The 230,686-nt window shown below is 63.0% G+C and carries 198 protein-coding genes, 1 other RNA gene and 1 pseudogene (2 of these 200 cut by a window edge); 84 read left to right on the forward strand and 116 right to left on the reverse strand.

Translation table 11 applies throughout. The features are described 5' to 3' along the window. Positions 1-709: the 5' portion of an efflux transporter outer membrane subunit gene (locus tag IEC33019_RS15270; RefSeq protein WP_000078291.1), read on the reverse strand. It extends 695 nt beyond the left edge of the window; 709 of the gene's 1,404 nt are visible here — the first part of the coding sequence; its start codon is at positions 707-709; its stop codon lies beyond the left edge, outside the window. Between the two features lie 100 nt (positions 710-809). Here IEC33019_RS15270 and IEC33019_RS15275 point away from each other — a divergent pair, with 100 nt between their 5' ends. The 9 genes from IEC33019_RS15275 (at position 810) to IEC33019_RS15315 (ending at position 10,492) form a co-directional block, all read left to right on the forward strand. Further along, the gene (locus IEC33019_RS15275; RefSeq protein WP_024944154.1) at positions 810-1,451 is read left to right on the forward strand and encodes a TetR/AcrR family transcriptional regulator; all 642 of its coding nucleotides are present in this window, start codon (positions 810-812) and stop codon (positions 1,449-1,451) included. Positions 1,452-1,471: 20 nt separating this feature from the next. Beyond that, positions 1,472-2,614 (forward strand): efflux RND transporter periplasmic adaptor subunit, encoded by a 1,143-nt coding sequence (locus IEC33019_RS15280; RefSeq protein ID WP_223294861.1) that lies wholly within the window; start codon positions 1,472-1,474, stop codon positions 2,612-2,614. Between the two features lie 24 nt (positions 2,615-2,638). Then, positions 2,639-5,743 (forward strand): efflux RND transporter permease subunit, encoded by a 3,105-nt coding sequence (locus IEC33019_RS15285; RefSeq protein WP_003092293.1) that lies wholly within the window; start codon positions 2,639-2,641, stop codon positions 5,741-5,743. 80 nt (positions 5,744-5,823) lie between these two features. Further along, positions 5,824-6,171, forward strand: coding sequence for a DMT family transporter (locus IEC33019_RS15290; RefSeq protein ID WP_038421338.1), 348 nt, complete (start codon positions 5,824-5,826; stop codon positions 6,169-6,171). 15 nt (positions 6,172-6,186) lie between these two features. Next, the gene (locus IEC33019_RS15295; RefSeq protein WP_000837791.1) at positions 6,187-6,807 is read left to right on the forward strand and encodes a DUF3313 family protein; all 621 of its coding nucleotides are present in this window, start codon (positions 6,187-6,189) and stop codon (positions 6,805-6,807) included. Next, entirely contained in the window at positions 6,804-7,961 is a 1,158-nt protein-coding gene (locus IEC33019_RS15300; RefSeq protein ID WP_000063629.1) for an MlaE family ABC transporter permease, read from the forward strand. Before IEC33019_RS15295 ends, IEC33019_RS15300 begins: the two co-directional genes overlap by 4 nt. A gap of 5 nt (positions 7,962-7,966) precedes the next feature. After that, positions 7,967-8,779: an ABC transporter ATP-binding protein gene (locus IEC33019_RS15305; protein WP_024944155.1), complete on the forward strand. Its 813-nt coding sequence runs from the start codon at positions 7,967-7,969 to the stop codon at positions 8,777-8,779. A 91-nt stretch (positions 8,780-8,870) separates the two neighbouring features. Further along, positions 8,871-9,800, forward strand: coding sequence for an MlaD family protein (locus tag IEC33019_RS15310; protein ID WP_000433686.1), 930 nt, complete (start codon positions 8,871-8,873; stop codon positions 9,798-9,800). A gap of 92 nt (positions 9,801-9,892) precedes the next feature. Then, positions 9,893-10,492, forward strand: a complete 600-nt coding sequence (locus IEC33019_RS15315) for an ABC-type transport auxiliary lipoprotein family protein (protein WP_003124411.1) — start codon at positions 9,893-9,895, stop codon at positions 10,490-10,492. Positions 10,493-10,558: 66 nt separating this feature from the next. Here IEC33019_RS15315 and IEC33019_RS15320 read toward each other — a convergent pair whose 3' ends face one another. From IEC33019_RS15320 to IEC33019_RS15370, 9 genes are all read right to left on the reverse strand, one after another. Then, complete coding sequence (locus IEC33019_RS15320; protein WP_000132148.1) at positions 10,559-12,562, reverse strand: relaxase/mobilization nuclease domain-containing protein; 2,004 nt, start codon at positions 12,560-12,562, stop codon at positions 10,559-10,561. Positions 12,563-13,010: 448 nt separating this feature from the next. Beyond that, complete coding sequence (locus IEC33019_RS15330; protein WP_003092304.1) at positions 13,011-13,598, reverse strand: S26 family signal peptidase; 588 nt, start codon at positions 13,596-13,598, stop codon at positions 13,011-13,013. Continuing rightward, a complete protein-coding gene (locus IEC33019_RS15335) occupies positions 13,595-14,152 on the reverse strand; it encodes a DUF2840 domain-containing protein (RefSeq protein WP_023093372.1) in 558 nt (185 codons plus the stop codon). The genes IEC33019_RS15330 and IEC33019_RS15335 overlap by 4 nt, the downstream gene beginning before the upstream one ends. Then, entirely contained in the window at positions 14,149-14,412 is a 264-nt protein-coding gene (locus IEC33019_RS15340; RefSeq protein ID WP_000147048.1) for a hypothetical protein, read from the reverse strand. Before IEC33019_RS15340 ends, IEC33019_RS15335 begins: the two co-directional genes overlap by 4 nt. Beyond that, on the reverse strand, positions 14,409-15,047 hold the full coding sequence (gene parA / locus IEC33019_RS15345) for a ParA family partition ATPase (RefSeq protein WP_003092312.1): 639 nt from the start codon (positions 15,045-15,047) through the stop codon (positions 14,409-14,411). The genes IEC33019_RS15340 and parA overlap by 4 nt, the downstream gene beginning before the upstream one ends. Positions 15,048-15,288: 241 nt before the next feature. Continuing rightward, complete coding sequence (locus IEC33019_RS15355; protein ID WP_022652188.1) at positions 15,289-16,134, reverse strand: replication initiator protein A; 846 nt, start codon at positions 16,132-16,134, stop codon at positions 15,289-15,291. A 26-nt stretch (positions 16,135-16,160) separates the two neighbouring features. After that, the gene (locus tag IEC33019_RS15360) at positions 16,161-16,445 is read right to left on the reverse strand and encodes a helix-turn-helix transcriptional regulator (RefSeq protein ID WP_001247107.1); all 285 of its coding nucleotides are present in this window, start codon (positions 16,443-16,445) and stop codon (positions 16,161-16,163) included. 111 nt (positions 16,446-16,556) lie between these two features. Further along, positions 16,557-17,327, reverse strand: a complete 771-nt coding sequence (locus IEC33019_RS15365) for a DUF2285 domain-containing protein (RefSeq protein WP_003092318.1) — start codon at positions 17,325-17,327, stop codon at positions 16,557-16,559. 342 nt (positions 17,328-17,669) lie between these two features. Further along, entirely contained in the window at positions 17,670-18,017 is a 348-nt protein-coding gene (locus tag IEC33019_RS15370) for a DUF2958 domain-containing protein (protein ID WP_016487838.1), read from the reverse strand. Positions 18,018-18,304: 287 nt separating this feature from the next. Here IEC33019_RS15370 and IEC33019_RS15375 point away from each other — a divergent pair, with 287 nt between their 5' ends. Next, entirely contained in the window at positions 18,305-18,598 is a 294-nt protein-coding gene (locus IEC33019_RS15375; protein WP_006379425.1) for a helix-turn-helix domain-containing protein, read from the forward strand. Between the two features lie 312 nt (positions 18,599-18,910). Here IEC33019_RS15375 and IEC33019_RS15380 read toward each other — a convergent pair whose 3' ends face one another. The 4 genes from IEC33019_RS15380 to IEC33019_RS15405 form a co-directional block, all read right to left on the reverse strand. Continuing rightward, positions 18,911-19,225: a DUF736 domain-containing protein gene (locus IEC33019_RS15380; protein ID WP_001273857.1), complete on the reverse strand. Its 315-nt coding sequence runs from the start codon at positions 19,223-19,225 to the stop codon at positions 18,911-18,913. A gap of 775 nt (positions 19,226-20,000) precedes the next feature. Beyond that, positions 20,001-20,210 carry a hypothetical protein gene (locus tag IEC33019_RS15395; RefSeq protein WP_022580212.1) on the reverse strand — a complete coding sequence of 70 codons (210 nt, stop codon included), beginning with the start codon at positions 20,208-20,210 and terminating at the stop codon, positions 20,001-20,003. Between the two features lie 61 nt (positions 20,211-20,271). Further along, positions 20,272-22,341 carry a ParB/RepB/Spo0J family partition protein gene (locus IEC33019_RS15400; RefSeq protein WP_000994919.1) on the reverse strand — a complete coding sequence of 690 codons (2,070 nt, stop codon included), beginning with the start codon at positions 22,339-22,341 and terminating at the stop codon, positions 20,272-20,274. 80 nt (positions 22,342-22,421) lie between these two features. Continuing rightward, entirely contained in the window at positions 22,422-23,249 is an 828-nt protein-coding gene (locus IEC33019_RS15405) for a DUF932 domain-containing protein (protein WP_003092327.1), read from the reverse strand. 392 nt (positions 23,250-23,641) lie between these two features. On the opposite strand from IEC33019_RS15405, the gene IEC33019_RS15410 reads away from it, so the two are divergent. Further along, on the forward strand, positions 23,642-26,098 hold the full coding sequence (locus tag IEC33019_RS15410) for an ATP-binding protein (protein ID WP_001223964.1): 2,457 nt from the start codon (positions 23,642-23,644) through the stop codon (positions 26,096-26,098). A 66-nt stretch (positions 26,099-26,164) separates the two neighbouring features. Here IEC33019_RS15410 and radC read toward each other — a convergent pair whose 3' ends face one another. The 14 genes from radC to sdhC form a co-directional block, all read right to left on the reverse strand. Next, on the reverse strand, positions 26,165-26,674 hold the full coding sequence (radC, locus tag IEC33019_RS15415; protein ID WP_003092330.1) for a RadC family protein: 510 nt from the start codon (positions 26,672-26,674) through the stop codon (positions 26,165-26,167). Positions 26,675-27,025: 351 nt separating this feature from the next. After that, complete coding sequence (locus IEC33019_RS15420) at positions 27,026-28,090, reverse strand: PDDEXK nuclease domain-containing protein (RefSeq protein WP_003092331.1); 1,065 nt, start codon at positions 28,088-28,090, stop codon at positions 27,026-27,028. Further along, positions 28,087-29,286: a tyrosine-type recombinase/integrase gene (locus tag IEC33019_RS15425; RefSeq protein ID WP_001062689.1), complete on the reverse strand. Its 1,200-nt coding sequence runs from the start codon at positions 29,284-29,286 to the stop codon at positions 28,087-28,089. Before IEC33019_RS15425 ends, IEC33019_RS15420 begins: the two co-directional genes overlap by 4 nt. 217 nt (positions 29,287-29,503) lie before the next feature. Then, positions 29,504-30,265 (reverse strand): DUF599 domain-containing protein, encoded by a 762-nt coding sequence (locus IEC33019_RS15430; RefSeq protein ID WP_070092882.1) that lies wholly within the window; start codon positions 30,263-30,265, stop codon positions 29,504-29,506. Positions 30,266-30,460: 195 nt separating this feature from the next. Continuing rightward, positions 30,461-31,774: a branched-chain amino acid transport system II carrier protein gene (gene brnQ, locus IEC33019_RS15435; protein ID WP_070092883.1), complete on the reverse strand. Its 1,314-nt coding sequence runs from the start codon at positions 31,772-31,774 to the stop codon at positions 30,461-30,463. Between the two features lie 522 nt (positions 31,775-32,296). Further along, a complete protein-coding gene (gene sucD / locus IEC33019_RS15440; protein WP_043211414.1) occupies positions 32,297-33,181 on the reverse strand; it encodes a succinate--CoA ligase subunit alpha in 885 nt (294 codons plus the stop codon). Next, complete coding sequence (gene sucC / locus IEC33019_RS15445; RefSeq protein ID WP_011534748.1) at positions 33,181-34,347, reverse strand: ADP-forming succinate--CoA ligase subunit beta; 1,167 nt, start codon at positions 34,345-34,347, stop codon at positions 33,181-33,183. The genes sucD and sucC overlap by 1 nt, the downstream gene beginning before the upstream one ends. Before the next feature lie 172 nt (positions 34,348-34,519). After that, a complete protein-coding gene (lpdA, locus tag IEC33019_RS15450; RefSeq protein WP_043211417.1) occupies positions 34,520-35,956 on the reverse strand; it encodes a dihydrolipoyl dehydrogenase in 1,437 nt (478 codons plus the stop codon). A 92-nt stretch (positions 35,957-36,048) separates the two neighbouring features. Further along, on the reverse strand, positions 36,049-37,263 hold the full coding sequence (gene odhB / locus IEC33019_RS15455; protein ID WP_070092884.1) for a 2-oxoglutarate dehydrogenase complex dihydrolipoyllysine-residue succinyltransferase: 1,215 nt from the start codon (positions 37,261-37,263) through the stop codon (positions 36,049-36,051). Positions 37,264-37,305: 42 nt separating this feature from the next. Then, positions 37,306-40,137 carry a 2-oxoglutarate dehydrogenase E1 component gene (locus IEC33019_RS15460; RefSeq protein WP_070092885.1) on the reverse strand — a complete coding sequence of 944 codons (2,832 nt, stop codon included), beginning with the start codon at positions 40,135-40,137 and terminating at the stop codon, positions 37,306-37,308. A 246-nt stretch (positions 40,138-40,383) separates the two neighbouring features. Continuing rightward, positions 40,384-41,088, reverse strand: coding sequence for a succinate dehydrogenase iron-sulfur subunit (locus tag IEC33019_RS15465; RefSeq protein WP_043211423.1), 705 nt, complete (start codon positions 41,086-41,088; stop codon positions 40,384-40,386). An 11-nt stretch (positions 41,089-41,099) separates the two neighbouring features. After that, the gene (gene sdhA / locus IEC33019_RS15470) at positions 41,100-42,872 is read right to left on the reverse strand and encodes a succinate dehydrogenase flavoprotein subunit (protein WP_070092886.1); all 1,773 of its coding nucleotides are present in this window, start codon (positions 42,870-42,872) and stop codon (positions 41,100-41,102) included. Positions 42,873-42,875: 3 nt separating this feature from the next. Beyond that, positions 42,876-43,244 (reverse strand): succinate dehydrogenase, hydrophobic membrane anchor protein, encoded by a 369-nt coding sequence (sdhD, locus tag IEC33019_RS15475; protein WP_070092887.1) that lies wholly within the window; start codon positions 43,242-43,244, stop codon positions 42,876-42,878. Then, positions 43,238-43,624 carry a succinate dehydrogenase, cytochrome b556 subunit gene (gene sdhC / locus IEC33019_RS15480; protein ID WP_023628897.1) on the reverse strand — a complete coding sequence of 129 codons (387 nt, stop codon included), beginning with the start codon at positions 43,622-43,624 and terminating at the stop codon, positions 43,238-43,240. The genes sdhD and sdhC overlap by 7 nt, the downstream gene beginning before the upstream one ends. Before the next feature lie 351 nt (positions 43,625-43,975). Between sdhC and gltA the strand changes: the two genes are divergently transcribed. Both gltA and IEC33019_RS15490 read left to right on the forward strand, forming a co-directional pair. Then, the gene (gene gltA, locus IEC33019_RS15485; protein WP_043211428.1) at positions 43,976-45,265 is read left to right on the forward strand and encodes a citrate synthase; all 1,290 of its coding nucleotides are present in this window, start codon (positions 43,976-43,978) and stop codon (positions 45,263-45,265) included. 111 nt (positions 45,266-45,376) lie between these two features. After that, positions 45,377-46,596 (forward strand): IS3 family transposase gene (locus IEC33019_RS15490; protein WP_099593083.1). Its coding sequence is split into 2 segments (ribosomal slippage): positions 45,377-45,725 and positions 45,725-46,596, totalling 1,221 coding nucleotides; the frame shifts between segments, so codons are not numbered across the junction. Positions 46,597-46,651: 55 nt separating this feature from the next. Here the strand turns inward: IEC33019_RS15490 and IEC33019_RS15495 are convergent. The 9 genes from IEC33019_RS15495 to IEC33019_RS15535 form a co-directional block, all read right to left on the reverse strand. Further along, positions 46,652-47,257, reverse strand: a complete 606-nt coding sequence (locus IEC33019_RS15495; RefSeq protein ID WP_070092052.1) for an START domain-containing protein — start codon at positions 47,255-47,257, stop codon at positions 46,652-46,654. Between the two features lie 33 nt (positions 47,258-47,290). Next, a complete protein-coding gene (locus tag IEC33019_RS15500) occupies positions 47,291-47,545 on the reverse strand; it encodes a YkgJ family cysteine cluster protein (protein ID WP_070092053.1) in 255 nt (84 codons plus the stop codon). 119 nt (positions 47,546-47,664) lie between these two features. Beyond that, positions 47,665-48,165, reverse strand: a complete 501-nt coding sequence (locus IEC33019_RS15505; RefSeq protein ID WP_070092132.1) for a hypothetical protein — start codon at positions 48,163-48,165, stop codon at positions 47,665-47,667. Between the two features lie 62 nt (positions 48,166-48,227). Next, positions 48,228-49,670: a PLP-dependent aminotransferase family protein gene (locus IEC33019_RS15510; RefSeq protein WP_070092054.1), complete on the reverse strand. Its 1,443-nt coding sequence runs from the start codon at positions 49,668-49,670 to the stop codon at positions 48,228-48,230. Between the two features lie 209 nt (positions 49,671-49,879). Then, the gene (locus tag IEC33019_RS15515; RefSeq protein ID WP_070092055.1) at positions 49,880-50,689 is read right to left on the reverse strand and encodes an OmpA family protein; all 810 of its coding nucleotides are present in this window, start codon (positions 50,687-50,689) and stop codon (positions 49,880-49,882) included. Continuing rightward, on the reverse strand, positions 50,686-51,039 hold the full coding sequence (locus IEC33019_RS15520) for a DUF4398 domain-containing protein (RefSeq protein ID WP_070092056.1): 354 nt from the start codon (positions 51,037-51,039) through the stop codon (positions 50,686-50,688). The genes IEC33019_RS15515 and IEC33019_RS15520 overlap by 4 nt, the downstream gene beginning before the upstream one ends. A 7-nt stretch (positions 51,040-51,046) precedes the next feature. Further along, positions 51,047-51,868 (reverse strand): substrate-binding periplasmic protein, encoded by an 822-nt coding sequence (locus tag IEC33019_RS15525; RefSeq protein WP_070092057.1) that lies wholly within the window; start codon positions 51,866-51,868, stop codon positions 51,047-51,049. 78 nt (positions 51,869-51,946) lie between these two features. Next, positions 51,947-52,876 (reverse strand): electron transfer flavoprotein subunit alpha/FixB family protein, encoded by a 930-nt coding sequence (locus IEC33019_RS15530; RefSeq protein ID WP_070092058.1) that lies wholly within the window; start codon positions 52,874-52,876, stop codon positions 51,947-51,949. Further along, on the reverse strand, positions 52,877-53,626 hold the full coding sequence (locus tag IEC33019_RS15535; RefSeq protein WP_070092059.1) for an electron transfer flavoprotein subunit beta/FixA family protein: 750 nt from the start codon (positions 53,624-53,626) through the stop codon (positions 52,877-52,879). Between the two features lie 547 nt (positions 53,627-54,173). On the opposite strand from IEC33019_RS15535, the gene IEC33019_RS15540 reads away from it, so the two are divergent. After that, positions 54,174-55,838 carry an electron transfer flavoprotein-ubiquinone oxidoreductase gene (locus IEC33019_RS15540; RefSeq protein ID WP_070092060.1) on the forward strand — a complete coding sequence of 555 codons (1,665 nt, stop codon included), beginning with the start codon at positions 54,174-54,176 and terminating at the stop codon, positions 55,836-55,838. Between the two features lie 69 nt (positions 55,839-55,907). On the opposite strand, the gene IEC33019_RS15545 is transcribed toward IEC33019_RS15540, so the two are convergent. From IEC33019_RS15545 to IEC33019_RS15560, 4 genes are all read right to left on the reverse strand, one after another. Next, entirely contained in the window at positions 55,908-57,572 is a 1,665-nt protein-coding gene (locus IEC33019_RS15545) for a hypothetical protein (protein WP_070092061.1), read from the reverse strand. A 144-nt stretch (positions 57,573-57,716) separates the two neighbouring features. After that, the gene (locus tag IEC33019_RS15550) at positions 57,717-59,033 is read right to left on the reverse strand and encodes an MFS transporter (RefSeq protein ID WP_070092062.1); all 1,317 of its coding nucleotides are present in this window, start codon (positions 59,031-59,033) and stop codon (positions 57,717-57,719) included. A gap of 66 nt (positions 59,034-59,099) precedes the next feature. After that, positions 59,100-59,582: a response regulator gene (locus IEC33019_RS15555; protein WP_070092063.1), complete on the reverse strand. Its 483-nt coding sequence runs from the start codon at positions 59,580-59,582 to the stop codon at positions 59,100-59,102. A 209-nt stretch (positions 59,583-59,791) separates the two neighbouring features. After that, positions 59,792-60,268 (reverse strand): sigma-70 family RNA polymerase sigma factor, encoded by a 477-nt coding sequence (locus IEC33019_RS15560; protein ID WP_070092133.1) that lies wholly within the window; start codon positions 60,266-60,268, stop codon positions 59,792-59,794. Between the two features lie 215 nt (positions 60,269-60,483). Here IEC33019_RS15560 and IEC33019_RS15565 point away from each other — a divergent pair, with 215 nt between their 5' ends. Genes IEC33019_RS15565 through IEC33019_RS15575 form a run of 3 tightly spaced genes read left to right on the forward strand, consistent with a single transcriptional unit; the run spans position 60,484 to position 65,034 of the window. Continuing rightward, positions 60,484-61,662 (forward strand): efflux RND transporter periplasmic adaptor subunit, encoded by a 1,179-nt coding sequence (locus IEC33019_RS15565; RefSeq protein ID WP_070092064.1) that lies wholly within the window; start codon positions 60,484-60,486, stop codon positions 61,660-61,662. Continuing rightward, complete coding sequence (locus tag IEC33019_RS15570; RefSeq protein WP_070092065.1) at positions 61,663-63,627, forward strand: MacB family efflux pump subunit; 1,965 nt, start codon at positions 61,663-61,665, stop codon at positions 63,625-63,627. A gap of 3 nt (positions 63,628-63,630) precedes the next feature. After that, entirely contained in the window at positions 63,631-65,034 is a 1,404-nt protein-coding gene (locus tag IEC33019_RS15575; protein ID WP_070092066.1) for an efflux transporter outer membrane subunit, read from the forward strand. Between the two features lie 37 nt (positions 65,035-65,071). Here the strand turns inward: IEC33019_RS15575 and pvdP are convergent, their stop codons facing one another. The 4 genes from pvdP to IEC33019_RS15595 all read right to left on the reverse strand — a co-directional run bounded on the left by pvdP (position 65,072) and on the right by IEC33019_RS15595 (position 70,461). Then, complete coding sequence (gene pvdP / locus IEC33019_RS15580) at positions 65,072-66,694, reverse strand: pyoverdine maturation tyrosinase PvdP (protein WP_070092067.1); 1,623 nt, start codon at positions 66,692-66,694, stop codon at positions 65,072-65,074. 126 nt (positions 66,695-66,820) lie between these two features. Further along, entirely contained in the window at positions 66,821-68,221 is a 1,401-nt protein-coding gene (locus IEC33019_RS15585) for an aspartate aminotransferase family protein (protein WP_070092068.1), read from the reverse strand. 237 nt (positions 68,222-68,458) lie between these two features. Next, a complete protein-coding gene (locus IEC33019_RS15590; RefSeq protein WP_070092069.1) occupies positions 68,459-69,781 on the reverse strand; it encodes an ATP-binding protein in 1,323 nt (440 codons plus the stop codon). Then, positions 69,778-70,461, reverse strand: a complete 684-nt coding sequence (locus IEC33019_RS15595) for a response regulator (RefSeq protein ID WP_070092070.1) — start codon at positions 70,459-70,461, stop codon at positions 69,778-69,780. Before IEC33019_RS15595 ends, IEC33019_RS15590 begins: the two co-directional genes overlap by 4 nt. Before the next feature lie 207 nt (positions 70,462-70,668). Between IEC33019_RS15595 and dsbD the strand changes: the two genes are divergently transcribed. The 3 genes from dsbD to dsbG are packed head-to-tail and all read left to right on the forward strand — an operon-like array spanning position 70,669 to position 73,974. Then, a complete protein-coding gene (gene dsbD, locus IEC33019_RS15600) occupies positions 70,669-72,378 on the forward strand; it encodes a protein-disulfide reductase DsbD (RefSeq protein WP_070092071.1) in 1,710 nt (569 codons plus the stop codon). Continuing rightward, positions 72,378-73,214, forward strand: a complete 837-nt coding sequence (locus IEC33019_RS15605) for a TlpA disulfide reductase family protein (RefSeq protein WP_099593736.1) — start codon at positions 72,378-72,380, stop codon at positions 73,212-73,214. The genes dsbD and IEC33019_RS15605 overlap by 1 nt, the downstream gene beginning before the upstream one ends. A 1-nt stretch (position 73,215) precedes the next feature. After that, the gene (gene dsbG / locus IEC33019_RS15610) at positions 73,216-73,974 is read left to right on the forward strand and encodes a thiol:disulfide interchange protein DsbG (protein WP_070092073.1); all 759 of its coding nucleotides are present in this window, start codon (positions 73,216-73,218) and stop codon (positions 73,972-73,974) included. Between the two features lie 127 nt (positions 73,975-74,101). Here dsbG and IEC33019_RS15615 read toward each other — a convergent pair whose 3' ends face one another. Beyond that, positions 74,102-87,055 (reverse strand): non-ribosomal peptide synthetase, encoded by a 12,954-nt coding sequence (locus IEC33019_RS15615; RefSeq protein ID WP_099593738.1) that lies wholly within the window; start codon positions 87,053-87,055, stop codon positions 74,102-74,104. 329 nt (positions 87,056-87,384) lie between these two features. Here IEC33019_RS15615 and IEC33019_RS15620 point away from each other — a divergent pair, with 329 nt between their 5' ends. Beyond that, positions 87,385-87,912, forward strand: coding sequence for an RNA polymerase factor sigma-70 (locus IEC33019_RS15620; RefSeq protein ID WP_070092075.1), 528 nt, complete (start codon positions 87,385-87,387; stop codon positions 87,910-87,912). A gap of 106 nt (positions 87,913-88,018) precedes the next feature. Here IEC33019_RS15620 and IEC33019_RS15625 read toward each other — a convergent pair whose 3' ends face one another. After that, positions 88,019-89,032, reverse strand: coding sequence for a GNAT family N-acetyltransferase (locus IEC33019_RS15625; RefSeq protein WP_070092134.1), 1,014 nt, complete (start codon positions 89,030-89,032; stop codon positions 88,019-88,021). Between the two features lie 63 nt (positions 89,033-89,095). Next, complete coding sequence (locus IEC33019_RS15630) at positions 89,096-89,899, reverse strand: substrate-binding periplasmic protein (protein ID WP_070092076.1); 804 nt, start codon at positions 89,897-89,899, stop codon at positions 89,096-89,098. A 177-nt stretch (positions 89,900-90,076) separates the two neighbouring features. Here IEC33019_RS15630 and IEC33019_RS15635 point away from each other — a divergent pair, with 177 nt between their 5' ends. Next, the gene (locus tag IEC33019_RS15635) at positions 90,077-90,628 is read left to right on the forward strand and encodes an exonuclease domain-containing protein (protein WP_070092077.1); all 552 of its coding nucleotides are present in this window, start codon (positions 90,077-90,079) and stop codon (positions 90,626-90,628) included. Positions 90,629-90,702: 74 nt separating this feature from the next. Then, positions 90,703-90,987, forward strand: a complete 285-nt coding sequence (locus tag IEC33019_RS15640; protein WP_043212311.1) for a pyrimidine/purine nucleoside phosphorylase — start codon at positions 90,703-90,705, stop codon at positions 90,985-90,987. Between the two features lie 167 nt (positions 90,988-91,154). On the opposite strand, the gene IEC33019_RS15645 is transcribed toward IEC33019_RS15640, so the two are convergent. Continuing rightward, positions 91,155-91,847, reverse strand: coding sequence for an alpha/beta family hydrolase (locus IEC33019_RS15645; RefSeq protein WP_070092135.1), 693 nt, complete (start codon positions 91,845-91,847; stop codon positions 91,155-91,157). 49 nt (positions 91,848-91,896) lie between these two features. On the opposite strand from IEC33019_RS15645, the gene ccoN (IEC33019_RS15650) reads away from it, so the two are divergent. The 17 genes from ccoN (IEC33019_RS15650) (at position 91,897) to IEC33019_RS15735 (ending at position 108,579) form a co-directional block, all read left to right on the forward strand. After that, positions 91,897-93,321: a cytochrome-c oxidase, cbb3-type subunit I gene (gene ccoN, locus IEC33019_RS15650; RefSeq protein WP_070092078.1), complete on the forward strand. Its 1,425-nt coding sequence runs from the start codon at positions 91,897-91,899 to the stop codon at positions 93,319-93,321. Positions 93,322-93,334: 13 nt separating this feature from the next. Further along, a complete protein-coding gene (gene ccoO / locus IEC33019_RS15655) occupies positions 93,335-93,943 on the forward strand; it encodes a cytochrome-c oxidase, cbb3-type subunit II (RefSeq protein WP_070092079.1) in 609 nt (202 codons plus the stop codon). Positions 93,944-93,951: 8 nt separating this feature from the next. Beyond that, entirely contained in the window at positions 93,952-94,140 is a 189-nt protein-coding gene (locus tag IEC33019_RS15660) for a cbb3-type cytochrome oxidase subunit 3 (protein WP_043212339.1), read from the forward strand. After that, positions 94,140-95,081: a cytochrome-c oxidase, cbb3-type subunit III gene (ccoP, locus tag IEC33019_RS15665; RefSeq protein WP_070092080.1), complete on the forward strand. Its 942-nt coding sequence runs from the start codon at positions 94,140-94,142 to the stop codon at positions 95,079-95,081. Before IEC33019_RS15660 ends, ccoP (IEC33019_RS15665) begins: the two co-directional genes overlap by 1 nt. 513 nt (positions 95,082-95,594) lie before the next feature. Further along, positions 95,595-97,037 carry a cytochrome-c oxidase, cbb3-type subunit I gene (ccoN, locus tag IEC33019_RS15675; RefSeq protein ID WP_070092081.1) on the forward strand — a complete coding sequence of 481 codons (1,443 nt, stop codon included), beginning with the start codon at positions 95,595-95,597 and terminating at the stop codon, positions 97,035-97,037. After that, on the forward strand, positions 97,037-97,645 hold the full coding sequence (gene ccoO, locus IEC33019_RS15680) for a cytochrome-c oxidase, cbb3-type subunit II (protein WP_043212301.1): 609 nt from the start codon (positions 97,037-97,039) through the stop codon (positions 97,643-97,645). The genes ccoN (IEC33019_RS15675) and ccoO (IEC33019_RS15680) overlap by 1 nt, the downstream gene beginning before the upstream one ends. A gap of 5 nt (positions 97,646-97,650) precedes the next feature. After that, the gene (locus IEC33019_RS15685) at positions 97,651-97,848 is read left to right on the forward strand and encodes a CcoQ/FixQ family Cbb3-type cytochrome c oxidase assembly chaperone (RefSeq protein WP_070092136.1); all 198 of its coding nucleotides are present in this window, start codon (positions 97,651-97,653) and stop codon (positions 97,846-97,848) included. Then, entirely contained in the window at positions 97,845-98,825 is a 981-nt protein-coding gene (gene ccoP, locus IEC33019_RS15690; RefSeq protein ID WP_070092082.1) for a cytochrome-c oxidase, cbb3-type subunit III, read from the forward strand. The genes IEC33019_RS15685 and ccoP (IEC33019_RS15690) overlap by 4 nt, the downstream gene beginning before the upstream one ends. 237 nt (positions 98,826-99,062) lie before the next feature. Next, the gene (locus tag IEC33019_RS15695) at positions 99,063-99,992 is read left to right on the forward strand and encodes a metallophosphoesterase family protein (protein WP_157765894.1); all 930 of its coding nucleotides are present in this window, start codon (positions 99,063-99,065) and stop codon (positions 99,990-99,992) included. A 212-nt stretch (positions 99,993-100,204) separates the two neighbouring features. Continuing rightward, positions 100,205-101,620, forward strand: coding sequence for a cytochrome c oxidase accessory protein CcoG (gene ccoG, locus IEC33019_RS15700; protein WP_070092137.1), 1,416 nt, complete (start codon positions 100,205-100,207; stop codon positions 101,618-101,620). Between the two features lie 14 nt (positions 101,621-101,634). Further along, positions 101,635-102,165, forward strand: a complete 531-nt coding sequence (locus IEC33019_RS15705; RefSeq protein ID WP_070092084.1) for a FixH family protein — start codon at positions 101,635-101,637, stop codon at positions 102,163-102,165. Between the two features lie 65 nt (positions 102,166-102,230). Next, positions 102,231-104,702, forward strand: coding sequence for a heavy metal translocating P-type ATPase (locus tag IEC33019_RS15710; RefSeq protein ID WP_070092085.1), 2,472 nt, complete (start codon positions 102,231-102,233; stop codon positions 104,700-104,702). Then, positions 104,681-104,893, forward strand: a complete 213-nt coding sequence (gene ccoS, locus IEC33019_RS15715) for a cbb3-type cytochrome oxidase assembly protein CcoS (protein WP_070092086.1) — start codon at positions 104,681-104,683, stop codon at positions 104,891-104,893. Before IEC33019_RS15710 ends, ccoS begins: the two co-directional genes overlap by 22 nt. Further along, complete coding sequence (locus IEC33019_RS15720) at positions 104,886-105,569, forward strand: sulfite exporter TauE/SafE family protein (protein ID WP_070092087.1); 684 nt, start codon at positions 104,886-104,888, stop codon at positions 105,567-105,569. The genes ccoS and IEC33019_RS15720 overlap by 8 nt, the downstream gene beginning before the upstream one ends. A gap of 107 nt (positions 105,570-105,676) precedes the next feature. Beyond that, positions 105,677-107,059 carry an oxygen-independent coproporphyrinogen III oxidase gene (hemN, locus tag IEC33019_RS15725; protein WP_070092088.1) on the forward strand — a complete coding sequence of 461 codons (1,383 nt, stop codon included), beginning with the start codon at positions 105,677-105,679 and terminating at the stop codon, positions 107,057-107,059. Positions 107,060-107,246: 187 nt separating this feature from the next. Continuing rightward, on the forward strand, positions 107,247-107,981 hold the full coding sequence (fnrA, locus tag IEC33019_RS15730) for a Crp/Fnr family transcriptional regulator FnrA (RefSeq protein ID WP_070092089.1): 735 nt from the start codon (positions 107,247-107,249) through the stop codon (positions 107,979-107,981). A 49-nt stretch (positions 107,982-108,030) separates the two neighbouring features. Continuing rightward, complete coding sequence (locus tag IEC33019_RS15735; protein ID WP_070092090.1) at positions 108,031-108,579, forward strand: adenine phosphoribosyltransferase; 549 nt, start codon at positions 108,031-108,033, stop codon at positions 108,577-108,579. 42 nt (positions 108,580-108,621) lie between these two features. Here IEC33019_RS15735 and recR read toward each other — a convergent pair whose 3' ends face one another. From recR to dnaX, 3 genes are all read right to left on the reverse strand, one after another. Next, entirely contained in the window at positions 108,622-109,224 is a 603-nt protein-coding gene (recR, locus tag IEC33019_RS15740) for a recombination mediator RecR (protein ID WP_070092091.1), read from the reverse strand. A 352-nt stretch (positions 109,225-109,576) separates the two neighbouring features. After that, positions 109,577-109,903 carry a YbaB/EbfC family nucleoid-associated protein gene (locus IEC33019_RS15745; protein WP_043212277.1) on the reverse strand — a complete coding sequence of 109 codons (327 nt, stop codon included), beginning with the start codon at positions 109,901-109,903 and terminating at the stop codon, positions 109,577-109,579. A 64-nt stretch (positions 109,904-109,967) separates the two neighbouring features. Then, positions 109,968-112,043, reverse strand: a complete 2,076-nt coding sequence (gene dnaX / locus IEC33019_RS15750) for a DNA polymerase III subunit gamma/tau (RefSeq protein ID WP_070092092.1) — start codon at positions 112,041-112,043, stop codon at positions 109,968-109,970. Between the two features lie 131 nt (positions 112,044-112,174). Here dnaX and IEC33019_RS15755 point away from each other — a divergent pair, with 131 nt between their 5' ends. Then, on the forward strand, positions 112,175-112,963 hold the full coding sequence (locus tag IEC33019_RS15755; RefSeq protein WP_070092093.1) for a substrate-binding periplasmic protein: 789 nt from the start codon (positions 112,175-112,177) through the stop codon (positions 112,961-112,963). Between the two features lie 3 nt (positions 112,964-112,966). On the opposite strand, the pseudogene IEC33019_RS28215 reads toward IEC33019_RS15755, so the two are convergent. The 8 genes and pseudogenes from IEC33019_RS28215 to IEC33019_RS15790 all read right to left on the reverse strand — a co-directional run. Further along, positions 112,967-113,111, reverse strand: a pseudogene (locus IEC33019_RS28215) (DUF2938 family protein); the annotation flags it as partial. A gap of 11 nt (positions 113,112-113,122) precedes the next feature. Continuing rightward, positions 113,123-115,057: a hypothetical protein gene (locus IEC33019_RS15760; RefSeq protein WP_070092094.1), complete on the reverse strand. Its 1,935-nt coding sequence runs from the start codon at positions 115,055-115,057 to the stop codon at positions 113,123-113,125. Positions 115,058-115,074: 17 nt separating this feature from the next. After that, positions 115,075-115,485, reverse strand: a complete 411-nt coding sequence (locus IEC33019_RS15765) for a hypothetical protein (RefSeq protein ID WP_070092095.1) — start codon at positions 115,483-115,485, stop codon at positions 115,075-115,077. Positions 115,486-115,649: 164 nt separating this feature from the next. Then, positions 115,650-115,746: signal recognition particle sRNA small type (gene ffs, locus IEC33019_RS15770), an RNA gene on the reverse strand. Between the two features lie 119 nt (positions 115,747-115,865). After that, positions 115,866-118,220 carry an NAD-dependent DNA ligase LigA gene (gene ligA, locus IEC33019_RS15775; RefSeq protein ID WP_070092096.1) on the reverse strand — a complete coding sequence of 785 codons (2,355 nt, stop codon included), beginning with the start codon at positions 118,218-118,220 and terminating at the stop codon, positions 115,866-115,868. 99 nt (positions 118,221-118,319) lie between these two features. After that, positions 118,320-119,192, reverse strand: coding sequence for a cell division protein ZipA (zipA, locus tag IEC33019_RS15780; RefSeq protein WP_070092097.1), 873 nt, complete (start codon positions 119,190-119,192; stop codon positions 118,320-118,322). 202 nt (positions 119,193-119,394) lie between these two features. Beyond that, on the reverse strand, positions 119,395-122,883 hold the full coding sequence (gene smc, locus IEC33019_RS15785; RefSeq protein ID WP_099593743.1) for a chromosome segregation protein SMC: 3,489 nt from the start codon (positions 122,881-122,883) through the stop codon (positions 119,395-119,397). Between the two features lie 3 nt (positions 122,884-122,886). Beyond that, positions 122,887-123,546 carry a GntR family transcriptional regulator gene (locus tag IEC33019_RS15790; RefSeq protein ID WP_070092099.1) on the reverse strand — a complete coding sequence of 220 codons (660 nt, stop codon included), beginning with the start codon at positions 123,544-123,546 and terminating at the stop codon, positions 122,887-122,889. Positions 123,547-123,812: 266 nt separating this feature from the next. On the opposite strand from IEC33019_RS15790, the gene xdhA reads away from it, so the two are divergent. The 4 genes from xdhA (at position 123,813) to guaD (ending at position 129,936) form a co-directional block, all read left to right on the forward strand. Next, positions 123,813-125,267 (forward strand): xanthine dehydrogenase small subunit, encoded by a 1,455-nt coding sequence (xdhA, locus tag IEC33019_RS15795; RefSeq protein WP_070092100.1) that lies wholly within the window; start codon positions 123,813-123,815, stop codon positions 125,265-125,267. Further along, positions 125,260-127,659: a xanthine dehydrogenase molybdopterin binding subunit gene (xdhB, locus tag IEC33019_RS15800; protein WP_099593745.1), complete on the forward strand. Its 2,400-nt coding sequence runs from the start codon at positions 125,260-125,262 to the stop codon at positions 127,657-127,659. The genes xdhA and xdhB overlap by 8 nt, the downstream gene beginning before the upstream one ends. A 116-nt stretch (positions 127,660-127,775) precedes the next feature. Further along, entirely contained in the window at positions 127,776-128,621 is an 846-nt protein-coding gene (gene xdhC, locus IEC33019_RS15805) for a xanthine dehydrogenase accessory protein XdhC (RefSeq protein ID WP_070092102.1), read from the forward strand. Between the two features lie 10 nt (positions 128,622-128,631). Continuing rightward, entirely contained in the window at positions 128,632-129,936 is a 1,305-nt protein-coding gene (gene guaD, locus IEC33019_RS15810) for a guanine deaminase (protein ID WP_070092103.1), read from the forward strand. A gap of 86 nt (positions 129,937-130,022) precedes the next feature. Here guaD and aqpZ read toward each other — a convergent pair whose 3' ends face one another. Together aqpZ and IEC33019_RS15820 are read right to left on the reverse strand one after the other, a co-directional pair. Next, on the reverse strand, positions 130,023-130,721 hold the full coding sequence (aqpZ, locus tag IEC33019_RS15815; protein ID WP_070092104.1) for an aquaporin Z: 699 nt from the start codon (positions 130,719-130,721) through the stop codon (positions 130,023-130,025). Positions 130,722-130,960: 239 nt separating this feature from the next. Then, the gene (locus tag IEC33019_RS15820; RefSeq protein WP_070092105.1) at positions 130,961-131,716 is read right to left on the reverse strand and encodes a GntR family transcriptional regulator; all 756 of its coding nucleotides are present in this window, start codon (positions 131,714-131,716) and stop codon (positions 130,961-130,963) included. 358 nt (positions 131,717-132,074) lie between these two features. Here IEC33019_RS15820 and IEC33019_RS15825 point away from each other — a divergent pair, with 358 nt between their 5' ends. Beyond that, positions 132,075-133,424, forward strand: a complete 1,350-nt coding sequence (locus IEC33019_RS15825; RefSeq protein ID WP_070092106.1) for an NCS2 family permease — start codon at positions 132,075-132,077, stop codon at positions 133,422-133,424. Positions 133,425-133,502: 78 nt separating this feature from the next. Here the strand turns inward: IEC33019_RS15825 and IEC33019_RS15830 are convergent, their stop codons facing one another. The 6 genes from IEC33019_RS15830 to IEC33019_RS15855 form a co-directional block, all read right to left on the reverse strand. After that, entirely contained in the window at positions 133,503-134,921 is a 1,419-nt protein-coding gene (locus tag IEC33019_RS15830; protein ID WP_170831755.1) for an amino acid permease, read from the reverse strand. Positions 134,922-135,548: 627 nt separating this feature from the next. Then, positions 135,549-136,625: a 23S rRNA pseudouridine(2605) synthase RluB gene (gene rluB, locus IEC33019_RS15835; protein ID WP_070092109.1), complete on the reverse strand. Its 1,077-nt coding sequence runs from the start codon at positions 136,623-136,625 to the stop codon at positions 135,549-135,551. Positions 136,626-136,839: 214 nt separating this feature from the next. Beyond that, positions 136,840-137,601, reverse strand: coding sequence for an SMC-Scp complex subunit ScpB (gene scpB, locus IEC33019_RS15840; RefSeq protein ID WP_070092110.1), 762 nt, complete (start codon positions 137,599-137,601; stop codon positions 136,840-136,842). Between the two features lie 23 nt (positions 137,602-137,624). Then, complete coding sequence (locus tag IEC33019_RS15845) at positions 137,625-138,323, reverse strand: segregation and condensation protein A (RefSeq protein WP_170831758.1); 699 nt, start codon at positions 138,321-138,323, stop codon at positions 137,625-137,627. Positions 138,324-138,448: 125 nt separating this feature from the next. Then, the gene (locus IEC33019_RS15850; RefSeq protein WP_070092138.1) at positions 138,449-139,078 is read right to left on the reverse strand and encodes an L-threonylcarbamoyladenylate synthase; all 630 of its coding nucleotides are present in this window, start codon (positions 139,076-139,078) and stop codon (positions 138,449-138,451) included. Positions 139,079-139,091: 13 nt separating this feature from the next. Further along, complete coding sequence (locus tag IEC33019_RS15855) at positions 139,092-139,952, reverse strand: PHP domain-containing protein (protein WP_070092112.1); 861 nt, start codon at positions 139,950-139,952, stop codon at positions 139,092-139,094. Between the two features lie 67 nt (positions 139,953-140,019). Between IEC33019_RS15855 and IEC33019_RS15860 the strand changes: the two genes are divergently transcribed. The 6 genes from IEC33019_RS15860 to IEC33019_RS15885 all read left to right on the forward strand — a co-directional run bounded on the left by IEC33019_RS15860 (position 140,020) and on the right by IEC33019_RS15885 (position 144,074). Beyond that, positions 140,020-140,616 (forward strand): septation protein A, encoded by a 597-nt coding sequence (locus IEC33019_RS15860; RefSeq protein ID WP_070092113.1) that lies wholly within the window; start codon positions 140,020-140,022, stop codon positions 140,614-140,616. A 1-nt stretch (position 140,617) separates the two neighbouring features. Next, positions 140,618-140,917 (forward strand): YciI family protein, encoded by a 300-nt coding sequence (locus tag IEC33019_RS15865; protein ID WP_070092114.1) that lies wholly within the window; start codon positions 140,618-140,620, stop codon positions 140,915-140,917. A gap of 97 nt (positions 140,918-141,014) precedes the next feature. Next, entirely contained in the window at positions 141,015-141,401 is a 387-nt protein-coding gene (locus IEC33019_RS15870; protein ID WP_070092115.1) for a translation initiation factor 2, read from the forward strand. Positions 141,402-141,408: 7 nt separating this feature from the next. Continuing rightward, positions 141,409-142,086 (forward strand): response regulator transcription factor, encoded by a 678-nt coding sequence (locus IEC33019_RS15875; protein ID WP_070092116.1) that lies wholly within the window; start codon positions 141,409-141,411, stop codon positions 142,084-142,086. A gap of 173 nt (positions 142,087-142,259) precedes the next feature. Then, positions 142,260-142,676, forward strand: coding sequence for an LTXXQ domain protein (locus IEC33019_RS15880; RefSeq protein WP_070092117.1), 417 nt, complete (start codon positions 142,260-142,262; stop codon positions 142,674-142,676). Between the two features lie 60 nt (positions 142,677-142,736). Next, positions 142,737-144,074, forward strand: coding sequence for a sensor histidine kinase (locus tag IEC33019_RS15885; protein ID WP_070092118.1), 1,338 nt, complete (start codon positions 142,737-142,739; stop codon positions 144,072-144,074). A 93-nt stretch (positions 144,075-144,167) separates the two neighbouring features. On the opposite strand, the gene IEC33019_RS15890 is transcribed toward IEC33019_RS15885, so the two are convergent. Further along, complete coding sequence (locus tag IEC33019_RS15890; protein ID WP_070092119.1) at positions 144,168-144,725, reverse strand: nitroreductase family protein; 558 nt, start codon at positions 144,723-144,725, stop codon at positions 144,168-144,170. A gap of 158 nt (positions 144,726-144,883) precedes the next feature. Here IEC33019_RS15890 and IEC33019_RS15895 point away from each other — a divergent pair, with 158 nt between their 5' ends. Further along, positions 144,884-146,338 carry a TrkH family potassium uptake protein gene (locus IEC33019_RS15895; RefSeq protein WP_070092120.1) on the forward strand — a complete coding sequence of 485 codons (1,455 nt, stop codon included), beginning with the start codon at positions 144,884-144,886 and terminating at the stop codon, positions 146,336-146,338. Here the strand turns inward: IEC33019_RS15895 and IEC33019_RS15900 are convergent. Next, positions 146,295-147,350 carry an AraC family transcriptional regulator gene (locus tag IEC33019_RS15900; protein WP_070092121.1) on the reverse strand — a complete coding sequence of 352 codons (1,056 nt, stop codon included), beginning with the start codon at positions 147,348-147,350 and terminating at the stop codon, positions 146,295-146,297. The two genes, IEC33019_RS15895 and IEC33019_RS15900, sit on opposite strands and share 44 nt — an antisense overlap. Before the next feature lie 155 nt (positions 147,351-147,505). On the opposite strand from IEC33019_RS15900, the gene IEC33019_RS15905 reads away from it, so the two are divergent. Further along, entirely contained in the window at positions 147,506-147,817 is a 312-nt protein-coding gene (locus IEC33019_RS15905) for a DUF962 domain-containing protein (RefSeq protein ID WP_070092122.1), read from the forward strand. 15 nt (positions 147,818-147,832) lie between these two features. Here the strand turns inward: IEC33019_RS15905 and IEC33019_RS15910 are convergent, their stop codons facing one another. Then, entirely contained in the window at positions 147,833-148,645 is an 813-nt protein-coding gene (locus IEC33019_RS15910; RefSeq protein WP_070092123.1) for a UDP-2,3-diacylglucosamine diphosphatase, read from the reverse strand. Between the two features lie 221 nt (positions 148,646-148,866). On the opposite strand from IEC33019_RS15910, the gene IEC33019_RS15915 reads away from it, so the two are divergent. Both IEC33019_RS15915 and IEC33019_RS15920 read left to right on the forward strand, forming a co-directional pair. Continuing rightward, complete coding sequence (locus IEC33019_RS15915) at positions 148,867-149,631, forward strand: AraC family transcriptional regulator (protein WP_070092124.1); 765 nt, start codon at positions 148,867-148,869, stop codon at positions 149,629-149,631. A 158-nt stretch (positions 149,632-149,789) separates the two neighbouring features. Beyond that, positions 149,790-150,680, forward strand: coding sequence for a DMT family transporter (locus IEC33019_RS15920; protein WP_070092125.1), 891 nt, complete (start codon positions 149,790-149,792; stop codon positions 150,678-150,680). Here IEC33019_RS15920 and IEC33019_RS15925 read toward each other — a convergent pair whose 3' ends face one another. After that, positions 150,681-150,962, reverse strand: coding sequence for a SelT/SelW/SelH family protein (locus tag IEC33019_RS15925; protein ID WP_070092126.1), 282 nt, complete (start codon positions 150,960-150,962; stop codon positions 150,681-150,683). 69 nt (positions 150,963-151,031) lie between these two features. Between IEC33019_RS15925 and IEC33019_RS15930 the strand changes: the two genes are divergently transcribed. Further along, complete coding sequence (locus tag IEC33019_RS15930) at positions 151,032-153,218, forward strand: patatin-like phospholipase family protein (protein ID WP_070092127.1); 2,187 nt, start codon at positions 151,032-151,034, stop codon at positions 153,216-153,218. Between the two features lie 39 nt (positions 153,219-153,257). On the opposite strand, the gene IEC33019_RS15935 is transcribed toward IEC33019_RS15930, so the two are convergent. Further along, positions 153,258-153,695, reverse strand: coding sequence for a MarR family transcriptional regulator (locus IEC33019_RS15935; protein ID WP_070092128.1), 438 nt, complete (start codon positions 153,693-153,695; stop codon positions 153,258-153,260). A 116-nt stretch (positions 153,696-153,811) separates the two neighbouring features. Beyond that, the gene (gene recQ, locus IEC33019_RS15940) at positions 153,812-155,950 is read right to left on the reverse strand and encodes a DNA helicase RecQ (RefSeq protein ID WP_070092129.1); all 2,139 of its coding nucleotides are present in this window, start codon (positions 155,948-155,950) and stop codon (positions 153,812-153,814) included. A 257-nt stretch (positions 155,951-156,207) separates the two neighbouring features. Between recQ and IEC33019_RS15950 the strand changes: the two genes are divergently transcribed. Continuing rightward, a complete protein-coding gene (locus IEC33019_RS15950) occupies positions 156,208-156,795 on the forward strand; it encodes a YecA family protein (protein ID WP_070092130.1) in 588 nt (195 codons plus the stop codon). 7 nt (positions 156,796-156,802) lie between these two features. Further along, positions 156,803-157,168 carry a YbaN family protein gene (locus tag IEC33019_RS15955; RefSeq protein ID WP_070092131.1) on the forward strand — a complete coding sequence of 122 codons (366 nt, stop codon included), beginning with the start codon at positions 156,803-156,805 and terminating at the stop codon, positions 157,166-157,168. Positions 157,169-157,171: 3 nt separating this feature from the next. Here the strand turns inward: IEC33019_RS15955 and IEC33019_RS15960 are convergent, their stop codons facing one another. Continuing rightward, positions 157,172-157,513 (reverse strand): cupin domain-containing protein, encoded by a 342-nt coding sequence (locus IEC33019_RS15960; RefSeq protein ID WP_081337439.1) that lies wholly within the window; start codon positions 157,511-157,513, stop codon positions 157,172-157,174. Positions 157,514-157,689: 176 nt separating this feature from the next. Further along, positions 157,690-164,178, reverse strand: coding sequence for a retention module-containing protein (locus tag IEC33019_RS15965; RefSeq protein ID WP_099593747.1), 6,489 nt, complete (start codon positions 164,176-164,178; stop codon positions 157,690-157,692). 510 nt (positions 164,179-164,688) lie between these two features. On the opposite strand from IEC33019_RS15965, the gene IEC33019_RS15970 reads away from it, so the two are divergent. From IEC33019_RS15970 to IEC33019_RS15980, 3 genes are all read left to right on the forward strand, one after another. After that, positions 164,689-166,062 carry a TolC family outer membrane protein gene (locus tag IEC33019_RS15970; protein WP_070092140.1) on the forward strand — a complete coding sequence of 458 codons (1,374 nt, stop codon included), beginning with the start codon at positions 164,689-164,691 and terminating at the stop codon, positions 166,060-166,062. A 75-nt stretch (positions 166,063-166,137) separates the two neighbouring features. Continuing rightward, positions 166,138-168,273: a type I secretion system permease/ATPase gene (locus tag IEC33019_RS15975; protein WP_099593749.1), complete on the forward strand. Its 2,136-nt coding sequence runs from the start codon at positions 166,138-166,140 to the stop codon at positions 168,271-168,273. Between the two features lie 150 nt (positions 168,274-168,423). After that, positions 168,424-169,776: an HlyD family type I secretion periplasmic adaptor subunit gene (locus tag IEC33019_RS15980; RefSeq protein ID WP_070092142.1), complete on the forward strand. Its 1,353-nt coding sequence runs from the start codon at positions 168,424-168,426 to the stop codon at positions 169,774-169,776. 87 nt (positions 169,777-169,863) lie between these two features. Here the strand turns inward: IEC33019_RS15980 and uraH are convergent, their stop codons facing one another. Further along, positions 169,864-170,217, reverse strand: a complete 354-nt coding sequence (uraH, locus tag IEC33019_RS15985; protein WP_043214849.1) for a hydroxyisourate hydrolase — start codon at positions 170,215-170,217, stop codon at positions 169,864-169,866. A 389-nt stretch (positions 170,218-170,606) separates the two neighbouring features. Between uraH and puuE the strand changes: the two genes are divergently transcribed. The 7 genes from puuE to IEC33019_RS16020 all read left to right on the forward strand — a co-directional run bounded on the left by puuE (position 170,607) and on the right by IEC33019_RS16020 (position 177,604). Continuing rightward, the gene (puuE, locus tag IEC33019_RS15990; RefSeq protein ID WP_043214851.1) at positions 170,607-171,533 is read left to right on the forward strand and encodes an allantoinase PuuE; all 927 of its coding nucleotides are present in this window, start codon (positions 170,607-170,609) and stop codon (positions 171,531-171,533) included. Next, on the forward strand, positions 171,533-172,048 hold the full coding sequence (uraD, locus tag IEC33019_RS15995) for a 2-oxo-4-hydroxy-4-carboxy-5-ureidoimidazoline decarboxylase (protein WP_070092143.1): 516 nt from the start codon (positions 171,533-171,535) through the stop codon (positions 172,046-172,048). Before puuE ends, uraD begins: the two co-directional genes overlap by 1 nt. Positions 172,049-172,142: 94 nt before the next feature. Continuing rightward, entirely contained in the window at positions 172,143-172,646 is a 504-nt protein-coding gene (locus tag IEC33019_RS16000; RefSeq protein ID WP_043214855.1) for an ureidoglycolate lyase, read from the forward strand. A 71-nt stretch (positions 172,647-172,717) separates the two neighbouring features. Then, positions 172,718-174,046 (forward strand): urate hydroxylase PuuD, encoded by a 1,329-nt coding sequence (locus IEC33019_RS16005; RefSeq protein WP_070092144.1) that lies wholly within the window; start codon positions 172,718-172,720, stop codon positions 174,044-174,046. A 149-nt stretch (positions 174,047-174,195) separates the two neighbouring features. Beyond that, entirely contained in the window at positions 174,196-175,548 is a 1,353-nt protein-coding gene (locus IEC33019_RS16010; RefSeq protein WP_070092145.1) for a nucleobase:cation symporter-2 family protein, read from the forward strand. A gap of 135 nt (positions 175,549-175,683) precedes the next feature. Then, a complete protein-coding gene (locus IEC33019_RS16015; protein ID WP_070092146.1) occupies positions 175,684-176,469 on the forward strand; it encodes an outer membrane protein OmpK in 786 nt (261 codons plus the stop codon). Between the two features lie 352 nt (positions 176,470-176,821). Beyond that, on the forward strand, positions 176,822-177,604 hold the full coding sequence (locus tag IEC33019_RS16020) for an outer membrane protein OmpK (protein WP_043214863.1): 783 nt from the start codon (positions 176,822-176,824) through the stop codon (positions 177,602-177,604). A gap of 88 nt (positions 177,605-177,692) precedes the next feature. Here the strand turns inward: IEC33019_RS16020 and IEC33019_RS16025 are convergent, their stop codons facing one another. After that, positions 177,693-177,986, reverse strand: a complete 294-nt coding sequence (locus IEC33019_RS16025; protein ID WP_070092147.1) for a hypothetical protein — start codon at positions 177,984-177,986, stop codon at positions 177,693-177,695. A gap of 150 nt (positions 177,987-178,136) precedes the next feature. Here IEC33019_RS16025 and IEC33019_RS16030 point away from each other — a divergent pair, with 150 nt between their 5' ends. Then, positions 178,137-180,083, forward strand: a complete 1,947-nt coding sequence (locus tag IEC33019_RS16030) for an LTA synthase family protein (RefSeq protein ID WP_070092148.1) — start codon at positions 178,137-178,139, stop codon at positions 180,081-180,083. Here IEC33019_RS16030 and IEC33019_RS16035 read toward each other — a convergent pair. After that, complete coding sequence (locus tag IEC33019_RS16035) at positions 180,073-180,981, reverse strand: DUF808 domain-containing protein (protein WP_070092167.1); 909 nt, start codon at positions 180,979-180,981, stop codon at positions 180,073-180,075. The two genes, IEC33019_RS16030 and IEC33019_RS16035, sit on opposite strands and share 11 nt — an antisense overlap. 130 nt (positions 180,982-181,111) lie before the next feature. Between IEC33019_RS16035 and IEC33019_RS16040 the strand changes: the two genes are divergently transcribed. Then, positions 181,112-181,723 carry a TetR/AcrR family transcriptional regulator gene (locus IEC33019_RS16040; RefSeq protein ID WP_070092149.1) on the forward strand — a complete coding sequence of 204 codons (612 nt, stop codon included), beginning with the start codon at positions 181,112-181,114 and terminating at the stop codon, positions 181,721-181,723. A 77-nt stretch (positions 181,724-181,800) separates the two neighbouring features. On the opposite strand, the gene IEC33019_RS16045 is transcribed toward IEC33019_RS16040, so the two are convergent. Further along, positions 181,801-182,241: a GlcG/HbpS family heme-binding protein gene (locus tag IEC33019_RS16045; protein WP_070092150.1), complete on the reverse strand. Its 441-nt coding sequence runs from the start codon at positions 182,239-182,241 to the stop codon at positions 181,801-181,803. A 258-nt stretch (positions 182,242-182,499) separates the two neighbouring features. Here IEC33019_RS16045 and gcl point away from each other — a divergent pair, with 258 nt between their 5' ends. From gcl to IEC33019_RS16085, 8 genes are all read left to right on the forward strand, one after another. Next, the gene (gcl, locus tag IEC33019_RS16050; protein ID WP_070092151.1) at positions 182,500-184,275 is read left to right on the forward strand and encodes a glyoxylate carboligase; all 1,776 of its coding nucleotides are present in this window, start codon (positions 182,500-182,502) and stop codon (positions 184,273-184,275) included. Positions 184,276-184,332: 57 nt separating this feature from the next. After that, positions 184,333-185,115, forward strand: a complete 783-nt coding sequence (gene hyi, locus IEC33019_RS16055; protein ID WP_070092152.1) for a hydroxypyruvate isomerase — start codon at positions 184,333-184,335, stop codon at positions 185,113-185,115. 170 nt (positions 185,116-185,285) lie between these two features. After that, positions 185,286-186,179 carry a 2-hydroxy-3-oxopropionate reductase gene (locus IEC33019_RS16060; protein WP_070092153.1) on the forward strand — a complete coding sequence of 298 codons (894 nt, stop codon included), beginning with the start codon at positions 185,286-185,288 and terminating at the stop codon, positions 186,177-186,179. A 245-nt stretch (positions 186,180-186,424) separates the two neighbouring features. Next, positions 186,425-187,699, forward strand: a complete 1,275-nt coding sequence (locus tag IEC33019_RS16065; protein WP_070092154.1) for a glycerate kinase type-2 family protein — start codon at positions 186,425-186,427, stop codon at positions 187,697-187,699. Continuing rightward, a complete protein-coding gene (gene pyk, locus IEC33019_RS16070; RefSeq protein WP_070092155.1) occupies positions 187,696-189,111 on the forward strand; it encodes a pyruvate kinase in 1,416 nt (471 codons plus the stop codon). The genes IEC33019_RS16065 and pyk overlap by 4 nt, the downstream gene beginning before the upstream one ends. A 193-nt stretch (positions 189,112-189,304) precedes the next feature. Further along, on the forward strand, positions 189,305-190,180 hold the full coding sequence (locus tag IEC33019_RS16075) for an urea transporter (protein ID WP_070092156.1): 876 nt from the start codon (positions 189,305-189,307) through the stop codon (positions 190,178-190,180). Between the two features lie 44 nt (positions 190,181-190,224). Beyond that, positions 190,225-191,049 (forward strand): ion transporter, encoded by an 825-nt coding sequence (locus tag IEC33019_RS16080; RefSeq protein ID WP_070092157.1) that lies wholly within the window; start codon positions 190,225-190,227, stop codon positions 191,047-191,049. 93 nt (positions 191,050-191,142) lie between these two features. After that, entirely contained in the window at positions 191,143-192,141 is a 999-nt protein-coding gene (locus tag IEC33019_RS16085) for a sulfate ABC transporter substrate-binding protein (protein WP_070092158.1), read from the forward strand. A gap of 84 nt (positions 192,142-192,225) precedes the next feature. Here IEC33019_RS16085 and IEC33019_RS16090 read toward each other — a convergent pair whose 3' ends face one another. Both IEC33019_RS16090 and IEC33019_RS16095 read right to left on the reverse strand, forming a co-directional pair. Then, positions 192,226-193,155, reverse strand: coding sequence for a class I SAM-dependent methyltransferase (locus IEC33019_RS16090; RefSeq protein WP_070092159.1), 930 nt, complete (start codon positions 193,153-193,155; stop codon positions 192,226-192,228). Positions 193,156-193,223: 68 nt separating this feature from the next. After that, positions 193,224-194,123, reverse strand: coding sequence for a DMT family transporter (locus IEC33019_RS16095; protein ID WP_070092160.1), 900 nt, complete (start codon positions 194,121-194,123; stop codon positions 193,224-193,226). A gap of 482 nt (positions 194,124-194,605) precedes the next feature. Here IEC33019_RS16095 and IEC33019_RS16100 point away from each other — a divergent pair, with 482 nt between their 5' ends. Both IEC33019_RS16100 and IEC33019_RS16105 read left to right on the forward strand, forming a co-directional pair. Beyond that, positions 194,606-196,141: an NCS1 family nucleobase:cation symporter-1 gene (locus tag IEC33019_RS16100; protein WP_070092161.1), complete on the forward strand. Its 1,536-nt coding sequence runs from the start codon at positions 194,606-194,608 to the stop codon at positions 196,139-196,141. A 13-nt stretch (positions 196,142-196,154) separates the two neighbouring features. Beyond that, positions 196,155-196,883, forward strand: coding sequence for an aspartate/glutamate racemase family protein (locus IEC33019_RS16105; RefSeq protein ID WP_043215640.1), 729 nt, complete (start codon positions 196,155-196,157; stop codon positions 196,881-196,883). A gap of 64 nt (positions 196,884-196,947) precedes the next feature. On the opposite strand, the gene IEC33019_RS16110 is transcribed toward IEC33019_RS16105, so the two are convergent. The 16 genes from IEC33019_RS16110 to ccmA all read right to left on the reverse strand — a co-directional run bounded on the left by IEC33019_RS16110 (position 196,948) and on the right by ccmA (position 208,768). After that, a complete protein-coding gene (locus IEC33019_RS16110) occupies positions 196,948-197,193 on the reverse strand; it encodes a hypothetical protein (RefSeq protein ID WP_070092162.1) in 246 nt (81 codons plus the stop codon). Positions 197,194-197,198: 5 nt separating this feature from the next. Continuing rightward, positions 197,199-197,651, reverse strand: coding sequence for a hypothetical protein (locus IEC33019_RS16115; protein ID WP_070092163.1), 453 nt, complete (start codon positions 197,649-197,651; stop codon positions 197,199-197,201). Between the two features lie 142 nt (positions 197,652-197,793). Continuing rightward, positions 197,794-198,132: an FKBP-type peptidyl-prolyl cis-trans isomerase gene (locus IEC33019_RS16120; RefSeq protein ID WP_070092164.1), complete on the reverse strand. Its 339-nt coding sequence runs from the start codon at positions 198,130-198,132 to the stop codon at positions 197,794-197,796. Positions 198,133-198,171: 39 nt separating this feature from the next. Continuing rightward, entirely contained in the window at positions 198,172-199,113 is a 942-nt protein-coding gene (locus IEC33019_RS16125) for a DMT family transporter (RefSeq protein ID WP_070092165.1), read from the reverse strand. Between the two features lie 102 nt (positions 199,114-199,215). Beyond that, positions 199,216-199,623, reverse strand: coding sequence for a GFA family protein (locus IEC33019_RS16130; protein ID WP_070092166.1), 408 nt, complete (start codon positions 199,621-199,623; stop codon positions 199,216-199,218). 747 nt (positions 199,624-200,370) lie between these two features. Then, entirely contained in the window at positions 200,371-201,159 is a 789-nt protein-coding gene (locus tag IEC33019_RS16135; protein WP_070092401.1) for a PhzF family phenazine biosynthesis protein, read from the reverse strand. Positions 201,160-201,419: 260 nt separating this feature from the next. Then, on the reverse strand, positions 201,420-201,842 hold the full coding sequence (locus IEC33019_RS16140; protein WP_070092402.1) for a hypothetical protein: 423 nt from the start codon (positions 201,840-201,842) through the stop codon (positions 201,420-201,422). A 12-nt stretch (positions 201,843-201,854) separates the two neighbouring features. Beyond that, positions 201,855-203,048, reverse strand: a complete 1,194-nt coding sequence (ccmI, locus tag IEC33019_RS16145; protein ID WP_070092403.1) for a c-type cytochrome biogenesis protein CcmI — start codon at positions 203,046-203,048, stop codon at positions 201,855-201,857. Further along, positions 203,041-203,517 (reverse strand): cytochrome c-type biogenesis protein, encoded by a 477-nt coding sequence (locus IEC33019_RS16150; protein ID WP_070092404.1) that lies wholly within the window; start codon positions 203,515-203,517, stop codon positions 203,041-203,043. Before IEC33019_RS16150 ends, ccmI begins: the two co-directional genes overlap by 8 nt. Continuing rightward, positions 203,514-204,050, reverse strand: a complete 537-nt coding sequence (locus IEC33019_RS16155) for a DsbE family thiol:disulfide interchange protein (RefSeq protein WP_070092405.1) — start codon at positions 204,048-204,050, stop codon at positions 203,514-203,516. The genes IEC33019_RS16150 and IEC33019_RS16155 overlap by 4 nt, the downstream gene beginning before the upstream one ends. Further along, positions 204,047-206,020, reverse strand: a complete 1,974-nt coding sequence (locus IEC33019_RS16160; RefSeq protein WP_170831771.1) for a heme lyase CcmF/NrfE family subunit — start codon at positions 206,018-206,020, stop codon at positions 204,047-204,049. The genes IEC33019_RS16155 and IEC33019_RS16160 overlap by 4 nt, the downstream gene beginning before the upstream one ends. Before the next feature lie 11 nt (positions 206,021-206,031). Further along, the gene (gene ccmE / locus IEC33019_RS16165) at positions 206,032-206,487 is read right to left on the reverse strand and encodes a cytochrome c maturation protein CcmE (protein WP_070092407.1); all 456 of its coding nucleotides are present in this window, start codon (positions 206,485-206,487) and stop codon (positions 206,032-206,034) included. After that, positions 206,484-206,660 (reverse strand): heme exporter protein CcmD, encoded by a 177-nt coding sequence (gene ccmD / locus IEC33019_RS16170; protein ID WP_070092408.1) that lies wholly within the window; start codon positions 206,658-206,660, stop codon positions 206,484-206,486. The genes ccmE and ccmD overlap by 4 nt, the downstream gene beginning before the upstream one ends. Further along, complete coding sequence (locus IEC33019_RS16175; protein ID WP_070092409.1) at positions 206,657-207,424, reverse strand: heme ABC transporter permease; 768 nt, start codon at positions 207,422-207,424, stop codon at positions 206,657-206,659. The genes ccmD and IEC33019_RS16175 overlap by 4 nt, the downstream gene beginning before the upstream one ends. Positions 207,425-207,470: 46 nt before the next feature. After that, positions 207,471-208,139 carry a heme exporter protein CcmB gene (gene ccmB / locus IEC33019_RS16180; protein ID WP_070092410.1) on the reverse strand — a complete coding sequence of 223 codons (669 nt, stop codon included), beginning with the start codon at positions 208,137-208,139 and terminating at the stop codon, positions 207,471-207,473. After that, positions 208,136-208,768, reverse strand: a complete 633-nt coding sequence (gene ccmA, locus IEC33019_RS16185) for a cytochrome c biogenesis heme-transporting ATPase CcmA (RefSeq protein ID WP_070092411.1) — start codon at positions 208,766-208,768, stop codon at positions 208,136-208,138. Before ccmA ends, ccmB begins: the two co-directional genes overlap by 4 nt. 183 nt (positions 208,769-208,951) lie before the next feature. Here ccmA and IEC33019_RS16190 point away from each other — a divergent pair, with 183 nt between their 5' ends. The 3 genes from IEC33019_RS16190 (at position 208,952) to IEC33019_RS16200 (ending at position 213,659) form a co-directional block, all read left to right on the forward strand. Beyond that, on the forward strand, positions 208,952-210,517 hold the full coding sequence (locus IEC33019_RS16190; RefSeq protein ID WP_070092412.1) for a flagellar hook-length control protein FliK: 1,566 nt from the start codon (positions 208,952-208,954) through the stop codon (positions 210,515-210,517). After that, complete coding sequence (locus tag IEC33019_RS16195; protein WP_070092413.1) at positions 210,514-210,861, forward strand: EscU/YscU/HrcU family type III secretion system export apparatus switch protein; 348 nt, start codon at positions 210,514-210,516, stop codon at positions 210,859-210,861. The genes IEC33019_RS16190 and IEC33019_RS16195 overlap by 4 nt, the downstream gene beginning before the upstream one ends. Positions 210,862-210,923: 62 nt before the next feature. Then, positions 210,924-213,659 carry a dermonecrotic toxin domain-containing protein gene (locus tag IEC33019_RS16200; RefSeq protein WP_070092414.1) on the forward strand — a complete coding sequence of 912 codons (2,736 nt, stop codon included), beginning with the start codon at positions 210,924-210,926 and terminating at the stop codon, positions 213,657-213,659. Positions 213,660-213,720: 61 nt separating this feature from the next. On the opposite strand, the gene IEC33019_RS16205 is transcribed toward IEC33019_RS16200, so the two are convergent. The 18 genes from IEC33019_RS16205 to fliP all read right to left on the reverse strand — a co-directional run. Then, positions 213,721-214,116, reverse strand: coding sequence for a DUF2802 domain-containing protein (locus IEC33019_RS16205; protein WP_070092415.1), 396 nt, complete (start codon positions 214,114-214,116; stop codon positions 213,721-213,723). A gap of 1 nt (position 214,117) precedes the next feature. Further along, a complete protein-coding gene (locus tag IEC33019_RS16210; protein ID WP_003254393.1) occupies positions 214,118-214,597 on the reverse strand; it encodes a chemotaxis protein CheW in 480 nt (159 codons plus the stop codon). A gap of 67 nt (positions 214,598-214,664) precedes the next feature. Further along, positions 214,665-215,546 (reverse strand): CheW domain-containing protein, encoded by an 882-nt coding sequence (locus tag IEC33019_RS16215; protein WP_070092416.1) that lies wholly within the window; start codon positions 215,544-215,546, stop codon positions 214,665-214,667. Next, positions 215,546-216,334: a ParA family protein gene (locus IEC33019_RS16220; RefSeq protein ID WP_043212817.1), complete on the reverse strand. Its 789-nt coding sequence runs from the start codon at positions 216,332-216,334 to the stop codon at positions 215,546-215,548. Before IEC33019_RS16220 ends, IEC33019_RS16215 begins: the two co-directional genes overlap by 1 nt. Positions 216,335-216,411: 77 nt before the next feature. Continuing rightward, positions 216,412-217,269, reverse strand: a complete 858-nt coding sequence (gene motD, locus IEC33019_RS16225) for a flagellar motor protein MotD (RefSeq protein WP_070092417.1) — start codon at positions 217,267-217,269, stop codon at positions 216,412-216,414. Positions 217,270-217,272: 3 nt separating this feature from the next. After that, complete coding sequence (locus IEC33019_RS16230) at positions 217,273-218,013, reverse strand: flagellar motor protein (protein ID WP_043212813.1); 741 nt, start codon at positions 218,011-218,013, stop codon at positions 217,273-217,275. Beyond that, the gene (locus IEC33019_RS16235) at positions 218,013-219,119 is read right to left on the reverse strand and encodes a protein-glutamate methylesterase/protein-glutamine glutaminase (protein ID WP_070092418.1); all 1,107 of its coding nucleotides are present in this window, start codon (positions 219,117-219,119) and stop codon (positions 218,013-218,015) included. The genes IEC33019_RS16230 and IEC33019_RS16235 overlap by 1 nt, the downstream gene beginning before the upstream one ends. 45 nt (positions 219,120-219,164) lie before the next feature. Next, positions 219,165-221,393: a chemotaxis protein CheA gene (locus tag IEC33019_RS16240; protein ID WP_070092419.1), complete on the reverse strand. Its 2,229-nt coding sequence runs from the start codon at positions 221,391-221,393 to the stop codon at positions 219,165-219,167. Positions 221,394-221,405: 12 nt separating this feature from the next. Continuing rightward, entirely contained in the window at positions 221,406-222,194 is a 789-nt protein-coding gene (locus IEC33019_RS16245; RefSeq protein WP_070092420.1) for a protein phosphatase CheZ, read from the reverse strand. A gap of 18 nt (positions 222,195-222,212) precedes the next feature. Then, on the reverse strand, positions 222,213-222,587 hold the full coding sequence (locus IEC33019_RS16250) for a chemotaxis response regulator CheY (RefSeq protein ID WP_011534888.1): 375 nt from the start codon (positions 222,585-222,587) through the stop codon (positions 222,213-222,215). A 103-nt stretch (positions 222,588-222,690) separates the two neighbouring features. After that, the gene (gene fliA, locus IEC33019_RS16255; protein ID WP_043212803.1) at positions 222,691-223,431 is read right to left on the reverse strand and encodes an RNA polymerase sigma factor FliA; all 741 of its coding nucleotides are present in this window, start codon (positions 223,429-223,431) and stop codon (positions 222,691-222,693) included. Beyond that, positions 223,428-224,261: a flagellar synthesis regulator FleN gene (gene fleN / locus IEC33019_RS16260; protein WP_043212801.1), complete on the reverse strand. Its 834-nt coding sequence runs from the start codon at positions 224,259-224,261 to the stop codon at positions 223,428-223,430. Before fleN ends, fliA begins: the two co-directional genes overlap by 4 nt. Positions 224,262-224,349: 88 nt before the next feature. Beyond that, complete coding sequence (gene flhF / locus IEC33019_RS16265) at positions 224,350-225,663, reverse strand: flagellar biosynthesis protein FlhF (RefSeq protein WP_070092421.1); 1,314 nt, start codon at positions 225,661-225,663, stop codon at positions 224,350-224,352. A gap of 11 nt (positions 225,664-225,674) precedes the next feature. Next, positions 225,675-227,804: a flagellar biosynthesis protein FlhA gene (gene flhA, locus IEC33019_RS16270; RefSeq protein WP_070092422.1), complete on the reverse strand. Its 2,130-nt coding sequence runs from the start codon at positions 227,802-227,804 to the stop codon at positions 225,675-225,677. A gap of 230 nt (positions 227,805-228,034) precedes the next feature. Beyond that, positions 228,035-229,177 carry a flagellar biosynthesis protein FlhB gene (flhB, locus tag IEC33019_RS16275; protein WP_070092423.1) on the reverse strand — a complete coding sequence of 381 codons (1,143 nt, stop codon included), beginning with the start codon at positions 229,175-229,177 and terminating at the stop codon, positions 228,035-228,037. Between the two features lie 2 nt (positions 229,178-229,179). Next, positions 229,180-229,956: a flagellar biosynthetic protein FliR gene (gene fliR, locus IEC33019_RS16280; protein ID WP_070092424.1), complete on the reverse strand. Its 777-nt coding sequence runs from the start codon at positions 229,954-229,956 to the stop codon at positions 229,180-229,182. A 7-nt stretch (positions 229,957-229,963) separates the two neighbouring features. Next, complete coding sequence (fliQ, locus tag IEC33019_RS16285; RefSeq protein WP_070092425.1) at positions 229,964-230,233, reverse strand: flagellar biosynthesis protein FliQ; 270 nt, start codon at positions 230,231-230,233, stop codon at positions 229,964-229,966. 21 nt (positions 230,234-230,254) lie between these two features. After that, positions 230,255-230,686: the 3' portion of a flagellar type III secretion system pore protein FliP gene (fliP, locus tag IEC33019_RS16290; protein WP_070092426.1), read on the reverse strand. The gene runs 324 nt beyond the window's last position; the window shows 432 of its 756 coding nt (coding positions 325-756); its start codon lies beyond the right edge, outside the window; it ends in the stop codon at positions 230,255-230,257.

The following is a 230,686-nucleotide window of genomic DNA, read 5'->3' on the forward strand; positions in this document are numbered from 1 at the left end:
GCTCCACGCGCAGTGCGACGACGCCGGCGCGGGTACGCTCGATGTCGAAGCCGGTAGCTTGTCCGGCCTCGAACTTCCGTTGCATCAGCAAGACGAGTCGTTCTGCGGATGCCAGCCGCGCCGCGGCTAGCGCTTCGAGCTCACTGGCTTGGCGCTGCTGCACAGCCGCCGACACTGTTTCAAACGCGACCTGCCACCGCGTGGCAACCCACGCTTGTTCGGCTGCCACCGCATCCAGGCGCGCACCTTCTGCTGCCTGCGAAAGCCGTCCCGACAGGTCTGCCTCCCACGATGCGGACAACGTGGCGCGGCCATCATTGCCGATTGCAACGTTCTCTGAATAGTCGCGTCCTCGAGTTGCCTGCGTGCCCGCGGACAACGAGGGGAGCAGGGAGGCCCGTGCTCGCCGCGTGGCGGCCGATGCCTCGTCCACGCGCGCTCGCGCAATCGTCAGTTCGGTATTGCGCTCCAGCGCCGCCCGGACCAAGGCATTGAGGTGCGGATCGCCGTAGGCCGTCCACCAATCGACGGGAAGAGTACGGCGGGACGATTTGTCCAAGATGCCTTCACCTCCCTCTTCATTTGAGAAATGGGCCGGTACATCCAGGCGAGGTGGATCGGCAGAGTGCGGGGCATGGCTGCAGGCCGCAAGAAGCAGTAGCGGAGAAATCATGGCAATGAGGCGATAGCGTTCAAGAATTTGAGACATGGCAGCTCCTTGCGCTCCGAAAAAGTCTTGACGGACTGTTGTATGGCTTCTACTATACCGTCTGGACTGTATATGACTCAAGCTTTTTTGGAGCACGACCATGCCGCCCCGCGCGAAAACAAAGTTGCCCCCCCCGTCCACTGCCCATAGCAGCGCCGATGCGCAGCCCGGCCTCCAGCAAGGAGCCCAGCGAACTCGCGACCGCATCCTGCAGGCCGCCCGCGAACTGGTGCTGGAGGAAGGTGCCAGTCGCTTGACACTGGACGCCGTCGTTGTGCGGGCCGGGTTGAGCAAAGGGGCGTTTCTCTATCACTTCAAGACCAAACGCGATTTGTTCGTGACACTGATCGACGAGATGATCCGGGCGTTCGACGCGGTACAAGCCAATCACGAGCGCAGGTTTGCCGGAGATCCGGACCCCTGGCTGTCGAGCCAGGTGGAAGCGATGCCCGACGACGAGATGCAGAAGATGGGCGCAGCGCTGCTCGCGGCAGCTGCGGAAGATCCAACACTTCTCGACCCACTGCGCGAGTGTTACCGCGTGCAGTACGAACGCGTGCGTCGATCCCCGCGTGGCACCGAGACCGCGGCACTCATCATGCTGGCATTGGATGGCGCCCTGTTCGCCGATCTTCTGGGTTTGCCAATACTCGCACCCGCAGAGCGGCGGCATTTCTTTCGGGCGCTCCAGGATCTCGCCTCGGGCCATCTCGAACTTGTCCCGGCAAAAGGACGCACATGAGTCGCGTCCGTAGCGGTGTCATGACCGCGTGCGCACCGCGCTCCTTGGCGGTTGCTTGCACACTATCCATTTCGACTCTGCTCTCAGGGTGCGGAAACTCGCAATCCACCGTATCCGAGCCTCCGCGCGCAGTGAAGCTCGCCGCCGCGCAGTCGGATCTCCCGCATAGCTCTCGCATCGAATTGACTGGCTCGGCGCGAGCAACCGAGCGCAGCATCCTAGGATTTGAAACAGGAGGACGGATCGCCAAGTTGAACGTCGACGTGGGTGAACGGTTCTCCCGCGGCCAAGTCCTGGCAGAACTTGATGCGCAACCTGACCGGCTTCGCGTGACACAAGCGCAAGCATCCCTGGCGGCCGCCGAAGCCGGCCTGATGGATCGACGTGTACAGACAGATCAACAGCGCCGGTTGCTCGAAAGCGAAGTCATCTCCCCTGCTGCGTTCGAGAGCGCGAAGGCGCAGCTAGCGGTCGCAGAGGGTCAAGCGCGCACTGCCAAGGCGGCGCTTGGCCTGGCCGAACGAGCACAACGTGGCACGATGATCGTCGCTCCTTTCGATGGTGTCGTGGCGGAAAAGCTGGCTTTGGCGTTCACCGACATTGCTGCTGGTGCGCCGGTATTTCAGGTCGACGGCGTGCGCAGTGGCACTGAGATCATCGCGAACGCGTCTACTACACAGGCACCTCACATAGATGTCGGCCAACGCGCAGAACTGAGCTGGAGCGGAGCCGAACAACCAATCCGAGCGGTGGTACGTCGTGTCGGTCTGCGCGCCGAAAATGGCTCGCTCCTACCCGTGGTGCTAGTGCCTGAAGATAACGCGCAAGCGCGCGCACTTCGGCCAGGTATTCCCGTACAGGTCGTGCTCGACGCACCTGCGGCAACCTCCAAGACCTCTCGGCCCGAGACTGTATCCATACCTTATGCCTCGCTGGTGCTCGGCACGAAGCCGGGCGAGGCTTCCGTCTTCGTCTACACCCCTGAAGATAAGAAGGTGCACCGTCGCGCGGTGCGCTTCACGCCGGTACAGGAAGGAGACAGCGCGCGCGTCCTCGCTGGACTCAAGCCCGGCGAGACGGTGGTTGCCGCCGGAGGAGGATGGCTCACCGATGGACAGCCAGTGACACCACTGGAAGCCACCACTCAATTGACCAAGCGCTAACGCGATCCACCAGGTTACTTCATCATGAAGATCACCGAGATGGCGCTGCGCGCCAGTCGACTTACCTACTTTGTAGCGCTCATCATTTTCGTCGCCGGCATCGCGACCTTCCTGAATTTTCCTTCTCAGGAGGAGCCGACTGTCACGGTCCGCGATGCGATGGTCACGGCGTTGAACCCGGGGCTGCCCGCCGAACGCGTTGAGCAACTCATTGCCCGGCCGATCGAGGAGCGCTTGCGCGAACTGGCAGAGGTCAAGCGCGTGACGAGCACCGTGCGCGCAGGCAGCGCCATGATCCAGGTCACGATCTGGGACCGCTACACCGACTTGGCACCGATCTGGCAGCGCGTCCGGGCCAAGGTCGCCGATTCGAAGGATGCCTTACCACAGAGCACGATGGGGCCTTTCGTCGACGAAGACTTCGGCCGCGTCGCGGTTGCCTCGATTGCGGTCACTGCACCAGGTTACTCCATGAGCGAGATGCGCGTCGCGCTCAAGCAGATGCGCGACCGCCTGTACACCGTGCCTGGTATTGAGCGCATCACTTTCTACGGCCTGCAGGAAGAGCGCGTCTATCTCGAATTCGATCGGCCTAGGCTCGCGCGATTGGAGCTGACACCACAGGGGGTGATCGACCAACTCGTCAAACAGAACGTCGTCGCTTCGGGTGGACAAATTGTTGTCGGCGGCATCAATGCAACCTTGGCGGTCAGTGGCGAAGTGCGTGACGCTCCCTCCCTGCGAGCAATGCCGATCGCGCTGCCACGACCGCAAAGTAGTACGGCGCCCGTGCCGACGATCGCATTGGGTGAACTGGCGCAGGTGAGTGTGCGGCCAGCCGATCCGCCGGAATCTGCTGCCATCTACAAAGGCCAGCCCGCTGTCGTCATGGCGGTTTCGATGGCCTCCGGTCAGAACGTGGAGCAGTTCGGAAAAGCGCTCAAAGCACGGGTTGCAGACCAGGAGAAGCTGCTGCCGGCGGGTTTCGATCTGTCATACGTCACTTTCCAGGCCGATGTCGTCAAGCACGAGATGGGCAAAATGAACCACGTCATGATGGAGACGATCATCGTCGTCCTCGGTGTCGTCGTGCTATTTCTCGGTTGGCGCACCGGGATCATCGTGGGCATGATCGTGCCGTTGACGATCCTCAGTGCACTCATCGTCATGCGCGCGATGAACATCGAGCTTCAGAACGTCTCGATGGGCGCCATCATCATTGCGCTCGGCTTGTTGGTGGACAACGGCATTGTGATTGCCGAAGACATCGAACGCCGCCTGGCCGGTGGCGAAGATCGTAAGCATGCCTGCCTCGAGGCGGGCCGCACGCTCGCCATTCCGCTGCTCACGTCCTCGCTCGTGATCGTGATCGTGTTCTCGCCGTTCTTTTTTGGCCAGAACGCCACGAGCGAGTATCTGCACAATCTCGTGGTCGTGCTGGCACTGACGTTGTTCGCTTCGTGGCTGCTGTGCCTGACTGTCACGCCCCTATTGTGCTACCACTTCGCCAAACCCCATCACAAGCAGGAGCAGGGCGACGCCTATGACACCCGCTTCTACCGTGGCTACCGGCGCGTACTGGAGTGGGTGCTCCACCATAAGGCGGTCTATGTAGCGTCGATGATCGCGGCGCTTGCCATTGCGCTGTATGGCTTCACCACCCTGCCGTACGATTTCATGCCCAAGTCCGACCGGCTTCAGTTCCAGATTCCGGTGCAGCTCGCCCCCGGTACCGACTCGCGCGAAACGCTCGCCCGCGTGAAGCAGATCAGTGGTTGGCTGGGCGACACGAACATCAATCCAGAAGTCTCCGATCACATCGGCTACGTCGCCGATGGTGGCCCGCGCTTCATCCTTAGCCTGAATCCACCACTGCCGGCATCGAACATCGCGTACTTCGTTGTCACATTGAAGCCGAAGAGCGACATCGACGCCGTCCTCGCCCGCACCCGCAGCTACTTTGCGCAAGCACATGGCGACGTGCGCGCCGAGCCCAAGCGTTTCTCGCTCGGTGCGACCGAGTCAGGGACTGCCATTTATCGCGTCAGCGGTCCGGATGAGGAGGTATTGTTGGGGGCCGCGTCCAAAATCGAAGCAGCGCTGCGCAAGCTGCCCGGCACCATCAACGTCAAGAACGATTGGGATACGCGCGTTGGCCGCATCGACGTACGGGTCGACCAGGACCGCGCGCGTCGGGCGGGCGTGACGACTGAAGACATCGCTGGCGGGCTGGATGTCCGCTACAGCGGCAGATCGATCTCGGTTATTCGCGACGGTGACACCTCCGTCCCGATCGTCCTGCGCAGTATCGTAAGCGAGCGTCGCAGCACGGCAGACGTAGGCGCGACGCTCATCTATCCCACCAACGGCGGTCCAGCGGTGACGCTGGCTCAGGTCGCAGACGTATCGCTCGCGAGCGAGCCCTCGGTCATCCAACGGCGCAATCTCATCCGCACGATCACCGTGCAAGGACAGAACACCTCTTACACCGCCCAGGAGATCATCAACCGCCTGGCGCCTAGCGTCGCTGCCCTGGACCTGCCCGCGGGCTACTCGGTTGAACTTGGCGGCGAGATCGAGGAAGCCGCCGAATCGAACGCCGCGCTGTCGACCTACATGCCCCTCGCATTTCTGGCGATGCTGATGCTGTTCGTATGGCAGTTCAATTCTTTCCGCAAGCTCGGTGTGATCCTCGCGACGATCCCTTTCACGCTTATCGGCGTGGTATTGGCTCTGAAGCTGACCGGCACACCTTTCAGCTTCATGGCGACCTTCGGCGTACTGGCCCTGTTCGGGATCATTGTCAACAACGCCGTGCTCTTGCTGGAACGCATCGACCAGGGGCTAGCGGAAGGCCTGCCACGCCATGAAGCCTTGGTTGGGGCCGCGATACAACGGCTTCGTCCAATCGTGATGACCAAGGTCACCTGCATTTCGGGACTGGTGCCACTCATGCTCTTCTCCGGACCATTATGGAAAGGGATGGCGATCGCGATGATCGGTGGGCTGGCACTCGGAACGCTGGTGACGTTGGGCTTGATTCCGCTGCTTTACGAAGTCCTGTTTGGAATCAAGCGAATTGGGCCGTGGAACCTGAGTGTCGCCACCGCGCATGGAGATCGCTCATGAGTCTCTTGCGAGCCGCCGCGTGCTGCGCATTCTCAGAATTCGTATGCACCCACGCTTCATGCGTATGTCTCGCTAGGCTTATGCGATTCAGCACCCATCCGCTGATCTGGAAATCCTGGTCGATTGTCATTGCCGCAGGGGTTCTAGGAGCGGGCTATCCACTGGGCCTGCGGGCCATCACGGCGGGCGGTCCGATGCGCTGGGTCGGCCTCTGTGTGGCAGTGACGTGCATGGCGGCCAGCGGCGCACTTTTGTGGTTCGCGCTCAAGCGGATTCCGATCAGCGCGGCCTCTGCAGCCTGGGCAGGAATCGGGCTACTTGGAAACTTGGGCGTCGGCGCCCTCCTACTAGGCGATGTCGCATCGGTAACGCGCTGGTCTGGCACCGCCCTCATCGCAGCAGGCATTGCCTGTCTTAGTTTCGTTTGATCAAGGAGACCCATTATGAAGAGCAAAACTGCATTGATCCGCGGCGGCATCTTTTTTTGCGTAGCAGGCGCGCTCTCTGGATGCGCGACCAACAGCATGACGCGCTCCGGATTTCTCGGCGACTACGAGAAGTTATCGCCGACACGATACGAGAACGTACTGATGTACCGCGCAGCGGGATTCGAGCCCAAGCGTTATGCCGCTGTCGTGGTGGAAGAAGCGCAGATCAAGACCGCCTCGGGTCGCATCGATGGGCTCGATGACGCGCAGCAGCGCGAAGTGCTAGACCATGTGACGAGCGAACTGAAACGCCAGGAAGGCAAAAGTCCCGCCCCCCCAGGTGGCGCGGGACAGGTTCGGGTGCGTGTAGCGGTCACCGAACTGCAGACACCGAATCGGGCAGTCAATGCAATGACGACCCTGCTGGTTGGACCCGTGACGACGGGTGGTGCCAGCCTAGAGTTCGAAGCAGTCGATTTAAGGACGGGACGCCGGGTTGCTGCCGCCAGTTGCTTCGAGCGCGGCAACGTCATTAAAGAGTTCGCCGGTTCGTACACATTGCTGGGTCATGCCAAAGCGGCGATCACGAACTGCATCGAGCGCATCGACAGCGCTTGGCGGGACACGCAGCCATGAGCAACGCTTCACAGGCTTGGCTCCGGCAGGATGCCATGGTCGGCGGTGATCACAAATGGCTGGCGGGTGGCGACTGGACGATAGAGCACTACGCCAGTCTGGCAAAATCCGTGTCCGCCGCCCGCATCAGTCATGCCGAGGGGTACGCCACTCCCTTACTCGACTGGACGCAAGTCCAGAGACTGGACACCGCCGGCGCGGCTCTGCTGGTGGAAATTCTCGGGCCAGACTCGATACTCGACCGGCCGGAGGCAGCTCCAAATCTGTCCTCGGATCGCCTCGCCCTAATGAGAGCGCTGGCCGCCGCTGCTACCGATCAGCAGAAGACGGAGAAAGCAGCGGTGAGCGGGAATCCTCTGCTCCGCGGTCTGGGACGCATAGGCCTGACCTTGGAACAGGGCTGTCGTGCGTGTCTTGGTCTGGCCGGGTTCGTGGGCCAGATCATCGAAACATGGAGCCGTACCGTTCGTCACCCGCGTCGCTGGCGCGCGACCTCGGTGATCGCTCAAATCCAGCGATCAGCGGTGGACGCCATTCCCATCGTGGCGCTACTGAGCTTCATGGTAGGAATGGTGGTGGCGTTCCTGGGAGCAACGGTGCTGGCCAACTTCGGTGCGAGCATCTTCTCGGTGCATCTGGTCGCCTTCTCGTTCATGCGCGAGTTCGGAGTGCTGCTCCCGGCCATATTGATTGCAGGCCGTACCGCAAGCGCGTACACCGCCCAAATCGGTTCGATGAAGGCAAATGAAGAGATCGATGCGCTTCGCTCCAACGCGCTCGACCCCATCGAGTTACTGGTGCTGCCACGCGTGCTGGCGCTTCTTGTGTCCTTGCCACTGCTCACCTTAGTAGGCATCTTGGCTGGCATTGCGGGCGGCGCCACCGTATGCGCACTGAGCTTGGAAATTCCTCCCGCACAGTTCCTTGCCATCGTGCAGGAAAAAATCGAGGTGCGCCATTTTCTTGTCGGAATGAGCAAGTCCCCGCTCTTCGCGGTGATGATCGCCGCTATCGGCTGCCATGAAGGGTTCAAGGTCGCCGGTAGCGCTGAGTCGGTAGGCGACCACACGACGTCTAGTGTCGTGCAATCAATCTTCATGGTGATCCTGATAGACGCCATCGCTGCACTGTTCTTCATGGAGATGGGCTGGTGAGCGCGGTGAAGCAAGACACCGACAACGGTGTGCGACACGCTATTGAAGTGCGCGGCCTGGACAACAGGTTTGGAACCCAGCAGGTCCATCAGGACCTAGACCTGGACGTGCGGCGCGGGGAAATCCTTGGCGTGGTGGGAGGGTCAGGCACCGGGAAATCCGTGCTCTTGCGTAGCGTCGTCGGGCTGCAGAAGCCGCATTCGGGCGTGGTCCGTATCGGGGGGCGCGACCTACTGCGAGCCCAATGGCTTGCGCGCGCGCGTATGGAGCGAAGGTTCGGCATTCTGTTCCAGAAGGGCGCGTTGTATTCATCGCTGACCGTCTTGGAGAACGTCGCTCTTCCTTTGATCGAGCATGTCGGTCTGGCGCGGCCTCTTGCCGAGCGTTTGGCAAGAAGCAAGCTGGGCTTGGTGGGGTTGCCTGCCGGAGCGGGAGACAAGTATCCGGCCTCGTTGTCCGGAGGCATGGTGAAACGAGCAGCACTGGCGAGAGCCTTGGCGCTTGATGCGAACATCCTGTTTCTTGACGAACCCACCGCAGGACTGGATCCAATCGGGGCTGCATCTTTCGACCAATTGATTCTGACCCTGCGCAATGCACTGGGCCTCACGGTGTTTCTGGTAACCCACGACCTCGATACGCTGTACACCATATGCGACCGTGTCGCGGTCCTGGCGAACCAGAAGGTACTCATCAACGACGGCATCGAGGCAGTCGAGCGCTTCAAGCACCCGTGGATACAGGAATACTTTCACGGCCCCCGTGGCCGTGCGGCCGCACAGGCCACTGGTGCTTCCAGCCAAGAGACGCAGCCATGAAACCCCTCCGCATCTGCATCATTCTTCCGTCGCGCACGCATTGGGCTGGGCGCACGCAATATTTAAACTCTGAGAACGAGGTGGTCTGATCATGGAACCACGTGCCCATCATGTATTCATTGGTCTGTTCGTCGTGCTGCTCGGTGCGATTGGTATTGGCTTCGCGCTTTGGCTCAGCGACACACGTTCCGACCACGATTACCAGTATTACCGGATTATGTTCGATGAGCCAGTGACCGGGCTTACGCCCGGCAGCCAGGTTCAGTACAGCGGAATCACGATTGGCGAAGTCGTTGCACTTTCTCTTTCACCGCGAGACCCAAGGCGGGCGATAGCGCGCGTACGCATCAATGCCACCATCCCGGTCCGGCAGGATACCCGCGCTGAATTGGTCATCACGGGAATTACCGGCAACGCGGTGATCGAGTTGAGCGACGGTGGGCCAAACGTGCCATTGCTGGATCGGAGAGAGGACGAGGAACCGTTGATCCTCGCACCACGTTCGGCGATGGCATCCCTGGTCTCCGGTGAGGGGAACAGCATGACGACACTCAACGGCATCTTGCTGCGCACGCAGGAGTTACTGTCGAAGGAGAATTTGGCTCTTGTGCACCGCAGTCTGGTGAATCTTGAACAGACCACGGGCGCGGTCGCTGACCAGAGGGCCGAGATCGCGACGTTAATCAGCAATCTGACCGAAGCAAGCAGAGAATCGACAGCTGCCGTGCGCCAAGCAAATAGCACTCTTCGCGATGCCAACCTGCTACTAAATAACGATGGTAAGCAAATCATGGTGAACACGCGTGATGCAACGGCATCCCTCGAACGCGCCGCTTTCAGGGTTGAGACGCTACTGCAAAACAATCAGGAATCGCTGAACCAGGGCTTGGCCGCCACAGGTCCTGCCATGCACGAACTCCAGCAGGCGCTGGCCAATCTAAACACCGTGCTGCGCCGACTGGATCGCAATCCGGCGCAATACCTGCTCGGTGGAGAGAACATTGAGGAAACCAAGCCGTGAACACTTCCGCCAGGATGATTCCCGTCGCTGCCGTGACTATGACGCTAGTACTCGGCTTGTCCGCGTGCAGTGTGCTTCCCAAAGCAGCTCCAATGGTCACCTACAAATTGCCCGACTATCACATCGCCCAGGCGGAGAGTACGCCGCGCGCCGTTCCGGGACCCGGGGCGCTGCGCGTCTACGCCCCTGAGAGTAGTCGCGTCCTGGATTCGGAGCGGCTGTTCATTGCGCAGCCCGATGGTCGCTTGTCGGCTTGGCAAGGAGTGCGTTGGGCCGACCCCGCACCGGTGCTGCTGCGTGACCGAATCGTCGAAGCCTTCATGCGCGATGGGCGGTCGACTTCCGTGATTACCGATAGCACCCCAATGAGCGCCGATATGGAGTTGCGCAGTACGCTGCGGGCGTTCCAGCTCGAATACCGCGGCACTGAAGCGATCGCCGCGGTTCGGCTCGATGTGCAACTGGTCGATCCGGCCAAACGGACTGCTATTGCCAGTAGACGCTTCGAAGCAATCCAAGCCACAGGCAGCAAGCGAGAGGCCGATGTGGTGAGCGCGTTCGGTGTCGCCACGGATATATTGGCCGGGCAGATCGTTGAATGGGCAGTTCAGGTCGGGGCAGCGCGTTTGCGAGTTGCACCGGAATTGGCAAGCAACCATGCACCCACAGCGTCGTCGATAAGCACAGACTAGTCGTCTTAACGGAGCACAGAAGCTAGGGCCAAAACGCTGCTCGACACCTTAACTCGGTACGACAGCCTACGGCCCCGATCCAATCCCAGGACCTCTTTGCCGTCCAACCTCCCATGACACACCGCCGCCGCGTACAGTCGCGGCGATCTGCTGCCCCAGTCGTGGCTCGATTATCGGCCGCCAAGGCACCAGACTGAATCCCATGCCGTCATCGAGCAGCGCATAGCGACCGCTGGCGAGCATGACCGAGCGCCGGTAGATGCCGGCTACGCGCTGCCCGTCTGTGACGTGCCGATGCTCCAATCCGCTATCGGCGGCAATGTGCTGGGCGGCCTGCGCCAGCTCCCGATTGCGCAGCGTTTCCAGCAGATTCCGGGAGAGAATCAGCCGCTGCCCGCGCCGCTGGGCCAGCCCCTGTTCTTCGAGGAAGTCGGCGCGCTGCTGCAAGGCTTGCCTAGCATCGCCGCCAAAGCCCAGGTCGCCCAGTCCCTTGCCGCCGCCGATCAACTGCTGATCCAGCCAGGTCGCGCCGATGACGCGGGCCTGCCGTTCAATCGGCAGATGCGATTTCAGTTCGACCGCCACGCCGCCCAGCCGCTGCGCGTCGTACTGGCGGCCACGCTCGGCCAAGTCGTCCGGCACCTTCCATAACCCCTCGGCCACGCGCTCCACGATGCCGGCCCGCCGTAGGGCTTCCAGCCGGCGGATATGGGCCGCCACAGCCTCTTGCGGGTCGCGGCCGGGCTTGGCTCGGCCTTGCTCGATCGCCAGGTGGTGATCGGTGCGGTACAGGCCATTGCTCGCCAGCGTGGCGATGTTCTTGTCGGCCGCCCGCACCTCGGCGGAACCGCGTACCTCCACCACCGCGCCGATGGGATAGTTCGCCAGCTCGTCGCGGGCGTCCAACGCGACGTAGTGGGCTTTGCCGTCCAACCCGTCGATGACCAGATAGCCGCGGTCGTGCAGCTCGTCGGCCAGACCCTTAGCAGCCACGCGACCGACGATAGTGCGGCCGTCGTCGCCCGGCTCGAACACCGCCAGCTCGCGAGGCTTGCCGCTCATGGCCCGCTGCATCGTTCGGATGATGTCGCCACGCTCGCCCAGGGCACGCAAGGTCTTCTCCGCGTCCGCATGGACGGCCCAGGTGCCGGGCTGCACCTCGTCGGCCAGGCCCAGGCGCTGCAAGTGTTGCAGGCGGCCGATCAGCAGCAGGCGCTGGCGTTGCAGCCGGGGTTCGTTGAAGCGTTCGATCTGCACCCGGCCATCCTCGCCGGCCTCGCGCTGCAACGTGCGGTCGAGGCTCGTCCACCGCTCTTGCTCCACCTCGCGCTGCAAGGTCTGCTGGATCTCCAGTTCGGTGCGCGGCCCCAGCCATTCCGTCGCCAGCTCGGCGGCGCGATGGCGGAAGCCGTGGGCGATGTAGTCGCCCGCGATGATGAGGTCTTTGCCGGTATCGTCGCGTCCGCGCACGATCAGGTGCGTGTGCGGGTTGTCGGTGTTCCAGTGATCGACCGCCACCCAATCCAGCCGCGTCCCCAGGTCGGCCTCCATCCGGTTCATCAGGTGCCGGGTGTAGGTGCGCAGGTCGTCCAGCTCCGCACTGTCTTCAGGTGAGACGATGAAGCGGAAATGATGTCGGTCGTCCTGGCAGCGTTCCTTGAAGGCATCGAGGTCGGCTTCGTCGGTCTGCGGCCCGTAGGCACGGCCCGGCTCGCCGTTCCGGCCGGCACCGTCGCGCTCGATGTAGCGCAGGTGCTTGGCGAGCGACTGCGGACTGGCGTTGCGCTGGTTGACCAGCAGCGTCTTGATGGTCACGCGCCGTGACATAGGGGTCAGCTTTGCGCCTGCGAAGCGCGCCGCCGTATGGCCGCGTCCAAGCCGTGAGCCGGGCCGCTGGCCGGCGTGCTGGCCGCTCCCGCCAGCGGTAGGACGGCGCACCGCCGACTTGCCGCCGCTGGCCTTGCCAGCCTGCTTGAGCACCTTGGAAACGAAGCTCTGGCCCTGGCCTTTGCCTCGGTTCTTCGGCGCGCCAGGGCGCACCCAGAAATCATGGTCGCCGCGGTCGGTCATGGCTGTGCTCCCTGCAAGCTCCGGCGTGTCCGAGCGTGCGAAGCACGCGGACATGCCTGCATCGGCGCGTGCCTCGCGCCCCACGCGGCACGGCGGCGAAGCCGCGCCGTGCCGCGCCACCCCCACGTGCAGACTGGCTTTGCGGGCGGCAGAGTGCCGAACCCTTTTGTCTTGCCTTCCGCCTTTGCCCCTCGCTCCCGCTCCGGGCATCGGCGGCCCGGCGGCGCTGCTGCACGAGCAGCCAGCCCGCCGGCGAACACGCCAATGGCCGCAGGCCAGGCGCGTTCGAGGCAAGACGCCTGCACGTTGGGCGGCTGCGCCGAAGGCAGCGCGAAGTGCGGTGCGAATGCACCCGCACTGCACGCGCGACGACACGGCGACGAACAGTAGAACGACATGCCCGATGGCACGATGAGAGGCGCGGCAAAGTGCAGCGAATCGGCGGCCATCATGGACGTGTCTCCAGCCAGATCGGATGCGCAACGCCGATCACGGCGAACGCGCTGACCGGCCCGAAATAGCGGCTGTCGAACGACGCCGGGTTGGTCGCGCTCAACAGGAACAGTTCGCCCGGTTGGAGACGGCGGCAAAGCTGCAAGGATGGCAGCGGCCGGCCCAGCCGGTCGGCAGGCAGGGCGGCGGCCACCGGCACGCCGTCGATGCGAACCTGGCCGGCGACGATGCAAACGTGTTGTGGCGCGACTGCGCCCACACGTTTGAGCAGCGGAACGCGGGTCGGCAGGTAGCCGCGCTGCGCAGCCAGCATGGCGGCCCTGTCGGGCAGCGGCATCAGCACGATGCTGTCCACGGACAGCGGACGTGGCCGCGAGGCGGTGCGCGGGTCGAACGGTTCGATGCGATACCAACCGACCGCCACGCTGTCGGACGGGTTGTAGGCCATTCGCGGCAGGGGCTGCACGAACGCCGCCCAGGCCAGCGCAGCGAGGCCGACGGTGGCGAAGCCTGCCAGCACGAGGCGAGCGCGCAGGCGCGAGCGAGGATGCGGCACGGGGCCGGTCGTGGAAATCGTGGTCATGGCAATGCCCTCCCGGCCAGCCAGGCGGCGTGCCGTTCTGCGGTGTATGTGGGTAGCGCCGAGCGCGCTGCGAGCCGGTTCGCGAGCGTGCGCCAGTACGCGGGCGATGTGTCTGCGGCTGCGATGCCCAGCGCCTCGATGCCGTCGATGCGTTCCAGCACGGCGCGCACGTTGGCATCGCCTTCGGCGTGCAGCAGCAGACGCGCGCCCGGCTGCACGCCGGGGATGCGCTGCACGGCGTCCAGCGGCGTGGCGGTCTGCATCACCATGAGCTGCCAGCGGATCGTGCCGTAGTCGTTGGCCTGCCAACGGATGCGGCACAGAACCGCGTTCGGCAGGAACACGGCGCAGCGCCGCCAGCGGTCGAGCTGGAGCGTGCGCGCCGGTTCGCCGAAGCGCAGGTAGAGCTTGAAGCGCGGTTCGATGTAGGCCAGCGCCACGCGCGTCAGCGGCACGTTGCCGGCCTGGCCGGCGAGTGTCGAAGGCGCCGGCGGCGGCGCAGCCGTGGGCGCACTTGCTTTGGGGGTGTGGGCGGTCGAAGCGGATGCGTTCACGGCGTGCCCTCCGGGGGAAACTCCCGCTCCAGCAGGTCGCGCAGCAGTTCGGCTACGGTCACGCCTCGCGTGAAGGCCGACACCTTGATGCGCGCCCGCATGGCGGGCGTGATGTCGAGCGTCAGTCGAGCGGTGTAGAGGTCGCCTTTCTGCACGGCATCTGCGTCGCCCTGGCGAATCCACGCTTCGGCGTGCGGATTCGCTGGGGGACGCGCACCGATGCCGACGCGCTTGCTGCGTGGTGGTGGCTTCCCAGTCATGTCGGCCACCGCAGCAGTTCGTCGGTGAGCGCGGCGATCTCGCGGGCAGCGGCGCTGTCGGGCGCGGTTTCGCGGGCGAGCCGGCCAGCGGCTACGCTGTCGGCAAAGACGATGCGCTGGTGGATCTCCGAGCGCAGCGCGGGCAGCGGCTGTTCGGCCAGCGATTGCCGTGCCTCCCTGCCGATGATGGTGGTGCTGACGCGCCGGTTGATGACGAAGGCCGCGCGCAGCGCTGGCCGGAACACCTGTGCTTCGCGGATCAGTGCGACCATCTCGGCAGAAGCCCATACGTCGTAGGGGCTGGGCTGCACGGGGATCAGCACGCGCTCGGCCGCCAGCAGCGCGGAACGCGCGAGGGCGGCGATGCGCGGCGGGCCGTCGATGATGATGTGATCGGCCCGCCTGGCGAGTTCTGGCGCTTCCTGATGCAGCGTTTCGCGGGCAAGGCCCACGGCGCTGAACAGACGGGGCAGGCCCTGCTGGCTACGCCGCTGCGTCCAGTCGAGCGATGACCCCTGCGGGTCGGCATCCAGCAGGATGACATGCAGGCCGCGCATCGCCAGTTCGCCGGCGATGTGCGTGGCGAGCGTGGTCTTGCCGACGCCGCCTTTCTGGTTGAGAAACGCGAAGATCATGGCGCGGCCCTCCGAGCTGGAAAGCCGGCCTGGCCGTGCCGTTTCGTGGTTGTCCACCGAAACGGCGCGCTTCTACTAAAAGTTATGTATTTCTTGTTAGGTAAGTTAGAGGGAACGCAAACCCGCGCCGTTGTTGGCTTTCCGGCGTTTTCGTACTCCTGATAGCACGAGGGTCGTACTCCTGATAGCACGATACCCGGTACTCCTGATAGCACGAGGCCGTCCACAGGTTCTCCCGCAGTTATCCCCGTGCCGCGTGCGGCACGGGCCGGAAGGTCAGCAGCTCGGTGTTGTCGTCCGGCATCCGCTCGATGCCGAGGACGTAGCCGGGCAACGACTGCCGCGCCACCAGGGCGCGCACGTCGTAGGCGAAGTCCGAGAAGCGGGCCGCGCTGCCGGATTTGCGGTACAGGTGTCGGAAGTCGAATTGCCAGCCGTGCTCCTGCCGCCCGCCATGCTTGCGCACCAGGCGGTACAGCCAGCGTTCGATACCGCCCTTCAAGCGGAAATAGGCCGGGTCGATGGTCAGCACCAGGGCGGCGTCGAGCACGCCGGCATAGAACCAGTCCGGCAAGATCAGCTCGATGCCCAGCGGGGTGCCGCTGGCGTCGGCGAGTTCCTTCCACTCGTTGATCCACGAGAAGCGATGCAAGCGCCTTCCCGTGGTTTCGCGGATGGACGTGGCCACCGTGGTCGATTGCAGCCGGTCGAGGGCGGCCTTCAGGCGCTGGTAGTCGTTGAGGGACGTGCCGCGCCCGATGAAGCGCAAAATCTCGTAAGGCGTGGCGCGTATCCAGCGCGACGGGCGCAGGCCCGCGTCGCGCGCCTCCACGATCTGCGAGGCGGCCCATATCAGCACGTCGGCATCCCATATCGTTGCGATGCCGTGCTCCTGCGTGCCTTCCACGCGAATGGTGACGTTCCCGCTGCGGAAGTCGATCGGCGCCGTGCGCCGCGACTTGGCAAGCGAGAAGAACGGAAAGGCCATCAAGTCCTGGGAATCGCGTGGCGCCATGTCGCCCGGCAGCGCGCGGAACAGATCGAGCTGTTCGCGCTGCGGCAAGGCTTGCCCTGGCGGGCTGGACATGGCGAAGGCCACCCACGCGCCGACGATCAGCGGCCATCACGGTAGTCGCCCGCGTGGCGCTCGGCGTATTCGGGATCGGACGTGGCCTCGTAGCTGCGCTGGTCGGCCCAGGCATCGAGGTCGGACACCGCGTACATGACGCGGCGGCCGAACTTGCGGAACTTGGGGCCGCCGCCGATCACCCGCTGCTTCTCCAGCGTGCGCGGCGACAGCCGCAGGTAGTCGGCGGCTTCGTCGTTTGTCAGGTAGCGTTGAGGCTGCGAGGTCGCAGTGACGGCAGCGGCGGCAGGCCGCGAGGGAGCAGGTCGCATGGGATGTACCTCCATCAAGCCCGGCCACACCACGCGGCCGGATAGAGGCACTCTCAAGAAAGCAAGGCTTCTTGCTAAGGGACGATTCGCACGGGTCGAGAAACGTCCCCCCTAATGCGACGGGAACATTGGAAGCTGCGCTAGTCGGCGGTAGCCGCCGTGCATCAGCTCATCGCCGCGGCGTACCAGCCGCCGTACGCGGGCACGCAATGCACTGTCTTTGTGCCAGTCGGCCGCGACGGCATCCGCGCCGAACAGACCTTCGCCCACCTCGCGCAAGGAGGCTCCCGCGAGGGTCGCGTCGAGCGCTTGCAAGGTATGCAGTTCCAGCAGCGCGGCGGGCGTGGGGCGGGAGCGGGCTGTTGCCACAGGCGTGGCCACGGTTGCGGCAGATAGCGCATCCAGCTTCGCAGCGAGCGTGCGGTAGCGCGCACAGGGCGTGGCGCAGGCGCGTGTGGCGTAGAGATAGGCCGAACCATCTTCCAGGTCGGGTGCGAGTGCCAGCCGAACGCAGCAGCCTGGCCAATGCGATACGAGCACCAGGCGCTTGCCGTCGTGGGTCAGTTGCTTGCGCCCAGGAATGCGCCAGAACTCGAAGGTATGCGCATCGGGTGGTGGGTCGGCGTCGGGGTATAGCTGCACCACGGCATCGTGATCGGGGAACCAAGCAGGATGTGCGTCGCGCGCATCCAGGCCGGGATCTTCCAGCAGGCGCAGGCCCCAGGCCTGCGCCGCATCAGGCTTGCGACGCCGGCGTAGCCAGTCGCGCCGGTAGCTTGGATTCCTGCGCAAATACTCCCAAGCCAGCGCTGGGCCATCGAGGTGCAGCGTGTAGAGATACGCGGCCGTGGGATACCAGTGTTGGCTGCTGCGGTCAGTCATGGCGAAACCTCCCTGTTTCTGGGAACGTCGCCACAATTCCGCTGTGCGGGAGCTATCGAATCGCCATCAAGTGGTCATCAAACTCGGGTTACGCTTTAACTGCTGGTGTCAAGACAGATTCGCTCCAGTGCATTGCCGAAATCGTCTAAATGCGACGACTGCACCGCCCGGAAATGGGGTGCAGCATTGAACACCGTGCCGAATCTCGCGCCTGGCATCATGACTGTTTTGGTCAGGAGCGCACCACCCTGGTGCAAGCATGCGGATCAAGACTTGCCAGGTCTTGGCTAAGACCGAAATAGTCACAATGCGATACTTTTTGCCTGGTCGCGCTGGAATGCGTCAATCGGTGATCGAACCGTTTTCCTGAGCCAGTCGAACGTATTCCGACAGCGGCCGCGTCGGCTGGAAATACCGATCTCGTATCACGGGCTGCTTGAGCGGCCCGACGATGGACGCCAGATCGGACAGCTTCACCGTCGCCAGGGCAGGCATCCCGATCCCGAGGTCGATCAGGCCGTAGGCCGTATCGCCATCGGTCGGATCGAGCGCGGCCAATAGCCAGGTCGCATGTGCGTCCGGTGTGAACAGGCGCACCACGGGCAGCGGGTCACATTCCTGGCCTGCGGCGCGGGTGAGGCCGTGGGCCAGTAGGTGCACCCGGTCTTCCTCGGTGACAAGCGTGGTCAAGGCCGCGCCCCTTCCACGAACACACGCAATCGCCGAGGCGCATCTGTGCCTGCGGACGGATGCACGTATGCGCAAGCGCACGAAGCCGCAAAAGCGGAGAGGCACGAAGGCGTATTGGTGGAAGTCAGGAAAGACACGGATGCGGTTCCCTGGGTCTGAGGAAATCCGCAGATGCGGATCTCCGTAAAAGCACGGAAAAGGAAAACATCACCACCAAATGAACACTATAGATTGTAGTCCTATAGGGCGCAATGGGCTGTCATCTTGGTTTTTTGGGGAAACCATAGGTGGCAGCGAAGAACTCATTGGCAGCGGCGATTCGGACGGTAAGGAAGGCGCGTGGTTTGAGCCAGGAAGCGTTCTCCAACGTGTCCAGTCGCACCTACATGAGCACGCTGGAGCGCGACCTGAAAAGCCCAACCATCCAGAAGCTGGCCGATCTGTGCGAGGTCATGGAAGTGCATCCGCTCACGCTGCTCACATTGGCTTATGCCGGTGACAGCACCCGCGAAGCTGATGAATTGCTGGCACAGGTGCGCCAGGAACTCAGGGCGATATTGGAAGAGCCCGACACGCCTTAGCGCGTTGGCGTGTGGTACTGAATTGCAGCAAGCGGAGCGCGCAGCGCCGCAGGCGCGAAGGCGTGAGGGATTGAAGCCGGATGGCCGTGACGGCTTGCCGGCACGGGGCGAAGCCCGAAAGCCCGGCGGCGCTTACAGCGCCGACACGCCACACACCGCTCGTTGACACGGATTGCGAGCCACAAGGCACGCATGCAGGCCCGCCGTGACGGGCGTATCCAGCACGCGGCAGCAGCAGAAATCCTGCGCGTGCGGTGCTGCGATCAGCAGCATCGCGCCCCGCCGCAGTGGGCGGGACGCGGTAAGCGGCTGTCAGGCCGCCTTCGGCTTGTTGCGCGACCAGATCAGGTCGTGCGTGCCGTCCTCGTTCTCGATCAGGCGGGCATAGACCGTCGCCGGGAACGAAGGGTCGTCGATGGATACGGACAGGTATTCCCGCCCGGCCTCGCTGGTCTTCTTCCACGCTGCGCCGACTTCGTGGCCAGCCGCTTGCAGGTGGAAGTCGGGGGCGTTCTCGGTGTCGCCCTTGTCGTTGGGAACCAGCTTGACCTTGACGTTGAGCGTCAGGGTGCGAAGCGTGCCGGTGAAGCCGTCTTTCTCTGCGGTGAAGGTGCCGATGTTAGCCATGATGTTTCTCCTTTCGGGTTGAACAAGGTCGCGCCAGTGCGTCCTTGTTGTGATCCGGCCGGCGGGGGATGGGCTGGTCGCACCGCACAGCGGTCGCAACAACGTGGAGAACCTGGAAGCGAAAAGAATTTGTCCCGCGAGGAATGCGCGCAGCGCAGGGGAAATTGTTTTCGCTGCAAGGTTGCGGCCATCAAGCACAAGGCGCAGCCGCGCCACCGCCAGGATTCACAACAAGACAAGGACGCACAGGCCGCCCGCTCCCGAATGGAGACGTGGCCAACTCGGCATCCCCGCGTGACGGCTGCACCGGCTTGCGCCCTGACGCGGGCCAGGTCAATGCCCCGACGACAAGGCCAGAGCGCCCCTGCCGCAGCTCACGGCCACATACTGAGGCGTGGTGTGGAAGCTCCATAGAAGCGAGGCTGGGCGGCGTGTCGGTGAACCGTCTTTCGTGACGTACAGACAACGAACCGCCAGCGTCGGGGACGGCACGCTTTCGTGCAACCTGCCGCAGCAAGCCGGGGCGTAGCCACACCAGCCCCGCCCATTGCGGCGGGGCTCGGTCGAATCGTTGGCGGCGCGATGCGCCGCCACACTTGCTGGCTTCGTGGATTTCGCGCACGAGCGCCCTTGTGCGTGGCCCCATCGCCGCCTGTCCGAAGGCGGCGATGGGGCGTTTTGGCTTTGAGCAGTGAAACCGGGCGCGGCCACCGCCGCGCCCGGAGTTTTCGACCACCGGCCCCAAGGCGGCACGGCTTGGGGCCGGTGCGGCTCGTTATTCCTTGGTTTCGATGATCCACCACACGGCGCGCGGCAAGGCGCGGCCCGTGAGGGGATGCAGATCGGTCAGGTCGGCGCGGGCCGTCCAGCCACGCGGCGGACGGTAGCCGCGCACGTCGCCGTCGCCGTGCCAGCGGCGGGCGCGCACCGTGCCGGAGGCATAGGTCGCAGCTATGCGGGGGCGGTTTGCGGGTTGGTGGGTCATGGCAGGCATCCTCAACATGAAGCGCCCCGGCCGGAACCGGGGCGCTATCTACGGTGCGAAGTCACGCGGCCAAAGCCTCGGCCTGCGGCTGGTCATCCGCCACGGCGGCCACTTCTTCCTGTGCTTCGGCTTCGCCATCCGCCGGCGCGTCCTGCCCGGTCTGCTGCGGGCCTTCGGAGCGGAAGATGGCGGGCATCCAGCCGGTGCCAGCGGCCAGCCGTTCGGCTTCGCTGGCAATGTCGCCCTTCTTCAACTTCGCCAGTCGGGTGACGTGCGAGGGCGCGAACCCGCCAACGGCTTCCAGAATCGCGGCCTTCGGCACATGCCGGAAGTAACCCTCATTGGTGGGCTGCCACCACGCGGCCATATCCAGCCCCACGGCCTGCGCCAGTTCCGCGCCGGGCTGGTGCGGCGTGGCGCGAGGCGTCACCACGTCCACCGTGGAAGCTAAGCACACGGCCAACAGCCGCACCAGTTCATCCTGTGATTTCGCCAGCAGCGCGGCGAACAGTTCGGCGCTGTCCTCCGGCAAGGTTTCGCCTGCCACCTGTTGCAGTTCGCGCAGCGCCACGGCGGCGGGTGATTCCGGCCAGTCCGGGGCCATGCCTTCCAGCCGGTCTTGCACCGTGAGGCGCACACCCAGCGGCAGGTCGTGCCCGTAGTGCCTTTCCTGCAAGACGGTCTGCACCATGCCATGCACCACGGCGGCCAGCGCTGCTTGCGGATGCCGTGCAACTTCGATTTGCAGCGCAGCGGTACGGTGCGCGCTCAACCGCTGCGCCAGTCGGTCAGACATGGCGGCGGTCTTGGGCTGCTCGTCGTCCTCGCCTGCGTCCTCGTTCGCGGCTTCGCCTTCGCTGCCGAAACCCTGCCGCAGCCGCTCCAGCGTGCGCAGTGCCTTGGCCTCCGCTTCGCGCAGCAGCCCGCGATGAATCGCGGCCTGCCCGTCGCGGTCGATGGTGACAATGGCACCGGCTGCGGCCTTCACGTTGGCCGCATAGTCCAGCAAGCCATCTTCCAGCGCCTGCAACTGCTCGCCCAGGCGTTCGCCTTCTTCCTGCAAGGCATCGGCCTTTTCCTCGTCCTCGTCGTCCAGCGCGGCATCCACCGCCTCGGCCAGTTCGTGCAGCTTGGTTTGCAGCTTCTCGATGCGCTGCGCGTCGCGCTTGTTCGGACTGCGGCGTTCCCTTGGCGCACGCTGGAAGGCTTGCAGATCGGCATGGGTCATGCCCGGCGTGGCATCCACCCACGCCCAGCCCTCGGCCTGCACCTTGGCGGCGATACCTGCCAGCTTGTCCTGCGCCAGCCGTTCCAGCAGTGCGGCATCGGTCAGATACACGCCTTTGTCGCCCTCCGCGAACAGGTCGCGGCGGATGCCACCGCCTTCCTGCTCGTAGCCGTCCAGCCCGACAAAGCGCACCAGCGGATGCCGGTAGGCGTCGATTTCGCGTTCGGTCAGGCGGTCGCGCAGGTTGTGCGGGCCGCGCTGCCATGTGGGCGCATCGTAGAACGCGGCTTCCTGCGCAGCATGGTCGTCGGTGATGGCGAGGGCCATCAACTGGTCAAGGCTCACGGCCTCGGCCCGGTAGTCGGCCAGCAGGCGCGGCGACACGTTGGCGAGTTTCAGACGGCGCTGCACCACCAGCGGCGTGACGCTGAAATCCGCTGCAATGTCCTCGATGCTGCGGCCTTCGGCCACGAGCGCGGCGAACGCCTCGAACTGGTCGGCGGGGTGCATGGCTTCGCGCTGCACGTTCTCGGTGAGGCTGGCCGTGCGGGCGGTGCCATCGGCCACCAGCAGGCAAGGCACCTCCCATTCCTTGCTAATGCGGTGCTTTTTCGCCAGCAGCTTCAACGCTGCGAGGCGACGGTCACCGGCCACGACCTCGTAATGCTCGCCATCGGCGGCGGCAATCACGATGAGGTTTTGCAGCAGGCCGACACGCTGGATGCTGGCGGCGAGTTCGGGAATGGACATGCGCGGGGTCTTGCGCACGTTGCGGCCAGTGGGACGCGACACCAGCCGCGACAGCGGAACCAGAATCAGGTTCTTGGTCGGATCAGCGGCTTCCAGCGGGATAGCGGCGGCGGTGTTGATGGCGCGGGCTTCGGTTTGGGTAACGGCGTTCATGGTGATAACTCCTATCGGTTCAGGGATGCAGCAGCGAAGAAAGCGACAAGGGCTGCTGCCTGCCCCTGCCGCGTGGGGATTCAGGCTTTCAACTGGCGCATGCCATCGGCCAGCAGCCAGAGGGCGCGATTTAGTCGGATGTTTTGGTCGATGCCCTGCACCGGGCGGGTTTGCTGTCGGCGCCCGTTGGCGCTGCGGCCACGCAGCCCGCCTTGGGTCAGGTTTTCTTGGGTGCGGTTGAACACGCTCCACAGGTCGGGGCGGCGGTCGTCGAAGCGGCGCGGCATCAGGATTTGCGATTCCGTGATGGGCGCGGGCTTGTCGGGGTCGTCGTACTTGAGGGCGAGCGCGGCGCGGGCGAACACTTCGGATTCGCCATCGTCCAAGGTGATGCCGCGCATGGCATCGCGCGATTCCTTCACCCGATCGAAACCGCTCAAGACTTCGTAAGCCCCCTCAATGACCAGACCGGCCACGTCGCCTTTATGGGGCACTCGCACATCGGCCACGGTGTTGCCGCAGACAAGGCCATTGCTGCACACGAACCGGAACATTCCGGCCAGCATCTGATAGCTGCTGGTGCCGTCGTGCGAGTTCAGCAGCACGATTTCGTTGGCCTCCGCGCCGTTGATCTGGCTGGCATGGCGCAAGCGAATCATGTGTTTGGTGTGCTCGCGCTTGCCTTCGTCGCGCACGCGGGTTTGCGTCACCATGAAAGGCTGGAAGCCTTCTTTGCGAAGCTCGGTCAGCACGGCGGCGGTGGGGATATAGGCGTACCGCTGCGAACGGCTCTCGTGCGGGGCATCCGCGAAGATGGACGGGGCCACGCGGTGAATCTGGTCGTCGGACAGCGGGTAATCGCTGCGCAGCGAGGGGGAGCGGAAAGCGAAACGGGATGCGAGTTGCATGGTCTTTCTCCTGACAAAAGAGGTTTGCTGTTCACACCGCACACCGGATTTCTAGATTCGGAGCCCAGCCTTTCGGCTGTTTGGTGCGGTCGGCACGAGGAACCCGGTTGGCCCTGTTGCCACCGTCTTTCCTGAGTTCATCGCCCGCGCCCAAAGGAGCGCGCGGACGGGGGCCGTCAAGGAGCCAAGCGCAGGGTTGGTGCGGCCCGCAGGCGCAGCCGAGGACACGGCCCTGCGCGCCTTGACGGCACACGGTCGCGGGCTACGGTCGCGGGTAAGGTGATGAAGTCAGGGGAGACGGCTGGACAAGGCAACGGCCATCCCTTTGTGCTGACCGCACGCAAGCGAAGCGCGCAGGCCCGAAGCTGGAAGCCGGGCCGTAGGCGTCAGCGATGCGGAAGGCTGGCGAAGCCAGTCCCGCCAGGGATGAGCGACTAGCGAACCTGGAGCAGCGCGATCCGCGAAGCGGAGACGCAAGAGGACTCTTCGTTTACCATTTGTTTCGCAAGCAAATGATGGGAAAGCAAGAACACGGAGATATAGAGATGATTGTCTGCATCAACCGCCTCAAACAGTTCGGAATCTTCAGCGACTTCAATGGAACGAAGATCCAAAAGTTCGGCCGGTACAACCTGGTCTATGGTTGGAATGGAACAGGCAAGTCAACGTTATCGAATCTATTCTCTTGCTTTGAGCTTCGCTCGATGGTTCCCCGCTTCAGCACGGGCCAATTTTCAGTAGTTCTGGAGGATGGCTCAACGATCACGGAATCCACACTCCACTCATCCCAATTGAATATTCATGTTTTCAATCAACGCTTCGTGCATGAGAACATTGATTGGGACAAATCCGTAAAGAGCATCCTTCTTATTGCGAAAGAGAAGATTGATGACTTGCAGAAGCTGGAGAAGCTGAAGAGCGAGCTTCAGTCGAAAAAGAAGGCTCACGACGACAAGCAAAGCGATATCAAGAAGCAGCGTGAGGCATTAGAGAAGTTCCTGACCAATGCTGCCAAGAAAATGAAGCTTGGACTTCAGGCGATTGATACGAGCGACAGTTATTACTTGAATTACGACCGCCGCAAGCTCTTCAACTTCATACAGAATAACGGCGAGACAATTATCAAGGCGGAGTCGGTTCTTCCAGATGAGAGGGTTATCGACCTTACGAATGCCGCCAAGCCAGATCAGCTTCCAAGCATTGCTTTCGCCTCAACGGCCATTGAGCCGGACTACTTTAAGAAAGCGGCGGGCCGCATCAGAGATTTGATTGGGACTACGGCGGTCAATCAAGCAATCCAGCGGCTGACCGATAACCCGGAAATCCGCGAATGGGTTCAAGCAGGCTTGGAAATCCATAAAAACCACGACTCGCAATCCTGCGAGTTCTGCGGCTCTCCGTTCGCCCAGCTTCGTGCCGAGGCGCTTGCTGCCCACTTCAGCAAGGAGTTCACGGAGTTTCAGAGCCGACTTCAGAACGCGGCGACATGGATTGAATCTCAAGGCGCTCCAGCTAATCAGTTTCCCGCATCGACCGAGTTTTATAAAGAACTATCGGCCGAGGCAGAGAAGCTTCAAAAGGACTACGCAACTGCTGCTGAAAAGATCGACCAGCAAATCGACGCCTGGCGGGAAGCCCTGAAGGCCAAGATCACAGACCCTGGGAAGACAGACATTCAGATCTCGGATGTGGTTGAAGACGATGTCACCAATTTCAATGACATCCTGAAATCGATTGTTGCTCTCGTTGGAAAGCACAACAATAAGACTTCAAATTTCAAATCTGAGACCTCAAAAAGCAAGGTGGCACTGGAGCTTCACTTTGCTGCGGCTGAGGTGCAAGAGTTTGACTATGCTGGAAGTGAGAAGAAGTGCAATGACCTTGAGTCAGAAGCAAAGAACGACCATAAGGAAATTGAAAAAATTAGTCTAGAGGTCGGAGCCATAGAAGCGGCGCTCTCGAATGAAACGGTCGGGGCAAAGGAGTTCAATGACATCCTGCATCGCTTCATTGGCCGCTCTGAGCTTTGCCTGAACTTCAATCAGAAGAAGAAAGGCTATGAGATCATCAGAAACGGGGTTGGTGAGCACGATGGGAATTTGAGCGAAGGTGAGAAAACTGCGATTGCATTTGTCTATTTCATCACGAAGCTCAAAGAAAATGGAAATAACATCAAGGATACGATCGTCGTCGTTGACGATCCGGTCTCAAGCTTTGATTCTAATCACTTGTTTCACGCCTACTCGTTTTTGAGAACGCAATGCACTGAAGCCAAGCAACTTTTTGTGCTGACTCACAACTTCACTTACTTTAAGCTAGTGAGAGACTGGTTCACTGGCACCAATAGGAATCGAGTCAAAAAAGGCAACGCCGAGAATTGCTTCTTTTATCGCCTGGATGCGCCACCTGGCTCCCCTCGTCACTCCCTACTTGTGGATGCCGACGACTCACTCAAGAACTACGGTTCCGAGTACCACTATATCTTCAAGAAGCTCTACGAATATAGGGCGCACACAACACTCAATCGAGATGAGGCGTTCTTGACCGCCAACCTCGCCCGAAAGCTTGTTGAATCGTTTTTCACCTTCAAATATCCAAGGCGTCGAAGCGACATTAGTCAATTGATGGAGGCTGGCCTAAAAGATTGCACCATCACGACACCAGAGCTTAAAGAAAAAATCTACCGCTTTATCAATAAGTATTCACATAGCGACGTTATTGAGATAACAGAGGAATCCGCAGAAAACTTGGCAGGCGAAAGCCACAGCGTCATCGGGAACATCTTCCAGTGGCTGGAAGAGGTGGACAAGAAACATTACGACGAGATGATTCAGGTTGCGACGGCCTGAGCATCAGGCCGCGAGGGCCATAGCTATGCCACCAGGCGCAGCAAAAAGGGGCCGAAGCCCCTTGGGCTAGATCAGCCCATGCTCGGCGAACGATGCCGTTTCGTTGCCCGCAACGATGATGTGATCGAGCACGCGCACGTCCACCAGACCCAACGCTTCCTTGAGCCGCTGGGTCAGCGCCCGGTCAGCCGCGCTCGGCTCGGGGTTTCCGCTCGGATGGTTGTGCGAAACGACGACCGCCGCCGCATTGAGCCGCAGCGCCTCCTTGACCACTTCGCGCGGATACACCGACGCACCGTCAATAGTGCCGTGGAACATCTCCCTGTATTCGATCAGACGATGGCGCGTATCCATGAACAGCACTACGAACACCTCATGCTCGAAGCTGGCCAACTTTGTACGCAAGTATTCCTTGACCGCCGCCGGCGAAGTGAACTCTGCTCCGCGCCGCATTTTCCGGTCAATGACCTGGCGCGCAGCTTCCAGAATGTCGTCGGCCGATGCCGGTAGATAGCGCCCGTGCGCGTCGCGCACCAGCAGACAGGAATCGAACGAGGGAAAGGACAGTTGCGACATGATCGTGCTCCGGTTGCTCGGGCGGAATTGCCCGGAACCGGCGGCAGCACGGCGCAGCGCAAGCAGTCAGGGGTCGCAGACGGCCGCCAGGACGCAAGCGCGCATGGCGCGCGCCGCCCTTGACGGCGAGAACGCCGTGATACGGTGAAGGGAACAGCAAGACCGCCCACACCCGCCCACTGCACAGAGTCGATTTTTGGCAAGCGGAGCGCGCAGGCCCGGATCAACGAGCCGGGACGGAGGCGTCAGTGATGGAAGCCCGACAGGGGCGAGACTCGCGCAGCGAAGCTCGATGCGCAGCACGACAGCGCGACGGCGGCACGCCGGGACGCCCGACTGCTTGGGACAGGACTACTCGTTGTCCGTCTTGCGCTGCTCGATTTGCAACTGCGCCCGTTGCGTTGCCTGTTGCAGCCGCTCCACCAGCACGCCCCTCGGCGGCAAGGCGGTCAGATACTCGGCAACGTGGATGCCGGACTTGTCCAGCTCCAGCAATTCGATCTGCTCGCGCTTCTTGCCGGTGCAAAGGATGATCCCGAGCGGCGAGGCTTCCTCCGGCTCCCGTTCGTGCTTGTCTAGCCACCGAAGGTAAAGCTCCATCTGCCCTTTGTAGGCCGCCTTGAAGTCACCTACCTTCAACTCCACCGCAACCAGCCGCCGCAGCTTGCGGTTGTAGAACAGAAGGTCAAGGTGGAAATCCTCGTCGTCGATCGGAATGCGCTTCTGCCGGGCGACGAATGAGAAGCCCGCGCCCAGCTCCAGCAGGAAGGACTCCATTTCACGGATGATCGCCGCTTCCAAGTCGCCTTCCTGCCAAGTGTCCCGCAGGCCCAGGAAGTCGAGGATGTACGGGTCGCGCATGACCAGGGCCGGCGACATGCGCTGCGCATCGCGCAGGGTCGCCAACTCCTGCGCTATGGTTTCTTCCGGCTTTTGGGAAAGCGCCGTGCGCTCGTACAGCATCGAGTCGATACGCTCGCGCAGCGTCCGCACGCTCCAGCGTTGGGTGCTGGCCATCTGTGCGTAGTAGTCCCGCTGGAGCGGGTCTTTCAGCGGCATCAGGGCGATGAAGTGCGTCCAGCTCAATTCTCGTATCAGTGATACGAGAATTCGCTCGTCGGGGAAGGTGGCGGCGAACTGCACCATGCGGCGCAAGTTCTGCTCTGCAAAGCTGCTGCCGTACTCCTCCACCAACTGCGCAGCCAAGGTGGGCAGAACTTCCTTGCCGTAGGCGCCCCGGCGCCTGTCCAAGACCTGCGTGTGGATGCGTTGGCCGATGCGCCAGTAGAGCATCGTAAGCTCGCTATTCACCGTCGAGGCGGCGCGCAAGCGCGCCGCCTCGATCAGTGCCCGAATGTCGCCCAGCAGCGCCGCGGGCGCTGCGAGCGATGCTGCTGATGGCCGGCGCCCGTTCATGCCACCGCCTCCGCAAGCTGCCGCGCGCCCGTGATGGCTTGGCGGCGGCTGGCCACCAGCTCGGCCGCCTCGCGCACCGGCTTGTCCTCGGTGTGGACGTAGTGCATGAACATCGCCACGGTCTTGTGGCCCGTCAGCTTCATTCCCACTTTGGTCGGCACACCGGAATTGGCAATGTCGGTGGTCGAGCGATGACGGATGCCGTGCGTGCCTACGTGCGGCACGCTGGCGGCCTTGAGCGTCCGGCACCAGCCGCCATAGTGCTCGCCAAAGGTCAGGTGCTTGGCCGGGTCGTTCGGCGACGGCAGGACGTAAGGGCAGCCTTCCAGACGCGGCGCCGTCGAAAGCAGCCGATAGGCTTCCTCGCTCATGGGCTTGGAAATGCCGCCAACCTTGCTGTCGGGCCACACCACGCGCCGGTTCTCGAAGTCCAGCCAGCTCCATTCGAGCGGGCAGATTTCGGAGCGCCGCGCCGCAAACTCGAATTGCAGCCGGATCGCCAACGGGATGACGTAGTTCTCCAGCCCCTCCGCCTCCAGTTTCTCCAACTGGCGGAAGATCCGCACCATTTCCTCGTCCACGATGAGCCGGGTTTCCTTGCCCGGCGGGTACATCGGGACGTGGCGGCACGGATTCGTGCCGTCCGGGCGGAAGCCCCAGACTTCGGCCAAGTTGAACATCTTGCGCAGCACGCCGAAGGTCTTGTTGGCCTCGGTCGGCTTGTAGGCCAGCTTTTCCATGAGCCCCGCAATGTCGGGCCGCTTCACGTCATGCACCTTCTTGCGGCCCAGCAGCGGGATGATGTTGCGGTCGATGACGCCCTGGTAGCCGTCCTGCGTGCTGACCTTGTTGCGCTTCTTGGAGTAGTCCTCCATGAACTTTTTGCACAACTCGGCCATCGTGGGCGCCTTGCGCGCCTCGGCCTTGGCACCGCCGGGATCACCACCCCGGCGAACCTCGGCCAGCCAGTCCTGCGCTTTGACCCGCGCCTGTTCGACGGTTAGCTCCCCGTAGAGTCCCAGCGAGGGCTTGCGGGGCTGGCCAGAGTTCGTGCGGTACTGGAGCATGAACACCCGGCGTCCCGTCGAGGTAATCTTGCAAAGGAAGCCGGGCACGACGGTATCCCGTAGTTCGATGTCCTTCGCCTGGGGTTGCGCCGACTCTACGGCGGTCTTGGTGAGCTTGATCTTTGCCATGATGACTCCTTGGAACGACCCGGATTCCAGGAGCCAGATAGGAGCGGCGCGAGGGAGAACCGGGTCAAGTTTCAGAAAGCACCGGCATATGATGGAAGCGCGTAAGCTATTGATAAACCTGCTGTATCGGGCTACGTCGCAGTCCAGCGAACTACCGGGCTGGAGTCATCGTGAAACAAAAAAACCCGACACTGTCGGGTTTTTTTATGCCTGGCGTTCAGCGAGGCGGTTCAGGTGCAGGGCCGACGAGCTCCTTGAGCCCCTCCCCGGCCAACGACTCGGTGGGCGTGAATACCATCACCTCCAGCACATCGGAATGAAACTCCCGGCGATAAAGAATCAACACCACGCAGACACTGGTGACCATGAACAACCACGGGCTGATGAACCAAGTCAGCATGGCCATTCCGAAGTAATACGAACGCAGGCCGAAGTTGAACTGGTTGGCCGCCAGCGATAATACCCGTGCCGCTCTTGATGCAAATGCCTTACGCTCCAACTCACTGACTTGTCGCTCCCCGATCATGGGCGCGGAGCCCACCAGGACAGCTGCGAAGTTGTACTGGCGCATGCACCAACTGAAAGTGAAGAAGGCATAGACGAACACCATCGCCAGGCCCAACAGCTTGATTTCCGACATGCCCTGGGACGCCTGCTGCACCAACGGGAGGTCAGCCAGCAGCGACAACGCGCGGTCCGATGCCCCAAGGACGGTGAGGATACCCGCAAGAATGATCAGCGTACTGGAGGCGAAGAACGAGGCATTGCGTTCCAGATTACCGATCACGCTGGCATCGGCGATGCGGTTGTCGCGCAACAGCATGCGGCGCATCCAGTCTTCCCGGTACAAGTGCAGCACGCTGGCCAGGCAGGCGGTGTCGCGCCCTTTCCAGATCGCATAGCGGGTATAGCCACCCCAGCAGAGGGCGAACCAGCCGGCGGCCACCCAGTGGCTCAGATTACTTTGAATGAAGCTCATGCGGGCTCCTGATCGTCCACGTCCTGAAAATGTTGAAGACCGCTTTTCGACGCACGATGACGCGAAAAGACACGCCATGGAAACAAAACGAAGCAACAAAAAACCCCGCATCCGAGAGGACGCGGGGTTTGAGTTTCGACCATCGGCTGGCGCCCTTTGGCTTGTGGCCGCCGCCAGCACCCTGGTTTCAACGTATCAGGCCAGCGCCTCGCGAGGCTTGCCCAGCATGCGATCGCATACCACGGACAGACCCAGGGTGATGACCGAAGGCACCAACCAGGCCAGGCCCTGCTCGCTCAGCGGCAGATGGGCCATGGCGTCCGGCAGCATGTGCGCCAGGTTGCTGCCCTTGATGGCATCGACCATGCCGAACAGCAGCGACACCAGCATCACCGGTGCCAGGATGCGCACGGGCGAGTTCCACAGATCTTTGACGAAGCTCAGGCCCACGACCACGATGCAAGGCGGGTAGATGGCAGTCAGCACCGGGATCGAGAACAGGATCAGCTTGGTCAGGCCGAGGTTGGAGATCAGCAGCGAGAAGCCAGCCAGGATCACCACCAGTGCACGGTAGGACAGCGGCAGGATCTGGCTGAAGTACTCGGCACAGGCGCAGGTCAGACCCACGGCAGTAACCAGGCATGCCAGCGCAATCAGCACCGCAAGGAAACCGCTGCCCAGCGAGCCGAAGGTGTGCTGCACGTATGCATGCAGGACGGCTGCGCCGTTGGTCGCGCCCATGGCGATGTCATGGCTGCCAGCGCCCAGGCGGAACAGGCTGATGTACACCAGCGCCAGTCCGACGCCAGCGATCAGCCCGGCGATGATGGCGTAACGGGTGATCAGCTTCGGCGACTCCACACCGCGCGAGCGGATGGCGTTGACGATGACGATACCGAAGACCAGTGCACCCAGGGTGTCCATGGTCAGGTAGCCATTGATGAAGCCCTGAGAGAACGGCGCGGCCACATAGGCCGGCTGCGCTTCGCCGATGGTGCCGGCTGGCAGCGCAAAGGCAGCGATGCCCAGCACGGCCAGGGCGATGATCTTCAGCGGAGCCAGGAAGCGACCGACGGTATCGAGCAACTTGCCCGGATACATCGATACGGCCAGCACAACGATGAAGTAGACCAGGCTGTAGATGAACAGCGCCAGCGGGCTTTCACCCGTCAGCGGTGCCACACCGACCTCGAACGAGACCGTGGCCGTACGCGGGGTCGCGAACAACGGACCTACCGACAGATAGCACACGGCTGCCAGCAGGCCGCCGAAGAACTTGCCGATGGGACTGCTCAGCGCGTCCATGCCACCACCGACCTTGGCCAGGGCGACCACGGTGATGACCGGCAGGCCGACTGCGGTGACGAGGAAGCCAAGGGCTGCCATCCACACATGTGGGCCGGACTGCAAACCAACGATAGGCGGGAAGATGATGTTGCCCGCGCCGACGAAAAGCGCAAACGTCATAAAGCCAAGCGCCAGGATATCCTGGCCTTTCAACACTTTCATTTAGGGTAGTACCACACTGCTGAAATCGGGATTCGAGAAGGGATTTCCCCAGGGGTATGGGAAAATGCTGCCCGGCTTGATAGGCCAGACCCGTTTAGCGTGTCGTTCCCTTTTGGGGGACGGGCACAGAGTGAACGCGTAGGTTAACCGTTTTACCCGGTAAACGCACTGGCACAGGCCTGCTTGTCCGATGTGCGTATGTTCTTGTCGTCTGGATGACTCTGTGACGCTGCTCATGCTGGCAGATGGAATCGACCCCGTCCGCCCGAAAATCCCTATCAAACCAATCGATTTTTCCTACTAATTGCAAAACCTGCCGCTACGCCTCACCTGCTCCAGCAGAACGGCCGGTTCAGGCTTCCTAATCAACCATGCTTCCATGAAGTTTCCTTTCATCCGCTCTTCTGATGTCGGGCGGGATGATCTCTAACGCAGCTAACGCCGGATAAGAGGGAAACAATCTCCTGAAAACGACAAAGGCCACCCGAAGGTGGCCTTTGTGCGCGTGGGGGGTAAAGCGTATTACTTCTTCATTTCCCAACCGGTCAGCTCGGCCAGGGCCTTGCCGATGTCAGCCAGGGAACGCACGGTTTTGACACCAGCGTCCTGCAGGGCCGCGAACTTCTCGTCCGCAGTGCCCTTGCCACCGGAGATGATGGCGCCAGCGTGGCCCATGCGCTTGCCCGCAGGCGCGGTAACGCCAGCGATGTAGGAAACGACAGGCTTGGTCACGTTGGCCTTGATGTAGGCCGCGGCTTCTTCTTCAGCAGAACCACCGATCTCACCGATCATGACGATCGCTTCGGTCTGCGGGTCTTCCTGGAACAGCTTCAGGATGTCGATGAAGTTGGAGCCTGGGATCGGGTCACCGCCGATACCAACGCAGGTCGACTGGCCGAAGCCGGCGTCGGTGGTCTGCTTGACCGCTTCATAGGTCAGGGTGCCGGAGCGGGAAACGATACCGACCTTGCCTGGCAAGTGGATGTGACCTGGCATGATGCCGATCTTGCACTCGCCCGGGGTGATGACACCTGGGCAGTTAGGGCCGATCAGGCGTACGCCCAGCTCGTCGCATTTGACCTTGGCGTCCAGCATGTCGAGGGTAGGAATACCCTCGGTGATGCAGACGATCAGCTTGATGCCGCCGAAGGCAGCTTCCAGGATCGAGTCTTTGCAGAACGGAGCCGGAACGTAGATGACCGAAGCTTCGGCGCCGGTGGCTTCGACAGCTTCCTTGACAGTGTTGAACACCGGCAGGCCAAGGTGGGTGGTACCACCTTTGCCTGGGGTCACGCCGCCAACCATCTTGGTGCCGTAGGCGATGGCTTGTTCGGAGTGGAAAGTACCCTGCGAGCCGGTGAAGCCCTGGCAGATGACTTTGGTGTCTTTATTGATCAGGACGCTCATTACTTGCCCTCCGCAGCTTTGACAACTTGTTGAGCAGCGTCGGTCAGGCTGGTTGCCGCAATGATGTTCAAACCGCTTTCTGCCAGTACTTTAGCGCCCAGTTCGGCGTTGTTGCCTTCGAGGCGAACGACGACCGGAACCTTAACGCCGACTTCTTTCACCGCGCCGATGATGCCTTCGGCAATCATGTCGCAACGAACGATGCCGCCGAAGATGTTGACCAGAACGGCCGCGACATTGCTGTCGGACAGAATGATCTTGAACGCTTCGGTCACGCGCTCTTTGGTGGCACCGCCGCCAACGTCCAGGAAGTTGGCTGGTTTGCCGCCGTGCAGGTTGACGATGTCCATGGTACCCATGGCCAGGCCAGCACCGTTGACCATGCAGCCAATGTTGCCTTCCAGGGCAACGTAGTTCAGCTCGAACTTGGCAGCGTGGGCTTCACGGGCGTCGTCCTGGGACGGGTCGTGGAAGGTCTTCAGCTTAGGCTGACGGTACATGGCGTTGGCGTCGATGTTGATCTTGGCATCGAGGCAGTGCAGGTCGCCGTCGGCCTTGATGACCAGCGGGTTCACTTCCAGCAGAGCCAGGTCGTGATCCTTGAACAGCTTGGCCAGGCCAACGAAGATCTTGGCGAACTGTTGAACTTGCTTGCCTTCCAGACCCAGCTGGAATGCCAGCTCACGACCCTGGAACGGCTGAGCGCCGACCAGCGGATCGATGGTAGCCTTGAGGATCTTCTCGGGAGTTTCGTGAGCGACCTTTTCGATGTCCACGCCACCTTCGGTGGAGGCCATGAACACGATGCGGCGGCTCGAGCGATCGACTACAGCGCCCAGGTACAGCTCTTTGGCGATGTCAGTGCAGGATTCGACCAGGATCTTGGAAACTGGTTGACCGTTGGCATCGGTCTGGTAGGTGACCAGGTTCTTGCCCAGCCACTGTGCAGCGAACGCCTTGGCGTCTTCCTTGCTGCGAACCAGCTTGACGCCGCCCGCCTTACCGCGACCACCCGCGTGAACCTGGGCCTTAACGACCCACTCGGAACCGCCGATCTTGTCGCAGGCTTCTGCAGCTTGCTCAGGGGTATCGACTGCGAAACCCTTGGAAACTGGCAGGCCGTATTCAGCGAACAGCTGTTTACCCTGATACTCGTGAAGATTCATGCTTTTTACCGTCTTCGTTAGGTACTGCGCTTCGGCGCTGCGCCATCACTGGCGCCGCACCACCTGTGACCGTTGACCCCGGGTTTTCCCGTGTGATCCGGTCCGGCGGACGTTCCGCGGTGAGTCTTGCACGCAAGACCCACGACGGGCAGCCCGCCGTGGTTTCTTATAATTAACGCTTCTTACGGTTGGCGACGTGAATGGCACCGCCATTCACAGCCAGCGCTGCTTCGTGCAGCGCTTCGGACAGGGTCGGATGGCTGAAGACCATCATGCCCAGGTCCTCGGCACTGGTGCCGAATTCCATTGCGATTGCGCCTTGCTGAACCAGCTCGGCAGCCGATGGGCCGATCACGTGAACGCCCAGGACGCGGTCGGTCTTGGCATCGGCGATGACCTTGACGAAACCGCCAGTATCGTTGGCTGCCATCGCGCGGCCGCTGGCCGCGAACGGGAAGGTGCCCACGTTAACCTCAACGCCCTCGGCCTTCAAGGCCTGTTCGGTCTTGCCGACCCACGCGATTTCCGGGTGGGTGTAGATGACCGACGGGATCAGGTCGTAGTTCATCTGGGCTTTGTGGCCCTTGATGCGCTCGACGACCATGATGCCCTCTTCCGAGGCCTTGTGTGCCAGCATCAGACCACGGACCACGTCACCGATGGCGTAGACGCCCGGTACGCTGGTGGCGCAGTAGTCGTCGACGTAGATGTAGCCACGCTCGTCGATGGTCACGCCGCTGTCGGCAGCCAGCAGGTCGGTGGTCACTGGACGACGGCCTACAGCCACGATCAGCTTGTCGAAGACGATCTTCTGCTCGCCATTGGCGTCGGTGTAGGTGACTTCGACTTCTTCGCCATTGACCTTCGAGCCGGTCACGCGAGCGCCCAGCTTGATGTCCAGGCCCTGCTTGGTCAGGGTTTTCTGGGCTTCCTTGGAAACCGCGGTGTCAGCGGCCATCAGGAAGGTGTCCAGGGCTTCCAGGACGGTCACCTGGGCACCCAGGCGGGACCATACCGAACCCAGTTCCAGACCGATCACGCCAGCACCGATGACGCCCAGGCGCTTAGGTACCGATTGGAATTCCAGGGCGCCGGTGGAGTCGACGATGACTTTCTGGTCGACCGGAGCCGGTGGAATGTCGATCGGACGCGAGCCGGAAGCCAGGATCACGTTCTCGGCTTCGATGACTTCGGTGGTGCCGTCAGCCTTGGTGACTTCGACTTTCTTGCCAGCCAGCAGCTTGCCGTGACCTTGGATCGAGGTCACACCGTTGGCCTTGAACAGCGTGGCGACGCCACCGGTCAGGTTCTTGACGATGCCAGCCTTGCGGCCAACCATCGCGGCGACGTCCATCTTCACTTCGCCAGTGGAGATACCGTGGACGTTGAAGCTCTCTTTGGCTTCCTTGTACTTCCAGGAGCTGTCCAGCAGGGCCTTGGAAGGAATGCAACCCACGTTCAGGCAGGTACCGCCCAGGGCCAGCTTGCCCTCGGCGTCGGTGTATTTCTCGATGCAGGCGGTCTTGAGGCCGAGCTGAGCAGCCTTGATCGCGGCCACATAGCCGCCAGGACCTGCACCAATCACTACCACGTCGAATTTCTGGGTCATAAAAGATTCCTTTTAAGCTTCAAGCTGCAAGCCGCACGCTGCGAGACGGCGAGCTTCCACGAAGCGTGCCGTTTGCAGCGTGCGACAGTGCGTTAGATGTCCAGCAGCAGACGAGCCGGATCTTCCAGCAGGTTCTTGATGGTCACCAGGAAGGTTACCGCTTCCTTGCCGTCGATCAGGCGGTGATCGTAGGACAGCGCCAGGTACATCATCGGGCGAATGACCACTTGGCCGTTGATCGCCATCGGACGCTGGATGATGTTGTGCATGCCCAGGATGGCAGCCTGCGGCGGGTTGACGATCGGGGTCGACATCATCGAACCGAAGGTACCACCGTTGGTGATGGTGAAGGTACCGCCAGTCATCTCTTCGATGGCCAGCTTGCCTTCACGGGCCTTCTTGCCGAAGGTGGCGATGCCGTTCTCGATTTCGGCCAGCGACATCGATTCGGCATTGCGCAAGACCGGAACCACCAGGCCGCGATCGCTGGAGACGGCGACGCCGACGTCAGCATAACCGTGGTAGACGATGTCGTTGCCGTCGATCGAGGCGTTGACGGCCGGGAAGCGCTTCAGTGCTTCGGTGGCAGCCTTGACGAAGAACGACATGAAGCCCAGGCGTACGCCGTTGTGAGACTTCTCGAACAGGTCTTTGTACTTCGAACGCAGGGCCATGACTTCGGTCATGTCCACTTCGTTGAAGGTGGTCAGCATGGCCATGCTCGACTGGGCTTCGACCAGGCGCTCGGCGATCTTGGCGCGCAGACGGGTCATCGGCACGCGCTTCTCGGTGCGATCGCCTGCGGCGGTGACCACAGGTGCAGCGGCAGCAGGCTTGGCAGCTGGAGCGGCGGCAGGCGCGGCCTTCTTGTTGGCGATGGCAGCAACCACGTCTTCCTTGGTGACGCGACCACCTTTGCCCGTGCCGGCAACCGAGGCCAGGTCGATGCCGTTCTCTTCAGCCAGTTTGCGAGCGGCTGGAGCGGCGACGGGGTCTTCTTCGCCAGCATCGGCGGCAGCGGCAGCCGGAGCAGCAGCGGCCGGAGCGGCAGCAGGAGCAGCCGCCGCGGCGCCTTCAACGATCGAACCCAGGACTTCGTCGGACAGGACGGTGTCGCCCTCGCCTTTGACGATGTCGCCCAGTACGCCGTCGGCGGTGGCCAGGACTTCCAGGACGACCTTGTCGGTCTCGATGTCTACGATCAGCTCGTCACGCTTGACGGCATCGCCCGGCTTCTTGTGCCAGGTGGCAACGGTGCCGTCGGCGACCGATTCCGGGAAGGTTGGGGCTTTGATCTCGATAGCCATTGTCAGTGTTTCCTTAAATTCGGTTTCAGGTGCGCGAAGGCGTTAGACAGTGAAGGCATCCTGCAGCAGTTTTTCCTGCTGCTCGGCGTGCATCGAAGCGTAGCCACAGGCTGGCGCGGCGGAAGCGTCGCGGCCGGCGTATTCCAGGACCAGCGCCTTGTTGTGGCGGGTCAGGATACGGCGCATGTGGTGTTGGCTGCTGTACCAGGCGCCCTGGTTCATCGGCTCTTCCTGACACCAGACCGCGTGCTTGAGGTTGGTGTAAGGCGCCAGGATTTCCACCAGGTCGTCCTCAGGGAACGGATACAGCTGCTCGATACGCACGATGGCGATGTCTTCGCGGCCTTCGGCACGGCGTTTTTCCAGCAGATCGTAGTAGACCTTGCCGCTGCACAGCACGAGGCGCTCGACCTTGGCCGGGTCGAGGGTGTCGACTTCCGGGATCACGGTCTGGAACGAGCCTTCGGCCAGTTCTTCGAGGGTCGAGATGGCCAGCTTGTGGCGCAGCAGCGACTTCGGCGTCAGGACGATCAGCGGCTTACGCAGCGGACGGATGACCTGGCGACGCAGCAGGTGGTAGATCTGAGCCGGGGTGGTCGGTACGCAGACCTGGATGTTGTGCTCGGCGCACAGCTGCAGGTAACGCTCCAGACGCGCCGAGGAGTGCTCAGGGCCCTGACCTTCGTAGCCGTGCGGCAGCAGCATGGTCAGGCCACACAGACGACCCCACTTGTGCTCGCCACTGGTGATGAACTGGTCGATCACGACCTGGGCACCGTTGGCGAAGTCACCGAACTGGGCTTCCCAGATCACCAGCGCGTTCGGCGTGGTGGTGGAATAGCCATATTCGAAGGCCAGTACCGCTTCTTCCGACAGGAAGGAGTCGTACAGCTCGAACTTCGGCTGGCCCGGGAACAGGTTCTGCAGCGGCACGTAGGTGCTGGCGTCCTTCTGGTTGTGCAACACCGCGTGGCGGTGCGAGAAGGTGCCACGGCCGATGTCCTGACCGGTCATGCGGATCGGGTGACCTTCGAACTGCAGGGTGGCGTAGGCCATGGTCTCTGCATAACCCCAGTTGATCGGCAAACCACCGGCCTGCATCTTCTGGCGATCTTCGTAGATCTTCGCGACCTGACGCTGGACGACGAAGCCTTCCGGTAGTTCGAGCAGCTTGGCCGACAGGTCCTGCAGGGTCTTGAGGTCGAAGCGGGTGTCGTGACGCGCGGTCCAGGCATGGCCCAGGTACGGACGCCAGTCGACGAACAGCTCGCGGTTCGGCTCCTTGACCAGGCTCTTGACCACGTGCAGACCGTTGTCCAGGGCGTTGCGGTACTCGTCGATCTTGGCTTGAGCGCGCTCGGCATCGATACGACCGGCCTGGATCAGTGCGTCGGCGTACAGCTCACGGGTGGTGCGCTGCTTGCTGATCTGCTGGTACATCAGCGGCTGGGTGCCGTTCGGCTCGTCGGCCTCGTTGTGGCCGCGACGACGGTAGCAGACCAGGTCGATGACCACGTCACGCTTGAACTGCATGCGATAGTCGATGGCCAGCTGGGTGACGAACAGCACCGCTTCCGGGTCATCGCCGTTCACGTGCAGGATCGGCGCCTGGATCATCTTGGCGACGTCGGTGGCGTACTCGGTCGAACGCGAGTCCAACGGGTTGGAGATGGTGAAACCAACCTGGTTGTTGATCACGATGTGCACGGTACCGCCGGTCTTGAAACCGCGGGTCTGCGACATCTGGAAGGTTTCCATGACCACGCCCTGGCCGGCGAACGCAGCGTCACCGTGGATCGAGATCGGCAGAACCTTGTCACCCACGGTGTCGTTGCGACGGTCCTGACGGGCGCGCACCGAACCTTCCACCACCGGCGAGACGATTTCCAGGTGGGAAGGGTTGAACGCCATGGCCAGGTGAACTTCGCCACCGGGGGTCATCACGTTGGAGGAGAAGCCCTGGTGATACTTGACGTCACCGGAGCCCAACTCGTTCATCTTCTTGCCTTCGAACTCGTCGAACAGCTCGCGCGGGTTCTTGCCGAAGGTGTTGACCAGCACGTTCAGACGGCCGCGGTGGGCCATGCCGATCACGACCTCCTTGGTGCCATAGGAGCCGGAGCGCTGGATCATTTCGTCCAGCATCGGGATCAGGCTTTCGCCGCCCTCGAGGCCGAAGCGCTTGGTGCCTGGGTACTTGGTGCCCAGGTATTTTTCCAGGCCTTCGCCCGCAGTGACACGCTCGAGCAGGTGGGTCTGCACGTCGGCGGAGAATTCAGGACGGCCACGTACGCTTTCCAGACGCTGCTGGAACCAGCTGCGCTGCTCGGAATCGACGATGTGGGTGAACTCGGCGCCGATGGTGCGACAATATGTCTTCTGCAGCGCATCGAAAATTTCGCGTAGGCTCGCTTCCTCCTTGCCGATGAACAGGTCGCCGGCACGGAAGGTCGTATCAAGATCGGCATTGGTCAAGCCGTAGTGATTGATCGACAGGTCTACGGGCGCAGGACGCTGCCACAACCCCAACGGGTCGAGCTTGGCAGCCTGATGGCCGCGCATACGATAGGCCTGGATCAGTCGCAGAACTTCAACCTGCTTCTTCTCGTGTTCACTGCTCACGCTCCCGGCGGAAACCGGTTGGGCGCGGCGCTGGTTCTTTGCCAGCAGTACGAAATGGTCGCGGATTGTAGAGTGCGATACATCGGTAGCGGTGCTGCCGTCGGCGGGCAACTTCTGGAAGTAGGTGCGCCACTCTTCTGGCACAGCGTTAGGGTCGTGCAGGTAGAGCTCATAAAGCTCTTCCACATATGCAGCGTTACCACCTGAAAGGTGGGCGCTTTCCCACATGCGCTGCATCACGCTTTCTTGCATGCTTGGTCACCCTCGGTTAGGGGACTGATCGGCAAGAGCCACAGCAAACCTGGAAAAGTCCGAACACAGCGACTGAACCACGCCACCTGGATCCTGCTGATTTTCCGGGTACCAGCCCGGAAGCCCCTGCTGGTCTCATATCTTCATAGGTAATGAGCGCAGGCTTTGTGAGCCCTTGCTCGGGTTTTACCTTGGCGCGAGCTCAGCGCCCGCACCTCGGCTTACTGCTGGTGCAACATTTTTGAATCAGGTGCCGCTTTGCAGCAGCATGTTACGTACGTGACCGATTGCCTTGGTCGGGTTCAGACCTTTCGGGCAAACGTTTACGCAGTTCATGATCCCGCGGCAGCGGAATACGCTGAACGGGTCATCCAGGGACGCCAGGCGCTCCTGAGTCTTGGTATCGCGGCTGTCGGCCAGGAAGCGGTAGGCCTGCAGCAGCGCAGCGGGGCCCAGGAACTTGTCCGGGTTCCACCAGAACGATGGGCAGGAGGTCGAGCAGCAAGCGCACAGGATGCACTCGTACAGACCGTCCAGCTTGTCGCGGTCTTCCGGCGACTGCAGACGCTCGATGGCCGGGGCCGGGGTGTCGTTCTGCAGGAACGGCTTCACCTTCTCGTACTGCTTGTAGAAGATGCTCATGTCGACGACCAGGTCACGAATGACCGGCAGCCCCGGCAGCGGACGCAGAACCAGCTTGTTGCCCTTGACCACCGACGACAGCGGGGTGATGCAGGCCAGGCCGTTCTTGCCGTTGATGTTCATGCCATCGGAGCCGCAAACGCCTTCACGGCAGGAGCGACGGTACGAGAAGCCCTCGTCCTGCTCCTTGATCAGTGCCAGCACGTCCAGGACCATCAGATCCTTGCCACCGGTGTCGACCTGGAAGGTCTGCATCTTCGGCGCCGAATCGGTGTCCGGGTTGTAACGATAAACTTCGACTTGCAACATAGCGGCCACCCTTAGTAAGTCCGGACTTTTGGTTCGAAGGCAGGAACTGTCTTCGGCGCAAAGTTGACGCCACGCTTGGCGACGCGCTTCTCACCCGGGTAGTACAGGGTGTGGCACAGCCAGTTTTCGTCGTCACGGTCTTCATAGTCTTCACGGGCGTGAGCGCCGCGGGACTCTTTACGGGCTTCGGCCGCGATGGCGGTAGCTTCGGCGACTTCCAGCAGGTTCTGCAGCTCCAGCGCTTCGATACGCGCGGTGTTGAAGGCCTGGGACTTGTCGTTGATCTTGACGTTGGCGATACGCTCGCGCAGGCCAGCCAGCTGAGCGATACCCTTCTGCATGTATTCACCAGTACGGAATACACCGAAGTAGTTCTGCATGCAGCTCTGCAGCTCGCGCTTGAGGCTGGCAACGTCTTCGCCAGTGGTGCGCTCGTTGAGCTTGTTCAGTCGGTTCAGGGCAACGTCGACGTCGGTGTCGCTGGCGTCACGGTACTCGACACCTTCAGTCAGCGCCTTCTCCAGGTGCAGGCCGGCGGCGCGACCGAAGACCACCAGGTCCAGCAGCGAGTTGCCACCCAGGCGGTTGGCACCGTGAACCGATACGCACGCCACTTCACCCACGGCGAACAGACCCGGGATGATGTGATCCTTGCCTTCGGCGTCCATGGTGATGGCCTGGCCATGAATGTTGGTGGCGATACCACCCATCATGTAGTGGCAGGTCGGGATGACCGGAACCGGCGCGACCACTGGGTCGACGTGGGCGAAGGTCTTGGACAGTTCGCAGATACCCGGCAGGCGGCTGTGCAGCACTTCCTCGCCCAAGTGATCCAGCTTCAGCAGTACGTGGTCCTTGTTCGGGCCCACGCCGTTGCCGGCGATAATTTCCTTGACCATGGAGCGAGCGACAACGTCGCGACCGGCCAGGTCTTTCGCGTTCGGCGCGTAACGCTCCATGAAGCGCTCGCCGTGGGCGTTGATCAGGTAGCCACCCTCACCGCGGCAACCCTCGGTGACCAGCACACCGGCGCCGGCGATGCCGGTCGGGTGGAACTGCCACATTTCGATGTCCTGCACCGGCACGCCGGCACGCAGGGCCATGCCGACACCGTCACCGGTGTTGATCAGGGCGTTGGTGGTCGAGGCGTAGATACGGCCCGCACCGCCAGTGGCCAGAACGGTGGCCTTGGACTTGATGTACAGGGTTTCGCCGGTTTCGATGCAAATTGCGATCACACCGACGAAAGCGCCGTCCTGGTTCTTCACCAGGTCAACGGCGTAGTACTCGTTGAGGAAGGTGGTGCCTGCCTTCAGGTTGCCCTGGTACAGGGTGTGCAGCAGCGCGTGACCGGTACGGTCGGAAGCGGCGCAGGTACGGGCGGCCTGACCACCCTTACCGAAGTCCTTGGACTGGCCACCGAATGGACGCTGGTAAATACGGCCGGTTTCGGTACGCGAGAACGGCAGGCCCATGTGGTCCAGCTCGAAGACCGCAGCCGGGCCTTCCTGACACATGTATTCGATAGCGTCCTGGTCACCGATGTAGTCGGAGCCCTTGACGGTATCGTACATGTGCCAACGCCAGTCGTCGTTCGGGTCGGCCGAAGCGATGGCGCAGGTGATGCCGCCCTGGGCGGATACAGTGTGCGAACGGGTCGGGAAGACCTTGGTGACTACGGCAGTCTTGTGACCGCCCTGGGCCAGCTGCAGCGCAGCGCGCATGCCGGCACCGCCGCCACCGATGATGATGGCGTCGAAAGAAATGGTTGGAATGCTAGCCATGGATCAGATACCCCAGAGAATCTGCACACCCCAGACGAAGTACGCGAACATCGCAACGCCGCATACAGCCTGGAACAGGAAACGAATCGCAGTCGCCGACTTGCCGAAGGACATCGGCGTCAGGTAGTCGGTGGCAATGGTCCACATGCCGACCCAGGCGTGAGCGCCCAGGGCAACGAGTGCCAGCAGACTGAAGATACGCATCGCGTTGTTGGAGAACAGACCGTGCCACTGGGCATAGTCGAGACCCGGGTGAGCGGCGACGTAGCCGATCAGGAAGATGAAGTAAGCCGCGAGAACGACCGCAGATACGCGCTGCGCCATCCAATCATAGAGGCCCGAACGCGACAGGTTCGTGACATTAGTTACCATACCCAAACTCCCGCCAGAACGATCAGCACCACGGAGATGACGATCACGATTTTCGAGCCCAGCTTGCCGCCCTCGAGCGTCTCACCGACACCCATGTCCATGATCAGGTGACGTACACCTGCAACGAGGTGGTACAGCAGGCCGGACAGCAGGCCCCAAGTCACCAGCTTGGCCAGCGGACTGGTCAGACACGCCTTCACCTCGGCAAAGCCCTCCTCAGAACCCAGCGACTTGCCCAATGCGTAAAGCATGATGGCCAGGCCAAGGAACAGGATGACGCCGGAGATACGGTGAAGAATGGACGTGTACGCGGTGATCGGGAGTTTGATGGTCCTTAGGTCTAGGTTTACAGGTCGTTGGCTTTTCACGGCTTTTTTCACACTGAAGAGCCCCTAGCTAACAGGGCAAAGTTGTTGGTAAGTGTACTGGTCAGGTACCCACCACCCAGGGAGCGACGACCCCCAGCGGAACGGGCTTGCAAGCCCCTGGCGGTCGGTTGCGGAGTATAGACAGTTAGGCTGCTCATGACAACGTGAGGGGCTAGCCCAAATAGCGCATTGCCTTTAACGAACAAAAGGCGTAAACGGGCGAGAATTTCGTGAAAAATCAGGGCTCAGAGGGCGTTTCAACCAGCCTTTAGGCAAATTGACATTCGAATTTATCCCTCTATAGTGGTGCGGGCCCTGCGTGGGGGGTCTGTCTGATGATTTCAAGCATTAATAGGAGGCCACATGGCTGACAAAAAAGCGCAGTTGGTCATCGAGGGCGCAGCCCCCGTCGAGCTGCCCATTTTAACCGGCACCGTTGGTCCCGATGTTATCGACGTCCGCGGGTTGGGGGCTACTGGTCACTTCACCTTCGACCCTGGCTTCATGGCGACTGCGTCCTGCGAGTCGAAGATCACCTACATCGATGGTGACAAGGGTGTCCTGCTGCACCGCGGCTACCCGATCGAACAGCTCGCCGAGAAATCGGACTACCTGGAAACCTGCTACCTGCTGCTCAACGGCGAACTGCCGAACGCCGAGCAGAAGGCCCAGTTCGTCAGCACCGTGAAAAACCACACCATGGTTCACGAGCAGCTGAAATCCTTCTTCAACGGCTTCCGCCGCGACGCTCACCCGATGGCGGTGATGTGCGGTGTGGTCGGCGCCCTGTCGGCGTTCTATCACGACTCCCTGGACATCAACAACCCGCAGCATCGCGAGATCTCCGCGGTGCGCCTGGTCGCGAAAATGCCGACCCTGGCCGCGATGGTCTACAAGTACTCCATGGGCCAGCCGATGATGTATCCGCGCAACGACCTGTCGTACGCGGAAAACTTCCTGCACATGATGTTCAACACACCGTGCGAGATCAAACCGATCAGCCCGGTGCTCGCCAAGGCAATGGACCGGATCTTCATCCTCCACGCCGACCACGAGCAGAACGCCTCCACCTCCACCGTGCGCCTGGCAGGCTCCTCGGGCGCCAACCCGTTCGCCTGTATCGCCGCGGGCATCGCTGCCCTGTGGGGTCCGGCCCACGGCGGCGCCAACGAAGCGGTACTGACCATGCTCGATGAAATTGGCGATGTCTCCAACATCGACAAGTACATCGCTAAGGCCAAGGACAAGAACGATCCGTTCAAGCTCATGGGCTTCGGTCACCGCGTGTACAAGAACCGCGACCCGCGCGCTACCGTAATGAAGAAGACCTGCGACGAAGTTCTGAGCGAACTGGGCATCAAAAACGACCCGCAGCTCGAATTGGCCATGCGCCTGGAAGAGATCGCCCTGACCGATCCGTACTTCATCGAGCGCTCGCTGTACCCGAACGTCGACTTCTACTCCGGCATCATCCTGAAGGCGATCGGCATTCCAACCAGCATGTTCACCGTGATCTTCGCCCTGGCACGTACCGTCGGCTGGATCTCCCACTGGAAGGAAATGCTCTCCAGCCCGTACAAGATTGGCCGCCCGCGCCAGCTGTACACTGGCCACGAGCAGCGCGACATCGTCGACCTGAAAGACCGCAAGTAAGCTCATCGAGCCGAACGTAAAAAAGGCTGCCCTTGGGGCAGCCTTTTTTATGGCGCTTGTCCCGTCCTGAATAAGGTTTACACCTCCCATCCCGAATTTCCGGAGAGTCAGATGGAGCAAGGTGTAAAGCGCACACAGCGAGATTACTCACTGTCTTTTAAATTGGCGGTGGTTGATCAGATTGAAAAAGGCGAGATGACCTACGGCCAGGCCCAGGAACGGTATGGCATCCAGGGTCGATCGACGGTTCTGGTATGGTTGCGTAAGCACGGTCGGCAGGATTGGAGCCAAGGGGCATCGATCCGAGCCGAGAGGAGCTGCGCGATGTCTGACCCCAAACCGCTCACTCCAGAGCAGCGGATCAAAGAGCTTGAGCAGCAGCTTGAGCTGATGAGCCAGAAGGCCCAGTTCTTCGAGACGGTCGTCGATGTTCTGAAAAATGACTATGGTGTTTCGGTCGTAAAAAAGCGATCCGGCAAGTCCTCTCGCAAGGTCAAGTCGCAGGACTGAGCATTGCCAGGGCTTGTCAGTTTCTAGGCATCAGTCGACAGGCTTACTACAAACGCAACCGAGCCGCTGATGGCAAAGAGCGCCAGGCAGACCGGGTGGTTAAGTTTGTTCAGCAAGTCCGGATGCGCCAGCCTCGTCTGGGTACACGCAAGCTGCACTATCTGCTGCATTGCCAGCCTGACAGACGACTCCAGATCGGCCGAGATAGGCTGTTCCAAGTCTTGGGAGAGCGCCGTTTGCTCGTACTGCCTAAGCGGGCCTACCACAAGACAACACAAAGCTTTCATCGCTTCTACCGCCACCCCAACTTACTCAAGCCCGGGCCAAGCCAGATTGTTCCGACAAGGCCGGAACATGTCTGGGTGGCCGACATTACTTACCTGCCCGCACGTAACGGCCCGCTATACCTGAGCCTGATAACGGATGCGTACTCCAGGAAAATCGTTGGCCACCACGTCCATGAAAGCCTGCATGCCGAGTCAGTGGCGCAAGCTTTCAAGCAGGCACTACGAAAGCGACGTCGTCGCCAGCCATTAGTCCACCATTCGGATCGAGGCATCCAATATTGCTCGGCGCTATACCAGTCACTGCATCAACGGCACGGCGTTCAGTGCTCCATGACTGATGGGTATGACTGCTACCAGAACGCGCTGGCCGAGCGAATCAACGGAATCCTCAAGATGGAGCTGCTGTTGAGTAGCCCTGCAGATTTGGAGCAAGCGAGACAGATGGTTGACGAGGCAGTGCAGATCTACAACACAGAACGGCCTCATATGGCCCTGAAAAACAAAACGCCCGATGCTGTGCATCGGGCGTTTTGAGGCCTGTCGGCCTACCTGAACAGGTGTAAACCTATTTCAGGACTAGACAGCTATCTCAGGGCTTTTCAGCCTTTTCGCGCAACCCCTTGAGGGTATTGAACGGCGCATCCACCACGAACTTGTTGGCCAGCCAGGACGGCACACTGCCTCCAGGCTCGGTATGCACCTGGTAGGTCACCTCGGTGCTGTCACCCTTGGGCACCAGTTTCCAGAAGCCCTGAACCTGGGCTACACGCACATAACCCTTTTCCTCCGGCAGGTACTTCGAGTCCTCCTCAAGCTTGCGCACCAGGCTGCCATCGGCCTCCTCGGTGGTGGTCACGTGCAGGATCGAATCACGCGGCGTCACCGGCCAGGGCGTATTGAAGCGGGTATAGGTCCAGCTCTGCGCCCCCTCCTGCTTGAGCAGCTTTTGCGACTCGCACTCATGGATCCACTTGCAGGCGCCAACAGTGTCTTCCTGCAAAGCCTTGACCTTGGCCAGCGGCGCCTTGATCACGGTCACACCGCGATAGGCCTTGTACTTGGAACCCGGCACTTCGCTGAGGGAAACCTTGATCCCCTCCTCGTCCTTGGCCACCTGCCAGTTTTCGGCCCAGGCAACCGGCGACAGCAGAACACCGACGCCACACAGCAGTGCAATACGCTTGATCGATCTCATCGTTTTGTTCCTTGTTGTCGAAGACCCAACCTGTCACGCCGCCGTCATCTGCTCCAGCCAACCGAGAATCCTGATCGCTTCGTCGCGATCACTGCCGCACACCTGCGCGTCCGCCTTGAACCCACCACACACCGCCGGCCGTTCAGCCTTGCCGAACAGCTCGCAGAGATTGTCGATGGTCAGGTGCAGGCACCGCTCACCAGCAGGCTTGCCCTGGGGCATGCGCGGCATCGGCGAGCTGATGGATGGGGCGATGCAGCATGCGCCGCAGCCCTCTCGGCATTTCATGGAACAGGACCCCCAGGAGCAAAACGGGACGAACGTCCCTGGATAGTAACCGCTCAAACATACGTTTGAAATTGCGGAACGGATGAAATCTGCCGTGACCCAGCAGTCAGTTGGAACCGCTACTGACGAAACTCGAAATCGATGGCCGCACCTTCCACGTCATGCCGGCTGTCGTTGCGCAACTGCAACTGCATTTCGTTGTTGATCAGGCGCCCATTGAGCTGGAAGGGACTGTCGTCGCTCACTGGCTTTTGCGGAAACATCGACGGCAACAAAGGCTTGCGGCGCATCACCGGATCACCGACCTCAGGCTTGAGTTCCTCCACCATCGCGGCAGGCAAGCTCAGGTCCAGCTTTGGCTTGGGCAATGGCTTGGCGACCGACTTGGCCAAGGGCTTCTTGCGCACAACCTTGCTGGAAGGCGTGGCCTTCCCCCTGGCCGGCGCCTTGCTCGCAACTTTGCCAGTCTTGCCCGCCGCCTGCTTGCGCACCGGCTTGGCCTCCGCCTTGGTATGCGCTGCAGACGCCTTGGTCGCAGGCTGAGCGGCATGCGCCAGGGCACCGGAAAGGCACATCGGCGTAAGGCAAAGGAACAGGACAAACGAGCGAAGCGCTTTCATGGACATCAGGGGCGTGCTGGAAAAGTGCGTATGCTCTCTGTTCTGCCCGCCCCTGGCAAGATTTACAAGAGTGATCCTGTCGACGACTTGCACAATTGATGGGCCAGCAGACCGAGCGTGATCACGGCTCGCTCGGCCTCCTTGTTCCACGGAATGCCGCAATTGAGCCGAATGCAATGGTTGAACTGCTCGGTGTTGCTGAAGATAAGCCCTGGTGCAATGCTGATCCCCTGCTCTAGCGCACGCACATGCAGATCCTGGGTATTGACTCTCCCCGGCAGGCTCACCCAGAGAATGAACCCTCCCGTGGGACGGGTCATCTGTGTACCTTCAGGGAAATGCTGCTGCACGGCCAACTGATACGCGCTGAGGTTCTTGCGGTACTCCTGGCGGATATAACGCAGGTGGCGGTCATAGCCGCCGTTTTCCAGGTAAGCGGCCACCCCCATCTGAGTCACGCTGCAAGCCGAATGGGTGGTGAAGGTCTGCAGGCGCTGGATCTCGTCCTGGTAGCGACCCGCTATCATCCAGCCCACCCGCACCCCAGGTGACAAGGTCTTGGAGAAGCTCGAGCAGTAGATGACCCGATCCAGACGATCGAACGCCTTGAGCGCCTTGGTCCGCCCCTGCTCGAACATCAGCTCGCCATAGATGTCGTCCTCGACGATCTGGATATCGAAGTCCGAGGCCAGGCGCAGCAACTGTTTCTGCCTGTCTTCAGGAATCGTGCCTCCCAAGGGATTGCTCAGGCGCGGGGTCAGCACCAGGGCCTTGATCGACCACTGGTTGGCGGCCAGTTGCAGTGCTTCCAGGCTGATGCCGGTCGACGGATCGCTGGGAATCTCGATGACCTTGAGCCCCAACAGGTCGGCCAACTGCAGCAATCCATAATAAGTGGGCGATTCGGCTGCGATCAGGTCACCCGGCCGGGTCAGCACCCGCAACGACATCTGTAGGGCATCGACGCAACCGTGGGTGACCACCACTTCGCGGGGATCGACCAACACCCCGGCGTCACGCATACGAATGGCGATCTGCCGACGCAGCGGCTCGAAACCAGGGCTGAACATGTAGCTGAAGGCGCGCGGGCTATGAAAGCGCGTCACCTTGGCCAACTGCTGATGCAGCGCCCGCACTGGCAGATAGTCAACATGCGGGACCGCCGCACCGAAGGGGAAAACGCCATCTCGTCGCGCCTCGGTCAACACCTGCTGGATGATGCTGGCACGAGTGACCAGCCCGGGCCGCTCGACCCGGGCGATTTCCGGGGTCTGCGCGGTGAGCGCCGGCGTCTGGTGCACGTAGTAGCCCGATTGCGGCCGCGCGCGGATCAACCCCTGATCTTCCAGGTTGGCATAGGCCTGCAGCACCGTGGCATGACTGACGTTGAGCTGGGCGCTCATCTTACGCACGGAGGGCACACGCTCGCCGGGCTGGTAGACACCTCGGCGGATGTCATCGGCCAGTTGCTGGGCAATGCGCTGGTACAGCAGCAGGTTGGTCATGGCGGCTCTCGAAACGCGGACGGGTTCGTTGTTCTTGTGCGACTCAAAGCCGAGTCAGAATACCGTAACAGTTACGAAGTGTACTGGGACAGATTGCAGAATAGTCAACAATACAGTCACGTAACAATCACAGAATCAACGAACCTATCCCTTCACCGACGAACGAAGCCGCCAAAGGACGACAGGAAGGGGCGCATAGCGCCCCGAGGTCAACGCGCTGGCGCGAGCTTGCCCTTCTCATCGGAGAAGACGATTTCGACCCGACGGTTCTGCGCCCTGCCCCGCTCGGACGCATTGGCGTCGATCGGATACTGGTCACCGTACCCTTCGACCTGAATGCGCTTTTCATCCACACCGAGGTCGACGAGCATGTCCGCCACGGCCTGGGCACGGTCGCGCGACAGTGCTAGGTTGTCTTCGGGAAGGCCGGTACTGTCCGTGTAACCTTCGACCCGCACCACGCGACGCGGATTGAGCTGCAGGAACTGGACGAGCTTGAGCACCGTGCGACTGGCAGAGGTCTTGAGTTCGGCCCGGCCGGTGTCGAACAGCACATCGCCCAACGTCATCACCAAGCCGCGATCGCTTTGCTCGGAGGCCATGGCCGCGATCTGCGCCTCGACCCACTTGCCCTGCTGTTGCACGCTGGCCAACTTGGCCTCGCGCAGCCCCAGCTGCAAGCGTTGACGCTCCAGGTCGAGCTTGGCCAGACGCTCTTGATTGAGGGCCAAGTTGGCATGTTCGGTGGCGATCTCACTGTAGCGCTTGCTCAAATACGCGTAGTGACGCACGTCGGAGCCGGTTCCGATATAGCTCGAGAGACGCTCGGCACGGGCCAGGGATTCACCTGCGCGAATCACATCGCGCGGCGCGCTGCGCAGCACATCGGCATCATCCTTGACCTTCTGGAAGGCGGCCGTCGCCTCATCGAGCGCCGACTCGCTGCGCTGGCTCGCGCAACCCTGTAACCCGACCAGTGCCAGCAGTGCCAGCGCGGTCATCGATTGACGACGCATCATGGCTGCACCTCCAGCTGCTTGCGAAGGCGCTTGACCCGTGTTTGCAGGACCTGGAGTTGCTCTTCGCTCTTCTGGGTCAATACCCGGGCCTCGGCCAGGCGCGCATCCAGCTCGGCCTGCTCCGCGCGCATACGCGCGTCACGGTAATCCTCGGTGGCCATGTTGGTCTTGGCTCTCGCCAGCTTGTCTTCGGCCAGTTTCAATTCCGCCACCTTCTCGGTGGCACCGACGGCCTTGGCCTGTTCCAAGGCCTGCTCGGACAGACGCATCTGCTCATTGGGCGCAGGATCGTTGGCGCAGCCAGCCAGGCCGAGCATGGCCAAGGCAAGGATCAGTGATTGGGTTCTCATTGCATTCCTACTGTTTAGGGGCATCCAGAGGCGCCTGCATCTGCGCCTTCCAGCGCTCGACATTGCGCTGCAGCACGGCCTGGGACGCCCCGGAGATCGGCAATTCTGTCAGTTTTTTTGCCAGTTGTCCGCGCAGCCAAGTGTCATTGCAAGCCGAGTTATGCGACACGGCCAGGTACAGCCCAGGCCGGTCCACCGGCAGCCCGCGGGCGATCAGGTCGTTGCCCATACCGAGGCTCTGGACCATGCCCATGCCCGAGTAACGCCCGGCCAGCACATAGTCGACCTGTCCCAGCACCAGTTTCTGGAAGGCCTGGGTCAGATTCTGAGCAGGGGCAAGTTTGAGCTGGGCCTTGGCGAAAGCCTCGAAGGCCGGTGTCAATCGGGCCCGCTCCGAAATGCTGCCCTGGTACTGGGCAAGGTCCGCCGGCCCGTCGAACACCAATGTGGCGTCATGGCGGGTCCAGACGAGGTACTCGTTGAGCTGCAACGGAGGGTGGATGTAGTCAAGGGCGGTCAACTGCTCGACCTGCATGGGCGTATCGATCAACAGGTCCATGCGCCCGCTGCGCACTTCCTCCAACGCCTGGTCGCGCTTGCCGGCGTACAGCACTTCGACCGACACCCCCAGCTCGGCTGCGACTTGACGCAGCAAGTCGACATTGGCCCCGATCAGGTGCCGAGGATCTTTCGGATCCTGCCAGGAATACGGCGGAGCATCCGGGCTGCCGGTCGCCACCAGACGTTCGCACTTGCCTGCCGCCATTGCCAATGGCGCCGACAACGCCGCCATGCAGGCCAGTACCCTGCCTGCTTTGCGAAACCCCATGCGCTACTCCTTGCAGCCAGAAAAAAGCCCGGACCTCGTTTCGGAGGGCCGGGCTTCTTTATAAGTGAAGCCGCCGGATCAGACCAGCTTTTCCAACTCTGGAACCGCCTCGAACAAATCGGCGACCAGGCCGTAGTCGGCCACCTGGAAGATCGGTGCCTCTTCGTCCTTGTTGATCGCGACGATCACCTTGGAGTCCTTCATGCCCGCCAGGTGCTGGATTGCGCCGGAGATACCGACGGCGATGTACAGCTGCGGGGCGACGATCTTGCCAGTCTGACCGACCTGCATGTCGTTGGGCACGAAGCCTGCGTCGACTGCAGCGCGCGAAGCACCGACAGCGGCGCCGAGCTTGTCGGCCAGAGCGTACAGGTGTTTGAAGTTGTCACCATTGCCCATGCCGCGACCACCGGAGACGACGATCTTGGCAGCGGTCAGCTCAGGACGATCTGACTTGGCCAGCTCTTCGCCAACGAAAGCGGACTTGCCAGCATCGTGCACGGCACCGACAGCCTCGACGGCAGCCGAACCACCCTCGGCGGCCACGGCGTCGAAACCGGTGGTACGCACGGTGATGACCTTGACCGCAGCGCTGGATTGCACGGTGGCGATAGCGTTACCGGCATAGATCGGGCGCTTGAAGGTGTCGGCGGACTCGACCGAAATGATCTCGGAGATCTGATCGACGTCCAGCAGCGCGGCAACGCGCGGCAGGATGTTCTTGCCGTTGGTGGTAGCCGGAGCCAGCACATGGCTGTAGCCCTTGCCCAGCTCAGCGACCAGGGGCGCTACGTTTTCCGGCAGGGCGTGGGCGTAGGCAGCGTTGTCCGCAACCAGCACCTTGGCAACGCCAGCGATCTTGGCGGCGGCTTCAGCGACACCACCGACGTTCTGGCCTGCAACCAGCACGTGGATATCACCACCGATCTTGGCGGCAGCGGCAACAGTGTTCAGGGTAGCCGGGGCAACGGCACCGTTTTCGTGTTCAGCGACAACCAGGATAGTCATTTAGATTACCTTCGCCTCGTTCTTCAGTTTCTCGACCAGTTCGGCCACCGACTTGACCTTGATACCCGCGCTGCGAGCAGCCGGGGCTTCGACTTTCAGGGTCTTGGTGGTGGAAGCGGTGGAGACGCCCAGCGCGTCTGGAGTGACAGTCTCCAGCGGCTTCTTCTTGGCTTTCATGATGTTGGGCAGCGACGCGTAGCGCGGCTCGTTCAGACGCAGGTCGGTGGTGACGATCGCCGGCAAGTTCAGCGCGACAGTCTGCAGGCCGCCATCGATTTCACGGGTGACGTTGAGCTTGTCGCCAGCCACTTCGACCTTGGAGGCGAAGGTGCCCTGGGCGTAGCCAGTCAGCGCGGCCAGCATCTGGCCGGTCTGGTTGTTGTCACTGTCGATGGCTTGCTTGCCGAGGATCACCAGCTGCGGCTGCTCCTTGTCGACCACGGCCTTGAGGGCCTTGGCCACGGCCAGGGAGTTCAGCTCTTCAGTGGTCTCGACCAGGATGGCGCGGTCAGCACCCAGGGCCAGAGCGGTACGCAGCTGCTCCTGGGCAGCAGTCGGGCCGACGGCAACGGCGATGATCTCGGTAGCCACGCCCTTTTCCTTCAGGCGTACGGCTTCTTCCACGGCGATTTCGCAGAAGGGGTTCATGGACATCTTGACGTTTGCAAGGTCGACGCCGGAGTTGTCCGCCTTGACGCGAACCTTGACGTTGTAGTCGACCACTCGTTTGACAGCTACAAGAACCTTCATGGATTCCTCGTTACTCTCCGGTGAAAAGAATGTCGCCTGGGGCATGCCCGGCGATTGCGCGTGGGTACAAGGGCACCTCTAAAAACGTTCCTGGCTGCGGGAAATTTCCTGTGACCGAACAGTCCTGTTTTGACTTCGCCGGCAAAACCGACGGGTCATTTCCTGTCGTGGCGTGTAGACTCCACTACAAAGCCGGATTCGGCCCGAAAACCCTGCTCCACGCCTGGTCTTTAGGGGTACACCTGCGCCCGGCGGTCAGCCTACGGCGAGCGTAAAACCGCTCGTATCTTGACCGTAACACCTAATCCGGTCAATACGGCAAATCGGCCAGCCTCCAGCCGCGTTCCAGTGATTTTACTGGGCTCCGGCAAATTCAAACAAACGTTTGTATTGGACCCGCCAAGTGGTGTAGATATAATGCGCGGCCAAGACAAAGCGGTGTAGTCCGTCATCCACGAAGCTACAGCTTACACAGTCGTGCATGGCCCTCCATCACCCAAAAAGACAAGACAAGCAACAGCGATGAGCCTTGAGTAGGAGAGAACCAGTGGAACGCGAATACATGGAATTCGACGTGGTCATCGTCGGCGCAGGCCCGGCGGGCCTGTCCGCCGCCTGCCGCCTGAAGCAGAAGGCCGCCGAAGCCGGTAACGAGATCAGCGTCTGCGTGGTCGAGAAAGGCTCGGAAGTCGGTGCCCACATCCTCTCCGGCGCGGTGTTCGAACCTCGCGCCTTGAACGAATTGTTCCCCGACTGGAAAGAACTCGGCGCTCCGCTGAACACCGAGGTCAAGCGCGACGACATCTATGTACTCAAGGATGCCGGCAGCTCGACCAAGGTCCCTGACCTGTTCGTGCCCAAGACCATGCACAACCAGGGCAACTACATCATCTCCCTGGGCAACCTGTGCCGCTGGCTGGCCCAGCAGGCCGAGAACCTGGGCGTGGAAATCTACCCAGGCTTCGCCGCCCAGGAAGCGCTGTTCGACGAAAACGGCGTAGTGCGCGGTATCATCACCGGCGACCTGGGTGTCGACCGCGAAGGCAACCCCAAAGACGGCCTGTACACCCCAGGCATGGAACTGCGCGCCAAGTACACCTTGTTCGCCGAAGGTTGCCGCGGACACATCGGCAAGCAGTTGATCAAGCGCTACAACCTCGACAGCGATTCCGACGTCCAGCACTACGGCATCGGCCTCAAGGAAATCTGGGAAATCGACCCGGCCAAGCACGAGCAAGGCCTGGTGGTGCACACTGCCGGCTGGCCGCTGGACGTGATGAGCGCAGAGAACACCGGCGGCTCGTTCCTCTATCACCTGGAGAACAACCAGGTGGTGGTCGGCCTGATCGTCGACCTGTCCTACGCCAACCCGTACCTCTCTCCGTTCGACGAGTTCCAGCGCCTGAAGCATCACCCGGTGATGAGCCAGTACCTCGAAGGCGGCAAGCGCATCAGCTACGGCGCTCGCGCCATCTGCAAAGGCGGCCTGAACTCGCTGCCGAAGATGGTCTTCAACGGCGGCGCGCTGATCGGCTGCGACCTGGGCACCCTGAACTTCTCCAAGATCAAGGGCAGCCACACCGCCATGAAGTCCGGCATGCTCGCCGCCGACGCCGTGGCCGAAGCGCTGTTCGCCGGCCGCGAAGGTGGCGACACCCTCGACAACTACGTCAGCGCCTTCAAGGCCAGCTGGCTGTATGACGAGCTGTTCGCCAGTCGCAACTTCGGCCCTGCGCTGCACAAGTTCGGCCCGTTGCTCGGCGGTGCATTCAACTACATCGACCAGAACTGGTTCGGCGGCAAGCTGCCGTTCACCCTGCACGACACCAAGCCGGACTACGCCTGCCTGAAGCTTGCGGCCGATTCGCAGAAGATCGATTACCCCAAACCCGATGGCAAACTCAGCTTTGACAAGTTGAGCTCGGTATTCCTCTCCAGCACCAACCATGAAGAGGAACAACCCTGCCACCTGAAGCTGGCCGACGCCAGCGTGCCAATCGCCAGCAACCTGCCGCTGTACGACGAACCGGCCCAGCGCTACTGCCCGGCCGGCGTGTACGAAGTGGTCACCCAGGAAGATGGCAACAAGCGCTTCCAGATCAACGCGCAGAACTGCGTGCACTGCAAGACCTGCGACATCAAGGATCCGGCCCAGAACATCACCTGGGTCACGCCAGAGGGCGCGGGCGGACCGAACTACCCGAACATGTAAGACCGCCCTTGCACGAAAAAGCCCCCAAGGCCAGGCCCTGGGGGCTTTTTCGTATTGGATTGCAGACAATCATACGGCCGGGGCTATGGTCCTGTAACGGACCTGCGTGGCACTCGTATCCAGCCCAAGCTGAGCGAGCCGCTCACGCACATGCGCCAGACAGGCGCCACCATCGGGCAAATAATGCCCAGACGCGTCGTTGATCATCCCCAGCAGATCCTGCACGATCGTGTGGGACGCTACACGTGCGATGCTGAACTCTCCTGCACAGACGACCGGGTTGCCGGAGCCGAGTTGACTATGGCGGATATAGCTGCTGCGGGATGCGGTCTTGTCCCAACGCCTGACAATGATGCTTCCCTGTGGGGTGTAGACCCACGTGTAAGAGTCGATCTCGGTATTGGGCTCAAGATAGACCGGTTTCTTGTCTTTGAGATCGTAGGCCAGAAGCCTGCCCTGGTACTCGCCAATCAGCTGGCAGACTCCATTGATCGTTTCAGGCTCGTAGGAGCGCCAATTCAGCCAATCAGACAGCAGAGGTCGCCAGTTGACCGGATAGGTGTATCCGGCGAAGTCCAACGGTGTCTGCCCGCCCTCCTCGCGCCAGTCCAACCAATTGATCTTGCCCGTCCAGTTTGCGCCTGAGGCTGGCAACAGCCATGGACTGTCGGATCCCAGCACACGATTGCTCATGTGGGCATTGACGACCAGATCCAGCGAACTCATCCGCCATGCCGGACCATAGCCGTCGCCGCTCACCTGATACAACTCCACGCTGACAAGTTCGTCGGCAAAGATCGCGCGCCCCTGGAACATGCTGACCAGATCCACGTCGGCGACCAAGGCCGAGCCTCGTTCGAAATTCCTGGCCAGAAACTGCTGGTGACGACTGCCGTTGATCGAGAAATAGACGCTGTCCGCAGTTCCGGCGCTGTATTCGTCGCAAACCTGGACATGCAGGACGAGTGTCTCAAGCAACATGCCCGATGCCTTGTTGCGCGGTCGTTTCACCTGCCAGCGCACGGATGGCGAACGCGTGTCCTGGGGCCCCAGCCAGACCTCGCCGTGCACCGAATCGGCACACAGCGCCTGCGTTTGATCGCCAAACCCAAGCGCCCCCTCGGGCGAGAGATGCCATCTTTCGCTCCCCTGGGCGGCAGGCAGACAACGTATGCCCAGACCAAGCACCTGACCGGTAGCGACACTGGTCAGTTTCCCGTCCTTGAACATCCATTGCATGGCAAGCGTCTCCGGCCCCGAATCAATGCGCACGCCTTTTTCATCGGCCATCAGCAGCGCGTGCTCATGGCCCAGACAGAATGGGAGGCCCACCGGAAGCCCCTCGATTTCGGACTCGCGGCCTTCCTTGCCATCGAGCGAATCGAGCTGTAGGTGCGAGACTTCCGCATCACGGCCATTGGCATCGATCAGACGCAGTGCAACGCCACTGGCCGCTTCCTGGATGTCAGCGATATGCCGAAACCCTTGCAGAAGATGGGCGCCAGTGAGCCGCTGGCCGTCTCCATAGACCACCAGCCAGGCCTGCTCATGATGTACCCGGTCATCGAAGACGCAGGCTTTGCTGCTCCCCCAGTTGATAACGGGTGTTCTCATCACTGGGGCATGGCCGGAATCAGCCTCTGGCGCGTCGTGCGACACACCCGAAAACAGCATGTCCTGTGGGATTTCCGGCAGTTGCTCGCGCGTCTGCCATTTCACGTTGAAACCGTACATCGATTGTCTCCAAATCCGTTAGATGCGGGTACTTGAATCAAGGACCGAGCAATCTACGGATGTGGAACACCAGCGGCAGTCAGCGCTGTTCCCTCTTCCAGGTGTGAACCCCAGCACGCGTCCCGTAGGACCCAGGCTGCTTCGCTAGAGTGGCGAGGTGACCGAGCACTGCGCTGCACACACGGGCCTACGATGGCGGAAGTACACCGCCGTCATGAAGCCGACAAGCCCCATGACCAAGCAGAACCCTACGCATACCCAGGGGCTCCAAGGCATCAATGCGATCAACGCCAGCGGCGTGGTGCTGGCCCACAGGGCGTAGGCGATGTTGTAGGTAAAGGAAATACCCGAAACGCGGATCTGCGCCGGGAACAACCCGACCATCACCGACGGCACCACCCCCACCACGCCACAGGACAAGCCCGCCAGAGCATAGGCCAACCAGATCCAGCCCAACTGCCCCACCAGGCTTGCGTACAACGCTCCGATGCCCAAGGGCAGCAGCAGGCTGTAGATCATCAACGCACGCCACGCACCGATGCGGTCGACCAGCAGGCCAGCCAATACGCAACCGATGTTGAGAAAGACGATGCCCACGCTGCTCAGGGCGAAGGTGTGCCCTGCGGCTATGCCAAAGCGCTGCTGCATCACGGTCGGCGTGATCACGACCAACACCACCACCGCCGAGGTCAGCACACAGGTCAGCAGCGCCGCCGGAAACAGCGCATGGCGATGCTCACCCAGCACGCTGCGCAGTGGAAACGCCACCGGCTGCTCCTGGCGCTCGCGCAGGGCCAGGAATACCGGCGTTTCACTCAACCAACGGCGCAACCAGACGCCGATGACACCAAACACACCACCCAACAGGAAGGGATAACGCCAGGCGTAGTCGAGAATTTCTTGCGGACTATAGACCTGCGCCAGCAAGGTCGCGGTCAGGGCACCCAGCAGGTAGCCGAAGGTCAGCCCGGCCTGCAAAAAGCCTAGGGCATAACCGCGTCGGCCAACAGGGGCGTGTTCGGCAACGAAGGTCCAGGCGCTCGGCACCTCGCCGCCCACTGCAGCGCCTTGAAGGATGCGCAATGCCAGCAGGATCAGCGGCGCGGCATAGCCGATATCGGCATAGGTCGGCATCACGCCGATCAGCAAGCACGGCAAGGCCATCATCAGGATACTCAGGCTGAACACCCGCTTGCGCCCCAGATGGTCGGCGAAGTGCGCCATCAGGATGCCGCCCAGCGGCCTGGCCAGGTAGCCAGTGACGAAAATCCCGAAGCTTTGCAGCAGCCGCAACCACTCGGGCATCTCGGGCGGGAAGAACAGTTGGCTGAGGGTCAGGGCAAAGAACACGAAGATGATGAAATCGTAGATTTCCAACGCGCCGCCCAACGCCGCCAGGCCCAGGGTCCGGTGATCGCCACGGCTGAACCGGGGCGCACGGGCGGTATCGATGGCAGTCATGGCAAGGTTCCGCAGATCGGCAAAAGGCAAGAGGATAGCAAATGCCACCCCCTTGCCCCACCCGACTCAGCTCGAGCGGCTGAACACCGTGTGGCCGTAGTTCATGCGTCGGATCGGGCCGCCCTTGCCCACCAAGCTCGCCGGCAGAGGCAACTGCCCTATCACCAGCGGCAGGTCGATGATCGCCATGAACGATTCCAGCGCCTCGTCATCCGGTACGCGCGGCAGGCTGATGTTCACCGCCTGGCGCTGGGCCTGAGGCACCGCAGGCACCTTCAAGTGCTGGGAGTGGTAGAGCAAGGCATGCTGGATCTGGGTGCTGACCCGGCAGAAGCGCGCCAGGTCGACACCAGCGTGGCTGGCCAGCTCGATATTGCCGATCAACAGGTTGAACGGTTGCAGCGCACTCTGCACCAGGCGCTGCAGGTCTTCGAAGCTCTCCACCGGGGCGATGCGGTAATAGCCCAGGCCATTGAGCATTTTCTCCAGTTGCAAACGCTGGCACGGATGCTCGTCGGCAATGAGGATGCGCAGGGTCTTGTTTGCCATCGTCTGCACCTGGGCAACGAGGGTTGAGGAAATACGCCCTGCCCCTACTACGCCAGTACAGGCGACCGCCGCGACGGGGCCTGGCCGGGGACTTTCCTTGATAGTTGTCGGGAAACCAGGAGAAATCAAGTCGCCAGCATGGGAATTTTCATTTGCCATCAAGGGTGTAACGCAGCTGATACGGGTGTTTCAGCGCCGTGTCGAATACGTCAGGATTCCCACTCGCGCATGCGCACGCGGCAGTGTTTCATCGCATTGACAATGTGCTTTTCCACCAGGCTGCGGGAGATCCCCAAACGCTCGGCGATCTGCTGGTGGGACAGCCCTTCGAGCTTGCGCAGCAGGAAGCTTTCCCGGCAGGGCTTGTTCAGTTCATCCAGCGCGCGCTGCATCAGTTCCAGGCGCTGGTCCATCTGCATGCGCTGGGACAACCCAGGCCCATGCCAGCGCTCGTCCGTATCCAGCACCTCCAGCGGCTCGGCCTGGCGTACCTGATGACGCCGATGGCGATCGACTACCAGATTCAGTGCAGTACGGTACAAAAAGGCGCGCGGGTGTTCGATGCGCTGAGCATCGGTGCGCTCCAGCACCCTCAGGTAGGCATCATGGGCGACGTCCTCTGCCGCCTGGCGGTTGCCCAGGCGCGCGGAAAGGAAACTCACCAGCTCACGATAGTAATGTTCCACGACGGTACCTGGCATTTCCTTGCTCGACACTTGCAATCGGAACACGGGACGAAGTGATATCAATGCGACATACTACAAATTATAATTATTCTCAGCAACAGCCTACCTCTTTGCCTTCTGCGCTTAAATTCCGACATCCAGGCTTCGTCTAACTGGGACCGCCTTGCGCCCCACGATTGACCGCGCGTGGCCATCACTCCTGGCCGGAAGCCTGCATGAAACGCTTAACCAACACCCGCCGTCGTATCCTGTTCGGTGGCCTGGGCCTGCTCGGCCTGGGTGCCTCGCTGGCCTGGAAGACCCTGCCCTTCGGCGCGCTGCCGGTCAGCACCGTCGAGGTCGTGCGGGGCGATATCGAAAGCAGCGTCACCGCCCTGGGCACCTTGCAGCCCAGGCGTTATGTCGATGTGGGCGCCCAGGCCTCCGGGCAGATCCGCACCCTGCACGTTGAGGTGGGCGACCCAGTGCGCCAGGGCCAACTGCTGGTGGAGATCGACCCGTCCACCCAGCAAGCCAGGCTCGACGCCGGCCGCTACTCGATCGAAAACCTCAAGGCCCAGTTGGCCGAGCAACGCGCCCAGCACCGGCTGGCCACCCAGCAGCACGCACGCCAACGCGACCTGGCCGCCGCCGGCGCCACCCGAGAGGAAGACCTGCAAACGGCCCAGGCCCAACTCAAGGTGACCCAGGCCCGCATCGACATGTACCAGGCGCAGATCCGCCAGGCCCAGGCCAGCCTGCGCAGCGATGAGGCCGAACTGGGCTACACACGCATCTACGCGCCCATGAGCGGCACCGTGGTCGCGGTGGATGCTCGGGAGGGCCAGACCCTCAACGCCCAGCAACAGACGCCGTTGATCCTGCGTATCGCCAAGCTCTCGCCGATGACCGTCTGGGCCCAAGTGTCGGAAGCCGACATCGGCAAGGTCCAGCCCGGCATGAGCGCCTATTTCACCACCCTGGCCGGCGGCAAACGCCGCTGGAGCAGCCGCGTGCGCCAGATCCTGCCGATCCCGCCCAAGCCACTGGACCAGGCCAGCCAGGGTGGCGGCAGCCCGGCCAGCGCCAGCATCGGCACCACCGGCAACAAGGTGGTGCAGTACACCGTGCTGCTGGACGTCGATAACCCCGATGGCGCCCTGATGGCCGAAATGACCACCCAGGTGTTCTTCGTCGCCGGCCAGGCCAAGCAGGTGCTCACCGCGCCTCTGGCGGCGCTGGACGACACCGACGGCGACGGCCTGCGCCTGGCCCAGGTGCTCAATCGCGAAGGCAAGATCGAGCAGCGTCAGGTCCGCACCGGCCTGAGCGACCGCCTGCGCGTGCAGATCCTCGACGGTCTGAGCGAGGGCGAGCGCCTGGTCATCGGTGCCCCGTCCGCCAGCGGAGGTTGAATGTCTGCGCCCCTGATCGAACTCACCGACATCCGCAAGGCCTACGGCGGCATCGACACACCCAAAGTCGAGGTGCTGCGCGGCATCAGCCTGAGCATCCACCCCGGCGAGTTCGTCGCCATCGTCGGCGCCTCGGGGTCAGGCAAGTCGACGCTGATGAACATCCTCGGCTGCCTCGATCGCCCAAGCGCCGGCCATTATCGCTTTGCCGGCAAGGACGTCGCCGACCTGGACAGCGACGAACTGGCCTGGCTGCGCCGAGAGGCCTTTGGCTTCGTGTTCCAGGGCTATCACCTGATCCCCTCGGGCTCCGCCCAAGAGAACGTCGAGATGCCGGCCATCTACGCCGGCACCCCAGCCGTCGAACGCCACGCCAGGGCCCACGCCCTGCTCGAACGCCTGGGTCTGGCCAGCCGCACCGGCAACCGCCCACACCAGTTGTCCGGCGGCCAGCAGCAACGGGTATCGATCGCCCGGGCCTTGATGAACGGTGGCCACATCATCCTCGCCGACGAGCCCACGGGCGCACTGGACAGCCACAGCGGCGCCGAAGTCATGGCCTTGCTGGACGAGCTCGCCCACCAAGGCCATGTGATCATCCTGATCACCCATGACCGCGAAGTGGCGGCACGCGCACACCGAGTCATCGAGATCCGCGACGGCCTGATGATCAGCGACTCGGCCGACGAGGCCCCCGCAACCGAGAGCCATCAAGGCCTGCAAGCCGACGAGCTGCGCCAGCGCCTGGACCGCGGCGCCACCCTGCGCGGCGCCTGGAAAGGCGAGCTGTTCGAAGCCTTGCAGGCGGCCTGGCGGGTCATGTGGATCAACCGCTTTCGCACGGCCCTGACCTTGCTCGGCATCGTCATCGGCGTTGCCTCGGTGGTGGTGATGCTGGCAGTCGGTGAAGGCAGCAAACGTCAGGTCATGGCGCAGATGGCCGCGTTCGGCTCGAACATCCTCTACCTGTCCGGCAAGGCGGCGACCCTGCGCGAGCCGGCGGGCCTCATCACCTTGGACGATGTCGCCGCGATCGCCGAGCTGCCCCAGGTCAAACGCGTCATGCCGGTCATCGGCGAAGAGCTGATGGTGCGTTACGGCAACAACAGCCAGCAGTTCTATGTCGGCGGCAACAACACCTGGTTCCCTGAGATCTTCAACTGGCCGGTGGTCGAGGGCAGCTTATTCAGCGAAGCAGACGAAGCCAGTGGCGCCGCCGTGGCAGTGATCGGCCAGAAAGTGAAGGAGAAGATGCTCGACAACCAGCGCGACCCGCTGGGTCAGTACCTGTTGATTGGCAACGTGCCGTTCCAGGTCATCGGCATCCTGGCCGGCAAGGGTGCCAGCTCGGGCGACCAGGACAGCGACGAACGCATCGTGGTGCCCTACTCCGCCGCCGCCATCCGCCTGTTCGGCCGTTACGACCCCGAATACGTCACCATCGCCGCCCTCGATTCCTCACGTGTGCATGACACCGAAGCGGCCATCGACCACCTGCTGCGCCAGCGTCACCAAGGCAAGCACGACTTCGAACTGACCAACGACGCCGCCTTGATCCAGGCCGAGGCACGCACCCAGAACAGCCTGTCGCTGATGCTCGGTGCCATTGCCGCCATCTCCTTGCTGGTCGGCGGCATCGGCGTGATGAACATCATGCTCATGACCGTGCGCGAGCGCACTCGCGAGATTGGCATCCGCATGGCCACTGGGGCCCGTCAGCGCGACATCCTGCGTCAGTTCCTCAGCGAAGCGGTGATGCTGTCGATGGTCGGCGGGGTGACGGGCATCGTCCTTGCCCTGTGCATCGGCAGTGGCCTGATGCTCGCAGGCATTGCCGTGGCGTTCGCCTTGCCTGCCATTCTCGGCGCATTCGCCTGCGCCGTCGTCACCGGCGTGGTGTTCGGCTTCATGCCGGCCCGCAAGGCCGCTCGCCTCGATCCGGTCAAAGCCCTTACCAGCGTATAACTCATGACCCTGCCCAGCCGCATCAGCCTGTTGACCCTGAGCCTCGCCCTCGCCGCCTGCAGCACACCGCCCGCACCGGAGGCCGGTATCGCCGCCCCAGCGGCCTGGCTCACCCAGCCCGACGACGGTGCCCGGCCGCGGCCCGACGCTGTCTGGTGGAAGGCCTTCGCCAGCCCTGAGCTGGACCATTTGATCGAACGAGCCCTGGCCAACAGCCATGACCTCGGCGCCGCCACCGCACGGGTGCGCCAGGCCCAGGCCCGCGCAGTGATCGCGGGTGCGCCTTTGTTGCCCGAGGTGCAGTTCGGCCTGGATGGCAGCCGCCAGCGCCTGCTGCGCGGCGATGGCAATGACCAGCTCGATGCCAGCAGCAGCGAGCGCACCAGCACCTCGTTCGGCACCCGTCTGAGCGCCAGCTACGAGATCGATTTCTGGGGAGGCCTGCGCGCTGCCCGCGACAGCGCCTTGCATGGCCTGGACGCCAGCCGTTTCGACCGCCAGACGGTCGAGCTGACCTTGGCCAGCGCGGTGGCCGACAGTTACCTCCAAGGCCTGGCATTGGAGGAACAGCTGCGCATTGCCCGTCTGAACTTGAGCAACGCCCGTGATGTGCTGACGCTGGTGCAAGCGCGGGAGCGATCAGGCTCGGCCACGCGCCTGGAGCTGGCCCAGCAGCGCAGCCTGGTGGCTGCCCAGGAACGCCAGGTGCCGCTGCTTGCGCAGCAATGGCAGGATAGCCGCGTCACCTTGGCCACCCTGCTGGGCGAGCCGGTCCAGCGCCTGCCCGCCAGCCGCCACACCCTCGGCGCCCTGCAATGGCCACACATCGGCAGCGGCGTGCCCAGCGACCTGCTCGGCCGACGCCCCGACATCGCCGCTGCCGAGGCACGCCTGGCGGCAGCCAGCGCCAATGTACAAGTCGCCCGGGCCGCGCTGCTGCCCAAGCTGACCCTTGGCGCCGACCTGGGCAGTGGCGCACGCACCTTCGCCCAGATCCTGGACAGCCCCTATTACACCCTCACCAGCGGGCTGATCGCGCCGGTCTTCAACAACGGCCGCCTGCGCGCCGCCCGCGACCTGGCCACGGCCGAGCAGCAAGAACTGCTGGAGAACTACCGGGCGAGCATCCTGGCGGGCTTCGCCGACGTGGAAAAGGCGCTCAACGCCATTCGGGGCGTGGACAATCAGCGCCAGTGGCAAGATGAGGAAGTGCGCCAGGCGCGCATCGCGTTCGACCTGGCCCAACAGCGTTATGCCGCAGGGGCCGAGACGTTGCTCAGCGTGCTGGAAACCCAGCGCACTTTGTATGAAGCCCAGGACCAGCAGGCACAATTGCGCCTGGCCCGGCTACAGGGCAGCGTGGCGTTGTACAAGGCATTGGGGGGTGGCTGGCAGGTGCCGCGCTGAACGGCATCGGGGCCGCTATGCGGCCCCTGGGCATCGATCAGGACACAATGTTTTTCAGCGACAGATGCCGCGCATACCAGGGTCGACGCGGCACCCGCCGCACCAGATCGCCGATCGCATCATCCTCGCCAAAGGTGATGCGCAGCGCCAGCTTCATGGTCTCGACGTCCATCTCCACCGACTTGCCGGGACGCATGCCAGGAACCGTGCTGCAACCATGGGTGTCCGGCCCCAGCCAGGGATCATCGACCTCCACCCAGCGCCCTGGCGCGAACCAGTTCACGCCGTTGACCTGCACACGCCGCACCTGGCCTGGGTGGTAGCGCTCCTGGGCGCGGTACCAGTCCTCGATCCGGTCATCGATCCAGCCATGGAAGCCCCAGAACACTGGGTTCACATGGGAGGAAAACGGGTCGCCAAGAAAGTCGTTGTCCGGCCCGAACCAACGCGCGGCGAAGTCCGCCGGATCACGCGCGAAAGGCACCGGTGCGCCGTTAAGCGGATCACGCGGCACCGAAGCCCAGCACATGTGCAGCCAGTCGTGCAGGGTCATTTCCATCTCCGAACCCAGCGCGCCCAGGCTCAGTTTTGCAAGGTACCGAGGATCTTGATATTGCGACTCCCAGACCTGGAAGTTGCTGCAGAACGTCTCGCCGGCCTTGATCGCCGACACCCACTGGCCATAGGGCTCATCGTCCGGCGCCTGCCAACTGGGCGGCACACAGCAGCCATCGTGGTTCTCGTGGTAGCGGGCAAAGCCTGCCCGGTCGAGCTCGACGCTCGGCTGCGGCAATGGGAAGTGCGTCCAGGACGGCAAATCCTGCAGTCGACGCGCGGACTGCAGCATGTGCCGGTGCATGAACAGAAAATCGATCCCCGAGCCATTGCGATGCTTGCGCGGGCCACGGGCGTCGCGCTCACGCTCCCTTGGACCCGGCTGCCAGCCCAGACCGCGCAAGGCGCCGCGCTGCTGCTCGGACAGGTCATGCCATTTGTCCCGGGTGGCGTGCCAAAGCTGATGGAACAAACGGTGCTCGGCGCTGAGCACCCAGGCCTGCATCTGCGGCGTGTAGCCGATGCGCTCGCGGGCCTCTGGGAAGCGCCGCTTGACCGCGACAAAGCGGCTGTCGGCCAACGGCAGGTTCAGTGGTCGATCCAGCCGCTGCAGGCGCCCGCTCAGGGTGCCGGTACCGGCATTGGCGAAATCGCCCCAGACCTCGTCGAGACTGGCAGTGCATTCGTAGCTCGGCCCGCCCCGCTGGTTGAGCAACCGCCAGCGCACCTGCGCCGAAGAGGCCCCGACCAGGTCGCCCAACACCCGGTAATGGGCCACCCCGTCGCCACGCAGGCGCTCGCCGGTATCGACGAAGCCGCGCAAGCCACGGCCCTTGGTGGCGACATCGAGAAACAGCTCGACACCTTGCACCGGCAGCCCTTCAAGGCCCGATTCAGCGCCTTCGAAGCGCACGTCCCAGATCCCACGCAGGTGATCGGCCAGTACTTGCCCTGCATAGTCAGCCAATTCGACGCTGGCCTCCCCTGGGGTGACGATGTCGTCCTCAGGGTCGTGGGTCAGGGTCTTGTGCGCGTAATACGCCGCCGTACCGGTTGCCCCGGCCACGGCCAGGCCTGCGATGAATCCTCGTCGGGAAATGCCCATTGCGCTTCTATCCGTTCCAGCCACACTGTGGGCTCTGTCCAAGCTAGGACGTAGCCTGGGTCGGGAAATTTACTGCGGGGTAAGAGCCCCGAGGGTTGCTTCGCCGCTGCCCACCAAGACTTGCGATCAACCTGTGCAAACTGCCGCCTGCACGGCCTGGGCAAACCGATCAGCCACGTCGTCGATCTGCTCGGCAGTGATGATCAAAGGCGGCAGGAAGCGCACCACCGCGCCATGGCGCCCGCCGAGCTCCAGGATCAACCCGCGCCTGAGGCATTCGCGCTGGACGTTCGGCGCCAAGGCGCCGTTGGCGGGTGCATGGCCCAGGGCATCGACGGCGCCGTCCGGGTCCACCAGTTCGACCCCGAGCATCAAGCCGCGACCGCGGACATCCCCCAGGTGCGGATAGTCGCGCTGCAGACGCAACAAATGACCGCGCAAGCGCTGGCCCATGGCCTCGGCATGTTCGGCCAACCCCTGTTCGACCAGATACCCCATCACCGCGGAGCCTGCCGCCATGGCCATCTGGTTGCCGCGGAAGGTGCCGGCATGGGCACCGGGCTTCCAGGTGTCCAACCAGTCGCGATAGATCACCACCGCCAGGGGCAGGCTGCCGCCAATGGCCTTGGACAAGGTCACCACGTCCGGCACGATGCCGGCATGCTCGAAGGCGAACATACGCCCGGTGCGGGCGAAGCCACTTTGGATCTCGTCGACGATCAGCGCCACCCCTGCCTGTTCAGTGATGCGGCGCAGGCCGCGCAGCCACTGGATATCAGCCGGAATCACGCCGCCCTCGCCCTGGACCACTTCGACAATCACCGCCGCCGGCAACGCCACACCCGCTTCGGGGTCGCACAGCAGGTTCTCCAGGTAATGCAGGTTGGCCCGCACGCCCGCCTCGCCACCCAGGCCGAACGGGCACCGGTAGTCGTAGGGGTACGGCAGAAACTGCACGCCTTGGTCGAGCAGCGCTCCTAACGGCTTTTTCGGCCCCAGGCTGCCCATCAGGCTCAACGCGCCCAGGGACATGCCATGGTAGGCGCCCTGGAACGCCAGCACGGTGCTACGCCCCGTGGCGGTGCGAACCAGTTTCAGTGCCGCCTCCACCGCATCCGTACCGGTCGGCCCACAGAACTGGACCTTGGCCTCCCGGCGCAGGGCGTCGGGTAATACACCAAACAGGTCCTGGACGAAGCGGTCCTTGACCGGCGTGGTCAGGTCCAGGGTGTGCAGGGGCAGCTCGTCGGCCAGCACGCGCTGGATGGCCTCGATCACCACCGGGTGATTGTGGCCTAGGGCCAAAGTGCCGGCACCGGCCAGGCAGTCGATGAACTGACGCCCTTCGACGTCCTCGACATGGATGCCACGGGCGCGTTTGAGTGCCAGGGGAATGCGACGCGGATAGCTGCGCGCGTTGGATTCCTGTTGCCGTTGGCGCAACAGCAGGGGCGAATCCTCGAACGTGTACAACGCCTGTGGCGCGCGGCTCGACGGGACGTGGGCAAGGCTGGAGACGATCGACATCGGAAAATCCTCGCGAACAAGCGAATGAGCCCCGCCACGCCCCCGTAAGTGGAGAGAGGTGTCGGGTGGTATCGCTTGGGAAACGCTTCAGCGAGGCGAGGATTTAGCCGTCAGGCAGGTTTTTCAGCAGGTAACTCCTTCGCAGGCAAACCCCACAGGTCCAGCGGCGGCACTGAGAGCAGCGGAAAACCTGTGGGAGCGGGTTTATCCGCGAAGAGGTTTGCGCCGCCTCAATGATCAGGCCACCTGGCGCGCCGGCACCCGCAGCCACACCCGCAGCCCATCGCTGTGGCTTTCGAAGCGCAAGCTGCCGGCGCAGCGCTGGACGATGGCCTGGACGATCGCCAGCCCCAACCCGCAGCCACCGCTTTGGTCATGGCGCCAGAAGCGCTCGGTCAGGTGCTCGATGTCCTCTTCGGCGATTCCCGGCCCGTGGTCCCGGACCATGAACCCCACCTGCCCATCGGCCATCTGCACCTCCAGTTCCACCGCATTGTCGCCGCCATGGCGCAGGGCGTTGTCCAGCAAGTTGCGCAGCGCCGCCACTGCCAGGGGGGCGGGCATGCCCAGGTAGATCCGGCTGGCCTCCTCTGGCAGGCGCACGACGATACGGCGGTTGTCGCCGCCACCGGCGTCCTGCACCGCCTGGCGCGCCACCTGTTCGGCGCTGCACTGCACACCGTCGTCGAACGACAGGCTGCCCTCCACCCGGGCCAGCATCAGCAGTTGCTCAAGGGTCCGGTGCATGCGGTCGGTGCCTTGCTCGGCATGCTCCAGGGCTTGCTCGCGCACCGCGCCTTCGGTCATGCGCGCCACCTGCAGGTGGGTCTTGATCGCGGTCAAAGGGCTGCGCAGCTCATGGGCGGCATCGTCGGTCAGGCGCCGCTCGCGCTCGATGGTCTGGGCGATGCGCAGGAACAGCTGGTTCTGGGTTTCGAGCAACGGCTGCAGCTCACTGGGCATACCCGCCACCTGCAGCGGCTCGACGCTGTCGGCTCGGCGCCTGCGCAAGGCGTCGCGCATGCGGTTGAGCGGCTCCAGGCCTTTGCCGACGCCTATCCACAAAAGCCCGAGGCTGCCGAGCAGGGCCATCAGTACCGGTGCCGAGGCCGCCAGCAGGATCGAGCGATTGAGCGCCTCACGCTCTTGATGGCGGTCGGCGGTGGTGATGCGCACATCGCCATGGTTGTAGGTGAACGTGCGCCACAGCGCACCGTCGATGGTCTGGTCCCGGAAGCCACTGCGCTGATCGTCCATGGCGCCGTCGTGCTTGTGGTTGCTGGCCAGGATCTCACCGCGCAGGGAGCTGACCTGGCAAGCCATGCCATCCGGCACGCTGAGCTGGTCGGCGGAGAAATGCGCATCCTCGCCCTTGGCCGCCAGCGGCTGGGGCAGTTGCTCGATCAACCCGGCGACCATACGCGCCGACGCGACCAGGCGTTGGTCGAGGGAGAACATCATCTGCTGGCGCAGGTCGCGCAGCATCCAGGCGGCGGCCAGCGCCCAGATGATCACGAAGGCGATGCCCAGGATCAGCGTCAGGCGCGCGCGCAGGCTCATGGCGCAGGCTCCTGCGGGGCCTGGGCCGGACCAAGGCGATAACCCAGGCCGCGCACGGTCTCGACGATGCTGTTGCCGAGCTTGCGGCGCAGGTGATGGATATGCACGTTCAAGGCATTGCTTTCGACTTCGTCGCTGAACCCATAGACGCAATCCTTGAGCTGCTCGCTGGAGAGCACCCGCCCGGGGTTCTGCAGCAAGGCCTGGAGCAGCGCCTGCTCGCGACGGGAGAGGTCCACCGCCTGGCCGGCCAGGGTGGCCTCGCAACTGCTGGGGTCGTAGCGCAGCGGGCCATGTTCGATGACATTCACCGCACGCCCGGCCACGCGGCGCAACAGGGTATGCAGGCGGGCGGCCAGCTCGCGCAGGTCGAAGGGTTTGAGCAGGTAGTCGTCGGCCCCAGCCTGCAGGCCATCGACCCGGTCGGTGACCGCATCGCGGGCGGTGAGCACCAGCACCGGCAGGGTCACGCCTTGCTGGCGCAAACGGCGCAGCAGCTTGAGCCCGTCTTCGTCGGGCAGGCCCAGGTCGAGGATCATCACATCGAACTGCGCGGCCTGAAGCAGCGCCTGCGCGGCCGAAGCGGTGGCCACCCGGTCCACGGTCAGGCCTTGGGCGGCGAGGCCGGCGCAGATGCCGCTGGCGATCAGGTCGTCGTCCTCGCAAAGCAGTACGTGCATGAGGGGGTCTCCGGTGGGGAAGCTTGTATTGCACGCTTGGCGGATTAAGAACCGATTATGAATGATTCTTCGAACAGCGGTACTCGCCGTTGCGCAACCGAATGCCACGCCGCGCCTACACAATGGCAGCGAAACTGCGCCGGTTAACCTTGGGTTAATCAACCACGGCCAGCATGGCCAAATTCACAGTTCTGCCAAGGCGAAGACATGCGCGTTCTCCTGCTCTTCCTGACATTCCTGCTGGCCGGCCCGCTGCAGGCCAACCCGTTCGAGACCAAGCCGGACTTCCTGCCGGTCAACCAGGCCTTCGTCCTGACCCACGACCGCCAGCCCGACGGCCAGATGCGCTTGTACTTCCAGATCAAGGACGGCTACTACCTCTACCAGAAGCGCCTGAAGTTCGATGGCCTTGCGCCTGAACAACATCCACAGCTCCCGCCCGCCGAGAACCATCACGATGAGTTCTTCGGTGACAGCGCGGTCTACCGCAACCAACTCGAACTACTCATACCTGCCAACGCCCAAGGTCAACTGCGCCTGGGCTGGCAGGGCTGCGCCGATGCCGGCCTGTGCTATCCCCCTCAAACCACTGCCATCGACCTTGGCGGCCAGGCGACGCCGGCGTCGGCGCAAGCCACTGACCAGGCCCTGGCCAGCGACCTGCAACAGGCCAGCCTGGCCTGGAGCCTGTTGGCGTTCTTCGGCCTTGGCCTGCTGCTGGCCTTCACGCCTTGCTCGCTGCCTATGCTGCCGATCCTCGCCGGGCTGGTCCTGGGCAATGGCGCCAGCGCCCGCCGTGGCTGGCTGCTGGCGGGGGTCTACGTGCTGAGCATGGCGCTGGTCTATGCCGGCCTTGGCGTCGTCGCGGCCCTGCTGGGCGCCAGCCTGCAGGCCTGGCTGCAGCAACCCTGGTTGCTGGGCAGCCTGGCGGCGCTGTTCGTGATCCTCGCCCTGCCGATGTTCGGCGCCTTCGAATTGCAATTGCCTGTCGCCCTGCGCGATCGCCTGGACCGTGCAGGCCAAGGCACTCGCGGCGGCAATGTGTATGGCGCGGCCCTGCTGGGCGCACTCTCCGGCCTGCTCATGGGCCCGTGCATGACCGCTCCGCTGGCCGGCGCCTTGCTGTACATCGCCCAGAGCGGCGATGTGCTGCAAGGGGCGCTGGTGCTGTTCAGCCTAGGCCTGGGCATGGGTGTCCCTCTGCTGTTGCTGGTCACCCTCGGCAACCGCTACCTGCCCCGCCCCGGCGCCTGGATGAACCTGGTCAAGGGGCTGTTCGGCTTCGTGTTCCTGGCCATGGCCCTGTACACCGTCCGCAGCCTGCTGCCGGCCCCCTTGCTGTTGGCCTTGGGCGGCGCCTGGCTGATCGCCCTGGCCTGGGCCGCCTGGCCGGCCCTGCACCGCTTGCCGGCCCTGCGCGCGGCCCCCTTGCTCGGCGCATTCTGGGGTGGGCTGTTGCTGGTTGGCGCGGCCGCAGGCGGCGATGATCTATGGCAACCCTTGCAACCCTTTGCCGGCAGCGGCTCGCAAAGCGCGGCCAAGGCCGAGGATACCTTCGTCACCGTCAGCCAGCCCCAAGCGCTGCAACGCGAACTGGACGCCGCCAAGGCACGCGGTCAGTGGGTGATGCTGGACTACTATGCCGATTGGTGCGTGTCGTGCAAGGTGATGGAGAAACAGGTGTTCGCCCGGCCCGATGTACTCGCCAACCTGGCCGATGTGCACCTGGTGCGCCTGGATGTCACCGCTGACACCCCGGCCAGCCGCGAACTGCTGCAACGCTACCAGGTACCCGGCCCGCCCAGCCTGATCTGGATCGGCCCGGAAGGCGACGAGCGCCGTGCCCGACGCATCACCGGCGAGGTGGATGCCGCAGCCTTCCAACGACACTGGGCCCAGACCAGGAGCCAAGGCTGATGCTGACCGTTACCCTGGGGCCACTGACCATGGCCCTCAACCACCTGCTGCTGCTGGCGGCTCTGGTCGTGGCCAGTGTCGTGGGCTCGTGGGTGGCCCGGCGCGGCGGTGAAAGCCCCGAGTCGGCGTTGTTCAACCTGTTCCTGCTGGGGCTGCTGTGCGCGCGCGCAGGATTCGTCCTGGCGTACTGGCCGATGTTCCGCGACGATCCGCTGCAGGCCATCGACATTCGCGACGGCGGCTTTTTGCTTTGGGCCGGGCTGATCGGCATCGTCATCGGCGCCCTGTGGCAGGGCCGACGTCATCCGGGCCTGCGCCGGCCACTGGGCTGGGCGCTGCTGAGCGGTGCGGTGTTCTGGACACTGGCCAGCCTTGGCAGCCATCTCTACAGCAAAGGCACCGAGCTGCCTGCGCTGAGCCTGCGCAATGCCAGCGGGCAATCGGTGGCGCTGCACGATTACCGTGGCAAGCCGCTGGTGATCAACCTCTGGGCCACCTGGTGCCCGCCGTGCCGCCGGGAAATGCCGGTGCTGCAGCAAGCCCAGGACGAGTACCCGCACGTGACGTTCCTGTTCGTCAACCAGGGCGAGACACCCGAGAACGTCAGCACCTTCCTGGCCACCACCGGCCTGAGTCTTACCCACGTACTGTTCGACGGCAGCGGTCAACTGGCCCAGCAGGTCGGCTCCATGGCCCTGCCCACCACCTTGTTCTACACCGCCGAAGGGCGCTTGATCGGCAGCCACCTGGGCGAGTTGTCCCGGGCCAGCCTGCACCGCGCCCTGGAACCTTTCGAGCAGGCCAACCTGCCCGCCTCCGCCGCACAAGGAAATTGACATGCGATTGAATGCCCTCCTGCCCCTGGCCCTCACCATCCTCGCCGCCCCCACGCTGCAGGCCGAGGAACTGCCCAAGGCAATTCAGCAACTGCAAGCCAAGGGTGCCGAGATCAAGGGCAGCTTCGATGCGCCCAATGGCCTCAAAGGCTATGCCGCCGCCTACCAGAACAACGGCATCGCCTTGTACCTCACCCCTGACGGCAAGCATGTGCTGGTCGGCAGCCTGTTCGACGAACAGGGCAAGGACCTGAGCGCCGAGCCGCTGCAAAAGCTGGTGTATGCCCCGATGAGCAAGGCGATCTGGGCCAAGATGGAAAAGACCGCCTGGATCGCAGATGGCAAGGACGACGCCCCGCGCAAGGTATACCTGTTCAGCGACCCCAACTGCCCGTACTGCAACATGTTCTGGGAGCAGGCGCGGCCTTGGGTCGAGTCAGGCAAGGTGCAACTGCGCCACATCATGGTCGGCATCATCCGCGAGGACAGCCCTGGCAAGTCGGCGGCGCTGCTTGCCGCCAAGGACCCGGCCAAAGCCCTGCAACAGCATGAGAAGGCCGGCAAGGCCAGCACCCTCAAGCCGCTGGAGACCATCCCCGAGGCGGTGCGCCAAAAACTGGCGGCCAACATGGCCCTGATGGATGAGATGGGGTTGGCGGCGACCCCGGCGATCTTCTACCAGGATGACAAAGGCCAGTTGCAGAGCCAGCAAGGGGCGCCGCGACCAGAGATGCTCGGACAGATTCTGGGCAAACGCTGAACGCAGGCTGCCGCCTCCTCCATGCGTGGGTAACCCCTCTCCCACAGGCGCAGTGGCATTGCTAAGAACACCGCTGTGTCTGTGGGAGCGGGTTCACCCGCGAAGGGGCGCAAAGCGCCCCACTCCCTCAAAGCGCCTCCAGCTCCGCCATCAGGTCACTGAGCCGGTCAACCTTGTCCTCGTCCAGCGCACTGCCCTCCAACCCCCGCACATACTCGGCCAACGCCTCCACCGTGCTGCATTCGAACATCGCCCGCAGCGGCACGTTCAGTTGCAACTGCTGCTGCACCCGCGAGGCGATCTGGGTCGCCAACAACGAATGCCCGCCCAACTCGAAGAAGTTGTCGTGCACGCCCACTCGCTCGATCTTGAGCACCTCGGCCCAGATGCCAGCCAGCGTGTGCTCCAGCTCATCGCGTGGCGCCAGGTAGTCCTGGCTATGTTGCGCGCCGATGTCGATCGCGGGCAGGGCTTTGCGGTCGAGCTTGCCGTTGGCGTTGTGGGGCAGGCTCTGCAGCCAGGCCCAGTGCACAGGCACCATGTAGTCCGGCAACTCGGCGCGCAGGCGTAGCTTGATCTGCTCCAACAGCGCTGCATCGGCCGTCACGCCCTGATGCGCCACCAGGTAGCCGACCAGGTGCTTGCCGTTGACACCCTCCTGCACGCCCACCGCCGCGTCGCGAATCTCGGCCTGCTCGTACAGACGCGCTTCGATCTCACCCAGCTCGATGCGGTAGCCGCGGATCTTCACCTGGTGATCGATCCGGCCCACGTATTCAAGCACGCCATCGGCCCGGCGCCGTGCCAAGTCGCCCGTGCGGTACAGGCGCTCGCCAGGCGCCCCGTACGGATGCGGGATGAACGCCAGCGCTGTGCGCAGCGGGTCGCCCACATAGCCGCGCCCGACACCGGTCCCGGCCACGCACAATTCCCCCACCGCCCCCAGCGGCACCAGGGCCTGGGACTCGTCGAGCAGGTACAGGCGGTTGTTGTCGGTGGGCGTGCCGATCGGCAGATAGCTGCCACGGGTAGACGCCGCATCGACCCGGAAGAACGCCACGTCGTCCGAGCATTCCGCCGGGCCGTAGGCGTTGACCAGGCCGATGTGCGGATACCGCTGCAACCATTGGGCGGCCAGCTCCGGTGGCATGGCCTCGCCGGTTGGCAGCATCCAGCGCAGGCCCTCCAAGGCTTGCCGCTCGCTCGCGAACATGCCCTGGATCAGCGAGGGCACGCTCTCGAGCACGGTGATGCCAGTGGCCTCTACATGTGCCAACAGGCCTTGCGGATCATGGGCGATGGCGTTCGGCACGATCTCCACCCGGGCGCCGAACAAGGGCGCGGCGAGGAACTGCCACACCGAAATGTCGAAGCTCTGGGAAGCGGTCTGAGCGATCACGTCCTGCTCGTCCAGCTCAAGGTATGGCACCTTGCTCAACTGGTTGTTGAGCATGCCGCGCTGCTCGACCATCACTCCCTTGGGCAAGCCGGTGGAGCCAGAGGTGTAGATCACATAAGCCAGGTTGTCCGCTGCGCTGTGGATGCCTGGGTTGTGGCTGGCCACGGCGCTGGCCTGCACTTGTTCCCACACCAGCAATCTCGGCCGGGCAGCACCTGAAACTTCATCGAGCAACTGACGCGCCTGCTCGGCGCACGCCGCCGTGCACACCAGCACCGGGGTGCGGCTGAGCTCGACAATGCGGTGCAGACGCGCCGACGGCAGCCCAGGATCCAGCGGTAGATAGCCGGCGCCGGCCTTGAAGCAACCGACGATCATGCCCAGCAACGCCAGGCCACGTTCGGCCAGCAGCGCCACCGGCTGGTCGATGGCCACACCCGCCGCGACCAGCGCATGGCCCAGGCGATTGGCTGCAAGGTTCAGCCCGGCGTAGTCGTAGGAAGCCTCCAGGCAGCGCGCGACCATCCGCTCAGGGTGCGCGGCGACCCGCGCCTCGAACAGCTCGATGTAGCTCTGCTCCAGCGCATGGGCGTGCTCGGTGCAGTTGCAATCTTCCAACAGGAAGCGCTGCTCGGCTTCACCAAGCAACGGCAACTCGGCCACCTCGCCCTCGAAGCCTTCCACGAGCGCCAGCAACAGGCGCTTGAACTCAGCCAGCAAACGCTCGACGGTGGCGAAGTCGAAATAACGCTGATCGAACGACACATGCAGGCCCAGGTCGTCGCCGGGATAGCACACTGCCGTGAGCGGGAAGTTGGTATGGGTGCGGCCCGAGTCGGAGGTCGCGTTCAGGTGCTGGGCATGGTCCAGCACGGCGCTTTCCACCGGCGCGTTCTCGAACACGAAGAGGCTGTCGAACAGCGGCTGGCCCTTGGGCAGTTCGCTGCACGCCTGGATCGCCACCAGCGGCAGGTACTCATACTCACGCAACTCCATGTTGCGCTCGAGCAGGCCTTGCAGCCATTGGCGCACGCTCTGGCGCTGGCCCGGCCCGGGAAGCTGCACACGCAGGGCGATACTGTTGATGAACAGGCCGACCGTGCGCTGCATCTGCGGCAGGCTCACCGGGCGACCGGCCACGGTGACGCCGAAGACCACGTCGCGCTCGCCGCTGTAACGGGCCAGGACCAAGGCCCAGGCCGCCTGGGCGAAGGTGTTGATGGTCAACTGATGCGCCTGGGCCAGCTCACGTAGCCGCACGCCGTCGCGCACATCCAGGCGGGTGTAGCAGTCGCCGACGATCATGCCGTTGCCCGCATGATCGTGGCGCAGTGGCCGGTCGCTGGGGATGGCCGTGGCGCGCTCGAAGCCTGCCAGGTTGCGTTGCCACCACTGACGCGCCTCACCCAGGTCCTGGCGTTGCAGCCAGCCGATGTAGTCACGGTAGCGTGGCGGCACCGGCAACTGGGCCGCACGGCCCTCGCCCAGGGCCTGGTAGAGCGCGAAGAAATCGTTCATCAGCAACGAACGGCACCAGGCATCGATGAGGATGTGGTGGTTGCTCATCATGAACCAGTAGCGCGCGTCGGCAACCCGTACCAGCCGCAGGTGGAAAGGCGCCTCGCGCAGCAGGTCGAAGCCGGCTTCGCGTTCCTGCTTGTGCAGCGCTTGCAAGCGCGCCTCCTGGGCCGCGTCGTCGAGATCGCGCCAATCCTGGTAGTCCAGCGCCGTGTCGCCGGGTTTGTGGATGATCTGCAGCATCGCTTCGCCGGCGCTCCAGCTGAACGACGCCCGCAGGGCTTCGTGACGCGCCACCACGGCCTGCCAGGCCTGGGCGAAGCGCTCGGGGTCCAGGGCGCTGTCGATGCGGTAGCGGTCCTGCATGTAGTAGATGCCAGTGCCCGGCTCCAGCAGGGTATGCAGCAGCAGGCCCTCCTGCATGGGCGTGAGCGGGTAGACATCCTCGATCTGCGCAGCCGGTACCGGCAAGGCGTCGATCTGCGCCTGGGTCAGGTGCGCCAGGGGGAAGTCCGATGGCGTGAAACTGCCCGTGCCATCGGCCAGGCAATGCGCCACCAACGCCAGCAATTCCTGGCGATACGCCTCGGCCAATGCGGCGATGGTCGCCTCGTCATAACGCTCGACACTGAAGGTCCAGCGCAGTTGCAGGGCACCGCCATACACCTGACCGTCGACGCTGAGCCAGTTGGGCAACGGCGCGTCCAGGTCATGGGCCAGGCCTGTCGGCGCATCCAGTGCTTGGAACAGCGCGGCGCTGTCGAACTGTTGGTCGAACTGGCCCAGGTAATTGAAGGTGATGCGCGCCTGGGGCAAGGCGGCCATGGCTTCGCGCCCGGTGGTGTCGGCCAGGTAACGCAGCACGCCATAACCCAGCCCCTTGTGCGGCACCTGGCGCAGTTGCTCCTTGATGCCCTTGATAGCCGCGGCGCGGTCCTGTTCGGCGTCACCCAGGCGCGGGGTCAGGCACAGCGGATAGGCAGTGGTGAACCAACCGACACTGCGGGTCAGCTCCATGTCCTCGAACAAGCCATCACGACCATGGCCTTCCAGTTGCACCAGCACTTGGCTGTCGCCACTCCAGCGGCACAGGGTGCGCGCCAAGGCGGTCAGCAGCAGGTCGTTGACCTGGGTGCGGTAGGCCGCAGGCGCCTGTTGCAGCAACTGGCGGGTCTGCTCCTGGTCCAGGACGATGGCCAGGGTGCGGGCATGGCGGTGCAGATTGCCGCCCAGGGGATGGTCACAGGGCAATTCGTGACTGGCGGTGCCGAGCTGGTCTTGCCACCAGCCAAGCTCGTCGCGCAGGGAGTCACTGCCCGCGTAGCTGGCCAGGCGCGCAGCCCAATCCGCCATGGCGTGGGTCTTGGCCGACAAGGGCTGGCCACGGTAGAGCGCTTGCAGGTCCTCCAGCAGCACGCGCCAGGACACCCCGTCCACCACAAGGTGATGGATCGCCAGCAACAGGCGCTGCGCTCCCTGCCCATCGGTTACCAACAGCGCCCGCAGCAGCGGGCCTTCGGCCAGGTCCAGGCTGCGCTGCACGTCGGTGAACAGCGCCTGGCAGTCATCCAGGTCAGCCACGGTGGCGACCCAAAGCAACTGCTGGGTAAGCGATTGTGCGTACTCGGCCTGCCAATGCCCTTGGGTCTGGGTGAAACGCAGGCGCAGGCTGTCGTGATGCGCCACCAATGCCGCCAGGGCCCGCTCCAGCACCGGGGGCTGCAACGGCTCGCGCGCCGCCAACAGCACGGCCTGGTTCCAGTGCTGGGGTTGAGCGACTTCGCTGTCGAAGAACCACCGCTGGATCGGCGTCAAGGCACTGCTGCCGCGCCGCACGCCCTGCTCGATGCCGCTTGGCGCCTCGCTGCGGCTGACCACGGCGGCAAGCGCCTGGACAGTCTGGTGCTGGAACAGATCGCGCGGGGTGAACTGCAAGCCCAGCTGGCGGGCGCGACTAACCACCTGAATCGACAAAATCGAGTCGCCCCCCAGTTCGAAGAAGTTGTCCTGCACGCCGATGCGGGCGACGTTGAGCACCTCTTGCCAGACCTGCGCCAGTTGCTGCTCCAGTTCGTTGGCCGGCGCCTGGTAGTGCTGGCGCGCCTGCTCAAGATCCGGCGCCGGCAAGGCACGCCGGTCGAGCTTGCCGTTGCCCATCAGCGGCAGACGGCTCAGCAGCACCAGGTGCGCAGGCACCATGTAGTCCGGCAGGTGTTGCCGGGCATGGGCCTTGACCGCCTCGCGCAAGGCGGCCTGAGTGTCGGCATCGGCACTGGCCTGCGGGCAGGCCAGATAACCCACTAATTGCTTGCCCCCCGGCAGGTCCAAGGCGACGACCACGGCTTCGTCGACATCGGCATGGGCCTGCAACTGGCTTTCGATTTCCCCCAGCTCGATACGGAAACCCCGGATCTTCACCTGCTGGTCGGCACGCCCGACATACTCCACCAGATCATCGGCGCGCAGGCGCACCAGATCTCCCGTGCGGTACAAGCGACCGCCGTGCTGGCTGAACGGGTCGGCGACGAAGCGCTCGGCCGACAGCCCCGGGCGATCGTGATACCCCTGGGCAAGCCCCACACCACCGATATACAGCTCACCGATACCGCCTTGGGGTAGCAGCGCCAAATCATCATCGAGCACATACGCCGTGCGCGCTCCGATCACCCGGCCGATCGGCACACTACCCGCCTCCACCGACAATTGCTGCGGCGCAAGACACGCTAGCGGCATGACCACGGTTTCGGTCGGCCCGTAGGCATTGAAGAACTGCTGTGGCAGGAAGGCCTGGCGGATACGCTGCAGGTGCTCCCCGGTCAGCGCCTCGCCCCCGGTGATCACCAGGCGCACCGGCAAATGCTCGCCCAGCCCGACCAGATACTGGGCCAACTGGCTGCCATAGCTGGGAGTGAAGCCCAGGATGCTCACCTGCTGCTCGCGCACCAGTTGGCAAATATCCTCGGCGCCCCACTGGCCCTGACCACGCAGCACCACACGGGCGCCGCAGAGCAATGGCACCAACAGGCGCTCGGTGGCGGCGTCGAAGTTGATCGAATAGAAGTGCAGCTCGCAGTCGTCGCTACGCATGCCAAATGCTGCGATCACCGCCTGGCAATGCATGGCGATTTCACCATGGCTGACCACCACGCCCTTAGGCTGGCCGGTGGAACCGGAGGTGTAGATCAGGTACGCCTGGTGCTGAGGCAAGTTGAGGTTATCCAGCGGTGCATCGCTGTAACGGCAAAGCGACGCGGCATCATCCTCCAGGCACCAGTGCGCCACGCCTTCGGGCAGCTCGCCCAAGGACGCGAGCAGCGCGCGCTGGCCAAGCAGCAGGCCGAGACGGCTGTCCTCGATCATGTAGCGCAGGCGGTCCAGCGGGTACTCAGGGTCCAGCGGCACATAGGCACCGCCCGCCTTGAGGATGGCAAGCAGGCCCACGACCATCTCCAGCGAACGCTCCAGGGCAAGCCCCACCCGCACCTGCGGCCCGACACCGCGCTCGCGCAGCGCACGGGCCAGGCGGTTGGCCTGCTGGTCCAGCTCGGCGTAGGTCAGGTGTTGGCCAGCGAAGGTCAACGCCCGTGCCTGCGGACTGCGCGAAGCTTGCTGGGCAAACAGGCCGTGCAGCGTGTGGTCGGGCTCGAAGCTATGCTCCCCTTGCAGCTGGCCAATCAACACCTGCTGCTCGGCACTGCTGAGCATCGCCAGCTCGCACAGGCGCAGGTCAGGGGCGTCGATCAGGCCGATCAGCAGTTGCTGCCAGTGCTCGGCCATGCGGGCGATGCGCGGTTCATCGAACAGGTCGCGGCTGTAAGTCAGACAGCAGCCGAGGCGACCGTCCAGGTCAGTCACCTCCAGATAGAGGTCGAACTTGGTCGCGCTGGCGTCGTTGACCAGATAATCCACGGTCATGCCCGCCAGCTCACGGCTTTGCTGGAAAGCCCAGCGCTGGACGTTGCACATCACCTGGAACAGCGGGTTGTAGGCGCTGCTGCGCGGGGGTTGAAGGGCCTCCACCAACTGGTCGAACGGCAGGTCCTGGTGCGACTGGCCATCGATCACCGTGCGGCGTACCTGTTCGAGCAACGCGGCGCCCGTCATTTGCCCATCGAGCTCGCAACGCAGTACTTGGGTGTTGAGGAAGGCACCGATCAGGCCTTCGCTTTCCGGGCGGATGCGGTTGGCCATCGGCGCGCCAATACGCAGGTCGCGCTGGCCGCTGTGGCGGTGCAGCAAGACGGCCAGGGTGGCCGTCATGGTCATGAACAAAGTCAGGCCACGCTGGCTGTTGAAGGCATGCACGCGCTCGACCAGCGCGGGGTCGAGGTCGAAGCGGTACAGCGCGCCACGATGACTCTGCACCCCCGGGCGCGGACGATCCGAAGGCAGCGCCAGCACCGGATGCTCGTCACCCAGGCGGGCTTTCCAGTAGCCCAGTTGGCGGTCTCCCTCGCCGCTCTCAAGCCACTGGCGCTGCCAGACGCTGTAGTCCACGTACTGCACCGGCAACGGCGCCAGGGGCGACTCGCGATCATCGACAAAGGCTTCGTACAGCGCGCCCAGCTCGCGGGCGAAGATGTCCATGGCCCAGCCTTCGGTGACGATGTGGTGCAGGGTCAGGACGAAGTAATGTTCGCGCTCTGCGGTCTTGACCAAGCAGGCGCGCAGCAGCGGGCCGCGCGCCAGGTCGAACGGCAGGTGCGCCTGTTCATCGGCCAACTGCTGCAAACGCTGCTCGCGGGCATCGCCTTCGAGCGCGGAAAAGTCATGCCACTGCACGCGCAGCGGGCTGTCCTCGGCCACACACTGACAAGGCACACCGTCGATGTCCGGGAAGGTGGTGCGCAGGGTTTCATGGCGCACGATCAAGGCCTGCAGGGCCCGCTCGAACGCATCCACATGCAGCGCCCCGCGCAGGCGCGCCATGCCACCGACGTTGTACGCCGGGCTGTCCGGCGCCATCTGCCACAGCACCCACATGCGCCGCTGCGAATACGACAGCGGCACCGCCTGGCGACGGTCGACCCGTTCGATGGCGCCTTGCAGGTTGTGCCCACCAGTGGCCTGGATGCGCACGATCTCGGCGCAGAAGGCGCCCAGCTCGCTGGCCTCGAACAAGGCCTTGAGCGGCAGCTCGACATCCAGCGCCTGGCGGGTGCGCGAAACGATCTGGGTGGCGAGCAGCGAGTGGCCGCCAAGGGCGAAAAAGTCATCCTGCAGGCCAACCCGCGGCAGGTTCAGCACCTCACGCCAGATGGCCGCCACTTGTCGTTGTACGGCACTGTGCGGCTCGACGTGCGCACGTTGCCGCCAGACCGGCGCAGGCAGCGCCTTGCGATCGACCTTGCCGCTCGGGCCCAAGGGCATCTGGGCCACGTGAATCAGCTGCGCCGGCACCATGTAGGCCGGCAGGCGTTCGCCCAAGGCCACGAGCAGCGCCTCGGACTGTTCGACGCCACTGTAGTAGCCAACCAACTGCGCCCCGACGGCATCCTGATGGATCTGCACCAGGGCCTGCTCGACACCCGGCTCGGCCAGCAGACAGGCCTGGACCTCCTGCGGCTCGACCCGAAAACCCCGCACCTTCACTTGCTGGTCAAGGCGGCCGAGGTATTCCAGAGCCTGTAGCGGCATCAGCCAGCGGGCACGGTCGCCGCTGCGGTACAGACGTTCGCCCTTGCCGTCAGGCTGGGGCACGAAGCGTTCGGCGGTCAGCCCCGGGCGGCCCAGGTAGCCACGGGCCAGGCCCGCGCCGCCCAGGCACAGCTCGCCCGGCACACCGGGAGCGGTCAATTCCAGCCCGTCATCGAGCACGCGGCACAGCACGTTGCCCAGCGGCCGGCCGATGGGCGAGCGCACACCATCCTCGGCTCGGCAATGCCAGTGGGTGACGTTGATGGCGGTCTCCGTCGGGCCATAGCGGTTGTGCAGTTGCACCTGCGGCAATACCTGCAGCACGCGGTCACGTAGCTGCGCAGACAGCGCCTCGCCACCGGAGAACACCCGACGCAGGCTGGTGCAGCCCGCGGCCAGCGGCTCCTGGACGAACACCTGCAACAACGGCGGAACGAAATGCAGTGTGGTCACGCCATGGGCCTGCACCAGCTCGGCGATACGCTGCGGGTCCCGGTGCTCGCCAGGGCCAGCCAGCACCAACGTGCAGCCCTGGACCAATGGCCAGAAGCACTCCCACACCGACACATCGAAACTGATCGGCGCTTTTTGCATCAGCACATCGCTTTCATCCAGCGCATAGGTGCCCTGCATCCATAGCAGGCGCTCGGCCAGTGCGACATGGGTGTTGCCCACGCCCTTGGGCTGGCCGGTGGAGCCGGAGGTGTAGATCACGTAGGCCAGGTTGTCGCCGTCCAGGTGCAGGCCTGGCGCATGGCTTGGCCAGCTGTCCAGGTGCAGCTGGTCCAGGGCAATGGCACTGACGCCCTCGACCTGCGGCAGGCGCTCGAGTGTGTCGCTATGACTGAGCAGCAGGCCAGCACCGCAATCGGTGAGCATGTAGGCCAGGCGCTCGGCGGGGTAGTCGACATCCAGCGGCACATAGGCACCACCGGCCTTGAGAATGGCCAGCAAGCCGATCATCAACTGCGGCGAGCGCTCCAGGGCGATGGCCACGCAGGTGTCCGGCCCCACACCCTTGTCACGCAGGTAATGGGCCAGGCGATTGGCCCGCTGGTGCAGGGTGGCGTAGTCGAGCTGGCCGCCTTCCCACACCAGCGCCGTACGCTCGGGGGTGCGTTGCGCCTGAGCGCCCAGCTGTTCAACCACCAGGCGCTGGGCGGTCGGCGCTGGCGCCTGCCCCCAGGCCAGCAACTGTGCACGGTCTGTGTCATCGAGCAATTGCACCTCACCCAGCGGCAACTGCGGGCAGGTACAGACCTGTTCGAGCAGGGCCAGCAGGTGCCCGGCCAGACGCTCGATAGTGTCGGCCTCGAACAGTTCGGCGGCGTAGTCGAATGCCAGGCTCAAGCGGCCCTGGTGATCCTGCTCGCTGTGCAGTTGCAGGTCGAATTTGGCCTCGCGGCTGTGCCATGGCAGTTCTTCGGCGAGCAGGCCAGGCAAGCGGCGCAGTGCCGACAGGTCGCGCTGCTGATGGTTGAACATCACCTGGAACAGGCCCTGTTCGCGGGCACCCGGCAGCGCCTCGAGCAGTTGCTCGAACGGCAGGTCCTGATTGGCCTGGGCCAGCAACGTGGCCTGGCGCACCTGGGCCAGCAACTGGTCGAACGGCAGGCGGCCATGAAGCTCGGCGCGCAGCACCTGGGTGTTGATGAAAAAACCCACCATACCCTGGGTTTCCAGGCGCGGGCGGTTGGCATTGGGCACACCGACGCGGATATCGCCCTGGCCGGTGTAACGGTGCAACAGGCCCTGCCAGCCGGCCAGCAGGACCATGAACAGGCTGGCCTGTTGCTCGCGGGCCAGGGTGTCCAGGGCGGTGGCCAGCCTGGCGGGTACGTTCACGCTCAGGCGCGCCGCACGATGGGTGCGTTGCGCGGCGCGCGGGTGGTCGGTGCACAAATCGAGCACCGGCAGTTCATCACCCAGTTGCGCCTTCCAGTGTTCCAACTGCCGCGCACCTTCGCCGTCGGCCAACCATTGGCGCTGCCAATAGCCATAGTCGGCGTACCCCAGCGGCAATGGCGCCAGATTGTCCTGAAGACCCTGGCAGTGGGCGGTATACAGCTTGGCGAATTCGTCGAGCAGCACGTTCAGCGACCAGCCATCGGCGACGATGTGGTGCAGGGTCACCCAGAGTTGGTGGTCCTCGTCGTCCAGGCACGCCAGGGTGACGCGCAGCAGCGGCCCCTGGCCGAGGTCGAACGGCTGCCGCGCCTCGGCTTCACGACAGGCCTGGACCTGCTCTGCGTCCAACCCTTGCAGATCGATGCGGTGCAGCTCGAACGCCACCTCGGGCAACACCTGCTGCAAGGCCTGGCCATCGACCTCGCTGAACTGCGTGCGCAGTGACTCGTGACGTGTCACTAGCGCCTGGAAACTCGCCTGCAGCGCCGCCTCGTCCAACTCGCCCCGCAGGTGCAAGCCGGCAGGGATGTTGTAAGCCGCCGATTGGGGCTCCAGTTGCCACAGCAGCCACAGCCGGTTCTGGGCCAGCGACTGCGGCAACGCCTTGCCCCGCACCAGGGCCTCGATAGGCCCCGGTATCGCGCCACCTTCGGTCAGGATCGCTGCCACCGCGTCGCTGTAGTCGGCCAGGGTCGGCGCTTCGAACAGGGTGCTCAGACCAAGGCCCACGCCCAGTTCGTCCGCGAGACGAGCAGTCACCTGGGTGGCGGCGATGGAGTTGCCGCCCAGCAGCAGGAAATGATCGTCCGGCGCCACCGCTTCGACCTTCAGCACCTCGCGCCAGATCGCCGCGATGCGTCCTTGCAGATCATCGTCGATTGCCTGCACAACAACTGGCGCTTCAATTGCCGGGAAGCGCGCATAGCAGTCCAGGCTGCCGTCGGCCATGCGCAGGCGGCAGGCCGAGCGCTGCAGCTTGCCACTGGAGGTCTTGGGCAATGCGCCCGGGTTGAGCAGCAGCACGGCCGCCGGCGCCTGGCGGCAGGCATCGGCGATGACCTGACGCAAGGTGCGGATCAAATCCTGAGGCTTGACGGCCTTCTGCACGTTGCGGCTGATCTCCACCGCCACGCCGATACCCTCTTCACCTTGATCATCCACGGCGAATACCGCCACACGGCCTTTGCGCAGGCCTTGGACCTCTCGCTCAAGGGTCTTTTCCAGATCCTGCGGGTAGAGGTTCTGACCGCGAACGATGAGCATGTCCTTCAGACGCCCGGTGACGAACAGCTCGCCATCGCGCATGAAGCCCAAGTCCCCGGTGCGCAGCCAGGTCTGACCATCTTGTTCGACGAAGGTACGCGCGCTGGCCTCTGGGTTGCGCCAGTAGCCCTGGGCGATGCTCGGCCCGGCAGCCCACACCTCACCGACGCGGTTGTCGCCCAGCACCTGCAGGCGCTGCGGGTCGACGATGCGCACCGCATGGCCGGGCTGTGGGTAGCCACAGCTCATCAGGACACTGCCTTGCCCATGTTCGGCGCGGTTGGCGGCCAATGCCTCAGCGCCCAATGTCACGGCCGCGATGCCCTGGCCACGGCGGCTGCCGCTGACGAACAGCGTCGCCTCGGCCAGGCCGTAGCTGGCAAAGAAACTGCTCGCCTGGAAACCACATGCGCCGAACGTGTCCGCAAAGTGCTGCAGGCTGTCCTGGCGGATCGGCTCGGACCCTGAGTACGCCACGCGCCAACGGCTCAGGTCCAGGCCGGCCAGGGCCGCCTCGCTGACCCGTTCGCTGCACAGGCGGTAGGCGAAGTCCGGGCCGCCGCTGATGGTGCCGCCGTACTGGCTGATCGCCTGCAACCAGCGCAATGGCCGGGCGAGGAAGTAGCCCGGCGACATCAGCACGCAGGGCACGCCGCTGAAGATCGGTTGCAGCAGCCCGCCGATCAGGCCCATGTCGTGGTACAGCGGCAACCAGCTGACGATCACATCGTCCGGGTTCACGTCGATACCAAAGCCCTGGCGGATCAACTGCTCGTTGGCCACCAGGTTGCCGTGGCTGACCTGCACGCCCTTGGGCAAGGCGGTGGAACCGGAGGTGTACTGCAGGAAAGCGATGTGCTCGCCGCTCAGGGCCGGCTCGCGCCAGTCTGCGGCCAACGCCAGATCCAGTCGATCCACCGCCAGCAAGCCAGGGGCGTCCTGCCCTGCCAGGGCGTCGAGACCCAGCAGGCTATCGCGCAGGCCCTCGACGGTCAGCAGCAGGCGCGGCTGGGCATCGTCGATGATCGACAGCAGTCGCTCCTGGTGATGACGCCGCGAGGATTCCGGCGGATACGCCGGCACGGCAATGACCCCGGCGTACAGGCACCCGAAGAACGCCGCGACATAGTCCGGGCCACTGGGAAACAGCAAGACAGCCCGGTCGCCGAAATCGGTACGCGCCTGCAAGGCCGCAGCGATGGCGCGCGCTCGCAGATCCAGATCCTGGTAGCTGAGCACGGCCTGCTCGCTGGGATCATCGGCCAGAAAGCGCAAGGCGATCCGGTCGGGGGTCCGCGAGGCGCGCTGCGCCAGGGCGTGGACCAACGAGAGCGGGAGTTCGAAGGCGTCCATCATGGGGAGTTCCTGCCAGTGTCTGGGTAAGTCGCGCCGGGGCTGCACCGCGCAAGGCGGGCGGGCAGCGTTCGGCAGCCGGATGTACACAGGGGAACGGATGGGCGAGGCAAATAATTAAACGCCTTGGCGCCAGCGGCGCACGACGCGCAACGCCAGCAAGATGCCATCGCGTGACCGAATTCACGCGCTGACGCTTAGAACGGAAACCCGCAGATACTAATTACTTTTCGCATTTGACAATCATTATCATTGTGAATAATTTGTCGCTCGTCGTAGGAAACGTCCCACGCAGACGTAATCCTCTCTCCCTCCAAGACCAGGTGATTTCCATGGCGGAACAACTATCCACAAGAAAGTGCGATTCACCACTGCTCCAGGCCTTCGTCGACAACCGCAGCATCCTGGTCAAGATCGCTGCCCGCATCACTGGCTGCCGTTCGCGCGCCGAGGATGTGGTCCAGGATGCCTTCTTCCGACTCAGCGCCGCGCCGCAGATCACCTCATCGTTCAAGGCCCAGCTCAGCTACCTGTTTCAGATCGTGCGCAACCTGGCCATCGATCATTACCGCAAGCAGGCCATGGAGCTGAAGTACTCCGGCAGCGAAGAAGAAGGCCTCAACGTCGTCCTGCAGAACGCCTCGCCCGAGGCCACCCACATCAATCTCGCCACCCTCGAACATATCGCCGATGCCCTGGGCGAGCTGCCCCAGCGCACCCGCTATGCCTTCGAGATGTATCGCCTGCATGGCGTGCCGCAGAAAGACATCGCCAAGGAACTGGGCGTCTCGCCGACGCTGGTCAACTTCATGATCCGCGATGCCCTGATCCACTGCCGCAAGCACGGGCGCCAGGCTTGAAACCCATGCGTTATTTTCGCGGGTGACCCCGCTCCCACGGGGTCTGCGGTGCTCTCAATAACACCGCTGCACCCGCGAAGATAGCGCCGCGATGCGGCAGGTCACCTCAAGCCAACGGACAACGATCGAAGAACCGCTCCCGCCCCAGGATCATCAATGCCGCCCGCTTGTGCGGAAAATCGAACTCTTTCTCACAATGGAAGCACTGGTCGTGCAAGTAGCCGATCATCTTGCCGTTGTCGGCGCGCGGTTCGGCAACCACCCGCTGGGTCCGCGGGTCGTCCAGGAACAGATAGTGCACCAGTGCCGATAGCCAGCTGGCCACCTTGTGCGGGCCGCGATGGGCCTGCTCGCCCACCAGCATATGGACCCCTCGGTCGTAGTCGTCCACCGGGTAGAACGGCGCGATGCGGTCTTCCTTGGCCCAATAGGCCTCGAAGTACGCAAAAGGCTGGTCATCGAAGCAGCCGATCAAGGTCAGGGTATGCGGGTCGGCCTCAAGCTTGGCCAGGTATTGGCGATGCTGTTCGAGCGTGCCGTCCTCCTGCCAGAACTGCATCACCCGCGGATCGTTCTGCCAACGATTGAAACGCTCCAGATCCTGCTCGATCTCAAGCGTGCGCAGCGATACCCAAGCGCCTAATCGCGCATCGAACCGCCGGTACACTTCACCTCGAGGCTTGGGCGCACGACGCGGATGGCGCTTGCCGTCGCTGATCAACATCTGCTGCGGGTAAACGCCGGCCTGCGCCTCGCCCAGCCAGGGCTGCGGCAGTTGCCAGAACATCCCCCGCTCGCACAGGTACTGGCCAGGCTGTTCGCCGGGTACCAACAGGCCGCTGGCCAACGCCATGTTCATGGGTTGTCGGCAATGCCAGACCAGGCGCTGACGCGCCGGATCACGGCAAAGCAGCCAGTAGCAGGCGGCCCACAGTGCTTGTGCGGGACGCTCCGGGCAAAGCTGCTCAAGGTGGATGTGCAACGGCTCGCCAGGGGTCAGGCGAACCTGAATCAGCGCGCGCCCCTCCAGGGTCAGGCTCAACCGGCAATCGCCCTCGTCGGCGCTGAGGCTGCGCCAACGCGGCAGGGAAAGAAGCTGCGAATCGGCATCGAACGGCATGGTCATGGCTCACGGCATTGAAAGGGAGGCTCAATCCGGTAGACGTGACGCGCATTCGGGAATTTAGTTGCCAGTCGGCGTCACGACATTGATCCGATAAGGCTGGAAGATGCGCAGCAATTCGCCGCTCTGGCGCAGCCGATCGAGCAAGGCGGCGAATGCCCGGGCATTGATCGGCGCGCCTGGGCGCACCAGCGCATAGTGGTGATAGACCTGATCGATCCGCTCGGAGGCCATCAGTTGCCCCCGGCTGTCCGGGTTTCGCGCCATGAAGTCGATCAGAAACGATCGCGTCGCCAGGGCGATGTCGACGCGTCCGCGCTGCACCATCAACAGGTTGCTGTCGTGGGAATAGGTCAACGTGGCACTGAAGGCTTGACTCAAGTAGTGAGGGTCGGCGTTGAAGTCGGCGAAGGCGTAGTGATAGCCGTGGAACAACGCCAAGCGCTTGTCTTGCAGACTGCTGAAATACTGCTGGTCTCGCCCGGGCTGTTGGCGTGCGACGAACACTTCGGCATCTTCCAGGCCCATGTCCACGCTTTCGTGGCGAATCTGTTCCCAGCCCCATTTGGGGTTCTCGAACACTGCGATGTCCGTGCGCCCTTGCTGGAAGTCGCCAAAACGCCGAGGTATAGACGTCGGCACCAGGACAAAATGGTAGCTGTGCTGTTGCTGGTTGAGGGCCTTGAGCAATTGCGGCAACAGGCCGCTTTCAGCGCCCTGCTCTGGACGCACGGTATAAGGCGGGAAATGCGCCGCCCCGACCCTGACCTCGACGACCGCCTGCGCCGACGCAGGCACCGCCATCCACACTGCGGCGAGCATCAACAAGGAAGACAAAGCCTTCGAGCCGGGCATAGGAGTCAAAAGCAGACACTCATCACGGTTTGCGAATGTATCCAGCAAAGCTAGGCGTTTTCCCGCCAAGGCACAACCTCCGCCGATGTCAAAACAGCAGCATTGTGCCAGGGGATGCCCTTGGGCCCGAGATTGGCTACGCTCTAGCGACCACGCAGGGTACTGCGTCTTGCACGGGAGCCCGGTATGGGGCATTGGCTGGTGATTGACCTGGAAGCGACTACCGATGACGGTGGTTGGCCCGTCACGGAGATGGAAATCATTGAAATCGGGGCGAGCCTGGTGACCCGCGAAGGCCGCGAAATCGATCATTTCCAGCGCTTCGTACGGCCTCGGCGGCGGCCGCAACTGACCCCCTTCTGCCGTGAGCTGACCCACATCACCCAGGCCAGCGTCGATGGCGCTGCGACTTTCACCGAGGTCTGGGCCCAGTTCGAGCGCTGGCTCGGCCATCACCAGGGGCAGTTGCAGGCCTGGGTCAGTTGGGGCGACTACGACCGTCAGCAATTGCAGCAGGAATGGAAACAACACCAGCTCACCAGCCTGTTGCAGGCCCTGCCCCATATCAACCTCAAGCAACGCTTCGCCAAGGCCCGTCACTTACAGCGCCCGATGGGGCTCAACAGCGCCCTGCAACTGGCGGGCCTGCAGTTCACCGGCCAGCAGCACCGCGCCCTGGAAGATGCCCGCAACACCGCGCGGTTGCTTCCCTTGAGCCTGCCGGCCAGCGGCACTTGAATTCAGATGACGAGGTGTTGGGGCTTGGGCATACTGGCCAGCCTTCTTTCCTCCCTCATTTCAGGAGTCGCTCCATGTTCAAGGTCAATGAGTACTTCGATGGCACCGTCAAGTCGATCGCCTTCACTGGCGAAGAAGGTCCGGCTACCGTGGGTGTCATGGCACCGGGCGAATATGAGTTTGGCACGGCCAAGCGAGAGATCATGCATGTGGTGTCCGGCGCACTGACCGTGAAGCTCCCGGGGAGCGATAACTGGGAGGTTTTCAAAGCGGGAAGCCAGTTCAATGTGCCAGCGGACAGCAAGTTCCAGTTGAAGGTGGCAGTGGATACGGCTTACCTGTGTGAGTATCGCGACTAAGGTGTTTTTGGGTCGTGTGATTATCCGTTTCTGGTGGTGACGCCACTGGCGCTTTTCGCCTTTACGGCGACCTACTTTTGCTCTTGGGCAAAAGTAGGCATGGGCGCAAAGGTGACTAAGCGTCACCCCAAAAACAGATCAGCCCACAAATCTCACAACCAACACCACTACCTCATCAGAAACGCAGCAACCCGCTCAGCCGCCATCTGCAGATGCCCCTCATGCGTCAAGCCCGACGCCTTCAGCGGCTTCAAGTCATGATCCGCAGCCGCCAACCAACACACCTCGATCGCTGGCGACAACACATATCCCGCCACCGCCTCCCGATTCCCCAGGGCATCCCGCTCCCCTTGGACAATGAGCGTACGAGTGCGCAATCCCGCCAGATGCTCGACCCGGGGCTTCTCCGGCTTGCCCACCGCATAGAACGGATACCCCAGGCACACCAAGGCATCAGCCTCCAACTCGTCAGCCAGCAGGCTTGCCATACGCCCGCCCATGGACTTGCCACCGACGGCCAACGGCCCCGCGACTAATGGTCGCACCTGACGGTACACCTCGCGCCAGCAGTCAAGCAGCACCTTCTGTGGGTTGGGCGGCCGCTTGCCGCCGCCCTCGCGACGCTGGGCCATGTAGGGAAACTCGAAGCGGATCACCCCCACCCCTTGCCCCGCCAGCCTTTGCGCCATGCCTTCCATGAAATCGCTGTCCATCGGCGCGCCCGCGCCGTGGGCCAGGATCAGGCAGCCCTTGTAGTCCTGATCCCTCCGAATTCTCGGAGGATCGCAGCGCAAGCCTGGGACATTTCCCACCTGCGCCCATTGATCCCCGTCAATACCGGCAATGTGCCCATTACTCATGCTTGCCTCGCTATCTAGCCTGCCTATAACCGTGGATGGGAACCCATACATGAACACAACCAGCAGTACCGCCTATAACTACAAGGTGGTCCGCCAATTCGCCATCATGACGGTGGTGTGGGGAATCGTCGGGATGGGGCTCGGCGTTTTCATTGCCGCGCAACTCGTCTGGCCTTCCCTCAACTTCGACCTTCCCTGGACCAGCTTCGGCCGCCTGCGACCGCTGCATACCAATGCGGTGATCTTCGCCTTCGGCGGCTGTGCCTTGTTCGCCACTTCCTATTATTCGGTGCAACGCACCTGCCAGACCACCCTGTTCGCACCTGCCTTGGCCGCGTTCACCTTCTGGGGCTGGCAACTGGTGATCCTGCTGGCAGCCATCAGCCTGCCGCTGGGCTTCACCAGCTCCAAGGAATACGCCGAACTGGAATGGCCGATCGACATCCTGATCACCATCGTCTGGGTCGCCTATGCCGTGGTGTTCTTCGGTACGCTGATCAAGCGCAACACCAAGCACATCTACGTCGGTAACTGGTTCTACGGCGGCTTCATCCTGACCGTGGCGATGCTGCACATCGTCAACAACCTGGAACTGCCCGTCAGCCTGACCAAGTCCTACTCGATCTATGCAGGCGCGACCGATGCGATGGTCCAGTGGTGGTATGGCCACAATGCCGTGGGCTTCTTCCTGACCGCAGGCTTCCTGGGGATGATGTACTACTACGTGCCCAAGCAGGCCGAGCGCCCGGTGTATTCCTATCGCCTGTCGATCGTCCACTTCTGGGCGCTGATCACCCTGTATATCTGGGCCGGCCCTCACCACCTGCACTACACCGCCCTGCCTGACTGGGCGCAGTCGCTGGGCATGATCATGTCGCTGATCCTGCTGGCGCCGAGCTGGGGCGGGATGATCAACGGCATGATGACCCTCTCCGGAGCCTGGCACAAACTGCGCAGCGACCCGATCCTGCGCTTCCTGGTGGTCTCGCTGGCCTTCTACGGCATGTCCACCTTCGAAGGCCCGATGATGGCCATCAAGACCGTCAACGCCCTCTCCCACTACACCGACTGGACCATCGGCCACGTACACGCTGGCGCCCTCGGCTGGGTCGCGATGATCTCCATCGGCGCGCTGTATCACACCATTCCGAAGGTGTTCGGTAAGGAGCGCATGTACAGCATCGGCCTGATCAATGCGCACTTCTGGCTGGCAACCATCGGCACCGTGCTGTACATCGCCTCGATGTGGGTCAACGGCATCGCCCAGGGCCTGATGTGGCGCGCGGTCAACGCCGACGGCACGCTCACCTACTCCTTCGTCGAAACCCTGGTGGCCAGCCACCCTGGCTTCATCGTCCGCTTCGTCGGCGGCGCGATCTTCCTCAGCGGCATGCTGCTGATGGCCTGGAACACCTGGCGCACCGTGCGCGTACCGTCCACCGACGCCGCCCCTGCGAACGCCCAGTTGGCCTGAGGAGATACGCCTGATGAAACATGAAGTCATCGAGAAAAACGTAGGCCTGCTGGCATTGCTGATGGTGTTCGCCGTCAGCATCGGTGGCCTGACCCAGATCGTCCCGCTGTTCTTCCAGGACGTCACCAACAAGCCGGTCGAAGGCATGAAGCCCTACACCGCCCTGCAGCTCGAAGGCCGCGACATCTACATCCGCGAAGGCTGCGTTGGCTGCCACTCGCAGATGATCCGTCCGTTCCGTGCCGAGACCGAGCGCTACGGTCACTACTCGGTGGCCGGCGAGAGCGTGTGGGACCACCCGTTCCTGTGGGGCTCCAAGCGTACCGGTCCAGACCTGGCACGTGTGGGCGGGCGCTACTCCGACGACTGGCACCGCGCGCACCTGTACAACCCGCGCAACGTCGTGCCCGAGTCGAAGATGCCGTCCTACCCGTGGCTGGTCGCGCAAAAGGTCGACAGCAGCCACACCGACACCAAGATGCGCACCCTGCGCACTCTGGGCGTGCCCTACACCGACGAAGACATCGCTGGCGCCCGCGACGCGGTCAAGGGCAAGACCGAGATGGACGCCCTGGTGGCCTACCTGCAGGTGCTGGGCACCGCGATCAAGAACAAGAGGTAACGATGGAACTGTCACTGGATATCGGCATGATCCGCGGCCTGGGCACCTTGGTGGTGATGATCGCCTTCATCGGCCTGAGCCTGTGGGTCTTCAACCGCCGCCGCGACCGTGATTTCGCCGAAGCGCGCTTGCTGCCCTTCGTCGATGACCGCCTGCCCCCTGCCGGGCAGGAACCTGCCATGAGGAATAATCGGTAATGACCACCTTCTGGAGTACCTACATCAGTGTACTGACCATCGGCAGCCTCATTGGCCTGACCTGGCTGCTGCTCGGCACCCGCAAGGGCCAGAGCAACAACACCACCGACCAGACCATGGGCCACAGCTTCGATGGCATCGAGGAGTACGACAACCCGCTGCCCAAGTGGTGGTTCTGGCTGTTCGTCGGCACCCTGGTGTTCGCGGTGGGCTACCTCATCCTCTACCCGGGCCTGGGCAATTGGAAAGGCATCCTGCCCGGCTACGAGAATGGCTGGACCCAGGTCAACGAATGGCAAAAGGAAATGGACAAGGCTGATGCCAAGTTCGGGCCGATCTTCGCCAAGTTTGCCGCCATGCCGGTGGAAGAAGTGGCCAAGGACCCACAGGCACTGAAAATGGGTGGCCGCCTGTTCGCCTCCAACTGCTCGGTGTGCCACGGCTCCGACGCCAAGGGTGCCTACGGCTTCCCCAACCTGACCGACAAGGACTGGCGCTGGGGCGGGGAGCCGGAGACCATCAAGGCTTCGATCATGGAAGGTCGCCATGGCGTGATGCCGGGTTGGGCCGAGGTGATCGGTGAACAGGGCGTGGCCGATGTCGCCGCCTTCGTGCTGACCAACCTCGATGGCCGTACCCTGCCCGAAGGCGCCAAGGCCGATCCGGCCAAGGGCCAGGAAATCTTCGCCGCCAATTGCGTGGCCTGCCACGGCCCAGAAGGCAAAGGCACCCCAGCGATGGGCGCGCCCAACCTGACCCACCCGCAGGCGTTCATCTACGGCTCGAGCTTCGCCCAGCTGCAGCAGACCATTCGCTACGGCCGCCAGGGCCAGATGCCTGCTCAGCGTGAAATCCAGGGCAACGACAAGGTCCATCTGCTGGCCGCCTATGTGTATAGCCTGTCGCAGGATGCTGCCTCCGAGAGCGTGACTGCCAAGTAACACCTTCGCGGGTAAGCCCGCTTCCACAAGGACAGCGACGATCCTTGTGGGAGGCTTACCCGCGAAAATCCCGCCGAAGCACCAGGACGAGCGACGTCCGTCAAGGGCTCCACCATCGCCCTCCCAGCCTCATCCCTCCTTGCACCCCCTCTGAACAGAACTAAGCTTGTTGCCACAGTGGCCTCGCTTATAGCGAACCCACCTGGCGCGGCGCATGGCCTGACTCCGCGCAACGGCTTTTACGGTCGATCGCACAGGTTTCGGTGAACGTCCCTTCCCGCCGGAGCCCCGCAGAAAAAGCTTGACCGATCGATCAGAAAAAGGCGAAAAACAGTACACATTACAAACATTTATTTGTGTACAATCATCCAGCCCCTAAACCGCGGGACGGTGGTGGAAAGGGCCTGGACACGGGTCGGCGTCATGATCCTTGCGTTGCCATAACCCTGGTGGTTATCGATACTGGCGCCGATTTTCGACCAACAAGAACACCCAAAACCGTGGAACCTTAGAATGAGCACTGCAATCAGTCCGACTGCTTATAACTATAAGGTCGTCCGCCAGTTCGCCATCATGACGGTGGTCTGGGGGATCCTTGGCATGGGGCTCGGCGTCTTCATCGCCTCGCAATTGGTATGGCCCCAGCTGAACCTGGACCTGCCATGGACGAGCTTCGGCCGCCTTCGCCCGCTGCACACCAACCTGGTGATCTTCGCCTTCGGAGGTTGCGCGCTGTTCGCCACTTCCTACTACGTCGTGCAGCGCACCTGCCAGACTCGGCTGATCTCCGACAGCATGGCCGCCTTCACCTTCTGGGGTTGGCAGGCGGTGATCGTCGGCGCGCTGATCACCCTGCCGATGGGCTACACCACCACCAAGGAATACGCCGAGCTCGAGTGGCCGCTGGCGATTCTCCTGGCCATCGTCTGGGTCACCTACGGCCTGGTGTTCTTCGGCACCATCGTCAAGCGCAAGACCAAGCACATCTATGTCGGCAACTGGTTCTACGGTGGCTTCATCGTGGTCACGGCGATGCTGCACATCGTCAACCACATGTCTCTACCCGTCAGCCTGTTCAAGTCGTACTCGGCCTACTCCGGCGCCACCGACGCGATGATCCAATGGTGGTACGGCCACAACGCCGTGGGCTTCTTCCTGACCACCGGTTTCCTGGGGATGATGTACTACTTCGTACCCAAGCAGGCCGAGCGTCCGATCTACTCCTATCGCCTGTCGATCGTCCACTTCTGGGCACTGATCACCCTGTACATCTGGGCCGGCCCTCACCACCTGCACTACACCGCGCTGCCTGACTGGGCGCAGTCGCTGGGCATGGTGATGTCGATCATCCTGCTGGCACCGAGCTGGGGCGGCATGATCAACGGCATGATGACCCTCTCCGGAGCCTGGCACAAACTGCGCACCGACCCGATCCTGCGCTTCCTGGTCGTCTCGCTGGCCTTCTATGGCATGTCCACCTTCGAAGGCCCGATGATGGCCATCAAGACCGTCAACTCGCTGTCGCACTATACCGACTGGACCATCGGCCACGTCCATGCCGGTGCCCTCGGCTGGGTCGCAATGATCTCCATCGGTTCGCTGTACCACATGATTCCGAAGGTCTATGGCCGCCAGCAGATGCACAGCGTCGGCCTGATCAACGCGCACTTCTGGCTGGCAACCATCGGTACCGTGCTGTACATCGCCTCGATGTGGGTCAACGGCATCACCCAGGGCCTGATGTGGCGCGCCATCAACGACGACGGCACCCTCACCTACTCCTTCGTCGAAGCCCTCCAGGCCAGCCACCCGGGCTACATCGTCCGCGCCTTGGGCGGTGCGTTCTTCGCCTCCGGCATGCTGCTGATGGCCTACAACGTCTACCGCACCGTCCGCGCCTCGAAGCCGGCCGAAGCTGAGGAAGCCGCCAAGATCGTCGTCGTGGGAGCTCACTGATGAAGCACGAAGCAGTCGAGAAGAATATTGGCCTGCTGGCCTTCTTCATGGTCATCGCCGTCAGCATCGGCGGCCTGACCCAGATCGTCCCGCTGTTCTTCCAGGACGTCACCAACAAGCCGGTCGAAGGCATGAAGCCCCGCACCGCGCTGGAGCTCGAGGGCCGCGACATCTACATCCGCGAAGGCTGCGTTGGCTGCCACTCGCAGATGATCCGTCCGTTCCGTGCCGAGACCGAGCGCTACGGTCACTACTCGGTGGCCGGCGAGAGCGTGTGGGACCACCCGTTCCTGTGGGGCTCCAAGCGTACCGGTCCAGACCTGGCACGTGTGGGCGGGCGCTACTCCGATGACTGGCACCGCGCGCACCTGTACAACCCGCGCAACGTCGTGCCCGAGTCTAAGATGCCCTCCTACCCTTGGCTGGTGGAGAACAAGCTCGATGGCAAGGACACGCCGAAGAAAATGGAAGTCCTGCGCACCCTGGGCGTGCCCTACACCGACGAGGACATTGCCGGCGCCCGCGACGCGGTCAAGGGCAAGACCGAGATGGACGCCCTCGTGGCGTACCTGCAAGGCCTCGGCACCATCATCAAGAGCAAGCGGTGACACTGATGGATATCGGGATGATTCGCGGCCTGGGCACCGTCGTGGTGATGGTCGCCTTCGTAGGCCTGGCGCTGTGGGTGTTCAACCCACGGCGCAAGAAGGAGTTCGACGAGGCAACCCAGTTGCCGTTCGCCGATGATCCCGAAGCCAGCCGGCACGTCGAGCAAGCGCAAGCGAAAGCTTCTAGGAGCAAAGAACAATGACAACCTTCTGGAGTCTGTACGTCACCGTCCTGACCCTGGGCACCATCTTTTCCCTGACCTGGCTGTTGCTCTCCACCCGCAAGGGCCAGCGCGAGGAAATCACCGACGAGACCGTCGGCCATGCCTTCGACGGTATCGAGGAATACGACAACCCGCTGCCCAAGTGGTGGTTCTGGTTGTTCGTCGGCACCATCGTGTTCGCCCTGGGCTACCTGGTGCTGTATCCGGGCCTGGGTAACTGGAAAGGCATCCTGCCTGGCTACCAGTACCTGGATACCGAAAAACAGACCGAGTTCTCCAACGGCCAGGCCGGCTGGACCGGCGTGCACGAGTGGGAAAAGGAAATGGCCAAGGCCGACGCCCGCTTCGGGCCGATCTTCGCCAAGTTCGCCGCCATGCCGGTCGAAGAAGTCGCCAAGGATCCGCAGGCACTGAAGATGGGGGGCCGCCTGTTCGCCTCCAACTGCTCGGTGTGCCATGGCTCCGATGCCAAGGGCGCCTACGGCTTCCCCAACCTGACCGACAACGACTGGCGCTGGGGCGGGGAGCCGGAGACCATCAAGACCACCATCATGAATGGTCGCCACGGCGTCATGCCGGCTTGGGCTGAGGTGTTGGGCGAGCAAGGCGTGGCCGATGTCGCCGCCTTCGTCCTGACCAACCTCGATGGCCGCACGCTGCCCGAAGGCGCCAAGGCCGACCCGGCCAATGGCCAGAAGCTCTTCGCCGCCAACTGCGTGGCCTGCCACGGTCCCGAAGGCAAAGGCACCCCAGCGATGGGCGCGCCTAACCTGACGCATCCGCAGGCGTTCATCTACGGTTCGAGCTTCGCCCAGCTGCAGCAGACCATCCGCTATGGCCGCCAAGGCCAGATGCCGGCCCAGGCGCAGATGCAGGGCAACGACAAGGTCCACCTGCTGGCGGCCTATGTCTACAGCCTTTCGCACCAGGACGCCGAGCAGCAGAAAGCAGAGTGACCAAAACGAGCGGCCCCGGCGATCAACACCGGGGTCGCTTTTTTCTGGGCTGGCAGGATTGATAGGAGGAAGCGCTACCGGATTCCGAAGGGCAAGGCACTGGGAAATTCTCTGGTGAACAGGCACCAAGCCTGACTTACCCAGAGGATTTACGAAATGACCTACCCCACCTATCCCGTAGCCCTACCCCCAAAACAGCCTGGCCGCTATGGCAACCGCCCAACACCCAGAGCGTTCGTGTTCGCATCCGATCCACAGTACCCATGGACGCCCGCTTCCGACTACGGCGATTATGAAAGCAACGCCGAACGCAACGAAACGTCACAAGCCTTGATCCACGAGCAGTACGCCAGCATTGCGAGCTACCGCAACAGCTTTGGCGGTACAGGCGTCCCAGTGATGATCAATGGCGACATGACTGCCTACGGGCACGGCTGGCAACGCAAAGTCCTCTACCCGATCATCGAGCGCCACCTGCAAGAGAACTACTACTTCGGCCTGGGTAACCATGACTACAGGAACAATGTCACCGATGAGTCCGGGGGCTCATTCAACAACGGCGGGCCCAGGGACAGTGTGATAGATCTGATCGACCATCACCGAGGGCTCGTGGACACGATGGATGTCGCGACCTCCGGCAGCTACAAGCAGACCAGCTATAGCGGCAGCCTGGGGTATAGCATCAGTTTCGGTCGGGTTCGCCTGATCCAGCTGAACAATGAGCCAACCTATCGCGTGGACTTCGACAGTGGATGGGCATGGCCCTTCGAGCACCGCCATAAGTTCAGCGTCACCGACGCGCTGGGCTGGCTGGAGGGGCAATTGAAGGAAGCCTATGAGAACGGCCAGATCATCCTGCTCAACCTGCATCAACCAGACGATTGGGATGGCACCGAGGAGGACCTGATGCACTTCAGGGACATGATCAACCACTGCCAGGTCAACGCCGTATTCGGTGGCCACTATCACACAGAAGCCGGAGGCTGGTATCGCTCCAACAGGCAATATGGCGTGGTGCCGGTGTTCCTGAGTGGCTCGGCCTCCCAGCGAACCTATCTGCTGGCCGAGCTGGACAACGACGCTCAAGGGTTGACCATCAAATGTGTAAGGAACAACGACTGGCCCCAAGCCGAAACCCTGAGGCACCTGAGGCTGTATCGGGCATAGACACTTGCCTGCGGCGGGCACGCCTTGTCAATTGACCTGCGTCAAGGCGAGCCCCAATACACGATAATCGAATACAACCCAATGCGACTTAACGCCGCAGCCACACCCCAGGTGCCATGACGGGCGTATCATGCTCCCAGACACCTGACTGGTAACAAACGCGGCCGGCATGCACTGGCCGCAGCGTTTTTCCACTGCCGTGGGACATGATGATGAGCAAGCAAATTCCGGTACATGACGTCACCCCGCCCGCCAAGAAAGGCAAGGAATCCGTCGACCTCTACGCCTCCCGGGAAAAAATCTACACCCGTGCCTTCACCGGCCTGTTCCGCAGGCTGCGCATGGTCGGCGGGGCGATCCTGTTCCTGCTCTACTTCGGCACCGTGTGGCTGAACTGGGGCGACCACCAGGCCGTATGGTGGAACCTGCCCGAGCGCAAGTTCTACATCTTCGGCGCCACCATCTGGCCGCAGGACTTCATCCTGCTCTCGGGCCTGCTGATCGTGTCGGCCTTCGGCCTGTTCTTCATCACCGTCTTCGCAGGCCGCGTATGGTGCGGCTACACCTGTCCGCAGAGTGTCTGGACGTGGATCTTCATGTGGTGCGAGAAGGTCACCGAGGGTGACCGCAACCAGCGCATGAAGCTCGACAAGGCGCCAATGAGCACCAACAAGTTCCTGCGCAAGGCTGCCAAACACAGCCTGTGGCTGCTGATCGGTTTCGTCACCGGCATGACCTTCGTCGGCTACTTCTCGCCCATTCGTGAACTGGTCAGCGAATTCTTCACTGGCCAAGCCGATGGCTGGGCCTATTTCTGGGTCGCGTTCTTCACCTTGGCCACCTACGGCAATGCCGGCTGGCTGCGTGAGCAGGTGTGCGTGTACATGTGTCCCTATGCCCGCTTCCAGAGCGTGATGTTCGACAAGGACACCCTGATCGTCTCCTACGACCCACGCCGCGGTGAGACCCGTGGCCCACGCAAGAAGGACATCGACTACAAGGCCAAGGGCCTGGGCGACTGCATCGACTGCACCATGTGCGTGCAGGTCTGCCCCACTGGCATCGACATCCGCGATGGTCTGCAGATCGAATGCATCGGCTGCGCGGCCTGCATCGACGCCTGCGACAACATCATGGAAAAGATGGACTATCCAAAAGGGCTGATCAGCTACACCACCGAACACAACCTGTCCGGGCAGAAGACCCACATGCTGCGCCCGCGCCTGATCGGTTATGCCGTGGTGCTGCTGGTGATGATCGGCCTGCTCGCCACCGCCTTCGCCACCCGTTCGCTGGTGGGCTTCGATGTCAGCAAGGACCGGGTGCTGTACCGCGAAAACGCCCAAGGGCGGATCGAGAACGTGTACAGCCTCAAGGTCATGAACAAGGATCAGCGTGATCATGTCTATGTGCTCGACGCTACCGGCCTGCCTGGCCTGCAGCTCGAAGGCCATCGCGAGATCCGCGTTGCTGCCGGCGATATCGTCAGCCTGCCGGTGCAGTTGTCGGTCGCGCCCGAGCAACTACCCTCGACCACCAACGAAATCACCTTCATCCTCAAGGACGCCGATCAAAGCGCCACCCAGGTTGAAGCCAAGAGCCGTTTCATCGGCCCGCAAATCCGCTGAGAGAGAACTCGACAATGCCTGCCGCAACCGCCGACAGCCCTTGGTACAAGCACCTTTGGCCCTGGATCATCATCGGCATCCTGACCACCTCGGTGTGCCTGAGCCTGACCATGGTCAGCATCGCCGTGCGCAACCCCGACAACCTGGTGAACGACAACTACTACGAGGCCGGCAAGGGGATCAACCGCTCCCTGGATCGTGAGCTGCTGGCCCAGACCCTCAACCTCAAGGCCAGCGTCCATCTGGACGAGCTGACCGGCGAAGTCGACGTACGTCTGATCGGCAACAGCGCCCCGCAGACGCTGGAGTTGAACCTGATCTCGCCCACCCAACCCGACAAGGACCGCAAGGTCCAGCTGGCCCGCAGCGAACCCGGCCGCTATCTCGGCCAGCTCGATGACCGGGTCGAAGGCCGGCGTTTCGTCGAGTTGCTGGGCAGCGAGGATGGCCACGTCTGGCGCCTGTTCGAGGAGGAGAAGGTCGCCCATGGTGTAACCCTGGAACTGGGTGACGAAGCCCTGCAGGGTGCCGAGCACCAAGAATGAACCGTCGCATGATTGGGGGCGCTTTGCGCCCCTTTCGCGGCACAAGACATTAAGACCGCGCCAACATGACCCAACCCACCCCCTGCTACCACTGCGCTCTCCCCGTCCCCGCCGGCAGCCGCTTCACCGCGGTGGTCCTGGGCGAGTCGCGTCAGTTCTGCTGCCCCGGCTGCCAGGCGGTGGCCGAGTCGATCGTCGCGGGCGGCCTGGAGCACTACTACCAGCACCGCAGTGACACCAGCGCCAACCCCGAAGCCCTGCCGCGCCAATTGCAGGATGAGTTGGCGCTGTACGATCGCACCGATGTGCAACAGACCTTCGTGCGCCACCAGGGCGAGTTGTCCGAAGCCACGCTGATGATCGAAGGCATCAGTTGCGCCGCCTGCGGCTGGCTGATCGAAAAGCACCTGCGCAACCTGGCCGGCGTCACCGAAGCACGCCTGAACCTGTCCAATCATCGCCTGCTGGTGACCTGGGACGACCGTCAACTGGCCCTTTCTCATCTGCTGTCCGAACTGCGCCAGATCGGCTACGCCGCCCATCCCTACCAGCCGGACCAGGCCGCCGAACGCCTCGCCCAGGAAAACCGCAGTGCCCTGCGCCGCCTCGGCGTGGCGGGCCTGCTGTGGTTCCAGGCGATGATGGCAACCATGGCCACCTGGCCGGAATTCAACATCGACCTGAGCCCCGAGCTGCACACCATCCTGCGCTGGGTCGCGCTGTTCCTGACCACTCCGATCGTGTTCTACAGCTGCGCGCCGTTCTTCAAAGGGGCTGCCCGCGACCTGCGCACACGCCATCTCACCATGGACGTCTCGGTGTCGCTGGCCATCGCCCTGGCCTATGGCGCCGGCATCTGGACTGCGATCACCGGCAGCGGCGAGCTGTATTTCGACACCGTGGGCATGTTCGCGCTGTTCCTGCTCACCGGCCGCTATCTGGAACGCCGCGCCCGAGAGCGCACGGCAGCGGCCACCGCTCAACTCGTCAACCTCCTGCCCGCCTCCTGCTTGCGTCTGGATGGCGCCGGAAACGCCGAGCGCATCCTGTTGGGCGAGCTCAATCAGGGTGACCGGGTCCAGGTATTGCCTGGCGCGGTGATCCCCGCAGACGGTCGCATCGTCGATGGCTGCTCCAGCGTCGACGAATCCCTGCTCACCGGAGAATACCTGCCGCTCGCGCGCCAGGTCGGCGACCGGGTCACCGGCGGTACGCTGAACGTTGAAAGCCCTCTGACCGTGGAAGTCGAAGCGCTGGGGCAGGCCTCCCGCCTCTCGGCCATCGTCCGCCTGCTGGAGCGGGCCCAGTCGGAAAAACCGCGCCTGGCCGAAATCGCCGACCGCGCCTCGCAGTGGTTCTTGCTGTTCACGTTGGTAGCCAGCGCGGCCATCGGCCTGCTGTGGTGGCAACTCGACGCCGCGCGGGCCTTTTGGATCGTCCTGGCCATGCTGGTAGCAACCTGCCCTTGCGCGCTCTCGCTGGCCACGCCGACGGCCCTGACCGCCGCCACTGGCACCCTGCACAAACTGGGCCTGCTGGTGACGCGTGGCCATGTGCTGGAAGGGCTGAACCAGGTCGACACGGTGATCTTCGACAAGACTGGCACTCTCACCGAGGGCCGCCTGGCGCTACGCAGCATCCACCCGCTGGGCGCGCTTTCTGCCGATCGCTGCCTGGCGCTGGCCGCCGCGCTGGAGAACCGCTCCGAGCATCCCATCGCCCGCGCCTTCGGTCGCACCGCGCAACCAGCCGAGGATGTGCAGACCGTGCCTGGGCTCGGCCTGGAAGGGCGCTTCGACGGGCAGCAGTTGCGTATCGGCCAGGCCACGTTCGTCTGCGCGTTGAGCGGCGCAGAGATACCGCCGGTGCCAGAGGCCCGTGGCCAGTGGCTCCTGCTGGGCGATCACCAAGGCCCGCTGGCCTGGTTCGGCCTGGATGATCGGTTGCGCGATGACGCACCCGCCCTGCTCACCGCCTGCAAAGCCCGCGGCTGGCAGACCCTGCTGCTGTCGGGCGACAGCTCGCCGATGGTCACCGAAGTGGCCGCGCAACTGGGCATCGACCAGGCCATTGGCGGCCTGCGCCCGGACGACAAGCTGGAGCGACTCAAGGCGCTGCAGGCACAGGGCCACAAGGTGCTGATGCTGGGCGACGGGGTCAACGACGTGCCGGTGCTGGCCGCCGCCGACATCAGCATCGCCATGGGCTCGGCCACTGACCTGGCCAAGACCTGCGCCGACGCGGTGCTGCTGTCCAACCGCCTGAATGCGTTGGTGCAAGCCTTCGACCTGGCCCGGCGCACGCGCCGCAATATCATCGAGAATCTGCTCTGGGCGACCCTGTATAATGGCCTCATGCTGCCGTTCGCCGCCCTCGGCTGGATCACGCCCGTCTGGGCGGCCATCGGCATGTCGGTCAGTTCGCTGATCGTGGTGCTCAATGCCCTGCGCCTGACCCGGCCCAGAGCCGCGAGCCTGCCTGCGGGCGAGACGCCCGCGACCGAAAGGAAACCGCTATGCCCGCCCTCTACGTCATGATCCCCGCGGCCCTGCTGATCGTCGGCGTGGCCGTGTACATCTTCTTCTGGGCAGTGGACAGCGGCCAATACGACGACCTCGACAGCCCCGCCCATAGCATCCTGTTCGACGACCAGGACCCCCGCCACCAGGCCGCGGTCAAACCCGACGACAGCCAGCCCGACGACAAGGATCCGCCCGCCCGTGCCTGACCTGCTTCCATTGCTCGGCTCGGCACTGGTCCTCGGCCTGCTCGGCGGCGGGCACTGTTTGGGCATGTGCGGCGGCCTGATGGGCGCCCTCACGCTGGCCATCCCCCCGGAGCAACGCAATCGTCGCCTGCGCCTTCTGCTGGCCTACAACCTGGGACGTGTGCTGAGCTACGCCACCGCCGGCCTGTTGCTTGGCCTGGCCGGCGTGGCGCTGGCCAGCAGCCCTCTGGCCCAAGGCCTGCGAGTGGTCGCCGCACTGTTGCTGATCGCCATGGGGCTATACCTGGCTGGCTGGTGGAGCGGCCTGACTCGTATCGAAGCAGTGGGCCGCGGCTTGTGGCGCCACATCCAGCCCTTGGCCACCCGCCTGCTGCCGGTCTCCAGCCTGCCCCGAGCCCTGCTGCTCGGTGCCCTCTGGGGCTGGCTGCCATGCGGCCTGGTCTACAGTACCTTGTTGTGGGCTGCCAGCCAGGGCAATGCCACTCATAGCGCAGCACTGATGCTGGCGTTCGGCATCGGCACCTGGCCGGTCCTGGTGGCCACGGGGCTGGCCGCCGAACGCATCGGCGCCCTGCTGCGTCGGCGCGGTGTGCGCATGGCCGGGGGGGTGCTGGTGATCCTGTTCGGCCTGTGGACCCTGCCAGGGCCGCATCAGCATTGGTTGATGGGGCACTGACGCGGCACCGCCCCGCCAGCGCATTCAGACCCCGTTGATGCAAATCAAGACGGGTTCCAACAGGCCGCCCTAGACTCCGGACACTGCCGCTCTCTCCGGGGACCACCATGCTCGACGACCTACGCTGGGACTGCGACCTGATCCGCCGCTACGATCTGGCCGGCCCACGCTACACCTCCTATCCGACCGCCATGCAACTGCACGGCGAAGTGGGCTCGTTCGACCTGCTCCACGCCCTGCGCGAGAGCCGTCGCGCGGTCCGCCCACTGTCGCTGTACGTCCACGTGCCGTTCTGCGCCAACATCTGCTACTACTGCGCCTGCAACAAGGTCATCACCAAGGACCGCGCCAGGGCCCAGCCTTATCTGCAACGTCTGGAGCAGGAGATCCAGCTGATCGCCTGCCACCTGGATACCAAGCAGCAGGTCGAGCAATTGCACTTCGGCGGTGGCACGCCCACCTTCCTCAGTCATGTCGAACTGCGCCAGCTCATGGCCACCCTGCGCCAGCACTTCCACCTGCTCGACGATGATTCCGGCGACTACGGTATCGAGATCGACCCGCGCGAAGCGGACTGGTCGACCATGGGTCTGCTGCGCGAGCTGGGCTTCAACCGTGTGAGCCTGGGCGTACAGGACTTGGACCCAGCCGTCCAGCGTGCGGTCAATCGCCTGCAAAGCCTGGAGCAGACCCGCACCTTGATCGAGGCCGCACGCACCCTGCAGTTCCGCTCGGTCAACCTCGATCTGATTTACGGCCTGCCCAAGCAGACCCCTGAAGGCTTCGCCCGTACCGTCGAGGAAGTGATCCGTCTGCAGCCGGACCGCCTCTCGGTATTCAACTACGCCCACCTGCCCGAGCGCTTCATGCCCCAGCGACGCATCGACAGCACCGAGCTGCCGACGCCTTCGGCCAAGCTGGAAATGCTCCAGGCCACCATCGAGCAACTGACCGGCGCGGGTTACCGCTACATCGGCATGGACCACTTCGCCCTGCCCGACGACGAACTGGCCATCGCCCAGGAAGAAGGCACGCTGCAGCGCAACTTCCAGGGCTACACCACCCACGGCCACTGCGACCTGATCGGCCTGGGCGTATCGGCCATCAGCCAGATCGGCGACCTGTACTGCCAGAACAGCAGCGACCTGGCCACCTACCAGGACACACTCTCCACCGCCCAACTGGCGACCCAACGCGGACTGCTGTGCAACCCGGATGACCGCCTGCGCCGGGCAGTCATCCAGCAATTGATCTGCCATTTCGAGTTGGACTTCGACACCGTCGAGCAAGCCTTCACCATCGACTTTCGTGGCTACTTCAAGGATCAATGGCCACAGTTGCAGGCCATGCAGCGCGATGGCCTGATCAGCCTGGATGCCAAGGGCATACAGGTACTCCCGGCCGGGCGACTGCTGGTGCGCTCGGTATGCATGGTGTTCGACGCCTACCTGGCCATGCACAACCAGCAGCGCTTCTCTCGGGTGATATGAACTGACCGAGTCGATCAACCGCATGGACAGAACGCCTTGTCAGGCACACTATGGGCAATTGACAGGCCTCGGCACACTCCCGCCGAGGCCCGGCCAGGTCGCACCACACTAGCGCGCACTGGCCTACAACCTATGCTGTGAGTTACCCTTACAGCTTATGTGTGCTTTCCCACAAGGATCGATAGAAATGTCCGAGCCAGTCAAACTGCGCCCACACAACCAGGCCCATTGCAAGGATTGCAGCCTGGCCCCCCTGTGCCTGCCGCTGTCACTCAATCTGGAGGACATGGACGCACTGGATGAAATCGTCAAGCGCGGCCGCCCCCTGAAGAAGGGCGAGTTCCTGTTCCGCCAGGGCGACAATTTTGGCTCGGTCTACGCGGTACGTTCCGGCGCGCTGAAAACCTTCAGCCTCAGTGACAGCGGTGAAGAACAGATTACCGGCTTCCACCTGCCCAGCGAGCTGGTCGGGCTGTCGGGGATGGACACCGAGACCTACCCGGTATCGGCCCAGGCCCAGGAAACCACCTCGGTCTGCGAGATCCCCTTCGAGCGCCTGGATGAACTGTCGGTCCAGTTGCCGCAGTTGCGTCGCCAATTGATGCGGGTGATGAGCCGGGAGATTCGGGACGACCAGCAAATGATGCTGCTGCTGTCGAAAAAGACCGCGGACGAACGTATCGCCACGTTCCTGGTCAACCTTTCCGCCCGCTTCCGCGCCCGTGGTTATTCTGCCAACCAGTTCCGCCTGAGCATGTCGCGCAACGAAATCGGCAATTATCTGGGCCTGGCGGTGGAAACCGTGTCGCGGGTGTTCACGCGCTTCCAGCAAAACGGCCTGATCAAGGCCGAGGGCAAGGAAGTGCACATCCTCGACCCGATCCAGCTGTGCGCGCTGGCGGGCGGCGCGATAGAAGCCTGAAGCCGCACCGGCAAGGTATACTGGCGCATCCGTTTTCCAGGACAGCCACATGCACAGCGATACCTTCGACCTCAAAGCCCTGATCCGCCCGGTCCCGGACTTTCCCAAGCCGGGCGTGATCTTCCGTGACATCACCCCTTTGTTCCAGTCGCCGCGCGGGTTGCGCTATGTGGCCGATCAGTTCATCGAGCGTTATGTCGAGGCCGAGTTCAGCCACATCGGCGCCATGGATGCCCGGGGCTTCCTGATCGGTTCGATCATTGCCCACCAGTTGAACAAGCCCCTGATCCTGTTCCGCAAGCAGGGCAAACTGCCGGCTGACGTGCTGTCGGAGGCTTATCAGACCGAGTACGGCGAAGCGTTCCTTGAAGTGCACGCCGACAGCCTGTGCGAAGGCGATTCGGTGTTGATCTTCGATGACCTGATCGCCACCGGCGGCACTCTACTGGCGGCTGCCAACCTGATCCGCCGCACCGGTGCCGAAGTGTTCGAAGCTGCGGCGATCATCGACCTGCCTGAGCTGGACGGCTCCCGTCGCCTGCAGGCTGCAGGTGTGCCGACCTTCTGCCTGACCGAGTTTTCGCTGAGCGAATACTGAGTCGTGATGCGCCAGGGCCGCGAGGCGGCCCTGCTCTTTGATTCAGAGTGAAATCGGCTTACGCCCGGCGAATGCATGAGCCAAGGTTCCACCATCCACCAGCTCAAGCTCCCCACCCAGCGGCACGCCATGGGCGATGCGCGAGGCGATCAGGCCTTTCTCGGTCAGCAGTTGAGCGATGTAATGAGCAGTCGCCTCCCCCTCCACCGTAGGGTTGGTCGCCAGGATCACCTCGGTGAAACTCCCCTGCTCTTCGATCCGCGCCATCAATTGTGGAATCCCGATTGCGTCCGGCCCGAGCCCGTCCAACGGCGACAGGTGCCCCTTGAGGACAAAGTAGCGGCCTCGATAGCCCGTCTGCTCCACCGCATACACATCCATCGGCCCCTCCACCACACAGAGCTGGGTGTCGTCTCGGCGCGTATCGGCGCATTGCGGGCACAGTTCCTGCTCGGTCAGCGTCCGGCATTGACGGCAGTGGCCAACGCCTTCCATGGCCTGGCTCAGGGCCTGGGCCAGGCGCAAGCCACCGCTGCGGTCGCGCTCGAGCAACTGCAGGGCCATACGCTGGGCGGTTTTCTGACCGACACCGGGCAGTATGCGCAGGGCGTCGATCAGTTGGCGGATCAGGGGGCTGAAGCTCATGGGAAAGGCCTGACAGATCAATAGGAGGCGGTTTATACCGGCCGGGGTCATATACGTCAAATACACCCCCCTTCAAGCGGCCACAAGCAACGACTTCACCTCCCGACGCGTTGTGCTTGCGCTTGCTCCTTATGCGCGATTGCCCAGGCACCTTCACTCGGCCTCCTGAAGTCACGATTCGCGGTGTCTGGACTATCGCGTATGAAGAGCAAAAGCTACGGGCATGAGCAACGAACCCGTTGTAGCTGATGTGTTGGGTCAGCATGGTTTTTCACAAGCCAAACAAAAAAGCCGCCCCGATCATCGGTAGCGGCTTTTCAATGTGCAGCCAGTCTTGCTGGCCAAGCAACCGTTAGAACGGCATCTTGAAGCCCGGCGGCAACTGCATGCCTGCAGTCATGCTGCCCATTTTCTCCTGGCTGTTCTGCTCGACCTTGCGCACGGCGTCGTTGACCGCAGCAGCGATCAGGTCTTCCAGTACTTCCTTGTCCTCTTGCATCAGGCTGTCGTCGATGCTGATGCGCTTGACGTCATGGCGACCGGTCATCACCACGCTGACCAGGCCGGCACCGGATTGGCCAGTCACTTCAGCATTGGCCAGCTCTTCCTGCATCTTGGCCATTTTTTCCTGCATCTGCTGGGCCTGCTTCATCAGGCCGGCCATGCCACCTTTCATCATGGGGTACACCTCGATTGGGTCATGTGATGCGCCCTGGCTCGCCACCGGGCGCATGGTTATCCGTTTATTCGCCCTGGCTGACCAAGGCTTGCACAGGCTCAATAGTATCCTGTCGTACCGTCGCACCGAACTGCCGGATCATCTGCTGGATGAGTGGGTCCTGCTCGATCGACACCTCAGCCTCGCGCTGGCGCTCCGCGCGCTTGCGGGCAGCGGCCTGGGCCGGGGTTTCCTGCTCGGGGCGGATCAGTTCGATCTTCAGTCGCAGGGTACGCCCCAAGTGCTGGTTGAGCGCTTCGTTCAGACGACGCTGCTGGGTGGTGTTGAACAGCGCACCCTGCCCCGGGTCCAAATGCAGCAGCCAATCGTCGCCATCAGCGGCAATCAGCGTACAGTTTGCGGCGATGTTGCCTGTCATACCGGAGACAGGCAACTGTGGGAATAATTCCAGCCATTGCAGGGCTAGACCTGTAGCCGGCTTGGCCGCCGGCAGAGGCTCCGGCGCCTTGGCCGGCTCGGCTTCGTGTACATGTTCGGCCAACTCGTCCAGATAGCTGAAACCGGTTGGGTCGCTGTCCGGCGTGTAGTAATCCTCATCCAGCGGCGGTTCGTCGTCACGGTCCATACCTGCCGAGCCGTAGGCAGACGGATCGAAGGGTGGATCGTCATCGCTGTACTGGCTTTGGCTGGGCACTGGAACAGGCTGAGCCTGCGGCGCGGGCGAGGCGTCGGGCGCTGGGGGCGCGGCCGGCTCTTCCCACGGCAGGTCGATGACTTCCTCCACCACCACGTCCGGCTCCGGCGCAGAAACCTCGATCTGCGGCTCGGGCTCGGGCTCAGGTACCGGTTCTACAACCTCTGCAGGTGGCTCGATCGCCGGCACAACGGCCGGCTCGACAGCAGCAGGTGCTTGGGCCGCAGCAACGGATTGCTCGGGAACACTGGCAACAGGCGGCTCGACGACAGGAGCCGCGGCTGCCACCGGTTTCGCCGGATCAGCTGTGGCCTGGCTGATCCCCACCGGCTTTAGTGCCGGCTTCGGTGCATCTTCGGCATCCGCCGGGCGGAAGGCCAGCATCCGCAGCAGGACCATCTCGAATCCACCCCGCGGATCCGGCGCCAACGGCAGGTCCCGACGACCGATCAGGCCCATCTGGTAATAAAACTGCACGTCCTCAGCCGGCAATGCCGAAGCCAGGGCCAGCACGCGGTCACGATCGCCCTGGCCATTGTCCACGGCCTCGGGCAGCGCCTGGGCAATGGCGACTCGGTGTAGCACATTGAGCATCTCGGCCAGCACGCCATTCCAGTCCGGGCCCTGTTCGGCGAGGTTGCGCACGGCCTCCAGAAGCGCCCGGGCATCGCCCTCCAACAGCGCCTGGAGCACGCCATACACCTGACCATGGTCGAGAGTACCGAGCATCGCCCGGACATCGGCGGCCAGCACCTTGCCCTCGCCGAAGGCAATGGCCTGATCGGTCAGGCTCATGGCGTCGCGCATGGAGCCGTCGGCCGCACGGCCGAGCAGCCACAGGGCATCTTCCTCGAATGGCACATTCTCGGCGCCCAGCACATGGCTCAGGTGCTCGACCACCCGCTCCGGGCTCATGTTCTTCAACGAGAACTGCAGGCAACGCGACAGAATGGTCGCAGGAAGCTTCTGTGGATCGGTGGTGGCGAGGATGAACTTGACGTACGGCGGCGGCTCTTCCAGCGTCTTCAACAGGGCGTTGAAGGAGTGGGTAGAGAGCATGTGCACTTCGTCGATCAGGTAGACCTTGAAACGCCCACGGCTCGGCGCGTACTGCACGTTGTCGAGCAGTTCACGGGTGTCTTCGACCTTGGTCCGGCTCGCGGCGTCGATCTCGATCAGGTCGACGAAGCGCCCTTCGTCGATCTCCCGGCAGACCGAACAGGTACCGCATGGCGTGGAGGTGATACCGGTTTCGCAGTTCAGGCACTTGGCAATGATGCGCGCGATCGTGGTCTTGCCCACGCCGCGAGTGCCGGTGAACAGATAGGCATGGTGCAGGCGCTGGTTGTCCAGGGCGTTGATCAAAGCCTTGAGCACATGGGCCTGGCCGACCATTTCGCGGAACGAGCGCGGGCGCCATTTACGTGCAAGAACCTGATAACTCATCAAAAAACCATCGCAGCCTGAACAAGCGGAAGATCGCTAATGCTAGCGGAGCGGGGGCAAAATTGCACCCTGCCGAAGTCGTCTAAGCTATGGACAAGCGCACGCATTGGCAGCGATCAAGGAGGATTGACGTGCAGCGAGCCCTGCTCATCCTCATGCTCTGGGCCGGCAATGCCCTGGCCGAGCAACCCGTGCTGCGATTTTCCGTGGCCGAAAGCTGGAGCATGCCCCTGATTCGCATTGAACAGGACCAACCCGTCGAAGGCATCCTGTTTGACCTGATGCAGACACTGGCCCAAGAAACGGGCATACGAGCGGAGTATCACGTGATGGCGCGTCTGCGCGTGCAACAGGCCATGGACGCGGGCGAAGTCGATGTGCGCTGCCATGTGACCCCCACGTGGCTCGACGACCGCTTCGACAAGTTCCTGTGGAGCGTACCCCTCCTGCATCAGCGCGACCTGCTGGTCGGCAGCCCCGGCCAGTACCCCCCTGCCCGCCTTGAACAATTGCCCGCACAAGCCGTGGGCACGGTGCTGGGCTACCACTACCCCGCCTTGGACACACTATTTGCCGACGGTCGGCTGCGACGCGAGGACAGCCGCAACCAGGTACTCGCCTTGCAAAAACTCCAGGCCGGCCGCTACCGCCACGCCGTGAGCAACGAATTCTCACTGCTATGGTTCAACCGCACACTCCCCCCTGAGCAACGATTAAAGGCCCTCGCCGTGCTGGAAGAGCAGGACCTGAGCTGTATCGTGCGCAACGACCCGGCAGTTCCCACCCAGGCAGTACTCAGTGCACTGGCGCATATGAAGCAATCGGGTCAGATCGAGCGCATCCTGCAGCGCTACAACACTCCATCAACACAACCGGTCAGTTCGCAGACAGTCACGTCGTCCCAGATTTCCGATCGCTGACCCTCACCACGAGCCCGCCTGCATTACCACAGCGCTCAAGAACAAACCCACCCCAAAACACCCCATGCGTCGCCACGCTGCGCAGGCAACGGGCCAACGGCCTAGGCGTACGCGAGGCAAAGAAGCCGCCAGTACGCGGGCGAAAGAGCAGGCCAAACCTCAATAACCATGTGATTCCCGGAAGGGCTGGCTCTTATGATAAGCCACCCATTCCTCCACCTCGTAGGGCAGGTAAAGCTGACGCCGCGCCCGTGAAAGCGCGATGTACACCGCGCAGACCCGGGCATCGAATGCATAGGCGTCCCTGAAGGGGTCCGTACTCATCAGTTCCGGCGTCAACAGCACGCGCTCGAACTCCAGCCCTCCCGCGTCCTGGGCCAGCATTAACGAGATACTGCCGGGCTGGCCCGATATCCGGGCCTTGACCTTGTTCAGCTCAGCGATCCGGAAGCCTTCCTGCAGCCTGGCCTCGACCCACAAGAATGCACCATCGTGCTGATGGATATCGCGAACCTGCTGCCAGTCCGTGGTATGAGCGAAGTACGGATGCGATTCGTCGCTATCCTGCTCGCCCCTGAACAACCTGATCGCGTTTTCCATGAAACCCTGCAGGTTCATCTGCTCGGCAAGGGCGATTGCGTAATGCTTACCGGCCAGCTCCATGGCCCACTTCATCGCGTCCCAATGGGATGCGGCCAACACCACGCAGTCCTCCGGCGGCACAAAGCCTTCGGGGTAGAACTCCACACCGACCTCGGCGCTACCCGCGCCCTCGAACGCCAGCTTGGACTTTTGCGAATGCACACTGATCAGTGGATTGATCAAGCGTTCCACCTGAGGCCCGCTGCGCACGGAGAAGGCGATATCGCGCTGGCGCACCTCTCGCTGCCTGCGCAACCCTGGCCCCCAGGCGCGCTGGTACTCATCGCCAAGCGTAATCAGGACCTGACGGCCGCGCTCGATGATCTGCAGCAAGGACGCCGGCACGTCCTGGCTCTCGTCGATGATCACATGGCTATAGCGCGTTGGCACGCTGCAGCCGGCAAGGCTTGCACGCTTGATCAGCAACAGTGCCAGGAACCCCGTATGGCTGCCCCATGCCGGATTGGCCTGCAGGTAGGTCCACAATCGGCTTGAGTACTCCAGCAGTACCCGGCTATCGACATTGGACAAGGGCTGCTCGAAGAACGGCAGATGCCGGGCGGTGATGCTGTAATCCCAGGACTCACAATAGTTCTTCAACAGTTCGAGGCAGATCTCCAGCGCTTTCTCTGGCCCGTACTGGCGAAAACCGAGAATACCCAACTCCTCGGCCAAGGCACGTTTGCGCGGCACTCTCACGGCCTTGGCAGGCGCACGCCGCGAGCCCTGCAACAACTCCTGGGCGAATTCGCCAAAGGTCTTGCCTCGTTTGCTGTCGGCAGCGACACCCAAACGGCGGCGCAGGGTGTGCAATTTGCCCGGGGTACGCGCCAGCGGCAGCACCCTCCCCGCTGGCAGGCAGTCCATCAATGCCCCGAGCAAGTAGCTCTTGCCAATCCCCGCATAACCTTGGACATGCAGGTCCTCGTCCGGATTGGCCCGCACGATCCTGACCAACTTATCCTGCTCGGCGGTGAGCCAGCGCTCCTTGTCGAAACCTGTTATCGCCTGCTGACGAAACGGGTTGTTGCGCAGGTAACGGCGAATCTTGAACTCGAAATCCCATTTGCCATCAGGCAACAGGTACTCGCCGGCCGCCACTTCGTCAGCCATCAGCAGATGCAGCTTCGAGCCTTTGATGGCTTCCAAACCGAAATAGAGCTTCCGCGCATCGAACAACCGCCGCGCTTCCGACAACAATCCCACCCCTGGGGAATGACGAACATCGACCGACCAGGCGAGAAGCTTGGCCAGCACCTTCTCCGCCGCCGCCGGATCGAGCATCTGCCCCTTGGTTTCGGCAAGATTCTGGACGACCAGTACCGCAGCCAGCTGCGCATCGCCAAGCGCATCGAGCGCACCGTGATCCTGGGCATCGAGCAACCCCTGGCAAGTCTCCAGGGTAACCGGTAGAAACACGGGGTTGGTGAAATCGTAGTGTTCAGGTTGCATACGCGCTCACGGGAAAATCAATCAACATGGCGAGGCCCGCTGGCCTTTGCCACTGTCAGGGTGTACTCGTACACCCCAAGGCTGCCCGACATGCCGCCCGGATAGCTTCGTGCCTCTGGATGATCGGCTTCCAGCATGCCGTCGAGTTCATAGAGTGCCATTTCCAGCAGCTTGCGCAGGTCCCGGGCGCTGTCCGCCGAAACGTTGAGCTCGACGCTCAAAGCCCCCTGAGCGACAACGCCCTGTTCACTGCCCGCAATCACTTCTGCTTCGCCGAGGATGCGCTCGTGCTCCTCTTCCATCTGGTCCAGCACCTTCGAAAGCTCCAGGACCCGCTCGGGATGGGCGGCCATCAGGTCCTTGATTTCCAGGCGACGGATTTGCCAATCACGGATCTTGTGGCGGGTCTGGTCGTCTACGTGATCCATGATCGATACCTCACGGGGCGAAACAGCTGATGGAATGCCTTGCATGATAAGGCGCTCGCAGGGGCGGGAGAAAGGCGCGCGGTATTACCAGACGTTGATGCTGGTGCAGGCGGAGACGGGAGAGGACAGATGAATAGCTTGGCGGACGCCAGAAATGGAGGCGGCCCCACCAGCCACACCCCGGCACACGATGTTCCCGCTATGGCTGCTCCCTTCCGGGCCTGACCAGGTTAACGGGTAATCGTTGCGGGGGGACCGATGGGGCCACCACGACGGCTCGCCATGTGACGAGCCGCGCCATTGTACCGGTCTGGGGCGAAGTTACAACCTCTGCATCAAGAAAAAACCATCATTTCTCAATGACTTGTCCCCGCTGCCGGTCAGACGGCAATGCCATGGCCCTCGAGGAAGCTGACGAATGCATCCTCATCCAGCACCTTGACGCCCAGCTCGCTGGCCTTGGCGAGCTTGGAGCCCGCACCGGGCCCGGCGACTACGCAGTGGGTCTTGCCAGAGACCGAGCCGGCCACCTTGGCGCCCAGGCTTTCCAGTTTGTCCTTGGCGATGTCGCGGCTCATGCGCTCCAGGGTGCCGGTCAACACCCAGGTCTGCCCCACCAGCGGCAGGCCTTGCGCGATCTTCTTCTCGCTGGCCCAGTGCATGCCAAAGTCCTGTAGCTGCGCTTCGATGGCGCGAGCCAGTCGCTGGTTGGCCTCGACCTTGAAGAACTCCCGCACCGCTTCAGCCTGCTTGGTGTTCAGGGCCTGGCGCAGGTCGATGCCATCGGCTTCGATGATCTTGTCCAGGGAGCCCAGCTTGGCCACCAGCTTTTCCGCACCTGTCGGGCCGACCGAGGGGATATCGAGCTTGGCGATCATGCCGGCCAAGGTGGTGCTGGCGGCGAACTCGGCCGCCAGGTCGCCCTCGTCCTGCAATTGCATACCGCTGTCGAGCAATTGCTTGATGACGTCGCGGTTGTGCTCGTCCTCGAAGAAGTTATGGATCTCGTAGGCGACTTCCAGGCCGATGTCCGGCAGGTAGGTCAGCACCTGCGGCAGGGCTTGCTGCACCCGCGCCAGGCTGCCCAGGGAGCGGGCCAGAACCTTGGCAGTCTCCTCGCCGACGTCCGGGATCCCCAGGGCGAAGATAAAGCGGGCAAGGCTCGGCTGCTTGCTGGCCTGGATCGCGTCCAGCAGCTTGTTGCTGGACACTTCGGCGAAGCCTTCCAGCTCGACGATCTGTTCGAACTTGAGGTCATAGAGGTCGGCCGGCGAGCGGATCAGGTTCTCGTCCACCAGTTGCTCGACGCTCTTCTCGCCCAGGCCGTCGATGTCCATCGCTCGGCGCGAAACATAGTGGATGATCGCCTGCTTGAGCTGGGCAGCGCAGGCCAGACGCCCCACACAGCGGTACACCGCGCCCTCGCTGGTGGTCTCCTTGCCTTTGCTGCGCTTGACCAGTTGGGTGCGCTCGACTTGCGAGCCACAGACCGGACACTGGGTGGGCACCGCCACCGGCCGGGCGTTGTCGGGACGGCGTTCGGTCACCACCTGCATGACCTGCGGAATGACGTCACCGGCCCGGCGGATGATCACGGTATCGCCGATCATCAGGCCCAGGCGGGCAATCTCATCCATGTTGTGCAGCGTGGCATTGGAGACCGTGACACCGGCCACCTTGACCGGCTTGAGCCGCGCCACGGGGGTGACGGCGCCAGTGCGGCCGACCTGGAACTCCACGTCGAGCACTTCGGTGAGTTCTTCCATGGCCGGGAACTTGTGGGCGATGGCCCAACGCGGCTCCCGGGCACGGAAGCCCAGCTCGCGCTGGGCGGCCAGACTGTTGACCTTGAACACCACACCGTCGATCTCGTAGGGCAGATCGTTGCGCCGGGCACCGATGTCGCGGTAGTACGCAAGGCACTGCTCCACGCCTGCGGCATGGCGCAGTTCGCGACTGATGGGCAACCCCCAGGTCTTGAGCTTCTCCAGGATGCCGATATGGCTGTCGGCGATGGCCTCGGAGACCTGGCCCACGCCGTAGCAGCAGAACTCCAGAGGGCGGCTGGCGGTGATCTTGGAGTCCAGCTGGCGCAGACTGCCGGCTGCGGCGTTGCGCGGGTTGGCAAAGGTCTTGCCGCCACTCTCCGCCTGAGCGGCGTTCAGACGCTCGAAACCGGCCTTGCTCATGTACACCTCACCACGTACTTCGAGCACCGCCGGCCAGCCCTTGCCCTGCAGCTTGAGCGGGATGTTTCGTACAGTGCGCACATTGGCGCTGATGTCCTCACCGGTGGTGCCATCACCCCGGGTGGCGCCCTGCACCAGCAGGCCGTCACGATACAACAGGCTGACTGCAAGGCCATCGAGCTTGGGCTCGCAGCTGTAGTCGACTGCGGCCTGCTCGGCGAACAGGTCGCCGACCGGTAGATCCAGCCCTTCCACCACGCGACGGTCGAAGTCGCGCAGGTCGTCTTCCTCGAAGGCATTGCCCAGGCTGAGCATGGGAATTTCATGACGCACCTGGCTGAACGCCGCCAGCGCCGCGCCGCCGACACGCTGGGTTGGCGAATCAGGGGTCACAAGGTGGGGATACTCGGCCTCCAACGCCTTGAGCTCGTTGAACAGACGATCGTATTCGGCGTCAGGCACACTCGGTTCGTCCAGCACGTAATAACGGTAGTTGTGCTGGTCGAGTTCGGCACGCAGTTCATGGATACGGTTTTCGGCGTTCATCGTTCATCTTCTCTTGCAACGCAAAAGAGCAGCCCAGGGCTGCTCTTTTGCTGAAATCGCGCGGGCAGGATCGAGGCAGGATCCGCCCGCTTGGGGCCATTAACGCTTCTGGGTCAGCGCGCGGCGCTCGAATTCGACGATGCGCTGGCGGTAATGCTCGATAGTCTGAGCGGTCAGTACGCTGCGCTGGTCGTCCTTGAGCTCACCGTTGAGTTCATGGGCCAGCTTGCGGGCGGCGGCGACCATCACGTCGAAGGCCTGCTTGGGGTGACGCGGACCAGGCAGGCCCAGGAAGAAGCTCACCGCACGCGTGCTGAAATGGTCGATGTCGTCCAGATCGAAGACGCCTGGCTTGACGGCGTTGGCCATGGAGAACAGCACTTCGCCGTGACCGGCCATGCTTTCGTGGCGATGGAAGATGTCCATCTCGCCGAAACGCAGGCCACTTTCAAGGATGTTCTGTAGCAGGGCCGGCCCCTTGAAACCACCCTCATCACGGGAGATCACGCTGATCACCAGCACTTCCTCGGCCGGCGGCAACTCCTTGACCGTGTTGTTCGCCGCCGCGCCGTTGTGGCGGCTGTGCTCGGCAGGAAGCTCATCGTCGGAGTCGGCGAACAGGTCCGGCTCACGCGGTTCGGCGGCCAGGTTCAGGTCACCCTGCTGTGGCTCGCTGGCACGCTTGCCGCGTTTGCTGGCTTTGGCCGGCTTGGGTTCACGTTCGCGCGCCGGCGCGCTGACCGAAGGCAGATCGCTTTCGTCCAGCTCGGGCTCTTTCTGGGTTTCCAGTACGCGTGCAGGGCCCAACACCTCGGCGTTGCCTTCTTCGTCCGGCAGATTGGAGTAGCTGCGATCCAGACGGAATTTCAACTTGCCCTTGCCGCCGCGCATGCGGCGCCAGCCGTCGAAAAGAATACCGGCGATGACAATGACGCCGATGACGATCAGCCATTCGCGCAGACCGATTTCCATGTAATCCCGTGCCTCTAAAAAATATGCTTGAAAACAAAGGCTTCAAAGCCCTTTAACACGTGGCGCCAACTCTATGTTCTGACAGGCGTTTTACCCACGCAAAAAACAAGTGACATAAAGCTAGCACGACCAAAGGCAACTTTACACCGTCTGTCGCACATGTCGGGGGATTTCCCCACGTATCCTGCCTTATCTTCGCTCATCAGGCATCGACCATGGCCAGTGCCTCCTCCACATCAACTGCAACAAGGCGTGAGCAGCCTGGCTCGTGCATGGTCACCCCCATCAATTGATCAGCCATTTCCATGGCAATCTTGTTATGGGTGATGTAGATGAATTGCACGCTTTCGCTCATTTCCTTCACCAACCTGGCGTAACGTCCGACGTTGGCATCGTCCAGCGGCGCATCGACCTCGTCGAGCATGCAGAACGGTGCCGGGTTCAGCTTGAAGATGGCGAACACCAGTGCGAGGGCGGTCAACGCCTTCTCGCCACCGGACAACAGATGGATGGTGCTGTTCTTCTTGCCCGGCGGGCGCGCCATGATCGTCACCCCAGTATCGAGTAGATCTTCGCCCGTCAGTTCCAGGTAAGCACTGCCGCCACCGAAAACTTTTGGAAAAAGTGCCTGCAAACCGGCATTTATCTGATCAAAGGTATCTTTGAAGCGGTTGCGGGTTTCCTTGTCGATCTTGCGAATGACGCTTTCCAGCGTCTCCAGTGCTTCCACCAGGTCGGCGTCCTGCGCATCAAGGTAACGCTTACGCTCGGATTGCTGCTGGTACTCCTCGATGGCTGCCAGGTTGATCGCACCCAGGCGCTGGATCCGCCCGTCCAGTTGCTCGAGCTCCTGTTCGGTGCCCTGTTCGCTGACCTCGGGCTCGAGGGTGGCGAGCACGCCCTGCAGGTCATAGCCGTCGGCCAGCAACTGTTCCTGCAGCGTCTTGCGACGCACATCCAGCCCCTGGGATTCCAGGCGGGACTGTTCGAGCTGTCCGCGCAACAACTGAGCCTGTTGCTCGGCTTGGGTTCGACGACGCTCGGCATCGCGCAGCTCACGATCGGCTTCGTCCATGTGCAGACGAGCCTGGCGCATTTCCTCGTCCACGCTCATACGCCGCTCCAACAGCTCTTCGAGCTTCAGGCGAAGTTCTTCCAGCGGCGCCTCACCCTCCTCCAGATTCAGGCTCAGTTGCTCCTGACGCTCGCTCAAGCGCGCCGCCTGTAGCTCCAGGCGCTCCAGGGCCTGACGAGTGGAGTCGTGCTGAGCCCGCAGGGAGCCCAGGCGCACCGCCAACTGATGGGCATGATCCTTGTGCTGACGGGCCTCCTGGCGGATACGATCGAGCCCCTCGCGCAGGGTGTCGCGACGCGCCATCAGTTGCTCGCGCTGCTCGGTGTCCTGGGCCATCCGCTCCAGGGCTTCCTGCAACAGCAGGCGGGCCTCGCCCAGTTGCTCGTGCTCGATGGCCCGCTGCTCTTGGAGCTCGGCCAATTCTTCCTGCAAGCGTCGGCAGCGCAGCTGGACTTGCTCGGCGCGGGCTCGACCGGCCGAAAGGCGCGCCTTGAGCTCGCCCAACTGGCGGTTTTCATCCTGGCTGCACCGACGCAGCTGTTCGCGCTGCGCCTCCAGGTCACGCTGTTGTCCGCGCAGGCCCTGAAGGTGTTGATCCAGTTGTTCTAAACGCGCTTGAAGTTCGAGCTGCTCTTGGCCCAGGCGTTCGATCTCCTGGCCACGGGCCAGTACACCGCCCTGGGACTCCCCTCCACGACTGATTCGCAAAAAGTGCCGCCCGACCCAATACCCGTCTCGACTGACCAGGCTCTGGCCGTCCATCAGACCTGCGCGCAAAGCCAGGGCCTGCTCCAGGCTCTCCACCGGTCGTACTTGGCCTAGCCAGGGCGCCAGGTCCGTGCGCCCCTCGACTTTATCCAGCAGGCTGCCCGGCATTCGGGCCTGCTCCGGGCTCGCCAGCAGCAGACGCAGCTCGCCCTGCTCCAGAGCGGCGAAGTCCAGTGCTGCGAAGTCTTCGACCAGCACCGCCTGCAGATCGGCGCCCAGCACGGTCTCGACCGCCAGCTCCCAGCCTGGCTCGACGCGCAGCCCTTCGGCCAGTCGTGGCGTGTGCTCCAGCCCCTGGCCACGCAGCCAGTCGCCAGCACCTGCGCCCGGCTCCAAGGCCGCCTGCTGCAATGCCTCCAGTGATGCCAGGCGCCCACCCAAACGTTGCAGTTCGCCTTGGGACTGCTGATGGGTTTCGGTGGCCTGTTGCAACAACTCGCGCACCGCTTCGAGCTGTTCGACCACCTGCTGCTCGCTCAACTGAAGCGTTTCGAGCGCCAGCTCACTCCCGGCCACTTGCTCGGTCAGCTCGAACAGCGCAGCGTCTTCGGGCTCGGCCGCGAGCTGCTCGCGCTCCTCCTCCAGCTTGCGCTGACGCTCGGCCAAGCGCTCCAGGCCGATCTCCAACTGCTGCAAACGGGCCTGCTGCACCTCGGCCTGGCGTCGCGGCTCGGCCGATTGGGTATTGAAACTGTCCCATTGCTCCTGCCAGGCGTGCATGCCCAGCTCAGCTTCCTCGAGGGTGGCCGTCGCTTCTTCGGCACGCGCCAGGGTCAGTTCCTGCTCGGGCTCAAGCATCGCCAGCTCTTCGCCCAGGGTTGCCAGCAACGTGCGGTCATGCCCCAGGTGCGACTCGGTTTCCAGGCGGGTGCGCTCGGCCTCTTTAAGATCGTCCTGCAATTGCCGCAAGCGTTGCTGGCCATGCTGGATGCTCTGTTCCACCCGAGCGATGTCACCAGCGACGGAATAAAAGCGCCCCTGGACCTGATTGAAGCGCTCGGACAGCTCATGATGGCCGTCACGCAGGCGCTCGATACTGGCATCGGCATTGCGCTGCTCGGCCACCAGGGCCTCGAAAGCCACCTCCTGATCGCCGATGACCACTTCGCGCTGGCGCACGCGCTCGTCCAGCTCGCGCCAGCGCAGGGCCGACAGGCGCGCCTTGAGCTGACGCTCCTGGGCTTTGTATTCCCGGTATTTCTCGGCGGCCTGGGCCTGGCGGTGCAGACGTTCAAGCTGGCGTTCGAGCTCCTCGCGAAGGTCGGTCAGGCGCGCCAGGTTCTCCTGGGTACGGCGAATGCGGTTCTCGGTTTCGCGACGGCGCTCCTTGTACTTGGAGATGCCCGCGGCTTCCTCGATGAAATTACGCAGTTCCTCGGGCTTGGCCTCGATGAGCTTGGAGATCATTCCTTGCTCGATGATCGAGTAGCTGCGTGGCCCAAGGCCCGTGCCGAGGAAGATATCGGTGATGTCACGTCGCCGGCATTTGGCGCCGTTCAGGTAATAGGTGTTCTGCCCGTCGCGGGTGACCTTGCGGCGGATGGAGATCTCGGCGTAGGCGGCGTACTCGCCGAGCAACGTGGTCTCGCTGTTGTCGAACACCAGCTCGATGCTGGCCTGACTCACCGGCTTGCGGCCGGACGAGCCATTGAAGATCACGTCGGTCATCGACTCGCCGCGCAGGTTCTTGGCCGAGCTTTCGCCCATCACCCAGCGCACCGCATCGATGATGTTGGACTTCCCACAACCGTTCGGGCCGACCACGGCGGCCATGTTGCTGGGGAAATTGACGGTGGTCGGGTCGACGAACGACTTGAATCCGGCCAGTCGAATGCACTTCAGGCGCATCGATCAGACCTGCGCCAGGGCCGCCAGCACCAGCTCGCAACTGCGCTGGCTGTAGGCGACCAGAACCTCGCGGATGCGTGCCTGGTCGCGGGCGACCACGGCTTCGAGCAGGCGTGCGAACAATTCAAGGTAGTCGACCATGTTGGCCTGACGCTGATCCAGAGCCAGGTAGTAGGCACGACTCATGGCCGGCTGCAGGTTCTCGACGGTTTCCTGCAGATAGGGATTGTCGGCAAACGGATAGGCGGCGCGCATCACCGCGAAACTTTCGGCGACGAACGTCTCGATGTCCTGGTTGGCATGGGCCTGCTGCAGGCGCTGCTGGATCCCAAGGAACGGCTCCAGGTCGCGCTCGTTGCGCCAACGGCTGGCCACCGCGTTGCCCAGCAGGATGTAGAACTCGCCCATGAGTGTGCACAGGCTGCGCACGCCACGTTCGTCAAGCTCGGTGACGTGGGCGCCGCGGCGCGCCAGGATCGCCACCAGATGCCGGCGCTCGAGGATCAACAGCGCCTCGCGCACTGAGCCGCGACTGACGTTGAGTGCCTGGGTGACCTTCAATTCCTGGATCCGTTCGCCCGGCTTGAGTTCGCCGCGAATGATCCGTTCGGCCAGGTAGTGGGCGATCTGCTCAGAGAGGCTGTCCGGCGCCTTGAACGTCATGGTTTTCCTTCAGAATCTTGAACGGGGCACAAGGGGGCGATTGTAGCCTACTTGCCTGACTGCCGCGCAGGGGATCGTTGCGCTTTATTCGACCTGCGGACGTGCTGCAGCACCGGTGCGTTCTATGCTTTGACTATGACGATTTGTCCCGTCGGGGCGTGGTGCACGTAAATTCTTGACCTTTGAGTCAGAAATTTATTGACCAAATGGTCAAGCGTGCTTAGAGTCCGACCGAACAACAATAAAACCATTGCGAGGCCTTCCCCGTGATCCAGTTTCTCGTCAACCAGGAGCTGCGTAGTGAGCACGCCCTGGACCCGAACATGACGGTGCTGCAATACCTGCGTGAGCACCTGGGCAAACCCGGCACCAAGGAAGGCTGCGCCAGTGGCGACTGCGGCGCCTGCACCGTGGTGGTCGGCGAGCTGGCCCAGGACGACCAGGGCCGTGATACCGTGCGCTACCGCAGCCTCAACTCCTGCCTGACGTTCGTCTCGTCGCTGCACGGCAAACAGTTGATCAGTGTCGAAGGCCTCAAGCACCAAGGCGAACTGCACAGCGTGCAGCAAGCCATGGCTGATTGCCATGGTTCTCAGTGCGGTTTCTGCACCCCAGGCTTCGTCATGTCCCTGTTCGCCCTGCAAAAGAACAGCGACGGCCACGATCTGCACCAAGCCCAGGAGGCCCTGGCAGGCAACCTGTGCCGCTGCACCGGCTACCGTCCGATCCTCGCCGCCGCCGAGCAGAGCTGCGCCCGCCCTTGTCGCGACCAGTTCGACGAGCAGCAAGCCCAGACCATCGCCCGCCTCAAGGCGATCGCGCCAACCGAAACCGGTGAACTCAACAGCGGCGACAAGCGTTGTCTGGTGCCGCTGACCGTGGCCGACCTTGCCGACCTGTACAGCTCGCACCCCGAGGCCCGCCTGCTGGCTGGCGGTACCGATCTGGCCTTGGAAGTCACCCAGTTCCACAAGGCCCTGCCGGTGATGATCTACGTCGGTCACGTGGCCGAACTCAAGTGCATCGAAAAAACCGCGACCCATCTGCAAATCGGCGCAGCCACCCCGCTGACCGACTGCTACGGCGCCCTGAACGAGGAGTACCCGGACTTCGGCGCCCTGCTGCACCGCTTCGCCTCACTGCAGATCCGCAACCAGGGCACCCTGGGTGGCAACATCGGCAACGCTTCGCCGATCGGCGACTCGCCACCCCTGCTGATCGCCCTCGACGCCCAGGTGGTCCTGCGCCAGGGCCAAACCCAGCGCACCCTGGCGCTGGAAGACTACTTCATCGATTACCGCATCACCGCACGCCAGGACAGCGAGTTCATCGAGAAGATCATCGTCCCGCGTGCCAGCGCCGACTGGACGTTCCGCGCCTACAAGGTTTCCAAGCGCCTGGACGACGACATCTCGGCAGTGTGCGCTGCGTTCAACCTGCGTATCGAGGACGGGGTGGTTCGCGAGGCCCGCATCGCCTTCGGCGGCATGGCAGCCATCCCCAAACGTGCCCGCGCCTGCGAAGCCGCCCTGGTGGGCAAGACCTGGACCCAGGCCAGCATCGAGCAGGCCTGCCAAGCCTTGGACGAAGATTTCACCCCACTCTCGGACTTCCGCGCCAGCAAGGAATACCGCCTGCTGACTGCGCAGAACCTGCTGCGCAAGTACTTCATCGAACTGCAATCGCCGTACATCGAAACCCGGGTGACCGCTTATGTCTAACCATCACGTAGCCAAGAGCCAGGCCGAGATGGCCGAACTGTTCAGCCAGGACCTGACCACCGGGGTCGGCCGCAGCATCAAGCACGACAGCGCCGACAAGCACGTCAGCGGCGAGGCGGTGTACATCGATGACCGCCTGGAATTCCCCAACCAGTTGCACGTCTTCGCGCGCACCGCCGACCGCGCCCATGCGCGCATCCTGCGCATCGACACCACGCCATGCTACGCCTTCGAGGGCGTACGCATCGCCATCACCCATGAAGACATCCCGGGCCTGAAGGACATCGGCCCGGTGGTCGCCGGTGACCCGCTGCTGGCCATCGACAAAGTGGAGTTCTTCGGTCAGCCGGTGCTGGCCGTCGCAGCCCGCGACCTGGACACCGCACGCCGCGCCGCGATGGCGGCGATCGTCGAGTACGAAGATCTCGAACCGGTACTGGACGTGGTCGAGGCCCTGCGCAAGAAGCATTTCGTGCTGGACAGCCACACCCACCAGCGCGGCGACTCGGACAGCGCCCTGGCCACTGCCCCCCACCGCCTGCAAGGCACTTTGCACATCGGTGGCCAAGAGCACTTCTACCTGGAAACCCAGATCTCTTCGGTGATGCCCACCGAGGACGGCGGCATGATCGTCTTCTGCTCCACCCAGAACCCCACCGAGGTGCAGAAGCTGGTAGCTGAAGTGCTGGACGTGCCGATGAACAAGATCGTCGTGGACATGCGCCGCATGGGCGGCGGCTTCGGCGGCAAGGAGACCCAGGCGGCCAGCCCGGCCTGCCTGTGCGCCGTCATCGCGCGCCTGACCGGTCAACCGACCAAGATGCGCCTGCCGCGCGTCGAAGACATGATGATGACCGGCAAACGTCACCCGTTCTACGTGGAGTACGACGTAGGCTTCGACGACAGCGGCCGCCTGCACGGCATCAACCTGGACCTGGCCGGCAACTGCGGTTACTCGCCTGATCTGTCCGGCTCGATCGTCGACCGCGCCATGTTCCACTCCGACAACGCCTACTACCTGGGCGACGCCACGGTGCATGGCCACCGCTGCAAGACCAACACCGCGTCCAACACGGCCTACCGTGGTTTCGGCGGCCCGCAGGGCATGGTCGCCATCGAGCAGGTGATGGACCATATCGCCCGCCATCTGGCGCTCGACCCCCTGGCCGTGCGCAAAGCCAACTACTACGGCAAGACCGAGCGCAACGTCACTCATTACTACCAGACCGTCGAGCACAACATGCTCGAGGAGATGACCGCCGAGCTCGAGGCCAGTGCCGACTACGCCGAGCGCCGCGAGTCGATCCGCCGCTTCAATGAACACAGCCCGGTGCTCAAGAAAGGCCTGGCGCTGACCCCGGTGAAGTTCGGTATCTCGTTCACCGCGACCTTCCTCAACCAAGCTGGCGCGCTGATCCACATCTACACCGACGGCAGCATCCATCTGAACCATGGCGGCACCGAGATGGGCCAGGGCCTGAACACCAAGGTCGCCCAGGTTGTGGCCCAGGTGTTCCAAGTCGATTTCGAGCGCATCCAGATCACCGCCACCAACACCGACAAGGTGCCTAACACCTCGCCGACCGCCGCCTCCAGTGGCGCCGACCTCAACGGCAAGGCCGCGCAGAACGCCGCTGAGATCCTCAAGAAGCGCCTGACCGAGTTCGCCGCTCGGCACTACAAGGTCACCGAGGAAGATGTGGAGTTCCGCAACGGCCATGTGCGGGTGCGCGACCAGATCGTGAGCTTCGAGCAATTGGTGCAGCAGGCCTACTTTGCCCAGGTGTCGCTGTCGAGTACCGGTTTCTATCGCACGCCGAAGATCTACTACGACCGCGACCAGGCCCGCGGCCGGCCGTTCTACTACTTCGCCTTCGGCGCGGCCTGCGTCGAGGTGGTGGTCGATACCCTGACCGGCGAATACAAGATGCTGCGGGCCGATATCCTGCACGACGTCGGCGCCTCGCTGAACCCGGCCATCGACATCGGCCAGGTAGAAGGCGGCTTCATCCAGGGCATGGGCTGGCTGACCACCGAGGAACTGGTGTGGAACGCCAAGGGCAAGCTGATGACCAACGGCCCGGCGAGCTACAAGATCCCGGCGGTGGCGGACATGCCACTGGACCTGCGCGTGAAGCTGGTGGAAAACCGCAAGAACCCGGAAGACACCGTGTTCCACTCCAAAGCCGTGGGCGAGCCGCCGTTCATGCTCGGCATCGCTGCCTGGTGCGCCATCAAGGATGCCGTGGCGAGCATCGCCGACTACCGCGTGCAGCCGCAGGTCGATGCCCCGGCGACGCCTGAGCGAGTGCTGTGGGGCTGCGAGCAGATGCGCAAGGCGGTAGCCGCCGAGCAGCCTGCCGAGCAGGAACTGGAAACCGTCACCCACTGACAACGCGAAACCCTGTGGGAGCGGGTTCACCCGCGAATACGGCGACGAACCGCCATCGTCTTCGCGGACAAACCCGCCCCCACAGGGTCCGTGGCGCAACTTAGAGAGGTTGCATCATGCACCAATGGATCAACGCCCTCGCCGACCACCAGGCCCGCGGTGAAGCTTGCGTTCTGGTGACCATCATCGAAGAGCGCGGTTCGACGCCCCGCAACGCCGGCTCGAAGATGGTGGTCAGCGCCACCGACCTGTTCGACACCATCGGCGGCGGCCATCTGGAGTACAAGGCGCTGCACATTGCCCGGCAAATGCTCGAGGAACAACGCACCACCCCGCATCTCGAGCGCTTCAGCCTGGGGGCGAGCCTTGGCCAATGCTGTGGCGGCGTCACGGTGCTGCTGTTCGAGCCAATGGCTGCGGTGCAGGCGCAGATCGCGGTGTTCGGCGCGGGCCACGTCGGCCGCGCTCTGGTACCCTTGCTCGCCGCGCTACCCTGCCGGGTGCGCTGGATCGATTCGCGCGAGCAGGAGTTCCCTGAGGTCATCCCCAATGGTGTGACCAAGGTCGTCAGCGAGGAGCCGGTCGAGGAAGTCGCCGAGCTGCCAGCGGGCAGCTATTGCATCGTCATGACCCACAACCACCAGCTCGACCTTGAACTGACTGCCGCCATTCTCAAGCGCAATGATTTCACCTGGTTCGGCCTGATCGGCTCGAAGACCAAACGGGTCAAGTTCGAGCACCGCCTGCGCGAACGCGGCTACGACGACGCCGTCGTGGCGCGGATGCGTTGTCCGATGGGCCTGGCCGAGGTCAAGGGCAAGCTGCCGATCGAGATCGCCGTGTCCATCGCCGCGGAAATCATTGCCACCTACAACGCCTGCTTCGGCCAGCACGACGCTGCCGCCAACTCAGGCCCAATCGCCCAATTGCTGCCGCCCTCCCGGCGCAGCCAAGCCAATTGACGAGAACGTTATGAGCGCAACCCGCAAAGCCTACCGAGCCGCCATCCTTCACAGCATCGCCGACCCGGCCGAGGTGGGCCTTGACGCTTCCCACGAATATTACGAAGACGGCCTGCTGGTGGTCGAAGAGGGCCGCATCAGTGCACTGGGGCACGCCAGCGACCTGCTGCCGAGCCTAGGCGCCGACGTCGAAGTGATTCACCACCAGGACGCCCTGATCACTCCGGGCTTCATCGATACGCACATCCATTTCCCCCAGACCGGAATGATCGGCTCATACGGCGAGCAACTGCTTGACTGGCTGAACACTTACACCTTCCCCTGCGAAAAGCAGTTCGCCGACAAGGCCCATGCCGACCAGGTGGCCAAGATCTTCCTCAAGGAACTGCTGCGCAACGGCACCACCAGCGCGCTGGTGTTCGGCAGCGTCCATCCCGAGTCGGTCGATGCCCTGTTCGAAGAAGCCCAGCGTCTGGACCTGCGCCTGATCGCCGGCAAGGTGATGATGGATCGCAACGCTCCTGACTACCTGACCGACACCGCCGAGTCCGGCTACGCCGAAAGCAAGGCGCTGATTGAACGCTGGCATGGCAAGGGCCGCCTGCACTATGCGGTGACCCCACGCTTCGCACCCACCAGCACCCCGGAACAACTGACCCTGGCCGGCCAGTTGCTCAAGGAATACCCAGGGCTGTACATGCACACCCACCTGTCGGAGAACGTCAAGGAAATCGACTGGGTCAAGGCGCTGTTCCCTGAGCGCAAGGGCTACCTGGACGTTTATGACCACTATGAACTGCTGGGCGAGCGCTCAGTATTCGCCCACGGCGTGCACCTGTGCGATGAAGAATGCCAGCGCCTGGCCGAAACCGGCTCGGCTGTAGCCTTCTGCCCCACTTCCAACCTGTTCCTGGGCAGCGGGCTGTTCAACCTCCCTCAGGCCGAGCGCTTCAAGGTCAACGTGGGCCTGGGCACCGACGTGGGTGCCGGCACCAGCTTCTCGCTGCTCAACACCCTGAACGAGGCCTACAAGGTCATGCAACTGCAGGGCGCGCGCCTGCATCCCTACAAGTCGCTGTACCTGGCGACCCTCGGCGGGGCCCGCGCCCTGCGCCTGGACGATCGCATCGGCAGCCTGCGTCCGGGCAACGATGCCGACTTCGTGGTACTCGATTACAAGGCCACCCCGCTGCTGGACTACCGCATCCAGCAGTCCAACAGCATCGAAGAGACCCTGTTCGTCCTCACCACCCTGGGCGACGACCGCACCGTGCGTGAAACCTACGCCGCCGGTCGCTGCGTGCACCAGCGCTAAAGCCTTCACGCGAAGGTCACACAAGCCGAAACGGGGCGAGCCAGCGCCCCGTTTCAATGCACAGGCAGATACCGTTCGTACCCAGCCTAGGGCTCGCGCGCCAGCCCTCGGTACAACGCGCCGCCGATCGCCGCGCCGATCAACGGCGCCACCCAGAACAACCACAACTGCTGCAATGCCCAGCCCCCGACGAACAGGGCTGGGCCGGTGCTGCGCGCAGGATTGACGGAGGTGTTTGTCACCGGAATGGAGATCAGGTGAATGAGCGTCAGCGCCAGGCCGATGGCGATGGGTGCCAGGCCTGCTGGCGCGCGCGTGTCGGTGGCGCCCATGATGATCACCAGGAACATCGCGGTCATCACCACCTCGCTGGCAAAGCCTGCCGCCAGCGAGTACCCGCCCGGCGAATGATCGGCGTACCCGTTGGAAGCCAGCCCCGATGACAGCTCGAACCCCGCCTTGCCGCTGGCGATGAAGTAGATCACCGCTGCCGCCAGGATCGCCCCGATCACCTGGGCAATCACGTAGGGCACGAATTCTTTGGCTGGAAACCGCCCACCCACCACAAGCCCGAACGATACCGCAGGGTTGAGGTGGCAGCCGGAAATGTGGCCGATGGCAAACGCCATGGTCAGCACCGTCAGGCCAAATGCGAAGGCGACACCCAGGATACCGATGCCAGTTGGAAAGCTCGCGGCCAACACCGCGCTGCCGCAACCACCAAGGACCAACCAGAAGGTGCCGACCAGCTCGGCACCCATGCGCTTGCCCAGGGACATACTCATGGACCTCTCCTCAAGTAGTGGAACGCATTGGATGCGCAAGCCCAACTGCTTGATGAAGGTTTGCAAAAAACAATCTAGCAGAGCCTTGGCCAATGGCCAGTAACCCTCGTACACCGCGTCAGCGCTAATCTTCCGCCTTGCTCGCAGTCAGCGCGGGACTGAAATGAAAAACGCCACCGCTTCCGGCAGGGAAACGGTGGCGTTGAAAGATAGGGCCTGCCCGGGGAACGGGCGAAGGATCAACCTTTGACAGGCACCTTAGGCTTTTTCAGCAGGTGCGAGAACACGGCGTGCAGGTCATCGGAGGCGCCCTCCTCGTCCAGGTTCAGCTTGGTGTCGATGTGATCCATGTGGTGCATCATCAGATTCACCGCCAGCTCCGCGTCACGGGCCTCGATGGCGTCGATCAACTGCATGTGCTCGTCGTAGGAGCAGTGCGAACGGTTGCCGCTTTCGTATTGCGCGATGATCAGCGAGGTCTGCGAAACCAGACTGCGCTGGAAGCTGATCAGGGGGGCATTGCCGGCCGCTTCGGCCAACTTGAGGTGGAACTCGCCGGAAAGGCGGATACCCGCACCCCGGTCACCACGGGAGAAGCTGTCGCGCTCCTCGCGGACCATCTGGCGCAGTTCGTTCAGTTGCTCGATCGTGGCGTGCTGCACGGCAAGCTCGGTGATGGCGCGCTCGACCATGCGACGCGAGAAGAACACCTGGCGCGCCTCTTCCACCGTGGGGCTCGCCACCACCGCACCACGATTAGGTCGCAGTAGCACGACGCTTTCGTGGGCAAGGCGCGACAAGGCACGACGGATGATGGTGCGGCTGACGCCGAAGATCTCGCCCAGCGCTTCCTCGCTCAACTTGGTGCCCGGTGCCAGGCGCTGCTCGAGGATGGCCTCGAAAATATGCGCATAGACGATGTCGTCCTGGGTACCGCTGCGGCCGGCCTTGCCGTTTCGCGCAGGTTTCTTCAGAGGTTGCAGCTGTTCGTTCATGGGTTCTCGAGCACGAGGGCCTGCCAGTCGATGCCTTGACTGTATTGCCTGTCAGAAGGTGGCTGGCAAGTCCTGGATAGAAAATAAAGGGACCAAGGTATCGGCCTATTGTACACAGGCCATTCGATTTCTGCAGGTGGCCTTTCCCATATAGCCACTACGCGACAGATCGCGCACACAAAAAATAAAACATTATTTGCATTATTTGTACACAACAGCATAATCCAGCGAGCAACTTTCTGACTCGAAAGTCAATAAATCGGTCAGACGTCTGCCAATCCCCTCGCGGAGCCGCCCAAGTGCATTGGCGCAGGACCAAGGCTCCGAAACAACAAGAAAGACTTGAGGAGTACTCGCTGTGGAAAGCCGCAAATCCGAAGCCCCTACGCTGGATCTCGCTCCACCGCTCGAAACGAGTTGGCTGGAACGGATTTTCAAACTCAAGCGACACGGCAGCACCGTCAGGACCGAGCTGATCGCCGGGGTGACCACCTTCATCACCATGGCCTACATCATCTTCGTCAACCCCAACATCATGGCCGATGCCGGTATCGACCATGGTGCGGCGTTCGTTGCCACCTGTATCGCCGCGGCCCTGGGCTGCCTGTTGATGGGCCTCTACGCCAACTGGCCAGTGGGCCTGGCCCCCGGGATGGGGCTCAACGCTTTCTTCACCTACACCGTGGTCGGCACCATGGGCTACACCTGGGAGGCGGCGCTGGGTGCAGTGTTCGTGTCCGGCGTGCTGTTCATGGCCCTGACCCTCTCACGCGTGCGCGAATGGCTGCTTAACAGCATTCCGGTCAGCCTGCGCCACGCCATGGGCGCGGGGGTCGGCCTGTTCCTCGGACTGATCGGCCTGAAGACCGCCGGTATCGTCGTCGACAGCCCTGCCACGCTGATCAAGCTGGGTTCTCTGCATGAGCCTGGTCCACTGCTGGCGGCGGTGTGCTTCCTGATGATCGCGGTGCTCAGCTATCACCGCGTGTTCGGCGCGATCCTCATCAGCATCATCAGTGTCACCCTGGCTGGCTGGGGCCTGGGCCTGGTCCAATATGGCGGAGTGTTCTCGCTGCCGCCGAGCCTGGCTCCGACCTGGATGGCCATGGATGTGGCGGGCGTGTTCAACGTCAGCATGATCAGCGTGGTATTGGCGTTCCTGTTCGTGCACATGTTCGACACCGCCGGCACCCTGATGGGCGTAGCCCAGCGGGCCAACCTGGTCGGTGAAGACGGCCGCATCGAGAACCTGTCTCGGGCACTGAAGGCCGATAGCGCCTCCAGCGTGTTCGGCGCCGCAGTCGGCGTGCCGCCTGTGACCAGCTACGTGGAAAGTGCCGCAGGCGTTGCCGCCGGTGGCCGCACTGGCCTGACTGCCGTGGTCGTCGGTTTGCTGTTCGTCGCCGCGATGTTCTTCGCACCGTTGGCCGGGATGATCCCCGCCTACGCTACCGCTGGCGCCCTGATCTATGTGGCCATGTTGATGATGGGCAGCATGGCGCACATCCACTGGGACGAGGCGACCGACAGCATTCCTGCGATCGTTACCGTGATCATGATGCCACTGACCTTCTCGGTCGCCGACGGCATCGCCCTGGGCTTCATCAGCTATGTGGCGCTCAAGGCCGGGACTGGCAAGTTCAAGGAAATCTCCGCCAGCCTCTGGGTCCTTTGCGTGATCTTCATCGCCAAATTCGTGTTCCTCTGAGCCTGGCGCCCTTCGTTGCACAAACAAAAAAAACCGATGGCAGTCTCCTGCCATCGGGTTTTTTTGTAGGTATTCGCCTTACTTGGCTACGGAGCCGGCGGTACCGGATGCCTGCCCACTACGTTTGCTCTTGAGTACATAAAAGGCATACATCACCACAAGCCAGACCGGAATCGCGTACACCGAGACCTGAATGCCCGGGATCTGCAGCATGATCCCCAGGATCAGCACCACGAAGGCCAGGCACACATAGTTGCCGTACGGGTACCACAGGGCTTTGAACAGCGCCTTCTGGCCAGTACGGTCCAGGTGCTGACGGAACTTCAGGTGCGAGTAGCTGATCATCGCCCAGTTGATCACCAGGGCAGCCACCACCAGCGACATCAGCAGCTCCAGCGCATGCTGCGGCATGAAGTAGTTCAGCAGCACCGCGACCAGGGTCACGGCAGCCGAGGCCAGGATCGAACGGACTGGCACGCCGCGCTTGTCGATCTTGGCCAGGCCAGCCGGAGCGTCGCCTTGCTCGGCCATGCCGTAGAGCATGCGGGCGTTGCAGTAGGTGCCGCTGTTGTACACCGACAACGCCGCGGTCAGGACCACGAAGTTCAGCAGGTGGGCAGCAACATCACTGCCGAGCAGCGAGAAGACCTGAACGAACGGGCTGCTGCCATAGCTGCCGCCGGAAGCATCGATGCTGGCGACCAGGCTGTCCCACGGGGTCAAAGACAGCAGGATCACCAACGCGCCGATATAGAAGATCAGGATGCGGTAGATGACCTGGTTGATCGCCTTCGGGATCACGGTCTTTGGCTTGTCGGCCTCGGCCGCGGTGAAGCCCAGCATTTCCAGGCCACCGAAGGAGAACATGATGATCGCAAGCGCCATTACCAGGCCACTCACGCCATTGGGGAAGAAGCCACCATGGGCCCACAGGTTGGTCACCGAAGCTTCAGGACCACCGCTGCCGCTGGTGAGCAGATAGGCACCCAGGCCGATCATGCCGACGATGGCGAGCACCTTGATGATCGCGAACCAGAACTCGGCCTCTCCGAACACCTTCACGTTCATCAGGTTGATCGCGTTGATCAGGATGAAGAAGCCCGCCGCAGTGACCCAGGTCGGGATCTCCGGCCACCAGTAGTGGATGTACTTGCCGACGGCGGACAACTCCGACATGCCGACCAGGATGTACAGCACCCAGCAGTTCCAGCCGGACAAGAAGCCCGCGAAACCGCCCCAGTACTTGTGGGCGAAGTGGCTGAAGGAACCGGCAACCGGCTCTTCGACGATCATTTCGCCCAGTTGGCGCATGATCATGAAGGCGATGAAGCCGCAGATGGCGTAGCCGAGAATCATCGACGGACCAGCCGACTTCATCACGCCGGCCGAGCCCAGGAACAATCCGGTACCAATTGCGCCACCCAGGGCAATCAGCTGGATATGGCGGTTCTTCAGGCCACGCTTGAGCTCGCCTGAAGGCATGTTTTGTCCACTCATGAACGAAGTCACCTGCTTGTTTTTATCTGTGACGGAATCGGACCCACCGCGCTCGTGGCGCAGCGGAATGGGCAAGGTGGTTACCTTGGGTTTCTTGGACGGGGGTGATGACACCGAGGGGCAGGCCCCGGGTGACTCAACCAGGCGTCAGCAAGAGTGCGCGGTACGCATTGGGGTCACAGGTAAAACGCGGCGCATTGTATACCCCTGCGTACGCGCAGGCGTCAACGCGTTGCGTCATTTCCTGATGAAAAAACGCAGCGATCCTGGGGGGATGGCCTGAAAAGGCAGAGTGATCGGCGTACATGGCGCCTCCATTTGTTGTTTTCGATGCCCAGCTCTGCGGCCAGGCCCTGCACACGGCATGGGCGCTATATCAGCGTGCGGCGAGAGGTTGGACAAGGGGGCAAATGGCGGGGTAGTCGCTCTGGAATGGGGTGTTTGGCAAAATCTGTTTACACCCGTAGGTAGGCCTGCGAAAAAGGCCGCATTTCGTAAAGAAATTGTTACAAGGCGGTCGGCAGAGTTTCCAGATCGCAGGAAAAATCGCGCCGGATCAACACGTTAGATTTCTGAAGACACAAAAAAGGGGCCGCGATGCGGCCCCTTCTAGATGACGCTGAGCAATCAGCCACGCGGCTTGCCGCGGCCACGGCCTGCCGGCTTGTCCGCCTCTGGCTTGGCTGGGCGCTTACGCATCTCGCTCGGACGCTCGGCAACCGTGCTGCTGCGTCCGCCCTTACGTGTCGCAGCGTCTTCACGCACCGGACGCTCACGTGCCGGACGTTCGGCCTGCCCCTCTTGGGCCTGCGCGGGACGCAGGGTCCGCACGCGCTCGCCACGACCCAGCGGGCGGGTGGACTTGCGCTGCATACGCTCGAGCTTGTCCTTGGCCTTGAGGTTCAACGCTGGCAATGCCACCGGCTGCAGGCCGACTTCGGCTGCCAGGATGTCGATCTCGCCCTGGGTCATTTCACGCCAGCGCCCCATCGGCAGGTCGGAATTGAGGAACACCGGACCGAAGCGCACGCGCTTCAGGCGGCTGACCACCACCCCCTGGGATTCCCACAGGCGACGCACCTCACGGTTACGACCTTCCATCACCACGCAGTGGTACCAGTGGTTGAAGCCTTCACCACCCGGGGCCTTCTGGATGTCGGTGAACTTCGCCGGGCCATCCTCGAGCATCACACCCGCCTTGAGACGATCGACCATGTCGTCGTCGACCTCACCGCGCACACGCACCGCGTATTCACGGTCCATCTCGTAGGAGGGGTGCATCAGGCGGTTGGCCAGTTCACCGTCGGTCGTGAACAGCAGCAGGCCGGTGGTGTTGATGTCCAGACGACCGATATTGATCCAACGCCCTTCTTTCGGACGCGGCAAGCGGTCGAACACGGTCGGACGGCCTTCCGGGTCGTCGCGGGTGCAAATCTCGCCGTCAGGCTTGTTGTACATGATCACCCGGCGGGTGGCCTCGGCGGCCTCCACGCGCTTGATCAGCTTGCCGTCGACGGCAATGGCATCGTGCAGGTCGACGCGCTGGCCAAGGGTGGCCTCGACGCCGTTGACCTTGATACGACCCTGGCTGATCCAGGCCTCGACGTCACGACGCGAGCCGACGCCGATACGCGCCAGCACCTTCTGCAGCTTTTCGCCGGACGGCGGGGTGGGTTGGGTTTCTTGCAGGTCTTGGTCACTCATCTGGGCACCTCCCGGTGTAAGTAGTGAAAATCGTTTTTTTGGCGACGGATGCGCCAAAGGGGCGCGCATCATACGCGGTTCGGTGGACGAACGCACTGGAGACTAGCGGGTTTTCTCGACGGGGCTGTGAGTTTCCGCCCGAAGGTGCTGCATCCCCTTCACGAGCAGCCTCGCTGTATCTGTACAGGGTTACCCGCGAACGAGCCAGAACGGTCTACGGCTCAGGCTCATCCTCGACATTGGCAGCCTCATCTCGCACATCATCGAAATCGGTCTTGAGCCCCTCCTCCATCGCATCGAGTTCCACCAGCAGCGTACGGAAGCTGGTCTCCTCTCGCGGCGGCGCCTCGCCCTCCTCGTCCGCGCCCAGGCTCGCATCGGCCAGCGCCTGCAAGTGCGCAGGCACCGGCGCGTCATCCGGATCCAGCAACGGCTCGGTGTCCATCTCGCGCAGTTCGGCCAGGGCCGGTAACTCATCCAGACTCTTGAGGTTGAAATGATCGAGCAATGCCTTGGTGGTAGCGAACATCGCCGGCCGACCGGGCACCTCGCGATAACCGACGATACGGATCCACTCACGCTCCATCAGGGTCTTGATGATGTTGCTGTTCACGGCCACACCACGCACATCCTCGATCTCACCGCGGGTGATCGGCTGGCGATAGGCGATCAGCGCCAGGGTCTCCAGCAGCGCGCGGGAATAGCGCTGCGGACGCTCTTCCCACAGGCGGCCGACCCAGGGCGCAAAGTCCTCGCGGATCTGCAGACGGTAGCCGGTCGCCACCTCCTTGAGCTCGAAGGCGCGGCCATTGCAGGACTTGGCCAGGATCTCCAACGCTTTCTTGAAGACCGCAGGCGCGGGACGCTCGGCCTCTTCGAGCAACTCGTAGAGGCGCTCGAGCGACTGCGGCTTGCCAGAGGCCAGGAGGAAGGCTTCGATCAGCGAGGCCAGATCACGGGGTTCGTTCAGGTTCATCGGTAGGAAAGGCTTGCTCGTGGTCACTCGGCCCGGGCGCGGACATGGATCGGGGCAAAAGGCTCATTCTGCACCAGTTCGATGAGCGATTCCTTCACCAGTTCGAGAATCGCCATGAAGGTGACCACCACCCCCAACTTGCCTTCCTCGACGGCAAAGAGCTCGATGAACGGCACGAAGCCGCCACCCTTGAGGCGTTCGAGCACTTCGCTCATGCGCTCGCGGGTCGACAAGGTCTCGCGGGTGATCTGATGGCTTTCGAACAGGTCATTGCGCCGCATCACCTGGGCCATGGACAGCAGGATTTCCTCCAGGGAAACATCGGGCAACAGCTTGCGGACCTTGGCCTGCGGCGCCTCCAGGCGCGGTACGACGATCTCCCGACCTACCCGCGGCAGCTCGTCGAGACCTTCGGCGGCGGCCTTGAAGCGCTCGTATTCCTGCAGTCTGCGGATCAGCTCGGCACGCGGGTCGCCTTCTTCCTCCTCGACTTCACTGGAGCGCGGCAGCAACATGCGCGACTTGATCTCGGCAAGCATGGCGGCCATCACCAGGTACTCGGCGGCCAGCTCCAGGCGTACGCTCTTCATCAGCTCGACGTAGGACATGTACTGGCGAGTGATCTCTGCCACGGGGATGTCGAGGATGTCGATGTTCTGTTTGCGGATCAGGTACAGCAGCAGGTCCAGCGGGCCTTCGAAGGCTTCGAGGAACACTTCCAGGGCATCGGGAGGGATGTACAGATCCAGCGGCAGTTCGGTCAGGGCCTCGCCATAGACCAGCGCCAATTGCAGCTGTTGCGGCGCCTCGCTGTCGGCGGCCAGGGCCTCGGCGTCCTGCACCTGGCTCACGCGGGTGCCAGGAAGGGCGCGGGATCGCCACAGCCAACGCGGATGACTTCCGGCTCATCGCCTTCCAGGCTGATCACCGTGGAGGCCTTGAGGTCACCGAAGCCGCCATCGATGATCAGGTCCACATGATGCTCCAGACGCGCACGGATCTCGTAGGGGTCGGTCATCGGCTCTTCGTCACCGGGCAGGATGAGGCTCACGCTCATCAAGGGCTCGCCCAGCTCTTCGAGCAGTGCCCGGGCAATGGGGTTGGACGGGACCCGCAGGCCGATGGTGCGACGTTTTTCATGCATCAATAGCCTGGGCACTTCCCGCGTGGCGTTGAGAATGAAGGTATAGGGCCCGGGAATGTGCGCCTTGAGCAGACGGAAGGTGGCTGTGTCGATCTTGGCGAACAACCCCATCTGCGACAGGTCGCAGCACAGCAGCGTGAAATTGTGGTTCTTGTCCAGCTGGCGCAGCCGTCGGACCCTCTCCACGGCGGTCTTGTCACCGATCTGACAGCCCATCGCATAGGCCGAGTCGGTCGGATAGACCACGACACCGCCTTTGCGGATGATCTCGACGGCCTGTTTGATCAGGCGCGCCTGCGGGTTTTCCGCATGAATCTGGAAAAATTGGCTCACGTAGTCGTCCTGTTCATACCGCCATAGGCTGTTCATGGCTGAATCGGCGCCACAAAGGTGGCAGATCCTCGGGCAATGGCCGATAGGCACCGATCTCGCCCCAGGTGCCGGGGCCGTGGAAGTCACTGCCGGCACTTGCCAGCAGGCCGAACTCACGGGCGAGGATGGACATCGTGCCCACCTGTTCGGCCGGCATCATCCCGTTGACCACCTCCAACGCCTGCCCGCCTGCCTGAATATAGTCTGCAATCAGCCGTCTGCGCTTACTGCGGGTCAATTCGTAATGCATGGGATGGGCCAGGCTCACCCAAGCGTTGGACCGACGCAGCGTGGCGACGGTTTCCTCCAGGGTCGGCCAGTGCAGCTTGACGTCGCCCAGCTTGCCGGCGCCCAGCCACTTGCGAAACGCCTCGCCGCGGTCCTTGACGTGGCCAGCACGCACCAGGAACTCGGCAAAGTGCGGACGCGCCGGGGCGTTGCCGCTGTCACCCAGCTCCTGCTGCACCGCCCTGGCGCCTTCGAGCGTGCCGGGCATGCCCTTGGCCGCGAGCCGTCGGTCGATTTCCTCGGAGCGCAACCAGCGGCCACGGTGCAAGGCCTCGATAGCCTCGAGCAGCGGCGGTGCGTCGAGCGGGAAGTCATAGCCCAGCACATGGATCGTGGCGCCACCCCAGGTGCAGGATAGCTCCACCCCACTGACCCAGCGCATGCCGTTGGCGTGGCAGGCCTGACGCGCCTCGGCCAGGCCTTCGATGGTGTCGTGGTCGGTCAGTGCCAACGTCTGCACCCCATGCTCGTGGGCCCGGGCGACCAGGGCCGAAGGCGACAAGGCGCCGTCGGAGGCCGTGCTGTGACAGTGCAGATCAACATTCATGGAGGAGCGCTTTCGCTGGAATCGATGTTTGTTATTATGCCGTCACATCCCGCTTCTGGCTGCCACTGTGAAACAATTCATCGATTTCATCCCGCTGTTGCTGTTCTTCATCGTCTACAAACTCGACCCGCGCGCGGTCGAAATCGCTGGCCACAGCGTCGAGTTCGGCGGCATCTACAGCGCCACGGCAGTGCTGATCCTCGGTTCCCTGGTGGTCTATGGCGCGCTGTTCCTGCGCCACGGCAAGCTCGAGAAGGGCCAGTTGCTGACCCTGGTCGCCTGCCTGGTATTCGGTGGCCTTACCCTGGCCTTCCATAGCGAAACCTTCCTCAAGTGGAAAGCGCCGGTGGTGAACTGGCTGTTCGCCCTGGCCTTCGCCGGCAGTCACTTTGTCGGCGACCGAGTCCTGATCAAACGCATCATGGGCCACGCCCTGAGCCTGCCGGATGCTATCTGGACGCGCCTGAACCTGGCATGGATCGGGTTCTTCCTGGTGTGCGGCGCCGCCAACCTGTTCGTCGCGTTCACGTTCCAGGACTTCTGGGTCGACTTCAAGGTGTTCGGCAGCCTGGGCATGACCGTGATCTTCCTGGTGGCCCAGGGCGTGTATCTGTCGCGCCACCTGCATGACAGCGACCCCTCCACTTCCAAACCTAAGGATTGACATGCTCTACGCCATCATCGCAAGCGACGTCGAAGGTTCCCTGGAAAAACGCCTGGCGGCCCGTCCGGCGCACATCGAGCGCCTGCAGCAGCTCAAGGCCGAAGGCCGTGTGGTCCTGGCCGGCCCGCACCCGGCGATCGACAGCAACGACCCAGGCGCCGCAGGCTTCACCGGCAGCCTGATCGTCGCCGAATTCGACTCCCTGGCCGCCGCCCAGGCTTGGGCCGATGCCGACCCGTACATCGCTGCCGGCGTGTACGACAAGGTCGTGGTCAAGCCTTTCAAGCAAGTCCTGCCTTGATTGGGGGCGGGCCTCATGGCGTGATCATGAGGCCCGCACTCATCTATTACGACCTGCGGCCGACAACCTTCTGAACCGATAGGAATCAGGAGTTCCAATGCGCCGAGGTCCGATGTCCCTGCTGCTTTGCCTGCTGTCGCTGTCCCCTTTTGCCATTGCCGAAGAACCACTGTCGTTGACCGCTGCCGCGCAGATCACCGAACTGCAGCAACGCCTGCAGGACAGTGAGCAGCAACGTGCCGCGCTCAACCAACAACTGCAAGACACCCAGAGTGAGCAGGACAATGCCCAGCTCGCACGGCTGCGCCAGGAAAACCAGCGCCTGAAGCTTTCGCTCAAGGAGTTGCAGGCCAGCGCCCCGGTCCCGCTGCTCAGCGACCAGCAGCTGTGGTTCGTGATCGGTTCGGCCGTTGCACTGTTTTCGGCTGTCTGCGGTATCTTAGCCAGTGGCGGACACAGAAGACGCCGTCAATGGTTGAATTGAGTGAGTCATGAGCGAGCTGTTACTGATTGATGATGACCAGGAACTCTGCGAGCTGCTCGGCAGCTGGCTGAGCCAGGAAGGGTTCACCGTACGTGCCTGCCATGACGGCCAGAGCGCGCGCCAGGCGCTGGCCGCCCACGCGCCGGCGGCCGTGGTGCTGGATGTAATGCTGCCTGACGGCAGTGGCTTGGAGCTGCTCAAGCAACTGCGAACCGAGCATGCGGAACTGCCGGTGCTGATGCTTTCGGCCCGCGGCGAGCCTCTGGACCGCATTCTGGGCCTGGAGCTGGGCGCCGATGACTACCTGGCCAAGCCCTGCGATCCACGCGAGCTTACCGCCCGTCTGCGCGCGGTGTTGCGCCGCAGCCACCCGGCTACCGGCAGCACCCAGCTCGAAGTCGGCGACCTGACCTTCAGTCCTGTGCGGGGCGTGGTCAGTGTCGATGCTCGCGAAATGACCCTCACGCTTTCCGAAAGTCGCATTCTCGAGGCACTGCTGCGCCAGCCTGGCGATCCACTGGACAAACAGGAACTGGCGCAGATCGCCCTGGGCCGCAAGCTGACCCTCTATGACCGCAGCCTGGACATGCATGTGAGTAACCTGCGCAAGAAGGTCGGCCCGCACCCTGATGGCCGCCCTCGTATCGTTGCCCTGCGCAGCCGCGGTTACTACTACAGCCTCTGAGCGGCGAGCTGCAAGAAGGCCCTCTTCCACCACGGTTCGGTCTTGTAGCTCGCAGCTCATAGCTTGTAGCTCGAACCTTTACCAAGTCTTTACGCTCACCTGACCGCCCTTGACCTTGCTTTCCCTAGACTGGGCTCATCCGGTAACCACCGGCCCATGAAAGGAGAAACACCATGCGCAAGACCCTTATCGCCCTGATGTTCGCCGCCGCCCTGCCAACCGTGGCCATGGCCATGCCCGAAGGCGGTCCGCACCACGGTGGCTGGCATCATCGCGGTGACGCGCCTTTCGCCCAACTGGACCTGAGCCGCGAGCAACGCCAGCAAATCGGCAAGCTGATGGGCGATCAAATGAAGCACCGCCGCGACATCACCGAACGCTACATCGCCAAGCTGCCGGCTGCCGACCAGAAAGCCATGAAAGACGAGATCAAAGCCAGCCACGACAAGACCCAGGCCGATATCCGCGCCCTGCTCAAGCCTGACCAGCAGAAGAAGTTCGACGAACTGCAAAAGGAACGCGCCACCCGTAAAGCCGAGTGGCAGGAGTTCCAGGCCTGGAAAGCTGAAAAAGGCACCAAGGCCCAGTAAGCTGACAGCCCCGCGCCCGACCCGCCTCCCAGCGGGCCGGGCTTTTCTTGTTTTCAGGAGGTGCTCTTGCGGTCATTGTTCTGGCGCATCCTGGCCAGCTTCTGGCTGGCCATCGCCTTGGTCGCAGGTTTATCGATCCTGCTTGGCCACATGCTCAACCAGGATGCCTGGATCCTCAGTCGCCATCCGGGCCTCAATACCCTGGCCAGCCGCTGGACCCAGCACTATGAGCAAGAGGGTCTGGAGTCCGCACAGCGTTTTCTGGAGCGGCGCAAGCACCGCTTTGGCATCGATGTACAGGTGCTCAACGACAGTGGCGAGGCCGTGGTGCCGGGCACTTTCCCGCGTCGCGCCGCCGCCTTCGAGGCGCATCAGCACAACGACCAGCGCCGCCTGCCTTGGCGTCGTCTGACCCAGGAGTACACCAGCCCTGACAGTGGCGAGACCTACCTGCTGATCTACCGCATTCCGCACCCAGCGCTCAATGCCTGGCACCGCGAAAGCCTGCTGTGGCCGCTGAGCGCCTTGGGGATCGCCCTAGTTGTGCTGACGCTGTTCAGCCTGTTCGTCACGCTGTCCATCACGCGCCCGCTGAGCCGGCTGCGCGGTGCGGTGCACGACTTGGGGCAGACCAGTTATCAGCAGAACAGCCTGGCGCGACTGGCGTCCCGGCGTGACGAGTTCGGCGTACTGGCCAATGACTTCAACAAGATGGGTGCGCGCCTGCAAAGCCTGATCGGCAGCCAACGCCAGCTGCTGCGCGACGTTTCCCATGAACTGCGCTCACCGTTGGCGCGACTGCGCATCGCCCTGGCCTTGGCCGAGCGCGCTGAGCCTGAGCAGCGCCAGGCCCTGTGGCCGCGCCTGACCCGCGAGTGCGATCGCCTGGAAGACCTGATCAGCGAGATCCTGGCCCTGGCCCGGGTCGACGCCGAGCAAGCCCATGCCGAGCCGGTGGACCTCAACGCGTTGCTCGGCAGCGTGCGCAAGGACGCCCAGCTCAGTGCCCCGGAGCAGGAGATACGCCTGCAGGCGGCACCCGGCCTGACCTTGCAAGGCTGGCCCACACTGATCGAGCGCGCGGTGGACAACCTGGTGCGCAATGCCTTGCGCTTCAACCCGGCAGGTCAATCGATCGAGATTCATGCCGAACGTGAGCAAGGGCGCATCGTCGTGAGTGTGCGAGACCATGGTCCTGGCGTGGCCGAGGAGCACCTGGCGCAACTGGGCGAGCCGTTTTTCCGCGCGCCTGGGCAGGAAGCGCCCGGGCATGGATTGGGCCTGGCCATCGCCCGGCGAGCGGCGGAGCGACATGGCGGAAGTCTGGTGCTGGGCAATCACCCGCAGGGCGGGTTCGTTGCGACGCTGGAGCTGCCCTGCGACCTCGTCGTGGGCTGACAGGCCTTTCTCCTCGCGGCACAAGGCCGCTCCTACACAGGCCTGTAGAAACGGCCTTGTGCCGCGAAAGGGCCGCGCAGCGGCCCCAATGAATCACTCGCCCCAGGTGCTGACGAAATCGGCAGTCACCAGAACAGGCGCGGTACGTGGCTCGGCCATGGGGGTACCGACATACAGGTAGCCAATCAGCTCTTCGTTCGCGGCAAGCCCCAGCCCCTGATGCACATGAGCATCAAATGCCATGTCGCCAGTGCGCCAGACCGCGCCGATCCCCTGGGCGTGGGCGGCGATGAGGATGCCATGGGCCGCGCAACCGGCTGCCAGGCGCTGCTCGGACTTGGGCACCTTGAAATGGTCCTGCAGGCGCGCCACGACCACGATCAGCAAGGGCGCCCGCAGCGGCATGGCCCGCGCCTTGTCCAGCGCCGCCTGGCTGGCATCACCCTTTCTCTGGACCGCTTCGGCGAACAGCTCTCCGAGCTTTTCGCGGGCCGCGCCCTCGATGGTCAGGAAGCGCCATGGGCGCAGCTGGCCGTGGTCCGGGGCGCGCAAGGCCGCTTGGAACAGCGCTTCGCGCTGGGCGGCATTGGGCGCCGGGTCGGTCAGGCGTGGCACGGAAACACGGTTGAGCAATGCGTCGAGAGCCTCCATGGGCTACCCTCCTGGCAGATTGAAAAAGTGCGGCCATTCTCAAGCTGCACGCCACAGGCTGCAAGCCGCAAGAAAACATCCTCTCACGCTTACCGCTTGCAGCTTGGCGCCTGCGGCTTAAAATGGCGCCCTTTACGTTTCGAGTCAGAGCAGATCACATGGCGTTGCCGACCTTAAGGATCATTGGTTTCATCATCGGCATCTTCCTGATCACCCTGGCAGTCAGCATGGTCGTGCCCATGGCGACCCTGGTGGTCTTCGAACGCACCGGCGACATGCCTTCGTTCCTCTGGTCGAGCCTGATCACCTTCATCGCCGGCCTGGCGCTGGTCGTCCAGGGACGGCCCGAGCATGTCCACCTGCGTCCTCGCGACATGTACCTGCTGACGGTCAGCAGTTGGCTGGTGGTGTGCGTGTTCGCCGCCCTGCCGTTCCTGCTGACCCAGCACATCAGCTACACCGACGCCTTCTTCGAAAGCATGTCCGGCATCACCGCCACCGGCGCCACGGTGCTCAGCGGGCTGGACACCATGTCACCCGGCATCCTGATGTGGCGCTCGATGCTGCACTGGCTCGGTGGTATCGGCTTCATCGGCATGGCGGTGGCGATCCTGCCGCTGCTGCGCATCGGTGGCATGCGCCTGTTCCAGACCGAATCCTCGGACCGCTCCGAAAAGGTCATGCCGCGATCGCACATGGTCGCCAAGTCGATCGTGGCGGTGTATGTCGGCATCACCGTATTCGGCAGCCTGGCGTTCTGGTGGGCAGGCATGCGGCCGTTCGACGCCATCAACCACGCCATGTCGGCGATCTCCACCGGCGGGTTCTCCACCTCCGATCAATCCCTGGCCAAGTGGGACATCCCGGCCGTGCACTGGGTGGCGGTGGTTGTGATGATCCTGGGCAGCGTGCCGTTCACCCTGTACGTGGCCACCCTGCGCGGCAACCGCAAGGCGTTGATCCGCGACCAGCAGGTCCAGGGCCTGCTCGGCTTGCTCGTGACCACCTGGCTGGTGCTAGGCACCTGGTACTGGGCCACCACCAATCTGCATTGGCTCGACGCTCTGCGCCACGTGGCACTGAACGTCACGTCGGTGGTCACCACCACCGGCTTCGCCTTGGGTGACTACAGCTTGTGGGGCAACTTCTCGTTGATGCTGTTTTTCTATCTGGGCTTCATCGGTGGATGCTCCGGCTCCACCGCCGGCGGCATCAAGATTTTCCGTTTCCAGGTCGCCTACATCCTGCTCAAGGCGAGCCTCAACCAATTGATTCACCCTCGCGCGGTGATCAAGCAAAAGTACAACGGCCACCGTCTCGACGAAGAGATCGTGCGCTCGATTCTGACTTTCTCGTTCTTCTTCGCCGTCACCATCTGTGTCATCGCCCTGCTGCTGTCCTTGCTGGGCGTGGACTGGATGACCGCCCTGACCGGCGCGGCGGGCACCGTCTCCGGCGTCGGCCCGGGCCTGGGCGAGGTGATTGGCCCTGCCGGCAACTATGCGACCTTGCCGGATGCGGCCAAGTGGATCCTCTCAGGCGGCATGCTGCTCGGCCGGCTGGAGATCATCACGGTGCTGGTGTTGTGCATGCCGGCGTTCTGGCGTCACTGACCGGCTCTGCCTCCCGGCGGGCACGGTACTCGCTGGGTGTGACATCGAACCAGCGGCGGAACGCCCTGTAGAAGTTGCTCGGGTCGGCAAATCCCAGCAGATAGGCAGTTTCCAGCAAGGTCATGCCGGGCTGGGCCAGGTACTGCTCGGCCAGTTCCCGGCGGGTGTCGTCGAGCAAGGTCTGAAAGCTGGTGCCCTCCTCCTGCAAGCGACGCTGCAAGGTGCGCTGGGACAGGTGCAACGCCTGCGCGAGGGTTTCGCGCTTGGGCTCGCCCTGGGGCAGAACGCGGCAAAGCACCTGGCGGACCCTATGGGTCACCCGGCTTTCCGAGAAGCGTGCCAGATACTCCCCGGCAAAGCGGTCGTGCAGCACGGCCATGGCCTCGTTGGCCGTCGGCAGGGGAGCCTCCATGTCAGCCCGCTCGAACACCAGCGCGTCATGGGGCGCACCGAACACCAAGGGCGCGTGGAACGCCGCCTTGTACGGCTCGATGTTCTTCGGCTGAGGCCCTTGGATCAACACCCGGCGCGGCTGGATAGAGCGGCCGCTGAGCCAGGTACACAAGGACAACGCACAGGCCAGCGACGCCTCGGCGCTATGGCGGGTGGGTGGCAGGTGGTCGCCATGCACGGTCAGCACCAGCGAGTAACCTTCCGGCCCCAGGCAAAAGCTGAGGTCGGCGCTCTCGGCAATGATTCGCTGATAACGCACCAGGCGTTCGAAACCCTCGGCCAGGGTACGGCTGGACATCAGCGCATACCCCACCACATGGAACGACGCTGGGCGCACCACCCGGGCCATGTTCAGCCCGATCGCCTCGTTGCCTGAAAGCTCCACCGCCAATTGCCACAGACGAGTCATGGCGTCCTGGGGAAAGCGCGCGTCAGGATCGTCGAGGGCGGCGAAATCCAGCCCGAGCTGTTTGAACATGGCTTGGCAGTCGAGCCCTTCCAGCTCGAGCGCTTTGACAATCCCTGATGCCCAGCTGGCTGACGTGGTTCTCTCGCTCATGGCAGGCTTCTTGTGCTGACCGCTTCATGCGGCGAATCGAAAAGATACTCAATTGGCGCCTTTGGTCACTGGCCGGCCCCGACAATGACTCTAGACTCGATTCAGGCTCCGCGCCGTGTATCTGTTCACAACGCGAACCTAACGGGAGTACCGCCATGATCCCTGCCACGCAGTTTCGAAGTTTTGCCGAGTTCTACCCTTATTACCTGGGTGAACACAGCAACCCCACGTGCCGCCGCCTGCACTTCGTCGGCACCAGCCTGGTCATCGCCCTGCTCGCCTACACCTTCGCCAGCGGGCGCTGGCAATTGCTGCTGGCCGTGCCGTTCGCCGGTTATGGCTTCGCCTGGGTCGGTCATTTCTTTTTCGAGAAAAACCGCCCAGCCACCTTCACTTATCCGCTGTACAGCCTGCTGGGCGACTTCGCCATGTTCCGCGACATCCTGCGCGGCAAGATCAGCCTCTAGAAAGCACCGGGGCGACTAGGCCGGTTCGCGCAGCGCAGCCAAGCGGTCAGCCTCGCGGGCCTGGGCCTCGGCCAGGCGATAAAGCTCGATCTGCCCATCCCAGTGCTCGATCAGCGCCGTGCATGACTCCACCCAGTCGCCGCAATTGAGGTATTGCACCTCCCCCACCTGACGGATCTCGGCGTGATGGATATGCCCGCAGACCACCCCCTGGAAGCCCCGCCGGGTGCATTCATGGGCAATGGCGTCCTCGAAGTCGCTGATGAAGTTCACCGCGCCCTTGACCTTGTGCTTGAGGTACGCCGACAACGACCAATAGCCGTAGCCATAGCGAGCTCGCCAGTGGTTGAGCCAGCGGTTGAGCACCAGGGTGAACTCGTAAGCCCGGTCTCCCAGGAATGCCAGCCAGCGGTGGTAGCGGGTGATCACATCGAACTGGTCACCGTGGATTACCAGCAGGCGCCGGCCATCGGCGGTCAGGTGCTCGGCCTCGTCCACCAGATGGATGTTGCCCAGCATCAGTTTGGAGTAACGGCGCAGGAACTCGTCATGGTTGCCGGTGACGTAGATCACCTCGGTGCCGCGCTTGCTCAGGGTGAGCAGCCGACGGATGACATTGGTATGGGCCTGGGGCCAATAGATGCCACCGCGCAGCTTCCAGCCATCGATGATGTCACCGACCAAGTAGATGCGGTCGGCCTGATACCCCTTGAGAAACTGCGACAGGTGTTCTGCCTGGCAATCGCGGGTGCCCAGATGCACATCGGAAATCCACAAGGTGCGCACACGTTGCTTGCGTGACGGGCGGGCGAGTTCGGCATGGGTCATGGGCAGGCTCCTGCGCTGTTTGCTGGAGACTGGCAGTTGTGGATGACAGGTTGGTGGCAGCGGCGTGACGGCTGATCGCCTGCCAACCCTTGGCGATCATGGGGCCGATCGCAGGCGCCCACAAAATGGCGCGACCCTGCGGCAGCGGGCGTGTACCGCGATCGGGCTGCAAAGCCGCCCCAGGTGTGTACACTGGCGCCCTGCCCCGCGAGGAAATACCCATGACCGCCGGCCCCATCCTCTCCCTGCGCCACTACCGCCATGACCTGATCGCCCACAGTCACGACCATTCACAACTGGTGTTTGGCCTGGGGGGACACCTGGATTTCGAGGTTCAGGGCCATGGCGCGCAGGTCCAGCGCCAGGGCCTGATGGTGGTGCCGGCCGGCGCTCATCACACCTGCGGCAGCCCAGCCGGTAGCGATTGCCTGGTGCTGGATGTTCCCGACGCACACTGGTTGCACGAGCAATTGGGCCGCCATGCCGATGCCAGCCGCCGCCTGCTCGATCGACCTGGCCCCCTGAGCCTGGACAACCGCCAGCAGCAATTGGTCGACTGGCTCGCCAGCAGCCCGGTGGATGATCCATTGATCGCCCAGCAAGGGGCGGTCCTGCTGCTGGCCAGCCTCAATGCGCAAACCGTGCCGGCACCCGTCCAGCGGCACCTGCCCTACGCGGCATTCGACGCACATATCGAGCAGCACGCCGCTCACCCGCTGCAGGTAGCGGACCTGGCGCGCCTGGCAGGCTTGTCCAGCGCCCGCCTGCATGCGCGCTTCGCCAGCGAATGTGCCATGACGCCGATGGACTACATTCGCCAACGGCGCTTGCTCAAGGCGCGACATTTGCTGCAACAGACCGGCCTGCCGATCGGCGAAATCGCCGCGCAGGTTGGCTACAGTTCCCAGAGTGCGTTTTCGGCCGCCATGCGCCGTGACTTTGGCCGCTCACCCATGGCCTTGCGCCGCGAGCCTGACGACAACTGACGCGAGGATCGCGACAGACAGCACGCGACAGCCCTCGTAGACTGGCCCTTGAATATCGAGCCCGCGAGAGAGTCGCTGGCCTTGCGGCCCATCGCGCGGCAAGCCCGCGCCCACCGGTACGCCAACACGCGTGGGCCATTGTCATCACAAGGACTACCATGAACCACCGCACTGCCCTTGGCGCCCTGCACATCGGCGCCCTTTTCTTCGGCCTCACCGGCGTTTTCGGCAAGCTGGCGGCCAGTGCAAGCCCCACCATCATCGTCTTCGGGCGCGCCGCCTTCGCCGTGCTCGCCCTGGCGCTGTTCGCCACCCTCGCCGGCCCCGGCTGGCAACGCCTCGGCGCTCAGGATGTGCGCCGGCTGCTGCTTGGCGGCGTGCTCCTGGCCGGGCACTGGGTCAGTTTCTTCATCGCGGTCAAAGTCGGCGGCGTGGCCATCGCCACCCTCGGCTTCGCCAGCTTCCCCGCTTTCACAGTGATCCTCGAAGGCGTGTTGTTCCGCGAGCGCATCCGCCGCAACGAGGCTGTGCTGGTGATCCTGGTGAGCATCGGTCTAGTCCTGGTCACCCCTGCGTTCGACCTGCAAAGCGAAGCGACAGGTGGCCTGCTGTGGGCATTGCTTTCAGGGTTGCTGTTCTCGTTGCTGTCGCTGACCAATCGCGCCGGCTCTGGGCGCCTGCCGGCGGTACAGGCGGCGCTGTGGCAGAACCTGGTGGTCGGCCTGTGCCTACTGCCCTTCGCCGGCCCAGGATTGAACCAGGTAGCGACGATGGACTGGCTGTGGATCGGCCTGCTCGGCATCTTCTGTACCGGCGTGGCCCACAGCCTGTTCGTCGCCAGCCTGAGCGTGATCAAGGCGCGCACTGCCGCCGTGGTGTTCGGCATGGAGCCGGTCTATGGCATCGCCGTCGCCTGGGTGGTGTTCGCCGAAACGCCGACCCTGCGCATGCTGGCGGGCGGTGTCTTGATCATTTTCGCGATCGTGCTATCCAGCCGCATGGCCGCCGAGCAACCGCCCAAGCAGCGTCCATTGGTCGAAGGCGCCTGATCAGCGATCGTTATGGCCCAGGTCGCGCTGCGGGTCGATCTGATCGCGCAGCCGCTGCTTGAGCACCTTGGCCTCGGGGAAGCCACCATCGGCCTTGCGCTCCCAAAGCTGCACCCCATCGCAGGTGATGCGGAACACGCCACCAGTACCCGGTTCCAGGGCCACGCGGCCCAGGTCGTCGGCAAAGGTGCTGAGCAGTTCCTGGGCCAGCCAGGCGGCGCGCAGCAGCCACTGGCATTGCGTGCAATACGTGATGACGATTTCGGGCTTGGCCTGGGGCATGGCAACGCGTCTCCTTCGGGGATGAGCCGCTTATACTAGCGGTCTTTGACCACGGTTTTGAGACTCACGATGCGCCGCCTGCTGTTCTGCCTTTTGCTGACACTCACCAGCTTCACCGTCCTGGCCACTGAAGCCGCCCGGCCCAAGGTAGGCCTGGTGTTGTCCGGAGGCGCTGCCCGGGGCCTTGCCCATATCGGCGTGCTCAAGGCCCTGGAGGAGCAAGGCGTACGCATCGACGCTATCGCCGGCACCAGCATGGGCGCGGTGATCGGTGGGCTGTATGCCTCCGGCTACAGCGTCGAGGAACTCGAGAAGCTCGCCACCACGCTCGACTGGCAGCAGGCGCTGTCCGATGCCCCGCCACGCAAGGACGTGCCGTTCCGCCGCAAGCAAGACGACCGCGATTTCCTGGTCAAGCAAAAGCTCAGCTTTCGCGACGACGGCAGCCTCGGCCTGCCGCTGGGCGTGATCCAGGGCCAGAACCTCTCCCTGCTGCTGGAAAGCAAGCTGGCCCACACTGCCGACACCCGCGATTTCGACAAACTGCCGATCCCCTTCCGCGCCGTAGCCACCGACATCGCCAGCGGCGAGAAGGTGGTGTTCAGCCGCGGGCACCTGCCACAGGTGATCCGCGCCAGCATGTCGATCCCGGCCGTGTTCGCCCCGGTCGAACTCGACGGCCGTCTCTTGGTGGATGGCGGCATGGTCGACAACATTCCCGTCGATGTCGCGCGGGACATGGGGGTGGACCTGGCCATCGTGGTCGACATCGGCACCCCCTTGCGTGATCGCAAACAGCTGGCCACGGTGGTCGACGTGCTCAACCAGTCGATCACCTTGATGACCCGGCGCAACTCCGAGGAGCAACTGGCCAGCCTGCATCAGGACGACGTCCTGATCCAGCCTTCGCTCGCCGCCTTCGGCGTGACCGATTTCGGCCGTGCCCAGGACATGATCGATGCCGGCTATCGCGCCGCCCGGGCCATGGACAACCGCCTGGCCAGCCTGCGCCGTGACGAGGGCGACACAGGCCTTGCGGTGGCCCGTTCGCCACGCCAGCGCCGGCCGATCATCACCGCGATCAAGGTAGAGAACGATTCGAAGGTCAGCGACGACGTGATCCGCTACTACATCCGCCAACCCCTGGGCGCCCCTCTGGAGTTGGACCGCCTGCAGACCGACATGGGCACCCTGTACGGCCTGGACTACTTCGACCGGGTGCAGTACCGCGTGGTCCACAAGGGCGACGATAACACCCTGGTGATCAACGCCCGCGGCAAGCGTGGCGGCACCGACTACCTGCGTCTGGGCCTGAACCTGTCGGACGACATGCGTGGTGACAGCGCCTTCAACCTCGGCGCCAGCTATCGAGTCAATGGCATCAACCGGTTGGGCGCCGAGTGGCTGACCCGCGCCCAGATCGGCGACCAGCAGGAGCTCTACAGCGAGTTCTACCAGCCGCTGGATGTGGGCTCACGCTACTTCGTCGCACCCTATCTGGACTTCGGCTCACAGAACATCGAGGCGACCCTGGACAACGACCCGATCGCAGAATACCGCCTGGAGCGCTACGGTTTCGGCCTCAACCTCGGCCGACAGATCGGCACCTACGGCGAAGTGCGGGTGGGGGTGGGCAAAGCCTGGGGCGAGGCCGAGGTGCGCATCGGCGACCAGGACCTGCCCAGCGTCAGCTTCAACGAAGGCTTCTACGAACTGAAGTACTCCTTCGATACCTTCGACAATGTGTACTTCCCTCACAGCGGTGAAGACATCGGGCTGGCCTTGCGCAAGTATGACAGGTCCCTGGACTCGGACGACGACTACCGTCAATGGGAGCTCAAGCTGGACAAAGCCTTCAGCAGCGGGCCGCACAGCCTGGTGCTGGGCGGGCGCTACGGGCGCACCTTGGATGAGGCCCAGGTGGTGACCTCAAGCTTCGTGTTCGGCGGGGCCAGGCAGTTGTCGGGCTTTCGCCAGGACTCGGTGTCCGGGCAAAACATCAGCCTGATGCGTATGGTCTATTACCGCCGCCTCACGCCCCGCGCCTACCTGCCGCTGGACTTCCCGCTGTACCTGGGCGGCTCGCTCGAACGTGGCCGGGCCTGGAACAACGACAACGAATTCGACAGCGGGTACATCAATGCAGCGAGCATCTTCCTGGGCCTGGAAACACCGTTGGGGCCGTTGAACATCAGCTATGGAGCCAACGATGAGCATCAGAAGGCGGTGTACCTGAATCTGGGGCATACCTTCTAAAGCCAGTGGGGCCGCCTCGCGGCCCCACAGGGCATGAAGTCAGGATTTTTCGAGGTTGGCGAGAATCTTCGCATGCACTCGCATGCAGACTTCCAAGTCGGCCTCGTCGACCCCTGTGAACAACTCCAGGCGCAGGGCGTTGGCGATGGTCTCGATCTGCTCGATCAGCGGCTTGGCCGGCGGGCACAGCAAAATTTTCTTCGCTCGCCGGTCCTCCATCACCGCCTGACGCCGCACCAACCCCTGACTCTCCAGACTGTCGAGCAACCGCGCGAGCGTCGGTCCCTCGACCCCTACGCTCTGGGCCAGCTCACGCTGGGTCGGGGCCTCTTCGAAGCGGGCCAGGTGCAGCAGCACCAACCAGCGTGCCTGGGACAGGTTGAGGCCGGCAAGGCGGCGGTCCAGCTCGGCGCGCCAGCCACGGGACATCTGGGCCAGCTGCATGCCGAAGCGGTGTTGGTTATCGGTCAGGGGCATAAGCGACTCTATGAACAGAACTAATTATTAGCCAGCTAATCATGCCCGACGCCAACAGGCAAGGCTGCGGCGCGGGGGAATCTCCGATATTCGTCAAAAAGCGTGACGAGGGTCAGTCACAGCTCGAACTCCGCGGCCAGGGCCGCACGCACACAATGCAACACGCCTTCCGGTACACGCTGGCCGAACAACGGCGACACCACCGATACCGGCGGCAGTTCGCCCTCGCCGTCAAGGAAGGCATCCTGCACTTCCATCAGCAGGTCTTCAGGCAGGTCCAAGGCTTGCTCCAGGCTCAACTCCTGACGGCCAAGGGCCTCGGCCAGCAGGCTGTAGACGTTCTTTTCACTGCAATTGAGCTGGCCGGCGATCTGCGCCGGGGTCATGCCGGCACGGGCCAGACTGACCAGCTCGTGACGCAGGTCGAGCACCACCTTCGGCGCTTCATCCCCCGAGCCGCCATTGAGCACCCCAAGGAAGGCCTCGCCATAACGCTCCAGCTTGCGTGCACCGACGCCGCTGACCTGGGCCATGTCGCTGAGGCTGGTGGGTTGGCTGCGCAGCATTTCCAACAGGGTCGAATCGGGGAAGATGACATAGGGCGGCACGCTGTGCTCCTCGGCCAGCTTGCGCCGCAGGGCTCGCAGCGCCTCCCAGAGCTCGCGCTCCTCGGCACGTACCAGTTGGCTGGCAGGACTGCCGCCGCCAGGGGATTTGGCCACGGTCTGTGGTTTGAGGTCACGGCGCAATTGCAGGGTGACTTCACCTCGCAGCAACGGGCGGCAACTGTCGGACAACCGCAGCCCGCCATAACCCTCCAGGTCGATGTCGACCAGTGCGCGTGCCACCAGTTGGCGGAACAACGACCGCCACTCGTGCTCGCTCAGGGACTTGCCGACACCGAACACCGAAAGCTTTTCGTGGCCGAAATTGCGCACCTTCTCCGTGTCCTTGCCCACCAGCACATCGATCAGGTGGCCCACGCCATAGCGCTGACCGGTGCGGTACACCGCCGACAGCGCCTGGCGGGCGGGCTCGGTGGCATCCCAGGTCTGTACCTGGTCGACGCAATTGTCGCAATGGCCGCAGGGCTGTTCGAGCACTTCGTCGAAGTAGGCCAGCAGCGACTGACGGCGGCAGCGGGTTTCTTCGCACAGGGCCAGCATGGCGTCGAGCTTGTGCTGCTCGACACGCTTGTGACGCTCGTCGCCTTCGGAGTTCTGCAGCATCTGCTTGAGCATCACCATGTCTTGCAGGCCGTAGGCCATCCAGGCGTCCGACGGCAGGCCGTCACGGCCAGCACGGCCGGTTTCCTGGTAGTAGGCTTCCATCGACTTGGGCAGGTCAAGGTGGGCGACGAAGCGGACGTTGGGCTTGTCGATGCCCATGCCGAAGGCAATGGTGGCGACCATGATCAAGCCCTCCTCGTTGAGGAAGCGGTGCTGGTTGGCCGCACGGGTCTCGGCGGCGAGGCCGGCGTGATAAGGCAGGGCCGGGAAGCCCTGCTCACAGAGGAACGCAGCGGTCTCGTCGACTTTCTTGCGCGACAGGCAATAGACGATACCGGCGTTGCCCCGGCGCTCGCCGAGAAACGCCATCAACTGCTTGCGCGGTGCCTCCTTGGGCACGATGCGATAGAAGATGTTGGGCCGGTCGAAACTCGACAGGAATCGCTCGGCGCCCTGCAGGTGCAGGCGCTGGACGATCTCTTCGCGAGTACGCATGTCGGCCGTTGCGGTGAGGGCGATGCGTGGCACCTGGGGGAACAGCTCGGCCAGCTGGCCCAGTTGCAGATACTCGGGACGGAAGTCGTGGCCCCACTGCGAGACGCAGTGGGCCTCGTCGATGGCGAACAGGGCGATGTCCAGGGTACGCAGGAATTCCAGCATGCGTGGCTGCACCAGACGCTCGGGCGCCAGGTAGAGCATCTTCACCTCGCCACGACGCAGGCGACCGGCCAGCTCACGCTGTTGCTCGGCACTCAGGGTCGAATTCAGCGCAGCGGCTGCCACACCTAGCTCATCGAGGGTGGCAACCTGATCGTCCATCAGCGCGATCAGCGGTGACACCACGACGGCAAGGCCCGGGCGCAGCAAGGCCGGCACCTGGAAGCACAGGGACTTGCCACCGCCGGTGGGCATCAGCACCAGGGCATCGCCACCACTGGCCACGCATTCGATGATCGCTGCCTGGCGCCCCCGGAAACTGTCGTAGCCGAAGATGTCCTTGAGGACGCGCTGAGCCTGTTCGAGCATTGGAAACTCCAAAATCGCCGTACCATCCTGGACACAGGCTGGACGAAAAATCCGCTGGACACACTTGCCAATCCGTAAGCGGCTTTTGCCGGAATGCCGGGAAACGACACCCCTGGATGAAAAATCGCGCATTATACCCCACTGCCCGTTCATGCAGGATGCCTTGGCAGCTTCCCCGCGACAGACGTTCCCTTTGCCCCCCAGCCGCCGCAAGGTGCTAGAATTCGTTATCGTTTATTCCCCAAGGTAGCCCTGTAATGTCCTTCGCCGAGCAACTGACCCGCCTGCAAGCCTTCCTCGACGCCGACGAGCTGCACGAAGAAGCGCTGGACTACGTCGCCGCCCATGGCTACCTGACCGCGCTGTCGATCTGCTCCGAGGACGTTCCCGAGCGCGAATGGATCGACGCCTTGTTCGCTGAAGAGCCCCACTACACCAGCGACGCCCAGCGCACCGAGATCGAGGCGACCCTGGTGGCGCTCAAGGCGCATATCGGCCGTCAGTTGGCCAGCGACGACGAGTTCGAGCTGCCTTGCGACCTGGACCTGACCGACGAGCCGGACGACTCCGACCTGCGCGGCTGGTGCATCGGCTTCATGGAAGGGGTATTCCTGCGCGAGGAAGCCTGGTTCGAGAACGCCGAGGAAGAAGTCAGCGAAATGCTGCTGCCGATCATGGTCGGCTCGGGCCTGTTCGACGAGCAGCCGGAGTTCGAGGACATCGCCCGCAACGCCAGCCTGCAGGACGACATGATCGTGCAGATCCCCGAGGCGCTGACCGCGCTGTTCCTGCTGCTGCACGCCCCAGACGAGAAGCCTGCCCTGCTCAAGCCGCGCCACCACTAAGGTGGCCATGCGCTACCTGTTGCTGGCCATCGGCTGGCTCAGCGTTGCGCTGGGGGTGGTGGGGATTTTCCTGCCGGTACTGCCCACCACCCCTTTCCTGCTCCTGGCCGCAGCCTGCTTCGCGCGCAGCTCGCCGCGCTTTCACGATTGGTTGATCAACCACCCCAAGTTAGGCCCGTGGATCCGCGATTACCTCAGCGGCGAAGGCATCCCGCTCAAGGGCAAGGTCTATGCCATCGGCCTGATGTGGGCGAGTATCGGCCTGTCCTGCTACCTGGTGCCTCTGTTCTGGGCACGGGCCTTCATGCTCACCAGCGCCGTGCTGGTGAGCCTGTACATTCTCAAGCAAAAGACCCTGCGCCGGCCTGGTTGACGCTCAATCGCTGAGCAACGACGGCTCGGACTCCACCACCAGCAACAGGCAACCCCCAGGCGAACGCAGCCAGTGCTCGGAGCCTGCGGCATACACCAGACTGTCACCCGCGCGAAACACCTGACCGTCGACATCCATGACTTCACCTTCCAGCACCTGCAGCAATTCGGTGGCGGCATGTCGATGCGGCACCGAGCGGCTGCCGGGCGCCATTTTCATCCAGTAAGCCTGCCAGGAGCCGGTGTCGGCCAAGGTTTTCCAGCTGACGCCTTCCAGACGCTGACCGCCCAGGAGCATGGGCTGCCATAGGGCCTGGCTGGGGGAATGGGTTTCGCGTTGGGGCATGTGGGCTGACTCCGAGGTGGGCTCGAAGCACAGTCTATGAGGCTGAAGCAGGCCCGGCGCTGCAGGTGCGACCAGGGCATATGCCCAGGCGTCGCACGTGCCTTGATAGTCGAGCCCGCTCCTGGAGGAGCGGGCTCGCACGGTGATTGGGCCGCCTCTCACACCACCTGGATCACTCAGACAGTGTCCACCTTCAACGAATGATCATTGAGCATCCCGTTGATGATGGTCGCCGTGTCCTGCCCCGAGGCGATCACCCCACCCGCGCCGGCCGTGACGCCATAGTGCTGCGCCAGATCGACCCCGGCCAGCTCGATGGTCTGGGTGGGCGCGGCGCCCGCCACACTGCTGACTTCGATGGTCGAGACCACATTGGTGCCGGTACCGGTGACTTTGAAATGCAGGTAGTCATCCAGCGAGGCGGAGGTAGCCTGTTCGCCCTGAAGCAATTGCGACAGGTCAAGGCGGTCGCTGCCGGGGGTGAAGTCGCTCACGGTGTCGTGCCCCACATCCCCCTTTTGCCAGACAAAGGTGTCGTTACCGCCACCGCCGGTGAGCCGGTCATTGCCCAAGCCGCCAATGAGCACGTTGTTGCCGCCATCGCCAATCAGGATGTCGTTGTAGTCAGAACCGATGAGGTTCTCGATGCCATTGAGGGTATCGATACCGGCTCCCCCGGTATCCTGCGCACCGGTGAGGTTCAGGTTGACGGTCACTGCACCAGTGGCCGAGGCGTAGCTGGCCGTATCAATGCCCGCCCCCCCGTCGAGCAGATCATTGCCCGGGCCACCGATCAGCAGGTCATTGCCCTCCCCGCCATAGAGTTTGTCATCGCCACTGCCACCGACCAGCACATCGTTGCCAGCGGCACCGTGCAAGGTATCGTTGCCCGCGCCGGCCACCAGGGTGTCATTGTCGGCGGTGCCCGTGAGCACGCTGCCCCCCTGATAGGTGATGTCGACATTGCCTGTCGCGCTGGCGCCGTGGCCATCACTCACCGTGTAGGTGCCGTTGTACACATCCTGCGCGGCATCGCTGTAGTCGATCGACATCGTCAGCAGGTAGTTCGCCGTGCCGTGGCTACCATTGCCGCTGGAGACATTGATCATGTGGATGGAGTACGTGCCGTCGTGGCTGGCGGTAAAACCCTTGTCGTTGTCGATAGCCTGGTAGCTGCCACCTTCGTCCTTCCACTCCATGGCGACCTGACTTGCCGACAAGTCATGGTGCAGGTTCAGGGTCTCGCCTTTCTTGAGGGTGACCGTCAATACATCCTGCGCGTTGGCGAAGTTGCCGTTGGGCGAGGCCAGGAAGCCGCTCACGATCAGCGCGGCCGCCATGCTGTCGGAGGTCCCGCGGAACTCGCTTCGCGCAAGGTCCCGAACCCGGTTGGGCAGGTTGCTGCCGATGCCATTGAACTCGATCACAGGGGTGTCGCTGCCCACCCCAAAGCCTGCGCCGTTGGCAGAGAACTGGGTGTCGAAATAGGTCGATGACACCGAGAGTTTGTCGTGGTCAGGGTCGCTGTCGTTGGCTAGCAAGGCTTCGGCAGGCACGGTAATCCCCGCGCCGGCGATATTGGTGATGATGTGGTCGGCACCGGCCACGGGAGGTGCATTCGTCGCTTGGGGCTCGCATATCCAGGGTTGGCTGTCCTGCACCTTGATGCTGACGGTGGTGGTGCTTTCATCACCGTCGGCGTCACGGATGGTGTAGACGAAGATGTCGGTCGCACCCTCGCTGCCCACGCTATTGGGGTTGGCATGGTAGCTGGCGCTGCCGTCTGCATTGAGGATCAGGTAGCCATAGTTGCCCATGACCTGGGTGCCGACATCACCATGCGCGGCGGTGGAGGTGTCACTACCCACGCGCACGCCAACCACGGCGTTGCCGTTGGCGGCCTTGTCCGCGCCCAGGTCGTCGTTGTACAGCACGTTGCCGGTGACCACGCCGCCCTCGTGCACGATCGATTTCGAATCGGCAATGGCCTTGGGCACGTCATCGACAATGTTGATGACGATCTGACTGGTGATGGTGTTGCCCTGTTGATCCTTCGCCTGGTAAGTGAAAGTCTCGGTCGTAATGTTCGGGCCGTCGTTGCCACCGCCCGGGGTTTTAGGAGCCGAGGTCAGGGTGTAGGTATAAGTGCCGTCGCCGTTCAGATGAAGCTGTCCGTATTGTCCTGCAGCGTTGCCTAGCAGACTGTAAGTCAATGCACCGACCCCGCCTTGTACCGCACCTGCCAGGGTGCCGGAGGCCGTTTCGCCGGTGGAGGTTGGATCGCTGCCGGTGACGTTGCCCGGGGCGAGGTCCTTGCCATCCTGGTTGAGGTCCAAGGCTTTTTCATACACCGTGACATCGCAGTCTGGGCCGCTCACCGACAGTGGATTGCCCTGCACATTGAGGGTGACGGTGGTGGTGCTTTCGTCGCCATCAGCATCGCGGATGGTATAGACGAAGGTGTCGGTCGCACCGTTGCTGACCACGCTGCTGGGGTTGGCATGGTAGGTCGCAAAGCCATCGGCGTTGATCACCAGGTAGCCGTAGTTGCCCATGACCTGGGTGCCGACGTCACCATGGGCCGAGGTCGAGGTATCGTTGCCTGCACGCACGCCGACCACGACATTACCGTTAGTGACCTTGTCCGCGCCCAGGACATCGTTGTACAGCACATCGCCACTTGCCATGCCGCCCACCTGTACGGTGGCTGAGTCGGCATTGGCCTTGGGCACGTCGTCGACGATGTTGATGACGATCTGGCTGGTGATTGTGTTGCCCAGCTGATCCTTCGCCTGATAGGTGAAGGTCTCGGTCAGGGTGTTCGGGCCATCGTTGGCGCCACCGGGAGTCTTCGGCGCCGAGGTCAGGGTGTAGGTGTAAGTGCCGTCGCCGTTCAGGTGAATCTGGCCGTATTGCCCGACGGCATTGCCCACCAAGGTGTAGGTCAATGCACCGACCCCGCCTTGCACCGCGCCGACCAGGGAGCCCGTTCCGGTCTCGCCCGTGGACGTGGGATCGCTGCCGGTGACGTTCCCGGCCGCCAGGTCCTTGCCGTCCTGGTTCAGGTCCAGGGCTTTTTCGTAGACCGTCACATCACGGTCCGCCCCGCTGACCGAGAGGCCGCTGTCCAGCACATTGATGGTGACGGTGGTGGTGCTCTCGTCGCCGTCGGCATCGCGAATGGTGTAGACGAAGGTGTCGGTCGCACCGGCCCCGGCCACGCTGTTGGGGTTGGCGTGGTAGGTCGCGCTGCCGTCGGCATTGAGGACCAAGTAGCCATAGGTGCCCATGATCTGGTTGCCGACATCACCATGGACGGGGTTCGAGGTATCGCTGCCAGCCTTTACGCCGACGACAGCCTTGCCATCGGGTGCGCCATCGGCCCCGATCACATCGTTGTACAGCACGTTGCCGGTGACCACCCCGCCTTCGTGCACGACCGATTTTGAATCGGGATTGGCCTGGGGCAGGTCGTCGACGATGTTCACATCGATACTGCCACTGGCACTGCTGCCATCGCTGTCGGTCGCTACGACCGTAAAGCTTTCGCTCACACTGTTGGCGCCATCAGCATTGGGATGCGCCTCGTTGTCGGTCAGGGTGTAGCTGTAGTTGACGACGCCGGTGGCCGGGTTGTAGCCGGTCACGGTCAGGGTATTGCCTAGCGGTGTGGTAATGGATTGCGGAAAACCTGCCACCACCCCGCCGTTGACCAGGGTGATACCACCCACGACCAGCGTTTGCAGGCCATCTGCTGCCGTGACGGTAAAAGTCCCGCTTTGCGTCAATGCCGAGGCATCCGGGGCACTGCCATCGCCCAGGTGCTTCTCGTGGACGGTGAGTTCACCCCCTTTTACATCCAGACCATCGAGGGTCACCGGATCGTTGAGGTTGGTGACATTGAGTACCAACGTCGCCGTGCTGCTGTCGCCGTCCGCATCGGTCAGCGTGTAGGTGAAGTGCTCAACGCCCGAGCCACCACCGTGCAGGTTGATGAAATCAGGGTCGTTGGTGTTCAACGTGTAGGTGTAGGACCCGTCAGCCGCCAGCACCAACGTACCGTAGGTGCCGACGAACGTACCGGCGGTGATCGGGCCGGAAGGCACTCGGTCGGCGCCCTGCACATCGTTGGTCAGCACGTTGCCGGTCAGTGTGGTTTGCTGCTCGGTCGCGACCGTCGGGTTGCTGTCGTCCAGGGCTTTGGGCGCGTCGTCGACAATGTTCACGTCGATGCTGCCAATGGCACTGCTGCCATCGCTGTCGGTCGCTACGACCGTAAAGCTTTCGCTCACACTGTTGGCGCCATCAGCATTGGGATGCGCCTCGTTGTCGGTCAGGGTGTAGCTGTAGCTGACGACGCCAGTGGCCGGGTTGTAGCCGGTCACGGTCAGGGTATTGCCTAGCGGTGTGGTAATGGATTGCGGAAAACCTGCCACCACCCCGCCGTTGACCAGGGTGATACCACCCACGACCAGCGTTTGCAGGCCATCTGCTGCCGTGACGGTAAAAGTCCCGCTTTGCGTCAATGCCGAGGCATCCGGGGCACTGCCATCGCCCAGGTGCTTCTCGTGGACGGTGAGTTCACCCCCTTTTACATCCAGACCATCGAGGGTCACCGGATCGTTGAGGTTGGTGACATTGAGTACCAACGTCGCCGTGCTGCTGTCGCCGTCCGCATCGGTCAGCGTGTAGGTGAAGTGCTCAACGCCCGAGCCACCACCGTGCAGGTTGATGAAATCAGGGTCGTTGGTGTTCAACGTGTAGGTGTAGGACCCGTCAGCCGCCAGCACCAACGTACCGTAGGTGCCGACGAACGTACCGGCGGTGATCGGGCCGGAAGGCACTCGGTCGGCGCCCTGCACATCGTTGGTCAGCACGTTGCCGGTCAGTGTGGTTTGCTGCTCGGTCGCGACCGTCGGGTTGCTGTCGTCCAGGGCTTTGGGCGCGTCGTCGACAATGTTCACGTCGATGCTGCCAATGGCACTGCTGCCATCGCTGTCGGTCGCTACGACCGTAAAGCTTTCGCTCACACTGTTGGCGCCATCAGCATTGGGATGCGCCTCGTTGTCGGTCAGGGTGTAGCTGTAGCTGACGACGCCAGTGGCCGGGTTGTAGCCGGTCACGGTCAGGGTATTGCCTAGCGGTGTGGTAATGGATTGCGGAAAACCTGCCACCACCCCGCCGTTGACCAGGGTGATACCACCCACGACCAGCGTTTGCAGGCCATCTGCTGCCGTGACGGTAAAAGTCCCGCTTTGCGTCAATGCCGAGGCATCCGGGGCACTGCCATCGCCCAGGTGCTTCTCGTGGACGGTGAGTTCACCCCCTTTTACATCCAGACCATCGAGGGTCACCGGATCGTTGAGGTTGGTGACATTGAGTACCAACGTCGCCGTGCTGCTGTCGCCGTCCGCATCGGTCAGCGTGTAGGTGAAGTGCTCAACGCCCGAGCCACCACCGTGCAGGTTGATGAAATCAGGGTCGTTGGTGTTCAACGTGTAGGTGTAGGACCCGTCAGCCGCCAGCACCAACGTACCGTAGGTGCCGACGAACGTACCGGCGGTGATCGGGCCGGAAGGCACTCGGTCGGCGCCCTGCACATCGTTGGTCAGCACGTTGCCGGTCAGTGTGGTCTGCTGCTCGGTCGCGACCGTCGGGTTGCTGTCGTCCAGGGCCTGTGGCGCGTCATCGACGATGTGAGCATCGAGCATGCCACTGGCCACGCTCCCATTCGAATCGCTGACGTGCACTGCCAACTGCTCACCCAGCGCGTGGGTGCCCCCGGCGGTCACGAGGGTGTAGCTATAGCTGACCGTACCTGTGAGGGGGTCATAACCGGTGATGGTCAGGACGTTGCCCAACGCCGTGGTCACGGACTGGCCAATCCCCGTTACCGCACCTCCCGTAACGACATTGATACCGCCGACATTGAGGTTGAATACCCCATCGGGCGCCGACACGGTAAAAGTGCCCCCCTGGGTCAACGCCCCTGGGTTGCTGGCCGAACCCTGAGGCAGGTTGGCCTCGTGCAAGGTCAGTTCGCCACCTGCGACGTCCAACCCCTGCAGGGTCACCGGATGATCGGGATCGTCAGGGCCATCGGGTCCGTCAGGGCCATCCGGACCATCGATCACAGGCCGACGATCGTCATCGAAGCGAATATCACCGGCATCGGGAATCGTGAATTCAGGGATGCCATTGAACCCTGCGGTAGGGAAACCGATCACCGGGTCGACGCGCCCGGCCACCTCGGTCAGCAACACGAAGCTATGACCACCGCCCACCGCCCCGGGCGCGCCAGTGCTGCTGGGGCCGGCCGCCGTGGCCTCGGCCTCCTGGCTCGGGTCGGCGCCTGCGGCAATCGCTTTTTGCAAGCGTTCGACATCACTCAGATCAGCTTCGCTGGGCGCTACCGACTCCGGGCCTTGCACATGCCCCGCCTGGTTGGCCAACAGCTCCGGCCGCAGTTCCAGGCTGCTGTCGCGCCCAAGGGTCAGCTCGGCACCATTATTCAAGTGCACGGCCACAGCCCCTGCGGCGCCGGTCTCGAGCTGTTCTCCGGCAAACAGCCGGTCCCCTTCGACCAGCACCCGACGGGTGCCGTCCTGACCGACCGCGAAGACTTGACCGACAACCTTGCTGACCACACCGAGTGATTTAGCCATGAACCAACGCCTCCATTGCCGAGTGATTCCTGCAACGCAAGGCGCTTGGAGGAAGGTGGAGATCGCCGCGTTGACCCCAGCGATGCGTCGAAAACCGTGTCAGGCCCCGGTTTCTCGGGAGATCAAGGCCTTTGGATGACAGTCGACGATGAATCCTGCAAAACGCGATGGCAAAATGACAGATGTCAATAAAATGTCGCCAAATAACGTCCTGCCTCCCTCCCCTCGTTACATCCCTGCCCTCTGCTGCAAGAAAAACGGGAACTTTTATCAGAGGCCCGAAAAACAAAGCGCGAGTGCTTAGTTAACGGACGACCTGAGTAGAACAATGTCCGGTATTTCTTAGAGCGCATAAGTTTTTTTTCGCATAAGTCTTATGAGGAAATCTTCTTAGATCGCCTGATAAATGTTCTTAGCTCTGTTGTTACAAACCTGAAACGGTTTGACTCTTATATTTCGTCATTTTTTTGGCGATTGCAGGACTTTTTCGAGACCAGGGAGATGTACCCCATGCGCGTTCTAACCCCCATCACCAGTGCAATTCTGTTGGCCATGGCGTGCGCCAACTCTCAGGCGATGTCGATCACCGAGGCGGTCCAGAACGCGGTGGACCAACATCCCGAAATCAGCGCCAGCCGAAACAGCCGTTTGTCGGCTGACGAGGATGTGAAGTTCGCGCGCGGAGGCTACTACCCCAGTGTCGACCTCATCGCAGGCTATGGCCGCCAACGCTCCGACAATACCAACACCCGTGGTTTCAACCCCGATGGTTCGCGCAACCACAACAAGGAAACCCTCAGCTATACCCAGTCGGAACTGCGTCTGCGGCAGATGCTCTTCGACGGCTTCAATACCGCCAACGAGGTAGGCCGTACCGAGGCAGTGGCCAATTCCCGTGCCTACTTCACCCAGGCCACGGCCGAAACCGTGGCCTTGCGCGCGATCGAGGTGTACCTGGAGGTGCTCAAGCGTCGCGAACTGGTGACCCTGGCCAAGAACAACCTGCAAGCCCACCTGCGGGTCAATGACCAGATCGGGCTGCGCAGCGAACGCGGCGTAGGCAGCAATGCCGACCTGGACCAGTCTCACGCCCGTCGGGCCCTGGCCGAGAACAACCTGGATACCGCCGAGGTCGACCTGGCCGACGCCGAGGCCAACTTCTACAGCGTGGTCGGGCGAATGCCCGATGAGCTGGAAACACCGGTGACCATCAAGGGCGAGGTGCCCACCTCCCTGGAACTGGCCCGCCAGGGCATGCTGGAGAACAACCCCTACCTCAAGTCGGCCCAAGCCGACGTGAATGCCGCCGAGCAACAGTACGAAGTGGCCAAGTCGCCCTTCTACCCACGCCTCGATGCCGTGCTGGCCACCGGTGCCAACAACAACATCGCCGGCCAGCGCGGCCATGACAACAACGACTGGCAGGCCGGCGTCGAGCTCAACTACAACCTGTTCCGCGGCGGCAGTGACAAGGCGCGTCTACAGTCGGATGCGCACAAGATCAACCAGGCCATGGACATCCGCAACAATGCCCTGCGCGAACTCAACGAAAACCTGAGCCTGGCCTGGAACGCCATGAACAACGCACGCAAGCAAACCCCGACCGCCCGCGAATACGCCGAGACCACCCAACGGGTACGCGCCGCCTACCAAGACCAGTTTGGCCTCGGCCAGCGCACCCTGCTCGACCTGCTCGACAGCGAAAACGAGCTGTACAACGCCAACCGCCGCTACACCGAAGTGCGCTACACCGAGGAGTTCTCCATGTATCGCGTGCTGGCGAACATGGGCGAGCTGCTGAGCAAGCAACGCATTTCGCTGCCGCCGGAGGCCATTGCCAAGACTGAAGTACGCAACGAGGCCCGGTTGCCTGACATGCGGTAGTTTCGACGCACTGCTGGCTGTTGTTCCGGAGAGGATTGGCTTCCACCGCGGCAGGAGTAGACCCTCGTGACCAGTATGCAAAGCGCGCAACCGCGCCTGGATGTTGATGATCCTTTGCTCGATGGCCTGCTGATCCTGTGCAAGCTGCACGGCTGCCCTGCCAGCCGCGCAGGCCTGTGCAGTGGCCTGCCCCTAGCGGAGCAGCGCCTCCCCCTCGAGCTGTTGCCCCGTGCCGCTGCACGTGCCGGCCTGCAGGCACGGGTACTGCAACGGGACCTGGGCGCCATTTCGCCGCTCAATCTGCCAGTGCTGCTGCTGCTCAACGATGGCCGCAGTGCCGTGCTGCAACGCTGGGGCGACGATGGTCGGGCGCTGATCCTGCCGTGCGAAGCCGAAGGTGGCGAGCAATGGATCGAACGCGAATCACTGGAGCAGGCCTACGCCGGCCAGGCACTGTTCGCCCGCCCCCGCCACACCCTGGAGAACCTGCGCACCCCCCTCATCCCACGGGTCGACGCCTGGTTTCGCGACACCCTCAAGCATTCGCGCTGGCTGTATGGCGATGCCCTCCTGGCCAGCCTGCTGATCAACCTGTTGGGGCTGATGGTGCCCCTGTTCGTCATGCAGACCTACGACCGGGTGGTGCCCAACCAGGCGCTTTCGACCCTCTGGGTGCTGGTCGTCGGCCTGTTCATCGGCACGGCCTTCGAGCTGGTGCTGCGCATGGTTCGCGCCCATCTGCTGGACCAGGCCGGCAAGAAGACCGACCTGATCCTCTCTGCCACCCTCTTCGAACGCATCACCGGCATGGCCATGAAAGCCCGGCCCGCCACCATTGGCGGTTTCGCCCAGAGCATCCATGACTTCCAGGGCCTGCGCGAATTCCTCACCGCTGTCACGCTCACCAGTATCATCGACCTGCCATTCGTGGTGCTGATGCTGCTGGTGATCGGCTTGCTCGGCGGCTGGTTGGTGCTGATCCCGCTGATCGCCTTCCCGGTGGCCGTGGCGTTTGCCCTGTTCATCCAGGTGCGCCTGCGTGACACGGTGCAGAAGAGCCTGAGCCTGGGTTCGGTGCGCCAGGCCCTGCTGATCGAGACCCTCGGCGGGCTGGAGACGCTCAAGGCCTGCGGCGCCGAGAGCGAGCGCCAGTACCAATGGGAGCACACCAACGGCGCCATCGCCCGCCTCGATGCCCATGCCCGCAACCTCTCGTCCCTGGCCAGCAACGGCACGCTGTTCATCCAGCAGTTCTGCGGCATGGCCACCATCGTTGCCGGCGTCTACAGCATCATCGCCGGCAACCTCAGTGTCGGCGCCCTGGTGGCCAGCTACATGCTCGGCAGCCGGGTGTTGGCGCCACTCGGGCAGATTGCCGGCCTGATCACCCGCTACCAGCAGGCCCAGCTGACCATGCGCAGCACCGACGCCCTGATGGCCCTGCCCCAGGAGCGCCAACCCGAGCACCAAGCCCTGGAACACACCACACTGCAAGGTGGGCTTGCCCTCAATCATGTGAGCTTCCGCTACCCCGGCCAGACCGCCCTTGCCCTGCAGGATGTTCAGCTGAGCATCAAGCCCGGCGAGCGCATCGGCATCATCGGGCGCAGTGGCTCGGGCAAGAGCACCCTCGCCCGACTGCTGATGGGCTTTCATCATCCGGACGAAGGCCAGGTGCTGCTGGACAACCTCGACCTGCGCCAGCTGGACATCGCTGACCTGCGCGGCCAGATGGGCTATGTCGCCCATGACCTGCCGTTATTGGCCGGCAGCCTGCGCGACAACCTCACCCTGGGGGCTCGCCATGTCAGCGACGCGCGCATGCTTGAGGTGGCCGAGCTCACCGGCGTCAGCGAACTGGCCCGCCTACACCCGCAAGGCTTCGACCGCCCGGTGGGTGAGCGCGGCCAGTTGCTGTCCGGTGGCCAACGCCAGTGCGTGTTGCTGGCACGGGCACTGTTGCTGGAGCCGCCGATCCTGATCCTCGACGAACCCACCAGCCACATGGACAACAGCAGCGAGGAACAGCTGCGCCAGCGCCTGCTGGCCTGGGTCCCCGGCAAGACCGTGCTGTTGGTTACCCACCGCACCTCCCTGCTGAGCCTGGTGGACCGGTTGATGGTGCTGGACAACGGCAAGATCGTCGCCGACGGGCCGAAGGACGCGGTCATCGATGCCCTGCGTAAAGGCCGCATCGGCGCGGCCTTGTAGCAAGCGCACAAAACCTGAGGGAGCGACTGTTTCGCGCTGTGGTGCCTTCTTCGCGGGTAAACCCGCTGCAAGCACCGCGAAACAGATGAGAGCGGCCCACAGGGTACGGCCAAATCCGTGAGTATCGTGTGGGTCAAAGAGAGGTAGGTCATGTCCCTGAGCCAGAGCATCCGCAGCCCCCACGGCAACGAAAAGCGCGCCGAACGCGACTACATGCCGGAGCTGGCCGGCGCCACCTTGCAGGACTCGCCCCGCCTGTCGCGCCTGACCGTGTGGCTGACGGCCGGCCTGCTGCTCACGGCATTGGCCTGGGCCCACTTCGCGGTGGTCGATGAGGTCACCGTAGGCGAAGGCAAGGCCATCCCGTCGAGCAAGGTGCAGGTCGTGCAGAACCTCGAAGGCGGCATCGTCACCGAGATCTTCGTGCGTGAGGGCCAGATGGTCGACAAAGGCGCCACCTTGCTGCGCCTGGACGACACGCGGTTTTTGTCCAACAAGGGTGAGAGCGAGGCCGACCGCTATGCCCTGACGGCCCAGGTCGAGCGCTTGTCAGCCGAATCCGAAGGCCGCCCCTTAAGCCTTTCGGACGAAGTGCGCGCCAAGGCGCCCCAGGTGGCCGAGGACGAAACGGCCCTGTATGAGTCGCGCCAGCGCCGCCTGGCAAGCGAAAAGCAGACCCTCAACGAACAACTGCGACAGAAAACCCAGGAGCTGGCCGAGTTTCGCTCCAAGGTCGACCAGTACCGCTCGGCCCTGGGCCTGCTGCAACAGGAGCTGAACATGTCCACTCCGCTGGTGGGCACCGGGGCGATTTCACCCGTGGAGATCCTGCGCCTGAAGCAGCGCGCCGTTGAAGCACGCGGCCAGCTCAATGCAACCAGCCTGGCGATCCCACGAGCCGAGGCTGCCGTGGCGGAGATCAAGAGCAAGATCCAGGAGTCCGACGCCACCTTCCGTTCGGAGGCGGCCAAGGAGCTCAATGACAAACGCACGGAGCTGTCGAAGATCACCGCCACCAGCATCGCCATCGACGACAGGGTCAACCGCACCACCGTGGTGTCGCCGGTGCGCGGGATCATCAAGCTGCTCAAGGTCAATACCATTGGCGGCGTGGTGCAGCCTGGCAGCGACCTGGTCGAGATCGTGCCGATCGAGGACAACTTACTGATCGAGGCCAAGGTCCGACCGCAGGACGTCGCCTTCCTGCACCCGGGGCAGACGGCGATGGTCAAGTTCAGTGCCTATGACTACACCATCTATGGTGGGCTCAAGGCCAAGCTTGAGCTGATCGGTGCCGACACCGTGACCGACGACAAGGGCAACGCCTTCTACCTGATCCAGGTACGCACCGAGAAGAACCACCTGGGCGGGGACAACAAACCCTTGCTGATCATTCCGGGAATGGTGGCCACGGTCGACATCATCACCGGGCGCAAGAGTGTGCTCGACTACCTGTTGAAACCGGTGCTCAAGGCCCGGACAGAGGCGCTGCGCGAGCGCTGAGCAGGCCATTGCCAAATGGCGGGCAAAAAAAAGCCCGCCAGTGTGAGAGCGGGCATAAGGACCTACGAAGATTCTTCTAGCGACCAACTAGCTTCCACGATAGGTCGAGTAACTGTAAGGCGAGATCAGCAGCGGCACGTGGTAGTGCTCTTGCTTCTCATCGATGCCAAAGCGCAGGACGACCACATCCAGGAAGGCGGTCTCCGGCAGTTTCACACCACGGGCGCGGTAGTAGTCGCCCGCGCTGAATTGCAGCTGGTAGACGCCAGTGCGGTAGTCTTCACCCTGCAGCAGCGGCGCGTCGACGCGGCCATCGCTGTTGGTCAGGGCAGTGTTCACCAGCTCCAGTTGCTGGCCTTCGACACGGTACAGCTCAACCTTGATCGAGCTGCCCGGGCAGCCGTGAGCGGCATCCAGTACGTGTGTGGTCAAACGTCCCATTTGCTTGTCGCCTCTTGTCGTATGCGTGGGCAAAAAATATACGGCAATCACCGCGCCAACGGCCTGCGGTGTGCGGGAATGGCGCCATTAAGACACTTTCTCGATAAATTGTACACAATTTTTTGAACCCCTCTTGCACAACCCCCTCACCCTCTCGATAAATGCAGCATTCGCCGCAAAGACAGGCCCCATGCCGACCTTGATGTCGTTATCTGACCGATCAGGCAGGTTTATTGCAATCGATTCCCAGCCGACAAAAGGGAAGAAATGCGGAAAAACAGGCTTACAAATGATTCAAGAAGTTGTATACAATCACCCTCATCCGGTGGTGCGACATCCCGACGCGGTCCGCCCACCACCCGCACTAACGTACAAGAAGGAAGACTGCAGTGAGCGCTGACTACCCTCGCGACCTGATCGGTTACGGCAACAACCCACCTCACCCGCACTGGCCGGGGAATGCACGCATCGCTCTGTCCTTCGTGCTCAACTATGAAGAAGGCGGCGAACGCAACGTCCTGCACGGTGACAAGGAGTCCGAAGCCTTCCTGTCCGAAATGGTTGCCGCTCAGCCTCTGCAAGGCGTGCGCAACATGAGCATGGAGTCGCTCTACGAATACGGCAGCCGCGCCGGCGTCTGGCGCCTGCTCAAGCTGTTCAAGGAAACCGGCGTTCCCCTGACCATCTTCGCCGTCGCCATGGCCGCCCAGCGCCATCCTGACGTGATCCGCGCCATGGTCGAAGCCGGCCACGAGATCTGCAGCCACGGCTACCGCTGGATCGACTACCAGTACATGGATGAGCAGCAAGAACGCGAGCACATGCTCGAAGCCATCCGCATCCTCACCGAACTGACCGGCGAGCGACCGCTGGGCTGGTACACCGGCCGCACTGGCCCGAACACCCGCCGCCTGGTGATGGAGGAAGGTGGCTTCCTCTATGACAGCGACACCTACGACGATGACCTGCCCTACTGGGAGCCGAACAACCCGACCGGCAAGCCGCACCTGGTGATCCCCTACACCCTGGACACCAACGACATGCGCTTCACCCAGGTCCAGGGCTTCAACTGTGGCGAGCAGTTCTTCCAGTACCTCAAGGATGCCTTCGACGTGCTCTACGCAGAAGGTGCCGAAGCGCCGAAGATGCTGTCGATCGGCCTGCACTGCCGTCTGGTCGGCCGCCCGGCTCGCCTGGCCGCCCTCAAGCGCTTCGTCGAATACGCCAAGAGCCATGACCAGGTCTGGTTCGCCCGCCGCGTGGACATCGCCCGCCACTGGCACGCCACCCACCCGTACAAGAACGAGAACGCCTGATGACTGCCTTCAAGACCCTCAAGCCATCGACCCTGGACCGCGACGCCTTCGTCAAGGTCTTCGCCGACATCTATGAGCACTCGCCGTGGGTTGCCGAAAAAGCCTACGACCTGGGTCAGCTGGGCGAACTGGACGAGATCGAGGCGCTGCACCAGCGCATGAGCGACATCCTGCTCAGCGCCAACCATGAAGACCAACTGGCGCTGATCAACGCTCACCCGGACTTGGCCGGCAAGGCTGCCATCCAGGGCGAGCTGACCGAATCCAGCACCAATGAACAGGCCGGCGCCGGCATCCACCAGTGCACCGCCGAAGAGTTCGCCCGCTTCACCGAACTCAACGATGCCTATAAAGCCAAGTTCAAGTTCCCGTTCATCATGGCGGTCAAGGGCAGCAACCGGCACCAGATCCTCGCCTCCTTCGAGAAACGCATCCACAACGACGCCGATGCCGAATTCAAGGAAGCCCTGGCGCAGATCAACCTGATCGCCCTGTTCCGCCTGCTGCAGCTTTAACAGACGGTGCGATGGCCTGCCCCGCGTGCGCGACACGCTCGCCCCGGGGCCTGGCCCACACCCTAAACAGAACACAGAACAAAGAGATAACCGCATGCGCACTTTAGTGATCGAGCCCCTGACCAAAGAAGCCTTCGCCCCTTTCGGTGACGTGATCGAAACCGATGGCAGCGACCACTTCATGATCAACAACGGGTCGACCATGCGCTTCCACAAGCTCGCCACGGTCGAGACCGCCGAGCCTGAGGACAAAGCGATCATCAGCATCTTCCGCGCCGACGCCCTGGAGATGCCATTGACCGTACGCATGCTGGAACGCCATCCGCTGGGCAGCCAGGCTTTCATCCCGCTGCTCGGCAACCCCTTTCTGATCGTGGTCGCGCCAGTTGGCGATGCACCTGTATCAGGCTTGGTCCGTGCCTTCCGCAGCAATGGCAGGCAGGGCGTTAATTACCATCGCGGCGTCTGGCACCACCCGGTGCTGACGATCGAAAAGCGGGATGATTTCCTGGTGGTTGATCGCAGTGGTTCCGGCAACAACTGCGATGAGCATTACTTCACCGAGGATCAGATGCTGATCCTCAATCCCCACCAATAAGAAAAGGTCGGTCATCCGAGGCAAAGCAGTCATGCAGAGCCTGAATGGGTGACCGGCAAGAGGTACATACTGTGGAAGCACACCTTCACGAATGGCTGAACCTGAGCATCCGCTGGGTTCACATGATCACCGGTGTCGCCTGGATCGGTGCATCGTTCTACTTCGTCTGGCTGGAAAACAACCTGAACCGGAGCAATCCGCGCGACGGTTTGTCGGGTGACCTTTGGGCCATCCACGGCGGTGGTATCTACCACCTCGAGAAGTACAAGCTCGCCCCGCCGAAGATGCCCGAGAACCTGCACTGGTTCAAATGGGAAGCCTACTTCACCTGGATGTCCGGTATCGCCCTGCTCTGCGTGGTGTTCTACTGGAACCCGACCCTGTACCTGTTGGCACCTGGCAGCACCCTGAGCGGTGCCGAGGGCGTGGCCATCGGTATCGGTTCGCTGGTGGCCGGCTGGTTCATCTATGACTTCCTGTGCGACTCGCCACTGGGCAAGAAACCCGCCCTGCTGGGTGGCGTGCTGTTCGTTCTGATCATCGCGGCTTGCTTCGGCTTCAGCCTGGTGTTCAGCGGTCGCGGTGCCTACCTGCACACCGGCGCGATCATCGGCACCATCATGGTCGGTAACGTGTTCCGCATCATCATGCCAGCCCAGCGCCAGCTGGTGGCGGCCATCGAGAAGAACGAAACCCCTGACCCGGTCCTGCCGGCCAAGGGCCTGCTGCGTTCGCGTCACAACAACTACTTCACCCTGCCGGTGCTGTTCATCATGATCAGCAACCACTTCCCGAGCACCTACGGCAGCCAGTACAACTGGCTGATCCTGGCCGGGATCGCAGTAGCCGCGGTACTGATCCGTCACTACTTCAACACCCGCCACGACAGCAACAAGTACGCCTGGACCCTGCCTGTCGGCGCCCTGGCGATGATCTGCCTGGCCTATGTGACCGGTCCGAAGCCAATGCCGAGCGCACCTGAGCAAGCCGCGGCGAAGGTCGAGTACCAACCGCTGCCGGCAACCGCCATCGGTGGCAAGACCGCTGCCGAGCAACGTGCCGAAGACGCCGCCAAGGCCGCCGAGGCACCTGCCGCACCGGCCGAAGCACCTGCCCAGGCAACCGCCCAGGCCGCCCCGGGTGGTTTCGAGAAGATCCACAACGTCATCCAGGAACGCTGCACCGTGTGCCACTCGGCCAAGCCGACCAGCCCGCTGTTCAGCGCCGCGCCTGCCGGCGTGATGTTCGACACCCCGCAGCAGATCCAGGCCCAGGCCGCGCGCATCCAAGCGCAGGCGGTCGCCAGCCAGATCATGCCGCTGGGCAACATCACCCAGATGACCCAGGAAGAACGCAACATGGTCGGTGCCTGGATCGCCAAAGGCGCTCCGGTCAACTGACGTTGCACGCTGTACCCCACGTCAAGCTGTAAGTAGTACGTAGCTAGCATCGAGCTAGGACGCCAGAGCGGGAACCCCAGGCTTTCGAGCCTGCCACCCTGGCGTCCGACGCTTGGATCCGAGAATAAAAACAAAACTCGAGGTGCTGCATGTCCGAGTCCCGCAAGGCGTACATCCCCGTTGCGCCCCCACGACAGCCTCTGCCCCTGTTCCAACTGATCCTGGTGGGTCTGCAACATGTACTGCTGATGTACGGGGGCGCGATTGCCGTGCCTTTGATCATCGGCCAGGCCGCCGGACTGTCTCGTGAAGAAGTCGCTTTCCTGATCAACGCCGACCTGCTGGTCGCTGGCGTTGCCACCATGGTTCAATCGTTCGGTATCGGTCCCGTCGGCATTCGCATGCCGGTGATGATGGGTGCCAGCTTCGCTGCCGTCGGCAGCATGGTCGCCATGGCCGGCATGCCCGGCGTAGGCCTGCAGGGGATCTTCGGCGCGACCATCGCCGCCGGATTCTTCGGCATGCTGATCGCCCCGTTCATGTCCAAAGTCGTGCGGTTCTTCCCCCCACTGGTCACCGGCACCGTCATCACCTCGATCGGCCTGTCGCTGTTCCCGGTCGCGGTCAACTGGGCCGGTGGTGGTCAGGAAGCCGATACCTTCGGCTCGCCGATCTACCTGCTGGTCGCAGGCCTGGTACTGGCGGTCATCCTGCTGATCAACCGCTTCATGCGGGGGTTCTGGGTCAATGTCTCGGTGCTGGTCGGCATGGGTCTGGGCTATGTCCTGGCCGGCTCGATCGGCATGGTGGATCTCTCCGGTCTGTCCGAGGCACCGTGGCTGCAAGTGGTGACGCCACTGCACTTCGGCATGCCGACCTTCAGCCTGGCCCCGATCCTGTCCATGTGCCTGGTGGTGGTGATCATTTTCGTCGAGTCCACCGGCATGTTCCTCGCGCTGGGCAAGGTTACCGACCGTGAAGTCACCCCTGGCATGCTGCGTCGTGGCCTGATGTGCGACGCCGGCGCATCGTTCGTGGCGGGTTTCTTCAACACCTTCACCCACTCCTCCTTCGCCCAGAACATCGGTCTGGTACAGATGACCGGGGTCCGCTGCCGCTACGTCACCATCGTCGCTGGCGCCCTGCTCATCCTGCTCAGCCTGCTGCCGAAGGCGGCCTTCCTGATCGCCTCGATCCCGCCTGCGGTACTGGGCGGGGCGTCCATCGCCATGTTTGGCATGGTCACCGCCACAGGCATCAAGATCCTTCAGGAAGCGGACATCTCCGACCGTCGTAATCAGTTGCTGGTCGCGGTCAGCGTAGGCTTTGGCCTGATCCCTGTGGTCCGTCCAGAGTTCTTCGCGCAGATGCCACAGTGGATGGAACCTATCACCCACAGTGGTATCGCCATGGCAACGGTCAGTGCCCTGGTGCTGAACCTGCTGTTCAACATCCTGGGTGGCGCCGAGCGCGCCGTGCATAACGCAGCCCACCAGCATTGAGCCCCGGGCGGTAGCCCTGCCGCCCCGCTCTTCCATGCAGTAACCGCAACACCGGTGACCCACGCATGTGGGTCGCAGGGGGCGCGCTTGCGCGTCAAAAAACCACAAACAAGAACAAGAACCGGGAATCTCAACATGAAACGCATCACTTCGTCCCTGTTGCTGGGCAGCAGCCTGCTGGCCACCCTCCCCGCCGTCGCGGGCGACTTGTTGGAGTGGCACGGCGAAAGCCTGACCTACCTGTACGGCAAGGACTTCAAGGTCAACCCAGGTATTCAGCAGACGGTGACGTTCGAACACGCCAACCGGTGGAAGTACGGCGACACCTTCCTGTTCATCGACAAAATCTTCTACAACGGCCAGGCCGATGCCAACAAAGGTCCTACCACCTACTACGGCGAATTCAGCCCACGCCTGTCACTGGGCCGGATCTTCGACCGCAACCTCTCGTTTGGCCCGGTCAAGGACGTGTTGATCGCCATGACCTACGAGCGCGGTGAAGGTGACAACGAAGCCTACCTGATCGGCCCTGGCTTCGCCCTGAACGTGCCGGGCTTCAACTACTTCAACCTGAACTTCTACGTACGTAACACCGAGGGCAGCCGCCCAGGTGATAACGTCTGGCAGATCACCCCGAACTGGTCCTACACCATCCCCGTGGGCAAATCCGACATCCTCATCGATGGCTACATCGACTGGGTGGTGGACAACGACGAGACCCGCCGTGGCACCTACCACGCCAACCTGCAGTTCAACCCACAGGTCAAGTACGACCTGGGCAAAGCGTTGAACTGGGGTGCCAAGCAACTGTATGTGGGTATCGAATACAGCTACTGGAAAGACAAGTACGGCATCGACAACAGCGGCAACATCGACAGCAATCAGAGCGTCACCAGCGCCTTGGTGAAAGTCCACTTCTAAAAGTTGACTCTAAGTTCAGGTTTTATGCCATAGTTACTCCCGGACGGAGTACTTGAGGCCAAGCGCGCAAGTGGGTAATCTGCGCGCCCCTCGATCAGGGCAGGAAGGATCCTGCCCGCGTTTACTGACCGCTCAGTCAATGAATTAGGGCGGTTGGCCAACGTGTTGCCAGCCTGAAACACCCATTTCATCCGTTCAGAACGTAGTCGAGCAGGATGGTTGTGACCAACCGGAAACGTTGGCGCAGCTCTTGCCAATTAGCTGTGGCCAATCGAAAAAAACTGACTCAAAAGACAAAAAATGCGCCTTAAGAGCGCTGACAACAGATCCACTCAAGGGAGCGACCTGCGCAATGCGTACCATCAACAGCCTGATTCTCGCCGGCGGCCTGCTGGCGTCCGGTGCCAGCTTCGCCGGCGATCTGCTGCAATGGCAGAACAACAGCCTCACCTACCTGTGGGGCAAGAACTTCAAGGTGAACCCTGAAACCCAACAGACCGTCACCTTCGAACACGCCGACGGGTGGAAGTACGGCGACAACTTCATCTTCGTCGACAAGATCTTCTACCAAGGCAAGAAAGACGCGAACAACGGCCCCAACACCTACTACGGCGAGATCAGCCCGCGTCTGTCGTTCGGCAAGATCTTCGACCAGAAGCTCGAGTTCGGCCCGATCAAAGACGTGCTGCTGGCCATGACCTATGAGTTCGGCGAGGGCGACACCGAGTCCTACCTGATCGGTCCAGGCTTCGACCTGGCGATCCCAGGCTTTGACTACTTCCAGCTGAACTTCTACCAGCGCACCACCGACGGCAGCCGTCCGGGTGACAATGTCTGGCAGATCACCCCGGTCTGGTCCTACACCATTCCCGTGGGTTCGTCTGACATCCTCATCGATGGCTTCATGGACTGGGTCGTGGACAACGACGAGAACCGCCGTGGCGACTACCACGCCAACCTGCACTTCAACCCGCAGGTCAAGTACGACTTGGGCAAGGCGCTGAAAGTAGGCGAGAAGCAGTTGTACGTAGGTATCGAGTACGACTACTGGAAGAACAAGTACGGCATTAAAGACAGCGATGGCTTCACCACCGATCAGAACACCATGAGTTTCCTGCTCAAGTACCACTTCTGATGCACTGAAACGTCACAGCGCCCCTAATAGGGGGCGCTGTGACGCTCAATCCTAGAAATATCATTACCCCCAAACTTCCCAAGCTGCTCTAGCGATAGGAAGAACTTGTCTTGGAGATCAGGAATACACTTGCAGGCAATACACCGCCCAGCCCCCACAGCGCTATTTCCACGTGATGATGTTCAAGCACTCTTAGAACATCCAGCACCAGCATTACACTGCTCACCGCGAGCGCCAGACCAAACATCGCACAACACTTCACCAGCCCCTCGCCACCGATACCTCGCTGGAGGAAATGCAAGCCCAGCGCGCCCCACGCCAGCACCAGGAACAGATAAAGCGCGAGATGATAGACATCGTACGTCAACACATTACCGAACATGAGCACCTCCCCCTTTTTGCGAAATAAAGAAACGCCTGCGCTATAAAAGCGAAATTTCCTACACCAAGCTACGGTTTTTTGACAAATCTTTTGCAAGTGCACTGCTAGCCTAGTTACTGTCATGCACCCGTAAGCATATAGGCAAATTTCATGCGCGCATCACTCGCTGCTCCCTGGCGTTTTCTCCTGCTACTTTGCTCACTCTGGTTCGGCATATTTGTGCTGACCCGACTCACACTGCTCCTCACACATCTCGATGAGTTTCAAGGCAACTACTTCTCATTATTCTTCAGCGCCACACTGTATGACGTAAGTTTCCTTGCCTACGCCGCCCTGCCAATGAGCCTGTACCTGGCGCTCTGCCCCACGGCGCTGTGGCGCTCTCGTGCACATCGCAGCGTGTTGCGCATTGTACTGGCGGCGAGTCTGTTCCTGATGCTGTTCGTCGCCGTGGCCGAGTGGCTGTTCTGGGACGAATTCGGCGTGCGCTTCAACTTCATCGCGGTCGACTACCTGGTGTACTCCAAGGAAGTGCTGGACAACATCCGCGAGTCCTATCCAATCCCGACGCTGCTCAGTGGCTTGGCGGTCACTGCCCTGGTGCTCACACTCCTGCTGCAAAAGCCCTTCGCCTGGGCCTTGTCGGGACCGACCAGCGACCTGCGCCAGCGCGTGCTGGGCGTTGCCACCGTGGCAGGCCTCTGTGCCGTGTCGGCACTGGCAATCGACCAACAGTTTCCCCGCGGGCAGGATGGCAATGCCTACCAGCGCGAACTGGCCAGCAACGGGCCGTATCAGTTCTTTGCCGCCTTCCGAAACAACGAACTCGACTACACCCAGTTCTATGCAAGCCTCGGCGCGAACGAGGTCGGTGCCCAGATGCACAAGGAACTGGCCGAAGCCAACGCCCGCTTCGACGCAGGCGAGCCCCAGGATATCCGCCGACACATCACGGCCAACGGCCCACAGCGCACCCCGAACATCATCCTGGTGACGATCGAGAGTTTCAGCGCCAAGTACATGGGCAGCAACGGCGATGCTCGCAACCTCACCCCCAACCTCGATGCGCTACGCGGCCAGAGCCTGTACTTCAACAACTTCTACGCGACCGGCACCCGCACCGATCGCGGGCTGGAAGCGATCACCCTGTCGATCCCGCCAACGCCTGGGCGTTCGATCGTTAAACGCATCGGCCGCGAGAGTGGCTATGCCAGCCTCGGCCAGCAATTGTCAGCCATTGGCTACGACGCCGTGTTCGTCTACGGCGGACGCGGCTATTTCGACAACATGAATGCCTTCTTCAGCGGCAACGGCTATCGCATCGTCGACCAAAGTAGCGTCGATGAAAGCGAAATCACCTTCAAGAATGCCTGGGGCATGGCCGACGAAGATCTGTACCGCCAGGCGATCAAACTGGCAGATGCCGATCATGCCAAGCAGGTGCCGTTCTTCCTGCAACTGATGACCACCTCCAATCACCGCCCCTACACCTACCCGGACGGGCGCATCGACATTCCCTCGGGCGAAGGACGAGAAGGTGCGGTGAAGTACACCGACCATGCTATTGCGCAGTTCCTGGGCCAGGTCAGGGACAAGCCCTGGTTCGACAACACGCTGTTCGTCTTCGTCGCCGACCACACCGCCGGCAGCGCTGGCATGGAAGACCTGCCAGTGAGCAACTATCAGATCCCGCTGTGGATCTACGCGCCCAAGCTGATCGAACCGCGGGAAACGTCAATGCTGGCCAGCCAGATCGATCTGGCCCCAACACTGCTTGGTTTGCTCAACGTGAGCTATACCTCGACATTCTTCGGTCGTGACCTGCTTCGTGGCGACGAACTGCCGCCACGGGTGCTGATCGGCAACTACCAACATCTGGGGCTGTTCGACGGCAAGGATCTGGCCATTCTCAGCCCCCGCGGCGGTTTACGGGTCCATGAGGATGCGCTGGGCAACAGCCGTGAACGCAAGGTTGGCGATGACAACCCGCTGATCCGACGGGCAATCACGTACTACCAGAGCGCTGCCTATGGCTTCAGCAAAGGCTTGCTGGCCTGGAAGCCGCAGCAGATCGAAAACGTGACAGTCAGCCCCTGACTGCCCGCCAGATCCTGGACACGACACCGACCACGGCCAGCACCACGGCGCCGGCGAATACGCCGGCCACGCCGTTGAGCAGCCCACCGGTCAGCGACCCGCCCCGCCCTTCGCTGAACGCCTCGATGGCGTGATGCAGCGGCTCGATGCCGTGTACCAGGATGCCCCCACCGACCAGGAACATGGCCGCAGTGCCGATCACCGACAGGCTTTTCATCATGTACGGCGCGGCCCGCAGGATGCCGTTGCCCACAGCGCGGGCCATGCGGGAGGCCTTGGTGGTCATCCACAAGCCCAGGTCGTCGAGCTTGACGATACCGCCCACCAAGCCGTACACCCCGATGGTCATCACCACGGCGATGCCCGACAGCACGACGATCTGCTGGGTCAAGGGCGAGTCGGCGACGATGCCCAGGGTGATGGCGATGATTTCGGCAGAGAGGATGAAATCGGTGCGCACCGCGCCTTTGATCTTGTCCTTCTCATAAGCCACCAGGTCGATGTTCGGATCGGCCAAGGCCTCGTTACGCGCCTCGTGCTGCGCCTGGTCCTCGTCCTTGCTGTGCAAGAACTTGTGCGCCAGCTTCTCGAAGCCCTCAAAGCACAGGTAGGCCCCACCGAGCATCAGCAATGGCGTGACCGCCCAGGGAATGAACGCACTGATCAGCAGCGCCGCCGGCACCAGGATCGCCTTGTTCACCAGCGAGCCCTTGGCCACCGCCCACACCACCGGAATCTCGCGATCGGCGCGCACACCGGTGACCTGCTGGGCGTTGAGCGCCAGGTCGTCGCCCAGCACCCCCGCGGTCTTCTTCGCCGCGACCTTGGTCATCACTGAGACGTCGTCGAGCACCGTGGCGATGTCGTCGATCAGTACCAGTAGACTGCTTCCTGCCATGTTTGCCTGCATCCCGTGGTTTGAGTGGGTCGATTCTAGCCCAAAGAGGCCGCCTTGAGCGCCCGACAAGGCCGGTGCTACCATGCCGAACCCTCTCTTAGAGGTGGCCAGACAAAGGAAGATTCCCGACATGAGCACCATTCGCGAGCGCAACAAGGAACTGATCCTGCGCGCGGCCAGCGAAGAATTCGCCGACAAGGGCTTCGCCGCCACCAAGACCAGCGACATCGCCGCCAAGGCCGGCCTGCCCAAGCCAAACGTCTATTACTATTTCAAATCCAAGGAAAACCTCTATCGCGAGGTCCTTGAAAGCATCATCGCGCCGATCATGCAGGCCTCCACGCCGTTCAACGCCGACGGCGACCCCAAAGAAGTGCTCAGCGGCTACATCCGCTCGAAGATCCGCATCTCCCGCGACCTGCCCCACGCCTCCAAGGTGTTTGCCAGCGAGATCATGCACGGTGCACCGCACCTCTCGCCCAACCAGGTGCAGCAGCTCAACGACCAGGCGCGGCACAACATCGAGTGCATCCAGCACTGGATCGAGCGCAAGCAGATCGCCCCGGTCGACCCGCACCACCTGATGTTCAGCATCTGGGCGGCGACGCAGACCTACGCCGACTTCGACTGGCAGATCTCCGTGGTCACCGGCAAGCCCAAGCTGGCCGACAGTGACTATGACGCGGCAGCCGAGACCATCATCCGGCTGGTGCTCAAAGGCTGCGAGCCCGAGACAGACTGATAGAAAAGGGCCGCTTCGCACCCTGATCACCGCACAAGGCCGCGATCAGGGCGCGAAGCGGCCCTTGGATCGAATACTTACGCTGCTACGCCAGCATCGGCCTTAAGCCCCGCCTCCTCGATCGCACTGATCGCGCATTGCTCGTCGATATCCGACGTATCTCCGCTGATCCCTACAGCACCTAGCACCTTGCCTGCCTGATCACGAATCAGCACACCACCGGGCGCCGGCACCACCGGGCTTTCGCCCAGACCATTGAGCGCGGCGAAGAACGCCGGGCGCTGCTGCGCATCCAGCGCCAGCAGGCGCGAGCCCTTGCCCAGGGCGACGGCCCCCCAGGCCTTGCCCATGGCCACCTGCGGCCGCAGCAGGCTGGCACCATCCTCGCGCTGCAGCGCCAGCAGGTGCCCGCCCGCGTCCAGTACCGCCACCGTCAAGGGGGCGGCGTTGATCTTGCGACCCGCTGCCAGCGCGGCGTTTACCAGGCTGACGGCGACTTTGAGGGTCAATGCGTTCATGGAAAGGTCCTCTTCTTGTTGTGAGAAGCCCTGAGGGCAGTTGAAAACCGGATAGTGACAATAGAACACAACGGCCAGAATTTTTGTATACAATATTTTTAGACTATCGTGCACGATCAGACGAAACGCCGTTTTCACAGGCTTCCCGACGAAAGCCACCCTTGCTGATGAAAATGGATTGACCTAAGGCGCCGAGCGTGAATACACTCTGTCGCAACGCAAGTTGTATACAATTACAAAATCGATGAGGCACAAACCATGAGCAAAATGAGAGCAATCGATGCAGCCGTTCTGGTCATGCGCCGTGAAGGTGTAGATACCGCGTTCGGCATCCCGGGGGCTGCTATCAACCCGCTGTACTCGGCCCTGAAGAAAGTCGGTGGCATCGATCACGTCCTCGCTCGCCACGTCGAAGGCGCTTCCCACATGGCCGAGGGTTACACCCGCGCCAACCCGGGCAACATCGGTGTGTGCATTGGCACCTCCGGCCCTGCCGGTACCGACATGGTGACCGGTCTGTACAGCGCTTCGGCCGACTCCATCCCAATTCTCTGCATCACCGGCCAAGCGCCTCGTGCTCGCCTGCACAAGGAAGACTTCCAGGCCGTTGACATCACCAACATCGTCAAGCCGGTCACCAAGTGGGCCACTACCGTTCTGGAGCCAGGCCAGGTGCCTTACGCCTTCCAGAAGGCCTTCTACGAAATGCGCACTGGCCGTCCAGGCCCTGTGTTGATCGACCTGCCGTTCGACGTGCAGATGGCCGAAATCGAATTCGACATCGACGCCTACGAACCGCTGCCGGTCCACAAGCCATCCGCCAGCCGCGTCCAGGCTGAAAAAGCCCTGGCCATGCTCAACGAAGCCGAGCGTCCGCTGATCGTTTCCGGCGGTGGCGTGATCAACGCCGATGCCAGCGAAAAACTGGTCGAGTTCGCCGAACTGACCGGCGTACCGGTCATCCCGACCCTGATGGGCTGGGGCACCATTCCTGACGACCACCCACAGATGGTCGGCATGGTCGGTCTGCAGACTTCGCACCGCTACGGCAACGCCACCCTGCTCAAGTCCGACCTGGTGTTCGGTATCGGTAACCGCTGGGCCAACCGCCACACCGGTTCCGTCGACGTCTACACCGAAGGCCGCAAGTTCGTTCACGTGGACATCGAACCGACCCAGATCGGTCGTGTATTCACCCCGGACCTGGGCATCGTTTCCGACGCAGGCGCCGCATTGGATGCCTTCCTGGAAGTGGCCCGCGAGTGGAAAGCCGCCGGCAAGCTCAAGTGCCGTCGCGAGTGGCTGGAAGACTGCCAGCAGCGCAAGTCGAGCCTGCAGCGCAAGACCCACTTCGACAACGTGCCGGTCAAGCCGCAGCGCGTCTACGAAGAAATGAACCAGGTCTTCGGCAAGGACACCTGCTACGTCAGCACCATCGGTCTGTCGCAGATCGCCGGCGCCCAGTTCCTGCACGTGTACAAACCACGCCACTGGATCAACTGCGGTCAGGCCGGCCCACTGGGCTGGACCATCCCGGCTGCCCTGGGTGTGGTCAAGGCGGACCCTTCGCGCAAAGTGGTCGCGCTGTCCGGTGACTACGACTTCCAGTTCATGATCGAAGAGCTGGCGGTAGGCGCCCAGTTCAACCTGCCGTACGTCCATGTGCTGGTGAACAACGCCTACCTGGGTCTGATCCGTCAGGCGCAGCGTGGCTTCGACATGGATTACTGTGTACAACTGGCGTTCGAGAACATCAACGCCACCGAAGCAGGCAGCTACGGCGTCGATCACGTGGCCGTGGTCGAGGGTCTGGGCTGTAAGGCACTGCGCGTGTTCGAACCGGCCGAAATCGCCCCTGCCCTGCTCAAGGCGCAGAAGATGGCCGAAGAGTTCCGCGTGCCGGTGGTGGTAGAAGTGATCCTCGAACGCGTGACCAACATTTCCATGGGTACCGAAATCAACGCGGTCAACGAGTTCGAAGACCTCGCCCTGGTCGGCAACGACGCACCTACCGCGATCTCGCTGCTGGACTGACCGCCTGACGCCCCCGCGCCGGCTGTGCCGGGGGCCTTCTTCTGCAAGGAGACAACCATGCCTCGCTTCGCTGCCAACCTGTCCATGCTGTTCACCGAGCAGGACTTCCTGGCCCGCTTCAAGGCCGCCGCCGACGCTGGCTTCAGCGGTGTCGAATACCTCTTCCCGTACGATTTCAGCGCCGCCGAGATCAAGCAGCAACTCGACGCACACGGCCTGACCCAGGTGCTGTTCAACCTGCCGGCCGGCGACTGGGGCAAAGGCGAGCGCGGCATCGCGTGCACCCCTGAGCGCGTCGAAGAGTTCCGCGCCGGTGTCGACAAGGCCATCGAATACGCCAAGGTACTGGGCAACACCCAGGTCAACTGCCTGGCCGGCATCCGCCCACAAGGTCCGGACTGCGCCACCGTACGCAAGACCTTCGTCGACAACCTCAAGTACGCCGCCGACAAGCTCAAGGCTGCAGGTATCCGCCTGGTCATGGAAATGATCAACACCCGTGACATTCCGGGCTTCTACCTGAACACCACCAAGCAGGCCCTGGAGATCCAGGCCGAAGTCGGCAGCGACAACCTGTTCCTGCAGTACGACATCTATCACATGCAGATCATGGAAGGTGACCTGGCTCGCACCATGGAAGCCAACCTGAAGCTGATCAACCACATCCAGCTGGCCGACAACCCCGGCCGCAACGAACCAGGCACCGGCGAGATCAACTATCGCTTCCTGTTCGAGCACCTGGACCGCATCGGTTACCAGGGCTGGGTGGGCGCGGAATACAAGCCGCTGACCACCACCGAGGCAGGCCTGGGCTGGTTGAAGACGCACAACGCAATCTAAAAGCTGAGTACAGCCCTGTGGGACACACCAGACAGTGTGGGGGCGGGTTCACCCGCGAACACCGGCAAAGCCGGTGCCATCCACCGAAGTGTCTGCTTCGCGGGTAAACCCGCCCCCACAGTGACCGCCGCTCACTTGAGATTCCTACAAATACAAAGAGGCACATTGTCATGGCTAAAATCGGTTTCATCGGCACCGGCATCATGGGCAACCCAATGGCCCAGAACCTGCAAAAAGCAGGTCACAGCCTGTTCGTCTCCACTCACCACGACGCCGCCCCGGCCAACCTGGTCGCCGCTGGCGCCGTTGCCCTGGCCAACCCGAAGGAAGTGGCCCAGGAAGCCGAGTTCATCATCGTCATGGTTCCGGACACCCCGCAAGTCGAGTCCGTCCTGTTCGGTGAGAACGGCGTGGCCGAAGGCGCAGGCCCGAACAAGGTCGTGATCGACATGAGTTCGATCTCCCCCACCGCCACCAAAGTCTTCGCCGAGAAGATCAAGGCTACCGGCGCTGCCTACCTGGATGCCCCGGTCTCCGGTGGTGAAGTCGGCGCCAAGGCCGGCACCCTGAGCATCATGGTCGGCGGCTGCCCGAAGGCCTTCGAACGCGCACTGCCACTGTTCGAAGCCATGGGCAAGAACATCACCCGCGTCGGCGGCAACGGCGACGGCCAGACCGCCAAGGTCGCCAACCAGATCATCGTCGCCCTGAACATCCAGGCCGTCGGTGAAGCCCTGCTGTTCGCTGCCAAGAACGGCGCGGATCCTGCCAAGGTTCGTGAAGCGCTGATGGGTGGCTTCGCCTCCTCGAAGATCCTCGAAGTTCACGCCGAGCGCATGATCAAGGGCACCTTCGACCCAGGCTTCCGCATCAACCTGCACCAGAAGGACCTGAACCTGGCCCTGCAAGGCGCCAAGGAGCTGGGCATCAACCTGCCCAACACCTCCAACGCCCAGCAAGTGTTCAGCACCTGCGTCGCCCTGGGCGGCGGCAACTGGGACCACTCGGCGCTGATCAAAGGCCTGGAGCACATGGCCAACTTCTCGATCCGCGACGACAAGTAAAACCGTTGTAGACGTCTCTGGCCTCCTCGCGGACAAAGCCGCTCCCACAAGGTTCATCGCTGAACCTGAAGGCATCGCAAGCCTGTAGGAGCGGCTTCAGCCGCGAACAAGCCAACACCTGTGAACCTGCGACCACAGGCTCACGCGGTGTCACCGAGCAACACCCGCCCCTGGTTCGGCCTGCACGGAGGCAGTTCCAGGGGCGTTTTCGATTCTGCAGAACAATAAGATTTTGGGAGCCTGCCATGTCGGTCGATCCACAAAAAATTCTCCGCGAGCTGTTCGACACAGCCATCGCCGCCGCTCACCCCCGCCAGGTCCTGGAACCCCACCTGCCCGCCGACCGCACCGGCCGCGTCATCGTCATCGGTGCCGGCAAGGCTGCCGCGGCCATGGCCGAAGTGGTCGAGAAGAGCTGGAAGGGCGAGGTGTCCGGCCTGGTCGTGACCCGCTACGGTCATGGCGCCAATTGCCAGAAGATCGAGGTGGTCGAAGCCGCCCACCCAGTTCCCGATGCCGCCGGCCTGGCCGTGGCCAAGCGCGTGCTCGAACTGGTCAGCAACCTCACAGAAGACGACCGGGTGATCTTCCTGCTCTCCGGCGGTGGCTCGGCCCTGCTGGCCCTGCCCGCCGAAGGCCTGACCCTGGCCGATAAGCAGCAGATCAACAAAGCCCTGCTCAAGTCCGGCGCCACCATCGGCGAGATGAACTGCGTGCGCAAGCACCTCTCGGCGATCAAGGGTGGCCGCCTGGCCAAGGCCTGCTGGCCTGCCACGGTCTACACCTACGCAATCTCCGACGTACCGGGCGACCTGGCCACGGTCATCGCCTCCGGCCCCACCGTGGCCGACCCGAGCACCTCGGCCGATGCCCTGGCCATCCTCAAGCGCTACAACATCGAAGCGTCCCAGGCGGTCATCGACTGGCTCAACAACCCGGCGTCGGAAACCGTCAAGGCCGACGACCCGGCACTGGCGCGCAGCCACTTCAAGCTGATCGCCAAACCTCAGCAGTCCCTGGAGGCCGCAGCGGTCAAGGCACGTCAGGCAGGCTTCAGCCCGCTGATCCTGGGCGATCTTGAAGGCGAATCGCGCGAAGTGGCCAAGGTCCATGCCGGCATTGCCCGTCAAATCGTGCTGCACGGCCAGCCACTCAAGGCGCCCTGCATCATCCTTTCCGGCGGCGAGACCACCGTCACCGTGCGCGGCAACGGTCGCGGCGGGCGCAATGCCGAGTTCCTGCTGAGCCTCACCGAGAACCTCAAAGGCCTGGCGGGCGTGTATGCCCTGGCCGGTGACACCGACGGCATCGACGGCTCCGAAGAAAACGCCGGCGCCATCATGACCCCGGACAGCTACGCCAACGCCGAGGCCCTGGGCCTGTCGGCATCCGACGAGCTGGACAACAACAACGGCTATGGCTACTTCGCCGCACTGGATGCGCTGATCGTCACCGAGCCGACCCGCACCAACGTCAACGACTTCCGTGCCATCCTGATCCTCGAGACCCAGCCATCATGACGCCTGATAAGAAAGTCAAAATCCTCGCGACCCTCGGCCCTGCGATCAAAGGCATCGATGACATTCGCCAGCTGGTCGAGGCCGGGGTGAACATCTTCCGCCTGAACTTCAGCCACGGCGAGCACGCCGACCACGCCTTGCGCTACCAGTGGATCCGCGAAGTCGAGCAGCAACTGAACTACCCCCTGGGCATCCTCATGGACCTGCAGGGGCCAAAACTGCGCGTTGGCCGCTTCGCCGATGGCAAGATCCAGCTGCAACGCGGCCAGGCCCTGCGCCTGGACCTGGACAAGACCCCGGGCGACGATCGCCGGGTCAACCTGCCGCACCCGGAAATCATCGCTGCGCTGGAGCCGGGCATGGACCTGCTGCTCGACGACGGCAAGCTGCGCCTGCGAGTGACTGCCAAGCACAGCGATGCCATCGACACCGAAGTGCTCGCCGGCGGTGAGCTGTCCGACCGCAAAGGCGTGAACGTGCCCCAGGCCGTGCTCGACCTCAGCCCGCTGACCGAAAAAGACCGCCGCGACCTGGCCTTCGGCCTGGACCTGGGCGTGGACTGGGTCGCCCTGTCGTTCGTCCAGCGTCCTGAGGACATCGTCGAGGCCCGCCAACTGATCGGCGACCGCGCCTACCTGATGGCCAAGATCGAGAAGCCTTCGGCCGTCGAGCAACTGCAAGCGATCGCCGAGCTGTCCGACGCGATCATGGTTGCCCGTGGCGACCTGGGCGTGGAAGTGCCGGCCGAGAGCGTGCCGCAGATCCAGAAACGCATCATCGACACTTGCCGCCAGCTCGGCCGTCCGGTGGTGGTGGCCACGCAGATGCTCGAGTCCATGCGCTTCTCCCCTGCCCCGACCCGCGCCGAGGTCACCGACGTGGCCAACGCCGTGGCCGAAGGCACCGACGCGGTCATGCTGTCGGCCGAGACCGCTTCGGGTGAATACCCGCTGGAAGCGGTGCAGATGATGAGCAAGATCATCCGTCAGGTGGAGAACGGCCCGGACTACCAGGCCCAGCTCGATGTCGGTCGTCCCAAGGCCGAAGCCACGGTGTCGGATGCCATCAGCTGCGCGATTCGTCGCATCAGCGGCATCCTGCCAGTGGCCGTGCTGGTCAACTACAGCGAGTCGGGCTCCTCGACCCTGCGCGCTGCGCGCGAGCGTCCACGTGCACCGATCCTCAACCTGACACCGAACCTGGCCACCGCCCGTCGCCTGAGCGTGACCTGGGGCGTGCATTCGGTGGTCAATGATCGTCTGCGTCAGGTCGACGAGATCTGCTCCACGGCCCTGGAGATCGCCCAGGCTCAAGGCATGGCCAGCCGTGGCGACACGCTGCTGATCACCGCCGGTGTGCCTTTCGGCAAGCCAGGGACGACTAATACCCTGCGGATCGAGACGCTGGCCTGATACACCCTGGGGGCGCTAAGCGCCCCTTTCGCAGGCTTCGCCTGCTCCCACAGGTACCTAAAGGTGTGCGACCTTGTGGGGGCTGGCGAGGCTTGCGATGGAGGGCACCACCCTCCCCATGACCAACCAACTGGCGGAAAACCCGAGGCCCAAACGAGGCCCACCGCTACCCATCCACCTCACTGACTGCCCCATGTACACCAAGAATTTCGTCAACCCGTGCCCCGACTGGGCCACGGCCTTGCTCAACGGCTTCAGCCAGGTCCTGCTGCTGCGCAATCCTTTTTGCGGCCTGTGCTGCCTGCTGGCCCTTCTGCTGACCGCCCCGAACCTGGTCGGCGGAGCCTTGCTCGGTGCCCTGGCCGGCCTGCTCACCGCCCAACGTCGCGGTTATGAACGCGCCGACCGCCAGGCCGGACTGTACAGCTACAACGGTGTGCTGATCGGTATCCTGATCGCCGCCCTGCTGCCCTGGTCGGCCATCGTACCGCCGCTGATCATCGCCGCCGGTGGTCTCTCCAGCATCCTCACGCACCAATGGCGCAAGCGCGGCGGCAAACTGCTCATCGCCTATACCGCACCCTTCGTGCTGCTGGGCTGGGGCACCCTGTTGCTGACAGAACCGATGCCCGCCTTGTACACCGAGGCCAACCCGCTTTACGCCCTGCTGCGTGGCGTAGGCCAGATCTTCCTGCTGGACAATCCGTTGGCCGGCCTGCTGATCGTCATCGGCATGCTCGTGGCCAACCCCTACGCCACGCTCTGGGCCTTGCTGGGCTCGGCCATCGGCGGCGGCGTGGCGCTGCTGGCAGGTGAAGCCCAAGCGGCCTGGATGGGATTGTTCGGTTTCAATGCTGCGCTCGCCGCCCTAGCCTTCAGCCGCCAGGGCGAGCGCCCTTGGGTGACCCTGCTGGCCATTGCCGTGGCCTTGCTGCTGCAACCTGTCTTCAACCTGATGCCGATCGCCAGCCTAACCGCCCCCTTCGTCACCGCTTGCTGGCTGATGCATGTGGGCAGCCATCTGCAGCAACTGAGCCAACGCCGCAACGCCGATCGCTTGCACAGCTAAAACACAGCCCCTAGGCTCTGCCCATCGCACAATGGAACGAGCCCATGGAAAACCCTGCGAGCCTGCGCGAGCGGCTCTACGTCGTCGTCTTCCAGACCGACACCGTCGCCGGCCGACGCTTCGACAAAATCCTGCTCTTGATCATCCTCGCCAGCCTGGTGACGGTGATCCTCGATAGCATCGACGAAGTCCACCAGGGCTACGCCGGCCTGCTGGCCATGATCGAGTGGGGCTTCACGGCGATCTTCCTGGTGGAGTACCTGGCCCGGCTGTACTGCTCGCCCAAGCCCCTGCGCTATGCCTTCAGTTTCTACGGGCTGGTCGATTTGCTGGCGATCGTGCCGGGAATCATCGCGCTGTACTACAGCGACGCCCAGTACCTGCTGATCGTGCGGGTCATCCGGATGCTGCGGATCTTCCGCGTGCTCAAGCTCAGCCCCTACCTCAAGCAGGCCCATTACCTGCTGGCAGCGCTGCAGGGCAGCAAGCAGAAGATCATCGTCTTTCTGGTGAGCGTCTCCACACTGGTGACGGTGTTCGGCACTCTGATGTATGTGGTCGAAGGCCCTGAACATGGCTTCACCAGCATTCCCAAAGGCATCTACTGGGCCATCGTTACCCTCACCACCGTGGGCTTCGGCGACATCGTGCCCAAGACCCCGCTGGGCCAGGTACTGTCGTCGCTGGTGATGATTACCGGTTACTCGATCATCGCGGTGCCTACCGGCATCTTCACCGCCGAACTGGCCAATGCCTTGCGCGGCGAACAGCTGCAACACGACTGCCCTACCTGTCGCAAGAACACCCACGACCATGGCGCCGCATTCTGCTCACGCTGCGGCAATGCATTGTTCCCGAAAAACGAATAAGCAAAGAGCCATTTGGTCTTTAGACGTCCAAGAACCAAAGGTTATAGTCGCTGGCAAATTGCCAAACATTTGAACCAGAACAAGGATTGCTTCGTGAAAAAGCTCTTCACCGCCTCGCTGCTCGCCGCAGGACTCGCCCTGGGCAACCTGGCCCAGGCCGCTCCGACCCTGCTGAACGTGTCTTATGACGTGATGCGCGACTTCTACAAGGACTACAACCAGGCGTTCCAAAAGCATTGGGAAGCCGAGCACAATGAAAAGGTCAATGTGCAGATGTCCTTCGGCGGTTCGAGCAAGCAGGCCCGGGCGGTGATCGATGGCCTGCCGGCCGACGTCATCACCATGAACATGGCCACCGACATCAATGCCCTGGCCGACAACGGCAAGCTGGTCCCGGACAACTGGGTTTCGCGCCTGCCGAACAACAGCGCGCCCTTCACTTCGGCCACCGTGTTCATCGTGCGCAAGGGCAACCCCAAGGCCCTGAAGGACTGGCCAGACCTGCTCAAGGACGGCGTGCAGGTGATCGTGCCCAACCCCAAGACCTCGGGTAACGGCCGCTACACCTACCTCTCCGCCTGGGGCTATGTGCTCAAGCAGGGCGGCGACGAAGCCAAGGCCCGCGACTTCGTCGGCAAGCTGTTCAAGCAGGCGCCGGTACTCGATACCGGCGGTCGCGCCGCCACCACGACCTTCATGACCAACCAGATCGGCGATGTGCTGGTGACCTTCGAGAACGAGGCCGAGATGATCGCCCGCGAGTTCGGTCGCGACCAGTTCGAAGTGGTCTACCCGAGCGTGTCGGCCGAGGCCGAACCACCGGTGAGCGTGGTCGACAAGGTGGTCGAGCGCAAGAAGTCCCGCCCCATGGCCGAGGAGTACCTCAAATACCTGTGGTCGCCGGCGGCCCAAGAGATCGCTGCGCAGAACTACCTGCGCCCGCGTGATGCCACCGTACTGGCCAAGTACACCGACCGTTTCCCGAAAGTCGACTTCCTGTCGGTGGAGAAGACCTTCGGTGACTGGCGCACCGTGCAGAAGACCCACTTCAACGACGGCGGCGTGTTCGACCAGATCTACACCAGCAATTAACTGAAAAGGGGGCTTCGAGCCCCCTATTTCATGCTGTGCACAGGTTCCCCCGCTGTACCCGCAAAAGGACCGGCACGGCGTGCGTCAGGCCTGCTGACGGAACACCAGCGCCTTCAGCCCACCTTCCGGGTCCGCATCTGGAAACTCTGGCGGGTTGTCCAACCGCTCGACGAAGGCCAGCCCCGGCGCATGCTCGGCCATGCCCTCGATCAGAAAGTCCGGCCCGATGCCTGGGTCGTTGACGCAGGCCAGTACCGTTCCCCCTTCCATCAACAATTCTGGCAAGCGTCGCAGGATCTTGGCGTAGTCCTGGGTCAGGACGAAACTGCCCCTCTGGAAGGTGGGCGGGTCGATGATGATCAGGTCATAAGGCCCGTACTTGCGCACCTTGCCCCAGGACTTGAACAACTCATGGCCCAGGTACGCGACGCGGGATGGGTCATGGTCATTGAGCCGGTGGTTCTCCCGTCCCCGGGACAACGCAGCCTTGGCCATGTCCAGGTTGACCACCTGCTGCGCGCCGCCAGCGATCGCCGCCACCGAGAACCCACAGGTGTAGGCGAACAGGTTGAGCACCCGCTTGCCGGTGGCCTGCTCGCGCACCCAACGACGTCCGTAGCGCATGTCGAGGAATAGCCCGTTGTTCTGGCGCACCCCCAGGTCAAGCAGGTACTTGAGGCCATCCTCCACCACCGCGCGTTGCTGGCAAGGCTCGCCGAGCAGCCACTGACCGGGGCTGTCGGGCAGGTAACGGTGCTGGATGAGGATGGCCTGGCCGGCCCATTGCGGGCGCTCAGCGAGGTTGCGCAGCATCGCTTCCAGTTCGGCCAACTGACCCTCGGGCGGCTCGCGGAACAGCGCCACCAGCAGCACGCCATCCAGCCAATCGACCGTGATCTGCTCAAGCCCCGGCCAGCAGCGGCCACGGCCGTGGAACAGGCGGCGGGTCTCTTGCGGGGCGGGGTCGAGGGCTGCGAGCAGATGCTGCTCGAGGGTAGGGATCGGCGAGGTCATGATCGGGTCGCAAGCAAAAAAGAAGGCATTCTACCTAATAGTGCTTACTTGAGCGTTGGAGCCGCCAATCACTGTCCCTTCACCGCGATCCTGGCCGAACGGAACCACCACCCCTGCTGCATCCCCGCTGCAGCCAGCAGGATCGCCGCTACGCCCAGCCACTGCAACGGCGCCAGTCGATGGTCGAAGGCCACCCAATCGACCAGGATCGCCGCAATGGGGTAGATGAACGACAGCGCCCCCGTCAGAGCGGTGGGCAGACGCTGGATAGCGCTGTACAGCAGCACGTACATCACGCCAGTGTGCACAACCCCCAAGGTCAACAGGCTGGCCAGCGCCGACGTCTCGCCCGGCAGCCCCTCACCGCCCACCCACGGTGCCAGCAGCAGGATGCCGGTAGTCACCTGCACCAGCGCGATCATGTGCGGCGGCGTTCCGCTCAGGCGCTTGATGATCAGCGCGGCCACGGCATAGAGAAAGGCCGCACCCAAGGCCAGAACGATGCCCAACAGGTACTCGCCTGCCCCGCCCTGGCCATTGCCATGGGCACTGACGATGGCCAGCATGCCGAGAAAGGCCAGGCTCAGCCAGGCCATCTTGGGCAAGGTGATCTTTTCCCCCAAGAACAACGCCGCCAGCCCCACGAGCATGAACGGCTGCACGTTGTAGACCGCCGTGCCAATGGCAATCGAGGCCTTGGAGTACGAGGCGAACAGCAACACCCAGTTGCCGACGATGGCCATGCCACTGGCCACCGCCAGCAGAAAGGTGGTGCGCGTCAGTACCCCGGGTTTGAGAAAGCCCATGGCAGCGCAGATCAGCAACAACGTGACGGCGCCGAATACGCAGCGCCAGAACACCACGTCCAGCACCGGTTGTCCGGACACCAGCACGAACCAACCGATGGTCCCGGAAATCAGCATGGCGGCGACCATTTCCAGCGAGCCACGGCGCAACGAATTGTCCATCTCACACCTCCTGTCGAACATGGCCACAGTATGCCCAGGGGCCTGCAACCGCAAACTTGTACACAAGAATGTCACCTAAGGTGTCATTTTTGTGTGCACTCCTGTCCATCATCGACCCACTCTCCTACACACTTCTCACTTTCAAGTCTGACCAATCGATCAACTAACAACGATCGCAAAAAATAAAACCTGTTCATTTGGTCAACATATATTTCGCTTATTTCATTGACTTAACTTTCAATAGGTTAAGTTGCAAAAAGCCATGTTCTCAAAGTTGCGTCATGCCTGGCATGGAAGTCGCTTTCATGTGCTCATGTTTTGTATACAAACCAAACAAAACATACATACAAGAACTCGCAGCGCCTGCCCTCCCTATCAGGCCGTTGCGCCCAGAACCCAGTGATGCCAACGCTGCACCGACGAGATGGCGAGCCCGTGCGCTGCCCGCTCATCGCAGTCCACGCGCATCAGGAGCGTGTCGAATGAGTACCAGCCTCAACCTAGCCCCTGAACTATCCGTTGCCAGCACCGCTTTCCCCTCCCGTCCATTAAACGGTCCTTCGCCGGACCTTGAGCTCAGCCCTCGCCTGCATAACCGCGACCTCGCCCCTACCCGTATCGAGGGTCGTCGATGGGGCCGCTACAGCATCTTCGCGCTGTGGACCAATGACGTGCACAACATCGCCAACTATTCCTTCGCCATGGGGCTGTTCGCCCTGGGCCTGGGCGGCTGGCAGATTCTGCTGTCCCTCGCGATCGGTGCGGCGTTGGTGTACTTCTTCATGAACCTGTCCGGCTACATGGGACAGAAAACCGGCGTGCCGTTCCCGGTCATCAGTCGCATCGCCTTCGGCATCCATGGCGCGCAGATACCGGCGCTGATCCGAGCGGTGATCGCCATCGCCTGGTTCGGTATCCAGACCTACCTGGCGTCGGTGGTGCTGCGGGTACTGCTCACCGCCGTCTGGCCGCAGCTGGCCGCCTACGACCACAACAGCCTGCTCGGCCTGTCAAGCCTGGGCTGGTTGTGCTTCGTGGCGATCTGGCTGGTGCAGTTGGTGATCCTTGCCTACGGCATGGAGATGGTGCGCCGCTACGAGGCCTTCGCGGGCCCGGTGATTCTGCTGACCGTGGCGAGCCTGGCCGGATGGATGTACTTCCAGGCCGACGCCCGCATTGCCTGGTCGGTGGCCGAACCGCTGACCGGCTACGAGATGTGGCGCAACATCTTTGCCGGCGGCGCGCTGTGGTTGGCCATCTATGGCACCCTGGTCTTGAATTTCTGTGATTTCGCTCGCTCCTCACCATGCCGCAAGACCATCCGTGTGGGCAACTTCTGGGGCCTGCCGGTCAACATCCTGGTGTTCGCCACCATCACCGCAGTGCTGTGCGGCGCGCAGTTCCAGATCAACGGCCAGGTGATCGACAGCCCCACCCAGATCGTCGCCTCCATCCCCAGCACCCTCTTCCTGGTGCTGGGCTGCCTGGCGTTTTTGATCGTCACCGTGGCGGTGAACATCATGGCCAACTTCGTCGCTCCGGCGTTCGTGCTCAGCAACCTGGCGCCGCGCCATTTGAACTTCCGCCGCGCCGGCTTGATCAGCGCCACCCTGGCAGTGCTGATCCTGCCCTGGAACCTCTACAACAGCCCACTGGTGATCGTGTACTTCCTGTCGGGCCTGGGCGCCCTGCTCGGTCCACTGTATGGCGTGATCATGGCGGACTACTGGCTGCTGCGAAAAGGCCAGGTCAACGTGCCGGAGCTCTATAGCGAAAACCCCGCCGGGGCCTACTTCTATACCCGCGGCATCAACCTGCGCGCCGTCGCCGCTTTCCTGCCGGCCGCCCTGCTGGCCATCGTGCTGGCCCTGGTGCCCAACTTCCACAGCGTCGCACCGTTCTCCTGGCTGATCGGGGCGGGCACCGCAGCCACCCTCTACCTGCTGGTTGCCCCGCGCAACCGCCAGTACCTCGACGTCAGCGGTGAAGCCATCGCCGTTGACCACAGCAGCCATTGATAGGGACATCCTCATGCGTATCCTGATTGCCAACGTCAACACCACCACCGCCATCACCGACGCCATCGCCGAACAGGCACGCAGCGTGGCATCCCCCGGTACCGAGATCGTCGGCCTCACGCCGTGGTTTGGCGCGGAGTCCGTTGAAGGCAACTTCGAGAGCTATCTTGCCGCCATCGCCGTGATGGACCGGGTGCTCAATTTCGATCAGCCCTACGATGCGGTGATCCAGGCTGGCTATGGCGAGCATGGCCGCGAAGGCCTGCAGGAGTTGCTCGATGTACCGGTGGTGGACATCACCGACGCCGCTGCCAGTACCGCCATGTATCTGGGCCACAAGTACTCGGTGGTAACCACGCTGGACCGCACCGTGCCGCTGATCGAGGACCGCCTAAAGCTCTCGGGCCTGTACGATCGCTGCGCCTCGGTCCGTGCCAGCGGCCTTGCAGTGCTCGACCTGGAGGCTGATCCGCAGCGTGCCGTGCAAGCGATCGTCGAGCAGGCCGAACGTGCGGTGCGTGAAGACAAGGCGGAAGTGATCTGTCTGGGATGTGGCGGCATGGCCGGGCTCGATGAACAGATCCGTCAACGTACCGGGGTGCCGGTGGTGGATGGGGTCAGTGCAGCGGTGAGCATCGCCGAATCGCTGGTGAGGCTGGGCTTGAGCACCTCGAAAGTGCGTACCTATGCGACACCGCGTGCGAAGAAAGTGGTGGGTTGGCCGATGATGTTCGGACGTTAAGGCCTCGCTGTGCGCCGTCCTCGCTTCCACAGCAGCAGTGGAAGCGACGACGGCGCCAACATCCTCACCTTCCGTGCACAGGTCGATCACGGCGCAAGAACAGGCACACCCCCATGACCATCGCAAACGTCTTCCAAGGCATGACGTCAATGCCATGAAACGTCTCGAGATGTACGTAGAAAATGCTGCCCAGCCCTCCCATGAACAAGGCGATGCCCAGCCATTTGCGCAGTCCGGGCGCTTTCATCCGTCGGTCGATGAACAATGCCACGATGAACATCAATACGATTTGCAATGGATCTTCAAACATAGGGCTCAGTACTTGAAGATCATTGAAATGGATGAATGCCGAGGCCCGATGCCACTGCGAACGCTGGCATCGATACCGATCAACCGGTCGCCTGCGTAATAACGCAGCAAACGTTCAGCGACGAACGCGAGGGTATCGACTTTGGTTGCTACAGCGATCCGCGCACGCAAGACGGCGCCAGAGATCGCGTCAGTTAACGTGCACCGCTGATCATTGAGCGCGCCGTATTGTCCACGGTTCAGCGGCTGTGAAATCACCACTTTCATGAGGCAGGGTAGTTCCCTTGCCTGCATCCGGTCATAGAGCTTCATTGCTCTTTCGATGATGCGATTGTTTATCTGCCGTGCCACGTCGAAGGAAAGCGTCTTTAACTGAGAACGTCGCCTGACCTCGCAGTCCAGAATGTCAAAGACCACATCCCGATAGCCGATCACTCGATAGCTGTTGTTGTTTTGCATGCACCTACCCTTGCGTTCAAAGTCATCGCTGGAACGCAGAAGGTGCCTTGCCAGAGGCGCGAGCAATACCCGCCGTTTCGTTGTTTACCGCATGATTTTTCCAAGCCGGCAATGAGGCTAATTTCCCTAAGACACAGATGCCTCAGTCATCGCGCGTCAGCACTTCCAGCAACTCGATTTCGAACGTCAGGTCGGAATGGGGCGGGATCGACCCTACGTTGCGCTCGCCATATCCCAAATGCGCCGGCACCATCAGCTTGCGCTTGCCGCCAACGCGCATGCCCATCAGGCCCTGGTCCCAGCCTTTGATGACTCGACCGGTCCCGATCACACACTGAAACGGCTTGCCTCGCGACCAGGACGAATCGAACTCGCTGCCATCGGCCAGCCAGCCGGTGTACTGGGTGGTGATCAGCGCGCCCTTGACCACGGCCTTGCCGTCGCCTTCCTGGATATCGATGATTTGCAGTTCGCTGCTCATGGCGGTTTCCTCGAAGCGGATTTCGTGGCCGCCCTTTTCTCAGGAATGCGCCGCTTTGGCAAGACGTCGTGGCGCCTCGTGCTGGCGCATCGACCACAGCACGCCGCCAATCACCAGGATGATCGCTGCGGCTTCAAGCAGGGTCGGCCCGGAATGCCGCCAAAGGAAGGCATAGAGCAAAGCGAACAGCGTCTCGAAGACGATCAGTTGCCCACTCAAGGTCAGCGGCAGGCGCCTTGAGGCGGCGTTCCAGAAGGCGGTGGCCAACCAGGACCCGAATACCGCGCAGCCAAGGCATGCCACCCAGAACCACCACCAACGCGAGGCAGGTGCTTGCACCTGCAACTGCTGCGGCTGCCACCCAGCCAATAGCGCGACCATGACCAGGCTCGCCAGGCCAGTCATGACGCCAATCAGTACCGACCACTGATGCCCATCGAAATGCCCGCAACGCTTTAGGCAACGGCTGTTTTGACCGGCGTACCACGTCCAGCACGCCAGCGCCCCCAGGGCGTAGAATAGCCCCAGCAGTTTGTCGGTGACATCGCCGGGGGCGAAAGCGAAGGTTTCCAGATTGATGCACAGCATGCCGGCCAGGATGAGCGCCAAAGGCCCGGCCAGACGTGCCAAGGGGACTGCACCGCTGTCGTTGCGCCCGTACAAGGTGATGGTGAGCGGGAGAATGCCGACGATCAACGAAGCCGGCGCAACGCCCAGGTGTTGAATGGCCGCAGCCAGGCAGATGAAATACACGAGGTTGCCGACCACCGCCAGACGCAAGAGCATCCACACATCCTGCAGGGTCAGCCGACGCAGATGCCGAGCCATGGGCAACAGCATCAAAAGCGAAAGCACGCCGACCATCAGGTAGCGCACTGTGCTGAGCAGCATCGGGCTGAACTCCGGCAACAACTCCGGAACCATGATCACCCCGCCCCACAACCCACCGGCCATGCCGGCATACATCACACCGCGTTTCACCTGTCTGCTCCTCTTGATCAGACTGGCAGGCTATCGCGAGGCCCCGCTTTGGGCAAAGCTCATTACGCAGGTGTTCGCCGAATGGTTGCTGGTGGTCGCGGGTTAGCCGAGTTGCTCGAACGCTTCCTGGCCGGTCAGTTCCTTGGTCTGGTTGGCGAAGCAGTACCAGGCTGGCTTTTGCTCGACGAAGATCTGCAGGTCGAAGGCCCAGGCTTCGTCGCCATCCAGCAGGCCTACCGGGATGGCGTAGAAATCGTTGGCTTTGAGGCGATAGTACAGGTGCGTGCCGCACTGGCCGCAGAACCCGCGCTGGGCCCAATCAGAGGAGTCGTAGACGCTTGGCGCGCGGCCTTCGATCGTTGGGGGTTGGCTGCAATGGACGACCAGCAGAGGGCCGCCGGTCCACTTGCGACACATGCTGCAGTGGCAGGCGCTGATATGAGTGTTGTCGACGGTGACCTTCAGACGGGTTGCGCCGCAGAGGCAGGTGCCTTGTTTTTCCAGGGACATGGTGGGGCTCCTTGCGTTTGGGACTGGGAAGTATAGGTGGTGGTTTCTTTTGGGCTTGGGCTTTCAGATTGTGTGAATATCCGGTGTTGGTGGTGGCGCCACTGGCGCTTTTCGCCTTTGGCGACCTACTTTTGCTCCGTCTTGGGCAAAAGTAGGCAAAAGCCGCTGGCTCCCACATGCGGCCCGGCGCTTCGCACCGGGTTCCCTCGCTGCGGTGTCTTGCGGGGCTTCTGAGGTCGCGGTTGGGGGTGTCTGGACTATCGCGCATAAAAAGCAACGGCAACGGTTACAAACTAACTATTTTATTGTTCGTTCAGGCCTATTCGCGGGTAAACCCGCTCCTACAGGCACTGCGCCGTTCTCAAGAGCTGCGGTGAGCCTGTGGGAGCGGGTTCACCCGCGAATGGGCCAAAAAGCTCACCACAAAAACCACTGAATGAAACAACGCCAGCCCAGGCGCCGCCTGTAACTTGCGCCCCATCAGCAGGCCGAGCGGAGGTGTCTGGAAGGGAAGGCGCGTAGCGCCCTTCGGCGGTAGCCGAACTGGCGCAGCCAGCCGGAGGCCGCGAGGCCCCGCAAGACACCGCAGCGAGGGAACCCGGTGCGAAGCGCCGGGGCGTATGCCGGGGCGCAGCGGCTTTGGTTACTTTGGCCAAGACCAAAAGTGACCCGCCGTAAGGGCGCAAAGGTGACTAAGCGTCGACAAATCAAACGGATATGCCCACAACTCCCCAATCCACAACCCACTCAGACAAAAATCACCCCACGCAGATACAAAGCCCCCCGCCCACTGATGATCACCCGCCCATTCCCCGGCACTTCACATTCCAGCTGCCCCTTGCGCGCTCCACCCTGCTCACACACCAACCGCCGCTTGCCCAGCCGCTCGGACCAGTAAGGCGCCAGCGATGTATGCGCCGACCCTGTCACCGGGTCTTCATTGACACCAACCTTCGGACCGAACCAGCGGGTAACGAAATCAAACCCACCTCCGGGCGCTGTTACCGCAATTCCTCGTACGTCAAACGCGGACAGCGCCACAAAATCCGGCGTCAGCGTCTTGAGCAGCGCGGCATCGTCGATCACCAGCACAAAGTCGTCCGTGCGATACAGTGCACGGGCACTGGCCAGCCCCAGCGCCTGGAGCAACGCCTGAGGAATATCGACCGCCACCGGCTGCTTGGCCGGAAAGTCCATCGCCAGCAATCCATCGGCACCACGGCTGACACGAAGTTCTCCACTGCGGGTATTGAACCGCAGCACTTCGGCCTGCTCCCCCAACTGCTCGAACAGTACCCAGGCCGCCGCCAGGGTCGCATGCCCACACAGGTCTACTTCAACGGTCGGCGTGAACCAGCGAAGATCGAACGTCTCGCCGTTGCGCACGAAGTACGCGGTCTCGGACAGGTTGTTTTCCTCGGCGATACGCTGCAGCGTCTCGTCGGGCAGCCAATTGTCCAACGGGACCACCGCTGCGGGATTGCCACCAAATGGCGCGGTGCTGAACGCATCGACCTGGAAGATTTCGAGTTGCATGCAAAAGCTCCTAACGCCCAGCATCCCGCCGGGCAGGTTCTGGGAAAATTCAGGAACGAACAGGCGCCAGTGCGCATTGACCGGCGAAGCGTGCTTGCACAGGGAGGGCTGCAAGGGCGCGATAGCCGAGCCATGCGGACAACAGGACAGTGTTGCTCATACGCCCCCAGCTCAAAGGTGAGCTGGGATTATGCGGGGTCACCCGCCAGTACAGTCAATTGAAAGTTAAGGCCTTAACTGTACTGTAATGGTCGAGCAAACTACTGGGCGAAGGCGCGTCCCAGACCGCCAGGCACACCGCTGCTGTCGGTTTCCTGCCAGGGCCCGTCAGGGCTGAGCGACCAACTCCAGCCGTTGTTCCAGCGGTAATAGGTGCGCTGGCGGTAGAAAGTATTGGTCTTGTTCTCCAGTACATAGACGCCCATGCGCGGATCCCAGTGGCTCGCTCCGCCCGGCGGTGGAGCGAAACTGGCGGAGGTGCGTGGCATAGGCTTGGGAATCGCTGCGGGCTTGCTGGGCTGGGTGCCTGGCGGCTGACTCCCCGGTAGCGGCTTGACCGCAGGCCCCTGGTGGGGAGGCCTGGTCTCTATCGGTGGCAAGCGCTCCTGGCTGGGTGGATGCACCGTACACGCGGAAAGACCCAGGGCCAGGGTGATCAGGGTCAGGCGCACGGTGCTGTTCATGGAGTCACTCTCTTATGGATCTGGGCTGTCGATGGTCAGTTGTTGAGTACCCTGCGTCCGGGTAGGCAACGGCGAACTCTGGCCAACCCATTCGCCCTGGGTCGGCTGACCTGCACGCGAGATTCGGGCAACGAGTTGGACTTCGGGGAAGTCCGACAGTTTCATCTGCGGCATCATTGCATCGGCGTCCGAAAGCTCCACTTCCAATGGCAACTGCGCCACAGTCACGCGCTTGGCAGCCAAGGGCATGGGGGGGCCGCTGATGGCCCGAGCGAAGATGAACACCGTGTCGTCTGGCTTGACCTTGTCCTTGAGCGCATCAGCCAGTGCTACCCGCACTTTCAGGCGTGCGGCTTCAGGCGCTGCGGTCGGGGTTCCCCCTGCAGCCTTGAGCCGTTCGGCGGCGCGGTCGATACCGCCCTGCAAAGCGGTGCGCGACGCATCACCTTCGGGCAACTGGACCAATAGACGTTGCCAGTAATCGATCGCCTCCTGATAGCGCTCGCCCTCGAAAGCTGCGATACCGCGCAGCCCTAGGCTGGTGACCTCTTTGGGGTCCGTCTTTAGTGCTTCGTCGGTCAGGGCTTGTACCTGTGGGCTCCATTGCTTGTTGGCGGCAAAGTACAGGGCTTGTGCCCACTGGCCGAGCAGCTCTGGTTGTCGCCCCGCGAGGGTCACGGCACGTTCGAAGGTACGGGCCGCATCAGCCGGGCGCTGCTCGGCCATGTAGGCGCGACCAAGGAAATACAGGCCTTCGGCCGAGTCAGGTTGGGCTTGCACGGCGCGCTCCAGGCGCTCGGTCATTTCTTCCATTGATTGCGGCGCTTGGGCGAACTCCTGGGTCAGCTCGACCTTGTCGGCAGCGCCGAAGTGCAAATACAGACCCAGCCCCAGGGCCGGCACCAGCACCGCCGCAAGCAGCGGCAGGGCTTTGCCCAGATGGCCTTGGCGTGGTGCTTCGGCGCCGTCAGTGTCGGCCAACAGTTCACGGGCGGCCTCGTCACGGCCCTTGGCCAACTGTTCGTTATCGAGTACGCCGGCTTCCTGCTGCGCAGCCAGCTCGGCCACACGCTCTTGGTACAGGGCAACGTTAAGGGCAGTGCGATCCTCCTCCTGCTGCCGTCGACGGCCAAGCAGGACAGGGATCAGCAGAAAAGCCAGGGCCGCGAGCAACAGCAGGCCCGCGCTAAGCCAAAATTCAGTCATGGGTCTGTTCTTTATCCAGCAGTTTGGCGAGACGCTCGCGTTCTTCGGCGGACAGTTGCTCGGAGGCATTCGCCACAGGATGTCGACGACGGCGCACGATCAGCGCCAGCACCACGAAGCCGCCAGCCAGGAGGATCCCCGGGCCGAACCAGAGCAACCAGGTCCGCCCGGTGAGCGCTGGTTTGTAACGCACGAAATCACCGTAGCGATCGACCATGAAGTCGACGATCTGCTGGTTGCTCTTGCCTTCGCCCAGCATGCGGAAGATCTCCCGGCGCAGATCGGCGGCGATCGGCGCGTTGGAGTCGGCGATGTCCTGATTCTGGCACTTGGGGCAGCGCAGTTCCTTGGTCAGTTGCTGGTAACGCTCACGCTCGGCGTCATCACGAAACTGATAGGTGTCGATGGCCGCCTTGGCCACGCCAGTCAAGCTCAACCCCAGTACGGCAGCAGCGAGCCAGCGCTTCATGGCTTGGCCTCATCGACCAACCCTTGATACAGCGGCGCCAGTTGCTCACGCCATACCGTGGCGTCGACCACGCCCACGTGCTTGTAGCGGATGATGCCCTTGGCATCGATGAGGAAGGTTTCCGGTGCGCCGTACACGCCCAGGTCCAGGCCCAGGCTGCCCTGCTCGTCACGGATGTTCAACTGGTAGGGATTGTGGAAGTCGGCCAGCCACTTAAGCGCCGAGGCGTTGTCGTCCTTGTAGTTGACGCCGTGGATCACCACGCCCTGTTCGGCCAACTGGTTCAAGTAGGGATGCTCCACCTTGCACGATGGGCACCAGGTCGCCCAGACGTTGACCAGCGCCGGGCGTCCCTGCAGGTCCGCCGGGGTCAGCGTACGATCCCCCTGGACCGACGCCAGGGAGAACGCCGGGAAGGGCTTGCCGATCATCGCCGAGGGCAGTTCGTCGGGCTTGAGGAACAGCCCCTTGTACAGAAAGACCGCCACCAGCAAGAACACCGCCAGTGGCACTACCATGATCCAACGCTTCATGCAGTCGCTCCAGACATGCCCAGGACATCACGTACCCGGGCCTTGACCTTGACGCGATAGCGTCGGTCGAGAGCCGCCAAAAAACCACCCAGTGCGGTCAGCAGACCACCCAGCCAGATCCAGCGGACATAAGGCTTGATATGCACCCGCACCGCCCAAGCCCCATTGTCCAGCGGCTCGCCGAGGGCGACATACAAATCGCGGGTGAAGCCGGCATCGATACCGGCCTCGGTCATCATCGATTGCTGCACCGTATAGAGGCGCTTCTCCGGGTGCAGCACGGTCACTTCGCGGCCATCACGGCTGACCCGGACCGTGCCCTTGTCGGAGATGAAGTTCGGCCCTTCGAAGTGCTTGGCCCCCTCGAACAGGAAGTGATAGCCACCCAGCTCCACGCTTTCACCCGGGGCCATGCGCAGGTCGCGCTCGGCGCTGTTGCTACTCGCCAGCACCACGCCCAGGGCGCACACCGCCAGGCCCAGGTGCGCCAGCTGCATGCCCCAGTAGCTGCGCGACAGCCCGCGCAGCCCTTTGGCCAAGCCCTTGTGGCGGGTCTTGTCGAGGATGTCGCGAATACCGGCGAGCACCACCCAGGCGGCCAGGGCGAAGGCGCTCAGGGCAGGCCATTCGAAATCGTCGACGATCAACCCCGCGACCGGCGCCAGGAGGGCGCTGCCGATCAACACCGGGGTCATCATGCCCATCAGCCACTTGCCAGGGGTGTCTTTCCAGCGCACCACCACACCGATGCCCAGCACCACCATCAGCAACGCCATCAGCGGCAGGAACAACGCATCGAAGTAAGGCGGGCCGACCGACAGCTTGGCCCCGGTCAAGGCATCGAGCACCAGCGGGTAGAGGGTACCGAGCAGAATCATCGATGCGGCCACCACCAACACCAGGTTGTTGGCCAGCAGCAGCGTTTCCCGCGACCACAGGGCAAAGCCCACCTGGCTCTTGACTACAGGCGCTCGAAACGCGAACAGGGCCAGCGACCCTCCCACCACGAAGAGCAGGAAGATGAGAATGAACACACCGCGCGAGGGGTCGGCAGCAAAGGCATGCACCGAGGTCAGCACCCCGGAGCGCACCAGGAAGGTACCCAGCAGGCTGAGCGAGAACGCGGCGATAGCCAGCAGTACCGTCCAGCTCTTGAACACCCCGCGCTTTTCCGTGACGGCCAGCGAGTGGATCAACGCCGTGCCCACCAGCCAGGGCATGAACGAGGCGTTTTCCACCGGATCCCAGAACCACCAGCCGCCCCAGCCCAATTCGTAGTAGGCCCACCAGGAACCCAGGGTGATCCCCACGCCGAGGAAGGCCCAGGCGACGATGGTCCAAGGCCGCGACCAGCGCGCCCAAGCCGCATCCAGACGCCCACCGAGCAGTGCGGCAATGGCGAAGGCGAATGCTACCGAGAAGCCCACGTAGCCCATGTACAGCATCGGCGGGTGAACGATCAGGCCAAAGTCCTGTAGCAATGGATTGAGGTCGCGTCCGTCAGTGGGCACCTGCGGCAGCAGGCGCTCGAAGGGGTTGGAGGTGACGATCAGGAACGACAGGAAACCCACGCTGATCATGCCCATCACCGCCAGCACGCGGGCGAGCATTACCTGCGGCAACTGACGCGAGAACACCGAGACGGCGAAGGTCCAGCCACCGAGAATCAACGCCCAGAGCAGCAGCGAGCCTTCGTGGGCACCCCAGACCGCACTGAACTTGTAGTACCAGGGCAAGGCGCTGTTGGAGTTGCTGGCCACGTAGGCGACCGAGAAGTTGTCAGTCATGAAGGCATGGGTCAGGCAGGCAAAGGCGAACGCCAGGAAAGCGAACTGCCCCCAGGCCGCAGGCCGCGCCAGGCTCATCCACAGGCTGTCGCCGCGCCAGGCACCGAGCAGCGGCACGCTGGCCTGGACCGCGGCGAAGCAGATCGCCAGGATCATCGACAGTTGCCCCAGCTCCGGGATCACCAATGCCGCGTTCATGGCTTGGGCTCCGCACTGGTCGCGGCCTGGCCGCTTTCCTTCAGGGCCTTGGTAACCTCTGGCGGCATGTATTTCTCATCGTGTTTGGCCAGGACCTCGTCGGCCACCACCACGCCGTCGGCGTTGAGTTTGCCCAGGGCGACGATGCCCTGCCCCTCACGGAACAGATCGGGCAGGATGCCGCGATAGGTGATCGGCACCGACTTGTTGAAGTCAGTGACCACGAAGCGCACATCCAGCGAATCGGAGGAGCGCTGCACCGAGCCTTTCTCGACCATGCCGCCGGCGCGGATGCGCGTGTCCAGCGGCGCCTCGCCATTGGCGATCTGGGTCGGGGTATAGAACAGGTTGATGTTCTGCTGCAGGGCGCTCAGCGCAAAGCCCACGGCGATGGCGACACCGACCAGCAGGCCCAGGATGAGGAACAGGCGTTTCTTGCGCTGAGGATTCACTGGTTGTTCTCCCGGCGCAGACGACGCGCCTCTTCTTGCAGGTAGCGGCGCCGGGCTATCAGCGGTGCGGCGACATTGAGCGCCAGCACCGCCAGGCAGATGCCGTAAGCCGACCAGACGTACAGGCCATGGTGCCCCATGGCCAGAAAATCATTGAAAGAAGCGAAGCTCATCGCGCGGCCCTCCGACCCAGGCTGTTCAACACTTCCTCCCTGACCCAACTGGCGCGCGCCTCGCGTTTGAGCACTTCAAGGCGCATGCGCAGCAACAGTACCGCGCCGAAGAAACAGTAGAAACCCAATACCGTGAGCAGCAGCGGCAACCACATTTGCGAAGGCATTGCCGGCTTCTCGGTCAGGGTGAAGGTGGCGCCCTGGTGAAGGGTATTCCACCACTCCACCGAGTACTTGATGATCGGGATGTTCACCACGCCGACGATCGCCAGGACCGCGCAGGCCTTGGCCGCGCTGTCGCGATTGCTGATCGCCTGGCCCAGGGCGATGATGCCGAAGTACAGGAACAGCAGGATGAGCATGGACGTCAGTCGGGCGTCCCAGACCCACCAACTGCCCCAGGTCGGCTTGCCCCAGATCGCCCCGGTGACCAGCGCCACGGCGGTCATCCAGGCACCGATGGGCGCCGCGCACTGCACGGCCACATCCGCCAGTTTCATCTTCCACACCAACCCCACCACGCCAGCCACCGCCAGCAGCACATAGCAGGACTGGGCCAGCATCGCGGCCGGGACGTGGATGTAGATGATCCGGAAGCTGTTGCCCTGCTGGTAATCCTGCGGAGCGAAGGCCAGGCCCCAGGTGATGCCGACCAACAGCAGGAGAATGGCGCACCCGCTCAGCCAGGGCAGCATGCGGCCACTGATGGCATAGAACCATTTGGGGGAACCCAGCTTGTGGAACCACGTCCAGCTTATCTTCATCAAGGTACATCCACGGTATTTGCCGGGCTTGGGAGCCCGGGACTCGTTATTCGCCGACGCTGATCTTCAGGCCGGCCGCTATCGCAAAAGGTGCCAGTGTCACCGCCAGGGCCGTCAGGCTGGCCAGCCAGAGCAGGTGTCCGGTCGCCGGCATATTCTGCAACGCCGCCTGCAAGGCGCCACTGCCCAGGATCAATACCGGGATATACAGCGGCAGGATCAGCAGCGCCAATAGCAGGCCGCCCCGCTTGAGGCCGACGGTCAACGCCGCGCCCACCGCGCCCAGCAGGCTCAGCACCGGGGTTCCCAGCAGCAGTGAGCCCAGCAACACCGGCAGGCAAGCGGCCGGCAACCCCAGCATCAAGGCAAGCAATGGCGCCAACAATACCAGTGCCAAGCCGGAAAAGATCCAGTGTGCCAGCACCTTGGCCAACACCAGCATTGACAGCGGATGCGGCGACAGCACCCACTGCTCCAGCGATCCATCCTCGAAGTCGCTGCGAAACAGGCCGTCCAGCGACAGCAATACGGCCAGCAATGCCGCGACCCAGACCAAGCCGGGCGACAAGGTTTGCAACAATTGTGTCTCAGGACCGACCGCCAATGGGAACAAGGCGACGACTATCGCGAAGAACACCAACGGGTTGGCCAGCTCCGCCGGGCGGCGGCACAACAGACGCGCTTCGCGGCGCAGCAACAGGATGAATACGCTCATGCCGCCCACTGCCCCAGGTTCAGTTCTCGATAACCCGATGGCTTGCGCTCGAGGTTGTGATGAGTGGTCAACACCACGGTGCCGCCCTGCTCGCAATGGGCCGCCAGGTGGGCCTCCAGTTGGGCAACGCCTTGCTTGTCCAGAGCCGTGAAGGGTTCGTCGAGGATCCACAGCGGGGGGCAGTCCAGATACAGGCGCGCCAAAGCCACGCGGCGCTGCTGGCCGGCCGACAGGGTATGGCAGGGCACATCCTCGAACCCACGTAGGCCCACGGCCTCCAACGCCTGCCAAATGGCCTCGACAGTGGCGGGCTGATGCAAGGCGCACAGCCAGGCGAGGTTCTCTTCAGCGGTGAGCAGGTCCTTGATGCCGGCGGCGTGACCAATCCATAGCAGGATGCTGGCCAGGGCATGACGCTGCTCGACCAACGGTTGGCCATTGAGCAGGATCTGACCCGCGGTGGGCTGCATCAGACCCGCCAGCAAACGCAACAGGCTTGTCTTGCCACTGCCGTTTGGGCCACTGATCTGCAGCATGTCACCGGGCCGCAACTGGAAATCCAGATGCTCGAAGAGCAATCGCCAGTCGCGCTCGCAGGCCAGGCCCGCGGCTTGGAGATGAAGGGTCACGGTTTCGCCTTTTCAATGTTGGGTTCAGCGCTGCGCAGCCGTAGACCGCGCGAACCCTCGCTGAACCCCAGTGTCTCAAGTCGCCCCGGTCACTGCCGTTATAGTGGCAGTGGTGGACGGCGGGCATTATTACATGCGACGTCTCGCTGCCAAGAGGGCGGGTCCGACAGGTTGTATACAATCATGACTGAAATCAATAGTCTCAGCGCACAAACCGCGTTAAGCCTCCAAGCGGGCAAGGCGGCGGTTACCGGCGAGCTGCTGCGCCTGTTGCAGCCGCAGCCGGGCCTGATGGCACCGGGCGAGGCCGCCCGGGCTGAGGTATTGTCCCTGCGCCAGGTGGGACTGGACTTTCAACTGCTGCTACGCCTGACCTTGGCCAACGGCAACCAGACCCAACTGCAGGCCAGCGCCAGCCAGCCCCTGCCCCCGGGCAGCCAGGTGACCGTCACCCAGACCGACAGCAACCGTCTGGGCATCCTGGTGCAACAGGCCAACGCCAACAACATCGCGACCCTCACCCAGCTCGACACCGCGAAGGTTCCCGTCGGGACCCTGCTGCAAGGTAAAGTCCTGACCAGCCAGTTGTTGCCGCAGAATCCCGGCGAGGTTGCCAGCTTCCGCTCACTGGTCAGTCTGCTCAACAGCGCCCAGGCCGGTGCCACCCTGACCATCGACAGCCCCCGCCCACTGGCGGTGGGCAGCCTGCTCAGCGCGCTGGTGCAGGGCGACCAGTCGTTGCGTTTCGTGCCTTTGAGCGGCCGTCAGGACCAACTGGCGATTGCCCAACAGCTCGCGACCCAGCAAAGCCGCCAGGCGTCGTTGTCTGGCCTGCTCAATGCCGTTCAGCAAATCGCCAACAACCCCGACGCCAATGCCGAGCTCAAGGCCAGCGCCGAGCGCCTGCTGGCCAGCCTGCCGGATGCCCGCCAGCTCGGCGATGCCAAGGCCCTCGCCCAGGCCCTGAACAACAGCGGCGCGTTCCTCGAGGCCAAGCTGCTTGGCGGCGCGGCGACAGGCCTTGCGCCAGACCTCAAGGCACAGGTGATCCGCTTGGTGGCCCAAGCGTTTCCCGACCTGCCTGCCAGCGCGCTGCAAAGCCCGGCAACGGCTGGCGCGCTTGCCCAGGCATTCCCGGCCTTGGCCCGTAGCGCCTTGGGCATGCTCGACCGAAACTGCCCCAGACCCCAACCCGGGGGCTTTCCCCTACCTTCACGCCTGCTACAGAGCCTGGAAGCCGAAGGCGATCTGCAGCAGTTACTGCGCCTGGCCGCCGCCGCCATCTCACGCCTGCAAAGCCACCAGTTGGCCAGCCTGCAGCAGACCGGCGTCACTGAGAACGGCAACCTGCAGACCACCTGGCAGACCGAGATCCCCATCCGCCATGGCCAGGATTTCGTGCCGTTGCAGATCAAGCTGCAACAAGAGGAAACCCCGGAGCAACAGACCGACCCTGGGCGCCACGAGCGCGATCCGCTGGAGTCGCTGTGGCGTATCGAGCTGGCGTTCGACCTCCCTCCCCTTGGCCCGCTGCAGGTCCAGGCTCAACTGAGCCAGGGCCGGTTGTCCGGACAGCTGTGGGCGGAGCATCCACATACCGCGCAACTGATCGACCGTCAGTTGGGCGAGTTGCGCGAGCGCCTGGTGGCCCGCGGCCTGGATGTCGGCGACCTGGAATGCCACCCGGGCACGCCTCCACACGGGCCGCGCACACGGCTGGAACAACGCTGGGTGGACGAAAACGCATGAAAGACAAGCAATCACGCCAGGCCATTGCGCTGAGCTACGACGGCCAGCAGGCCCCGACCCTGAGCGCCAAAGGCGACGATGAGTTGGCCGAGGCCATCCTTGCAATCGCCCGCGAGCATGAAGTGCCAATCTACGAAAACGCCGAGCTGGTACGCCTGCTGGCGCGACTGGAACTGGGCGAGCAGATCCCCGAGGCGCTGTACCTGACCATCGCCGAAATCATCGCCTTCGCCTGGCAACTGAGGGGCAAAGTCCCTGTGGGCTTTTATGACGAACCATCCGCCGAGCGCGACATCACCCCGATGCTCCTGCGCCTGCCGGCCTCACCCGATATAACTAAGTAGCGCTGGTACGCCCGCGAGGCAGGGCATCGTGGCCCACTCCTCCATGCATTGGGTAACCCACGATGAATCCGCTATCTGTAAACGACGCGGGCGTAAAATACGTTCGCGACCACCTGAGCCACTTTCCTCGTCCTGATCGCGCCGCCGCGGAGGCGATCCGCCAATGGGCGCGAGGCCGCGGGCTGTCCCTGGACCCGGACCGCTGCGACGTGGTGGTCCTGCACCACCAGTGGAGGCCAGGGACAGGCCGTGTCGCCGTCGTCGCGCAGAAAATGACACTGACCCAGGCCGTCCTGTCGAACTGGCAGGGTGAATCGGCCAATGACGTGATCGGGAGCGCCCTGGGTGCGCCTTGGGCCGGCGCCTTCCCCGACACCGACCGCCTCACGCTGGTCGAGCAGCTGGATGCCGACAAGCGCCATGGCATCTACAACGGGCTGTTCCAGCAGACCACACCGCAAAAGTACACCCAGTCCACCCACATCCAGCTGCCTGCCGAGGACTTCCAGCACTTCATCGAGCACCTGGATTTCCATGCCGCCTACCGGACGATGCTGGATGATTACTGGGCCTCGCACCAGCACAGCCACCGCCTGTCGACGAAGATCGCGTTCATCGCCGCCTGCAACAAACAGGTGGCCGAAGGCAGTCTGTCCGATGCCGCGCGTCGACTCGTATGGCGCACCGCCGGGCTGGAGCATGCCTCCCCAATGCCACGGACACGGATGCTGAATGTCTATGGCTACGTATCGACCGACCTGCCCTACCTTCAGGACACCTCCAGCGGCCTGACGGTGCTGTACATCCCAGGCAACAGCTCGCCACTGCGAGAATTCGCCAACGAAGGCCTGATGCAGGACTGGTTTGCCGAACAGTGCCGAGACGCAGCCAAGCGCCTGGCACTCAGGCAGTTCTTCACCCTTGCAGATACCCCCGACGGCCTCGGCTACAGCGGCCTGGACACCGCGCTAGCAGGCCTTGGCGTCTATCCCGAGCTCCACAGGCTAGACCCTGATCGCCCTGGTTTTACCCGCAGCGGCCATTGGCCTGCTCGTGAATACATCAACTATCGGGCAGACCATTACAGCCCGGTACTGCAAGGAGACCTGTTCGCTGCCCTGACCGAATGCCAACGGCAACGCAGCTATGACGATGCCGATTTCATCATCACCAGTAACGACGAAGTGAACAAAAGCCGCTGGCGAGAATACCTGGCGTCGGCCATGAACCTGCTACTGCCCCTGACGTTCGTCTTTCCAAGCCTTGCGCCTCTGCTCGCAGCCGGCGGCATCGCCCAGTTCGGCCTTGGCCTGGACCAACTGCTCAATGCCCGCACCCAGAAGCAGAAGGCCCAAGGCACCGCAGATGTGGTCTACGGCCTGTTCAATGCCCTGCCCCTGGCGACCCGCACCCTCGCCAAGGGCGCAGCCATGTTTCGCGCATTGAGTGATGATTTCATCGCGCCAGACGTTATCAACGGACGATGGGGCTACCCCCTGAGCCCGGTCAGCCCGCCACATCTGCCCGCGCCGGACGTCGCCCCTTACTTCCATGCCCCAGAGCCCATTGCTCCGTTGGCCGACGGTGACCAGGCGATCAGTGCCTTGGTCACCCGTACCCCCAGGTACAACGGCGACTTCGACCAGTTGAGCGCGCGCATCGACGGCGTCAGGACGGATATGGCCTACAACTTGGAGCGCGACGTTTTCACCAGGCTGGAACATAACGACATCACCCCTACCGGCTATGTCGCACGCGTCGGCAGCCAAGACCTGGTGCCGGTCGCAAGGGGGCGGGAAGCTACCGACAGCATGCGCACGGCCAGCCTGCGAGCCCTGGGCGTCGACCTGCCACTGCCGGTAGACCTGCCGGCTAACCCAGGCGCGGATGCCGCTCCCATTCCCAAGCAGGTCTCCTGCCTCTGGGTCGGCGACAAGGTCATCGATTCCAGGCTGATGGCCAACCTTGCCAGCAATGCCAAGCGCCTACGCGACAGCCAGTACACCCTGCGCCTGTACCTGTCGAATGCGACCCCTGCCGTGTATGCCGAAAACCAGACACTGCTCGCCCAATATGCACCAGACCTAAGCGTGCTTCCCCTGGAGGAGCAAGCGTTCTTCCGCTCGTTTCGCCAGGGCAGTTACTACGCCCAGTACCAGGCCGCCCTGGACGGCAACGGCGGCGTTGCGCGCAACTACGCGTCGGCGTGCGACGTGTTGCGCTACCCGATGCTGTATCAGGAGGGCGGGTTGTACATGGATGTGGACGACTACCTGCTGGCACCGGGCGAGTACCCCCGCGTGATCAACGGCAAACCGGCAGGCAACCCGGGCGAAGCGATCGACACGCTGGCGCTCGTCACCACTGGCGACGGCCTGCTGCTCGCCCCGCCCATGGCCAACGAAAAGATGAGCATGTACTGCCTGTACAACTCCAGCCTCATCGGCAGCCACCCCGGCAACCCGACCTTGCTGGCGATCTCCGAGGAGATGCGTGCGCGATACCTGGCAGAGCCGGACTTCTATGACTACAGGCCCACCCTGGCCGAAGACCCCGCTGGCTTCTACCGTTATGCCGCGCGCCTGAGCCACATGACCGGACCGGCGCTGCTCACCGATGTGGTCGATCAGCGGCTCGCGCCCCTGAAGACCCTGCGACAGGTCATGAACCTCTATGGCATGCCGATCGATGTAGGGCCTTTCATCGACATGGGGGCCTACCGCAACGCGATACGCCAATGGCTGCCACTGAACCGCACGGCCAGAGTCGGCGGGTTCCATTCCTGGGCCAGGGACTGACAGCCTCTCCAGGAAGCAAAAAAGCCCGCGCCAGGCGCGGGCTCTTCAGGGTGAGGGTATTTCACTCGCCGCGATGCAGCTTGCTCATCAGCTCCGCCTCGGCCTGGGTCAGGCCACAGGTGCGGGTCAGCTCATCGATGCTGGCCCCCATGCCCACCAGCTTGGCCGCCTGGGTGAACGTCACGCTGTTGGGGTCGCGCTGTTCCAGTTGCTGGAGCTTTTCCGGCAATGGCGCGAGCACTGCGCGCAACTCATGGATCGCCTCGCCCATGCGCACAGTACCGTTCTGGTAGTCATCCAGGCGCTTGGCCAAGTCCTTGATGCGCTGGTCACGCAGTGCATCACCCTGGGCCTGCTGGGCCGCCAGCTCTCGCTGGCGCTTGCTGTAGTTGAGGAAGAACCACAGGCTCAGCGCCCAGAGCAGCGCCAGGAAAACGACAGCAGCCTCGAAAATCAACTCAGATGTTCTCCAGCTCGGACCACTCTTCCTCGGTCATCATCTTGTCCAGCTCGACCAGGATCAGCAGCTCGCCGTTCTTGTTGCACACACCCTGGATGAACTTGGCCGACTCTTCGTTGCCGACATTCGGCGCGGTCTCGATCTCGGACTGACGCAGGTAGACCACTTCAGCCACGCTGTCGACCAGAATACCGACCACTTGCTTGTCCGCTTCGATGATGACGATGCGGGTGTTGTCGGTGACTTCGGTCGGCATCAGGCCGAAACGCTGACGGGTGTCGATCACCGTGACCACGTTGCCGCGCAGGTTGATGATGCCCAGCACGTAGCTCGGCGCACCCGGCACTGGCGCGATCTCGGTATAGCGCAGGACTTCCTGCACCTGCATGACGTTGATGCCATAGGACTCGTTGTCCAGGCGGAAGGTTACCCACTGCAGGATCGGATCTTCGGAACCTTGTGCAGACGACTTTTTCATTCCCCTACCCCTCAAAATCCGCCATTGGCGGTGTGCTCGCTTTGGCCACGGCAGTTGTGGCTTTCAGTCATTGGTGTTTGGCATGCATCTGCTTGACGGCGCCGCTGGCGATCAGCTCGGCCAGTTCGGCGACATCGAGCAAGGCGCACATGTGTTCGATCACCGTGCCGGCCAGCCAGGGGCGCTGGCCACGCTGGCTGCGCCACTTGATCTCGGCCGGGTCCAGGCGCAGAGAGCGGCTGACCTGATGCACAGCCAGCCCCCACTCATAGCCCTGAACGGAAATAACGTACTGCAGGCCCTGGCGGAAGTCGTCGCGGTAGCGGTCGGGCATGACCCAGCGCGCGGTATCCAGAACCTTGAGATTGCCCGCCTGGCAAGTGAGGATGCCCAGGAACCAGTCCGGCTGGCCGAACAGCGGCGTCAGCTCCTGACCCGCCAGACTGTAGATCGAGCCCAGGCAGACCAACGGCACCGCCAGGGTCAGGCCCGCGACATCGAACAGCAGGCACTCGAAAGGCTCCGCCGCCCAAGCCGGGCGACCGTCCACCGTCGCCGGTGGCACCGGCGGGTTGGCGGCCGGCAGGTACACATCTACCAAGGGCGCTACCGGCTCGATCGCCTGGGCCTCGGCCATGGGCGTTTCGGGCTCGACCACGACGGCCACAGGCTCCGGCACCACCTCGACCGGTTTCAGGACCGTTGGCAACACCGCAACAACAACGCTCGGCTCGGCGAAGGGCCGTGCCGCAACCGGTGTCGCAGTGGCCTGACGCTCGGCGTCCCTGGCCTGCTCCTCACGCACTGCGGCGGCGAACTCATCGACGATCGCCTCTTCGACCGGTGCTCGCGGCGCATCGAGTTCCTCGGTGGCCTCCTGCAACAGGCCATCGAGGTAGGACTGCAAAGCCATCTGCGGCTTGGTGGTGGTCTGCCGTGCTGGGTTCATCAGGCCACCTGCAATGCGGGTTTGTAGGTCAACAAATGCTTGAGCAACGCCCGGTAGGCGATCAGCCCCCGGCTCTTGCCATCGAACTGCGAAGGTGTGACCCCTGCTCGGCTGGCATCGCGCAGGCGCGTGTCGACCGGGATGTAGCCTTGCCAGACCTGCTCGCCATAGCTGTCCCGCAAGACCTTGAGCGTGCCCAGGGACGCCTGGGTGCGCCGGTCGAACAAGGTCGGCACGATCTGGTAGGGCAGCGCCTGGCGCCGCGAGCGGTTGACCATGGCCAGGGTACCGACCATGCGCTCCAGGCCTTTGACCGCCAGGAACTCGGTCTGCACCGGGATCACCAACTGCTGGCTCGCGGCCAGGGCGTTGACCATCAGCACACCCAACAGCGGCGGGCTGTCGATCAGGGCGAAGTCGAAATCCTGCCACAGCTGCGCCAGACTCTTGGCGATCACCAGCCCCAAGCCGCTCTGTCCCGGCGACTGGCGCTCGAGCACGGCCAATGCGGTGCTCGAAGGCAGCAGCGAGATACGCTCGTCGCTGGTGGGCAGCAACAATTGCCCCGGCAGGCCTTCAGGCACCGTGCCTTTGTGCAGGAACAGGTCGTAGCAGCTGTGCTCCAAGGCATCAGGGTTGTGCCCGAAGTAGCTGGTCATCGAGCCGTGTGGGTCGAGGTCCACCACGACCACGCGTTTTCCCGCTTCGGCCAGCAACCCGGCCAAGGCGATGGTGGTGGTGGTCTTGCCGACGCCACCTTTTTGATTGGCTACTGCCCAGACTCTCATCGTGCGTTGCTTCCCCCCGCAATGGCCGCCTGCCCTGCCGGGAACGGTGTGGATTCAGTGACGGACAATTGACGGGCTCAGCCCCCAACTGCCGGTGCAGGCGTTGTCGGTGCAGTTTGTGTGCCAGCCCGTCGCAAGGCCGCGTCTGGCGTGGCATTGGCACTGCCCGATCCGGTCAGGCTGCGGCGTACTTCCAGGTTGCGGGAAATCACCAGCACCACCCGACGGTTGCGAGCCCTGCCCTCGGCCGTCGCGTTGCTGGCCACCGGTTGGTACTCGCCATAGCCCACAGAGGCCATACGCGCCGGGTTAACGCCGTTCATCGCCAGCAGGCGGACGATGCTCGCCGCCCGGGCCGATGACAGCTCCCAGTTGGTCGGGTACTGGGCAGTACGGATCGGCAAGTTGTCGGTGAACCCTTCGACATGCACCGGGTTAGCGTAAGGCTTGAGGATGTTGGCCACCTTCTCGATGATCGAGAACGCCGTGTCGCTGGGCATGGCATCGCCACTGCCGAACAGCAGCGAGGAGTTGAGTTCGATCTCGATCCACAGTTCATTGCCGCGCACGGTCATCTGGTCGGACTTGATCAGGTCGCCAAAGGCGTCGCGCACATCATCGCTGATCGTCTTCAGCGGGTCGGCATTGCTCTGGGCCAGGCCCGCGTCGGTCTGCTCGCTGTCTTTGATCAGCGGCTCGGCGGGCCTGACGCTGAGCGGGTGCTCATCGCCGATAGGGATGGGTTTCATGCTGCGCTCGGGGTCATTGAACACGCCGAGCAGGGCCTGGGAGATGACCTTGTACTTGCCCTCGTTGATCGAAGAAATCGAATACATGACCACGAAGAAGGCGAACAGCAAGGTGATGAAGTCGGCGTACGACACCAGCCAGCGTTCGTGGTTCTCGTGTTCCTCGGTGTGACGACGGCGGGCCATGGCTTACTCCATGAAGCCTTGCAGCTTCAGCTCGATCGAGCGTGGGTTCTCCCCTTCAGCGATCGACAGCAGGCCTTCGAGCAGCATCTCGCGGTAGCGCGACTGGCGCAGCGCGATGGCCTTGAGCTTGTTGGCGATCGGCAGCAGGATCAGGTTGGCGCTGGCCACGCCGTAGATGGTGGCAACGAAGGCCACGGCGATGCCATTGCCCAACTGCGACGGGTCGGCCAGGTTGCCCATCACATGGATCAAGCCCATGACCGCGCCGATGATGCCGATGGTCGGCGCGTAGCCGCCCATGCTCTCGAACACCTTGGCAGCCTGGATATCGCGGCTCTCCTGGGTCAGGAAGTCGACCTCGAGGATACTGCGGATCGACTCGGGCTCCGCGCCGTCCACCAGCAGTTGCAGGCCCTTGCGCGCATAGGGATCGGGCTCGGCATCCGCCACCCCTTCAAGGCCCAGCAGGCCTTCCTTGCGCGCGGTCAGGCTCCAGTTGACGACCCGGTCGATACCGCCCGGCAGATCAACGCGCGGCGGGAAGAAGATCCAACGCAGGATCTGCAGCGCCCGCTTGAAGGCCGACAGCGGCGACTGCAGCAGCGCCGCCGCCAGGGTACCGCCCAGCACGATCAAGGCAGCCGGGCCGTTGAGCAAGGCACCGACATGGCCGCCTTCCAGGAAGTTGCCGCCGACGATGGCGACGAACGCGAGGATCAGGCCAATCAGGCTCAGGACATCCATCAGACGCAGGCCTCGACCAGGTGCTTGCCGATCTCGTCCAGGCTGTACACCGCGTCGGCCAGGTTGGCCTTGACGATGGCCATCGGCATGCCATAGATCACGCAGCTGGCTTCATCCTGGGCCCAGACGGTGCTGCCGCCTTGCTTGAGCAGGCGAGCACCTTCGCGACCGTCTGCGCCCATACCGGTGAGGACCACCGACAGCACCTTGTCGCCGTAGGACTTGGCCGCTGAACCGAAGGTGATGTCCACGCAGGGCTTGTAGTTCAAGCGCTCATCGCCCGGCAGTATCTTCACCGCGCCACGGCCGTCGATCATCATCTGCTTGCCACCAGGGGCCAGCAGGGCCAGGCCCGGGCGCAGCATGTCGCCATCCTCGGCTTCCTTGACACTGATCTTGCACAGCTTGTCCAGGCGCTCGGCAAAGGCCTTGGTGAACGCTGCAGGCATGTGCTGGATCAGCACGATCGGCGCCGGGAAGCTGGCCGGCAGCTGTGTCAACACGCGCTGCAGTGCCACCGGGCCGCCGGTGGACGTGCCGATGGCCACCAGCTTGTAGGGCTTGCGCTTGGGGGCGGGGGAATGGCTACCAGCCGCGGGACGGCTCACTGGCGCGGCAGGAGCCGCGGCCCGTGCCGGCGCAGGGCTTGCGAAGCTGCTGGTCGGCGCAGGCGCCGGGCTTGCAGTGGCATAACCGCCGAATCGGCGATTGCTGCGCGAGATGGTGTGGACCTTCTCGCACAGCAACTGCCGCACTTTGTCCGGATTGCGCGAGATGTCCTCGAAGTTCTTCGGCAGGTAGTCCACCGCGCCGGCATCGAGGGCATCGAGAGTGACCCGGGCGCCCTCATGGGTCAGCGAGGAGAACATCAGCACCGGCGTCGGGCAGCGCTGCATGATGTGCCGCACCGCCGTGATGCCATCCATCATGGGCATTTCGTAGTCCATGGTGATGACATCCGGCTTGAGCGCGATTGCCTGGTCGATCGCTTCCTTGCCATTGGTCGCGGTACCCACGACCTGGATAGTCGGGTCGGCCGAGAGAATTTCCGAGACGCGGCGGCGGAAGAAACCGGAATCATCCACCACCAGGACCTTGACTGCCATAAACACTCCATTAGGCGGCGCAACCGCCAAGGTGCGCCACCGAAATCAAATTCGCCGGGCGGCGTAACGCTTGAGCATGCTCGGCACGTCGAGGATCAACGCAATACGACCGTCGCCGGTGATGGTCGCGCCAGACATGCCCGGGGTGCCCTGGAGCATCTTGCCCAGCGGCTTGATCACCACCTCTTCCTGGCCCACCAGCTGATCGACCACGAAGCCAATACGCTGGGTGCCGACCGAAAGGATCACCACATGCCCTTCGCGCTGCTCCTCGTGCACCTGGTCCTGGACCAGCCAACGCTTGAGGTAGAACAGCGGCAGCGCCTTGTCACGCACGATCACCACTTCCTGGCCATCGACCACGTTGGTACGCGACAGGTCCAGGTGGAAGATCTCGTTGACGTTGACCAGCGGGAAGGCGAACGCCTGGTTGCCCAGCATCACCATCAGGGTCGGCATGATCGCCAGGGTCAACGGCACCTTGATGACGATCTTCGAACCCTGACCCTTGGCCGAGAAGATGTTGATCGAGCCGTTGAGCTGAGAAATCTTGGTCTTGACCACGTCCATGCCCACACCGCGGCCAGACACGTCGGAGATCTCGGTCTTGGTGGAGAAGCCCGGGGCGAAGATCAGGTTGTAGCAATCGGACTCGCTCAAGCGGTCGGCGGCATCCTTGTCCATCAGGCCCTTTTCGACGGCCTTGGCACGCAAGATATTGGGGTCCATGCCCTTGCCGTCGTCGGAGATCGACAGCAGGATGTGGTCGCCCTCCTGCTCGGCCGACAGCACCACGCGGCCGGTGCGTGCCTTGCCGGTGCCTTCGCGCTCGTCAGGCATCTCGATGCCGTGGTCGACGGCGTTGCGCACCAAGTGCACCAGCGGGTCGGCCAGGGCCTCGACCAGGTTCTTGTCCAGGTCGGTTTCCTCACCGACCAGCTCCAGGTTGATTTCTTTCTTGAGCTGGCGGGCCAGGTCGCGAACCAGGCGCGGGAAGCGGCCGAAGACTTTCTTGATCGGCTGCATGCGGGTCTTCATGACCGCGGTCTGCAGGTCGGCGGTGACCACGTCGAGGTTGGACACGGCCTTGGACATGGCCTCGTCGCCGCTGTTCAGGCCCAGGCGTACCAGGCGGTTACGCACCAGCACCAGTTCGCCGACCATGTTCATGATCTCGTCCAGGCGCGCGGTATCGACCCGCACGGTGGTTTCCGCTTCACTGGCCGTCGGTTTTTCGCCAGCTGGAGCCGCTGCGCGCGCGGGCGCGGCCGGCTTGGCCGCCGCAGGCTTGGCCACCGGTGCCGGTTCAGGCTTGGCCACAGGCTTGCTGTCGGCCTTGGCCACAGCAGAAGCGGTGGCAGCCACGGCCTCAGGCGCGGCTACGGCCGCGTCACTGGAGAACTTGCCTTTGCCGTGCAGTTGGTCCAGCAAGGCTTCGAACTCGTGCTCGGTGATGTCCCCGCCATTGGCGCCCGCCTCGACCGGCGCAGGCGCTTGCGCCGTGGTGCCGGGCAGTGCATCGGCGGCGAAGGTGCCCTTGCCGTGCAACTGGTCGAGCAACGCTTCGAACTCATCGTCGGTGATCTCATCGCTGGCCGGTGCCGCGACGCTGTCAGCCGGCAGCGCAGCAGACGCCTGGCCAGAGAACTGCCCTTTGCCGTGCAACTGATCGAGCAGCGACTCGAACTCGGCATCGGTGATCTCGTCGCTGTCGCTGCCCGCGACCTCGCCCTGCACCTGTTCGGCGGCCTCGGCCTGGGCCTTCACCGCATCGAGCGAATCGAGCAGTTGTTCGAACTCGCTGTCGGTGATGTCGGGCTCCACAACAGGCTCGGCTTCGACAACGGCCGGCGTTGGCGCGGCAGGCGCTGGGGCTTCGGCACCGGCCGGCTCGGCCAGACGCGACAGCGCAGCCAGCAGCTCGGGCGTGGCCGGGGTGATGTCGCTGCGCTCGCGGACCTGGCCAAACATGCTGTTGACCGTATCCAGTGCCTCAAGCACCACATCCATCAATTCCGCGTCGACCCGGCGCTCACCTTTGCGCAGGATGTCGAACACGTTCTCGGCGATATGGCAGCACTCCACCAGCTCATTGAGCTGAAGGAAACCGGCGCCCCCTTTTACAGTGTGAAAACCGCGGAAGATCGCATTGAGCAGGTCCGCATCTTCAGGTCGGCTTTCTAGCTCGACCAGTTGCTCGGACAGTTGCTCGAGGATTTCGCCGGCCTCTACCAGGAAATCCTGGAGGATTTCTTCATCGGCGCCGAAGCTCATTGAACGTGCTCCCTAAAAACCCAGGCTGGACAGCAAATCGTCGACGTCGTCCTGACCGGACACGACATCTTCACGCTTATCGGCATGAATCTGCGGACCTTCACCCCGAGTCGGATGTTTTTCTTGATCTTTTTCAGCACGCAGCTGCTGGTGGTCATGTTCGATACCGGCAAAACGGTCGACCTGGCTGGCCATCAGCACGAGCTTGAGCAAATTGCTTTCGACTTCGGTGACCAGCGCGGTCACCCGTTTGATCACCTGGCCGGTGAGGTCTTGGTAGTCCTGGGCCAGGAGGATGTCGTTGAGATGGCCGGCGACCTTGCGGTTCCCTTCGGCGCTTTGCGTCAGGAAACTGTCGACACGCTTGACCAGGTCACGAAACTCCGGCGCTGCCACTTCGCGGCGCATGAAGCGCTGCCAGTCGGCGCTCAGGTTCTGGGCCTCGGCTTGCAGGTCGTTGAGCAGCGGCGTGCTCGCCTCCACCAGGTCCATGGTGCGGTTGGCCGCGCCTTCGGTCAGCTTGACCACATAGGACAAGCGCTCGGTGGCGTCGGTGATCTGCGACACTTCCTCGGCCTGCGGCATACGCGGGTCGATCTGGAAGCTGACGATCGCACTGTGCAGCTCGCGGGTGAGCTTGCCGACTTCCTGGTACAGGCCACGGTCACGGGTCTGGTTCAGCTGATGGATCAGCTGCACCGCCTCGCCGAACCGGCCGTGCTCGAGGCTCTCGACCAGTTCCTGGGCGTGTTTCTTCAGGGTCGACTCGAACTCCCCCAACGATGTGTTCATTTGCTCCATGGCGCCCCCTGACGTGACTCAGCCGTTGACGCGTTCGAAGATCTTCTCGATCTTCTCCTTGAGCACCTGGGCGGTGAAAGGCTTGACCACATAGCCGTTGACCCCGGCCTGGGCCGCTTCGATGATCTGGTCGCGCTTGGCTTCCGCGGTCACCATCAGCACCGGCATGCCCTTGAGGCGATCATGGGCACGGACCTTGCGCAGCAGGTCGATGCCAGACATGCCAGGCATGTTCCAGTCGGTCACGAGGAAGTCGTAGTGGCCGTTTTCCAGCATCGGCAACGCCGTGGTGCCGTCATCGGCCTCCTCGGTGTTGGTGAAGCCCAGGTCACGCAACAGGTTCTTGATGATCCGCCGCATCGTCGAAAAGTCGTCAACGATGAGGATTTTCATGTCTTTGTTCAATTAGACCTCCAAGCAGTCTTAAACGCGTCCGGCCCCCGGACGCGCATTCAATCAATTCGGTACAACATCCAACGACGGTGGCGAACCTGGCTCAACGTGCCCGCCATTCCCCGAGACGGCTGCGCAGGCGCGCGGCGCACTGGCTGTGCAACTGGCTGACACGAGACTCGCTGACCCCAAGCACCTCACCGATTTCCTTGAGGTTCAGCTCCTCGTCGTAGTACAGCGCCAGCACCAGACGCTCACGCTCCGGCAGGTTGGCGATGGCCTCGGTCAACGCAGCCTGGAAGCGCTCGTCTTCCAGATCCCGCGAGGGTTCCAGCTGGCCACTGGCGCCATCCTCATGCAGCCCTTCGTGCTCGCCGTCCTGCAGGAGGTCGTCGAAGCTGAACAGGCGACTGCCCAGGGTGTCGTTCAGAATCCCGTAATAATCATCGAGACTCAATTGGAGTTCGGCAGCAACTTCATGATCTTTAGCGTCGCGACCGGTTCTGGCCTCCACGGCGCGTATCGCGTCGCTGACCATACGGGTATTGCGGTGTACCGAACGCGGTGCCCAATCCCCCTTGCGCACCTCGTCGAGCATGGCCCCGCGAATGCGGATGCCGGCATAGGTTTCGAAGCTCGCGCCCTTGCTGGCGTCGTATTTGTTGGCCACTTCCAGCAGGCCGATCATGCCCGCCTGGATCAGGTCCTCGACCTGCACGTTGGCCGGCAGGCGCGCCAGCAGGTGGTAGGCAATGCGCTTGACCAACGGGGCATAACGTTCGACCAGTTCGTACTGGGCATCGCGCGCCGCCCGGCTGTACATCTTGAAACCGCTCGCATTCATAGTACCGGTCCTGCGCTGGTAGGCTGCACCAGACGCTCGACGAAAAACTCCAGGTGCCCGCGCGGGTTGGCGGGCAGCGGCCAGCTGTCGACCTTCTGCGCGATAGCCTTGAACGCCAGCGCACACTTGGATCGAGGGAAGGCTTCATAGACTGCCCGCTGCTTTTGCACCGCCTTGCGCACACATTCGTCGTAAGGCACGGCACCGACGTATTGTAGGGCGACGTCCAGGAAGCGATCCGTGACCTTGGTCAACTTGGCAAACAGGTTGCGTCCTTCCTGCGGGCTCTGCGCCATGTTGGCCAGGACCCGGAAACGGTTCATGCCGTAGTCGCGGTTGAGCAGCTTGATCAAGGCGTAGGCGTCGGTGATCGAGGTCGGCTCGTCGCAGACCACCAGCAGCACCTCCTGCGCGGCGCGCACGAAGCTCACCACCGAGTCCCCGATCCCCGCAGCGGTATCGATCACCAGCACATCGAGGTTGTCACCGATCTCACTGAAGGCCTGGATCAGCCCGGCATGCTGGGCTGGCGCCAGGTGCACCATGTTCTGGGTGCCGGAGGCCGCTGGCACGATGCGCACACCGCCCGGCCCCTGCAACAGCACATCGCGCAACTCGCAGCGCCCTTCGATGACATCGGCCAGGGTACGTTTGGGCGAAAGCCCCAGCAGGACGTCGACATTGGCCAGGCCCAGGTCGGCGTCCAGCAACATGACCCGGCGGCCGAGCTCGGCCAGCGCCAGGGACAGGTTCACTGAAACGTTGGTCTTGCCCACGCCACCTTTACCGCCGGTCACGGCGATCACCTGAACGGGATGCATGCTACCCATGTTTGTTCTTTACCTTGTCTCGGGGCCCAGGCCACATGAGGAGCCGAACACGACGCCCCTGATGTAGATGATTTGCGCTGTCCATTCGTCAACCCGCACGCTTGCCTGGGTTGTGGTAGAGATCAGCGAACATGTCGGCCATCGCCTCTTCGCTGGGCTCGTCCTGCATCTGCACACTGACCGCACGGCTGACCAATTGATGTTTGCGCGGCAATTGCAGGTCGTCAGGAATGCGCGGTCCATCGGTCAGATAGGCCACGGGCAATTCGTGACTGATGGCAAGGCTCAGCACTTCACCGAGGCTGGCCGTTTCATCGAGTTTGGTCAGGATGCAGCCGGCCAGGCCACAACGCTTGTAGCTGTGGTAGGCGGCGGTCAGCACCTGTTTCTGGCTGGTGGTGGCCAGTACCAGGTAGTTCTTGGCGGCAATGCCGCGCCCGGCGAGGCTCTCCAACTGCAGCCGCAGAGCCGGGTCGCTGGCCTGCAGGCCAGCGGTGTCGATCAGCACCACGCGCTTGCGCAGCAGCGGATCGAGCGCCTGGGCCAGGGACTGGCCCGGGTCGACATAGGTCACCGGCACATTGAGGATGCGCCCCAACGTCTTGAGCTGCTCCTGGGCGCCGATGCGGAAGCTGTCCATGCTCACCAGCGCCAGATGCTGGGCGCCGTACTTGAGCACATAGCGCGCGGCGAGCTTTGCCAGGGTGGTGGTCTTGCCCATGCCGGCCGGACCGACCATGGCGATCACGCCGCCCTCTTCGATCGGCTCGATCTCGGGAACCTGGATCATCCGCGCCAGGTGGGCCAAGATCATGCGCCACGCGTGCCGAGGGTCTTCGATCTCGCCAGCGAGTTCCAGCGCCTCGCGAGCGATCGGGCCCGACAGGCCAATGCGCTGCAGGCGACGCCACAGGTTGGCCTGCTGCGGTTTGTTGCCCTGCAACTGGCTCCAGGCCAGGGAACCGAGCTGGACTTCAAGCAACTCGCGCAGCCCCGACAGCTCCGAGCGCATGGCATCGAACAGACGCGGATCGACTGGCGCTGGCGCAGTGGCAGCGACCGGCGCCGGCGTATCGACCTGAGGCTCGACCAGTGGCTCGGAAGCGGTCAACGACAACCCAGCGAACAGCTGGCGATTGCCAGTCTCGTCGCTTTCGTGGCGCGTGCTCAGTTCGGCCTGGGCAGTGGCGATACGCGTCTGGGTCTTGCGCAGCTCGTCCTCGAGTTCGATGTTCGGCACGCGTGGGGCCAGGGCGGACAGCTTGTAGTCCAGCGCGGCCGTCAACTCGACACCGCCGGCGATGCGCCGGTTGCCGATGATGGCGGCGTCGGAGCCAAGCTCATCCCGGACCAGCTTCATGGCCTGACGCATATCGGCGGCGAAAAAACGCTTAACTTGCATAACCCACTACCTCAGCCGTTGGGGCCCACGGTGGCAACGATGGTGACTTGCTTGTTGTCAGGTATTTCCTGATACGCCAGAACATGCAAATTCGGTACAGCCAGGCGGCCGAATCGCGACAGCATGGCGCGGATGGGGCCGGCGACCAGAAGAATGGCCGGCAGCCCTTGCATCTCCTGGCGCTGGGCCGCTTCGATCAGCGAACGCTGTAGCTTCTCGGCCATGCTCGGCTCCAGGAGAACACCGTCTTCCTGGCCTTGCCCGGCCCTTTGCAGACTATTGAGCAAAATCTGTTCCAACCTTGGTTCAAGGGTGATCACAGGCAGCTCGGACTCAACACCGACAATGCTTTGCACGATGGCGCGACACAATCCGACGCGCACTGCCGCAACCAGCGCGGCGGTATCTTGACTCTTGCCGGCATTGTTGGCGATTGCCTCGGCGATGCTGCGGATATCCCGCACCGGAACCTGCTCGGCCAACAGCGCCTGCAGGACCTTGAGCAAGCCTGACAACGAAATGACGCCCGGCACCAGTTCCTCGGCAAGTTTAGGCGAACCTTTGGCCAATACCTGCAACAGTTGCTGGACCTCTTCATGGCCGATCAGTTCATGGCAATGCTTCTGCAGGATCTGGTTGAGGTGGGTGGCTACCACGGTGCTGGCATCGACCACGGTGTAGCCCAGCGACTGAGCCTGGGCGCGCTGGCCGACATCGATCCACACCGCCTCCAGGCCAAACGCCGGGTCGCGCGCAGCGATCCCGTTGAGCGTGCCGAAGACCTGGCCCGGATTGATGGCCAGTTCCCGGTCCGGGTAGATCTCGGCCTCAGCCAGGATCACCCCCATCAGGGTCAGACGGTAGGCGCTCGGCTGCAGGTCCAGGTTGTCGCGGATATGCACCGTGGGCATGAGGAAGCCCAGGTCCTGGGACAGCTTCTTGCGCACCCCCTTGATCCGCGCAAGCAGTTGGCCACCCTGGTTGCGATCCACCAATGGAATCAGGCGGTAACCGACTTCCAGGCCGATCATGTCAATGGGCGTCACATCGTCCCAGCCCAGTTCCTTGGTTTCCAGGGCGCGCTGTGGCGAGGGCAGCAGATCCTGCTGGCGCTGGGCTTCCTCCTGGGCCTTGAGCTTGGCCTGCTGCTGACGTCGCCACACCAGATAGGCACCACCCCCGGCCGCCGCACCAAGCCCCAGGAAAGCAACGTGCGGCATGCCCGGAACCAAGCCCATGACGATCATCAGCGCAGCCGAAACGCCCAACGCCTTGGGCGAGTCGAACATCTGCCGGTTGATCAGCTTGCCCATGTCTTCGGCGCTGGAGGCTCGGGTCACCATGATCGCGGCGGCGGTGGACAGCAGCAGCGAGGGCAGCTGCGCCACCAAACCGTCACCGATGGTGAGCAAGGCGTAGACCTTGCCCGCCTCGCCGGCCGACATTCCGTGCTGCAGGATACCGATGAGCATGCCGCCGATGAGGTTGATGAACAGGATCAGCATGCCGGCGATGGCGTCACCGCGAACGAATTTGCTGGCACCGTCCATCGAGCCGTAGAACTCAGCCTCCTGGGCGACTTCGGCGCGTCGGGCCTTGGCCTGGGTCTGGTCGATCAGGCCGGCGTTGAGGTCGGCGTCGATGGCCATCTGCTTGCCTGGCATTGCGTCGAGGGTGAAACGTGCGCTCACCTCGGATATACGCCCGGCACCCTTGGTGACCACGACAAAGTTGATGATCATCAGGATGGCGAACACCACCGCACCGACCACGTAGTTGCCACCGATCACCACTTCACCGAAGGCCTGGATCACCTTGCCCGCAGCGCCGTGGCCTTCTTGGCCGTGGAGCATGACCACACGTGTGGACGCCACGTTCAGGGCAAGACGCAGCAACGTCGCCACGAGCAAGATGGTGGGAAACGCCGCGAAATCCAGCGGACGCAGGGCATACACGCAGACCAGCAGGACGACGATCGACAAGGCGATGTTGAAGGTGAAGAAGACGTCGAGCAGGAACGGTGGAATCGGCAACATCATCATTGCCATCATCACCAGCAGCAACAGCGGCACGCCCAGATTGCCCCGGCCAAGACCAGCCAGGTTGTTTCGGGCGCTGTTGATTAACTGAGTGCGATCCACCGCAAATCCTCTTCAAGCAAAAACTTTGACGCCTGAATGGGCGTTTGGCGCTGCCTTTGCAAGAAGCTTTCCAACTTTTGAGCGCGGGGGTTGAGTTGGGCTTTTTGAGGGGGGGCTTGCTGGATCGCGTGTATATCTGGTGTGGGTGGTGGCGCAAAGGTGACTAAGCGTCGATAAATCAAACGGATAAGCCCACAACACCAACACCACCCCATGCAACCCAAAGCGACTCACCGATCACGCCGTAAATCCGGCGGAATCGGCAAATCAGGCTTCAAAGGCTCCGGCGCCTTGCCCTTCCCCGCCCGGTACTGCCGGATCTGGAACACGTAAGCCAGCACCTGCGCCACCGCCAGGTACAACCCCGCCGGAATTTCCTGCTCAAGTTCGGTGGAGTAGTAAATCGCTCGCGCCAGCGCCGGCGACTCGAGTATCTGCACCTGATGCTCAACCCCGATCTCGCGAATCTTCAACGCGATGAAATCCGTCCCCTTGGCCAGGAGCAATGGCGCCACACCGCCCGATTCAGGGTCGTACTTGAGCGCCACAGCGTAGTGCGTAGGGTTGGTAATGATCACGTCGGCGTCTGGAACTGCAGCCATCATGCGCCGCTGCGAGGCCTCCCGCTGCAACTGACGGATCCGCTGTTTGACCTCAGGCTTGCCTTCCGAATCCTTGTATTCATCCTTCACTTCCTGCTTGGTCATCTTCAGCTTGTTGTGCGCCTGCCAGATCTGGAACGGCACATCCACTGCCGCGATCAGCAGCAAGCCAGCCGCCATCCACAGCGCGCTCCACCCCACCACCTGGACGCTGTGGATGATGGCTTGCTCCAGTGGCTCATTGGCAATCGCCATCAGCGCCTGGCGATCGCTGGAAAGTACCGCCAGCGCCACCAGCAGGATCACGAAGAACTTGGCCAGGGCCTTGAGCAGCTCGGTCAAGGCATTGAGGGAAAACATGCGCTTGATACCCGCCAACGGGTTCATGCGGCTGAACTTGGGCTGCAACAGGCTCGTGGAGAACAGGAAGCCGCCCAAGGCAATTGGCCCGACGAAGGAAATCAGGAACAGCAGGATCAACACCGGCTGCACCGCCCAGATCGCCATCTTGCCCGAGATCAGCAGCAGGGTACCCATGGCACTTTCGTCCACCACCACCTCCCGAGAGAGGCCGAAATTCATGCGCATCAGGTCCATCAGGGTCTCGGCCAGGTATCCCCCGAACGCCAGCAGAGCACCCGCGCCCGCAAGGGTCACCACTACCGTGTTGAGTTCCTTGGAGCGAGCCACCTCGCCTTTTTCACGCGCATCGCGCCGGCGTTTGTCGGTGGGTTCTTCTGTTTTGTCCTGACCGCTCTCGCTTTCAGCCATGCTCAGCGCGCCCTGGCCAATTCACGCAACCATTGCAGCGCTTCGCTGGCCAACAGCTGGTAATGGGAAAAAATGTCCGCCAAGGTGATCCAGAAGATGAGCAGCCCCAGCACGAGAGTCAGCGGAAAGCCGATGGAGAAGATGTTCAGTTGCGGCGCAGCACGTGTCATCACGCCAAACGCGACGTTGACCACCAGCAGCGCGGTGATCGCGGGCAATACCAACAGCAGCCCGGCGCCGAGCACCCAGCTCATGCGCCCGGCCATCTCCCAGAAATGATTGACCATCAGGGCACTCCCCACCGGCAAGGTGGTGAAGCTTTCGGTGAGCACCTCGAGCACCACCAAATGGCCATTCATCACCAGGAACAGCACGCTGACCAACATGGTCATGAACTGGCTGACCACAGCCACGTTGACACCGTTGGCAGGGTCCACCATGGAAGCGAAGGCCATGCCCATCTGCACGGCGATGATCTGCCCAGCCACCACGAACGCCTGGAACAGCATCTGCAACGCCAGGCCGAACAAGGCACCGACGATGACCTGCTCACCGCACAACAGCACACCGCGCAGGCTCAACGGGTCGATTTCAGGCAAGGGCGGCAGCCCCGGGACGATCACCACGGTGATGGCCAGCGCTGCATAGAGGCGGATGCGCGCCGGCAACATCTTCGTCCCCAGGATCGGCATGGTCATCAGCACCGCCGTCACCCTGAAAAACGGCAGGATGAACGTGGCGACCCAAGTGCCAATCTGTGTGTCGGTCAGCTCCAGCATGACTGCATCAACCGATCAGCTGTGGGATGCTGGTGTACAGGCGGTTGAAATACTCCATGAAGCGCTGCAACAGCCAGGGCCCAATGACGATCAGGGTCACCAGCATCACCAGCAGGCGCGGCAGGAAGCTCAGGGTCTGTTCGTTGATCTGGGTGGCGGCCTGGAACATCGCCACCACCAAGCCGACCAGCAGGCTCGGGATCACCAGGATGGCCACCATCATGGTGGTCATCCATAACGCATCGCGGAAAATGTCTACGGCGACTTCAGGTGTCATGCAGGGCTCTCCTTGATGGCCTCAGACGCCACCGAAACTGCCGGCCAGGGTACCCATGATCAACGCCCAGCCATCGACCAGGACGAACAGCATGATCTTGAACGGCAGCGAAATGATCAGCGGTGAAAGCATCATCATGCCCATGGCCATCAATACACTGGCCACCACCATGTCGATGATCAGGAACGGGATGAAGATCATGAAGCCGATCTGGAAGGCGGTCTTGAGTTCAGACGTGACGAATGCTGGCACCAGGATGGTCAATGGTGCCTGCTCAGGGCTGGCGATGTCGGTGCGCTTGGACAGGCGCATGAACAGGTCCAGGTCACTTTGCCGGGTCTGGGCCAGCATGAAGTCCTTCAGCGGCCCCTGGGCCTTGTCGATGGCCTGCTGGGCGGTCATCTGCTCGTTCAGGTAGGGCTGGATGGCGTCCTGGTTCACCCGGTCGAACAC

Origin of the sequence: Pseudomonas putida, assembly GCF_002741075.1 — a bacterium.
In the GTDB taxonomy this organism is placed as follows: domain Bacteria; phylum Pseudomonadota; class Gammaproteobacteria; order Pseudomonadales; family Pseudomonadaceae; genus Aquipseudomonas; species Aquipseudomonas putida_T.

Excerpts from the sequence above, each read along its gene's own strand:
- IEC33019_RS16110 (WP_070092162.1), bottom strand. The coding sequence starts at position 197,193 with ATGTTTGAAGATCCATTGCAAATCGTATTGATGTTCATCGTGGCATTG.
- motD (WP_070092417.1), bottom strand. The coding sequence starts at position 217,269 with ATGGCCCGCCGTCGTCACACCGAGGAACACGAGAACCACGAACGCTGG.
- recR (WP_070092091.1), bottom strand. The coding sequence starts at position 109,224 with ATGAGCTTCAGCCCCCTGATCCGCCAACTGATCGACGCCCTGCGCATA.
- xdhB (WP_099593745.1), top strand. The coding sequence starts at position 125,260 with ATGTCTAACCATCACGTAGCCAAGAGCCAGGCCGAGATGGCCGAACTG.
- IEC33019_RS15590 (WP_070092069.1), bottom strand. The coding sequence starts at position 69,781 with ATGAGCCTGCGCGCGCGCCTGACGCTGATCCTGGGCATCGCCTTCGTG.
- IEC33019_RS15405 (WP_003092327.1), bottom strand. The coding sequence starts at position 23,249 with ATGCAACTCGCATCCCGTTTCGCTTTCCGCTCCCCCTCGCTGCGCAGC.
- ccmD (WP_070092408.1), bottom strand. The coding sequence starts at position 206,660 with ATGAGCTTCGCTTCTTTCAATGATTTTCTGGCCATGGGGCACCATGGC.
- IEC33019_RS15515 (WP_070092055.1), bottom strand. The coding sequence starts at position 50,689 with ATGATGCGTCGTCAATCGATGACCGCGCTGGCACTGCTGGCACTGGTC.
- IEC33019_RS15595 (WP_070092070.1), bottom strand. The coding sequence starts at position 70,461 with ATGCACGTACTGCTTTGCGAGGACGACGACCTGATCGCCAGCGGCATC.
- guaD (WP_070092103.1), top strand. The coding sequence starts at position 128,632 with ATGAGCGCAACCCGCAAAGCCTACCGAGCCGCCATCCTTCACAGCATC.
- IEC33019_RS16100 (WP_070092161.1), top strand. The coding sequence starts at position 194,606 with ATGAGTACCAGCCTCAACCTAGCCCCTGAACTATCCGTTGCCAGCACC.
- rluB (WP_070092109.1), bottom strand. The coding sequence starts at position 136,625 with ATGAGTGACCAAGACCTGCAAGAAACCCAACCCACCCCGCCGTCCGGC.
- IEC33019_RS16010 (WP_070092145.1), top strand. The coding sequence starts at position 174,196 with ATGTCCGAGTCCCGCAAGGCGTACATCCCCGTTGCGCCCCCACGACAG.
- IEC33019_RS15870 (WP_070092115.1), top strand. The coding sequence starts at position 141,015 with ATGCGCCGAGGTCCGATGTCCCTGCTGCTTTGCCTGCTGTCGCTGTCC.
- IEC33019_RS16230 (WP_043212813.1), bottom strand. The coding sequence starts at position 218,013 with ATGGATGTCCTGAGCCTGATTGGCCTGATCCTCGCGTTCGTCGCCATC.
- IEC33019_RS15340 (WP_000147048.1), bottom strand. The coding sequence starts at position 14,412 with ATGACTGGGAAGCCACCACCACGCAGCAAGCGCGTCGGCATCGGTGCG.
- IEC33019_RS15420 (WP_003092331.1), bottom strand. The coding sequence starts at position 28,090 with ATGAACGGGCGCCGGCCATCAGCAGCATCGCTCGCAGCGCCCGCGGCG.
- IEC33019_RS15520 (WP_070092056.1), bottom strand. The coding sequence starts at position 51,039 with ATGAGAACCCAATCACTGATCCTTGCCTTGGCCATGCTCGGCCTGGCT.
- IEC33019_RS15735 (WP_070092090.1), top strand. The coding sequence starts at position 108,031 with ATGCACAGCGATACCTTCGACCTCAAAGCCCTGATCCGCCCGGTCCCG.
- IEC33019_RS16095 (WP_070092160.1), bottom strand. The coding sequence starts at position 194,123 with ATGGACAATTCGTTGCGCCGTGGCTCGCTGGAAATGGTCGCCGCCATG.
- IEC33019_RS16015 (WP_070092146.1), top strand. The coding sequence starts at position 175,684 with ATGAAACGCATCACTTCGTCCCTGTTGCTGGGCAGCAGCCTGCTGGCC.
- IEC33019_RS16035 (WP_070092167.1), bottom strand. The coding sequence starts at position 180,981 with ATGGCAGGAAGCAGTCTACTGGTACTGATCGACGACATCGCCACGGTG.
- IEC33019_RS15685 (WP_070092136.1), top strand. The coding sequence starts at position 97,651 with ATGGATATCGGGATGATTCGCGGCCTGGGCACCGTCGTGGTGATGGTC.
- lpdA (WP_043211417.1), bottom strand. The coding sequence starts at position 35,956 with ATGACCCAGAAATTCGACGTGGTAGTGATTGGTGCAGGTCCTGGCGGC.
- IEC33019_RS16140 (WP_070092402.1), bottom strand. The coding sequence starts at position 201,842 with ATGAACAGCACCGTGCGCCTGACCCTGATCACCCTGGCCCTGGGTCTT.
- IEC33019_RS15550 (WP_070092062.1), bottom strand. The coding sequence starts at position 59,033 with ATGACTGCCATCGATACCGCCCGTGCGCCCCGGTTCAGCCGTGGCGAT.
- IEC33019_RS15525 (WP_070092057.1), bottom strand. The coding sequence starts at position 51,868 with ATGGGGTTTCGCAAAGCAGGCAGGGTACTGGCCTGCATGGCGGCGTTG.
- IEC33019_RS15905 (WP_070092122.1), top strand. The coding sequence starts at position 147,506 with ATGATCCCTGCCACGCAGTTTCGAAGTTTTGCCGAGTTCTACCCTTAT.
- IEC33019_RS15615 (WP_099593738.1), bottom strand. The coding sequence starts at position 87,055 with ATGATGGACGCCTTCGAACTCCCGCTCTCGTTGGTCCACGCCCTGGCG.
- flhF (WP_070092421.1), bottom strand. The coding sequence starts at position 225,663 with ATGCAAGTTAAGCGTTTTTTCGCCGCCGATATGCGTCAGGCCATGAAG.
- parA (WP_003092312.1), bottom strand. The coding sequence starts at position 15,047 with ATGATCTTCGCGTTTCTCAACCAGAAAGGCGGCGTCGGCAAGACCACG.
- sdhA (WP_070092886.1), bottom strand. The coding sequence starts at position 42,872 with ATGGCTAGCATTCCAACCATTTCTTTCGACGCCATCATCATCGGTGGC.
- ccoN (WP_070092078.1), top strand. The coding sequence starts at position 91,897 with ATGAACACAACCAGCAGTACCGCCTATAACTACAAGGTGGTCCGCCAA.
- IEC33019_RS16220 (WP_043212817.1), bottom strand. The coding sequence starts at position 216,334 with ATGAGAGTCTGGGCAGTAGCCAATCAAAAAGGTGGCGTCGGCAAGACC.
- IEC33019_RS15465 (WP_043211423.1), bottom strand. The coding sequence starts at position 41,088 with ATGTTGCAAGTCGAAGTTTATCGTTACAACCCGGACACCGATTCGGCG.
- IEC33019_RS15915 (WP_070092124.1), top strand. The coding sequence starts at position 148,867 with ATGACCGCCGGCCCCATCCTCTCCCTGCGCCACTACCGCCATGACCTG.
- gltA (WP_043211428.1), top strand. The coding sequence starts at position 43,976 with ATGGCTGACAAAAAAGCGCAGTTGGTCATCGAGGGCGCAGCCCCCGTC.
- IEC33019_RS15930 (WP_070092127.1), top strand. The coding sequence starts at position 151,032 with ATGCGCCGCCTGCTGTTCTGCCTTTTGCTGACACTCACCAGCTTCACC.
- odhB (WP_070092884.1), bottom strand. The coding sequence starts at position 37,263 with ATGGCTATCGAGATCAAAGCCCCAACCTTCCCGGAATCGGTCGCCGAC.
- IEC33019_RS15790 (WP_070092099.1), bottom strand. The coding sequence starts at position 123,546 with ATGACGTTCAAGGCGCCGGACAGCCTCTCTGAGCAGATCGCCCACTAC.
- ccmI (WP_070092403.1), bottom strand. The coding sequence starts at position 203,048 with ATGACTGAATTTTGGCTTAGCGCGGGCCTGCTGTTGCTCGCGGCCCTG.
- IEC33019_RS16135 (WP_070092401.1), bottom strand. The coding sequence starts at position 201,159 with ATGCAACTCGAAATCTTCCAGGTCGATGCGTTCAGCACCGCGCCATTT.
- ligA (WP_070092096.1), bottom strand. The coding sequence starts at position 118,220 with ATGAACGCCGAAAACCGTATCCATGAACTGCGTGCCGAACTCGACCAG.
- IEC33019_RS15380 (WP_001273857.1), bottom strand. The coding sequence starts at position 19,225 with ATGGCTAACATCGGCACCTTCACCGCAGAGAAAGACGGCTTCACCGGC.
- dnaX (WP_070092092.1), bottom strand. The coding sequence starts at position 112,043 with ATGAGTTATCAGGTTCTTGCACGTAAATGGCGCCCGCGCTCGTTCCGC.
- ccoO (WP_070092079.1), top strand. The coding sequence starts at position 93,335 with ATGAAACATGAAGTCATCGAGAAAAACGTAGGCCTGCTGGCATTGCTG.
- IEC33019_RS15925 (WP_070092126.1), bottom strand. The coding sequence starts at position 150,962 with ATGCCCCAGGCCAAGCCCGAAATCGTCATCACGTATTGCACGCAATGC.
- fleN (WP_043212801.1), bottom strand. The coding sequence starts at position 224,261 with ATGGGTAGCATGCATCCCGTTCAGGTGATCGCCGTGACCGGCGGTAAA.
- pvdP (WP_070092067.1), bottom strand. The coding sequence starts at position 66,694 with ATGGGCATTTCCCGACGAGGATTCATCGCAGGCCTGGCCGTGGCCGGG.
- IEC33019_RS16120 (WP_070092164.1), bottom strand. The coding sequence starts at position 198,132 with ATGAGCAGCGAACTGCAAATCATCGATATCCAGGAAGGCGACGGCAAG.
- gcl (WP_070092151.1), top strand. The coding sequence starts at position 182,500 with ATGAGCAAAATGAGAGCAATCGATGCAGCCGTTCTGGTCATGCGCCGT.
- IEC33019_RS15505 (WP_070092132.1), bottom strand. The coding sequence starts at position 48,165 with ATGAAAGCGCTTCGCTCGTTTGTCCTGTTCCTTTGCCTTACGCCGATG.
- IEC33019_RS16025 (WP_070092147.1), bottom strand. The coding sequence starts at position 177,986 with ATGTTCGGTAATGTGTTGACGTACGATGTCTATCATCTCGCGCTTTAT.
- IEC33019_RS15895 (WP_070092120.1), top strand. The coding sequence starts at position 144,884 with ATGGCGTTGCCGACCTTAAGGATCATTGGTTTCATCATCGGCATCTTC.
- aqpZ (WP_070092104.1), bottom strand. The coding sequence starts at position 130,721 with ATGAGTATGTCCCTGGGCAAGCGCATGGGTGCCGAGCTGGTCGGCACC.
- IEC33019_RS15425 (WP_001062689.1), bottom strand. The coding sequence starts at position 29,286 with ATGGCAAAGATCAAGCTCACCAAGACCGCCGTAGAGTCGGCGCAACCC.
- IEC33019_RS15710 (WP_070092085.1), top strand. The coding sequence starts at position 102,231 with ATGACCCAACCCACCCCCTGCTACCACTGCGCTCTCCCCGTCCCCGCC.
- IEC33019_RS15890 (WP_070092119.1), bottom strand. The coding sequence starts at position 144,725 with ATGGAGGCTCTCGACGCATTGCTCAACCGTGTTTCCGTGCCACGCCTG.
- IEC33019_RS15585 (WP_070092068.1), bottom strand. The coding sequence starts at position 68,221 with ATGTCGATCGTCTCCAGCCTTGCCCACGTCCCGTCGAGCCGCGCGCCA.
- zipA (WP_070092097.1), bottom strand. The coding sequence starts at position 119,192 with ATGGAAATCGGTCTGCGCGAATGGCTGATCGTCATCGGCGTCATTGTC.
- IEC33019_RS15900 (WP_070092121.1), bottom strand. The coding sequence starts at position 147,350 with ATGAGCGAGAGAACCACGTCAGCCAGCTGGGCATCAGGGATTGTCAAA.
- fnrA (WP_070092089.1), top strand. The coding sequence starts at position 107,247 with ATGTCCGAGCCAGTCAAACTGCGCCCACACAACCAGGCCCATTGCAAG.
- IEC33019_RS15300 (WP_000063629.1), top strand. The coding sequence starts at position 6,804 with ATGAGCAACGCTTCACAGGCTTGGCTCCGGCAGGATGCCATGGTCGGC.
- IEC33019_RS16240 (WP_070092419.1), bottom strand. The coding sequence starts at position 221,393 with ATGAGCTTCGGCGCCGATGAAGAAATCCTCCAGGATTTCCTGGTAGAG.
- IEC33019_RS16195 (WP_070092413.1), top strand. The coding sequence starts at position 210,514 with ATGAAAGACAAGCAATCACGCCAGGCCATTGCGCTGAGCTACGACGGC.
- IEC33019_RS16045 (WP_070092150.1), bottom strand. The coding sequence starts at position 182,241 with ATGAACGCATTGACCCTCAAAGTCGCCGTCAGCCTGGTAAACGCCGCG.
- IEC33019_RS15970 (WP_070092140.1), top strand. The coding sequence starts at position 164,689 with ATGCGCGTTCTAACCCCCATCACCAGTGCAATTCTGTTGGCCATGGCG.
- IEC33019_RS15570 (WP_070092065.1), top strand. The coding sequence starts at position 61,663 with ATGTCTGCGCCCCTGATCGAACTCACCGACATCCGCAAGGCCTACGGC.
- IEC33019_RS15575 (WP_070092066.1), top strand. The coding sequence starts at position 63,631 with ATGACCCTGCCCAGCCGCATCAGCCTGTTGACCCTGAGCCTCGCCCTC.
- xdhC (WP_070092102.1), top strand. The coding sequence starts at position 127,776 with ATGCACCAATGGATCAACGCCCTCGCCGACCACCAGGCCCGCGGTGAA.
- IEC33019_RS16175 (WP_070092409.1), bottom strand. The coding sequence starts at position 207,424 with ATGAAGATAAGCTGGACGTGGTTCCACAAGCTGGGTTCCCCCAAATGG.
- IEC33019_RS15830 (WP_170831755.1), bottom strand. The coding sequence starts at position 134,921 with ATGAGTGGACAAAACATGCCTTCAGGCGAGCTCAAGCGTGGCCTGAAG.
- IEC33019_RS16060 (WP_070092153.1), top strand. The coding sequence starts at position 185,286 with ATGGCTAAAATCGGTTTCATCGGCACCGGCATCATGGGCAACCCAATG.
- ccoS (WP_070092086.1), top strand. The coding sequence starts at position 104,681 with ATGCCCGCCCTCTACGTCATGATCCCCGCGGCCCTGCTGATCGTCGGC.
- IEC33019_RS16200 (WP_070092414.1), top strand. The coding sequence starts at position 210,924 with ATGAATCCGCTATCTGTAAACGACGCGGGCGTAAAATACGTTCGCGAC.
- IEC33019_RS15295 (WP_000837791.1), top strand. The coding sequence starts at position 6,187 with ATGAAGAGCAAAACTGCATTGATCCGCGGCGGCATCTTTTTTTGCGTA.
- IEC33019_RS15275 (WP_024944154.1), top strand. The coding sequence starts at position 810 with ATGCCGCCCCGCGCGAAAACAAAGTTGCCCCCCCCGTCCACTGCCCAT.
- uraH (WP_043214849.1), bottom strand. The coding sequence starts at position 170,217 with ATGGGACGTTTGACCACACACGTACTGGATGCCGCTCACGGCTGCCCG.
- IEC33019_RS15365 (WP_003092318.1), bottom strand. The coding sequence starts at position 17,327 with ATGACTGACCGCAGCAGCCAACACTGGTATCCCACGGCCGCGTATCTC.
- IEC33019_RS16040 (WP_070092149.1), top strand. The coding sequence starts at position 181,112 with ATGAGCACCATTCGCGAGCGCAACAAGGAACTGATCCTGCGCGCGGCC.
- radC (WP_003092330.1), bottom strand. The coding sequence starts at position 26,674 with ATGTCGCAACTGTCCTTTCCCTCGTTCGATTCCTGTCTGCTGGTGCGC.
- IEC33019_RS15410 (WP_001223964.1), top strand. The coding sequence starts at position 23,642 with ATGCGGAAGGCTGGCGAAGCCAGTCCCGCCAGGGATGAGCGACTAGCG.
- IEC33019_RS16075 (WP_070092156.1), top strand. The coding sequence starts at position 189,305 with ATGTACACCAAGAATTTCGTCAACCCGTGCCCCGACTGGGCCACGGCC.
- IEC33019_RS15935 (WP_070092128.1), bottom strand. The coding sequence starts at position 153,695 with ATGCCCCTGACCGATAACCAACACCGCTTCGGCATGCAGCTGGCCCAG.
- IEC33019_RS15500 (WP_070092053.1), bottom strand. The coding sequence starts at position 47,545 with ATGAAATGCCGAGAGGGCTGCGGCGCATGCTGCATCGCCCCATCCATC.
- fliQ (WP_070092425.1), bottom strand. The coding sequence starts at position 230,233 with ATGACACCTGAAGTCGCCGTAGACATTTTCCGCGATGCGTTATGGATG.
- sucD (WP_043211414.1), bottom strand. The coding sequence starts at position 33,181 with ATGAGCGTCCTGATCAATAAAGACACCAAAGTCATCTGCCAGGGCTTC.
- ccoO (WP_043212301.1), top strand. The coding sequence starts at position 97,037 with ATGAAGCACGAAGCAGTCGAGAAGAATATTGGCCTGCTGGCCTTCTTC.
- IEC33019_RS15955 (WP_070092131.1), top strand. The coding sequence starts at position 156,803 with ATGCGCTACCTGTTGCTGGCCATCGGCTGGCTCAGCGTTGCGCTGGGG.
- IEC33019_RS16020 (WP_043214863.1), top strand. The coding sequence starts at position 176,822 with ATGCGTACCATCAACAGCCTGATTCTCGCCGGCGGCCTGCTGGCGTCC.
- IEC33019_RS15765 (WP_070092095.1), bottom strand. The coding sequence starts at position 115,485 with ATGGATCACGTAGACGACCAGACCCGCCACAAGATCCGTGATTGGCAA.
- IEC33019_RS16090 (WP_070092159.1), bottom strand. The coding sequence starts at position 193,155 with ATGACCTCGCCGATCCCTACCCTCGAGCAGCATCTGCTCGCAGCCCTC.
- IEC33019_RS15535 (WP_070092059.1), bottom strand. The coding sequence starts at position 53,626 with ATGAAGGTTCTTGTAGCTGTCAAACGAGTGGTCGACTACAACGTCAAG.
- IEC33019_RS16190 (WP_070092412.1), top strand. The coding sequence starts at position 208,952 with ATGACTGAAATCAATAGTCTCAGCGCACAAACCGCGTTAAGCCTCCAA.
- IEC33019_RS15965 (WP_099593747.1), bottom strand. The coding sequence starts at position 164,178 with ATGGCTAAATCACTCGGTGTGGTCAGCAAGGTTGTCGGTCAAGTCTTC.
- IEC33019_RS16155 (WP_070092405.1), bottom strand. The coding sequence starts at position 204,050 with ATGAAGCGTTGGATCATGGTAGTGCCACTGGCGGTGTTCTTGCTGGTG.
- ccoN (WP_070092081.1), top strand. The coding sequence starts at position 95,595 with ATGAGCACTGCAATCAGTCCGACTGCTTATAACTATAAGGTCGTCCGC.
- dsbD (WP_070092071.1), top strand. The coding sequence starts at position 70,669 with ATGCGCGTTCTCCTGCTCTTCCTGACATTCCTGCTGGCCGGCCCGCTG.
- IEC33019_RS15430 (WP_070092882.1), bottom strand. The coding sequence starts at position 30,265 with ATGAGCTTCATTCAAAGTAATCTGAGCCACTGGGTGGCCGCCGGCTGG.
- sucC (WP_011534748.1), bottom strand. The coding sequence starts at position 34,347 with ATGAATCTTCACGAGTATCAGGGTAAACAGCTGTTCGCTGAATACGGC.
- IEC33019_RS15495 (WP_070092052.1), bottom strand. The coding sequence starts at position 47,257 with ATGAGATCGATCAAGCGTATTGCACTGCTGTGTGGCGTCGGTGTTCTG.
- IEC33019_RS15950 (WP_070092130.1), top strand. The coding sequence starts at position 156,208 with ATGTCCTTCGCCGAGCAACTGACCCGCCTGCAAGCCTTCCTCGACGCC.
- sdhD (WP_070092887.1), bottom strand. The coding sequence starts at position 43,244 with ATGGTAACTAATGTCACGAACCTGTCGCGTTCGGGCCTCTATGATTGG.
- IEC33019_RS15855 (WP_070092112.1), bottom strand. The coding sequence starts at position 139,952 with ATGAATGTTGATCTGCACTGTCACAGCACGGCCTCCGACGGCGCCTTG.
- ccoP (WP_070092082.1), top strand. The coding sequence starts at position 97,845 with ATGACAACCTTCTGGAGTCTGTACGTCACCGTCCTGACCCTGGGCACC.
- pyk (WP_070092155.1), top strand. The coding sequence starts at position 187,696 with ATGACGCCTGATAAGAAAGTCAAAATCCTCGCGACCCTCGGCCCTGCG.
- IEC33019_RS15980 (WP_070092142.1), top strand. The coding sequence starts at position 168,424 with ATGTCCCTGAGCCAGAGCATCCGCAGCCCCCACGGCAACGAAAAGCGC.
- IEC33019_RS15460 (WP_070092885.1), bottom strand. The coding sequence starts at position 40,137 with ATGCAAGAAAGCGTGATGCAGCGCATGTGGGAAAGCGCCCACCTTTCA.
- IEC33019_RS15605 (WP_099593736.1), top strand. The coding sequence starts at position 72,378 with ATGCTGACCGTTACCCTGGGGCCACTGACCATGGCCCTCAACCACCTG.
- IEC33019_RS15355 (WP_022652188.1), bottom strand. The coding sequence starts at position 16,134 with ATGTCCAGCCCGCCAGGGCAAGCCTTGCCGCAGCGCGAACAGCTCGAT.
- IEC33019_RS15920 (WP_070092125.1), top strand. The coding sequence starts at position 149,790 with ATGAACCACCGCACTGCCCTTGGCGCCCTGCACATCGGCGCCCTTTTC.
- IEC33019_RS16130 (WP_070092166.1), bottom strand. The coding sequence starts at position 199,623 with ATGTCCCTGGAAAAACAAGGCACCTGCCTCTGCGGCGCAACCCGTCTG.
- dsbG (WP_070092073.1), top strand. The coding sequence starts at position 73,216 with ATGCGATTGAATGCCCTCCTGCCCCTGGCCCTCACCATCCTCGCCGCC.
- uraD (WP_070092143.1), top strand. The coding sequence starts at position 171,533 with ATGACTGCCTTCAAGACCCTCAAGCCATCGACCCTGGACCGCGACGCC.
- hyi (WP_070092152.1), top strand. The coding sequence starts at position 184,333 with ATGCCTCGCTTCGCTGCCAACCTGTCCATGCTGTTCACCGAGCAGGAC.
- IEC33019_RS15620 (WP_070092075.1), top strand. The coding sequence starts at position 87,385 with ATGGCGGAACAACTATCCACAAGAAAGTGCGATTCACCACTGCTCCAG.
- scpB (WP_070092110.1), bottom strand. The coding sequence starts at position 137,601 with ATGAACCTGAACGAACCCCGTGATCTGGCCTCGCTGATCGAAGCCTTC.
- IEC33019_RS15315 (WP_003124411.1), top strand. The coding sequence starts at position 9,893 with ATGGTCACCTACAAATTGCCCGACTATCACATCGCCCAGGCGGAGAGT.
- IEC33019_RS15975 (WP_099593749.1), top strand. The coding sequence starts at position 166,138 with ATGCAAAGCGCGCAACCGCGCCTGGATGTTGATGATCCTTTGCTCGAT.
- IEC33019_RS15310 (WP_000433686.1), top strand. The coding sequence starts at position 8,871 with ATGGAACCACGTGCCCATCATGTATTCATTGGTCTGTTCGTCGTGCTG.
- hemN (WP_070092088.1), top strand. The coding sequence starts at position 105,677 with ATGCTCGACGACCTACGCTGGGACTGCGACCTGATCCGCCGCTACGAT.
- IEC33019_RS16000 (WP_043214855.1), top strand. The coding sequence starts at position 172,143 with ATGCGCACTTTAGTGATCGAGCCCCTGACCAAAGAAGCCTTCGCCCCT.
- IEC33019_RS16215 (WP_070092416.1), bottom strand. The coding sequence starts at position 215,546 with ATGAACCCAGCACGGCAGACCACCACCAAGCCGCAGATGGCTTTGCAG.
- IEC33019_RS15745 (WP_043212277.1), bottom strand. The coding sequence starts at position 109,903 with ATGATGAAAGGTGGCATGGCCGGCCTGATGAAGCAGGCCCAGCAGATG.
- smc (WP_099593743.1), bottom strand. The coding sequence starts at position 122,883 with ATGCGCCTGAAGTGCATTCGACTGGCCGGATTCAAGTCGTTCGTCGAC.
- IEC33019_RS15360 (WP_001247107.1), bottom strand. The coding sequence starts at position 16,445 with ATGCGACCTGCTCCCTCGCGGCCTGCCGCCGCTGCCGTCACTGCGACC.
- IEC33019_RS15395 (WP_022580212.1), bottom strand. The coding sequence starts at position 20,210 with ATGACCCACCAACCCGCAAACCGCCCCCGCATAGCTGCGACCTATGCC.
- IEC33019_RS15625 (WP_070092134.1), bottom strand. The coding sequence starts at position 89,032 with ATGCCGTTCGATGCCGATTCGCAGCTTCTTTCCCTGCCGCGTTGGCGC.
- brnQ (WP_070092883.1), bottom strand. The coding sequence starts at position 31,774 with ATGAAAGTGTTGAAAGGCCAGGATATCCTGGCGCTTGGCTTTATGACG.
- IEC33019_RS16235 (WP_070092418.1), bottom strand. The coding sequence starts at position 219,119 with ATGGCAGTCAAGGTCCTGGTGGTGGATGATTCCGGTTTCTTCCGCCGC.
- IEC33019_RS15545 (WP_070092061.1), bottom strand. The coding sequence starts at position 57,572 with ATGTACGGTTTCAACGTGAAATGGCAGACGCGCGAGCAACTGCCGGAA.
- IEC33019_RS16080 (WP_070092157.1), top strand. The coding sequence starts at position 190,225 with ATGGAAAACCCTGCGAGCCTGCGCGAGCGGCTCTACGTCGTCGTCTTC.
- IEC33019_RS15320 (WP_000132148.1), bottom strand. The coding sequence starts at position 12,562 with ATGACCGACCGCGGCGACCATGATTTCTGGGTGCGCCCTGGCGCGCCG.
- IEC33019_RS15880 (WP_070092117.1), top strand. The coding sequence starts at position 142,260 with ATGCGCAAGACCCTTATCGCCCTGATGTTCGCCGCCGCCCTGCCAACC.
- fliA (WP_043212803.1), bottom strand. The coding sequence starts at position 223,431 with ATGAATGCGAGCGGTTTCAAGATGTACAGCCGGGCGGCGCGCGATGCC.
- IEC33019_RS16210 (WP_003254393.1), bottom strand. The coding sequence starts at position 214,597 with ATGAAAAAGTCGTCTGCACAAGGTTCCGAAGATCCGATCCTGCAGTGG.
- IEC33019_RS15760 (WP_070092094.1), bottom strand. The coding sequence starts at position 115,057 with ATGCAACCTGAACACTACGATTTCACCAACCCCGTGTTTCTACCGGTT.
- ccmB (WP_070092410.1), bottom strand. The coding sequence starts at position 208,139 with ATGAGCGTATTCATCCTGTTGCTGCGCCGCGAAGCGCGTCTGTTGTGC.
- IEC33019_RS16030 (WP_070092148.1), top strand. The coding sequence starts at position 178,137 with ATGCGCGCATCACTCGCTGCTCCCTGGCGTTTTCTCCTGCTACTTTGC.
- IEC33019_RS15645 (WP_070092135.1), bottom strand. The coding sequence starts at position 91,847 with ATGAGTAATGGGCACATTGCCGGTATTGACGGGGATCAATGGGCGCAG.
- IEC33019_RS15555 (WP_070092063.1), bottom strand. The coding sequence starts at position 59,582 with ATGGCAAACAAGACCCTGCGCATCCTCATTGCCGACGAGCATCCGTGC.
- IEC33019_RS15280 (WP_223294861.1), top strand. The coding sequence starts at position 1,472 with ATGACCGCGTGCGCACCGCGCTCCTTGGCGGTTGCTTGCACACTATCC.
- IEC33019_RS15640 (WP_043212311.1), top strand. The coding sequence starts at position 90,703 with ATGTTCAAGGTCAATGAGTACTTCGATGGCACCGTCAAGTCGATCGCC.
- recQ (WP_070092129.1), bottom strand. The coding sequence starts at position 155,950 with ATGCTCGAACAGGCTCAGCGCGTCCTCAAGGACATCTTCGGCTACGAC.
- IEC33019_RS16245 (WP_070092420.1), bottom strand. The coding sequence starts at position 222,194 with ATGGAGCAAATGAACACATCGTTGGGGGAGTTCGAGTCGACCCTGAAG.
- IEC33019_RS15705 (WP_070092084.1), top strand. The coding sequence starts at position 101,635 with ATGCCTGCCGCAACCGCCGACAGCCCTTGGTACAAGCACCTTTGGCCC.
- IEC33019_RS15635 (WP_070092077.1), top strand. The coding sequence starts at position 90,077 with ATGGGGCATTGGCTGGTGATTGACCTGGAAGCGACTACCGATGACGGT.
- IEC33019_RS15960 (WP_081337439.1), bottom strand. The coding sequence starts at position 157,513 with ATGCCCCAACGCGAAACCCATTCCCCCAGCCAGGCCCTATGGCAGCCC.
- flhB (WP_070092423.1), bottom strand. The coding sequence starts at position 229,177 with ATGGCTGAAAGCGAGAGCGGTCAGGACAAAACAGAAGAACCCACCGAC.
- IEC33019_RS15290 (WP_038421338.1), top strand. The coding sequence starts at position 5,824 with ATGCGATTCAGCACCCATCCGCTGATCTGGAAATCCTGGTCGATTGTC.
- IEC33019_RS16150 (WP_070092404.1), bottom strand. The coding sequence starts at position 203,517 with ATGAAGCGCTGGCTCGCTGCTGCCGTACTGGGGTTGAGCTTGACTGGC.
- IEC33019_RS15400 (WP_000994919.1), bottom strand. The coding sequence starts at position 22,341 with ATGAACGCCGTTACCCAAACCGAAGCCCGCGCCATCAACACCGCCGCC.
- IEC33019_RS15865 (WP_070092114.1), top strand. The coding sequence starts at position 140,618 with ATGCTCTACGCCATCATCGCAAGCGACGTCGAAGGTTCCCTGGAAAAA.
- IEC33019_RS15875 (WP_070092116.1), top strand. The coding sequence starts at position 141,409 with ATGAGCGAGCTGTTACTGATTGATGATGACCAGGAACTCTGCGAGCTG.
- IEC33019_RS15285 (WP_003092293.1), top strand. The coding sequence starts at position 2,639 with ATGAAGATCACCGAGATGGCGCTGCGCGCCAGTCGACTTACCTACTTT.
- IEC33019_RS15565 (WP_070092064.1), top strand. The coding sequence starts at position 60,484 with ATGAAACGCTTAACCAACACCCGCCGTCGTATCCTGTTCGGTGGCCTG.
- fliR (WP_070092424.1), bottom strand. The coding sequence starts at position 229,956 with ATGCTGGAGCTGACCGACACACAGATTGGCACTTGGGTCGCCACGTTC.
- IEC33019_RS16105 (WP_043215640.1), top strand. The coding sequence starts at position 196,155 with ATGCGTATCCTGATTGCCAACGTCAACACCACCACCGCCATCACCGAC.
- ccoP (WP_070092080.1), top strand. The coding sequence starts at position 94,140 with ATGACCACCTTCTGGAGTACCTACATCAGTGTACTGACCATCGGCAGC.
- IEC33019_RS15820 (WP_070092105.1), bottom strand. The coding sequence starts at position 131,716 with ATGAACGAACAGCTGCAACCTCTGAAGAAACCTGCGCGAAACGGCAAG.
- IEC33019_RS15510 (WP_070092054.1), bottom strand. The coding sequence starts at position 49,670 with ATGACCAACCTGCTGCTGTACCAGCGCATTGCCCAGCAACTGGCCGAT.
- ccoG (WP_070092137.1), top strand. The coding sequence starts at position 100,205 with ATGAGCAAGCAAATTCCGGTACATGACGTCACCCCGCCCGCCAAGAAA.
- IEC33019_RS16250 (WP_011534888.1), bottom strand. The coding sequence starts at position 222,587 with ATGAAAATCCTCATCGTTGACGACTTTTCGACGATGCGGCGGATCATC.
- IEC33019_RS15530 (WP_070092058.1), bottom strand. The coding sequence starts at position 52,876 with ATGACTATCCTGGTTGTCGCTGAACACGAAAACGGTGCCGTTGCCCCG.
- IEC33019_RS15910 (WP_070092123.1), bottom strand. The coding sequence starts at position 148,645 with ATGACCCATGCCGAACTCGCCCGCCCGTCACGCAAGCAACGTGTGCGC.
- IEC33019_RS15330 (WP_003092304.1), bottom strand. The coding sequence starts at position 13,598 with ATGACCACGATTTCCACGACCGGCCCCGTGCCGCATCCTCGCTCGCGC.
- IEC33019_RS16115 (WP_070092163.1), bottom strand. The coding sequence starts at position 197,651 with ATGCAAAACAACAACAGCTATCGAGTGATCGGCTATCGGGATGTGGTC.
- IEC33019_RS16065 (WP_070092154.1), top strand. The coding sequence starts at position 186,425 with ATGTCGGTCGATCCACAAAAAATTCTCCGCGAGCTGTTCGACACAGCC.